This window comes from Halomonas sp. H10-59 (assembly GCF_040070555.1).
Classification (GTDB): Bacteria; Pseudomonadota; Gammaproteobacteria; order Pseudomonadales; family Halomonadaceae; genus Halomonas; species Halomonas litopenaei.
Genome location: NZ_CP098828.1, coordinates 3,892,415 through 4,123,100 on the forward strand (window position 1 = coordinate 3,892,415; position 230,686 = coordinate 4,123,100).

Consider the following 230,686-nt stretch of genomic DNA (forward strand, 5'->3'; position numbering starts at 1 on the left):
AGGGCGTGATCGACGCCCACACCCGCGACCTGCTGACCCGTGACGCCGGCTTCGACTGGACGGTCACCGAGTTCGTACGGGTGGTGGACGCGCGCCTGCCGCCTCGAGTGTTCTACAAGCACTGCCCGGAACTGGCGACCGAGGGCGTCATCACCCCCAACCACATCCCGGTGCACCTGCAACTGCTCGGCTCCGACCCCGACGCCCTGGCTGCCAATGCCCGCCAGGCGCTGCGCCTCGGCGCCATCAGCCTGGACTTGAACTTCGGCTGCCCAGCCAAGCTGGTCAACCGCCATGACGGCGGCGCCTCATTGTTGCGCGATCCGCGACGCCTGGAGCGTGCCGTGGACGCCGTCCACCGTGCCGTGGGCGACAGCATCCCGGTCACTGCCAAGATCCGCCTGGGCTTCTCCGACCGCCGCCGGGCGCTGGACTGCGCCCTGGCCGCCGAGGCCGCCGGCGCCACCCAACTGGTGGTGCATGCCCGCACCCGGGACGAGGGCTATCGCCCGCCGGCCCATTGGGAGTGGATCGGCCGCATCAACCAGCGCCTGCGCATCCCGGTCGTCGCCAACGGCGACATCTGGACCCTCGAGGACTACTGGAAGGCACGCACCCTGTCCGGCTGTCGCGACGTCATGCTTGGCCGCGGCGCCCTGGCCGACCCGAAACTCGCCCCGCGCATCCGCCACTGGCAGTGCACCGGAGAGCGCCTGCCGGCCACGACATGGGCCCAGCGAGCCGGTATCCTGACGTCCTATGCTGCAATGCAGCGTACCACACTCCCGGCAAAAGTGGTGGTATCGCTACTAAAGCAGTGGATGAACCACATGAAGGCGCGCGACCGCGAGGCCGCCTCCCGCTTTCAGGCCCTGCGCCGCATCACCGATCTCGATGAATTCCTTGCGGGGCTCGGCGCCCAGCGCATCGAATCAGACGCAGCGCCAGAAACCGCACCTGACGCCACACTGCGCCAGAATCTCGCCTCACCCAAGCACCGAAGCGAGGCAGTCGCCGCCGCCCAATAGGGATAGGCAGACCAACCTCCCCTCCCGGAGAGGAATCCGATCGGAGCAGCGCCTAGCTCTTGTCCTTGAGATCGGCCCAATCCACATCGGGATCACGCCGCCCGTGGGCGCCTGCATAGGCCGGAGATTCGGGCGGCTGCCACTGCGCCAGCCGCTCGGACTCGACCTCGAACACTTCCACCGCCAAGGGGTGGCAGGTGGACAGCGGATCCCTGGCGTCCGGCCCCCATAGATCCACCGACAGATCGCCACCGGGACAGCAGGACAGCGCGCACAACAGGTCGATCTCGGCAAACAGCTCAAGATAGTCCCCAGGCCGCGCCGGGCAGGCCTTCATGAAGTACTGGTCATCGTCGTTGAGCCCGGTGCACTGGAAGACATTGAGCACGTCATGCACGTCAAACTCGGTCAACCCCCAGGGCGCGACCGCCCTCACCAGGTTGGAATGGCAGTGAAAGTCGAAATCCTCGCCGGTCAACAGGCGATTGACGTAGGGATCGCAGCGGGTTCCCAGCAGGTCATGCACACGCCCGCCTTCGGCGTCCTCACCGTAGCCTGCCAGAGTGTCGTCGATGATGGTGGCCATGGGACGCAGAAAGGGCAGCGTCGACCACAGCCTGTCGTAGGTGCTGACATGGGCCCGCTGCAGCTGACGGGTGCGCGAGGCCCACATGCGCTCGCGCGGGTCATGGCGATGCCACATGTTGAAGTCACCGACCTGGGCGCCATCGACGATGGCGATGCGAAAGACCTGCCCCGCCTTGACCTCCCATGCCAGCCCATCACGAATCGGTACCCGGTGACTGGCCACCCGCCGCCGACTCCCCGCCCGTTCGGTCAGGCCGTCATAGAAGGCGCGATCCACGTCGAGCACTGACCCCCTGGTCGCCTGATACGCCGCCACCTTGCCGCCCATGCGCCACCCTCCCGATGCGTGAATGTCAGGCTTCAGCCTAGACCAGGCCAGGGGAGACAACGACCGACGCTCGACACAGCACCGTTCATAACGAATCGACGCCAGTCGGCCGGTCAGCCGGTCAGCCGGTCAGCCGGTCAGCCGGTCAGCCGGTCAGCCGGTCAGCCGGTCAGCACGAAACTGGACAGGAAACTTGGCAGGAAACAGCATAAAAAAAGGCGCCCATCCTTCGACAGGCGCCTAAACGATCGCAACCGGCAGTGATCGCCAGCCGGTCAGCACGAAACTGGACAGGAAACTTGGCAGGAAACAGAAAACCCGCCCTCCGAAGAGAGCGGGTCTGAATCTGGCGCGCCCGGGAGGATTCGAACCTCCGACCACCTGATTCGTAGTCAGGTACTCTATCCAGCTGAGCTACGGGCGCGTAGGCAATGAAACTCATTGCGATGTCGTATTCCAGGAAACTATCGGAATGCAACGTAGGAGAAGATGGCGCGCCCGGGAGGATTCGAACCTCCGACCACCTGATTCGTAGTCAGGTACTCTATCCAGCTGAGCTACGGGCGCGTATCAATCTCTTGATGCACCAGGCATCCAACATGCCTGATCATCGGTACCCATGAAGCCGCTTCACGACATGCATCGTAAAATGGCGGAGAGGGAGGGATTCGAACCCTCGATGAGGCTATAAACCCCATACTCCCTTAGCAGGGGAGCGCCTTCAGCCACTCGGCCACCTCTCCCTCATCGGCACGGTGCGTATCCTACCGAGACGTAAGGCCTTTGTCCAGCCCGAGGCGAAAAAAGTTCTCCGCTCGGCCACCACCTTCACTCATCATCGGCAGCGCCATCGTCAGCCTTCTCGCGCTGGATGCGCTGGTAGATCTCTTCACGGTGGACGGCAACGTCCTTGGGCGCATTCACGCCGATACGCACTTGATTTCCCTTCACCCCCAGAACGGTGACGGTGATATCGTCCCCGATCATCAGGGTTTCGCCGACGCGGCGTGTCAGGATGAGCATGACTGATCTCCTTCTCAGACTTGTTACGTGAGTCGCTACGCCGTCACGCTTCCGGACGACGTGCCCTCTTTCTTGGTGGCGAGCACTAGCGACTCATGACACCTGATTGTGCCGTTTAAGGGAAGCCCCCGGCCGAATTGGCGAGGGGACTCCTTAAAGCGTAGAAGGTGTGCGCCGCGCCGAGAAACTTATTCGCTCTCGATATCGGCCTTGTCGAGACCAAATGCCTTGTGCAGCGCACGTACTGCCAATTCCATCTGCTTCTCGTCGATCACCACGGAGATCTTGATCTCCGAGGTCGAGACCATGCGGATGTTGATGTTTTCCTCGGACAGCACGCGGAACATCTTCGAGGCGACCCCGGCGTGTGAGCGCATACCCACCCCTACCAGAGACACCTTGGCGATATTATCGTCGCCACGCAACTCGCCACCGCCCAGATCGGGGATGACCTGCTGCTCGAGGATGCGCATGGTCTGCTTGTAGTCACCCTTGGCTACGGTGAAGGTGAAGTCGGTGTAGTCACCGGCCGGCGCCACGTTCTGCACGATCATGTCGATCTCGATGTTGGCGTCGGCGATCGGGCCCAGGATGCGCGAGGCCACGCCCGGCACGTCCGGCGTGTTGAGCAGGGTCAGCTTGGCTTCGTTGGCGGTGAAGGCGATGCCTGAGATCAGCGGTTCTTCCATGGAATCCTCGTCTTGTTCGGAGTCTGCAACGATCAGGGTGCCGGGGCCGTCCTCGAAACTGGACAGCACGCGCAGCGGAACATTGTACTTGCCGGCAAATTCGACGGCGCGAATCTGCAACACCTTGGAGCCGAGGCTGGCAAGCTCCAGCATCTCCTCCACGGTGATCGAATCCAGGCGCTGGGCCTTGGAGCAGACCCGCGGGTCGGTGGTGTAGACGCCGTCCACATCGGTGTAGATCTGGCACTCGTCGGCCTTGAGCGCGGCCGCCAGCGCCACACCGGTGGTGTCCGAGCCGCCACGACCCAGGGTGGTGATATTGCCTTCCTCATCGACCCCCTGGAAGCCGGCGACCACCACCACCTGGCCAGCGTCCAGGTCTTCGCGCATCTCGTCGGTCTCGATGCGCTGGATACGCGCCTTGGTGTGGGCGCTGTCGGTCATGATGCCGACCTGAGAGCCGGTGTAGGACGTTGCCGGCACGTCCAGCTTGTGCAGCGCCATCGCCAGCAGCGAGATGGTCACCTGCTCGCCGGTGGACACCAGCATGTCCATCTCACGGGGGGTCGGCTCGTCGTTGATCTCGTTGGCCATCCCGATCAGGCGGTTGGTCTCGCCGCTCATGGCGGAGACCACCACCACGACCTGATGGCCCTGGTCGCGGAAGCCCTTGACCTTCTCGGCCACGGCCTTGATGCGCTCCACCGAGCCGACCGACGTCCCACCGAACTTCTGTACGTATAGTGCCATATGCCGTCTTCCTCGCTCGTTGGATTCAATGAATGAAACTGTTGTCTCTGCGAAGTTTTGTCAGGGCAGAAAAAAGGGCCGGGGACCCTCTCGAGCCCCCGACCCCAGAGGGATCACAATTTGGCGTCCACCCAGGCCGGGACGCTCTCCAGCGCCGCCGGCAGTGCATTGACGTCGCTACCGCCGGCCTGGGCCATGTCGGCACGACCGCCGCCCTTGCCGCCGACCTGTCCGGCGACGTGATTGACGAGCTCCCCGGCCTTGACCCTGGCGGTCAGATCATCGGTCACCCCGGCGATCAGGCTGACCTTGCCGGCGGCCTCGTCGGCCACCCCCAGCACGATGATGCCGGAGCCAAGCTTGTTCTTGAGCTGGTCAAGCACGCCACGCAATTCCTTGCCCGACACGCCATCCAGGTGCGTCGCCAGTACCTTGACGCCCTGAACCTCTGTGGCGCTTGCCAGCATGTCGCTGCCGGCGGCGCTGGCGAGCTTGGCCTTGAGCCGCTCGAGCTCCTTCTCCAGGCCGCGATTACGCTCGACCAGGCTGTCGACGCGCTCCTCGAGCTGCTCGGGCTTGGCCTTGAGGCGCTCGGCCACACGCGCAAGGCGCGCCTCCTGTTCGCCGAAGTAGGCCAGCGCGCCCTCACCGGTGATCGCCTCGATCCGACGCACGCCTGAGGCGATGCCGCTCTCGGCGACGATATGACAGCAGCCGATGTCGCCACTGCGGGCCACGTGGGTACCACCACACAGCTCGATGGAGAAGTCGTCGGCACCGATGGTCAGCACCCGCACGCTGTCGGCGTACTTGGCCTCGAACAGGGCAGCGGCGCCCTTCTCCTTGGCCTCATCGAGGGTCATGCTCTCGATCCGGGTCGGCGCATTGGCCAGCACCTGCTGGTTGACCAGGCGCTCCACTTCCTTGAGCTGTTCGGCGCTCATTGCCTCGAAGTGGCTGAAGTCGAAACGCAGGCGCTCAGGCGTCACCAGCGAGCCCTTCTGCTGGACATGATCGCCCAGCACCAGACGCAGGGCCTTGTGCAGCAGGTGGGTCGCCGAGTGGTTACGCACCGTCGCCGCACGCAGGCTCTCGTCCACCTGGGGCGTGACCTCGCTGCCGACCACCAGCTCACCTTCGAGCAACACCCCCTGATGCAGGTGATGCCCCGCCTGTTTCTGGGTGTCCTTGACCAGGAACCGTCCGCCCTCGACGTTCAGGTAGCCGGTATCACCGATCTGGCCCCCGGACTCGCCGTAGAAGGGGGTGCGGTCCAGCACCACCACGGCGGGATGCTCAGGCGTCAGGCGCTCGAGCGCATTGCCTTCGCTGTCATAGAGCGCGACCACCCTGGCGTTGTCCTCGAGGCGGTCGTAGCCGGTGAACTCGGTCTGGCCCTCGAGCTCGATGGTGGCGCTGTACTCGGCGCCGAACTGGCTGGCCGCCCGGGCCCGCTCACGCTGCGCCTCGAGCTCCCGCTCGAAGCCTTCGGCATCCAGGGTGACGCCACGCTCACGGCAGACATCGGCGGTGAGGTCATAGGGAAAGCCGTAGGTGTCGTAGAGCTTGAACACCGTCTCGCCCGGCAGGGTGTCACCGTCGAGCGCGGCCAGCGCCTGCTCCAGCAGGCCCATGCCATGATCCAGGGTGCGAGCGAACTGCTCTTCTTCCTTCAGCAACACGCGCTCGATCTGTGCGCGAGCCTGGCGCAGTTCCGGGTAGGCCTCGCCCATCTCGGCGTCCAGCGCCGCCACCAGGCGATGGAAGAAGGCTCCCTGGGCGCCCAGCTTGTGACCATGGCGGATCGCCCGGCGAATGATCCGCCTGAGCACGTAACCACGACCTTCGTTGGAAGGCAGCACGCCGTCCGCGATCAGGAAGGCACAGGAGCGGATGTGGTCGGCGATCACGCGCAGCGACGGCGCCTCCAGGTCGCTCGCACCGGTCGCCTCGGCGGCGGCCTTGAGCAGATTCTGGAACAGGTCGATCTCGTAGTTGGAGTGGACCCCCTGCATGACCGCGGCGATGCGCTCCAGCCCCATGCCGGTATCGATGGACGGTTTGGGCAGCGGCTTCATCTCGCCGCTGGCGTCGCGATCGAACTGCATGAACACCAGGTTCCAGATCTCGATGTAGCGATCACCGTCTTCCTCCGGACTGCCGGGAGGGCCGCCCCACACCTCGGCGCCATGATCGTAGAAGATCTCGGAGCTGGGTCCGCAGGGGCCGGTGTCGCCCATCTGCCAGAAGTTGTCTTCGTCCAGCTTGGAGAAGCGCTCGGGATCGATACCGATCTCGTCTTTCCAGATGCGTTCGGCCTCATCGTCACTGACGTGGACGGTGACCCACAGCTTCTCCTTGGGCAGTCCCAGCACCTCGGTCAGGAAGGTCCAGGCAAAGCCGATGGCGTCGCGCTTGAAGTAGTCGCCGAAGCTGAAGTTGCCCAGCATCTCGAAGAAGGTGTGATGACGCGCGGTGTAACCGACGTTGTCCAGATCGTTGTGCTTGCCACCGGCGCGCACGCAGCGCTGGGAGGAGGTAGCCCGCACATAGTCCCTGGGGTCACGCCCGAGAAAGACGTCCTTGAACGGCACCATGCCGGCGTTGGTGAACAACAGCGTCGGATCGTTGCCCGGCACCAGCGAACTGGACGGCACGCGGGTATGACCCTGTTCTTCGAAGAACCTCAGAAAGGCCTGTCTGATATCTGCGCTTTTCATGAAATATCCGTGGCGATGAGCGATAGAGCGCGTCGAACCGGCCCACTGCCGTGGCACGCCGGAGCATCCGAGCATGAAACCGCGACCCGGGGCTGTCGCAAAAGGGGACATTATAGCGTAGTTGTCAAGCGACTAAAGTGGGTCGTGCAAAACCGCATCCGAGAAGGCCCGTCTGGCGGCGGTTCAATCATCGCCGAGGGCCCGTATCGCCTCGCGCACCTGGTCGAAGTCGAAACCGCGCCCGGCCAGAAAGCGTTCACGCCGAGCACGTTCCCTGGGATCCGCTGGCAGCTCTGGGCCGAAGCGCCGCTCCAGCGCTTCGCTCGCCAGTCGATACCAGTCGACGGACTCCTCGTGCTCCAGTTCTGCCAGCGCCTCCCTGGCCAGCGCTCGATCGACGCCCCTCTGGCCCAGTTCCGCCAGCATCTTCACCGGCCCCTGCCCCCGCATCAACCGACCGCGCAGAAAGCTCTCGGCGAAGCGCCGGTCGCTCTGCAGGCCTTGATCGGCAAGCGCTTCCAGGGCCTGCTCAATGTCCTCGAGGACGTGCCCCTTGGCCAGCAATCGCCCTCGCAGCTCTTCACGGCCGTATTCGCGTCGAGCGAGCAGATCGATGGCGTGCTCGCGTGGGGACATCTGGCTGGCAGCCTTGTGCATGTCATCTCCTGTTGGCACGGGACGGCGAGCACCGACGGCGCGAGCCCCCTTTCACAAACGCCTCGGGCCCCTGTCGAGGGGCCCGAGGAAAGTCGTACGTTGCGACGTCACAGGCCGGCGTGCCGGCTTGCCGCGAGTCGACCTGCTACAGCAGATCGTCGCCAAGGTCGTCGCCAGCGGGCGCCGCGGCTTCCGCTTCCTTCTCGCTCTTCTTCGGCTCCGGCTGGGTCAGCAACTGGGCACGAATCTGGGACTCGATCTCTTCCATGATGGCCGGGTTGTCCTCGAGGAACTGGGCGGCGTTGGCCTTGCCCTGGCCGATCTTGTTGCCCTGGTAGCTGTACCAGGCGCCGGCCTTGTCCACCAGCTTGCACTGAACGCCAAGGTCCACCACCTCGCCGGCGTGGTAGATGCCCTTGCCGTAGAGGATCTGGAATTCGGCCTGACGGAAGGGCGGCGCCACCTTGTTCTTGACCACCTTGACCCGGGTCTCGTTGCCGGTGACCTCGTCGCCCTGCTTGACCGAGCCGGTACGACGGATATCCAGACGCACGCTCGAGTAGAACTTCAGGGCGTTACCGCCGGTGGTGGTCTCGGGGCTACCGAACATCACCCCGATCTTCATGCGGATCTGGTTGATGAACACCACCATGCAGTTGGCGTTCTTGATATTGCCGGTAATCTTGCGCAGCGCCTGGGACATCAGTCGGGCCTGCAGGCCGACGTGGGAGTCGCCCATCTCGCCTTCGATCTCGGCTCTGGGCGTCAGCGCCGCCACCGAGTCGATGATGATCACGTCGACGCCACCGGAACGCACCAGCATGTCGCAGATTTCCAGCGCCTGCTCACCGGTATCCGGCTGCGACACCAGCAGATCATCCAGATTGACGCCAAGCTTCTCGGCGTAGCTGGGATCGAGGGCATGCTCGGCGTCGATAAAGGCGCAGGTCTTGCCGTCCTTCTGGGCCTGGGCGATCACCGACAGTGTCAGGGTGGTCTTGCCCGAGGACTCCGGACCAAATATCTCCACCACTCGACCATAGGGCAGACCGCCGATGCCAAGTGCGATATCGAGACCCAACGAGCCGGTGGATACCGACGGCATCACCACCCTGGGAGCGTCTCCCAGACGCATCACCGTACCCTTGCCGAACTGGCGATCGATCTGGGAAAGGGCGGCGTCCAGCGCCTTGCTGCGGTTCTGATCCTGCGCCATTTCGGAGCTCCTGTAGACAATGGATCGGGGTCGAGCGCCTTGCCCGAGTCCCCATCGGGCCCTGCGCCGGACCCTGGCAATTACTGTATGACTGAACAGTAGTATGACGAAATTTGCGGACGACGACCAGCCCTTCGAGGTGACGAATCGAGCGCATAGGGCAAATCAATAGTGGATGAGGGGTTGATCGCTGCGCTGGCACAGCCGCGGGGCCGGAACGCTTGCGCCACACGCCCGGCGCACGGCGCTGGGCGCTACGCCCACGGCCACCTCAAGGGCACCGCCGGCTGGGCTCAGGTCAGGCTCTCGAGCCGCCTGATCAGGCCTTCGAGCGCATGGACCACGGCGGCCTGGCGAACCTCATCGCGACCGCCGGCAAAGCGCTGGCGATCGGCCTCGAGCCGCCCGTCGACGGCGAAGGCAAACCACACCGTACCGACAGGCTTTTCAGCGCTGCCGCCATCCGGACCGGCGACGCCACTGACCGAGACGCCAAGTCGGGCACCACTGTCGCGACAAGCACCCTCTACCATCGCCTCCACCACCGGCTGACTGACGGCGCCATGGGCGTCCAGGGTCTCGCCGGGCACCCCCAGCAGCCGCTGCTTGGCGGCGTTGGAGTAGGTCACGTAGCCGGTCTCGAAGTAGCGTGAACTGCCGGCGATATCGGTAATGGCAGCGGCCACGCCGCCACCGGTACAGGACTCGGCGGCGGTCACCGAGACCCCACGCTCGACACACAACTCACCCAGCCGAATCGCCAGGCGACGAACACGATCGTCTGCATTTGTCATCGCAGGCCCGTCTCTTGTGGTGAAAACAGGGTGTCACGATACGACATCACGACAACAATGACAGGCTCGTCGTTGCCTCGGAAACGTCTTGCCACGACAACCGCGACAACAAGCCGACAGGTACAGCGCCCACCAACGCATCGCGGCGACCGAGGTCGCCGCGACAGTGATACCCGTCATCCAGGCAGGTTCAGCGCTTGGCAATGATCCAGATGGCGTGAACGATACCGGGAATATAGCCCAGCAGGGTCAGCAGGATATTGAGCCAGAAGTGCAGACCAAAGCCCACCTGCAGGAAGACGCCCAGCGGGGGCAGCAGGATCGCGAGAATAATGCGTACAACGTCCATATGACAGCTCCTTTGAATAGTCCGTAAAGACAGTTCCTTGTAGGCGACTCCTTGAGAGAGTCCCGCAAGGGAAGAGAGTTCCTTGAAAATCGCTCCGCACTCACCAGAAAAGGCGTCGACCGATCACCCACAAGGGTAGACGGACACCCTCTGGCCCCACAAATGCTGCATCGTGGATACATCATGCTGACACGCCTGGCCCCCGGGAAGAAAGCCCGAGACGGATCTCGGCACAGCGGTACAGGCGCGCCCTGCGCCCATGCTATCCTTGACGCCTTTCGCCAGCGTCCCTCGCGATGCCGGCCCGCCGCCGACGACTCATCAACATCGCTTCGAGATCCCATGAACGACATGGCCAAGCCCAGCGCCCCCAGCCATACGCCGATGATGACCCAGTACCTGCGGATCAAGCGCGAGCACCCCGAGGTGCTGCTGTTCTACCGCATGGGGGACTTCTACGAGCTGTTCTACGAGGACGCCAAGCGCGCCGCCGCGGCCCTCGACATTACCCTGACCCAGCGCGGGCAGTCCGCCGGCAAGCCGATTCCCATGGCCGGCATTCCCTATCACAGCGCCGAGGGCTACCTGGCACGCCTGGTCAGCGCCGGCGAGTCGGTGGCGATCTGTGAACAGATCGGCGACCCGGCCACCTCCAAGGGACCGGTGGAACGCAAGGTGGTGCGTATCGTCACCCCCGGCACCCTCCATGACGAAGCCCTGCTCGACGCCCGCCGCGATAACCTGCTGGTGGCGATCGCGCCCCAGGGCGAGCGCATCGGCCTGGCCTGGCTCGAGGTCTCCAGCGGCCGCTTCAGCGTGCTCGAGGTGGAAAGCGAGGCAGAGATGCTGTCGGAGCTGACCCGGCTGGACCCGGCGGAGCTGCTGGTACCGGAAAGTACCGAGCTGCCGCCGGCGCTTGGCGAACGCCGGGGCCTGCGGCGTCAGAGCGACTGGCTGTTCGACCACGAGAGCGCCCATCGGGTGCTGTGTGACCAGTTCGGCGTGCAGGACCTCAAGGGGTTCGGCTGCGCCCACCTGCACGCGGCGATCATCGCCGCCGGGGTACTGGTGGACTACGCCAGAGACACCCAGCGCAGCGCCCTGCCCCATGTCACCGCCATCGGCGTCGAGAGTCGCGACGACACCGTGGTCATCGACGCTGCCAGCCGGCGCAACCTGGAGATCGACACCAACCTTGGCGGGGGCGGCGACAACACCCTGGCCAGCGTGCTCGACACCACCACCACCGCCATGGGCTCACGCCTGCTCAAGCGCTGGCTCAATCGACCGCTGCGTGATCGCGAGCAGGTCATGGGACGCCAGGCGGCTATCAGCCTGCTGCTCGACCATGACGGCCATGAGCCGCTGCGCGACGACCTCAAGGCGATCGGTGACGTCGAACGCATTCTGGCCCGGGTGGCCCTCAACAGTGCCCGCCCGCGGGACCTGGCACGGCTGCGCGACGCCCTCAACGCCCTGCCGGCACTCGAGGCGAGCCTTGCCGGCTATGCCAACGGCACCACGCTCGACAGCCTGCGTCAGCACATTCGCCCCTTCCCGGAGCTGGCCGAACTGCTGACCCGAGCCCTGGTCGACAATCCTCCCGTGGTGATCCGCGACGGCGGCGTCATCGCCGAAGGCTTCGACGACGAGCTCGACGAGCACCGGGGCCTGGCCGAACACGCCGGCGACTACCTGGTGAAGCTCGAGACCCGCGAACGCTCGCGCACCGGGCTTGCCGGGCTCAAGGTCGGCTACAACAGGGTTCACGGCTACTACATCGAGATCCCCCGTGCCCAGGCCAAGGAGGCCCCGGCCGACTATATTCGCCGCCAGACGCTGAAGAACGCCGAACGCTTCATCATCCCGGAGCTCAAGGAGTTCGAGGACAAGGCGCTGTCGGCCAAGTCCCGCGCCCTGGCCAGGGAAAAACTGCTGTACGACAGCCTGCTCGACAGCCTCAACGCCGAACTTGCCAGGCTCCAGGCGACGGCCAGGGCGCTGGCCGCACTCGACGTACTGTGCACCCTGGCGGAGCGAGCCCGGGCGCTGGACTTTGTCCGCCCGACGCTGTCAGAGACCCCAGGCTTCGATATCCGCGGTGGTCGCCATCCGGTGGTCGAACAGGTCAGCGACGGCCCCTTCGTGCCCAACGACCTGCGCATGGACGACGATCGCCGCATGCTGGTGATCACCGGTCCCAACATGGGCGGCAAGTCGACCTACATGCGCCAGGCGGCCCTGATCACCCTGCTCGCCCACAGCGGCAGCTTTGTGCCCGCCGACAGCGCCACCATCGGCCCGGTGGATCGCATCTTCACCCGCATCGGCTCCAGCGATGACCTGGCCGGCGGGCGCTCCACCTTCATGGTGGAGATGACCGAAACCGCCAATATCCTGCACAACGCCACCGACCACAGCCTGGTGCTGATGGACGAGATCGGCCGGGGCACCAGCACCTTCGACGGCCTGTCACTGGCCTGGGCCAGCGCCGAACACCTGACCCGTACCCGCGCCTTTACCCTGTTCGCCACCCACTACTTCGAGATGACGGCGCTGGCCACAGAGGCGCCGGCGGTGACCAACGTCCACCTGACCGCCGCCGAACACAATGATGGCATCGTCTTCATGCACCGGGTCGAGGACGGCCCCGCGAGCCAGAGCTATGGCCTGCAGGTGGCCCAGTTGGCCGGTGTGCCCCAGACCGTCATCGCCGAGGCACGGACCAAGCTTGCCGCCCTGGAGCAGCAGGAGATCGATCATGGCCGCAGGAGCGCTGATCCGGATGGCGGAAGCCGACACCACCAGTCCGCCCCCCAGCAGGCGGACCTGTTCGCCAGCGCCCCCCACCCTCTGGTGGAAGAACTCGGCGGCCTGGCGGTCGACGACCTCAGTCCACGCCAGGCACTGGAACTGCTGTACCGCTGGAAGGCGGCACTGTGAGGCCCTTGTGAGGCATACTCTTGCCCGATAGCGGCGCGAGGACTAGAATGTGGCACCCAAGGACCGTAGATTATAAAAAGCCATTTCTATATAACGTTAAGGCTTAAGACGCGCCGGCATGTTACGCCGGACGCGAAGGTTGCATGGCCTGCATGGGCGCCACGCCGCACGCACGTCACCAACGACCCGGGCGAAAGCCACCACTGTACAGAGAGGCCGGCAAGGCGCTGGCCCGAGGAAGGGAGACTGGCATGACATTCGTCGTCACCGAAAACTGCATCAAGTGCAAGTACACCGACTGTGTCGAGGTCTGCCCGGTGGACTGCTTCTACGAAGGCCCCAATTTCCTGGTGATTCACCCCGACGAATGCATCGACTGCGCCCTGTGCGAGCCGGAATGCCCGGCCGAAGCGATCTACTCGGAGGATGAACTGCCCGAGGGCCAGGAACAGTTCCTGGAGATCAATACCGAGCTGGCGGAGGTGTGGCCCAACATCACCGAGAAGAAGGATCCGCCGGAAGACGCCGAGCAGTGGGACGGCAAGCCGGGCAAGCTGGAAAAGCTCGAGCGCTGAGCTTAGCCGCCAGGCAGTACCTGAACAAACGCGACAGCCGCCTTATCCGGGCGGCTGTCGCGTTTGTGTAAAGCAAATCTTGAAGGAGGGTGTCCGGCCCACTCGCCCCCGGACAAGCAGCGACCGGCGCGGATTTCTGCCCGACATCGGCGCAGGAAGGACGTGGCGCAATGGCCTCTCGAAGCAGGTGCCCGACAGGCAGGCATAAAAAAAGGCGGCCCGTAGGCCGCCCGCTCCAAGCGTTTCCTTGGGCGGCTCCCTCCGCCCTACTCCCTGAGCGCCCTCCGTGCCCAGAAGCGACTTCCTGTCGCACCAGGCGCGCTCTTGACTCCTGAACGCATCCCGAAAACACCTACCTGAACCGAAGAGTGGCAAGTCCGGCCCATCCGGGTGTCAACCACCGAGGACATCCATGCCCCTTCACTGCCGACGTCGACTCCACCTCCTTGCGGAAACGATGCCGAAACAATGAAGTTTCCGTGGGACAGACGGGCGACTTGCCGCCGCGAAGCCTGACCTCTCGATTCGTGTGGCCATTCTGTCAGTTTCTGGGGTCATCACAAGCACCCTACTTTTCTCACCCATGACGCAGACCGAGAGGGCCTTGCGGAAAAAACATCGAAAAATCAAGGCGATAAAAAAGGCCCGCAACACGGTTGCGAGCCTTTTCGGCGCCAAAATAGTCAATGTCTTACAAGAACTGTAGTCAATCTCTTACAAGACGCGTCGACACTAGCACCATCGGTGCCTTGCCAAGGGCCTACGCCTGCCCCTTGATGGCGGAGCGGCCCGGATAGCTCGCACGCTCACCCAGCTCCTGCTCGATGACCAGCAGACGGTTGTACTTGGCCACACGATCACTGCGGCACAGAGAGCCGGTCTTGATCTGACCGGCACAGGTGCCCACGGCCAGGTCGGCGATGGTGGTGTCCTCGGTCTCACCGCTGCGGTGGGAGATGACCGCAGTGAAGCCGGCGTCCTGAGCCATGCGAATGGCATCGAGGGTCTCGGACAGGGAACCGATCTGATTGAACTTGATCAGGATGGAGTTGCCGATGGACTCGTCGATGCCGCGCTTGAGGATACGGGTGTTGGTCACGAACAGATCGTCACCCACCAGCTGCACGCGATCGCCGAGCTTGGCGGTCAGCGACTTCCAGCCGTCCCAGTCGGACTCGTCCAGACCATCCTCGATGGACACGATCGGGTACTCGTCGGCCAGGCCCACCAGGTAGTCACCGAACCCCTCGGCGTCGAAGCTCTTGTCCTCGCCGGCCAGCAGGTACTGCCCGTCCTTGTAGAACTCGCTGGCGGCGCAGTCCAGCGCCAGGGTGACGTCCTTGCCCAGCACGTAACCGGCGTCTTCGACGGCCTGCTTGATGACCGCCAGCGCCTCGGCGTTGGAGGCCAGGTTGGGGGCGAAGCCGCCCTCGTCACCGACGGCGGTGGCCAGACCACGCGCTGACAGCACCTTCTTCAGCGCATGGAAGATCTCGGCGCCGACGCGCAGCCCTTCGCGGAAGCTCGCCGCGCCGACCGGCTGGACCATGAACTCCTGGATGTCGACGTTGTTGTCGGCGTGCTCGCCCCCGTTGAGGATGTTCATCATCGGCACCGGCATCAGGTACTTGCCCGGCTGGCCGTAGAGCTCGGCGATGTGCGCGTAGAGCGGCACGCCCTTGGCGTTGGCGGCGGCCTTGGCCGCGGCCAGGGAGACCGCCAGGATGGCATTGGCGCCCAGGTTTTCCTTGTTGTCGGTGCCGTCGAGCTCGAGCATGGCATCATCCAGCCCGCGCTGATCGCGTGCGTCCATACCCAGCAGACGCTCACGGATCTTGCCGTTGGCCGCGTCCACCGCCTTCAGCACGCCCTTGCCGAGGTAGCGGCTCTTGTCACCATCACGCAGCTCCAGCGCCTCGCGAGAGCCGGTGGAGGCGCCGCTCGGTGCGCAGGCGACACCGATCGCGCCGCTTTCCAGGCGGACTTCCGCCTGCACGGTGGGGTTGCCGCGAGAGTCCAGCACCTCGAGGGCACGAATATCGACGATCTTGGTCATCTTGAGGATCCTTGTGGGTGAAAAACTCGTGTCAGCGTTGTCGATCCGCCCGGGTGACACCATAGGCCCCAGGGCCAGAACACACGATCCAACGGAGGTAGCGTCAGCGTATCTCGATCGACGGTAGTTTTTTTACTACGTCATCCAGCGCCTTGATCTGCGACAGGAAAGGCTCGAGCTTATCAAGCGGGAGTGCACAGGGGCCGTCGCATTTTGCTGAATCGGGATCGGGATGGGCTTCCAGGAACAACCCGGCGATGCCCACCGCCACCCCGGCCCTGGCCAGGTCCAGCACCTGGGCGCGGCGGCCATCGGCGCTGTCACTGCGCCCGCCCGGGCGCTGCAGCGAGTGGGTCACGTCGAACAGCAGCGGGAAGCCGGTGTCCTTCATCTCGCCGAAGCCGAGCATGTCCACCACCAAGTTGTTGTAGCCGAAGCTCGAGCCGCGCTCGCACAGCAGCAGCCGCTCGTTGCCGGCTTCCTGGAACTTGGTGATGATGTGGCGCATCTCGTGGGGGGCCAGGAACTGCGGTTTCTTGATGTTGACCACCGCACCGGTCTCGGCCATCGCCACCACCAGGTCGGTCTGGCGAGCCAGAAACGCCGGCAGCTGGATGACATCGGCCACCTCGGCCGCCGGTGCCGCCTGGTGCGGTTCGTGGACATCGGTGATCACCGGCACCCCGAAGCGCGACTTGACCTCATCGAGGATCGCGAGCCCCTTGTCCAGGCCGGGACCGCGGTAAGAATGCACCGAGCTGCGGTTGGCCTTGTCGAAGCTGGCCTTGAACACATAGGGGATGTCGAGCTTGCCGGTCACCTCGACGTAAGCCTCGGCGACCTCGAGGGCCAGCTCACGAGATTCGAGCACGTTCATCCCTGCAAACAGCACCAGAGGCAATGAATTGCCGGCCCTCAGGCCGGCAAATTCGATGGTACGCTGGGCGTCTGACATGGCGATCACTCCTGGTGCGCGGACTGGGCGCGGGTGCGCTTGGCCTTGTGACCCAGGGCCGCGTTGACGAAGCCGGTGAACAGCGGATGGCCATCACGCGGCGTCGAGGTGAACTCCGGGTGGAACTGACAGGCCACGTACCAAGGGTGGTCCGACAGCTCGACCATTTCCACCAGGGAGTTGTCGACGCTGCGTCCGGAGACCACCAGGCCTGCCTTTTCCAGGTCCTCGATGAACTGGTTGTTGACCTCGAAGCGATGACGATGACGCTCGACGATGATGTCGTCACCGTAGGCCTCGCGGGCCTTGGACCCCTTGGCCAGACGGCACTCCTGGCCACCCAGGCGCATGGTACCGCCCAGATCGGAGGCCTCGTCACGCACCTCGATCTTGCCCTCGGGGTTGAGCCATTCGGTGATCAGGCCCACCACCGGGTGCTGGGTGTCGTGGGTGAACTCGGTGGAGTCGGCATCGTTCCAGCCGGCCACATGGCGCGCGTACTCGATCACCGCCACCTGCATGCCCAGACAGATGCCCAGGTAGGGAATGTCGTTCTCGCGGGCGAAACGCGCGGTGGCAATCTTGCCTTCCACACCGCGCTCACCGAAGCCGCCGGGCACCAGGATGGCGTCCTTGCCGGCCAGCCGGTCGGTGCCGTGACGCTCGATGTCCTCGGAGTCGATGTAGTCGACGTTGACCTTCACGCGGGTCTGGATGCCGGCGTGGATCAGCGCCTCGTTCAGCGACTTGTAGGCGTCCAGCAGCTCCATGTACTTGCCGACCATGGCGATGTTCACCGACTTGAGCGGGTTGAGCTTGGCGTCGAGCACCTTGACCCACTCGCTGAGGTCGGCCTCGTCGGCCTCGAGGCGCAGCTTGTCGCAGACGATGTCATCGAGCCCATGCTCGTGCAGCATCAGCGGAATCCGATAGATGGTATCGGCGTCCTGCAGCGGCACCACCGCGCGTTCTTCCACGTTGGTGAACAGCGCGATCTTGCGACGCTCGGTCTCTTCCAGCTCGACCTCGCTGCGGCAGATCAGGATATCCGGCTGGATACCGATGGAGCGCAGCTCCTTGACCGAGTGCTGAGTCGGCTTGGTCTTGGTCTCGCCGGCGGTCTGGATGTAGGGCACCAGCGTCAGGTGCATGAAGATGGCGTTGCTGGCGCCCTTCTCGCTGCGAATCTGACGGATGGACTCGAGGAACGGCAGCGACTCGATGTCACCCACGGTGCCACCGATCTCTACCAGTGCCACGTCGAAGCCTTCGCCACCTTCGTAGACACGACGCTTGATCTCGTCGGTGATGTGCGGGATGACCTGTACCGTGCCGCCCAGGTAGTCGCCACGACGCTCCTTGCGCAGCACGTGCTCGTAGACCCGGCCAGTGGTGAAGTTGTTGGACTGGGTCATCTTGGTGCGGATGAAGCGCTCATAGTGGCCCAAGTCCAGGTCGGTCTCGGCGCCATCCTCGGTGACGAACACCTCGCCGTGCTGGAAGGGACTCATGGTGCCCGGATCCACGTTGATGTACGGGTCGAGCTTGAGCATGGTGACCTTGAGGCCGCGAGCCTCGAGAATCGCCGCCAGCGAGGCCGACGCAATGCCCTTGCCAAGAGAGGACACAACGCCGCCGGTCACGAAGATATATCGTGTCATGGAGAACCTGTCGAAACGTGATCGGTAGGCCCGGCAGGAAGCCGCGCCAGGATGGGACGACAGACTAGCAGATATCGACTAACGGCTCAATTTGCACAACAGGAAGTCATCCTGGAGAAACCGCCCCGCCCCTCCGCCATGGTTCTCACAACGGGGGACGGGGCTCGGCAGAGCCTCAGATGTCGAGGTAGTCGAGGATGCCCTCACCGGCCTGGCGACCTTCATAGACCGCAGTCACCACCAGATCGGAGCCGCGCACCATGTCGCCACCGGCAAAGATCTTCTCGTTGGTGGTCTGGAAGGCGAAGCTGCCATGCTCAGGCGCCTTGACCCGGCCACGCTCGTCGACCTCGATGCCCACCGACTCGAACCAGGGCGCCGGGCTCGGCTGGAAGCCGAAGGCGATGACCACGGCGTCGGCGGGGATGATCTCCTCGGAGCCCGGCACCACCTCGGGACGGCGACGGCCGTTCTCGTCGGCTTCGCCCAGGCGGGTACGCACCACCTTGACGCCTTCGACCCGCTCTTCACCGACCACCGCCACCGGCTGACGATTGAACAGGAAGTCCACGCCTTCCTCGCGGGCATTGGCCACCTCACGCCGGGAGCCCGGCATGTTCTCTTCGTCACGGCGGTAGGCGCAGGTCACCTCACGGGCGCCCTGGCGAATGGCGGTACGGTTGCAGTCCATGGCGGTATCGCCACCACCCAGCACCACCACACGCTGACCTTCCAGCGAGACGAAGTCCTCGGGATTCTTCTCGAAGCCCAGACGGTGGTTGACGTTGGCGATCAGGTAGTCGAGCGCCTTGTGCACCCCAGGCAGGTCCTCGCCGGGGAAGCCACCTTCCATATAGGTATAGGTGCCCATGCCGAGGAACACGGCGTCGTACTTCGCCAACAGGTCCTCGAAGGCGACGTCCTTGCCCACCTCGACGTTGAGGCGGAACTCCACACCCATCTCCTCGAACACCGCACGACGACGTTCCATCACCGTCTTCTCGAGCTTGAACTCGGGGATGCCGAAGGTCAGAAGGCCGCCGATCTCGGCGTACTTGTCGAAGACCACCGGCTTGACGCCGTTGCGCACCAGGATGTCGGCGCAGCCGAGGCCAGCGGGCCCCGCGCCGATGATCGCGACCTTCCTGTCGGTCCAGGTCACCTGGCTCATATCCGGGCGCCAGCCCATGGCGAAGGCGGTGTCGGTGATGTACTTCTCCACCGAACCGATGGTCACCGCGCCAAAGCCGTCATTGAGGGTGCAGTCACCCTCGCACAGGCGGTCCTGGGGGCACACCCGGCCACACACTTCGGGCAGCGAGTTGGTGCGATGCGACATCTCCGCCGCCTCGAGGATGTTGCCCTCGCTGACCAGCTGCAGCCAGTTGGGAATGTAGTTATGGACCGGGCACTTCCACTCGCAGTAGGGATTACCGCAGTGCAGGCAGCGATGCGCCTGGCTGGCCGCCTCCATGGGCTTGAACGGCTCGTAGATCTCGGCGAACTGGCGGGCGCGGGTGCGCGCCGCCTTCTTCTGCGGATCCTGACGACCGACGTCGATGAACTGAAAGTCGTTGTTCAAACGGTTTGCCATGATGTTCTCCTGCCTTGTTCGGGACGCCGTCGGGTTATTCGGGCTGACGCGTGGACTGGGCCAAGAGGCCATTCAGGCTCGCCGCCTTGGGCTTCACCAACCAGAAGTGGCGGATAAAGTCGCTGAAGTCCTCGAGGATCGCCTGACCGCGCAATGATCCGGTCTCGGCCACATACTCCTCGATGGTTTCCCTGAGGTGTCTCCGATAGGCCTCCATGGCCTCGGTGTTGACCCGATGGATCTCCACCAGTTCGTGGTTGTAACGGTCGACGAAGCAGCGATCCTCGTCGAGCACGTAGGCGAAGCCGCCGGTCATGCCCGCACCGAAGTTGACGCCGGTCTCGCCGAGCACGCAGACGATGCCGCCGGTCATGTACTCGCAGCAGTGATCGCCCGAGCCTTCGATGACCGCGTGGGCGCCGGAGTTGCGCACGCCGAAGCGCTCGCCGGCGGTACCCGCGGCAAACAGCTTGCCGCCGGTGGCGCCGTACAGGCAGGTGTTGCCGATGATCGCCGTCTTGTGGCTCTCGAACTGACTATTCTTGGGCGGGGTGATGACGATCTTGCCGCCATTCATGCCCTTGCCGACGTAGTCGTTGGCGTCACCTTCCAGGTACAGATTGAGTCCGCGTGCGTTCCACACCCCGAAGCTCTGACCGGCGACACCGGTGAAGCGCGCGGTCACCGGCGCGTCGTCAAGACCCGCCTCGCCGTAACGCTTGGCGATGGCGCCGGAAGTCAGCGCACCCACCGAACGATCACAGTTGGTGATGGTGAAGGACACGTCGGCCCCGCCCTTGGACTCGATGGCGTCCTTGAGCGCCTCCAGCACCTCGAGGTTCTTGGCGCCCGGGTCATGCGGCACGTTACGGCTGACCTGGCAGTACTGAGGGGCACCTGCCGGCACATGGTCGTTGGCCAGCAAAGGCGTCAGGTCAAGCTTGTGCTGCGAAGGCGTCAGCCCCTCGAACACCTCGAGCAGGTCAGTGCGCCCGATCAGGTCGGTGAGCTTGCGCACGCCAAGCAGCGCCATCAGTTCGCGTACTTCCTCGGCGATGAAGCGGAAGTAGTGCTTGACCATGTCGACGGTGCCACGGAAGTGCTCGTCGCGCAGGTACTGCATCTGGGTGGCAACACCGGTGGCACAGTTGTTGAGGTGGCAGATGCGCAGGTACTTGCAGCCCAGCGCCACCATCGGTGCGGTACCGAAGCCAAAGCTCTCGGCGCCAAGAATCGCCGCCTTGATCACGTCCAGGCCGGTCTTCAGGCCGCCGTCGGTCTGCAGCCGGATCTTGTCGCGCAGGCCGTTGATGCGCAGCGCCTGATGCACCTCCGGCAGGCCCAGCTCCCAGGGTGAACCGGCGTGCTTGATCGAGGTCAGCGGGCTCGCCGCGGTGCCGCCGTCGTAGCCGGACACCGTGATCAGGTCAGCGTAGGCCTTGGCCACGCCGGTGGCGATGGTGCCGATGCCGGGTTCGGAGACCAGCTTGACCGACACCTGGGCGTCGGGATTGACCTGCTTGAGGTCAAAGATCAGCTGGGCCAGGTCCTCGATGGAGTAGATGTCGTGGTGCGGCGGCGGCGAGATCAGGGTCACCCCCGGCACCGAATAACGCAGCCGGGCGATCAACTCGTTGACCTTGCCACCGGGAAGCTGGCCACCCTCGCCGGGCTTGGCGCCCTGGGCCACCTTGATCTGCAGCACCTCGGCGTTGACCAGATAGGCCGGGGTGACACCGAAGCGCCCGGAGGCGATCTGCTTGATCTTGGAGCTTCTGATGGTGCCGTAGCGCGACGGGTCCTCGCCACCCTCACCGGAGTTGGACCGCCCACCGGCCTCGTTCATGGCCTGGGCCAGGGCCTCGTGGGCTTCCGGCGACAGCGCACCCAGCGACATGCCGGCGCTGTCGAAGCGCGGCAGCAGGTCCTCGACCGGCTCGACCTCCTCGAGCGGCAGCGGCTCGGCGGCGGGCTTCAACTTCAGCAGGTCACGAATGGTGGCGGGCGCGCGATCATTGACCAGCTGCGCAAACTTCTTCCACTTGGCGTAGTCGCCCTCCTGCACCGCCTCCTGCAACGCCTTGACCACATCGGGGTTGTAGGCGTGGTACTCGTGACCATGGACGTACTTCATCAGGCCGCCCTGGGAGATGCCCTTGCGCGGCTTCCAGGCGTCCTTGGCCAGCGCCACCTGGGTCAGCTGGATCTCGTTGAAGCCGGTGCCCTCGATGCGCGAGGCCATGCCGGTGAAGCAAAGATCCATCACCTCGGAGGACAGACCCACCGCCTCGAACAGCTGCGAACCACGATAGGACGCCAGGGTCGAGATACCCATCTTGGAGAGGATCTTGAACAGCCCCTTCTGCAGGCCCTTGCGGTAGTTCTCGCGGGCGTCCGCCGGATTGCCGGACAGCTCGCCGGTGCGATGCATGTCGGCCATCACCTGATAGGCCAGCCACGGATAGACTGCGGTGGCGCCCACTCCGAACAGCACCGCCATCTGGTGGGCGTCACGGGCGTAGCCGGTCTCGACGATCAGGTTGACCCGCGGGCGCAGGGCCTTGCGACCAAGCTCGTTGTGGATTGCGCCCACCGCCAGCGCCGGATGGATCGGCACCTGCCCCTGGGGCAGGTCGGCGTCGGACAGCACCAGGATCACCTTGTTCTCGTGAACCGCCGCCTCGGCCTCTCGACACAGCTCGAGCAGCGCCGCCTTGAGCCCTGTCTGCTCCGGGTCATAGCCCAGCGACATGCGCTGGCTGGCAAAGGCCGGGTCGTCCTGGCCGACCAGAGCGGTAAACTTGCGCGGCGACAGGATCGGGGTCGTCAGCACGATACGGTGGGCGTGCTCCGGGGTCGCCTTGAACACGTTGCGCTCGGCACCGATGCAGGTCTCCAGCGACATCACGATGGCTTCGCGCAGCGGATCGATGGCCGGGTTGGTGACCTGGGCGAACTTCTGACGGAAGTAGTCCGACAGCATCCGGTGCTTGCCGGAGAGCACCGCCATGGGGGTGTCGTCACCCATGGAGCCCACCGCTTCCTGACCGCTTTCGCCCAGCGGACGCAGCACCTGGTCACGCTCCTCGAAGCTGACCTGGAACATCTTCTGCTGCACCTGAAGGGTGTCAGCGTCCATGTTCTTGAAGGCGGCGAGCTCGGTCAGCGCGGACTCCAGGAACTGAGCCTCCTGCTTGAGCCAGCGCTTGTAGGGATAGGCCGACTTCAGCCGCTCGTCGATGTCGCTGGTGTGCAGCACTTCGCCGGTCTCGGTGTCCACGGCGAGAACCTGACCGGGGCCAACACGCCCCTTGGCCACCACGTCCTCGGGCTTGTAGTCGTAGGTACCGATCTCGGAAGCCAGGGTGATGAAGCCGTTGCGGGTGATCACCCAGCGCGCCGGGCGCAGGCCGTTGCGGTCGAGCATGCACAGGGCCTGACGGCCATCGGTCATGACCACACCGGCGGGACCATCCCAGGGCTCCACGTGCATGGAGTTGTACTCATAGAAGGCACGCAGGTCGCCGTCCATGATCTCCACGTTCTGCCAGGCCGGCGGCACCATCATGCGCACCGCCCGATGCAGCTCCATGCCGCCGGTCAGCAGCACCTCGAGCATGTTGTCCATGCTCGAGGAGTCGGAACCGGTGGTATTGACGATCTGGTCGAGGCTGGCGATGTCGGGCAGCCGCTCGGAGACGAAGTTCTCCTTGCGCGAGTTGGCCCAGCCACGGTTGGCCTCGATGGTGTTGATCTCGCCGTTGTGGGCCAGCAGGCGGAACGGCTGAGCCAGCGGCCAGCGCGGCGCGGTGTTGGTGGAGAAACGCTGGTGGAACACGCAGATGGCGGTTTCCAGGCGCTCGTCACCCAGGTCCTGATAGAAGGCCGGCAGATCCACCGGCATCACCAGTCCCTTGTAGGAGACGACGTCGCTGGACAGCGAACTGACGTAGAAGTCCGGCTCGTCGATCAGCGCCTGCTCGGCCAGTCGGCGGGCCATGAACAGCGAGACGTCAAAGGCTTCCTCGGCGTCACCGGGCTCGACGAACAGTTGACGGATACGCGGCAGGCACTCCAGCGCCATCGGGCCGCACACGCTGGGGTCCACCGGCACCTCGCGCCAGCCGAGCACCTTGACACCACGCTCTGTCAGGCTCGCCTCGAGCACCTGGCGGGCGCGCTCCTCACGCTGGTCGTCGTCGGGCAGGAAGATCACGCCCACGGCATAGCTGTCGCCCAGTTCGATACCCAGGCTTTCCTTGGCGGCGTGGCGCATGAAGCCGTCGGGCATCTTCAACAGTAGGCCACAGCCGTCACCGGTCTTGCCGTCGGCAGCAATACCGCCACGGTGGGTCATGCAGGTCAGGGATTCGATGGCAGTACTGAGCAGTTCATGGCTAGCCTGCCCTTCCATGTGGGCGATCAGGCCAAACCCGCAGTTGTCACGGAACTCGCCGGGCTGGTGAAGACCTCTGTTCATGGGCGCGCCTCAGGTGAAAGGGTTGTAGTCACAGCATAATCGCGATATTATTATCGGTTTTTCTTTTGATTTTAAGCCCTTAAGAGCTTTCGCTAACTGCACGAAAAATGGGTACCCAGCATAGCCAGCCCCCCGCCCTCGCGCAATCTCCCCGCCGCGCACGCCCCATAAAAAAACACCGTAAATCTGATGCTTGCACCAAGGCTTCGAAAAAAAACCTTATCAGGTCAACGACTTGGAAGCCGTTTCCAGCAAGTCTTGCTGTACGCCTTTCACCACTAGACTTTAGTCGCAAAAACTGTCGACACCCCATGCCGATCAGGCATACGACATACAGATCCACGCAGGAGCGGCGCCTCTTCCCCCTTCCCGAAGCCGTCGACAGCACCTCGTAGCGCACTCCGTGAAGCCCTGTTCGGCCAATACCTGTCCCGTCTCTAGCCGTTCCTTTCCACGCCAAAGCCACGCCAAAGCCACGCCAAAGCCACGCCAAAGCCACCCGTGCCGAAGCCAACCTTGCCGCTCGGCGTGCCCCAGACACGACAACGCCCGCGCAAGGCGGGCGTCGCAGTCGATACACTGGAGACTGGCATCATCAGGCCCGTGGATAGGCCTCGATGCATTCGCCGAGCAGCGCCGGCGGGGTCTGATCGTAGACGCAGGCCTCACCGAGCGCGCGCATCAGCACCAGGCGCATGCGGTCATCGGTATTTTTCTTGTCGAGCTTCATGCGCGACACGAAATCCTCAACCGTCATCTCCCTCGGGGCCGCCACCGGCAGACCCGCCCGCTCGATCACTCGACGGGTGCGCGTCACATCGGCCTGCTCGATAAAGCCCTGACGCATCGACAGGTCCGCCGCCATCAGCATGCCCACACCCACCGCCTCGCCGTGCAGCCAGGTACCGTAGCCCATGTAGGCCTCGATGGCGTGCCCGAAGGTGTGCCCCAGATTCAAAAGCGCCCGCACGTCCTGCTCGGTCTCGTCGAGGGCGACGATCTCGGCCTTGATCGCACAGCTACGCTCGATGGCCTTGGCGAGCGCAACATCGTCGAGCTCACGCAGCGCAGCCATCTCATCTTCCAGCCAGCCGAGAAAGTCACTGTCATGGATCAGTCCGTACTTGATCACCTCGGCAAGACCCGCGGACAGTTCGCGCTCGGGCAGGGTCGAGAGCGTGGCGGTATCGATCAGCACTGCGCGGGGCTGCCAGAAGGCGCCAATCATGTTCTTGCCCAGCGGATGATTGACCCCGGTCTTGCCCCCTACCGAAGAATCCACCTGGGACAACAGAGTGGTGGGCACCTGGATAAAGGAGATGCCGCGCTGGTAGGACGCCGCGGCGAAGCCGACCATATCGCCGATCACCCCGCCACCCAGCGCCACCAGTGTGGCCTTGCGGTTGAAGCCGGCCTCCAGCAGGGCGTCCCAGATGCGCGAGACGCCTTCGACATTCTTGTGGGCTTCACCATCCGGCAGCACCAGGGTCTCGATCCTGAGGCGGTCGTCGGCCGCTGCCAGCGCCGAGGTCAGCCGCTCGAGATAGTGCGCGGCGACGGTGTCGTTGGTCACCACCATCACCTGGCGACCGCTGAGATAGGAGGCCAGACGCTCACCGTCATCGACCAGCCCCGGTCCGATATGGATGGGGTAGCTGCGATCGCCCAGGGCGACGGTCAGGGTCAAGGGATTCACGGACATGGGTGTGCTCATGATGAGGCCTTGCAGGTGAGAGGGTCGAGGAGGCGATGGACGCGACGAACGATATCGTTGACCACCGAGCGCGGCCCGCGGCGGTCGGTGCGGATCACCAGGTCCGCGGTGGCGCGATACAGCGGGTCACGCAGGGCGAACATGTCGCGCAGCAGTTGCTCGCGATCGCCGCGCTGCAGAAGCGGCCGGTTGCGATCCTTGGCGGTGCGCTTCAACTGCTGCTCCACGGTAGTGAACAGATAGATGACGGTACCGCCCTCGCGGATACGCTGGCGATTTTCCTCGCGCAGCACCGCGCCGCCGCCAGTAGCGATCACTACCTTGTCGTAGTCCACCAGCTCGCTGATCATGGCGCTTTCCCTGTCACGAAAGCCGCTCTCGCCCTCGACATCGAATATCCAGGGGATATCCGCGCCACAGCGTGACTGAATCTCGTGGTCACTGTCGTAGAACGGACGTGACAATTCGGCCGCCAGCAGGCGGCCGATGGTGCTCTTTCCCGCCCCCATGGGGCCTATCAGAATCAGGTTGGGTACTTCCTGCATCAGTGAGTCGCCAGGCCGTCGTCGAGTATCCGGGGAGTGATGAATACCAACAACTCTACCTTATCGTTGACGTCCTCGGTATAGCGAAACAGCTTTCCCAGCCAGGGGATATCGCCAAGCCAGGGCGTCTTGTACAGCGTATGCAGCTGCTGGGTGGTGAGAATCCCCCCCAGCACCACGGTCTCGCCGTCCTCGACCAGCACCTGGGTCTGGATCTCATTGGTATCGATGGCCGGCTCGCCGTCGAAGCTCTGCTCGGCCAGGGTGTCATTGTTGATGGTCAGATCCATGACGATGCGGTCATCGCTGGTAATTTGCGGGGTGACCTCAAGCGCCAGCACCGCCTCCTTGAACTCTACGTTGGTGGCACCGCTGGAGGTGGACTCCTGGTAGGGGATCTCCTTGCCCTGCTTGATCAGGGCGGTGTGCTGATTGGCGGTAATCACCCGCGGCTCGGAGATGGTCTGGCTCTTGCCCTCGCTCTCCAGCGCATGCAACTCCAGATCCAGCAGCACATCCCCGGCCAGATAGCCGAACTTGAAAGAGCTTCCCGGATCCAGGGCATCGCCCAGATCCACCCCCAGGCCACCGTAGGCATCCCCTCGATTGCCGAAGACCCCATCACCGATCTGTACCGATTCACCCAGCGCCCCGGACAGGGCACCGTCCCCGCTCCCCACAGGCAACTTGTCGTGGCGGCTGCGCGCGCCCCAGTTGACGCCAATCTCCTCGGCGGTGTTGTCTCGGGCCACCACGATGCGCGCCGAAATCTGCACCTGGCGTACCGGCACATCCAGGCGCGCCAGGGTCCAGCGAATCTCGTCAAGCTGACTGGCCACGTCCTGGACCAGCAGGGTATTGGTGCGCGGATCGGTGGCCACGCGCCCGCGATCGGACAACAGCCCGAAACCGTTCTCGCCACGCAGCAAGGCGGCGAGCTCCGCCGCCTTGGCATACCGCACTTCGATGTGTTCGGTCACCAGGGGCTCAAGCTCGTCCAGCCGCGAGGCCGCCTCGAGCTTGAGGCGATCACGCTCGGCCAGTTCCGAGGCCGGCGCCACCAGCAGGATGTCGCCCTGCCGACGACTATCGAGCCCCTGGCTCTCCAGCACCATGTCCAGCGCCTGGTCCCAGGGCACCGCTTCCAGGTTCAGGGTCACCCGCCCAGCGACGCTATCACTGGCGACGATATTGAGGCCGGTGAAGTCACTCAACACCGACAGCACCGAGCGCACCTCGACATCCTGAAAGTTCAGAGTGATCGGCGCGCCCTGATAGTCCTCGCCCTGCGCCCAGCCCGGCGACACCAGCAGCACACCGACCACCAGCCCCACCAGCCACCGCGCGATCGCCTGCCCAGGCGAAAACGCCGTCTCGCCTGTCCGACATGAACCGATATCAGATCGCCTGCTCACTCGCCTACCCTCATGACACGCTCCTTCCAGCGATAGTCCTTGCCTGCGACCGCCTCCAGCCTGACGGCCTCACCGCTGATCGCCGCAACCCTGGCGGGCGGATTGGCCAGCATCTCCCCTTGCGCCACCCGATAGAGATGACCATCGGGCGCCTCGAACAGCGCCCAATGCCGTTGCCCTCGACCCAGCACTCCCACCAGATCAAGTTCGTCCAGGGAAAAGGCAGCAAGACCGCTGCCTTGCCCAAACCGCTGACCGCCGAAGCCCTGGCCCTCGAAGCGAAAGGGACTTCTCGCGTTGGCGTAGCGATACTGCAGCACCGGCAGGCTCACTACTTCAGGCAACGCTACCGGCCGCCGATCTAGCTCCGGCGCCAGCGCCTCGGCCAGACGCCGATCCAGGGCGTCGAGGTCCGCCTGCTGGCAACCCGTCAGGGCCACACCCAACAAGGCGCCCATCAGCATGCCCACCAGCCGGCGCCGCCTCATGAACCCTCCACCAGCGCATCGGCGGCATCCGGCGTCGAATCCGCGACGCGCGCGCCGTCACCAATACTGTAGGTCTGCGCCAGCGCGTGCAGCTCAAGCCCTCCCTCGACCGGCGACAGGCTGAAATCGTGCAACGTCACCAGTCGGGGCAGGTTGGCCAGATCAGCCACGAAACCACCGATGGCGTGATAGTCGCCCCGCACCCGCAGATCAAAAGGCCGCTCGACATAAAGCTCCAGGGGGCGCGCCGGCCTCAGTTCGAGCTCCTCCAGCGATAGCCCGCGACGCTTGGCCACCTGGCCGATGCCTTCCAACAGCGATGGGATGGCGGCGCCATCCGGCAACATGCGACGCCGCTCGCTGACACGCTGATCGAGATCCACCAACAGCCGCTTGAGGCGATCAAGCTCCGCCAACTCGCGTGCGCGGCCTTCGAAGTCGGCGACCACCTCTCGCTCCTGACGCTGCAGCTCCACCAGACGCTGTGACAGGGGATGCAGATAGCCCACCACCATGGCCACCAGGGCGAGCACGAAAGCCAGGATCGCCACCAGGGTCCGCAGCGACATCGGCCAGCGCCCGGCCTCACTCAGCTCCAGCCGACGCCAGTCCAGCGCCTTGAGCCGGCGCCACTCATCGAGCCAGCGCTCACGCCAGCTGACATCACCACCCTGCTCTGAATTCATGGCAAGGGCTCCAGCGCCGGCAATGCCGCGAGGGTCATCTCCAGCGCAAAATGCTGATAGCCCTGCTCGGCCCCCACCCGCGACAACAGTGGTTCGGCAAAGACCTGCGCACGCTCGAGGGAGCGCAGCTGCTCGACCAGCCTGGCACTGTCCACGGCCTCGCCCTCGAGCATCAATCTGTCGCCAATGCGCTCGACACGCTGGTAGCGAACCCCCGGCGCCAGGGTGGCTGCCAGGGCATTGACCACCGCAAGCGTCTGGCGCCGCTCGTCCTGCAGCCGCTCGAGCAACGCCTGTTCCTGATCCAGCAATGAGAGCTGGCGTTCGAGATCGACCATCTCGGCGGATTTTTCTTCCAGACGCTCGACGGCGGCGGCGACATGTCGCTGGCGGGCCTCCATCTGCCTCAACCCCCACTGCAGCCACAACGTGGCCATCAACGCGAGCCCGACACCCGCCAACGCCGACAGCGCCACCGCCAGCCAGAAGCGTCGCGTGCGCCTGGCGCGAGCGGCCTCGCGCCAGTCAAGCAGATTGACCTGGACCTCGTTGATCGTCACATCTTTCATGGTCGTCCTCGCATGGCCAGGCCGCAGGCGGTCAGCAGGGCCGGCGCTTCGCCGCGCAGTGCCCCCGCGTCCAGCGATGGCTTGAGCGCCATCCCCTCCAGCGGGTCCACCTGGCTGACCGGCAGGCCGAGGGCCTGGCTCAGACGATCGGCAAGCCCCGCGACCAGGCTGCCACCTCCGGTCAACAGCAGTCGCTCGAGCGGGCGCACATGGTCCGACACCTGATATAGCTGCAACGATCGCTGGATGTGCTCCACCAGGGTCTCGACGAAGGGCCCCAGCACCGTGTGCGAATAGTCGTCCGGCAAACCGCCCCGCTTCTTGCCGAAGCCGGCCTCATCCATGCCGATACCGTAGTGACGCTGGATCGCTTCGGTGAGCTGCATGCCGCCGAACAGGCTGTCATGGCTGTAGACGATGCGCCCGGCCACCACCACGTGCAGCGTGTTGAGGTAGGCGCCCACGTCCACCAGGGCCAGAGCGCCGTCCCCCAGTCGGCGACGACGGCAAAGGCCAGCGATGGCCCGCTCGATGGCGAAGCTCTCGACATCCACCGCCGCAGGCATGAGCCCGCTGGCCTCCAGCGCCTGGGTCAACTGCTCGACGTCCTGGCGACGACAGGCCACCAGCAGCACCTCCTGCCACTGCGGATCGTCGGAGCAGCGTCCCAGGCGATAGAAGTCAAAGGCCACCTCACGGAACGGAAACGGTATGTGCTTGTCTGACTCCCATTCGATACGGGCCTCGATCTCTTCATCATCGAGCGCTGCCGGATAGCGCAGTACCCGGGTTATCGCCGCGCGGGATGGTACCGCCACGGCGGCCTCTCGACTCCCTGGAGAGGCCAGCTCGACCACCCGCGACAGCACCTCGATGACCTCGCCCATATCACGTATGCGGCGCTCCACCACGGCCCCTTGACGCAGCGGTCTGACCGCGTAGCCGGCCACGCGGTGGCCGGCGTCCTCCTCCACCAGCTCGATCAACTTGACCGAGGCGGAGGTGATATCGACACCGACCAGACCCTTGTCCTTCGAGGAAAACCACATGAGCCCATCACACTGCCACCATGGCACCGCGCCCGATGCACGACGCTGTGGCGCCAGCCTAGCCAAAACCGGGCCGGGCCTTACTGATCCATGACGGCACTTTGTGCAACAAGGCGGGCAATTCGTCACAATGGTGGTGACAGGCCCTCCCAGTTCCTATAATGGCCGACGCAAAGGACTGCCTTACCCCATCTCTTCGCCCCGCCGTTTTTCGTTCTCAGCATGGACACCGCGATTTCATGAAGTATCTCAGAACGCTCATTTTCTCCGCCGTGTGGCTGGTGATATCGCTTGGCGCCGCCGCGGCCCTGGGCGTCGTCGGTGCCGCCCTCTACTTCGCTCCTGGGCTTCCCGATGTCCGTCAACTGCAGGACTTCGAGCTGCAGACGCCACTGCGCATCTACACCCGCGACGGTCAGCTGATCGGCGAATTCGGCGAGGAACGCCGCATGCCGGTCGACTTCGAGGACATTCCCGAGCCAATGCTCCAGGCACTGATGGCAGCAGAGGATTCGGCGTTCTTCGAACACCCCGGCGTCGACCCCAAGGGCCTGGCCCGGGCCGCAGTGGAACTGGTGTCCAGCGGTGGCGATATCCAGTCGGGCGGTTCGACCATCACCATGCAGGTGGCGCGCAACTATCTGCTGACGCTGGACCGCACCTTTACCCGCAAGCTGCGTGAGATCCTGCTGTCGCTGCAGATGGAACAGATCCTGAGCAAACAGGAAATCATGGAGCTCTATGTCAACAAGATCTTCCTGGGGCACCGTGCCTACGGCATCGCCGCCGCCGCCGAGGTCTACTATGACAAGCCGCTCGACGAGCTGACGCTGGCCCAGCACGCGATGATCGCAGGCCTGCCCAAGGCGCCTTCGGCCTTCAACCCCCTGGCCAACGCCGAGCGCGCGCTGATTCGCCGCAACTGGATCCTGTTTCGCATGCGCGAGCTGGGCTACATCGACCGGAGCGCCTATGACGAAGCGGTTCAGGCGCCGATCACCGCCAGTCGCCACGTGGCCAAGGCCGAGGTTCAGGCCGACTATGTCGCCGAGATGGCCCGTCAGTTCGCCACCGATCGCTTCGGTGACGAGGCCTATACCGGCAGCTATCGCATCACCACCACCATCGACAGCGAGCTCCAGCCCATGGCTCGCCAGGCGCTGGCCAATGGCCTGATCGCCTACGACACCCGCCATGGCTGGCGCGGGCCTGAGGACACCGAGATTCCTCAGAGTCTGGCCGAAGCCCAGGAAAAGACCGAGCGCACCGGCCTGGAGGAAGAGCTGTCCGAGTCTCCCGAGGTCATGGAAACCGCCCGTCGCGCGGCCGAGCGCAGTCAGACCAGCGTCGAGGGCGTCGATGGCGACGTCAGCAACTGGCTGCAGGTGCTGGAGCGCACCCCGACCTACGGCCCGCTGGAACCCGCCATCGTGGTGAAGAGCGAAGGCCGCGAGATGCAGGTGCTGGCCCATGAGGGCGAGCTGATCACCCTGTCCTGGGACGGGCTGGACTGGGCCGCGCCCTACAAGAGTGCCCGCTATCGTGGCGCCTCACCGTCCTCGGCCTCAGAGATCGCCAGCCGGGGTGACCTGGTGCGCATCCTCCAGCGCGAGGACGGCAGCTGGCGCCTGTCCCAGCAGCCCGGTGCCGAGGGCTCACTGGTGGTGATGGACCCGCAGACCGGCGCGATCCTCGCACTCCAGGCCGGCTTCGACTTCGACGCCAGCAAGTTCAACCGCGCGATTCAGGCCCGTCGCCAGGCCGGCTCCATCTTCAAGCCGTTCATCTACCTGGCGGGCCTGAACAGTGGCGAGGTGACCCCCGCCACCGTCATCAACGACGCCCCGGTGGTGCTCAACGACGGCAGCAACGAACTGTGGCGCCCGTCCAACTCCAGCGGTGACTTCCTCGGCCCGACCCGACTGCGGGTCGGCCTTGCCCGCTCGCGCAACCTGGTCACCATTCGCCTTCTGCAGAACATCGGGCTGAGTCGCACCATCGACTTCCTGGTGGACTTCGGCTTCTCCCGTGATCGTCTACCCAACGGCCTGTCGCTGGCACTGGGCAGCGCCAGCCTGACCCCGCTGGAAATGACCAACGCCTACGCGGTGCTGGCCAACGGCGGCTTCCGGGTATCGCCCTGGTTCATCGAGAAGATCACCCAGGGCGAGCAGCAGACCCTGGTGGAAGAGGCAAGCCCCCGCGTGGCCTGCCGCGAATGCAGCGAAGGCCAGACCACCACACAGATCGACGGCAAGACCTACGAGGTGGCGCCCAGGGTCGCCAACGAGCGTGCCGTCTACCTGCTGCGCGACATGCTGCGCGACGTGGTCGAGCGCGGCACCGCCCGCCGCGCCCTGGCACTCGAGCGCACCGACATCGTCGGCAAGACCGGCACCACCAACGACCAGCGTGATGCCTGGTTTGCCGGCTTCAACGGCGACTACGCTGCCACCGTGTGGGTGGGCAAGGACGACAACACCCCCACCGCCGAGTACGGCGCCCAGGCCGCCTTGCCGATCTGGGTCGACTTCATGGGGCAGGCGCTGGCCGGCAAGCCGGAGAACATCCCCGAACAGCCGCCAGGCATCATCACCGCCAGGGTCGACGCCAACAGCGGTCGCCTGCTGCGCGACGGCCAGGGTGGCGGCGTCGAGGAACTGTTCGACGAAGACCACATGCCCACCGTACAGCCCCGCCGTGTCGAAAGCGCCGTCGAGCGCCACAGCGGCTCCCAGGGTACCGGCGCCTACGAAGCCATCTTCTAAGGCCATTACCCCTCCTTCCCGTCGGGAAGGAGGGGCCCCTTGTCACTTCGCGCTACCCACCACGCCTTGAACCTTCCTAGAGACCACCTTATGGTGATTTCCCGTTTTCATTTGCCCGCGACGGCACTATGCATTTTCGGGCTTTTTGTGCCGATAAAAGCCGCGCTGGCGGACGCCTTCTACGCCCCGATCCCCGTCCATGACGACTCGCCGGACTTTCTCGGCCATGTCGAGTTCGGCTACACCCATCTGTCGGGCAACTCCAACAGCGAGACCTTTCTCGGCAAGGCTCAGCTGACCTGGCTGCAGGGGGCCTGGCTGTCACGCCTGCGCGGCGAGGCCCGCCACGCCAGCGAGGACAGCGAGACCAGTGCGGAGCAGTATCTGGTGTCCTTTCGCCAACGCCGCGAACTGGTCGGCCCGCACTATCTGTTCGGCTTCGGCCGCTGGGAGAAGGATCGCTTCAGCGGCTACGACCACCAGTTCACCGCCATCACCGGCTACGGCCGCCAGCTGATCGACGACGATCGCGCCCACCTGGCGCTGGAGGCAGGCCCCGGCTATCGTGCCGACATCCTGCCCGGCGAGAACGACCAGCGTCTGGCGGTGGCATACGGCGCCCTGGAGGCCGGCTATGCGCTGAGCGATAGCGCCACCCTCGAACAGGAACTGTCGCTGGAGACCACCCGCAAGAACTCGACGGTGCGCTCCTATACCGCCCTGGATACCCGCATCAACGCCCATATGTCGCTGCGCCTGTCCCACGAGATCAAGCACAACTCGGATCCCCCCGAGGACGCCGAAGCCAAGACCGACCGCATCACCTCGGCGTCACTGCGTTACGAGTTCTAGGGCAGCCCTCGATCAAGAACAGACCGGCTCCTGCGCCACGAGTTCTCAAGCAGCTCTCATCCCTTGAGGACGCCTAGGCCAAGACCGACCGCATCACCTCGGCCTCGCTACGCTACGAGTTCTAGCGACCAGGACCGATCGGATTACGGCCACCAGACGCGACAAGGCCCTCCACTGGAGGGCCTTGTCGTTGCTGTCGAGACGTCTGGATCTAGCGGCGCCTGGATCTATCGGCGCCTGGCTCAGCCGCCGTAGACGTCGTCGATGGTCTTGAGCGGATAGTGCGACGGGTAGGGCTTTCTGGCCACGCCGGAGTCCACCGCCGCCTGGGCCACCGCCGAGGTCACCCGCTCCAGCAGACGCACGTCCACCGGGGTCGGAATGATGTACTCACGGCCGAAGCTCATGGCGTCCTGCTCGTAGGCTTCCAGCACCGCCTGGGGCACCGGCTCCCGCGCCAGGTCCTTGAGCGCGTGGACGGCGGCGACCTTCATCTCTTCGTTGATGCGGGTGGCGCGCACGTCCAGGGCACCGCGGAAGATAAAGGGAAAACCGAGCACGTTGTTGACCTGGTTCGGATAGTCCGAACGTCCGGTGGCCATGATCACGTCCGGGCGGGTCTCCCGCGCCAGGTCGGGATGGATCTCCGGATCCGGATTGGTGCAGGCGAAGACGATCGGGTCCTTGGCCATCTTGCGAATATGATCGGCGGTCATCAGGCCAGGGCCGGACAGACCGATGAACACATCGGCACCATCGATGGCGTCATCCAGGGTGCGCTTGTCGGTGTCCACCGCAAACATCGCCTTGTACTGGTTGAGGTCCTCACGACCTGTATGGATAACGCCCTTGCGGTCGAGCATCACCAGGTTCTCGGGGCGAGCACCACAGGCCACCAGCAGCTTCATGCAGGCGATCGCCGCGGCGCCGGCGCCCATGCACACGATACGCGCCTGATCGAGGGACTTACCGGCAATTTCCAGCGCATTGAGCATACCCGCCGCAGTGACGATGGCGGTGCCATGCTGATCATCGTGAAACACCGGGATCTTGCAGCGCTCGACCAGCGCCTGCTCGATCTCGAAACACTCCGGTGCCTTGATGTCCTCGAGGTTGATGCCGCCCCAGCTGTCGGCAATCCGCGCCACGGTATCGATGAATGCCTGGGGACTCTCGGCGTCGACCTCGATATCCACAGAGTTGATGCCGGCGAAGCACTTGAACAGCACACCCTTGCCTTCCATCACCGGCTTGCTCGCCAGCGGCCCCAGGTTACCGAGGCCAAGGATGGCGGTGCCGTCGGAGATCACCGCAACGGTGTTGCCCTTGCCGGTATAGCGATAGGCGTTTTCCGGGTCCCGCGCGATCTCTCGCACCGGCTCCGCCACGCCGGGACTGTAGGCCAGCGCCAGGTCCTTGGCCGTGGCGGTCGGCTTGGTCAGTTCGACCGACAGCTTTCCGGGAATGGGGAGAGCGTGATAGTCCAGCGCAGCCTGCTTCTTTGCGTCCGTCATGCTTGGTGTCCGGATGTCCTTGTGGAACGGTGGCAACACAATATAGAAAAATATTCCATTTCTCAACATGATTGAGAAAAGCGTCAGTTATACGCCCGTTTCAGGATTTTCGCTGACAATGTCGACAACTTTTGCTGCATTGCACCAACCCTTGTCATGAAGAAAGATGCAAGGAAGGTGAGCGCAGAGATGGGCCAAGGGTGACGCTGGAAGCTCACCGCTCGGGCAAGCGCGAGTTCGCCCCGTGACAACGATGAGGCCCGACCATCGCCTCCCTTTGCTGCTTGAAGCCTAGTCGCCCGCCGCGCGTTGCGCATTGATGCAACGCAATAACGGGATCGCTCACGCGGTCGCGGGCCCTGTCCTTTGCCCCCGTTCCTCTGCGCGCCCCAAGACGCAACGAACCCGCCATGAAGGCGGGTTCGAAGGGGACATTGCCCGAGCATCGTCGACCAGCGTTTCTCGCTGGCGCGTTCAGCTCCGTACGATCAACGCTTGAGCGCGGCACCGAAACGCTTGTTGAAGCGCTCGACGCGACCACCGGTGGTGGCCTGCTTCTGCTTGCCGGTGTAGAACGGGTGGCACTGAGAGCAGACGTCCAGGCTCAGGTCGTGGCCAGCGGTGGAACCGACCTCGAAGGTGGCGCCGCAGGAACAGGTCGCATTGACCGTCTTGTAATCCGGGTGGATACCTTGTTTCATCGTGAACCTCACTTTTCGGTATGCCGCCACCTGATCCATTGCCAGGCACCGCATACGGGTAATGGCACGGGCACTCGTTGGTGCGTCGTCAAGCCCCTGTGCCGGCCGGTGATCCGCTCCCATCAAGGAAGCGGCGGAGTATTCTAGCAGACTTCATTGTGGAGGCCAATTGGCTGACTCTCCTGCCCCGCGCGTGCTGCGGATCGCCATTCCATCCCCCCTTCGCCGCCTGTTCGACTACCTCCCCCAGGGGGCGCCCCCGCCAGGGGGCTGGTCGCCGGGGCTGCGCGTGCGCGTCGAGTTCGGCCGCCGTCAGGTGGTGGGCGTCATCGTCGACTGTCGTGACGACAGCGACCTGCCGCTGGCCAAGCTGAAGCCGATCCAGGCCTGTCTGGACAAGGCGCCGCTGCCAGGCGATTGGCTGTGGTTATGTCGATTCACCTCGCGCTACTACCAGCACGCCCTCGGCGACACCCTGGCCCATGCCATGCCGGTGTTGCTGCGTCAGGGACGCCCGCTGGAGGCGCGGGTACGCGAACGCTGGCAGGTCGCCTTGAACGGCGATCCTGCCCGCCTGGGCCGGGCTCCGCGCCAGGCCGAACTGCTGGAGATGCTGCGCCAGCATCCCCAGGGCCTCACCACCCATGTGATCCAGGCGCAATCCTTCACCCGCGACCAGCTCAAGGCGCTGGAAGCCAAGGGGCTGGTGAGCTGCCACGAGGAAACCCTCACCGGCCCCACCCCCGACGACAGCCAGGGCCTGCTGGCGAGCCCGGCGCTGGCCCTGAACGACGAGCAGGCCAAGGCGCTGAACCAGCTCCACCAGGGGCTCGATCGCTTTCACCCTTGCCTGCTGCACGGGGTGACCGGCAGCGGCAAGACCGAGGTCTACCTGCAGTTGATCGAGGCGGTGGTGGCCAAGAAGCGCCAGGCGCTGGTGCTGATTCCCGAAATCGGCCTGACTCCGCAGACCCTGGGGCGCTTTCGCCAGCGCTTCCGGGTCCCGGTGGTGGCACTGCACTCGGGGCTGACCGACCACGAGCGCCTGGACGCCTGGGAGGCGGCGGCCAGCGGGAGGGCGCCGATTGTCATCGGCACCCGCTCGGCCATCTTCACCCCGCTGGCTCGCCCAGGCCTGATCATCGTCGACGAAGAGCACGATGGTTCGTTCAAGCAGCAGGACGGGCTACGCTACCACGCCCGCGACCTGGCGGTGGTGCGCGCCAAGCGCCATGGCATTCCGCTGCTGCTGGGGAGCGCCACGCCGTCGCTGGAGAGCCTGCACCGCGCGCGCACCGGTGACTACGCTCACCTGCGGCTGACCCGGCGGGCCACTCGCCACGCTCCCGCTCGACTGGAGCTGGTCGACCTCAAGGGGCGCCCTCGACGCGGCGGTCTGATTCCGCCGGTCATCGACGCCATCAAGGCAACGCTGGATGCCGGCCACCAGGTGCTGGTGTTCATCAATCGCCGCGGTTTCGCCCCCACCCTGGCTTGTCACGCCTGCGGCTGGATGGCCGAGTGCGACCACTGTGACGCACGCATGACCTGGCACCGCCAGCCGCCGATGCTGGCCTGCCACCACTGCGACCGCCGCCGGGTCATTCCCGACGCCTGCCCGGACTGCGGCAGCGCCGACCTGCGTCCGCTGGGTAGCGGCACCGAGCGTACGGAGGAGAGCCTGGCCGAAACCTTTGCCGAGACCCCGGTCCACCGTATCGACCGCGACAGCACCCGAGCCAAGGACGCGCTCGAGAAGATGCTCACCGAGGTCCGGCGTGGCGAACCAGCGATCCTGGTCGGGACCCAGATGCTGGCCAAGGGCCACCATCTGCCCCACGTCACCCTGGTCGTGGTGGTCAACGCCGACGCCGGCCTCTACGCCAGCGACTTTCGCGCGCTGGAGCACTCGGCCCAGTTGCTCGAGCAGGTGGCCGGGCGCGCCGGCCGCGCCGCCCACCCTGGCCGAGTGCTGGTGCAGACCATGCACCCGGACGATCCCAGCCTTCGTCTATTGGCCGAGCGCGGCTACGACGCCCTGGCCGAGTCGCTGCTGGAAGAACGCCGCATCGCCGCCCTGCCGCCGCTACGCTTCATGGCCCTGGTCCGCCTGGAAGGCCCCCGGGAAGACGCCCTGACGGCACTCGCCCGGGAGATCGCCGGCGAATTGCGCGAGCAGGTACGTAGCCTGGCTCTGGATCTCGACTGCCTCGGCCCGGTACCTGCCCCCATGGAGCGCCGTCAGAACCGCTACCACCTGCAGATCGCGCTGATGGCGGAGCGACGCAGCCAACTGCACCCCGCGCTCGAATGGCTAGCCCACCGTCTGGAAGCCTGGCCCGAGGCGCGGCGTATCCGCTGGTCCATTGACGTCGATCCGCAGACCCTGAGCTGAGGTCCGATACGCTGAGCTTTGCCGCCCCGGCCTTTAAAGGCCAGGCGCAATCATCGATAATACGCGGTCTGCCCGCCGACAGGTGCTCCCGCCAGGATTCGCCACGCTCGGCCACCGTGCCACAGGACATAGACGCCTCATGAAAGACACCATCGTTGCGCTGCTGGATGCCGCTCTTGCCGAGCTCAAGCAGCAGGAAGTCGTTCCCCAGGAGCTTTCCCCGGCCTACAAGGTCGACCCGACCAAGGACAAGGCCCACGGCGACTACGCCACCAACCTCGCCCTGATGCTGGCCAAGCCGGCCAAGGCCGCACCGCGCCAGGTGGCGGAAAAACTGGTCGCGGCCCTGCCCGAAAGCGCCGCCGTGTCCAAGGTCGAGATCGCCGGCCCCGGCTTCATCAACTTCTTCGCCGCCACCGACGCCGCGGCCCAGGTGGTGCGCCAGGTGCTGGACGCCGGCGACGCCTTCGGCCGCAGCCTGGCCGGCGCTGGCGAAAAGGTGCAGGTGGAGTTCGTTTCGGCCAACCCCACCGGCCCCCTTCATGTCGGCCACGGCCGAGGCGCCGCGGTGGGCGACTGCCTGTGTCGCCTGCTCGAGGCCACCGGCTACGACGTCACCCGCGAGTTCTACTACAACGACGCCGGCGCCCAGATCACCAATCTGGCGCTGTCGGTGCAGGCCCGCGCCAAGGGGCTGGGCCCGGACAGCGACGGCTGGCCGGAGGACGGCTACCGCGGCGGCTACATCGAGGACGTGGCCAAGGCCTACCTGGCCGGCGAGACCATCCACGCCGACGACCGCCACGTCACCGCCAAGGGTGACCCGGAGGATCTCGACGCCATCCGCGAGTTCGCCGTGGCCTACCTGCGTCGCGAACAGGACCTGGACCTGCGCGCCTTCGGCGTCGGCTTCGATGTCTACTTCCTCGAGTCCTCGCTGTACCAGCAGGGCAAGGTCGAGGAGACCGCCCGTCGCCTGACCGATAACGGCCACACCTACGAGCAGGACGGCGCCCTGTGGCTGCGCACCACCGACTTCGGCGACGACAAGGATCGGGTGATGCGCAAGAGCGAGGGCGGCTACACCTACTTCCTGCCCGACGTGGCCTACCACCTGGACAAGTGGCAGCGCGGCTTCACCAGCGTGATCAACGAGCAGGGTGCCGACCACCACTCCACCGTGACCCGGGTACGCGCCGGCCTCCAGGCGCTGGATGTCGGTATCCCCCAGGGCTGGCCGGACTATGTGCTGCACCAGATGGTGCTGGTCACCCGTTCCGGGGTCGAGGTCAAGCTGTCCAAGCGGGCCGGCAGCTACGTCACCCTGCGCGACCTGATCGACGAGGTCGGCCGCGACGCCACCCGTTTCTTCCTCGCCGCCCGTCGCGCCGACTCCCAGCTGACCTTCGACATCGATCTGGCGCGCTCGCAGTCCAATGACAACCCGGTGTACTACGTCCAGTACGCCCACGCCCGGGTGTGCAGCGTGCTGCGCAAGGCCGAGAGCGAAGGCCTGGCCTTCGACCACGCCACCGCCATGGCCAACCTGGGCCTGCTCGAGGCAGACCAGGAAAAGGCCCTGCTCAATCGCCTGGCGCGCTATCCCGAGGTGGTCGAGCACGCCGCCAAGGCCCGCGAGCCGCAGCAGATCGCCCAATATTTGCAGGATCTGGCAGCCGACTTCCATAGCTGCTACAACGCCTGCAAAGTCATGGTCGACGACGACGACCTGCGCAATGCGCGCCTGGCGCTGGGCCTGGCCGCGCGTCAGGTGCTGCGTAATGGACTCGACCTGATGGGCGTCGGTGCACCGGAGGAGATGTAAGCCATGGCCACTCGCAAGGCGCCCCCGCGCAAGCGCGGAGCAACCACCAGCCAGAAGCGCAGGCAAGCACCCAAGCAGGCCCGCGGAGGTATCCCCGGCTGGCTGTGGGCCGCCGTCGGCGTGGTCGCAGGCTTCCTGCTGGCCCACCACCAGAACGGTACCGCTCCCTGGCAGGATCCCCGTTCACCGGTGGCGGCGGTACTGCCCAAGCCCTCCAGCGGCGAGCAGCAGGGCAGCAATGCGAGTGGCAGTGCACAAGGCGGACAGGCCAGCGAAAGCGAGCCGCCGATGCCGACGTTCGAGTTCTATACCCTGCTGCCGGAGTCCGAAGTCATCGCCTCCGACGAGGAGATGCCGGCGTCCACCGCCAAGCGCCCCGAGGCGGCCCAGCCGAGCGAGGACGAGATCTCCGCGGACGACCCCATCGCCGCGGTGATCGCCGCCAACTCCCGCGAACAGGAAGCGTCGTCCACGCCATCCGAGACACCGCGCAGCGCCGAACGTCGCTACATGCTGCAGGCGGCCTCCTTCCGCGAGGTCAACGATGCCCGACAGCTCGCCGGACGACTCAAGGACTTCGGCCTGCTGGCCAAGATCAGCGAGGTCGAAGCCACCGGCGGCGCCACCTGGCATCGCGTGCAGGTCGGCCCCTACAGCGATCGCAATGAACTGTCGCGGGCCCAGGATCTAATGAGCACTCAAGGCATCGAGCCGCTGCTGATCCAGCTGCAGAACTGACGTCGGCACACCTCCTCCTTCTGAAGCTACGCCCACCAGGCCCAGAACGTCATGTCTGGGCCTGGTGGGTGCTGGCCACCGCTCAAGCACCCATCGTGGCGGTATCTCTCTTCCTTCTGCTGCGCCGCCTTCTCGTCGAAGCGAGCCGCATTCCCGAGTCGCCCGCGCTTGAAATCCTTGCGACCCGCCCGCACCTACCAGCCTATCGCTTATGCAGAGGGCTCTGCCCCTCGACAGTCACCGGAGGCCTCGGCTTCCCCAAGGAGAATTCTCCATGACCACGATCGTTTCCGTTCGCCGCGGCGACCAGGTGGCATTGGCCGGCGATGGCCAGGTGTCACTGGGCAACACGGTGATGAAGGGCAACGCCAGCAAGGTGCGACGCCTCTATCACGGCCAGGTGCTGGCCGGTTTTGCCGGCGGCACCGCCGACGCCTTCACCCTGTTCGAACGCTTCGAGGCCCAGCTGGAGAAGTACCAGGGCAACCTGGTCAAGGCCGCGGTGGAGCTGGCCAAGGACTGGCGCACCGATCGCGCCCTGCGCCGCCTCGAGGCGCTGCTGGCGGTGGCCGACAAGAAGGCCTCGCTGATCATCACCGGCAACGGTGACGTGGTGGAACCCGAGCGTGGCATCATCGCCATCGGCTCCGGCGGCAACTACGCCCTGTCCGCCGCCCGCGCGCTGCTCGAGAACACGGAACTGTCGCCCCGCGAGATCACCGAGAAGTCGCTGGAGATCGCCGGTGACATCTGCGTGTTCACCAACCATCACGTGACCCTGGAAGAGCTTTGATCATGACCCAGATGACGCCCCGCGAAATCGTCCACGCGCTGGATCAGTACATCGTCGGTCAACAGGATGCCAAGCGCTCCGTGGCCATCGCCCTGCGTAACCGCTGGCGCCGCATGCAGCTCGACGGCGAGCTGCGCCAGGAGGTCACCCCCAAGAACATTCTGATGATCGGCCCCACCGGCGTCGGCAAGACCGAAATCGCCCGGCGCCTGGCCAAGCTGGCCAAGGCTCCCTTCATCAAGGTCGAGGCGACCAAGTTCACCGAGGTGGGCTACGTCGGCCGTGACGTCGAGTCGATCATCCGTGACCTGACCGAGGCAGCGATCAAGCTGGTACGCGAGCAGGCCAAGGAAGAGGTCGGCCACCGCGCCGAGGACGCTGCCGAGGATCGCATCCTCGACGCCCTGCTGCCGCCGCCCCGTGGCCAGGAAAACGAGCCGCGCGAAGACTCCTCGACGCGCCAGATGTTCAGGAAGAAGCTGCGTGAAGGCCAGCTCGACGACAAGGAGATCGAGATCCAGGTGTCGCCCCAGGCGCCCAACCTCGAGTTCCAGACACCGCCGGGCATGGAAGAGATGACCAGCCAGCTACAGAACCTGTTCTCCGGCATGGGCAAGGGCAAGACCGAGACCCGCAAGGTCACGGTCAAGGAGGCCTTCACCATCCTGCGCGACGAAGAGGCCGGCAAGCTGGTCAACGAGGACGACATCAAGTCCCGCGCGGTGGAAGCGGTGGAGCAGAACGGCATCGTCTTCCTCGACGAGATCGACAAGGTCGCCAAGGGCAGCGGTCAGTCCAGCGGCGGTGAGGTCTCCCGCGAGGGCGTCCAGCGCGACCTGCTGCCGCTGATCGAAGGCTCCACGGTGTCGACCAAGTACGGCATGGTGAAGACCGACCACATCCTGTTCATCGCCTCCGGCGCCTTCCACCTGTCGCGTCCCTCGGATCTGATCCCCGAGCTGCAGGGCCGTCTGCCGATCCGTGTCGAGCTGTCGGCGCTGACGCCGGACGACTTCAAGCGCATCCTGACCGAGCCGTCCGCCGCCCTGACCCGTCAGTACGAGGCGCTGCTGGCCACCGACGGCCTCGAGGTGCGCTTCACCGATGACGGCATCGAGCGTATCGCCGAGATCGCCTTCAACGTCAATGAAGGCACCGAGAACATCGGCGCCCGTCGCCTGCACACGGTAATGGAGCGGCTGCTCGAGGAGGCCTCGTTCAAGGGCTCGGATCTCGGCAACCCGCTGATCATCGACCGTGCCTACGTCGATTCTCAGCTCGGCGAACTGGCCATGGACGAGGATCTGAGCCGGTATATCCTGTAACCACCGGCCAAGCACCCTCGATGACCGGGCCGCCGCGCACTGCGCCGCGGCCCGGTCGTGCTTTCGATGCCGCCAATACTGACGTCCGGGCACGCCCACCGTGCTGAAACAGAGAGGATCGCCATGAGCGCCCCCACTCCGACCCTGGTGCACTACCACAGAAAGGCCCGCGAGCTCGAGATCGGCTACGCCGACGGCTCCCGCCACCGCCTGTCGGTGGAGTACCTGCGGGTGTTTTCTCCCTCCGCCGAGGTCCGTGGCCACGGCGGCGACACCGCCACCCTTCAGGTGGGCAAGAAGGACGTGGGCCTTGCCGACATCACCCAGGCGGGCCGCTACGCCCTCAAGCTGCACTTCGACGATGGCCACGACAGCGGCCTTTACAGCTGGGACTATCTGGACTGGCTGATCCGCGAGCGCGAGGCCAACTGGACCGACTATCTCAAGCGTCTGGACGAGGCCGGCGCCAGTCGCGAGCCGCTGGGTATCGAGATCCGTCAGCTGTAGCGATCGACACCGGTGTGGCGACAAGCCGGGTGACGGTCAAAGACAAGCCACCTCGGCAAGGCTACAATGGCCGCTGCCAAAGAGCCCCCATCGGCTCTTCTCGCCATCGTTCACGACTCGGGAGTCCCATGGATAAGCGCACCACCCACTTCGGTTTTCAGGACGTGCCGGTCGAGGAAAAGGCCTCACGTGTCGCCGATGTCTTCCACAGCGTGGCGGCTCGCTACGACGTGATGAACGACCTGATGTCCTTCGGTATCCATCGGCTGTGGAAGCGCCTGACCATCGAACGTTCCGGCGTCCGGCCTGGTCATAGCGTACTCGACATCGCCGGCGGTACCGGCGACCTGGCGCTGAAGTTCTCGCGCATGGTGGGACCGCGCGGCAAGGTGGTGCTGGCCGACATCAACGCCTCCATGCTTGGGGTGGGACGCGACAAGCTGATCGACCGTGGCGTCGGTGGCAACGTCGAGTACGTCCAGGCCAATGCCGAATGCCTGCCATTTCCCGACAATACCTTCGACTGCATCACCATCGCCTTCGGTCTGCGCAACGTCACCGACAAGGACGCCGCCCTGGCCTCCATGGCGCGCATCCTCAAGCCCGGCGGCCGCCTGCTGGTGCTGGAATTCTCCAAGCCCGACAATCCGCTGTTGACCCGCGCCTACGACGAGTACTCCTTCCGTCTGCTGCCGAAGATGGGCGAAATGGTGGCCGGCGACGCCGACAGCTATCGCTATCTGGCCGAGTCGATCCGCATGCACCCGGATCAGGAAACGCTCAAGGGCATGATGGAAACCGCCGGACTCGAGCGCGTCGAATACACCAATCTCACCGGCGGCATCGTCGCGCTGCATCGCGGCATCAAGCTTTGAGGACATGATGGCCTTGACCCCGACCCTGCTGCTGGCCGGCATCGAGAAGACCGTCAACGCCCTGCTCGCACGCGACCCTGCCTCGCCTTCTCGGCTGCGCTCGCTGGCCGGCCAGCGGGTGCTGATGTGCCTGGAGTCCCCGCGTGTCCAGCTGGCGCTGTGCTATCACCCCCAGGGGGTTGATCTGCTGCTGGTGGACGAGGTCGATGAAGGCGCCTGGGACGCCATCGTCGAACTGGACAGCGACACCCTGGGCCGGCTAGCCGGCGGCGCCGACATGGAACGGCTGATGTTCGAGGGCCGTCTCGCGGTGCGCGGCAAGATCCACCTGCTCGAGGCGACCCGCGACCTGCTGCTGGATCTCGACCTGGACTGGGAGGCTGAGCTTGCCCGCTATCTCGGCGACCTGCCGGCTCACCAGCTCGCCGAAGGCCTGCGCGGCCTGTCCCGCTGGGGCCTGCGCACCCACCGTGAGCTGTGTGCCGACGTCTCCGAGTACGTCTTCGAGGAAGCCCGCTGGCTGCCCGGCCGCCATCAGCTCGAGGCCATGCGCGAGGCGCTGACCGAACTGGAGCTGGCCACCGACCGTACCGAGGCACGTCTCAAGCGCCTGACCCGTCGCCTGGCCCGGGAGAACGACGTCTCATGATCCTCCGCCCGCTGCGCATCATCTGGGTCGTCACCCGCTACCGTCTCGACACCCTGCTGCCGCTGGAAAAGCTGCCCTGGTGGCTGCGGCTGATATTCACCTGGTCGCCGCTCAAGCTGATTCCCGTCGGCGAGCGCTCCCGCGGCGAACGCCTGCGTCTGGCGCTGGAGTCGCTGGGACCGATCTTCGTCAAGTTCGGCCAGATGCTGTCGACCCGTCGCGACCTGTTCCCCGACGATATAGCCAATGAACTCAAGCGGCTGCAGGATCAGGTACCGCCCTTCCCCGGCGAGCAGGCCGAAGCACTGATCGAGGAGTCCCTGGGCGAGCCGCTCGAGGTACTGTTCGCCGAATTTTCCCGTGAGCCGCTGGCCTCGGCCTCGATCGCCCAGGTCCACACCGCCAGGCTGCCCGACGGCCAGGACGTGGTAGTCAAGGTGATTCGCCCAGGCATCGAGCGGGTCATGCGCCAGGACATGGCGCTGATGTACCTGGTGGCGCGAGCGCTGAACAAGGTGCCGGAAGCGCGCCGGCTGCACCCGGTGGAAGTGGTCCGCGACTACGAGACCACCCTGTTCGACGAGCTCGACCTGACCAAGGAAGCGGCCAACACCTCCCAGCTCAAGCGCAACTTCGACAAGTCGCCACTGTTGTATGTGCCGTCGATCCACTGGCCGCTGACCCGCCACAAGGTGATGGTCCAGGAACGCATCCACGGCGTGCCGGTGGCCGACATCGAGGCGCTCAAGGCCCAGGGCACCGACCTGAAGCGCCTGGCCGAGCGCGGCGTGGAGATCTTCTTCACCCAGGTGTTCCGCGACAACTTCTTCCACGCCGACATGCACCCGGGCAACATCTTCGTCTCCCGCCAGGCGCCGTCCGACCCCCAGTACATCGCCATCGACTGCGGCATCGTCGGCAGCCTTACCCGGGAAGACCAGGACTACCTGGCGCGCAACCTGCTGGCCTTCTTCCACCAGGACTACTACGAGGTCGCGGCGCTGCACATCGAGTCCGGCTGGGTGGCCGAAGATACCCGCGCCAACGAGTTCGCGGCGGCGGTACGCACGGTATGCGAGCCGATCCTCGAGAAACCGCTCAAGGACATCTCGTTCGGCCAGGTGCTGCTGGGCCTGTTCCAGACCGCGCGGCGCTTCAACATGGAAGTCCAGCCCCAACTGGTGTTGCTGCAGAAGACCCTGCTCAATATCGAAGGCCTGGGCCGTCAGCTCTACCCGGACCTGGACCTGTGGGCCACCGCCAAGCCCTACCTGGAGCGCTGGATGAAGGAGCGCGCCGGCGCCCAGGGCCTGTGGGAGTCGTTCAAGCGGCAGGCGCCGGAGCTGACCCGGCAGCTACCGGAATTGCCGGTGCTGGCCCACCAGGCGCTGTCCCAGACCGAGAAGCGATCGCGCCAGATCACCCAGCAGGGCGAGGTCATGACCCACATTCTCGGCCAGCTGACCCGCCAGGCCAGGCGAATACGCCGGACCCGACTGGGGCTCGCCCTGGCCGCGGTGGCGCTGGCCTGGCAACCGCTGTCCGGCTGGTTGACCGATCAGCCCTGGCCGGTCCTGGTCGCTGCGGGCATCGGCACACTGCTGGTGATCTGGAACTGATCTTTTAATGGAATCTTCACCGATGAGCGATATTCTGAACCAGCTCGACGCCGCCCTCAGCGAACGTCGGCACGCCGACCCTGACACTTCCTACGTTGCCTCCTTGCATCACAAGGGGCTGAACAAGATACTCGAGAAGGTGGGCGAAGAGGCGGTGGAGACCGTGCTTGCCGCCAAGGATGTTGACGCGGATCCAGCCAGTCGCGAGGCGTTGATCGCCGAAACGGCAGACCTGTGGTTTCATAGTCTGGTGATGCTCTCGCACCTGGGACTCGACCATCGGCAGGTGCTGGATGAACTCGCCCGACGCTTCGGCGTATCGGGGCATGAGGAAAAGGCCTCGCGCCGCTCCTGAGCCTCGGCGGGAACCAACGATTCACGGCGCCTGGCGCCGCATATTGAGGAAGTTCTTATGTTAGGTGGTATCAGTATCTGGCAACTGCTGATCGTACTCGGCATCATCATCCTGATCTTCGGCACCAAGAAGCTCCGCAACGTTGGCAGCGACCTGGGTGGCGCGGTCAAGGGCTTCAAGAAGGCCGTCAGCGAGGATGAGGACAAGTCGGAGGAGGCCAAGCCCCAGGCCCAGGTCCGTCATGACGAGACCGATACGCCCAACAACACCTACGACGTCGAGGCGGAGCGCAAGCCCGAGTCCTCCGACGAGCGCAAGTAACGCCACATGTTCGATATCGGCTTTCTGGAACTGCTGATCATCGGGGTGGTGGGACTGCTGGTGCTGGGTCCCGAGCGGCTGCCCAAGGCCGCGCGTACCGCCGGCCTGTGGATCGGACGCATCAAGCGTTCGGTGGCCGGCATGCAGCGCGAGATCAGCGCCCAGCTCGAGGCCGAGGAACTGCGCCAGAAGCTCAAGGAGCAGGAACGCAAGCTGGACGACAGCGTCAACCAGGCCAAGCGCAGCGCCGAACAAGCCAAGCGCAGCGTGGAATCCATCGCCGACACCCCGAACAAGGGCAACGGCGGGCAGGCGGATTCCACCGGCGCCCAGTCTGCCTCGGCCGGCCAGCGGCTGGACGACGCCGTCGACAGCGCCGCACGCGCCTCGTCGTCCAGCGCTTCGGCTTCCACGCTCTCCCCCGCTCCCAGCGATGACACCGCCTCTTCCGAGCACAAGGACTCCGCCACCCGATGAGCGATACCGGTGACACTCCGCCGTCAAGTCAGGGCCACGCCCCACTGATCGAACACCTGGTGGAGCTGCGCTCGCGGCTGATGCGCGCCGTGATCGCCATCCTGGTGATCTTCCTGGCGCTCTACGCCTTTTCCAACGACATCTACCAGTTTGTCGCAGACCCCCTGATGGAGCTGCTGCCGGAAGGCTCCCAGATGATCGCCACCGAGGTGGCGTCGCCCTTCCTGGCGCCGTTCAAGTTGACCCTGGTAGTGGCGGTGTTCGTGTCCATTCCCTTCGTCCTGCACCAGGCCTGGGCCTTCGTGGCGCCAGGGCTGTACGACAAGGAAAAGGCCCTGGCGCTACCGCTTCTGGCCTCGAGCGTCCTGCTGTTCTATCTCGGCGCGGCCTTCGCCTACTACGTGGTCTTTCCCCTGCTGTTCGCCTTCTTCACCCAGACCGGGCCGGAGAACGTGCAGGTGATGACCGATATCAACCAGTATCTCAACTTCGTGCTGAAGCTGTTCTTCGCCTTCGGTATCGCCTTCGAGATCCCGATTGCCACCTTCCTGCTCATCCTCACCGGCGCCGCCAGCGTCAAGAGCCTGAGCGCCAAGCGCCCCTACGTCATCCTCGGCTGTTTCGTCATCGGCATGCTGATGACCCCGCCGGACGTGGTCAGCCAGAGCCTGCTGGCGGTACCCATGTACCTGCTCTACGAGGTTGGGCTGCTGTTCGGCCGGCTGGTCAAGAGGCGGAGCAGCGATGACGAGGAAGCGCCGGACGAGGCGTGATCGCCACACCGGCAGAGCCCCCGTCAGCAGAATGCACAAAGCCCGAGGCATTGGCCTCGGGCTTTGCTTTTTTACCGCTCTCGCACCGGTGGTGTTCAAGGCGCTTGGCGACAATGATCCGCCATCGTCTGGCGTCTCAGCGGGGCCTGGCCCCGCTGAGACGGCGCTCAGGTGTTGACGTCCATCATCTCGTCGATGCGATCCACCAGCTTGTTGATGCCCAGCGCCGCCTCGCTGATGCGGGTGGCCAGCATATAGGCGGGGGTGGTCACCAGGCGATGCTCGAAGTCCACCACGATATCGTCCACCGCACAGCTGCGATGCAGACCGCCCATGGCGCTGATGCAGCCACACACCTCGGGGTCGGTACCGATGGTGACGGCGATGCCCGGCCCCAGCACCTTGGGCACCAGCACCGGTGCGATGCACATCAGGCCGATCGGCTTGCGCGCATCGTGAAACTCGATCAACAGCTCGGCCAGGTCTACGTGGACCTCCATCTCGGACTTGGCCGTGGCGTAGTTCGAAAGATTCTTGGCCGCCCCGAAGCCACCGGGCAGGATCAGGGCATCGAAGTCCGATGCCGACAGTTCGTCCAGCGGCGAAATCTCGCCCCGGGCCAGGCGGGCGGACTCGACCAGCACATTGCGCGTCTCCTCGACGGCCTCCCCGCTGTGGTGGTCGATCACCTCCTGGTGAGCGATATCCGGGGCAAAACAGCGATAGGCGATGCCCAGCTGGTCCAGGCGCAGCAGGGTCAGGGTGGTCTCGTAGATCTCGGAACCATCCTGTACGCCGCAGCCCGACAAGACGATCGCTACCTGTTTACTCATGTCATTCTCCTTTATAGCGCGTCGCGAACGGGGCCGGACGCGGCCAAGACTGCCACTACTCTAGAGAGTCGCCACGGGTGCGACAAGACGCGACTTTCGGCGAACGGGAGAGGAGGAATATACTCAATCAATGTCATGCTTTTGTCATGAAGTGCCACCAGACTAGCGCGTGGCGCCGAATCCTTGCTTCCGTGGAGTGCCGTCTTGAGTGCCATTACCCCTCGTCTTTACCCCGCCAGCCGTCCTCGCCGCATGCGCAAGGACGACTTCTCCCGCCGCCTGATGCGCGAGAACCAGCTGAGTGCCGACGATCTGATCTGGCCAGTCTTCGTGCTCGAGGGCGAAGGCCGCCGTGAGGCTGTACCGTCCATGCCCGGGGTCGAGCGCCTGTCGCTGGACCTGTTGATCGAAGAGGCCCGCGAGGCCGTCGAGCTGGGCATTCCCGCCATTGCGCTGTTTCCGGTGGTCGACGCCGACAAGAAAAGCGAGCTGGCGGAAGAAGCCTACAGCGCCAGCGGCCTGGTCCAGCGTAGCGTGCGCGAACTCAAGGCCGCCCTGCCCGAGCTCGGCGTGATCACCGATGTTGCCCTGGACCCCTACACCAGTCACGGTCAGGACGGCATTCTCGATGAAGACGGCTATGTGGCCAATGACCGCACCGTCGAGACCCTGATCAAGCAGGCGCTGTCCCATGCCGAGGCCGGGGCCGACGTGGTCGCCCCTTCCGACATGATGGACGGGCGTATCGGTGCCATCCGTGAACTGCTCGAGCGTGAAGGCCTGCCCAACACCCGCATCATGGCCTACAGCGCCAAGTACGCCTCGCGCTACTACGGCCCCTTCCGCGATGCGGTGGGCTCGGCGGCCAACCTGGGCAAGGCCGACAAGTCGACCTACCAGATGGACCCGGCCAACAGCGACGAGGCCCTCCACGAGGTCGCCATGGACATCACCGAAGGTGCCGACATGGTGATGGTCAAGCCCGGCATGCCCTACCTGGACGTGGTCCGCCGGGTCAAGGACGAGCTGCGGGTGCCCACCTACGCCTACCAGGTGAGCGGTGAATACGCCATGCACATGGCCGCCTTCGACAACGGCTGGCTGGACGCTGACACTGTCATCCTCGAGTCGCTGATGTGCTTCAAGCGTGCCGGCGCCGACGGCGTGCTGACCTACTTTGCCAAACGCGCGGCCAGGCTATTGGCCCGCTGATCAGGGGAGGGAGCGGCGCCCTTCCCGAGCCCCGATGAGGAACCACCATGGAAGACGCGCAGAGCGACAACGCCACGATTGAACATGCGACCCTGGGCAAGTCCGACGTCTCGATGAGCGACGCGCCCCAGGCCGATACCCCGGTGCCGCGCCTTAACCAGACGCGCACCGGCATCAAGCCCAAGGCAATGCCGGACCCTGAGGCCGACCTCACCGACCCGAGCCTCTACTTCAATCGCGAGCTGTCGCATCTGCAGTTCAACATCCGGGTGCTGGAACAGGCGCTGGACCAGGCGCACCCGCTGCTCAACCGCCTGATGTTCCTGTTGATCTTTTCTTCCAACATGGACGAGTTCTTCGAGATCCGGGTGGCCGGACTGAAGAGCCAGCTGGCCCTGGGCGACGACACCACCGGTGCCGACGGCCGCAGCCCGCGTTCGGTGCTCGACGAGATCTCGAAGATCGCCCACGAGCACGTCGAGCGTCAGTACCGCATCCTCAACGAGCAGCTGATCCCTGCCATGGAAGCCCACAACATCCGCTTCCGTCGGCGTGGAGACTGGACCAAGCAGCAGCGCAAGTGGGTCCATGATTACTTCTCCACCGAGATCATCCCGGTGGTCAGTCCCATCGGGCTGGACCCCTCGCACCCCTTCCCGCGGCTGGTCAACAAGAGCCTCAACTTCATCGTCGAGCTCGAGGGCAAGGACGCCTTCGGCCGCGAGGGCGGCCTCGCCATCCTGCCGGCGCCACGTTCGCTGCCCCGGGTCATCGCGCTGCCGGAAGAGCTGTGCGAGGAAGGCTTCACCGAGTACCTGTTCCTGTCGTCGATGATCCACGCCCACGCCGACGAAGTGTTCCCGGGGATGAAGGTCAAGGGCTGCTACCAGTTCCGATTGACCCGCAACGCCGACATGACGGTGGATCCCGAAGAAGTCTCGGACCTGGCCTCGGCCCTGCGCGGCGAGCTGCTGGCTCGGCGCTACGGCAGCGGCGTGCGTCTGGAGGTGGCCGACAACTGCCCCGAGGAGCTCTCCGACTTCCTGATCAAGCAGTTCCAGCTCGAAGCCAGTGACCTCTATCGGGTCAATGGCCCGGTCAACCTGACCCGCATGATGTCGGTACTGGGTGACGCCGACCGGCCCGATCTGATGTACCGCTCCTTTACCCCCGGCGTGCCCAAGCAGGTCAAGCAACCCAACTCCATCATGCAGTCGATGCAGGAAGGCGACATCCTGCTGCATCACCCCTTCCAGTCGTTCACCCCGGTGGAGGACCTGCTGCGCGAGGCCGCCCGCGACCCCGACGTGCTGGCGATCAAGCAGACCCTGTATCGCACCGGTGCCGACTCACCCATCGTCAACGCCCTGGTCGAGGCCGCCGGCCAAGGCAAGGAAGTGACGGTGGTCATCGAACTGCGCGCCCGCTTCGACGAAGCCGACAACCTGGCGCTGGCCTCGCGCCTGCAGGAGGCCGGCGCCATCGTCATCTACGGGGTGATGGCCTACAAGACCCACGCCAAGATGATGCACATCGTGCGCCGCGAGAAGGGCGCGCTGCGCCACTACGCTCACCTCGGCACCGGCAACTATCACTCCAAGACGGCCAAGCTCTACACCGACTACAGCCTGCTCACCGCGGACCCTGTGCTGTGCGCCGACGTGCACAAGGTGTTCCAGCAACTGTCCGGCATGGGCCGCACCCGCCAGATCGAGAAGCTGCTGCACGCCCCCTTCACCCTGCACGAACGGGTCGTCGAAATGATCGAGCGGGAGGCAAGCTACGCGCGCAAGGGCAAGCGCGCCCATATCATCGTCAAGTGCAACTCACTAACCGAACCCAAGCTGATCCAGGCGCTCTACCGCGCCTCCCAGGCCGGCGTCGAGTGCGACCTGATCATCCGCGGCATGTGCTGCCTGCGCCCTGGCCTTCCCGGCATCTCCGAGAATATCCGGGTGCGCTCGGTGATCGGTCGCTTCCTCGAACACACCCGGGTGTTCCACTTCCACAACGACGGCAAGCCCGAGATATGGGGCTCCAGCGCGGACTTCATGGCGCGCAACATGTTCCATCGGGTCGAGACCTGCTTCCCGCTGCTCGACAAGAAGCTCGCCGCCCGGGTGCGCAAGGACCTCGAGACCTACCTGGTCGACAACTGCCAGAGCTGGCTGCTGCAGGCCGACGGCACCTACATCAAGCAGGATCCGGGCGAGGCCGCACCGATCTCCGCCCAGGAAACGCTGCTGTACGCCTACGCCGCTCGCGCTTGAATAACGCCCCGCATTGACGCGCCATCGGCGCGTCGATAACACCACCCAGGCCCCTCGCCAGCGACGCTGGCGAGGGGCTTTTCATGTTGTCGTCATGTGTCCTGACGGCTGCCGGTTGCCGCTCGACCTGCGCCTTGGCCGACCCACGCAGTGCCTGGACCAGTCGTCGCCCGACTCAGCCCCCCGAAACCACGAGCACCCCGGCTCCCTGAAAAGGGAGCCGGGGTGCTGGGGCGGCGCAAGACGTCAGACGTCGACAACGCCCCTGGAGGTTGCCCGAAAGGCCGACGCAAGCCGGCACCTTTCGGACACGTCCTAGACGCCGATCTGGCCGCCGTCTTCGCGCTGGATCACCACCGTGGCGGCGCGCGGTCGCACGCTGGCGTCAGGCGCCTGGGTCGCGTCGTCACTGGCCGGCCAGTTGCCCGGATGCTGGATATTGATAAACAGCGCGGTCTTGTCCGGCGTGGGGAAGATGCCAGTGACCTCGCAGCCGTTGGGGCCCACGCAGAAACGCTTGAGCTTGTCCTGGTTGGCCCCGGAGATCACCGCGGCGGCACCATCGGCACGCTCGAGCTCCGCCGGCACGACCGCCAGCACCTGGTCATTGGTGCTCTCGGTGACGCCCTCGTAGCCGTTGTCGGTCTGGATCCACAGGATGCCCTGGCCGTCGCCGCGCTCATCGAAGTAGAGCCCATCGGGACTGGCGAATTCGTTGTCGGCGGTCAGCCCGGACAGGTTGTTCTGGTCACTGGCCGCGGCACCGAACACGAATACCTCCCAGTCGAAGGCGGTGGCATCGCTGCCCTCGCGCCAGCGGATGATCTGACCGGCCTCGTTGTTCGCCCGCGGGTTGGCCGCATTGACCGGTGCCGTGGCGTAGCCGTTGCCCAGCGCGGTGATGTTGTCGCCGTCGCCGGTCAGGGTCGCCTCGGTGCCATCTTCGGTACGCTTCGAGTTGTTGGTCAGGGTCATGTAGACCTCGCCGGTGGACGGGTCCACCGCGCCCCACTCCGGGCGATCCATCGGCGTGGCACCCATCAGGTCGGCGGCGTCACAGGTGTGGATGATCACCCCGGCCAGGTCATCGGCGTCGAGTTCCAGCGCCTCGGCCAGGGTACGGCCATCCTGGGTGGAAGCGTCCGGCGTCAGCGGCAGCCACTCGCCGCTGCCATCGGCGTTGAAGCGAGCGACGTAAAGGGTGCCGCTGTCCATGTACTTGTCACCGATCGCCAGGCGATCGGCCTCGGCGCCGGGAGCGATGGCATCCGCCGGGTCCCAGGCCGCCTCGGAGACAAACTTGTAGATGTACTCGTTGCGCGAGTCGTGACCGGAGTAGAACACCACCGGCTCGCCTGCTACCAGCTTGCCCGGCCAGCAGCCCTCGTGGCGGAAGCGGCCCAGCGCCGTGCGCTTGATCGCCTGCCTGCCGGTATAGGGGTCGATCTCGACGATATAGCCGAACTGACGCGGCTCGTTGCGGTAGTCACCGCTGGCGTCGTCGGCGACGGGGTCGCCGATCAGACGGGTAAATTCGTCGTCGCGTTCGCTGTCATCGCCCGCGGCGGTCTCCCAGCCGTAGCGTCCGCGACCACTGGCGATGCCAAGACGGTCATCGTCCAGGGTACGGCCTTCGTTCTTGACGAAGTAGGCCGGCCAGTTCTCCTCGCAGGTGAGGTAAGTTCCCCAGGGCGTGTAGCCGTGGGCACAGTTGTTGTTGGTGCCGCGAGCCTGGGTGCCGCCCGGGGAATACCTGGTCTTGACGTAGTCGCTGCCCGCCACCGGCCCTGACAGGTGCATCGGGGTGGCGCTGGTGTAGCGACGGTTATGGGCGGAACCCTTGACGTGGCTCCAGCGACCATCGGCGTCCTTCTTCACCTCGACCACGGTCACCCCGTGGGCGTTGATCTCGGTGCGCACCTCGTCCGCCGGACGCTTGCCTTCGGTCATGTTGGTAGGGCCGCCCTGGGGCGCCCACAGCGCGTTCTCGTCGATGTATTCGTTGTTCATCACCAGCAGGAAGCGCTCGGAGGCCGTGCTCTCATCCAGCGCGAAAGGATGCATGCCGTCGTGATGCATGCCGACGCTGGCCGCCTGGGCCTGGGGCGTCATCGTCAGATCCTCGCTCCATTCGGGCGCGCTGTCGTCAAGCGGCGTACCCCAGGGCACCAGCACCTGGGCGGTATAGCCCGGCGGCACCACCACGGCGTCGCTGCGCGAACCGGCAATCGACTCGAAGGCCAGCGCCAGCGGCGTCTTGGCCATCCCTGACGACGGCTCGTTGGCGAAGGCCGAGAGACCAAAGCTTCCCAGCATGGTCATGGCCGCCATGCCCATGCCCCCCTTCATCACCGCTCGCCGGGAAAGACGACGGTCGAGCACCGAGGAGAAGGGTTCATTTCGGCTGGGGTTCAACAGACGATGATCTTCAATTTCCTTGCTCATTGCGCAGTCCTCTTCTTGCAGCCCTCTGTTCGCCGTCAAGGCGTGAGCTGTCGGTGCCAGTCACTGTTGCCGGCCTCGGGTATCGGAGGGGAAAGTCGATCACAGGGGCGACGGCGGTCCGCCGACAACACTAGGTAGTCCAGATGACACTCGTATGACGATAGACGAGGTTGACGCAGAGCACAGGAAGTAGCGCTATTGTAAAAAGAGTAACAGTTGGTGAAAGAAAATGGCTTCGCTCGTCGACACAGTGCACCAACAATCGCTATCGACAGGACCAGAACCATGTGGAATCTGGGACACCGACATCAGCGCATACTTCTTATGCCCCAACGCGCCCCTTCAGCCGACGAAGATCCCGAGCCTCGTTGGTACTGGGTCCACTGTGTCGATCAACAGAGCCTCGACCGGGGCAGCGCCGCCAATGTCCAATCGCTTTCGTGCCTCGACCAGGCACTTCCCTGTTGTCTCGTCATACCGCCACAATCGGTCACCCTGGTAACGCTGGACGGCGCCCTGGCCGAGGAGGTCGACAGCAGGGAGTCACTGGATGAACTGGTTGAGCGGGAGCTTTGCGTAATACCGCACACTCTCGCGCTCCATGTGCTCTATCGTGATGACAGCGCCCTGGATGTCATGGTGGTGCAGCGTACCCTGCTGGCCCAGTGCAGCCGACGCCTGGGACGCCATCACCTCTCGCCCCGCTGGTGGGCCAGCGCCTTCCAGGGTCTGCCGCCGCCCGAACCCGACACCCTGGGCGTGCTGCCCTGGGGCGACGACTGGATGCTTAAGTGGCGCCACCCCGAGACCCCTAAACGGGAGCGCTGGCTGTGCTGGCCCAAGAGTCAGGACATGGAGGACCTGAGCGACCATCTTCCGGAAGTGCTGCGCGAGTCGCCATGGAATTGTCCACTAGCCCCCCAGGCCGTCAACGGCCTCGACTGCCTGGACTTCTGTGCCCGCCACCTGCCCGAGGACCTGCCACTGGTGCCCTCGGACATCGGAGGTGAGGGTCAGCCAAGGGAGAAGAAGCCCGAGCCCGCGTAGAGGCAGCGTGATCGCTATCGCTAAACTTCGCTGCCGCTGGCCCAAAAAACGTGTAGAGGCGTTTGAAGCGACGAGAGGGAGTGCTGAAGTCATATCGTGAGCGATGACGAGCCGGATGCCGCCGGAGCGCAAAGGCTGGAGTTTACCTCCGACGAAATGAGAACCTTTAGCGCCGGCGGCGGAGTTGCAGTGCATCGCCATCTATCCCGTGTTTCTTCAATCTCCGAGCATGACTCCTATACTTTCCGTTTGCCTACCAACTCCGTTGACCGCCGTAATATCTTGGGGACAGCATGACATGACTACGTAACAGGTCATCATTGCCTTGAACACAATCCTGTCGTCTCTTTTGGCCACGGGTGGCACAAATGTCAGTGAGCCATCACCATCAAGTGGAACATTCATCCACACATTGAATGGTGATGGAACATGCGAAACCTCCTTGCCGATGGCAAGCAATGCCATTCGAAGATTATCAACACAGTTGTCATGGTATTCGCTTACGCCAAGCTGTCTATAGCGATTGATATCGCAGGCGGCAATCAATGTGTCATGCACCCCAGGCGAAGTATCTTCCACTAGTTCCAGCATCTCGTTTCTTCTATTGGAAACCATACTGTCACCGACAACCGGCACCAAGCGCCCAAGATGGGTTCGAGTATGTTCCATGGATAGAAATTCGTCTGGATCACTCGTATTGAAAGCCCACATATCGCAGACCTGCAATCCACTTACGTTAATCAGCGTAAGCATCTGCCCTTTTTCCAGTACAACGGCAGCGCCACACCTCGCGGGAATGAAATAGACCTTTCCTGGCTGCAGAACACCATTGCGCGAAAGCGGTTGGCTCACTGACAACTGTTTTTCTTCCAGCGCACCGAAAGAAGCCGCCAGATCAGGCTCCCTATCTCTACTTATATAACCACCCATCATCCACCTCGCTCACTGATTTTTCCGACTTATCATGAAGAATACATTGTTGGAAATCAGACACTCCCTCTCACCACATCGGCCCTCTTACGGCGAGCCGCGCAAATTTTTCATCCCGCGTGACTATTCTTATTTCAAGTTCTGCAATACAGACGTTTGCTGGACAGGGAATCACATCTGTTGCCGAGCATCTGGTACCCAGCAGGGGACGATCGAAGAAGCGGTCACGGAGGTGCGCTCACCCCGAGACCGGATCGGAAACAACGCGAGGAACGTCCAGACTGGCCGCCAGCCTGTCGACCAACGCCTCAACGCGTTGCTCCGCCTGAATCAGAGACTGCTGCAGCCGCTCGTCGGCAAACTCGTCATACTCCACGGCGATGCTGTGCAACTCCTCTATGCCGAGATAGGCGAAAACGGTACGCAAGTGTGGTTCGACGTGGTTGGTGTGCTCCATTCGCTCACCAGACTCGTAGCCATAGTCACCCCGGGCACCAAGCACCACCAAGCGCTTGCCCATGGCGCTCAGCATCGGCCAGTAGGGCAAGCCTGGGCGGGAGCGATCAAAACCGAAAGTCCGCCCGACTCGCACGATATTGTCGATATAAGCCTTGAATCCGGCCGGAACGCCGAAGTTGTACATCGGGACGCCAGCGATGATCAGATCCGCCTCGAGCAGTTCGTCGACCAGGGAATCACTCTCCGCGAGAACCTCGTGCATCCACCTATCCCGCGCTTCCGGCTTGGTGAAGGCGGCATGAATCCAATCACCGGTGACAGGACGAGGCGGCTGCTGGCCGACATCGCGATAGACGACCCTGTCGTCAGGACGTGCCCGTTGCCACTGTGTGACGAAGTGGGCGCTGAGGCGTCTCGAATGCGATCCGTGGGGTTGACTACCGGAAAGTCCGGAGCGTGCGCTGGCATCAAGGTGCAACAGTGTAGCCATGAAGATTCTCCTTTGGGATTAGTACCGCTCATGCTTGGTGGTGCACGAACGACAGAATCTTCCAATCGATTCGGGACGACAAACGATCTATTCTTTGCAGATACACAAAAATTTTTTGTCCATAGGGATGCGATGCAACGACGCCGACTACCACTCTCGCAGTTGCGTGCCTTTGAGGCGGCAGCACGTCACCGTAGTTTCAAGGGGGCGGCTGAAGAGCTGGCGGTAACGCCCGCCGCGATCAGCCACCAGGTACGTGAACTGGAAAGCTGGCTCGGCGTAGCGCTATTCGAGCGTCGCACCCGCCAGGTGATCCCTACCGACGCGGCAACGGAGCTTTCTCCCGTGCTACGCCAGGGCTTTGACGCCTTCGCCGAGGCATTGGAAAGTCTGCTCAAGCGAACGACACCCGCCAGCGTCACCCTCTCCTGCACTCCGGCCTTCGCCAGCCAGTGGCTGCTTCCTCGACTGACCGACTTTCATTCGACGAATCCCGATATCGCCTTGAATATCCATGCCAGCGAGAGCGTGCTTGATCTAACGCATGGAACCCGCCTGGCGATTCGTTACGGTATGGGCCCCTATCCGGACCATGAGGTGGTGACCCTGGCGACCGATCGCATTGCCCTGGTCGCCAGCCCGCAACTCCAGCTGGCTGGCGTCGACGACCTCAGGGGTGTTCGTCATATCGATTTCGACTGGTACTGTCCGAACCTTGGCCTGCCCGGCTGGGCTCAGTGGTGTCAGGCGTTGGGGTCTACCCCTGCCGTGCTAGGGCCTCGACTCGCCTTCTCCGAAGAAAGTCACGCGATCCAGGCCGCTATCTCCGGTCAGGGCGTGGCCCTGCTGGGCTTGACCCTGGTGCAGGATGAGATCGCTCGTGGTGTGCTGGAGGTGCCATTCGGCCCGTTTCTACCGGGACTGCACTACCACCTGATCAGGAGCCAAACAATGTCCGACAATGCCATCCTCGACAAGGTGGTGGTTTGGCTTCAACAGGCGTTTTCAGCGGCAACCGCTACCATAGGCGAACAACAGGCACCTTGATGCAACCCGTTTGCCTTCCCGCAAGAAATGACCGTCCTGGCCTTGAGCGTGGCGCTGGATGATCGAACTCAGACGTCATCGGACATCGAAGGCGTTCGCCCCATCGCCCCCTCTCCGATGACCCGAAGCAGCCGGTGGGACATGTGAGGATGACCCGACACTGCACGGGAGGGCATACTGGGGGCGATATCACTAAAACGGGAAAATGTTGTGAAACGGGCCATGCCAGGGATGCGGTCTGCTCTACTCACTACGGTGCTTGCCGCGGCGCTTGTTACTCTCAGCGGCTGCGCCGCCTTCGCCCCGGCGCCGCCGAGCCATCAGGACAATCTGTGCGAGATCTTTCGCCAGCAGCCTGACTGGTACGACGCCACCCAGGCCTCCTATGAAAAGTGGGGCACGCCCCCCTGGACCCAGATGGCCTTCATCAAGCGCGAGTCGTCGTTTCGCAGCCACGTCAGGCCGCCACGTACCAAACTACTGGGCTTCATTCCGTGGACGCGCCCGTCCTCGGCCTACGGCTATGCCCAGGCCCAGGATCCGGTATGGGGCGAATACGATGACGCCGCCGGCGGGCTGTTCGCCAGTCGCACCGACATGGACGACGCCACCGACTTCATCGGCTGGTACAACGCCCGCACGCGGCGCATGACGGGAGTGTCACTGTCCAACCCCGAGCACCTGTACCTGGCCTACCACGAAGGCCAGGGCGGCTATCAGCGCGGCAGCTATCGCGCCAAGCCGGCGGTGCAACGCGCGGCGCGGGAGGTGGCCAGCACCGCTTCCCGCTACCGCAGCCAACTGGCAGCCTGCGAGGCGGAATTCCGCTGCGACAGCTTCTATCAGGTATGGCCCTTCTGCCGCTGAGTCAGGTGGCCACCCACTATGCTTCCCGCTACCGCAGCCAACTGGCGGCCTGCGAGGCGGAATTCCGCTGCGACAGCTTCTATCAGGTATGGCCCTTCTGCCGCTGAGTCAGGTGGCCACCCACTATGCCTCCCGCTACCGCAGCCAACTGGCGGCCTGCGAGGCGGAATTCCGCTGCGACAGCTTCTATCAGGTATGGCCCTTCTGCCGCTGAGTCAGGTGGCCACCCACTATGCTTCCCGCTACCGCAGCCAACTGGCAGCCTGCGAGGCGGAATTCCGCTGCGACAGCTTCTATCAGGTATGGCCCTTCTGCCGCTGAGTCACGTCCCCACCCGCGGCGCGAGCCAGTTACGCCGGACATAAACGACCAGAGGCCCGAAAGGGCCTCTGGTCTGGTTCGTTCGCATCGTCGGGCTCAACCCTGCTGGGCAAGACGCTCGGCAGCCAGGCTCAACAGGTGTTCGGTGGTCTCCCAGCCGATGCAGGCGTCGGTGACCGAGACACCGTAGCGCAGCTTGCCGGGCTCCAGGGGTTGTTTGCCCTCGTTCAGGTGGCTTTCGAGCATCACCCCGATCAGCGAGGTGTCACCGGCCAGACGCTGGGCCAGCACCTCGAGCAGGACTTCGCTCTGACGGCGATGGTCCTTGCGTGCGTTGGCGTGACTGCAGTCCACCATCAGCCGCGGCGGCAGGCCGGTGCCGATCAGCGCCTTCCTGGCGGCGGCGACCGCATCGACCCCGTAGTTGGGCTCACCGTGGCCGCCCCGCAGCACCACATGGGTGTAGGGGTTGCCGGCAGTCTCGCGCATGACCGGCTGCCCCTGCTCGCCCACCGCGAAGTGCTGGTGGGGGTGGGCGGCCGAGCGCATGGCGTCCAGTGCCACCTGGACGTCGCCGCTGGTGGCGTTCTTGAAGCCGACCACCGCGCCGATGCCACTGGCCATCTCGCGATGCAGCTGGGATTCGGTGGTGCGTGCACCGATCGCGACCCAGGCCAGCAGGTCCTCAAGGTAGGGCGCGATCATCGGCTGCAGGATCTCGGTGGCCACCGGCAGGCCCAGCTCGACGATCTCGCGCATCAGCTGGCGTGACAGCTCGAGCCCACGCGCCATGTCGCCCTTGCCATCCAGGTCCGGGTCATAGGCCAGGCCCTTCCAGCCCACGGTGGTGCGGGGCTTCTCGACGTACACCCGCATCACCACCAGCACTCGATCACGGATGCTGTCGGCCAGGGAGGCCAGGCGCCGGGCGTATTCAAGCGCCGACCTGGGGTCATGGATCGAACAGGGCCCGACCACCGCCAGCAGGCGATCATCACGACCCTCGAGAATGTCACGGATCTGCTGACGCTGAGCGTCGACGCGATCGCTCAGGGTCGTCCCGAGTGGGCACTGGCGCTTGAGCGCCTGCGGGGTCGGCAGGGTCATCTGGGGGGCGGTCTCTTGCGTCGCGGCAGCGTTGAGGTCGGCGGTGGCAAGCGAAAGGCTGGCGGTCATGGTATCAGCTCCGTGTGGTCGTACATCGTTGGGTGCGTCGACCACCGAGGCGCTCACGGTCGGAGGTGGCCAGTTGGGCCGACCGCGCGTCGATAAATCGCCAGCTATCGCCATAGGCATAGCCATGGGAAATGGTGCTGGCGAAGAGTCGATATGCGGTCATGTCATTGCTCCGGTTGCCTGCCTTTCGCAGGTGAGTGCTACTGGGTGAAAACGTCTGGCCACACAAACAAGGAACCCCCGGACGGGCAGCCGTCCGGGGGTTCTGGGAGGCGGCCCTGGGGGGGGAGCGCCTCGCGAGTGCCAGATACTTGGATCAGGCCTCGCGCACCAGCGCCCCGGTATCAAACCAATACCAGGAAAAGCTGGGCCAATAAAAGGACACCGCGTCCGCATGCACACAATCCGAGCCCAAGACGGCACCGACGAGGGCGCTGTCGCTGCCATCGGGTCGGGGTCGGGTCGGGTTTGCGTGATCGGTCATCGGTGTCTCCTCGAATCTTGTTTCATCCTGCCCCGCGCCGGAGCAAATGGCAACCCCTGTGCACGGGCAGGAAAAGCGCCGTGCCGTCGACCATGGTCTGCTGACGCCCCTGGCTAGCCTGTCGCCAGCTGCACCCAGCCGATGGTCGCCGGCAGGCAGGTCATGCCGACCATCACCACCAGGCCGAGAAAGATCGTCAGGAATCCGCTTTCGTCATGAAAGCCGTCGTGAGAGCTGTCGCCATGCAGGTCGTCGTCGTGATGGGCCATGGGTCGCCTCCTTGTGATGTTGTTGTCAGGGTCATCCAGAGTCTAGGGGGATTCCTCGGGTCAGGCGAGTCCGCCGGCGATTCAGCGCAGGTGGCGGCCACCGTCCACGGCCAGGGTCGTCCCGGTCACATAGCGGTTGTCGAGCAGGTAGCGCAGGCTCTGGTAGATGACCCCGGGCCCCGGCACCATGTCCATCGCCGACTTGGCCCTGGCCTTGGCGGCATAGTCCTCGTCGTCGCCCTGATTGAGCATGATCAGCGCTGGCGCAATGGCGTTGACCTGGATCTCTGGGGCATAACGCGCGGCGAAGGACAGCGTCAGATTGTCGAGCCCGGCCTTGGTGGCGGCGTAGGCGGCGTGCTTGCGCGAGCCCTTCTGCACCACGTAGTCGGTCATGTGGACGATGTCCCGCTGGGGCTCGCTGCAGGCGTCGAGCAAGGCCTTGGCGTGGAGGTTAATCAGGTAAGGCGCCAGCATATGGATACGGAACAGCCGCTCGAAGGCGGCCCCGGCATCATCGCCATCGCTGTCCGGTGCCCAGTCGCTGGCGTTGTGGACGATGGCGCGAAGCGATCCGGTCTCGCTCTTGAGCCGCTCCAGGAAGTCGAGGATGCCGTCTTCGCTGGAGAAGTCCGCCTGGAGGGTGACGATGCCGCGCTCGCGCATGGCCTCGAGCTCCGGGCGCTCGCGGCGATAGCTGATGATCACCGGCTGGCCGTCCTGCACCAGGCGCTCGGCGCAGTGACGCCCCAGACGCTGGGCGCCACCGGTAATCAGGATCGGCGACGCGCTCATGACTGCTTTTCCCCGACCAGGCTACCGACCACCGGCACCAGAGGGTCGCGTGGCGCGTAGGCGAAGACGTCCGAGAACACCCGTGACGGGTCCAGCCCCAGCGAGGCGAGCACGTCGACACAGGCATAGACCATGCCGGGCGAGCCCGACAGATAGACGTCGTGGCCCGACACATCGCCAAGCTCGGCGGCGAGTGCGGCGTCGATACGGCCATGATGGGCGTGCACGCGCTCGTCGGCGAAGCCCTGCTCGAAGCCTTCCTCGCAGACCGCGTGGAAGCTGACCTTATCGGACTCGGCGACCCACTGCCGGGCCAGGCTCTCGGCGTACAGATCACGGCGTTCCTTGGCCGCCCACCACAGGCTGATGGGACGCTCGGGGTTGGCGTGGAGCGCCGCCTCGACGATCGCCTTCATCTGGGCGAAGCCGGTACCGGCGGCGATCAGCGTCAGCGGACGATCGCTTTCACCATCCAGCACGCAGTCGCCCCCCGGCAGGCGCACGGTCAGGTGCTGGGCCTCGACCAGCATGGCCCTGAGCTGGGCCGAGTTGGAGCGTTCGGGCCAGTGCTGAATATGCAGCTCGAGCCGCCCATCGTCACGATGGCGGCTGGCGATGGAAAAGGGCACCCAGCAGTCATCGTCCAGGCACATTTCCAGGTACTGGCCCGGGGCATGGGCCATGGCCTCGGCGCGTCCTTCCAGAATCACGCGAAACACGTCAGGGGTGAGGTCCTCGACCTCGATGACCTGGCAGGTCAGGGTCCTTGCCGTCATGTCGACCTCTTGTTGCTGTCGGGGAGAGGAATGTCGAATTCGTCCCAGCGCTCGCTGACCCGGGACTTGATGCTGTCATCCATGGCAATCGCCACGCCCCACTCCCTGTCCGTTTCACCCGGCCACTTGCTGGTGGCGTCCAGGCCCATCTTGGAGCCGAGCCCAGCCACCGGAGAGGCGAAATCGAGGTAGTCGATCGGGGTGTTCTCGACCATCACGGTGTCGCGGGCCGGGTCCATGCGGGTGGTGATGGCCCAGATCACGTCCTCCCACTGGCGAGCGTCGACGTCATCATCCAGCACGACCACGAACTTGGTGTACATGAACTGACGCAGGAAGCTCCATACCCCCATCATTACCCGCTTGGCGTGGCCCGGGTACTGCTTTTTCATGGTCACGACCGCCATGCGGTAGGAGCAGCCTTCCGGGGGCAGATAGAAGTCGACGATCTCAGGGAACTGGCGGCGCAGGATCGGCACGAACACCTCGTTCAAGGCGAGCCCGAGGATCGCAGGCTCGTCCGGTGGACGTCCGGTGTAGGTGGAGTGGTAGATGGCGTCCTTGCGCATGGTCATGCGCGTCACGGTGAACACCGGAAAGGTCTCCACCTCGTTGTAGTAGCCGGTATGGTCGCCGTAGGGACCTTCCGGCGCGGTATCATCGGGGTACAGGAAGCCCTCGAGGATGATCTCGGCAGACGCCGGCACCTGCAGGTCGGCGTGACCGCAGTTGACCAGTTCGGTGCGCGAGCCACGCAGCAGCCCGGCGAAGGCGTACTCGGACAGCGAATCAGGCACCGGGGTCACCGCCCCCAGAATGGTCGCCGGGTCGGCGCCCAGCGCCACCGCTACGGGGAAGGGCTCGCCGGGGTGCGCCTGCTGGAATTCCTGGAAGTCCAGCGCGCCGCCACGATGGGACAGCCAGCGCATGATCAGGCGGTTCTTGCCGAGCTTCTGCTGGCGATAGATACCGAGATTCTGACGACTCTTGTGCGGGCCCTTGGTGATCACCAGCGGCCAGGTCACCAGGGGGGCGGCATCACCGGGCCAGCAGTGCTGGATCGGCAGTCGATCCAGGTCCACCTCATCGCCCTCGAAGACTCGCTGCTGGACCGGTGCCGAGCGCACGGTCTTGGGACCCATGCTCATGATCTGCTTGAAGATCGGCAGCTTTTCCCAGGCATCGCGAAAGCCCTTGGGCGGCTCCGGCTCCTTGAGAAAGGCCAGCAGCTCACCGACCTCGCGCAGCGCCTCGACAGACTCCTGGCCCATGCCCATGGCGACGCGCCTGGGGGTGCCGAACAGGTTGCCGAGCAGCGGCATTTCGCTGCCCTTGACGTTCTCGAACAACAACGCCGGGCCGCCGGCGCGCAGGGTGCGATCGCAGATCTCGGTGATCTCGAGATAGGGGTCCACCTCGGCGGTCACCCGCTTGAGTTCGCCGGCGGCCTCGAGACCCGCGATAAAGTCACGCAAGTCACCATATTTCATGCGATTGCCTCGCTCCCCTGAACACAAAAGGGGCAGCATAGCATGCTGCCCCTCGTCTTGACCTCGGTCACCTGGACCTTGCGTCTGGCGACCGCCCAGGCGCGGCGTTGGCCAACGCTAGCGGCGCTTCATCGCCTCGAAGAATTCGAGGTTGGTCTTGGTGTCCTTGAGTCGGTCGATCAGGAACTCGGTGGCCGCGGTATCGTCCATCGGGTTGAGCAGCTTGCGCAGGATCCACATGCGCTGCATCTCCTCGTCGGAGGCGATCAGGTCCTCACGACGGGTGCCGCTGCGGCGAATGTTGAGCGCAGGATAGACGCGACGCTCGGCCAGACGGCGATCCAGATGGGCTTCCATGTTACCGGTGCCCTTGAACTCCTCGAAGATCACTTCGTCCATCTTGGAGCCGGTGTCCACCAGGGCGGTGGCGATGATGGTCAGGCTGCCGCCTTCCTCGATGTTACGCGCGGCACCGAAGAAGCGCTTGGGCTTTTCCAGGGCGTGGGCGTCGACACCACCGGTCAGCACCTTGCCGGAGGACGGCACCACGGTGTTGTAGGCGCGCGCCAGACGGGTGATGGAATCGAGCAGGATGACCACGTCCTTCTTGTGCTCGACCAGACGCTTGGCCTTCTCGATCACCATCTCGGCCACCTGAACGTGACGCGCCGGCGGCTCGTCGAAGGTCGAGGCGACCACTTCACCGCGCACGGTGCGCGACATCTCGGTGACCTCCTCGGGGCGCTCGTCGATCAGCAGCACGATCAGCTGGCACTCGGGATTGTTGCGCGTGATCGAGGTGGCGATGTTCTGCAGCATCAGCGTCTTGCCCGCCTTGGGCGGCGACACGATCAGGCCACGCTGACCCTTGCCGATGGGCGCGGTCAGGTCGATGATGCGCGCGGTCAGATCCTCGGTGGAACCGTTGCCGATCTCCATGCGCAGACGGTCCTGCGGAAACAGCGGCGTGAGGTTCTCGAACAGGATCTTGTGCTTGGCGTTCTCCGGCCGGTCCAGGTTGATCTGGCTGACCTTCAACAGCGCGAAGTAGCGCTCGCCTTCTTTCGGCGGGCGAATCTTGCCGGAGATGGTGTCGCCCTTGCGCAGGTTGAAGCGCCGGATCTGGGACGGCGACACATAGATATCGTCGGGGCCGGCCAGGTAGGAGCTGTCGGCGCTGCGCAGGAATCCGAAACCGTCCTGAAGGATCTCCAGCACGCCATCGCCGAAGATGTCTTCGCCGCTCTTGGCGTGCTTCTTCAGGATGGCAAAGATGATGTCCTGCTTGCGGGACCGGGCCAGGTTGTCGATACCCATCTCGCGGGCGATATCGAGAAGCTCCGGCACGGGCTTTTGCTTGAGTTCGGTCAGATTCATCAGAGTTCAGAAATTACTCGTGGAAGCCGGGCGGCAAGGCGCCGAGGGGCGAAAAGACACGCCGATTGAGTGCGTTCAGAGCCCGAGGCTGCTCGTGCGAGGCCAGGTAAAGATAATAGGGCCATTGACTGGATTCTCCGGAGGGGAGATCCACGCCAGCGTCTGGACGAGGGAGCAGGTTCATTCGCCGTTGCCAGCGTCTCGCGGGCTTGGGCCGGGGCCTTGGCCGGGAGCGGAGCTGACGTCGTGCGGGCTGTCTGACGACTTGGGATGGTCACGTCGCGGCGGCGGCGCGACCGGGAAAACACATTCGAAACAGGCGAATGACCCGATACTAGACAAGCCGGAAGGGGAACGCAAGCCCCGTGGCGGACCCGGATCATTGACATCCCCCGGGGCGAAACGCAACCTTGATCCATCTCCAGTGAAGGACCCGCCATGAATCAACCCTCGGATACGCTCAGCACCCTGCGCGAGTCGCCCCACGACGCCACCAAGGACCCCGCCCGCCTTGCCGCCATCGATCTGGGCTCCAACAGCTTTCACCTGCTGGTGGCCAACTATCAGGATGACCGGCTGCAGGTGGTGGCGCGGCTGGGCGAAAAGGTCCAGCTGGCGGCGGGCCTGGACGACGACGGCTACCTCAACGAGGACGCCATGACGCGGGCGCTGGACTGCCTGGCTCGCTTTGCGCCCTTTCTCGAGGGCATCCCCGCCTCGCGTATGCGGGTGGTGGGCACCAACGCCCTGCGCGATGCCCACAATAGCCAGGAGTTGATCGACCGCGCCGAGGCCATGCTCGGCACGCGCATCGAGATCATCGCCGGGCGCGAGGAGGCACGCCTGATCTACCTCGGCGCGGCCCACGCCCTGGCCGAGAACGGGCGCCGGCTGATCGTCGATATCGGCGGCGGTTCCACCGAGTTCATCATCGGCGAACAGTTCGAACCCAAGGCGCTGGAAAGCCTGTCCATGGGCTGCGTGACCTTTACCCGACGCTTCTTCGGCGACGGCGATATCAGCGAGAAGCGCATGCGCAACGCCGAACTCGCGGCGTTGTCGGAACTGGCTAATATCCGCAGACCCTACCAGCGTCTGGGCTGGGATGACCCGGTGGGCTCCAGCGGCACCATCAAGGCGGCGGCGGCGGTGATGCACGCGGCAGGCGACGCGCCGGAAGGAGTGATCACTCGCGACGGTCTGGCCAAGTTGAGAAAGCGCTTGATCAAGACCAAGCAGCTCGACAAGGTCTCCATGGACGGGCTCAAGGCCGATCGTGCCCGGGTCTTTCCCGCCGGTGTCGCGATTCTGTGCGCGATCTTCGAGGCCTTCGACCTCAGCGAAATGCGCTACGCCGACGGCGCCCTGCGTGAAGGGGTGCTCTACGACATGGCTGGCCGCAACAGTCCCGAGGACTCGCGTCTAAAGAGCCTGGAGACCCTGGCCCGCTACAACGCCGTCGACGTTCGCCAGGCCGACAATGTGGCCGCCTCGGCCAAGGCGCTGTTCGCCCAGGTCGCCGACGACTGGGGGCTCGATGAGGAACGTGGCCGCTATCTGGAGTGGGCCGCCTGGGTGCACGAGATCGGCCAGTCGATCTCGCACAGTCAGTTCCATCGCCACGGCGCCTATCTGCTCGAGCACTCGGATCTGGCCGGCTTCTCGCGCCCGGAACAGCGCCTGCTGGCCTTCCTGGTCCGCGCCCACCGACGCAAGTTCCCGAGCAAGGAATGGCAGCTGTTGCCGAAGGCCGAACAGCGTGACAGCCAGCGCCTGGCACGCCTGCTTCGACTGGCGGTGATCCTCAACCATTCGCGCCCGGAGCAGCCGCCGGCGACGCCGCGGCTCGAGGTGGACGGCGAGGTCCTGCATCTGCACTACCAGGGCAGCGACGAGCCAGGCCTCTTGTGCACCGACCTGGAACGCGAGGCCGACTACCTGGCCAATACCGACTTCGCGCTCAAGCTGCACGCGGGCACGGCCCACGCCGAGGCCTGAGCCCTCTCACACGGTCCCTGGCCAGAGCCCTTGGTCAAAAGCCACTGCCAGAGCCCTTGGCCAAGCCATCAGCCGGCCCCAGGCGTTGCCCGTAAGGGCGACGCCGTCCAGCCCTCGGCCAGGGCGATCCAGCACCCCCTGCCGGCGTCCAGCGCAGCCACACAGACCTCGCCCTGCCACACCACCAGCACCTGGGCACGCCGCCAGGGCGGCACACCAGCTTCCTGCAGCAGCCGCTTCAGGTCGCGACTTCCTCGCCCGGCAAGCCTCAGCCTTTCGCCGCCCTGGCGCTGGCGCAGCCACAGTGGCAGCGGCGTTTCCTCCTCTGTCGTCGGCAGCTTCATCGACACCCCCGCGACCACCAGGGCGCTCCCTGGCGACCAGGGGCCTTCGGCAACCTCCAGCGGATCTCCGGCACCCTCCCCCATCAGCCACAACGCACCGCGCCAGAGCCGCGCCTCTGCCCCGGGCCAGCTCACCTTGACCTCGGCGTCACGCCGGGCATGACATTGCTCGAGCAGATCGTCCAACCGTGGTCCCGGTGCCGGCGCAAGTCCCAGCCGACGCATGCACAGCCCGATCAACCAGCGCTGACGGCGCCGTGACAGCGACAGCAGGCCCTCGAGTTCCAGCCTGGCGGGGTCGCCACCCAGCCGCGCCAGATCCTCAAGCGCGTATTCGTCCAGCAGTGCCGCCGCCTCGCCGGCATGCCGTGCACTCGCCGCCAGGGCGTCCGCGGCGTCGGGCCAGCGCTGCTCCAGCGCCGGCACCACCTCATGACGCAGATAGTTGCGATCGAACTCGCGACTGGCGTTGCTGGGGTCCTCGACCCAATCGAGCCCGCGACGCCGGGCTTCGGCTTCCAGTTCGCTTCGCCGGACCTCCAGCAAGGGGCGCTCGATCGAAAGGCCACGCTCCTCACGCCGCGCCGGCATGGCGGCAAGGCCCGCAACGCCTGCGCGCCTGAGTGCGGCCAGCAGCAGCGTCTCGGCCTGGTCATCACGGTGCTGGGCCAGCCACAGCACATCACCGGCGTCCAGGCATTCGACGAAGGCGTCGTAGCGCGCCTGGCGCGCCGCCGCCTCCAGGCCCTTGCCGGAGGTACGGTCCACCCTTGCCCGGACGACCTCGAGGGTTATCCCCAGCTGCGCGCATAGCCTGCGACAGTGGCGCTCGAAGTCATCCGCCGCCGCCTGCAGGCCATGGTGCACGTGGATCGCCCGCAATCGGCGCGACCGCTGCCCGCAGACCCTTGCCGCCAGCACCAGCAGCACGCAGGAGTCGAGCCCGCCGGACAGCGCGATCCACAACGACCGCTGTCGCGGCACCCGGTCGAGGGCCCGCTCGATTCGCGCTTCAAGGGTGGGAGACGTCGGCATGTCGGCGATTCCTGCAAGTCGGACGTGACGGCTGGTGCCTGGTACGCAGGCGGCCCCCATCGCAGGACGATGGGGGCCGCAGGAACAACGCTGGACGCAGGGAGCTTGCCCGCACGTCACTTACGCCGGGGCGCCATAGCTCATCAGACGCTCGTAGCGACGCTCGAGCAGCGCCTCGGTGTCCATGGCGTCGAGGCGCTCGAGGCTTTCGCCGATGGCGTCGCGGACCCGGGTGGCGGTTTCATGGGGGAAACGATGGGCGCCGCCCAGGGGTTCCTTGATCAGGGTGTCGACGAAGCCCAACTCCTTGAGTCGGCTGGCGGTGATTCCCATGGCCTGAGCGGCGTCGCTGGCCCGCTCGGCGCTCTTCCACAGGATCGAGGCACAGCCTTCCGGCGAGATCACCGAGTAGGTCGAGTATTCGAGCATCATCAGCTCGTCGCAAACGCCGATGGCCAGGGCACCACCGGAACCGCCTTCGCCCACCACGGTGGAAATGATCGGCGTCTCAAGCCGCGACATCACCGCCAGATTGTAGGCGATGGCCTCGCTCTGGCCGCGCTCCTCGGCGTCGATGCCAGGGTAGGCGCCAGGGGTGTCGATAAAGGTCAGCACCGGCATCTTGAAGCGCTCGGCCATCTCCATCAGACGGCAGGCCTTGCGATAGCCTTCCGGACGCGGCATGCCGAAGTTGCGGCGCACCTTCTCCTTGACGTCGCGGCCCTTCTGGTGGCCGATGATCATCACCGGACGATCATTGAGTCGCGCCACACCGCCGACGATGGCAGCGTCATCGGCGAACTCGCGATCACCGTGCAGTTCGTCGAAGTCAGTGAATACGTGCTCGAGGTAGTCCAGGGTGTAGGGACGCTGGGGATGGCGCGACAGCTGGGATACCTGCCACGGCGACAGGTCCTTGAAGATCGACTCGGTGAGCTTGCGGCTCTTTTCCTCGAGTCGGGAAATTTCGTCCGCCAGGCTGACCTGGCTGTCGTTGCCGACCAGACGCAGTTCTTCGATCTTGGCCTGCAGTTCGGCGATGGGCTGTTCGAAATCGAGATAGTTGGGATTCATGGGCCAGCCTTGTGGTCATGGTCAGGCGGGCGCGACGCAGTCGTCGCAAGCCCACCCATGGCAAAGAAAAAGTGGTGTGCATTATCGCACCCTGACCGGGCCACGCAAGGCGCAGCGGGTCAAGATCGTCGTAGAGGCGCCCTCGCAACCCCGCGCCGCTAGCGATACTTGAGGCGGACGCCGTCCTGGCCCTCGACCTCACGCAGCGCGATCAGCAGGTCGTCGGATGGCAGCACCTTCCACTGCTCGTCGAGTTCGAGCCAGCCGGTGGCCTCCAGATTGCGGTAGCGCAGGCGCACCGGCAGGCCTTCCTGGTGACGATGAGGCTCGAGGCTCGTGCGCAGGCTGTCGATCAGTCGACCGTTGGCCTCGCGACCATCCACCGAGACTTCTACCGCCTGACCGAAGCGCGAGCGCGCCTGGACCATGGGGGTGACCTCCTTGCCGCGCAGGCGCAGGCCGCCGGAGTAGTCGTCGCTGGACACCTCGCCTTCGATGATCAGCACCTCGGCGTTGTCGAGCTGTTCGCGCACGCTGTCGTAGAGCTCACCGAACAGCGACGCCTCGATGCGCCCGGTACGGTCGTCCAGGGTCACGAACGCCATGGTGTCGCCACGCTTTGACTTCATGGTGCGCTGGGCCACCACCAGGCCGGCGACCCGCTGGGGCTCGCGGGACGGCTTCAAGTCGGCGATGCGGGTCGAGACGAAGCGCGAAAGCTCTTCCTCGTATTCATCGATGGGATGGCCGGTCAGGTAGAGGCCCAGGGTGTCCTTCTCGCCGGCCAGGCGCTCGCGATCGCTCCACTCACGCACCCGCAGATAGTCGGCGTAGGGATCGCTGGCGCTGTCGTCCTCGTCCGGGGCGAAGGCCTCGCCAAACAGATCCATCATCCCGGCGCTCTGGTTCTTGTGGCTCTGGGCCGCGGCCTTCAGGGCGTCATCCAGCGAGGCGGCCAGCACGGCGCGGTTGGGCCCCAGGTTGTCCAGCGCCCCGGAGCGGATCAAGGCTTCCAGGGTGCGCTTGTTCATGCGCTTGGGGTCGATCCGCCGACAGAAGTCGAACAGGTCGCTGAAGGGGCCGTCTGCGCTGCGCGCCTCGACGATGGCGCCGATGGGACCTTCGCCCACGCCGCGGATCGCGCCCAGGCCGTAGACCACCCGCCCCTCTTCGTCGACGGTGAACTTGTAGCCACCGACATTGACGTCCGGCGGGGTCACCGTCAGCTTGAGGTGACGACACTCCTCGATCAGCGGCACCACCTTGTCGAGGTTGTCCATCTCGGTGGACATTACCGCCGCCATGAAGGGACCCGGATAGTGGGCCTTGAGCCAGGCGGTCTGGTAGGACACCAGGGCGTAGGCGGCGGAATGCGACTTGTTGAAGCCGTAGCCGGCGAACTTCTCCACCAGGTCGAAGATGTTGCCCGCCAGGTCGGCATCGATGCCGTTGGCCGCGCAGCCCTCCATGAAGCCGGCGCGCTGCTTGGCCATCTCTTCCGGCTTCTTCTTGCCCATGGCACGCCGCAACAGGTCGGCCTGGCCCAGCGAGTAGCCGGCCATCACCTGGGCGATCTGCATCACCTGCTCCTGGTACAGGATGATGCCGTAGGTGGGCTGCAGCACCGGCTTGAGCAGTTCGTGCTGGTAGTCCGGGTGCGGATAGGATATCTCCGCCCGACCGTGCTTGCGGTTGATGAAGTCGTCGACCATGCCGGACTGAAGCGGACCGGGACGGAACAGCGCCACCAGGGCGATCATGTCCTCCAGCGAGTCCGGCAGCAGGCGCTTGATCAGCTCCTTCATGCCGCGGGATTCGAGCTGGAACACGGCGGTGGTCTCGGCCTTCTTGAGCATCTCGAAGGTCTTGCCGTCATCCAGCGGAATGGTGTCGATATCGAGCGGTCCCTGGCCCTCCTTCGAGCGCACCTTGTCGACCATCTCCAACGCCCAGTCGATGATGGTCAGGGTGCGCAGGCCAAGAAAGTCGAACTTGACCAGGCCGGCGTCCTCGATGTCGTTCTTGTCGAACTGCACCACCAGACCGGAGCCGTCTTCATCGCACAACAGCGGCGAGAAGTCGGTCAGCTTGGTCGGAGCGATCACCACGCCACCGGCGTGCTTGCCGGTGCCTCGGGTCACGCCCTCGAGCTTGAGCGCCATGTCCCAGATTTCCTGGGCCTCCTCGTCGGCCTCGAGGAACTCCTTGAGCTGAGGCTCCTCCTCGATGGCCTTGGCCAGGGTCATGCCGACCTCGAAGGGGATCAGCTTGGACAGCTTGTCACCCAGCGAATAGGGCTTGCCCTGGGCCCGGGCCACGTCGCGCACCACCGCCTTGGCGGCCATGGTGCCGAAGGTGACGATCTGGGACACCGCGTTGCGGCCATAGCGCTCGGCCACGTAGTCGATGACCCGGTCGCGCTTCTCCATGCAGAAGTCGACGTCGAAGTCGGGCATGGAGACACGTTCCGGGTTGAGGAAGCGCTCGAACAGCAGGTCGTACTGGATCGGGTCGAGGTCGGTGATCTTCTGGGCGTAGGCCACCAGCGAGCCGGCACCGGACCCCCGCCCCGGCCCCACCGGCACGTCGTTGTCCTTGGCCCACTGGATGAAGTCCATCACGATCAGGAAGTAGCCAGGGAACCCCATCTGCAGAATGATGTTCAGCTCGAAGTCCAGGCGCTCGCGGTAGCGTTGCTCGAGGGCCGCCCATTCGTCGCTGTCGCGGGGGTGCTGCGCCACCGGATAGAGCGCCTCGAGGCGCTCGGTCAGGCCGTCGTGGGAGATCTTGCGGAAGAACTCGTCCTGGGTCATGCCCTCGGGGATGCCGTACTCCGGCAGGAAGATCTCGCCCAGACGCACGTCGACGTTGCAGCGCGCGGCGATCATTACGCTGTTTTCCAGCGCCTCGGGGATATCGGCGAACAGCTCGGCCATCTCCTGGGGCGACTTCAGGTACTGCTCTTCGGTGTAACGGCGCTCACGTCGGGGATCGTCGAGCGCCTTGCCCTCACCGATGGAGACCCGGGTCTCGTGGGCCCAGAAGTCCTCGCGCTTCAAAAAGCGCACGTCATTGGTGGCCACCACCGGCACCCCGGTGTCCAGCGCCAGCGCCACCGAGGCGTGTACGCAGTCTTCTTCCAGCGGGCGGCCGGTACGGGTCAGCTCCAGATAGAAACGTCCCTGGAAGGCCTGGCACCAGTCGTCCAGCAGGCGCCTGGCATCGGCGTGAAGATCGCTGAGCAGGTGGCGACCGACATCGCCATCGCGACCACCAGACAGCGCAATCAGCCCCTCGTTCTGCTCGAGCACCCAGGCCTTCTCCAGGTAGGCCCGCCCCTGGCGCTGGCCCTCGACCCAGCCACGCGAGATCAGCTCGGTCAGATTGCGGTAGCCGACGTCGTTCATCGCCAGCAGGGTCACCCGATAGGGGTGATCCAGGTCGTGGCCGTTGACCAGCCACAGATCTGCGCCGATGACCGGCTTCATGCCGGCGCCCTGGACACCGTTGTAGAACTTCACCAGGCCGAACAGGTTGGCCTCGTCGGTCAGCGCCAGCGCCGGCGCCCCGTGCTCGATGCCCGCCTTGACGTACGGCTTGAGGCGCACCAGGCCATCGACGAGGGAGAACTCGCTGTGGACGCGAAGATGAACGAAGGGAGCGGACATGAGAAAGCCTTACCTCGACCCGCCGTGGCGGGTGTGTGAAAACGGGTCAGAACAGCGCCAGTTGACGCTTTACCGGTGCAAACGACCGGCGATGCTCGGCCAGCGGCCCGAGGCGTTCGAGCGCGGCCAGATGCTCAGGCGTCGGGTAGCCCTTGTGGCGGGCGAAGCCGTAGTCGGGATAGCGCTCGTCGAGGGCCAGCATGGCCGCGTCACGGGCCACCTTGGCCAGGATGGAGGCGGCGGCGATGGCCGGATGGCGGGCATCGCCCTTGACCACGGCCTGGCCCGGAACATGATGCCCGGGCAGCCGATTGCCGTCCACCAGCAGGTACTCAGGAGCCGGCGCCAGACCATCGATGGCCCGGCGCATCGCCAGATGGGTGGCGTGATAGATATTGAGCCGGTCGATCTCTTCGGGGCTCGCCTCGGCCACATGGTAGGCCAGAGCATGCTCGCGTATCTGGCCGTCGAGCGCCTCGCGACGCTTGGCACTCAGCGCCTTGGAGTCATTGAGTCCGCTGATCGACACCGAGGGATCGAGGATCACCGCCGCTGCCACCACCGAGCCCACCAGCGGCCCTCGACCAACCTCATCGACACCGGCCAGCAAGCTGCCATCATAGTTCACCACCAGCGGCGGCAAGGCGGGCTTGTTGCTGCGCCTGGACTTCGCTTCAGCGGCCACCGCCAGCCTCCTGACGGACATCATCCGTTTCATCAGCCGTGGCCTCGGCCACCTCCTCGGCCAGCCGAGGCGATACGCTTTCCGGCAACGGCTGTCCCGCTACCAGCGCTTCGATGGCCTCCGCCGCACGCCGGCTGGCGTCACGCTGCAACCCCTCGTGCATGGCGGCAAAGCGAGCCTCGAGCGCAGTCCGCGCCGCTTCATCGTCGAGCAACTCGCCCAGGCGGGTGGCAATGGCCTCGCTGCTGGCCTCGTCCTGGATCAACTCCGGCACCAGCGATTCGCGGGCGATCAGATTGGGCAGCGAGATCCACTCGGTCTTGACCATCAGCCGAGCGATGCGATGGGTCATCGGCGCCATGCGGTAGCCCACCAGCATGGGGCGATGACACAGCATCGCCTCCAGCGCCGCGGTGCCGGAAGCCAGCAGCACCAGGTCGCTTGCCACCATGGCCTCACGAGCCTGGCCATCGAGCAGGCTGACGCAGGCCGCAAGCGCCGGCCGCACGGCCAGCAGCGCCTCGAGCTCCTGCCTGCGCTCGGGCGTGGCCGCCGGGATCACCACCGCAAGCCCCGGCCTTGCCTTGACCAGGCGCTCGGCAGCCTCCAGGAAGGTCTCCCCCATGAAGCGGATCTCGTTGCGCCGGGAGCCGGGCAGCAACGCCAGCACCCGGGCGTCGGCGGCAATCCCCAGCGCCTCGCGCGTGGCCCGGCGGTCGTTGACCAGCGGCAGCTCATCGGCCAACGGATGGCCGACGAAGGCCACCGGCACCCGGTGCTTGACGTAGAAGGCCGCCTCGAACGGCAGAAAGGTCAGCATGGCGTCCACCGAGCGGGCGATGCCCTTGACCCGCCCCTGACGCCAGGCCCATACAGACGGGCTGACGTAGTGGGCGGTGGTGACACCTGATTCGCGCAGCTGGCGCTCGAGGCCAAGATTGAAGTCCGGGGCGTCGATTCCGACCATGATGTCGGGTTCCCAGTCCAGTGCATCCCGACGCAGGGTGCGGCGCACGCGGATCAGCTCTGGCAGGTGCTTGATCACCTCCACCAGCCCCATCACCGACAGGGTCTCCAGCGGATACAACGACTCGAGCCCCTCGGCGATCATGCGCGGGCCACCCAGTCCTCGGAATGCCACCTCGGGATGACGCGCCTTGAGCGCGCGCATCAGGCTTGCGCCGAGAATATCGCCGGACAGTTCACCGGCCACCAGGTAGACGCGGCGGATTGAGCCTGCCTCGCTGGCGACATCGCGTGCAGCGTGTGTCATGACGGATCCCTGACTGGCTGAACAAGTCTGACGATGGAAGGGTGCCCAAGCCGACGACGGCCATCAAGATGACCGACGACACTGGGGCAGACGCCCGCCGCTGCGGGCGCCGACCGCCGGGCCGATGACTGCCTAGCGGATGATGCCCCGCGAGGACGCCTCGATGGAGGCCACGAAGGCTTCGGTCTCGGCCAGCGAGAAGCGCTGGCGGATCTCGCCGATGGCCTGTTCCACGGTGAGCCCCTGACGGTACACCAGCTTGTAGGATTCGCTGAGGGCGCGGATGGCTTCCGTCGCAAAGCCGCGGCGCTTGAGCCCGACCACGTTGAGTCCGTGGGCCTGGGCCGGATTGCCGTTGATCATCACGAAGTCCGGGGTGTCCTTGGTGATGATCGAGCCACCGCCTGCCATGGCGTGGGAGCCGAAACGACAGAACTGATGGATGGCGGATAGCCCGCCAATGATCGCGAAGTCGCCCAGGTGCACGTGGCCCGCCAAGGTGACCTGATTGGCCAGGATGCAGTCGTCGCCGATCACGCAGTCATGGCCGACGTGGACGTAGGCCATGAACAGGTTGCGCGAGCCGATGGTGGTCTCGCTGCGATCCTGAACGGTGCCCCGGTGCAGGGTGACGCCCTCGCGCACGACGTTGTCGTCACCCATCACCAGGCGGGTCGGCTCACCCTGGTACTTCTTGTCCTGGCAGGCCTCCCCCACCGAGGCAAACTGGAAGATGCGGGTACGCTCGCCCAGCACGGTGGGGCCCTGCACCACGACGTGGGGGCCGATGACCGACCCGGCGCCAATCTCGACGTCTGGGCCGATCACACTGAAGGGCCCCACCTCGACATCGTCGGCCAGGCGGGCGCCGGGGTCTACGATGGCGGTCGGATGTATCAAGCGATCTTCCTCTCGGCACAGATGATGTCGGCCTCACAGGCCAGCTCGCCTTCCACGGTGGCACGGCACTTGAACTTCCAGATACCCCGCTTGGCCCGCTCGACCTCGGCGCGCAGCTCAAGCTTGTCGCCCGGCATCACCGGGCGCTTGAAGCGCACGTTGTCGCTGCCGACCAGGTAGTATACATAGCCATCGGCGGGTAGCTTGTTGACGGTCTTGAAGCCCAGGATACCGCAGGCCTGGGCCAGCGCTTCCACCACCAGCACGCCGGGCATGATCGGGTGGTGGGGGAAGTGACCATTGAAGAACGGCTCGTTGATGCTGACGTTCTTGTAGGCAACGATGGTTTCGCCAAGGGTCAGTTCCGTGACCCGATCCACCAGCAGAAAAGGATAGCGGTGGGGCAGATATTCGCGAATCTCGTTGATGTCCATAACCATCGTAGCGACCTCTGAAATGACAAGAGCCCTTCTCCCTGGAAGGACATGACCGGCGGGGGCCAAGGGCACCATACCGGCAATAGGCGGTGGATTATACCGACCTGTACCCGCCCCTCAAGCCTCGCCGGAGCCTCGCTTCTCCAGACGATTGACCCGCTTGGCGATACTGTCGAGCTGCTTGAAACGCACCGCATTGCGGCGCCACTGACTGTTTTCCATGGCCCCGGTGCCCGAGGAATAGACCCCGGGTTCGAGGATGGAGTTGGTCACCAGGCTCATGCCGGTGACCTGGACGCCGTCGCAGATGGTCAGGTGGCCGGACAGCCCCACTCCGCCACCCAGCATGCAGTGGCGGCCCACCCGGGTGGAACCGGCGATGCCGACACAGCCGGCCAGGGCGCTGTGGTCACCGATGTGCACGTTGTGGGCGATCTGCACCTGGCTGTCGATCTTGACGTCGTTGCCGATCACGGTGTCACCCAGCGCCCCACGGTCGATGCTCGAGCAACTGCCGACCTCGACATCATCGCCGAGCACCGCGCCACCGAGCTGGGCGATCTTGCGCCAACCGCCACCGTCGTGGGCAAAACCGAAGCCATCGCCACCGATCACGCAACCGCTGTGCAAGATGACACGCTTGCCGACGACCACGCCGTGATAGAGGGTGACGTTGGCGTGCAGGAAACCGTCCTCGCCAATCTCGCAGTCCGCCCCGACCACCGAACCGGGCCCGACCACCACACGATCCCCCAGGCGAGCACCTGACTCGATCACCGCATTGGGGCCGATCGAGACGTCGGCACCCAGACTGGCGTCCTCGGCCACCACCGCACTGGGATGGATGCCCGGCTGGTGCGCGTCGGCCTGGGGGTCAAGCATGCGCGAAAGCTCGGCGTAGCCGAGGTAGGGATTGTCCAGCACCAGCGCTGGCACCGGGCAGGCGTCGAGATGGTCGGCGTGCAGCAGTACCGCCGCCGCCCGGGTGGACGGCAGGTCCTTCAGATAGGCGCGATTGGCAAGAAAGCTCACCTGATCGGGGCCGGCGTCCTTGAGCGTCGCCAGGCCAACGATACGTTGGCTGCCGTCACCGTGCAGGCGAGCGCCCAGGCGAGTGGCGATATCGGAGAGGTTTGGCTGTGTACGTGTCGATTTCATGTATGACCGTAATGCGGTGACGACGGAATTCGGGACAGGCGCTGTCGGCGATTCCCTCAGTACGTGTTGAGCAGCCGGGTGACCTCGGCCGTCAGGTCCGGCAGATCACGACCGCTGTGCAGGACACCGTCCGGTGTCACCAGCACCTCGACCTCGTGACGCTCGATGACCTGAGCGACCGCCTGGTCGACCCTGCCTTCCAGGCGACTTATCAAACGCTGTTCGGCTTCCTGGCGAGCCTCGAGGATATCACGTCTGAGGCGATCGAAACGCTGCCCTTTTCGCTGAAATTCCTGAACCCGTGAGGGGCTCGGCTGCCCTTCGGCAGCCGCCAGGTCGTCGGCCAGGGCCTCGAGCTCAAGGCGTAGCGTTTCGGCCTCGCGCTGCCAGGGTGCGACCTGTTGCTGCAGGCTCTGCATGGCACTGCGGGCGGCCTCGGTGTCGAGCACGGCGCGACGCCAGTCGAGCACCGCCACCTGGGACGCCGATGCCGACACCGGGCTGCTCAGTGCAGCGGCCAGCGCCAACCACACCAGCCAGCGGCGACGGCCGCCTGTCCTCATCAGAAGGTCTGACCCAGCGAGAACTGGAACACCTGGGTGTCGTCCTCGTCCTCGTCATTGAGCGGCTCGGCCACGCTGAAGGTCAGGGGACCCACCGGCGTCAGCCAGGAGACGCCCACGCCCACACTGTAGCGTATATCGCTGAATTCCACCCCGGAGTTGCACTTCTTGCGATCCTCGTCCTCGGACAGCACGTCGTAGCACTCGGTGAGGAAGGTGTTACCGGCATCGACGAACAGCGACGGCTGCACCGAGCGCTTGTCCTCGACGAACGGCATCGGGAAGATCAGCTCCATGCTGCCCTCGAGCAGCACGTTACCGCCGAGGGTCTCGTCATCACCGTCCTCACGTTCGGTGGTGAGCTGGCCCAGGGTGTTGTCGGTGAAACCACGCACCGAGCCCAGGCCACCGGCGAGGAAGTTCTCGTAGAACGGATAGGGGTCGCTCGAATTGATGGCATCGGCGTAGCCCAGCTGGCCACTGAACTTCAACGACCAGGTCTGCTCTTCGTTGAACGGGAAGAAGTGCTTGGCCTGGGCCCTGGCCTTGTAGTACTCGGCGTCACTGCCGGGCACCCCGAGTTCCAGCGACAGCCGCTGGTAATTACCCGCCGTCGGCATGATGCCGCGGTTGAGGTCGTTGCGGGTCCAGCTGCCGGTGGCCGACAGGGTACTGGCGTCGTCACCCTCGTCGAGCACGTAACGCTTGATCTCCGACGGGGTATCGTCGTAGGTGTCGATCTCGAGCTTCTCGATGTTGGCGCCGAAGTTCATCCGCGTCAGCTCGTTGATCGGGTAGCCGAAGTTGATCCCGGCACCGAGGGCATCGGTGGAGTAGGTGGAGATGTCGGAATCTTCGTAGTCCGTGGCCCGGTAGTAGAAGTTGTAGCCGCGGGAGATACCGTCCAGGGTCCAGTAGGGATCGGTGAAGCCGAAGTTGACGCTGGTGTAGGTATCACTCTTCTGGGCGCCGATATTGACCCGGTTGCCGCTACCCAGGAAGTTGTTCTGGGACAGCGAGGCACCGTAGATGACGCCGGCACTCTGGGAGAAGCCGAGACTCGCCGACAGCGAGCCTGAGGGCTGTTCCTCGACGGTGTAGGTGACGTCGAGCTGGTCGCTCTCGCCGGGGACCGGCTCGGTCTGCACCTGCACCTGCTTGAAGAAGCCAAGGCGCTCGAGGCGCTGGCGCGACTGGGAGATGGCCTCGGTGGAGGCAGGCGCGCTCTCCATCTGGATCATCTCACGGCGCAGCACTTCATCCTTGGTGGTGGTGTTGCCGACGAACTGGATACGCCGTACGTAAGCGCGACGCCCCGGCGCCACCTGGAAGCTCAGGTCCACCGTCTCACCGTCGCTGCGCACCTCGGGGATACCGTTGACCTCGGCGAAGGCAAAGCCCTCGGCACCCAGGCGCGAGCGCATGGCCTCAGAGGACGCCACCACGTCGCTGCGCGAGAAGATATCACCGGATTCGAACTGCAGCAGCTCGCGGGCCTCAGCCTCGGCCACCTTGAGATCGCCGACGAAGCTGATGTCGCCGACCCGGTAGCGATTGCCTTCATCGACGTTGATGGTGATGAAGATGCGCGACTTGTCCGGGCTGATCGATACCTGGCTCGAGGTGATCTCGAAGTTCACGTAGCCACGATCGAGGTAGTAGGAGCGCAGCCGCTCCAGGTCACCGGCCAGCGCCTCGCGGGAGTACTCGTCGGCGGAGAACCAGCCGAAGAACAGACCGGGATCGTCCTCGAGCTCGAACTCGTCGAGCAGGATCTCGTCGGAATAGGCTTCATTGCCGACGATGTTGATCTGGCGGATCTTGGCGACGGCGCCTTCATTGATGTTGATATCGACCCGCACCCGACCCTGGCCCACCGGCGTAAGCTCAGTGTCGATGCGCGCGCTGTAGCGGCCCTGGGACTGGTAGAGGCCTTCTAGCTCACGCTTCATCTCGTCGATGGTCGAGAGCTGCAGCACCTGGCCTTCGCTGATGCCGGCCTGCTTGAGGCCCGCACGCAGGTCCTCGTCGGGAATCTGGGAGTTGCCTTCGATATTCAGCGCCGAGATCGTCGGGCGCTCCTCCACCTGGATGATCAGGACGTCGCCTTCACGGGCCAGCTGGATATCTTCGAACAGTCCGGTGGCAAACAGCTGGCGAGCCGCTTCGGCCAGTTCACTGTCGTCCACTCGATCGCGAGCGTTGACGGGAAAAGCATTGAAGACGGAAGCCGCAGAGACCCGTTGAAGGCCTTCCACGCGAATGTCCGACACGGTGAAAGGGGCCGCGTGCGCCACCTGGGCACAGGCGGTCAAGAGTGTCGCCAATCCGATGGTCTTGATTTTCATGCAGTCGTTTCGCTCGCGTTGAGTCAGCGTACCTGTCCAGACAGGCACCTTATACATTTCTCCGCCTCACTGACAAGTTGGCGGCGGCGTCTCGCTTGGTGACGTCCCCGGCAAAGCGCGATTCACCTGGGCGCTCGTTGTTGCGCACGCACCACGTCGATGGCGGGGGCAACTTCTACCACAAGCGCATCACATCGAAGTACAGGGCCATGATCATCAGGGTGCCCACCAGCGCCAGCCCGACCTTGAGGCCAACGGCCTGGGTGCGCTCGGACACCGGGCGCCCACGTACCGCTTCGACCAGGTAGTACAGCAGATGGCCGCCATCGAGCACCGGAATCGGCAGCAGGTTGAGCACCCCAAGGCTGATCGACAGATAGGCCATGAAGTTGATGAAGCTCTCGAGCCCGGAACGCGCCGTGTCACCGGCGATCCGGGCGATGGTGATGGGCCCGGACAGATTGGTCGGCGAAATCAGGCCGACCACCATCTTGCGCACGGCGTCGAACGTCAGAAGCGTCATCTCGGCGGTACGTGAGGCCGCCTGCCCCACTGCGTCCAGGGGGCCGTAGCGGATTTCCCGCTGGTACTGCTGGGGCCAGTCTACCGGGGCAACGCCGGCACCGATATAGCCGATCTCGCTTCCATCATCCAGCCGGTTGATCCGCGGCGTCAGACTCAGCGCCTTCGACTCGCCGTTGCGCCCGACCTCCAGCGACAGTGTCTGGCCGGGTCGCGCTCTGACCCGCTCGACCAGATCAGGCCAGTCACTCACCGCACGATCGTCGATACTCAGCACACGATCACCGGCTTGCAACCCTGCCTCGGCCGCGGGCTCCCCTTCCATCACCTGGCCGATGACGGCAGGCATGTCGGGACGCCAGGGGGCGATACCGAGGGTTGCCAAAGGCGCGGGCGGGTCCTGCCCAACCAGCCAGTTCTCGACCGGCGCGCGATAGCTGCGGGAGGCACTCGAGCCCTCCTCGCGGGCCTCGATCTCCAGGCTGCCACTGGCACCGATGGCCGCCACCAGCTTGAGATTGACCTCGTCCCAGGAACGCACCGTCTCGCCACCGATGGCGGTCAGCTCCATCCCCGACTCGAGGCCCGCTTCGGCCGCCGGCGTCTGCGGGGTGACGTCACCCACCACCGGCACCACCGTGGTAGTCCCGGCGACGAACAGCGCCCAGTAGGCCACCAGTGCCAGCAGGAAGTTGGCCAGCGGGCCCGCCGCAACGATGGCCATGCGGGCCCACACCGACTTGCGATTGAACGCCTGATCGAGCTGGTCCTCGGGCACCTCGCCTTCGCGCTCGTCGAGCATCTTGACGTAGCCGCCCAGCGGAATCGCGGCGATGGCAAATTCGGTGCCATGGCGATCGAAACGCGACCACAGCGGGCTACCGAAACCTACCGAGAAGCGCAGCACCTTGACCCCGCAACGCCGCGCCACCCAGAAGTGGCCAAACTCATGGAAGGTGACCAGAAGGCCGAGTACGACGATCACGGCCAGAATATTTTGAATCAGGCCCACGCAAGCCTCCTTGGCTGTATCACGACGGCCGCCGTCGCCGCCGCTTCCCAGGCTCCGGCAGCGCCAAAGGCAAAAGGTTCAACCGGGTGCGCGATCATCACAACGCCTCCAGCCAGGCACGGGCACGCGCGCGGGCGTCATGGTCGGCGGCGAGTACCGCCTCCAGATCATCGGCGCCACCACCGGGGGCACCTGCGCGCACCGCCTCGACCAGCCGGGGGATCTCGGTGAACCCAAGCCGCCCGTCGAGAAAGGCCTCGACCGCCACCTCATTGGCAGCATTAAGCACCGCCGGCTGCAGCCCACCCTCGTCCATCGCCTCACGGGCCAACCGCAGGCACGGAAAGGCGGCCTCGTCGGCGGGTTCGAAGTCGAGCCTGGCCACCTGAAACAGGTCCAACGCCTCGACCCCTGCCTCGATCCGCTCGGGCCAGGCCAGGCCGTAGGCGATGGGGGTGCGCATATCGGGATTGCCGAGCTGCGCCAGCACCGAGCCATCGCTGTAGGCGGCCATGGAATGGATCACGCTCTGGGGATGCACCACCACCTGGATCTGCTCGGGGCGGGCGTCGAACAACCAGCAGGCCTCGATCAGTTCCAGCCCCTTGTTCATCAGGGTGGCGCTGTCCACCGAGATCTTGCGCCCCATGGACCAGTTGGGATGGGCGCAGGCCTCATCCGGGGTCACCCGGGCCAGACGCTCGGCATCGAATCCACGAAAGGGGCCGCCCGAGGCGGTCAGCAGCAGCTGAGTCACGCCGTGGCGCCCGAGTCCCCCACGATGCTGGCCAGGCAGACACTGGAAGATCGCATTGTGCTCGGAGTCGATGGGCAGCAGCGCCGCACCACTTTGCTCCACCGCTTTCATGAACAGGGCCCCGGACATCACCAGGGCCTCCTTGTTGGCCAGCAGCACGCGCTTGCCGGCCCGCACCGCCGCCAGCGTCGGCAACAGGCCCGCCGCGCCGACGATGGCCGCCATCACCACCTCGGCCTCAGGGGCGCTTGCCACCTCGGCCAGGGCCGCTTCGCCGTGACGCACCTCGGTGGCAAGCCCGGCCTCTTTCAGCTGCGTGGCCAGCCAGTCGGCGTCGGTCGGCGTGCCGAGCACCGCCACGTCGGGGCGATGGGTCAGGCACTGACGATAGAGGGCCTCGCGGGAGCGATGGGCGGTGAGAGCGTGGACCCGATAGCGGTCGGGGTGGCGGGCGATGACGTCCAGGGTACTGGTTCCGATGGAGCCGGTAGCACCGAGCACCGAGACGCCCTTGATGGTGGTCGAAGAGGTTTGGGACGAGGCAGAAACTGCAGATGCCGTCATGCTTGCACCAGCCAGGTAAAGAACAGGGCGAACACCGGGACCGCCGCGGTAAGACTGTCGATGCGATCGAGCACCCCGCCGTGCCCCGGCAGCAGCGCGCTGGAGTCCTTGAGGCCGCGATGGCGCTTGAGCATACTCTCGAGCAGATCGCCGAGCACCGACACCAGGGTCACGCCGAGGGTCAACGCCACCAGCGCCAGACCGGCCGACAGCGACAGCTGCTGCCACAGCGCGAACACCAGCGCCAGCGCAGCGGTGACCGCCATGCCCCCATAGACGCCTTCCCAGGACTTGCCGGGGCTGACGTTGGGTGCCAGCTTGCGCCGCCCCAGGGCACGCCCGACAAAGTAGGCGCCGATGTCGGCACCCCACACCAGCAGCAGCACGAACAGAAGCCAGGCGCTGCCGCTCTCGCGCAGCAGATTGAAGCCGACCCAGGTCGGCAGCAGCACCCAGGCTCCCATGGCCAGGCGCATCGCCCGCGAGGACCACTGATGGCTGCGCCCAGGATGACCGAGCACCCACCACAGATTGAGCGCCCAGCCCAGCGCGCCAATGACCAGCGGCCACAGCGCCAGGTGCTGGCCGAAATGCCACAGCAGCGCCATGCCAAGGGCCAGCACCAGCGGAGGCAGCAGGCGCGAGGCCCCGCGCTCGAGCCCCGCCAGATTGGCCCACTCCCAGCCCGCCAGCACCACGATGGCGGCGGTAAACAGAGCGAAGGGGCCGCCCTCCAGACCGAACAGCCCGGCCAGCGCCAGCGGCGCCAGCCAGGCTGCGGTGATGATCCGCTGTCTAAGCACCCTGGGCCTCGAGCTGTTCGTCGGTCATGCCGAAGCGGCGCTTGCGCCGGCAGAAATCCTCCAGGGCGTCATCGAAGGCCTCGCCATCGAAGTCCGGCCACAGGACGGGCGTGAAGTACAGCTCGGCGTAGGCCAGCTGCCACAACAGGAAGTTCGAGATGCGCCGCTCACCGCTGGTGCGAATGCACAGATCCACCGGCGCGGCGTCACTCAGACTGACCTGATCGGCCAGCGCCTGCTCGTCGATGGCGCCGGGGTCGAGCTCGCCGGCGGCCACTCGCTCGGCCAACCGCCGCGCAGCCCGGGCGATGTCCCACTGACCACCGTAGTTGGCGGCGATCACCAGGCGCAGCCCCTGGTTGTCGCAGGTCAGTCGCTCGGCCTCTTCGATGCGCTTCTGGATGGCCGAGGAAAACCCCGAGGTATCGCCGATCACCGACAGCCGGATGTCATGCTCGTGCAGCTTCTTGACCTCACGCTTGAGCGCCATCAGGAACAGTTCCATCAAGGCGTTGACCTCGGCCGCCGGGCGCTTCCAGTTCTCGCTGGAGAAGGCGAACAGCGTCAGCGTCTCGATGCGGCGCTCCGCCGCCCGACGAATGACGGCCCTGACCGCTTCCACGCCGGCGTGGTGTCCACGCACTCCTGACAGGCCGCGCGCCTTGGCCCAGCGATTGTTGCCGTCCATGATCACCGCCACATGGCGAGGCAGGCTCGCGGTCGGCGGTAACGGGCGGAGTTCGGGAGACGGCGTTGACTTCATGGTGTCTCGCATGACGGTTGAATCAGGCCCCGAGGCATCCCTGACCCGGGGAGTCCAGACAGTATGACCGATGGCGGGGTCGCCAGGGATCGCTGAACGACGTAGTACCCAGCGGCCGACCGGCCACGCCAGGCGTGACCGCTCGGTATCGCGCCCCCTCCCGGCCGCACAGGCAGGCCGGTACGGGTATCGCCAGGGCGCCTCAGACCTGCATCAGGTCCTCTTCCTTGGCGGTCAGGGTCTTGTCGATCTCGGCGACAAAGCGATCGGTGATCTTCTGGATCTCGTCCTCGCCCTGACGCTCCTCGTCCTCGGAGATATCCTTGTCCTTGAGCAGCGCCTTGAGGTCGTTGTTGGCGTCACGACGCACGTTGCGAATCGCCACCCGGGCGTTCTCGGCCTCCTGACGCGCCTGCTTGATGTAGCCCTTGCGGGTCTCCTCGGTCAGCATCGGCATCGGCACGCGGATCACGTTGCCGGCAGACGCCGGGTTGAGGCCCAGGTCGGAGGTCATGATGGCCTTCTCGACCTTCGGCACCATGCTCTGCTCCCAGGGCACCACGGCCAGGGTGCGGGCGTCCTCGACGTTGACCGAGGCCACCTGGTTGAGCGGCATCATGGAACCGTAGTATTCGACCTGCACCGCGTCCAGAATACTGGGATGAGCACGACCGGTACGAATCTTGTTCAGGTTGTGATGCAGCGACTCGACGGTCTTCTGCATTCTTGCTTCTGCGTCTTTCTTGATCTCGTTGATCACGATGTCACCCTCTGTGAATCAGCGTGCCTTCCTTGCCGCCCACCACCAGGTTGAGCAGGGCGCCAGGCTTGTTCATGTTGAAGACCCGGACCGGCATGTCATGGTCCCGCACCAGGCAAATCGCGGTCAAATCCATCACCCCGAGCTTCTGATCGAGGGCGTCATCATAGGACAGTTCGTCGTACTTCACGGCATCGTCGAACTTGACCGGATCCTTGTTGTAGACGCCATCCACCTTGGTGGCCTTGACCACCACATCGGCGTCGATCTCGATACCGCGCAGACAGGCGGCGGAATCGGTGGTGAAGAAGGGATTGCCGGTACCGGCGGAGAACAGTACCACGTCACCGGAGGTCAGGTAGCGAATCGCCGTGCGCCGATCGTAGTGCTCCACCACGCCGCTCATGGGAATGGCCGACATCACTCGCGAACGGATATTCGAGCGCTCCAGCGCATCACGCATGGCCAGGGCGTTCATCACCGTGGCCAGCATCCCCATGTGGTCACCGGTCACGCGCTCCATGCCGGCCTCGTGCAGGGCGGCACCGCGGAACAGGTTGCCGCCACCGACCACGATACCGACCTGGACACCGATACCGACCAGTTGCCCGATCTCCAGCGCCATGCGGTCCAGTACCTTGGGGTCGATGCCAAAGTCGGCATCCCCGGTCAACGCCTCACCCGAGAGCTTCAGCAGGATGCGCTTGTACTTCGACACCGCGGCACGGGGCTTCTCGGACTTGGACAGGGGGGAAGAATCGACGCTGCTCATGGCATTTCTCCGCTTTGGGCTTGACTGGGTCGGGTGGCGGTCGGTCAGGCCGCGAGACACCCACCGCTGACGCATACACGAAGGCGTGCGCTTTCGCGCACGCCATCATTACACTGTGCAGGCACAGTTTGGAACCTTGGACCTTAGCTACGCTTGGCCTGTTCCATGACTTCCTTGGCGAAGTCGACCTCTTCCTTCTCGATGCCCTCGCCCACTTCAAAGCGAGTGAAGCCGACCACTTCACCACCGGCGGCCTTGACGAACTCGGCCACGCTCTGGTTCGGGTCCTTGACGAAGGGCTGCTCGGTCAGGCTGTTCTCGGCCAGGTACTTCTTCAGACGGCCCTGGACCATCTTCTCGGCGATCTGCTCAGGCTTGCCAGCCATGTCCGGCTGAGCCAGGATGATGGCCTTTTCCTCGTCGAGGGCAGACTGGGGCATGTCCTCAGGACGGGCCACGGTCGGGTTGATCGCGGCAACGTGCATGGACACGTCCTTGGCGGCTTCCTGGGTGCCGCCCTTGAGCTCGGTCAGCACGCCGATACGGCCACCGTGCACATAGGCACCCACCAGGTTGCCTTCAGCGGCGTCGACGACGACGGCACGGCGCACGCCGATGTTCTCGCCGATCTTCTGCACCAGCTGCTCGCGGGCGGTTTCCAGCTCGCCTTCGGTCACCGCGGCCACGTCGTCGCTCTTGGCGGCGAAGAAGGCGTCGGCGATCTTGTCGGCGAAGGCCTTGAAGTTGTCGTCACGGGCAACGAAGTCGGTCTCGGAGTTGATCTCGACCATCACACCGTAGGCACCGTCTTCGGCCACACGAGTGACGACGACACCTTCAGCGGCGGTACGACCGGCCTTCTTGGCGGCCTTGAGGCCGGAGTTCTTGCGCAGATCCTCGATGGCCTGCTCGATGTCACCGCCGGCTTCGGTGAGTGCCTTCTTGCACTCCATCATGCCGAGCCCGGTACGCTCGCGCAGTTCCTTGACCTGGGAGGCGCTGATAGCTGCCATGGTATTCACCTCTAAATGGTTCGACCTGGGTGTCGGAGAGACCCTCGGTATTACCGCGGGCCTGAAGTAGAGAAAAGGGGGCCACGGCCCCCTTTGCGCCTGTCCGGCGTGGATCGCTTGCGCGATCGGCTGGCCCAGGCGGGCCGAAGCTTACTCGGCAACGGCAGCGGCGGCGTCGCCTTCGCTGTCGGTCACTTCGACGAACTCATCGGGGCGACCTTCCTTCGCACGGCCACAGGCATCGGCGATGGCCTTGACGTAGATCTGGATGGCGCGGATGGAGTCATCGTTGCCCGGGATCACGTAGTCGACGCCGTCCGGATCGGAGTTGGTGTCGACCACACCGATGACCGGGATGCCCAGCTTGTTCGCCTCGTTGATGGCGATGCGCTCGTGGTCGACGTCGATCACGAACAGTGCGTCCGGCAGGCCGCCCATGTCCTTGATACCGCCGATGGAACGCTCGAGCTTGTCCTGCTCGCGGGTGGCCATCAGGACTTCTTTCTTGGTCAGCTTCTCGAAGGTGCCATCTTCGTGCATGGTTTCGAGTTCGCGCAGACGCTTGATGGACTGACGAATGGTCTTGTAGTTCGTCAGCATGCCGCCGAGCCAGCGGTGGTTGACGAACGGCTGACTCACACGGTTCGCTTCTTCCTTGATGATCTTGCTCGCGCTACGCTTGGTACCGACGAACAGGATCTTGTTGTTGGAAGCGGCCATCTTCTCGACCACATCGATCGCCTCGTTGAGCGCCGGAAGGGTATGCTCGAGGTTGATGATGTGAATCTTGTTACGAGCGCCGAAGATGAACTTGCCCATCTTCGGGTTCCAGTAACGGGTCTGGTGACCGAAGTGTGCGCCTGCCTTGAGCAGGTCACGCATATTGACGTGTGCCATGGATGACTCCTGAAAAATCGGGTTAGGCCTCCACGCACCCCATGGATCCGACCAGAGGTTTCCCTCAGGCACCCGGGACCATGTGTCGGTGCGTGTGTGTTTTCAAGGCGCGAGGCTCCGTCATGGAGACCTCTTCTACTGTTTGTCGCTCGCCAGCGGGCTATCCCGTTGCAGGCGATCGCAAGACCAGGGTCTCGACGAAAACACCAGCAAGGAACGGCGATTGCAGGAAAGCGCGCAGCTTTATACCATGGATGACCTTCGAATTGAAGTCGCCCAACGTCTCGCGCACCTCGACGCGTCCCTCCCCGGAGTCGCCGCGGTCATCGTCGCCGCGAGCCAGCGACTCGGCTCAGCCGCCTGCGCCGGGGCGACACCACCCAGACCGAGATTCCATGAACGTACCCATCAAGACGCCCGAAGAAATCGAGAAGATGCGCGAAGCCGGCCGCCAGGCCGCCAGTGTGCTGGAGATGATCGCCCCCCACGTGGAAGCCGGTGTCAGCACAGGCCACCTGGACAAGCTGTGCCACGACTACATCGTCAACGAGCTCGGCTCCACCCCGGCGCCGCTCAACTATCACGGCTTTCCCAAATCGATCTGCACCTCGATCAACCACGTGGTCTGCCACGGCATCCCCGACGACAGCAAGAAGCTGAAGAAGGGTGACATCATGAACATGGACATCACCGTAAGGACCGCCGACGGCTACCACGGTGACTCCAGCGTGATGTTCATCATCGGCGAGACCATCCAGGGCGAGCGGCTGTGCCGGGTCACCCAGGAGTGCCTCTACCGCAGCATGGCGCTGGTGCGCCCTGGTGCCCGCCTGTCGGAGCTGGCCCAGGCCATCGAGAGCCACGCCAAGGCCAACGGCTATTCGGTGGTGCGTGACTTCTGCGGCCACGGCATCGGCGCCGGCTTCCACGAGGACCCCCAGGTGCTGCACTATGACGGCTACGCCCCCGAGGCGGATATCGAACTGGCCGCCGGCATGTGCTTCACCATCGAACCGATGATCAACGTCGGCGACCATCGCACCAAGGTACTGCGCGATGGCTGGACCGCCGTGACCAAGGACAAGGGGCTGACCGCCCAGTGGGAGCACACCCTGCTGGTGACCGAGACGGGGGTCGAGGTGCTGACCGCCCGTTCCGACGAAGACCTGTCCTTCCTCGAGCGCTGAGAGCCCATGCTGCTGCACCACTATCGCTTCGCACCGGAATTCGAGCTGTTCGACTTCGACGACTTCGCTCGCCAGCTCGAGGGCCAGCGCTCCCCCATCGCGCCCTTCAAGGGCGCGCTCAAGGAGATCCAGTCGCGGCTGGACGAGCGCTTCCTCGGCGGCGCCGACATCCGCGACCTGGTGCGAGGACGGGCCTGGTGCCTGGACCAGCTGCTGGCGCTGGCCTGGGCGCGCCAGCCAGGCCTGGACGATGGTGTAGCGCTACTGGCGGTGGGTGGCTACGGCCGCGGTGAGCTGCATCCTCATTCGGACATCGACCTGATGTTCCTGCTCGAGGACGACGATGACACGCCCTACCGCGAGCCGCTGACCGCCTTCATCACCTTCCTGTGGGACATCGGTCTCGAGATCGGCCACAGCGTGCGCTCGCTCAACGACTGCGAGCGCGAGGCGACGGCCGACGTTACCGTCATCACCAATCTGCTCGAGTCACGCACCCTGGCCGGCCGCGAGGCCCTGCGCCAGGCCATGCGCGAGCGCCTGTCCGGCGAGCGCATGTGGCCGGCAGACCGCTTCTTCGAGGCCAAGTGGCAGGAGCAGATCACCCGCCACTACCGCTTCAACAACTCCGAGTATCACCTCGAGCCGAACATCAAGAGCTCCCCCGGGGGGCTTCGCGATATCCAGATGATCGGCTGGGTGGCCAAGCGCCACTTCGATACCGAGTCCTACGAGGACGTGGTCGCCAAGGGCTTCATGAACGATGCCGAGCACCGCATCCTGAGCCAGGGGCAGGCCTTCCTGTGGCAGGTCCGCTACGCCCTGCACATGCTCACCGGGCGCGCCGAGGATCGGCTGCTGTTCGACCACCAGAACACCATCGCCGAGCTGTTCGGCTACCGCGACAGTCCCGAGCGCCTGGCGGTGGAACAGTTCATGAAGCGCTACTACCGCCATGTCACCGCCCTGGCCGGGCTCAACGACATGCTGCTGCAGCACTTCGACGAACAGATCCTGAGGCCCGACACCCCGATCAGCGTGACCCCGCTGAACGAGCGTTTCGAGATCGCCGGCGGCTACATCCAGGTGCGCTCGCGGACCCTGTTCCGCGACCAGCCGGCGGCGCTGCTCGAGCTGTTCTACCTGATGGCCGAGCACCCCGAGATCGAAGGCGTACGCGCCGACACCATCCGCCTGATCCGCGACCATCGCCACCTGATGGACGACCGCTACCGCAACGACCCGCGTCACCAGGCGCTGTTCATGGCGCTGTTGCGCTCCGGTGGCAATGTCGCCCGCCAGCTGCGCCGGATGAATCGCTACGGGGTGCTGGGCAAGTATCTGCCGGCCTTCGGCCAGGCGGTCGGCCTGATGCAGCACGATCTGTTCCATATCTACACCGTGGACGCCCACACCCTGCGCCTGCTGAAGTGCCTGCACGGCTTCCGCAAGCCCGAGGCGAAGAAGGAGTTCCCGGTGGCGGCGACCCTGATCCACCAGGCGCCGAAGATGGAGATCCTGTGGATCGCCGGGCTGTTCCACGACATCGGCAAGGGCCGCGGCGGCGATCATTCGCTGATCGGCGCCCGCGAGGTCGAGGACTTCGCCGAACGCCACGGGCTCAGTCAGCGTGATACCCGACTGGTCAGCTGGCTGGTGGAAAACCACCTGCTGATGTCGATGATCGCCCAGAAGCGCGACATCACCGACCCTGAGGTGATTCGCGACTTCGCCGCCAGCGTCGGCGACGAGACCCGCCTGGACTACCTGTACATCCTCACCGTGGCCGACATCACCGCGACCAATCCCACCCTGTGGAATGGCTGGCGCGCCTCGCTGATGCGCCAGCTCCACGCCGAGACCCGGCGGGCACTGCGGCGTGGCCTCGAGAACCCGCTGGAGCGCGCCGACTGGGTCCGCGAGACCCGTGAGGAGGCGCACTCGCTGCTGGCCACGATCGGCGCCGACATGGCGCGGGTCGACGCCCTGTGGGAGTCGCTCGGCGAGGACTTCTTCCTGCAGTACGCCTCCAGCGAGGTAGTGTGGCAGACCCAGGGCATGCTGGCCCACGCCGGCAGCGAGCTGCCGCTTATCCTGATCAACGCGCCCACCGACGACATGGCCGAGGGCGGGACCAAGGTATTTATCCATACCCGTTCGGTGGATGACCTGTTCGCCGCCACCGCCGCCGCCATGGAGCAGCTCGGGCTGTCGATCCACGACGCCCGCATCGCCACCTCGCTCAACGACTGGACGCTGAACACCTTTATCGTGCTCGATGACCACGACAAGCCGATCCGCGATGCCAGCCGCCTCGAGGAGATTCGCCGTCACCTGGTCGAAGAGCTCGACGACCCGGACGACTACCCGACCATCGTTACCCGCCACACCCCGCGCCAGCTCAAGCACTTCAAGGTGGCCACCCAGGTGGCCATCGAACAGGACCCGGGTGGCGAGCGCACCCTGCTGGAGCTGACCGCACCGGACCGGCCCGGCCTGCTGGCTCGGGTCGGCAGTATCTTCATGGAGCAGGGCATCACCCTGTCGGCGGCGAAGATCGCGACCCTCGGCGAGCGCGTCGAGGACGTCTTCTACGTCACCGACCGCGAAGGCCGACCGATCACCGACCCCGAGCGCCAGCAGCAGTTGCGCGAACGGCTGATCGACGTCCTCAGTGTCTAGCGGCCCCGCCGAGCTGACCTGAATCACACAGCAGGCAAGGCGCGTCGATTTGAGGCTGGTACGCCCCTTCCCTATAATCGATGCCCGGTCGCGCCCCGCGCCGACGGCACCCACTCCCGTGATGACAACGACGCCCCAAGGGCGCGCCTGGACCCCATGAACCCTGATCTCGACGCCTTGCAACCCTACCCCTTCGAGCGCCTGGCGGCGCTGAAGGCGGACCTGACGCCACCAGCCGACCTCGCCCATCGTCCGCTGACCATCGGCGAGCCACAGCATGCGCCCTACCAGGCGGCACTCGACGCCCTGACCCGACATCAGCATGACTTCGCCCGCTATCCGGCCATCGCCGGACTGCCCGAGCTGCGTCAGGCCATCGCCGACTGGGCCAGTAGCCGCTTCGGCCTGGACGGGCTCGACGCCGAGCGCCAGGTGCTGCCGGTCAACGGTACCCGCGAGGCCATCTTCGCCTTCGTCCAGGCCTGTCTCGATCGCTCACGCCCGGCGCGGGTGGCGGTGCCCAACCCCTTCTACCAGATCTATGAAGGCGCCGCCCTGCTGGCCGGCGGCACCCCGCTGTACCTCGACTGCCGTGCCGACAACGACTTCCGCCCGGATTTCTCGGCCGTCGACGCCGACACCTGGCGCCAGGTGCAGCTGGTGTTCTTGTGTTCGCCGGGCAACCCCACCGGCGCGGTGACCCCGATCGAAGAGTTCCAGCAGTTGATCGCCCTGGCCGACGAGTACGACTTCATCATCGCCTCCGACGAGTGCTACTCGGAGCTGTACCTGGATGAGCAGGCGCCACCACCGGGACTATTGCAGGCCGCCGCTGGCATGGGGCGCCACGACTATCACCGCTGCCTGGTGTTCCACTCGCTGTCCAAGCGTTCGAACCTGCCGGGGCTACGCTCGGGCTTCGTCGCAGGCGACGCCGAGCTGATCAGCCGCTTTCGTCGCTACCGCACCTACCACGGCTGCGCCATGGCGCTGCCGATCCAGCAGGCCTCGATCGCCGCCTGGTCCGACGAAGCCCACGTGCGCGACAACCGAGACGCCTACCGCGCCAAGTTCGCCGCGGTCACCGAGATCCTCGCACCGGTGATGGACTTTCCCGCCCCCGAGGCTAGCTTTTATCTGTGGCCAGCGGTCCCCGACGGTAACGACGCCGCCTTCACCAGGCGACTCTACGCCGAGGCCCACGTCAGCGTCCTGCCGGGCAGCTACATGGGCAGAACCGGCAGCGACGGCACCAACCCGGGCGCCGGTCGGCTGAGACTGGCACTGGTGGACGAACTGGCCCCCACTCGGGAAGCGGCCGAGCGCATCCGCGACCTGCTCGCACGCGGCTGATCCCGACCGACGCCACGACCAACGAACATTGAGGACGGGCCCCATGCTGACGCTCTACGTGATCAAGAACTGCGATACCTGCCGCAAGGCCCAGAAGGCGCTGGACGGCAGCGGCCACCCCTACCAGGTCCATGACCTGCGCGCCGATGGCGTATCGGCGGCACTGCTCGAGCACTTCCTCGAGTCGGTGCCGGTGCTGACCCTGCTCAACAAGCGCAGCACCACCTGGCGCCAGCTACCTGACGACGACAAGAACGACGTCGACGCCAACAAGGCCCGCGAATTGATGCTCGCCAACCCGACCCTGATCAAGCGCCCGCTGCTCGACACCGGCGACGACATCCTGGTCGGCTATCGCGACGGCGACTACGACGACCTCTGATTTTTCCGCGCCCCTCTTTGCGAATTCCAGTACCTACGAAAAGGACATACGGCATGCACAGCTTTGCACTCGGCATCGGCACCCAGAACACCCAGGGCGACTGGCTCGAGGTCTACTACCCGGCGCCGCTGCTCGCCCCCGACGCCAGCCTGGTAGAGGCCGCCGCCCGGGTACTCGACGCGCCCCAGGGCACCGCCGCCGTCAGCTTCCTGCCGGAACACTGCCAGGCCCTGGCCGACGCCCTGCGCGACGCCGGCCACCCGGAGCAGGCCGAACTGGCCGCCAGCCTCAGCGCCAGCCAGCGTCCGCTGGTGGCGACCTTCATCAGTGAGGACCTGCCGCCCCAGAGCGCCCCGGAGGTCTACCTCAAGCTGCACCTGCTGTCCCATCGCCTGGTCAAGCCGCACCAGCTCGACCTCACCGGCATGTTCGGTCTGCTGCGCAACATTGCCTGGAGCAGCGAAGGCGCCATCGACATCATCGAGCTGCCGGCACGCCGCCTCAAGGCCCGCCTGGAAGGTCGCACCCTGTCGGTGGACTGTGTCGACAAGTTCCCCAAGATGACCGACTACGTGGTGCCCAATGGCGTGCGCATCGCCGACACCGCACGGGTGCGTCTGGGCGCCTACCTGGGCGAGGGCACCACGGTGATGCACGAGGGCTTCGTCAACTTCAACGCCGGCACCGAAGGCCCGGGCATGATCGAGGGCCGTATCTCGGCCGGCGTGGTGGTCGGCAAGGGCTCCGACCTGGGCGGTGGCTGTTCCACCATGGGTACCCTGTCAGGTGGCGGCAACATCATCATCTCGGTGGGTGAAGGCTGCCTGATCGGCGCCAACGCCGGTATCGGTATCCCGCTGGGCGACCGCTGCACCGTCGAGGCCGGGCTCTACATCACCGCCGGCGCCAAGGTCACCCTGCTCGATGACCAGGGCCAGGAAGTACGCACCCTGGCGGCCCGCGAACTGGCCGGCCAGGACGATCTGCTGCTGCGTCGCAACTCGACCAACGGCCGTATCGAGTGCCTGACCAACAAGAGCGCCATCGCCCTCAACGAAGCGCTGCACGCCCACAATTGATCCCGAGCGCGGCGGCCCTGGCCGCCGCCTTTCTTCGAGACCGCTATGCCGACTACCGACTTGCCTGCACCGACCGACGCCCCCGCGACCACCGAGACACTCTCGCCCACCCTGGAGCTTGCCCTCGAGCTGTTGCGGCGTCCTTCGGTAACCCCGGACGACATGGGCTGCCAGGCGCTGATGATCGAACGCCTCGAGCGCCTGGGCTTCAACATCGAGTCGCTGCCCTTCGGCGAAGTGGAAAACTTCTGGGCGGTGCACGGTCACCACGGCCCGGTGCTGGCCTTCGCCGGCCACACCGACGTGGTACCCACCGGACCCGAGCACCAGTGGCAGACCCCGCCCTTTGCCCCGATCATCGATGACGACGGCATGCTGCGCGGTCGCGGCGCCGCCGACATGAAAGGCAGTCTGGCCGCCATGGTCACGGCGGTGGAGCGCTTTGTCAGCGCCCACCCCGATCACCCCGGACGCATCGCCTTTCTGATCACCGCCGACGAGGAAGGCCCGGCGGTGGATGGCACTCGTGCGGTGGTCGAGCACCTGCGCGAGCGCAACGAACGCCTCGACTACTGCATCGTCGGCGAGCCCTCTTCCACCGAGCGCCTGGGCGACGTGATCAAGAACGGCCGGCGCGGCTCGCTGGGCGGCGTGCTCAAGGTCCGCGGCATCCAGGGCCACGTGGCCTATCCTCACCTGGCGCGTAACCCGATTCACCAGATCGCGCCGGCGCTGGACGCCCTCGCCAACGAACACTGGGATGCCGGCAACGACTGCTTTCCTGCCACCAGCTTCCAGATCTCGAACCTGCGCGCCGGCACCGGTGCCACCAATGTGATCCCAGGCGAGGTCGAGGCCACCTTCAACTTCCGTTTCTCCACCGAGACCACTGATGCCGAGTTGCGCGAGCGCACCGAGGCCATCCTGCGTGGCTTCGACCTGGACTTCGAGATCGACTGGACGCTCAACGGCCAGCCCTTCCTGACCCGCGAAGGGGCGCTGGTCGACGCCGCCGTGGCCGGCGTCCGCGACGTCACCGGCACCACCCCGGTGCTGTCCACCTCCGGCGGTACTTCCGACGGTCGCTTCATCGCCACGCTAGGCGCCCAGGTGGTGGAACTTGGCCCGCTCAACGCCACCATCCACAAGGTCGACGAGCGCGTGCGCGCCGCAGACCTGGATGACCTGAGCCGGGTCTACGAAGCCATCCTGACGCGGCTGTTCGCCGACGCAAGGAGCTGAAGTGATGACCGAGCGCTACCCGGATATCGAGATCTATCTTGGCGAGGCCAGCGCCGAGCGCATCGGCGAGTGGCTCGGCGCCACCCTGAATGCCCCGCCGCTGACCCCCTGCGGCAAGCTCAAGTGGCGCACCGAAGGTCACCTCGATGGTGCCGACATTCCCGTGCTGCTGGTCGGCAAGGCCGCCGATGGCTTCGCCAGCCTGTGGCTCGACAGCGGCCAGTCCCCCTGGCCCACCGACGCCGACTTCGCCAGGGCCGCCGCCCTGGCGCTGGACTGCGAGGTGCGCTGCTCGCTGGGCGGCTGGCAGCCCGGCGACGACCCCGACCGCTTCCTGCAGGTGTTACCCGACGGCAGCGAATCGGCCATCGACTGGCCCGACTCGGGACACTGACGAGGCGCTCCCAGCTGGGCCCTGAAAAGGGTCCTGCAACGGGCGCAGAGCCGGGCGCAGAAACGGATACTGAGCCGGGCGCAGAGACAGACCCGCGGCGCCACAAACGACGACGCCCCGCACTAGGCGGGGCGTCGTGGCAATGGCGAGAGCATCGCGCTCAGGTGATGACGGTGACGTCGTCGGCCTGCAGGCCGCGCTCGTTCTCGATCACGTAGTAGCGTACTCTCTGGCCTTCGGCCAGGGTGCGATGGCCCCGGCCGCGGATGGCACGGAAGTGAACAAAGACGTCCTCGCCCCCGTCACGGGTGATGAAGCCGTAGCCCTTGTTGACATTGAACCACTTGACCTCGCCGATCTCGCGATCGTCATCCTCGACCTCGGCCAGGTTGACCAGCCTTGGCGTCAGGGCATTGAGGGCCAGGGTGGCTACCAGCAACACGCCAAAGACCGCTCCGGCAGCGGCAAGGTAGCCATGCAGCAGTGCCTCCTCGGCGATGGCGCCGTGCAACTCCTCGACGGACAGCCCGGTCACCAGGCTGACGGCAAGAGCAATCAGCAGCGGTGCAGGCGCGGCCAACAGCAGACTGATCACACAACAACGAACGAATACCCTTTTTTTCATGGACGTGAAAAACTCTCTTCTTATGGTGAAAACAGGTGGAATGACCATGGGATCTGCGGCCATGCACGATACACAGACGAGATCCTTCCGCCACGACTTCTCGAAAAAAGCCCAAGGCAGGCAGTTGACACGATGAACAGTGACACACCGCAACATGAGTCTATCACGGGTATTGACAAGTCGTCCGCCGATCTAGCAAAGCGTGTCGAAGAACTGGAGAGCCGTCTGGCCTACCAGGAACACTGGCTGGACAGCCTGGACGCCACCATCGCCGGCCAGGAGCGCCGAATGATGGAGCTGGAACGCATCAATCGCCTGATGCAGGAAAGGCTACGCGAACTGGCGGCCAGCAACGACCGCGGACTGGGCGATGCCCCGGGCCCCGAGGACGAGTTGCCGCCACACTATTGAGGCCCGGCCCGGCGGACAGGACAGTACTGCTCCGCCGTTGCTCCCCCGGCGGATGCCATCAACAAGAACACCGCCAGGCATTTGCCTGGCGGTGTTTTTTGTATCAGATCGATATCGATAGTGCCGGCTGAGGCAGTGATATCGCGCCTGACGATAGCGTCAGTCGAGGCTGTCCAGGCAACGCTCCACGTCCAGCGCCGCCATGCAGCCGCTACCGGCTGAGGCAGTGATATCGCGCCTGACGATAGCGTCAGTCGAGGCTGTCCAGGTAGCGCTCCACGTCCAGCGCCGCCATGCAGCCGCTGCCAGCGGAGGTGATCGCCTGACGATAGACGTGATCCATGACGTCGCCGGCGGCGAACACACCGGGCACGCTGGTGGCGGTGGCGTTGCCCTCGAGGCCTGACTTGACCTTGATATAGCCGCCTGCCATCTCGAGCTGACCCTCGAAGATGCCGGTGTTGGGGCTATGACCGATGGCGATGAACACGCCGGGTGCGGTGATCTCGCGGGTCGAACCGTCCTCGACCGCCTTGAGCCGCGCACCGGTGACCCCGGTGTTGTCCCCCAGCACCTCGTCCAGAGTGTGGTTCCAGATCAGTTCGACGTTGCCGTTCTCGGCCTTCTCGAACAGCTTGTCCTGCAGAATCTTCTCCGCCCTGAGGCTGTCGCGGCGGTGCACCAGGGTGACCTTGGAGGCGATATTGGACAGGTAAAGCGCCTCTTCCACGGCGGTGTTGCCGCCGCCCACCACGATCACTTCCTGGTTGCGATAGAAGAAGCCGTCGCAGGTGGCGCAGGCCGACACGCCCTGGCCCATGAACTGCTGCTCCGAGGGCAGCCCCAGGTAGCGCGCACTGGCCCCGGTAGCAATGATCAGGGCGTCGCAGGTGTAGGTGCCGTTGTCGCCCTTCAAGGTGAAGGGACGTTCGCGCAGTTCCACCTCGTGGATATGGTCGAACAGCACCTCGGTATCGAATCGCTCGGCGTGACGGCGCATGCGCTCCATCAGCTCCGGCCCCTGGACACCGGCGTCGTCGCCTGGCCAGTTGTCCACGTCGGTGGTGGTGGTCAACTGACCGCCTGTCTGCATGCCGGTGATCAACAGCGGCTTGAGATTGGCCCGCGCAGCGTAGACCGCCGCACTGTAGCCGGCAGGCCCCGAGCCCAGGATGATCAGACGTTCGTGGCGCACTTCGCTCATGGCTACCTCACAAGACTAACTTGACTAAGCCGGGGGCTCCCCTGGGGGGCCGCGACGCTAAAGGAAAATGGATTCGATGATGACGGCGACGCAGCGTCGTCATGAGCCAATCCACCCGGAACTCGGGTCGGCAGGGTGCGGTCTGCCGCGCAAGGGTCTGTCGCGACTGGCCAGCACACCAGCATACCGAGAATATACGCAACGGGGCGGCCAGGCCGCCCCGTCGTGACACTGCTCGGGCTGTCCCGAGTCGGCTCACCTGGCGGTGAGCGCTGGCAGCGTCTTACAGCTCGCTGGAGTGAGTACCCAGGTACTTGGCGACACCTTCAGCGGTATCCTTCATGCCTTCCTGGCCTTCGTCCCAGCCAGCCGGGCAGACTTCGCCGTGCTTCTGGTGGTGCTGCAGGGCCTTGACCATACGCACCATCTCATCGACGTTGCGGCCCAGCGGCAGGTTGTTGACCACCTGATGCTGCACCACGCCATCCTCGTCGATCAGGAAGGAGGCGCGCAGGGCGACACCGGCTTCCGGATGCTCGATGCCGTACGCCTGGGTAATCTCGTGCTTGACGTCGGCCACGATCGGGAAGCCGACCTCACCGATACCACCGGCGTCCGGGCTGGTCTTGCGCCAGGCGTAGTGGGTGAACTGGGAATCGATGGAGACACCGATCACCTCGACACCCAGATCCTTGAACTGCGCCAGACGGTTGTCATGGGCGATGATCTCGGACGGGCACACGAAGGTGAAGTCCAGCGGCCAGAAGAACAGCACGCGCAGCTTGCCGTTGCTGTCGGACAGCTTGAAGTTCTCGACGATTTCGCCGTTGCCGGTGACGGCGGCGGCTTCGAAATCGGGAGCTTGACGTCCTACCAGTACGCTCATGAAAGTCTCCTTGGAGTAGTGAAACGTGAGGGTTCAAGAATCAGGGGCAAATACCGGATGTCACCCTAGGCCAGCGAACCACACCGGGCCAATCGACCTGGGCCATCGACCCGATAGTCGCCGGCTATTGTCACCCGACGGCGATGACGTCGCAATGACGCCGTCATCGACATCCGCCAGGCTCGAATGAGATCGTTACGCGGCCCACAGCGGCGCATGACACTTCCATCACATGAGCCCTGTCACATGACCTCGTCATCGTCGCCGGCGACCACCGAGACGATATCCTCGGTCACCGCATCCACCTCGATACGGTAGTGGATCGGCGCACAGCACTGAGGGCAGTCTTCCCAGGTCTCGTGGCTGCCCTGGGAGGTGTCCACCACCAGCTCGATATGGGCATCGCAGTAGGGGCAATCAAGCCGCCAGCTCGGCAGCGTCTGTTCGTGCACGATGCACCTCCCCTCTGGTCGCGATCGACGTGAACCTTCACCATGGGGGTGACCCGACAGCCTTTCAAGGCGTGATCCGGCATCCGTTTACACGTCAACGGTTGAAGAACACAACTATGATGACCAAGTACCACTACTAGTACCACCAAGGGATCGATATTGGCCCCGCGCCGATCCCAGCGAACCTGGACCGTTCGATTCAATGCCTCAGGAGGACAGCATGAGTAGCGATTCCCTACCGGATACCCGTCGCACGCTAGATGTAGGCGGGACTCAGTACGACTTCTACAGCCTGGCCCAGGCTGCCGAGGACCTTGGCGATATTCAGCGTCTACCGATGACGCTCAAGGTACTGCTGGAAAACCAGCTACGCTTTGCCGACGATGAGAGCGTGTCCAGAGACGACCTTCAGGCGCTGGTGGACTGGCAGAAGGAAGGCCGCTCGGACCGCGAGATCGGCTACCGTCCCGCCCGCGTGCTGATGCAGGACTTCACCGGCGTGCCGGGGGTGGTCGACCTGGCCTCGATGCGTGCCGCGGTGGAGAAACTCGGTGAGCAACCGTCGAAGATCAACCCGCTGTCGCCGGTCGATCTGGTCATCGACCACTCGGTGATGGTCGACAAGTACGGCGACCCGTCCGCCTTCAAGGACAACGTGGCGCTGGAGATGGAGCGCAACCGCGAGCGCTACGAGTTCCTGCGCTGGGGCCAGCAGGCCTTCGACAACTTCCGCGTGGTGCCGCCGGGCACCGGCATCTGCCACCAGGTCAACCTGGAGTACCTGGGCAAGACGGTGTGGACCCGGGAAGAGGACGGCAAGACCCTGGCCTACCCGGATACCCTGGTCGGCACCGACTCCCACACCACCATGATCAACGGCCTCGGCGTACTCGGCTGGGGTGTCGGCGGCATCGAGGCCGAGGCCGCCATGCTCGGCCAGCCGGTGTCGATGCTGATCCCCGAGGTCATCGGCTTCAAGCTGACCGGCAAGCTCAGAGAAGGCATCACCGCCACCGACCTGGTACTCACCGTCACCGAGATGCTGCGCAAGAAAGGCGTGGTCGGGAAGTTCGTCGAGTTCTACGGCGACGGCCTCAAGGACCTGCCCCTGGCCGACCGCGCCACCATCGCCAACATGGCCCCGGAGTACGGCGCCACCTGCGGCTTCTTCCCGGTGGACGACGAGACCTTGAACTACATGCGGCTGTCCGGCCGCGACGACGACCAGATCGCCCTGGTCGAGGCCTACTCCAAGGAGCAGGGCCTGTGGCGCGAACCCGGCCACGAGCCGATCTTCAGCGACACCCTGGGACTCGACATGGGTGACGTCGAGGCCAGCCTCGCCGGTCCCAAGCGGCCCCAGGACCGTGTCGCCCTGAGCCAGCTCGCCACCACCTTCGAAAAACTGATGGAGGACGAGGGCAAGTCGGCCAAGGACAGCCGCGACGACAAGATGGGCTCCGAGGGCGGCCAGACCGCGGTCGGCGTCGAGCGCAGCTATCGTCACGCCGACAGCCAGGACGTCAACTACAAGGGCGAGGACTTCAGCCTGGACCCCGGCGCGGTGGTCATCGCTGCCATCACCTCGTGCACCAACACCTCGAACCCCAGCGTGATGATGGCTGCAGGCCTCTTGGCCCGCAAGGCCAAGGAGAAGGGCCTGGCGACCAAGCCCTGGGTCAAGACCTCGCTGGCTCCCGGCTCCAAGGTGGTCACCGAATACCTGGCCGCCGCCGGCCTGCAGGACGACCTCAACGCCCTGGGCTTCAATCTGGTGGGCTATGGCTGCACCACCTGCATCGGCAACTCGGGCCCGCTGCCCGAGCCGATCGAGGATGCGGTCAAGACCGGCGACCTGACGGTGGCCTCGGTACTGTCCGGCAACCGCAACTTCGAAGGCCGGGTGCACCCGCTGGTGAAGACCAACTGGTTGGCCTCACCGCCCCTGGTGGTGGCCTTCGCCCTGGCCGGCAATGTGCGCTGCGACCTGGACAATGACCCCATCGGTGAAGGTAGCGACGGCGAGCCGGTCTACCTCAAGGACATCTGGCCCACCCAGGCCGAGGTCGCCGAGGCGGTGGAGAAGGTCAACACCGAGATGTTCCGCAAAGAATACGCCGCGGTGTTCGACGGCGACGAGGTGTGGAAGGCCATCAAGGTGCCGGAAAGCGAGGTCTACGAGTGGGACGACAACTCGACCTACATCCAGCACCCGCCCTTCTTCGAGGGCATGGGCAAGGAGCCGTCCAAGGTCGAGGACGTCAAGGACGCCCATGTACTGGCCATGCTCGGCGACAGCGTGACCACCGACCACATCTCGCCGGCCGGCGCGATCAAGCCCGACAGCCCGGCGGGCCGCTACCTGCAGGAGAACGGCGTCAAGCCGGTGGACTTCAACTCCTACGGCTCGCGGCGCGGCAACCACGAGGTGATGATGCGCGGCACCTTCGCCAACGTGCGCATCCAGAACGAGATGCTCGATGGCGTGGTCGGTGGCGAGACTCGCCACGTGCCCAGCGGCGAACAGATGGCGATCTACGACGCCGCCATGAAGTACCAGGAGGAAGGCACCCCCCTGGTGGTGGTGGCCGGCAAGGAGTACGGCACCGGCTCCTCCCGCGACTGGGCAGCCAAGGGCACCCTGCTGCTCGGCGTGCGCGCCGTGCTGGCAGAGTCCTACGAGCGCATCCACCGCTCCAACCTGATCGGCATGGGCGTGGTACCGCTGCAGTTCCCCGAAGGAGAGGATCGCAAGTCACTCGGCATGACCGGCGACGAGACGGTCTCCATCGAGGGCCTCGACAGCCTCGAGCCGGGCGGCAAGGTCAAGGTGACCATCAAGGGCGACAAGGGTGAGAAGACCCTCGACGCCCTGTGTCGCATCGACACCGCCAACGAGCTCGAGTACTACCGCCACGGCGGCATCCTGCACTATGTGCTGCGCAAGATGATCGGCGCCGCCTGATCACCCGGCGGGCCCAGGCCCGCCACACAGACGGCCGGCGCATCGCACTGGCCGTCACACCGAGACCTCGCCCACCGGCGAGGTCTTTTTTTGTGCGAATCTTGTTTTCTACTCCATCTACAGACCCTTCAGCGCAGCGCTTGAGCGACCGCATCTATTGCTACCCGCCTGTGTTGCTACCCGACTGCGCCTCACGCCAGTAATTAAAAACCCCGCCTTGTGGCGGGGTTCAGTGATCGCTTGAGCGTGCGGACGCCTAGAAGGCGCGGCGACGATAGTCGCGATAGTTGGGCATCCAGCAGCTCTTTTCGATGTCGCGGCGCAGCTTGGTACCGTCGCTCTTGAGCGCCACGCCCTCGTGCTGGGCCTGGGCCGCCACGTCGAAGGCGATCGACTTGGAGATATCGCGGATGCGCGACAGCGCCGGCAGCATGGCACCCTCGCCCTCCTTGACGATCGGTGCCTCCCGGGCCAGAGCCCGTGAGGCCGCCATCAGCATCGCATCGGTGACGCGGCGTGCACCGCTTGCCACCACCCCGAGGCCGATCCCCGGGAAGATGTAGGCGTTGTTGCACTGGGCGATGGGAATGCGACGACCATTGATCTCGACCGGGGCGAAGGGACTGCCGGTGGCCACCAGGGCGTCACCGTTGGTCCACTCGAGCACGTCGGAGGGGATCGCCTCGGCCCGCGAAGTGGGGTTGGACAGCGGCATGATCAGCGGCATCTTGCAGTTGGCGTGCATCGCCTTGACCACCGCCTCGGTGAAGATACCCTTCTGGCCACAGACGCCGAGCAGCACCGTCGGCTGAACCTGCTTGACCACCTCGAGCAGGTCCTGACCTTCCCAGCCCTCGACCATACCGGCCGGGTGGGCAAGGCGGCGCTGGAAGTCACGCAGCCAGGTCTGGTCGTCCGTCACCAGGCCCTCGCGATCGACCATGTAGACCCGCTCGCGGGCCTGGGACTCGGTCAGGCCTTCGGCCATCATCGCCACCACCACCATCTCGGCGATGCCGCAGCCGGCGGAGCCGGCGCCGACGAACACCACCCGCTGACGGGCCATGCCCTCGCCACGTGCCTGGCAGGCCGCCATCAGGGTGCCGACGCAGACCGCAGCGGTGCCCTGGACGTCATCATTGAAGCAGCATAGCTCGTCGCGATAGCGCTCCAGCAGCGGCATGGCGTTGGCCTGGGCAAAGTCCTCGAACTGCAGCAGTACCTTGGGCCAGCGCCGCTTCACCGCCTGCATGAAGGCATCGATGAACTCGTCGTATTCTTCCTGGCTGATACGCGGGTGGCGCCAGCCCATGTAGCGCGGGTCGTCCAGCAACTGCTGGTTGTTGGTACCGACGTCGAGCATTATCGGCAGAGTATTGGCCGGGCTGATGCCGCCACAGGCGGTGTACAGCGACAGCTTGCCGATGGGGATGCCCATGCCGCCGATGCCCTGGTCACCGAGGCCGAGGATGCGCTCGCCGTCGGTGACCACGATCACCTTGACGTTGTCCTTGGTGGCGCTGCGCAAGATGTCGTCCATGTACTCGCGGTCGGGGTAGGAGATGAACAGCCCCCGGTGGTTGCGATAGATATTGGAGAACTCCTCACAGGCCTTGCCGACCGTGGGGGTGTAGATGATCGGCAGCATCTCCTCGAGATGCTCGGAGACGAGGCGGAAGAACAGCGTCTCGTTGTCGTCCTGGATCGCCCGCAGGTAGATATGGCGGTCCAGGTCATTCTGGCACTGCTGGTACTGGTGGTAGGCACGCTCGACCTGTTCGTCGATGGTCTCGACGTTCTGCGGCAAGAGGCCGATCAGGTTGAACTGCAGGCGCTCCTTCTGGGTGAAGGCGCTGCCCTTGTTGAGCAGCGGCATCTCCAGCAGAGAGGGTCCAGCGTAGGGAATATAGAGGGGACGCTTGGGTTCTGTGCTCATCTCTCGTCTCGTTTGGTGACTCGGTCAAGGGACTCTGGCGAGTCCGGGCACTCTTCTCGGTACCCTTGGGGAAACACTGACGACATCGCCCGTGCGCGATGCACCGGGCTCAGGCGGCGCCTGCCTGACAAGGCGTTATACCATTCTTCCTTTGTGCCCACTCTAGCACGCCGTCGAGAAAGCCCCGCAAAAGCGGGCCCTCAACGCAGGGCCCATGCGCACTTTAGCTCAGACAAGAGCGACTCGACGATGAGACGCGTAGGAAACGGCTCAAACGAAGCGACCAAGCCCCGCGGCGACACGCAGTCGATCCATCAGCGGAGCAGCCTCGGCACGAGCACGCTCGGCCCCTTGAAGCAGCACCGTCTCGATATGGCCCGGATCTTCCATCAGCGCCTGGTAACGCTCACGCGGGGCGCGCAGCTGTTCGTTGAGGTGTTCGAAGACCCGGTTCTTGGCGTCCCCCCAGCCGATGCCCGCGGCGTAGTCATCACGCATGGCCTGGGTTTCCTCGGCGCTGGCGAAGGCCGAATAGATCTGGAACAGGGTGCAGGTGTCGGGATCCTTGGGCTCGCCGGGCTCCAGCGAGTTGGTCTTGATCTTGCGCACCAGCTTGAGCAGCTTCTTTTCCGGCACGAACAGCGGGATGGTGTTGTTGTAGCTCTTGGACATCTTGCGACCGTCGAGGCCACCCAATACCTGGACCCGCTCGTCCACCACCGCCTCGGGCAGGGTGAAGAAGTCACCCTTGTAGAGATGATTGAAGCGCCCGGCCATGTCTCGGGCCATCTCGATATGCTGGATCTGGTCGCGTCCCACCGGCACCTTGTTGGCCTGGAACATCAGGATGTCGGCTGCCATCAGCACCGGATAGCCGAACAGGCCCATGGTGACGCCCTTGTCCGGATCCTGGTTGCCGGCTTCGTCGTTCTCCGCCACCGCCGCCTTGTAGGCGTGGGCGCGGTTCATCAGGCCCTTGGCACAGACGCAGGACAGCATCCAGGTCAGCTCGGGAATCTCGGGGATATCGGACTGGCGATAGAAGATGGCGTTGTCGGTGTCCAGCCCCAGCGCCATCCAGGTCGCGGCGATCTCGAGGCGCGACTGCTGGACCCGCTGCGGGTCCTGACACTTGATCAGCGCGTGCAGATCGGCGAGGAAGTAGTAGGACTGCACGTTGGGATCGAGGCTGGCCTCGATCGCCGGCTTGATGGCCCCGACGTAGTTGCCCAGATGGGGGGTACCGGTGGTGGTGATACCGGTCAGCACCCGGGTCTTGTCGGAAGCGGTGGTCGTTGCGGACATGGACGGCACTCTAGTATCGGCAAATGCCCGCTATGGTAACGCCAAGGCCTGTGGATGGCGACCGGGGCGACAGCGCCGCCCCGGCCGACCCTTGGCCAATCACATCAGCCGAGCACACTCTCCACGCTGATCACCGGCAGCGAGAAGGCCTCCCCTACGGCTGCGTAGGTGAGCTGGCCGTCATGGACATTGAGACCGGCGGCGAAGTGACGATCCTCACCGAGCGCCCGACGCCAGCCCTTGTCGGCCAGCGCCACCACAAACGGCTGGGTGGCGTTGGTCAGGGCCTGGGTCGAGGTGCGCGCCACCGCACCCGGCATGTTGGCGACACAATAGTGCACGACGCCGTCCACCACGTAGGTCGGCTCGGCATGGGTGGTGGGCCTGGAGGTCTCGAAGCAACCGCCCTGATCGATGGCCACGTCCACCAGCACCGCCCCCGGCTTCATTTCCGACAGCATGGCGCGGTTGATCAGCTTGGGCGCCGCCGCCCCCGGGACCAGCACCGCCCCGATGATCAGGTCCGATTCGCGCACCGCTTCTTCCAGTGCGTCGGCGCAGGAAAACACCGTCTTCATGCGCCCCTGGTAGCGATCATCCAGGGTCTCGAGGCGCGGGATCGACTTGTCCAGCACGCTGACATCGGCGCCCAGCCCCAACGCCATGCGGGCGGCGTTCTCGCCGACCACGCCACCGCCGATCACGGTAACCTTGGCAGGCGGCACCCCAGGCACCCCGGGCAGCAATACACCCGCACCGCCCTGGGCCTTTTCGAGACTGTGGGCACCGGCCTGCACGGCCATGCGTCCGGCCACGGTGCTCATCGGCGCCAACAGGGGTAGTCCGCCCTGAGGCGCGGTGATGGTCTCGTAGGCGATGCAGGTCGCGCCGCTGTCCAGAAGCCCCTTGGTCAGGGTTTCTTCGGCGGCCAGATGCAGGTAGGTGAACAGGGTGTGCTGGGGGCGCAGCCGGGCCACCTCTTCGGGCTGGGGCTCCTTGACCTTGAGGATCAACTCGGCGCCATCGAACAGCGCGTCCACGTCGGCCTCGATGGTGGCACCGGCAGCCTGATAGGCCTCGTCGGTAAAACCGGCGCCCTCACCCGCACCGGCCTGCACGACCACCGCGTGGCCTCGCTCGGTCAGCTCCCGCGCACCACTGGGGGTCAGGGCGACGCGGTACTCATGGTTCTTGATTTCCTTGGGGACGGCGATCTGCATGGCGACTCTCCCATCGATTCGTACAACAGATTTTTTATCGTCACCCACAGTGAAGCACAGGAATTTTTTGCCAATAAACCCCCGGCGAAAAAACGGAAAGATCAGAAAACTTCACCCTCAAAGACCTTTGAACTTTCTTCCCAGGCCCCTAAAAACAGCAAGACACACCAGGGCGTGAAGTTCTCTCCCGGCGGCACCCGATGGCAAAGAGCCTCACACGTCCTGAGCGTCGTAGCGGTATCCGGCGCCGCTGATCGTGGTGACGTCCCCCCACCTTGGCCCCGCAGCGGGTGAGCCAGCGCTCCCGGCCGCCTGGTGCTGCGTCTCGCCGCCCAGAGGCCATCCGCCTATCCTCGAACCAGAGCGCCGGGCTAAAAAGAGTTCTGGATCCGCCTATAGCCTTCCACCAGGCTATTGTTGGTGCGGGCCACGTCTTCGGAAAATGCTGAATCCTGGACCGTTACGCGGGACAGGGTGTCCAGATCGGTCCCTGGGCCAATCCGCTCGGTGGATGGCACATAGAAGTCGTCGGGAAGATCACAACCATCCACCACGGCGTTATGGCGCACCACCGCGCCCTTGCCGATGGTGCAGTTGAACAGCACGCTGTTGAAACCGATAAAGGCGCTCTCTCCTACCACACAAGGGCCATGCACGATGGCGCGATGCGCAATCGACGTGCGTGCACCAATGATCACCGCTGCCCCGGACTTGGAGTGGATGACGACGCCGTCCTGGATATTGGAGTGGGCGCCGATGATCATCGGCTCCATCTTGCCATCGGCATCGACCTCATCGGCACGAATGACCGCGTAGGGGCCGATGAAGACGTTCTCCTCGACGATCACCCGCCCACAGAGAATGGCCGTGGGATCGACAAAGGCGCTGGGGTGGACAACCGGCAAATCACCGTAGGGATTCTTGCGAATCATTCATGCTTCCTTGGTTGTGATTCCTGCGAATCAGATAGTAATCGTCGCCCGGCGTAGTCGGCATGGGCGAATCTTGATGCGACATACGCCACCGCCTTCGCTGAGCCGGTTGGATCATCCGTGGACAAGCCCACCGAGCAGGCACTCGTCCGGACTCAGCATCGCCCTTGGGGCGGCCATCACGGTCACAAGCGGTGGATGCTTACCGGCGCCGCTACTTCCGCGTCCTGGCGAAGTGATGTTCTCTCTGTTCCTGGCGCTGCTTGGCTTCGAGGCACAAGCGCGCCGTGGGCCGGTGCAACAGCCGGGGAAGTCCGATGGGAACGCCGGTCTCCTCGCAGTAGCCGTACTCACCCGTCTCGACGCGCTTCAAGGCGCTGGCAATATTGGCCAGCAAGCGGGTTTCCCTGTCGGCCTGGCGAAGCTGCAGCTGAAGCTCTTCCTCCTGGGCTGCCTGGTCCAGATCGTCGCTCGACCTTTCTCGAGCCGACATGCGCAGGCGAACCTCCTGCAGTCGCTCCTCGACCAGCGCCCGTTCCTGCAGCAATCGGCATCGAAAGAACGCCAGTTGCTCACCGTTCATGTAGTCGTCGTCCGGCATCTCGAGAAGATGCGCTGCGTCATCCATCGTTGGCATCTCACCGCTCCTCCCGCCGCGCCGATTGCACAAGGCGTCTGAGACCATCACACTCGCACAAAATGTTATGTTATAACATATTTGTTAAGTGGCACAACACACCCGCAAATCTTGACTCCCAGGGCCACCTCGCTGAGGCGGTCGTTGACCACGTCGCCGTCCACGGCCACCAGGCTGACCCTCCCGCCTCTACCTCGTGGTCCAAAGTGCTGCAGTTCTTCCATGAACCCAGGGAGTCTTTAGACGCATTCAGGAACAAAGTGCGACCTATCACACCCAGGGTCAGGACAAAAAAGCTGCCAGTATTGAGATTCGCCAACTCGACACCCATGGTGCCAGAAAATTGCCGGAAGGGGCGGAGGCCAGCTGTGTACGCTCAGGTCTGTGTGGTCAGGTCCCTGTCGTCAGGACGTTATCGTCAGCTTTCCGCGACCAGGGCGCCGCCGTAGGCGCTGACGAATTCGGGAGGAAGACGGCGGGGACGGCCGCTTGAGAGAGCGATGCAGGCGTAGCGGGTACGTGCACGCAGCAGGGTGACACCATCCTGCGGGCGTATCAGTTGAAAGCGGCGGGTCAGGGTCAGGCGCGAGTCGCAGGCGACGATCCAGGTGGCCATGGCCAGGCGTTCGCCCTCGAAACCCGGCGCCAGATAGTCGAGTTCGTGACGGTGCACCGCCATGGCGCGATCCAGCGCCCGGTAGTGTTCCAGGGTCAGACCCAGCTGGCCGGAGTGCTCCCAGCTGGCCTGTTCCACCCAGCGCAGGTACTGGGCGTTGTTGACGTGGCCATAGTGGTCGATGGCCTCGGGCGCCACCAGGATGTCAATCACGAAGGGCCGGGGCAGATCCCAGTCGAAGGCACCGTGTTCAGCGGTCATGATCGTCCTCCTTGCGGCCACCGCAGTTCCAGCAGGTATCGAAGGCCCCTTCGAGCTCCTCGCCGCAGGCCCGGCAGCGCCAGGCGCTGTCCGGCGCTGGCTCCTCGAGCACCTGTTTCACCAGCGCTTCGGCTCGCTCACGGTTGTGCTCGGCGACCCACACCTGGGGCTCGCACTCCAGCGGCGGCAGCTCCCCGGCGCCACCGCCGAGGGTCATGTTGCGCAGTTCGCAGGGGATCCCGGCGGCGTCGAGCAGGTTGCGCACGTGGCCCACCAGCAGGGCGTTGCCGTGGGAAAAGATCAGGGTCCAGGGAACCTCGGTCATGGTGTCTTCCTTGGCGCGGGCTTGCCCAGGCACGATGTGACACTTCCATCGCCCGAGGCAAGCCCCTGGGCCTTTTTCGGCCCAGCTAGTTCGGCCCAGCGTGTTCAGCCACGGCGAGTCACGTCGCGCCTATCTAGCTCATGCCTTGTTCAATCGCGCCTTGCTCAGTCGCGAAAGACGCGCACACCGAGCGCCTTGAGGTAGGCGGTTTCGGGGATCGCCGGGTGCACCGGGTGATCCGGTCCCTGGTGGCCCTGGAACAGGATCTGTCCCTGACGATCCTGGTGACGTACCGCACCGCGCACCACGTCGACCAGGCGATCCTGTGCCAGGTGCATGGAGCAGGAGGCGGACAGCAGCAGGCCATCGCGGCCCAGCAGGCGCATGGCGTCGCGATTGAGTCGGGCGTAGGCACGCTCGCCGTTGGCGATATCCTTGCGCCTCTTGATGAAGGCCGGCGGATCGAGCACGATCACGTCGAACTTCTCGCCGTCGGCCTTGAGCGCCGCCAGCGCCTCGAAGGCGTCGCCGTGACCCACAGCGACCCGCTCGTGCTGGCCGTTGAGCGCGGCGTTCTCGGCGACGCGATCCAGCGCTGACTCGCTGGCATCCACGCACAGCACTTCGCTGGCGCCATGGGCCGCCGCCTGCACGCCCCAGCCACCGACGTAGCTGAACAGGTCCAGCACCCGCTTGCCGGCCACCCGCTGATTGAGCCAGGCGCGGTTGATGCGGTGGTCGTAGAACCAGCCGGTCTTCTGGCCGTCGAGCACGGGGGCGACGAACTGCACGCCGTTCTCTTCCAGCAGCACCTGCTCCGGCAGCTCGCCCTTGACCACTTCTACCACCTCGCTGAGGCCTTCCTGACGACGACCACTGGTGTCGTTGCGCAGCACCACACAGGCAGGGGACAGCACCTTGTCGAGTGCGTCGAGCAGCTCGTCCTTCACCGCTTCCATGCCGGCGGTGTTGAGCTGGACCACCAGCACCTCGGCGTAGCGGTCGATGACCAGCCCCGGCAGCAGATCGGCCTCACCATGGACCAGGCGATAGAACGGCTTGTCGAACAGGCTCTGGCGCAGCGCCAGGGCCTGATTCAGGCGATGCACCAGCAGCGAGCGATCCAGCCGCATGCTCGGGTCACGCGAGACGATGCGGGCGCAGATCAGCGAGTTGGGATTGACGTAGGCCAGACCCATGGGCTTGCCATTGGCGGCCTCGACGATGACCTGCTCACCGACTTCGAGCCCCTTGAGCGGCGTCTCGGCGATGTCGATCTCGTTGGAATACAGCCACAGGTGGCCGGACTTGAGGCGACGATCGGCGTTCTTTTTCAGGCGCAGCGGACGAGTCACGGTGATCACTCTCTCTAGAAGTTTTTCAAAATCGCCATCAGCTCAAATCTCGGGAAGCGCTGAATAAATGTCGCGAGCGATGACAGGTCGGTTGTCGCCGGAGCGCAGAGGCCGGAGTTTACATGCGGTTAAATGAGGACCTTGAGCACCGCCGGCGACCGAGATGTCGAGCGCAGCAATTTATACAGTGTTTCCTCTAACGCTGACAGCGGGGACAAAACACACTGGCACGCTGCCCCAGGGTCACGTGCTTCAGCTCACCGCCACATCGGCGGCAGGGTGCGCCGGCACGCCCATAGACGTTGAGGCGCTGGGCGAAGTAGCCGGGTTCGCCGGTGCCGCTGACGAAGTCGCGCAGGGTGGTGCCGCCCTGGGTGATGGCCGCGGCCAGCACCTCCTTGGCGGCGGCGGCCAGGCGATCGTAGCGCTCGCGTCCGATGCGACCGGCCGCGCGGCGCGGATCGATACCGGCCAGAAACAGCGCTTCGCTGGCGTAGATATTACCCACCCCGACGACCACGGCATTGTCCATCAAGAACGGCTTCACCGCCGCCTGGCGCCCCCGCGACAGGGCGTACAGCCGGGCGCCGTCGAAGGCCTGCGACAACGGCTCGGGGCCTAGCCGCGACAAGCGGGTATCGTGGGCCTCGTCGTCCCGGAGCCAGTCGACGAAGCCGAAACGACGCGGGTCGTGATAGCGCAGGATGACGCCGTCCTCGAGCACCAGGTCCACATGGTCGTGCTTCCTGGGCAGCTCACCGAGGCGGGCAATACGCAGGCTACCGGACATGCCCAGGTGCCACAGCAGGGTGCCCTTTTCGCGCACTCCGCCGCCGTCGTCCGACCGGGACGCGGCCGTGCAGGTACCCTCGGTGCTGGCGACCGTCTCGCCGTTCTCGACGCTTTCACCGCCCTCGCCCGACAGCACCGGCAGCAGCAGGTACTTGGCGCGACGGCGAATCTCGCCGAGGCGGGCGCCGATCAGACGATCGGCGAGATCCTCAGGCACCGGCACCCGCAGGCGCGACTGGCGCACCAGCACCTCACGGATCTCGCGCCCTTGTACATGGGGGGCGATGCCGCGCCGGGTGGTCTCGACTTCGGGAAGCTCGGGCATGGCACACCTGGGGCCTGAGGTTAGAGCGGCGAGCAGCGAGCGACATCACGCCATCGCCCGGGGCCGCTGACAGGGACATACGCAAGAACCCGACCTCGGGGCCGGGTTCTCGGTGACAGGCGACAACTCGCCTGCGGTGGAAGCGAGATCAAGCCTTACTTGATCTTGGCTTCCTTGTACATCACGTGCTTGCGAACCACCGGATCGAACTTCTTCATTTCCATCTTGTCCGGAGTGTTACGCTTGTTCTTGTCGGTGGTGTAGAAGTGGCCGGTACCGGCGCTGGACACCAGACGAATCTTGTCACGCATGAGACTTCTCCCAGTTTGCCGCCTGGTACGCGTCGTGCACACCAGGCCAGTCATTCAAGTCGGCGGAGGCCGTTCGCTCAGGCGAACCAGTGGGCTCCCGAGGACGTCATCCTTAGATGGCGTCGCCGCGCTTACGGATATCGCTGAGCACCTCTTCGATGCCCTTCTTGTCGATGATGCGCATGCCCTTGGAGGAAACACGCAGGGTCACGAAACGCTTTTCGGACTCGACCCAGAAGCGATGGCTGTGAAGGTTCGGCAAGAAACGACGACGGGTCTTGCGCTGGGAGTGTGAAACGTTGTTACCAGTCACCGGGCGCTTGCCGGTAACCTGACATACTTTGGACATGAGAGCCTCCAACCGCGTGGCGAGTTGTTCAAAACCTGTCGGGCAAACCGGGAAGGGCGAGAACCGAAGGGATGTGTCGCAGACTGGCCGCGCGGTGCCGGCGAAAGTCCGCATTCATCATGCCCTCAGCAACCTCGAGCCCTGTCATGAGCCCCGTGCTTTTGACCCAAGGGAATTCAAAGGGTGCACTTTATACCAGACCCTGCCTCCATGGGCAAGGGATACACCAACGTTCGCCAGGTCGCTCGCTCACGGCCCGTGTCGAGGTGCTCGAAACGGCTCCGCTGCGTCGACGGCGATGACGTGACGTGTTCGGGTAGAGAGTCGCCCGGCCAGGACGCGATAGGATCGAGACGATCCTCGCCCCGCCTGGGCCAGCTCTCTTTGCGCGCGGCGCATTATACCCAACCTCGCTCGGCAAATGACACCACTTCTGCGTCTCCAACCACAAAATGATCCAGTACACGGATATCGAACAGGCCCAGCGCCTCTTTCAGGCGATCGGTGATACGCCGGTCGGCATCACTGGGCTCGGCCACCCCGGAGGGATGGTTGTGGCACAGGATCAAGGCGCCCGCCCCCAGCGCCAGGGCACGTTTGGCCACCTCACGTGGGTACACCGAGGCGCTGTCCAGGGTGCCGCGAAACAGCACCTCGAAGCGGATCACCCGATGCTGGGCGTCGAGAAACAGTGCGGCGAAGGCCTCGTGGTCCAGATGACGAAGCTGAGCGGAAAGAAAGGTCCTGACCCGCGCGGGAGAATTCAGCGCCTGACCCCGCTCCAGATAGCTCGCCAGATGACGGCGCGACATCTCCTGGGCGGCCTGCAGCTGAACGAAGGTGGCAAGCCCCAGGCCACGCTGGGCACAGACCTCCTGCTGATGCGCCTCGAGCAGGGCACGCAGTCCGCCGAAGGCACCCAGTACGTCCCGTGCCAGGTCCACCGCGGAGCGTCCTGCCACCCCGACCCGCAGCACAATCGCCAGCAGCTCGGCGTCGGATAGCGCGGTGGGCCCCAGCGTCAGCAGCTTCTCGCGAGGGCGCTCGCCCTCTGGCCAGTCTCGTATCGACATCCCTGTCTCCTGCTCCGTTTCTCGTCACGCCCTGTCGTCACACCCTTTTGTCACATCCTCTTCTCACACCCAGCCGCCACATCCTCTTCTCACACTCTCTTCTCACACCCTCTTGTCACATCCTCCCCTCACGCCCTGTCGGCGAGCGCCGACATACCCGTTGAGTCTAGTGCGGTCTGCCTGATCTGGAGCCAGGGTGCGCGGCTACGCATGATCCGGTACCGGTGGTAAGGTAGAGGGCTGACTCTGGCTGCGGACTTTTTTCATGTTGCACGCTCCCTCCTCTTCCGGTTGCGGCCTGACCGGCTCAGGCCCCGGCGGCCTGCGCCCCGGGCAGCGGGTTGTGCTGGGCATCAGCGCCGGTATTGCCGCCTACAAGAGCGCCTCTCTGGCCCGACTGCTGGTGCAGGCGGGCTGCGAGGTGCAGGTAGTGATGACAGAGGGAGCCCAGGCCTTCATCACGCCGCTGACGCTGCAGGCGCTGACCGGACGCGCGGTACGCACCTCGCTGCTGGACCCCGACGCCGAGCTCGGCATGGGTCATATCGAACTCGCCCGCTGGGCCGACCTTATTCTGATCGCCCCCGCCACCGCCGACCTGATGGCGCGCCTGGCCCAGGGCATGGCCGACGATCTGTTGACCACCGCTTGCCTGGCCAGCGACGCCCGGCGGATGCTGGCCCCGGCGATGAACCAGGCCATGTGGCGCCATCCGGCGACCCAGCGCAACGCCGCCCGGCTGGTCGAGGATGGCTGGGCCCTGCTGGGGCCCGACCAGGGCGACCAGGCCTGTGGCGACGTCGGCCCGGGACGCATGATGGAACCGGAGGCCATTCTCGGCGCCCTGCTGGATGCCGGCTCTCCCTCCACGCCCCGGACAGCGACAGGCGTCGTGGGAGAGAAAGGCGAAGCAGTGCCCCCGGACGCAGACCTTCATGTGGTGATCACCGCCGGCCCCACCCGGGAGCCGCTGGATCCGGTGCGCTACCTGTCCAATCACAGCTCCGGCAAGATGGGTTTCGCCCTGGCGGAAGCGGCCCGGGACAGTGGCGCCCGTGTCACCCTGATCGCCGGCCCCGTCAGTCTGCCGACGCCCTCGGGCGTTGCCCGCCACGACATAGAAACCGCGGAAGAACTGCTCGCCGCAGCCGAAGGGCTGATGGATGGCTGCGACATCTTCATCGGCTGCGCGGCGGTGGCGGACTATCGCGCCGAGGCTCCGGCCGAACACAAGATAAAGAAGCGCGATGACGACGACGGTCTTACCCTGAAGCTGGTCAAGAACCCCGACATCATCGCCACCCTGGCTGCCCGCGATCCGCGTCCGCTGATGGTCGGCTTCGCCGCCGAGACCCGCGACGTGGTGCGCTACGCCGAGGGCAAGCTCGCGCGCAAGGGGCTCGACATGATCGTCGCCAACGACGTCTCCCGGGAGGGACTCGGCTTCGGCTCGGACCGCAATGCCGCAACCCTGGTGTGGCGCGACGGCGAGTCTCTCGCCCGCCGCGAAGAGACCGACCAGGACAAGGCCAGCCTGGCCCAAGCCATCATCGCCCAGGCCCGAGCCTGCCTCGAGGCGCGACGTCAGACGGTGCGGCCGAACCCGAACTGAGCCACGACACCACTTATTTATCAGGAAGCCTGTCTGGCTGCCCAAGACCAAGGACCTTTCATGCACGACACTGCCTCGCGCCCTCGCCTCGCCGTCAAGATCCTCGATGAACGGATCAAGGAGCGCATGCCCCGCTACGCCACCGACGGCTCGGCCGGGATGGACCTTCACGCCCTGCTCGACGCGCCGCTGACGCTGGCCCCCGGGGATTGCGAACTGGTCCGCACCGGGCTCTCGATCCATATCGCCGATCCGGGCCTGGCCGGCATGATCCTGCCCCGCTCGGGGCTTGGCCACAAACACGGCATCGTGCTCGGCAACCTGGTCGGCCTGATCGACTCCGACTACCAAGGCGAACTGATGGTGTCGGTGTGGAACCGATCGACCACCGCCTTCACCCTCGAGCCCTTCGAACGTCTGGCCCAGTACGTGCTGGTGCCGGTGGTCCAGGCCGAGCTGGAAGTGGTCGAGGACTTTTCCGAGAGCCTTCGCGGCGGCGGCGGTTTCGGCAGCTCCGGACGCCACTGACGCCCCAGGTTCGACTACCCGTTCATTCAAGCGCCACGTCAAAAGGACAGGACCCTCACATGACTCAAGTCCCCTCCACGATCTTTCGTGCCTACGATATTCGAGGCGTCGTCGACGAGACCCTGACCGAAGCCGGGGTCGAGGCGATCGGCCAGGCCATCGGCAGCGAAGCCCAGGCCCGCGGCGAATCCCGTGTAGTGGTGGCCCGCGACGGGCGACTCTCCGGCCCGCGCCTGATCAAGGCCCTGACCCGCGGCCTCACCGCCAGCGGCTGTGACGTGGTCGACATCGGCATGGTGCCGACGCCGGTGCTGTACTTTGCCACCCACACCCTGGAAGGTACCCGCTCCGGGGTCATGCTGACCGGCAGCCACAACCCGCCGGACTACAACGGCCTGAAGATGGTGCTGGGGGGCGAGACGCTCTCTGGCGAGGCGATCACCGCGCTCTACACTCGCCTTCAGAACGGCGATCTGCGCGAAGGCCAGGGCCAGGTGTCCGAGCACGATGTGCGTGACGCCTACCTGAAGCGCATCCTCGAAGACGTCTCGCTGTCGGGCTCGATCAAGGCGGTGGTGGACTGCGGCAACGGTGTGGCCGGTGAACTGGGCCCGCGCCTGGTCGAACAGCTCGGTGCCGACACCGTGCCGCTGTTCGAGGACATCGACGGCAACTTCCCCAACCACCACCCGGACCCCGGCAAGCCGGAGAACCTCAAGGACCTGATCCACGCGGTGGCCGAGCACAGCGCCGACATCGGTCTGGCCTTCGACGGTGACGGCGACCGCCTCGGCGTGATCACCCCCAAGGGGCGCCTGATCTACCCCGACCACCTGCTGATGGCGTTCGCCGAGGACATGCTCAGTCGCAATCCGGACGCCCGGGTGATCTTCGACGTCAAGTGCACCGGCAAGCTGATCGAGGTGATCGAGAAGGCCGGCGGCACGCCGGAAATGTGGCGCACCGGCCACTCCCTGATCAAGGCACGGATGAAGGAAACCGGCGCCCTGCTGGCCGGCGAGATGAGCGGCCATATCTTCTTCAAGGAACGCTGGTACGGCTTCGACGACGGCCTTTATGGTGCCGCCCGCCTGCTCGAGATCCTGTCGCGCTTCGACGGCGACGCCGACACCTTCTTCGATCGCTATCCGCAGAACCTGAGCACCCCGGAGATCAACATCGAGGTCACCGACGAGACCAAGTTCGACCTGGTCGCGCGCCTGGCCCGGGAAGGTGACTTCGGTGACGAGGGCGTCAAGACCACCCTGGACGGCATCCGCGTGGACTACCCGGATGGCTGGGGTCTGTGCCGCGCGTCCAATACCACGCCGATGCTGGTGCTGCGCTTCGAGGGTAACGACGCCGCCGCGCTGGAGCGCATTCGCACGCGCTTTGCCGAGGCGCTGGCTGACGTGGACGCCTCGCTCACCCTACCCAACTGACGTGCAGGAGACATGACGCCCATGAGCGAACAGGCACGCGATCCGCGCCTGGTGGTGGAGGTCCTCTCCGAGGCCCTCCCCTATATCCAGAAATTTTCCGGCAAGACCGTGGTGGTCAAGTATGGCGGCAACGCCATGACCGAGGATGCCCTGATCGACTCCTTCGCCCGGGACATGGTGCTGATGAAGGAAGTCGGCATCAATCCGGTGGTGGTCCACGGCGGCGGCCCCCAGATCGGTGATCTGCTGGCCAAGCTCAACATCGAGTCGCGCTTTGTCGGTGGCATGCGTGTCACCGACGCCGAGACCATGGACGTGGTCGAGATGGTGCTCGGCGGACTGGTCAACAAGGACATCGTCAACCAGATCAATCAGTGCGGCGGCAAGGCCATCGGCCTGACCGGCAAGGATGGCGCCCAGATCCGCGCGCGCCAGCTCAAGGTCGAGCACCAGAGCCCGGAAATGACGGCGCCCGAGATCATCGACATCGGCCATGTGGGCGAAGTGGAACACGTCTCCACCGACCTGATCGAGATGCTCGCCGCCCGGGATTTCATTCCCGTGATCGCCCCCATCGGGGTCGACGGCGAGGGTCGCAGCTACAATATCAATGCGGATCTGGTGGCCGGCAAGGTGGCCGAGGCGCTCGGCGCCGAGAAGCTGATGCTGCTGACCAACGTGGCCGGGTTGATGAACCGCGACGGAGAGGTGATGACGGGACTTTCCACCGCTCAGGTCGACGAATTGATCGCCGACGGCACCATCCACGGTGGTATGCTGCCGAAGATCCGCTGCGCCCTCGACGCGGTCAAGGACGGGGTCGTCAGCGCCCATATCGTCGATGGCCGGGTGCCCCACGCCACCCTGCTGGAGATCTTTACCAACGCGGGTGTCGGCACCCTGATCACCAACGAATCGCCCAACTGAAGTACCCGTACCAGGGCGATACGAAAGCGACACGATAACGACGCAAGGAAGTGCGAACCGGGCACAAGCTCCGGACGCAAGGGAACTCGCCCGCCGGCGCCCCGGCGGGCCATCAACGACAAAAGAATTCGATATCATGACGCAGGAAAAGACCCCAAGTCGGCGGGACCAGATACTGCAGGCGCTGGCCCTGATGCTGGAAGAAGACAGCGGCAAGCGCATCACCATCGCCGCCCTGGCGCGCCAGGTCGGCGTCTCGGAGGCAGCGCTCTACCGCCACTTCCCGAGCAAGGCCAGGATGTACGAGGGCCTGATCAGCTTTATCGAGGAGACCCTGTTCGAGCGCATTACGCGCATCCTCGACGAGCAGCAGGAGGCGCTGCCGCGCTGCCATCAGATCATGACCCTGGTGCTGGCCTTCACCGAAAAGAACCCGGGCCTGTCGCGGCTGTTGGGCGGCGACGTGCTGACCGGCGAGACGGCGCGACTGAGGCAGCGTATCCACCAGTTGTTCGAGCGGCTGGATACCCAGTTCAAGCAGGTACTACGCGAGGCGGAGCTGCGCGAGGGTCGCCGGCTGGCGATGCCGGCCAGCGCCGGCGCCAACCTGCTGACCGCCCAGATCGAGGGACGCATCGCCCAGTACGTGCGCAGCGACTACCGCCACCGCCCCACCGAGCACTGGGAAGACCAGTGGCCGGCACTGTCGTCACACCTGCTGAGAGACAGCGCCATCCCCGCCTGAGCAAACGACGCCCGCGCGGCGGGTCACGTGGCAAGCTGCAAGACAAGGTGTCGATGGGGGAGTCAGCTCCCCCATCCCTTCGCTGCCCCTTCGGCGCCGCTCGCTGGCACGATCGACAGCGGCCTTTCGCTCGCTACCAGCTGCCGGTGTTCTCCATCGAGGCCCAGGGCTCGGCGGGTTCCAGGGCGTCGCCCTTCTGCAGCAGTTCCACCGAAATGCCGTCCGGGCTCCTGACGAAGGCCATATGGCCGTCGCGGGGGGGCCGGTTGATGGTCACGCCGTTGTCCATGAGCTTCTGACACAGGGCGTAGATGTCATCGACGCGATAGGCCAGGTGGCCAAAGTTGCGTCCGCCCTGGTACTCCTCTGGGTCCCAGTTCCAGGTCAGCTCGAGCTCCGGCGCGTTGAGCTGGCTTGAGCGCTCCTCGTCCTCTGGCGCCGCCAGGAACACCAGGGTAAAGCGTCCCTTGTCGTTGTCCTTGCGACGCACCTCCTTGAGACCCAGCAGGTCGCAATAGAAATGCAGAGAGGCGTCGAGGTCGCTGACACGCACCATGGTGTGTAGAAATTGCATTCGGGTCTCCTCGGGGTTCAGGGGGCCGCGTCTGCTGCGCGGACTCAGGGGTAACGGGCCACTACCATGGCGCGCGCGTCATCGGCTGTAAAGCCGAGCACCGCGTAGTCATCGAGACGGCCGGTCTCCATCCCGGGCGAGCCATGGGGCATGCCCGGCACCGCCAGACCATCGATGTCCGGCGACGCCTCCAGCAGCCAGGCCACCTGCTCGGCGGGCACATGGCCCTCGATCAGGTAACGCCTGCCGGCATCATTGGTCAGGGTAGCGGTATGACAGGACGCCAACGCCTGGGGAACCCCCAGGCGCTGCTTGATCGACGCCATGTCGGGGCTGTCGTGAAGACGCACCTCGAAGCCGGCCTCACGCATGTGCTCGGCCCAGGCGCTGCAGCAGCCGCAGTGAGGATCCTTGTGCATGTCCAGGCCGGCGGCCAGTGCAAGCGGGCTGAAGACACCCATGAGAGCGGCACCCAGGGCGCGAGAAAGACGTGTCATCGCGTATGATCTCCTGACGGAAAAAGAGAAGGACAGGCCTCAGGATCGCAGAATCGCGCCATCAAGGGTATGCCGAGTCGGTACCCTTTTGTCGTAGCGCAGGTCGGTCCCAGGGAATCGAGACACCTTACCAACAAGAGCAAGCCGCATGAGCGAGTACTGCGACCTGGCCCCGGGGCATCCGCTGCACGGGCCCTACCATGACAGCGAATACGGGTTCCCGATCCGAGGCGAGTCCGACCTGTTCGAGCGCCTGGCACTCGAGATCAATCAGGCCGGTCTGTCGTGGCTTACGGTGCTGAAGAAGCGCGAGGGCTTCAAGCGCGCCTTCGACGGCTTCGACGTCGATCGGGTCGCCGCCTACGACGACGACGATCGGGCACGTCTGCTGGCCGACGCCGACATCATTCGTCACCGCCTGAAGATCGAGGCGGTGATCCACAACGCCCGGGTGATCCAGGCCATGCGGGAGTCCCACGGCGGCTTTCAGGCCTGGCTCGATGCCCACCACCCACGTGAGCACGCTGACTGGGTGAAGCTGTTCAAGCGTCACTTTCGCTTTACCGGCCCGGAGATCGTCAAGGAGTTCCTGATGAGCGCGGGCTACCTGGCCGGCGCCCACCGCGACGACTGCCCGGTGCAGGCCCGAATACTGGCGGCGGCGCCACCATGGACTCGCTGACCCAGGCCGCCCTCGGCGCGGCCCTGGGAGGCGCGGTTCTGGGCCGTCACCTGGGCCGCAAGTCACTGCTCGCCGGCGCGGTGGTCGGCAGCCTGCCGGACCTGGACGTGCTGATCGACTACGGCGACGCCGTGGCCAACGTCACCTACCACCGTGGCTTCAGTCATTCGCTCTTCGTATTGACGGGGCTCTCGCTGGTGCTGACCGGGCTAGCTCAGCGACTGGCCGAGCGACTGGCCGAGCGTCGGGCCAGACGCCCTGCACAGGGACTGGGCTTGAGCTTAAGCCCGGCACAGGGCCTGGGCTTGCAGCACCTTGGCTTGTTGCGCTGGTGGCTGTTCTTCTGGCTGTGCCTGGTGACCCATCCGCTGCTGGACTCGCTGACCACCTACGGCACCCAGCTGTGGTGGCCACTCGAGGTCACCGCGCCCAGCGCTACCCCGCTGGTGTTCATCATCGACCCGGCCTACACCCTGGCCTTGCTGGTCGCTCTGGTGATCGCACTGTGGCGTGGCCATCGGCCAGCGACCTTGCAACGCGCCGCCAGCTGGGGCCTGGTGATCTCGACGCTGTACCTGCTGCTGGCGCTGGGCGCGCGCGGCTGGGTCGATGCCAGGGCCGACGAGGCGCTCGACCGAGTGGACATGGCCGAGGCACCGCGCCTGATCCAGCCGGCGCCCTTCTCGATCCTGCTGTGGCGGGTCACCGCCGTGGACGGCGATCGCCACGCCGAGACGCTGATCGGCCTGCTCGACGGAGATACCCGCCCGGTCGTCGAACTGTTTCGACGCGGTACCGAACTCGAGGCTGCCGCCCTGGAGCTCGACAGCGGTCGCCGCCTGGCCTGGTTCGCTGGCCCCTTTGTGCGCTACGAGGTGGAGCGCAAGGGAGACGCCGAACGTCTGCTGGCCACCGACCTGCGCCTGGGCTTTCCCGGCTTCCATCCGTTTCGCTTCGCCCTGGCACAGCGCCAGGATGGCAACTGGCGCGCCCTGGAACCGACCCTGCAACTACCGATGAGCGCAAGCCAGCGCCCCATGGGGCAATTGTTCGAGCGCATGCTGTCACCACAGCCCGCGCTGTGTGTCGCTGACTTCGTCGATTCCCGCTGGCAGCTGGGCGCAGGCGACGACTGCGACGCTCGCTGACACCCGGCCGGGTGTCGGCCTCTTCCCTGAGCAACGATCACCACAGCCAGCCGCCGTGGCCAGGGCCACGGCGGCTTGCGAATCAGTGTCTTCAGACGTCGGGCGCGGCTTACAGCCTAGCGATCAGCGCCTCGATCTCGGCGTGGGCAGTGGTGAGGGCCGCTTCCTTGTGCTCATCTCCCATGCTGAGCCCTTCGGCAAACACCGTGTCGACCTCATTGATGCCGATCAGGCCCAGCATATGGCGCAGGTGCGGTGTCTGGGTATCCAGAGCACTACCGGCGTACTGACCGCCGCGAGCGCCCAGCACGATGGCACGCTTGCCCTCGAGCAGCCCCACCGGGCCATTCTCGGTGTAGCGGAAGCTCTTGCCCGCGCGCAGGATACGGTCGAACCAGGCCTTGAGCTGGGAGGGAATGCCCAGGTTGTACAGCGGCACGGCGAGCACCAGCACGTCGTGGGCCTCGAGCTCGGCGAGACGCTCATCGGAGCGCGTCGCCAGCTCGCGCTGTGCCTCGCTGCGCTCTGCGTCCGCCACCTGCCAGCTGGACAGCTCCTCGAGGCCCAGGTGTGGCAGGTCGTCGGCGACCACGTCGCGATGGGTGATCTCGATATCGTCACGCTGGCGCGCCAGGCGCTCGAAGTGGCGTGCCAGCTGGGTGGACTGGCCCTGGTCGGCGAGGATGGATGAGGTGACAAGCAGTACGCGGGTCATGGCGAGTTCCTGTGGAAGATGATGTCTATGCACAGTTTGCCGCCAATAAAATCGACGAAAAGCGAATAAATCTCGGAATATCTTTCGATAAAAACGAATAAAGCGCCGCTCGGCGCTTTATTCGCGTGTGCTGGCTACACAAGACAAGGACGCTTTCGTCGGCTTGCCAAGCGCGTCCACGTCGCCACCCTTCAGGGCGCGATGCCCTGCCCACACCCCTGCAGCTGACGTCCGTTGACGTTCAAGGTGACCTGGGCCGGCCAGGGCGTGCCCGCCATATCATCGAAGCAGGCACCGGCCTCGATGCGCAGCTCGAAGGGCGCATCGGCGCGGCCGCTTTCCAGGATCACTCGACCGGCACCGTTGTCCAGGGTGGTGACGCGATAGGGCAGGCTCACTTCACGCTCGCCGTAGTCCAGACTCATGTCGATGCGCGGCACGTCATTGGCCAGTTCGAGGTGCCAGCCTGGCTCGTTGCCCCGGGCCAGGAACATCACCCCGGGCTTGTCGCTGCGCCGTAGGGAGTCGCGGCGGGTACGGGCCTCGCACTCGAGCCGACCGCGGGAGCTCTTGATCACCGCCCGATCACCGAGAATGTGGGCGCTGAGCTCCCCCCGCTGGTAGCGCTCGCCCTGGTCCACCACCGCCTGGGGCAACTGCTCGGCACCGTGGGTGGTCCACAACCTGAGCGAATCCTCCTGGGTCGCCGAGACCATGTCCTGACTCGGCGAACAGCGCCAGCCAACGAAGGTAGCGCCATCACCGACAAAGTAGGCAGAGGGCAGCAGCGGCGCCTTCTGCTCCACCGGCGCATCGGTAAAGGAACCGCGCCGCTCCGCGCGATCGGTCTGCTCGCTGGCAGGACCGGGAGCGCTGGTAGTGGCGCACCCCACCAGTCCACTCAGCATCACGACAAGGAGGGGTGAGACGACAGCGGGACGACACATGACAGGCTCCTTCGATCACGACATCAGTACGATTCCGAGGCCCCGCCAGGTGCCGTCTGGCGTGTCCCTGTCGGGGCCTACTGGCGAAGCTTACCAGCCACATCGTCAAAAGGCGCGGCTCTGCCACCATGGGATCGCCCCCTCGCACAATCGACGAACTTTCAACCGCGCTTCCCGGCGTCATGGGCCCTCTAGTGCTGTGCGGTCGTCAGGCGTGGCGTCGACGCAGCTCCTTGGCCGCCTGGACCATATTGGCCAGCGCCGGCGTCACCTCATCCCACTGACGGGTCTTGAGGCCGCAGTCCGGGTTGACCCACAGCCGCTCCAGCGAGATGCGCTCGGCGGCCTTTTCCATCAGCGCCACCATCCAGTCCACCTCGGGCAGGTTCGGTGAATGGATGTCGTAGACCCCCGGTCCGATCTCGTTGGGATAGTCGAAGTCACGGAAGGCGTCGAGCAACTCCATGTCGGAGCGCGAGGTCTCGATGGTGATGACGTCGGCGTCCAGCTCGGCGATGGAGGCGATGATGTCGTTGAACTCGGAGTAGCACATGTGGGTGTGGATCTGGGTCGCGTCCGCTACACCGCTGGCCGACAGGCGGAACGCCTCCACCGCCCAGTCCAGATACTCCTGCCACTCGGCCTTGCGCAGCGGCAGCCCTTCCCGCAGCGCCGGCTCGTCGATCTGGATGGCGCGAATGCCTGCCGCCTCCAGGTCACACACCTCGTCACGCAGTGCCAGGGCGATCTGGCGGCAGGTGGTCGCGCGAGGCTGGTCATCGCGCACGAAGGCCCACTGCAGCATGGTCACCGGGCCGGTCAGCATGCCCTTCATCGGCGCCCCGGTCAGCGACTGGGCGTAGCGGCTCCACTCCACCGTCATCGGTGCTGGACGGCTCACGTCGCCGAACAGGATCGGTGGCTTGACGCAGCGTGACCCATAGCTCTGGACCCAGCCGAAGCGGGTGAAGGCGTAACCGTCGAGCTGCTCACCGAAGTACTCGACCATGTCGTTACGCTCGGCCTCGCCGTGGACCAGCATGTCCAGGCCCAGCTCTTCCTGCAGCCGCACCGCCTGGGCGATCTCCTCGCGCATCCTGGTGTGGTAGTCGTCAGCGGACAGGCGTCCTGCCTTGTGGTCACGACGGGCAGCGCGAATCTCGGCGGTCTGGGGGAAGGAGCCGATGGTGGTGGTCGGAAACAGCGGCAGTCCGAGGGCGCGACGCTGCTGCTCGGCGCGCTGCAGATAGGGGCTCGGGCGCTGGCTGTCGGCCTCGCCAAGCGCCGCCAGGCGTGCACCGACCTCGGGACGATGAATCCGTGGCGACTCACGCCGCGAGGCAATCGCCTGCACGCAAGCCGCCAGCAGCGCCTCGTCTTCGGGTCGCACCCGGCCAGCGAGCAGTCTTGCCAGGGTCACGGTCTCGTCGAGCTTCTGGCGAGCGAAGGCCAGCCAGCTTCTGAACTCGGCGTCGAGCTCGGTCTCGCGCTCCAGGTCCACCGGCACATGCAGCAGCGAGCAGCTGGGGGCGATCCACAGACGCTCGCCCAGACGGCTGGCGGCGTTGGTCCACTGATCGCGCAGGGCAGCCAGGTCGGCGCGCCAGATGTTGCGTCCGTCGATGACGCCCAGCGACAGCACCTTGTGAGGCAGCAGACGGTCGACCACCGTCTCGACCTCCTGTGGGGCACGCACGGCGTCCAGGTGCAGCCCCGCCACCGGCAGATTGACCGCCAGGGTCAGGTTGTCGCCGAGGCCGCCGAAGTAGTTGGCCACCAGCAGCTTGACCCCCGCCCCCTGCAGATGATGGTAGGCACGTTCGAAGGCTACCTTCCAGTCGCTGGGCAGGTCCTGGGCCAGGGCCGGCTCGTCGAGCTGCACCCACTCCACACCCAGCTTGGCGAGTCGGGCAAACACCTCGGCGTAGACCGCCAGCACACCATCGAGCAGCGCCAGACGATCGAAGGACGACTCGCCCCGCTCCTTGCCGAGCCACAGCCAGGTCAGCGGCCCGACCAGCGCCACCTTGACCGCGTGCCCCTGCTGCTGCGCCTCGACGACCTCGTCGAACAGCCGCGTGCTGGCCAGGCGGAAGTCCTGCCCCTGGTGCAGTTCCGGTACCAGGTAGTGGTAGTTGGTATCGAAGTACTTGGTCATCTCGCAGGCGGCGGCGGGCTCCCCGCTGGGTGCGCGGCCCCGGGCCATGCGAAAGGCGGTGTCCAGATCGACTTCACCGCGCTCGAGCTCGGCCTTGGCAGCAAAACGCGCCGGCACCGCACCCAGCAGCAGCGACACGTTGAGCACCTGGTCATAGAAGGCGAAGTCGCCCACCGTCACCAGGTCCAGTCCCGCCTCGCGCTGGTCCTGCCAGTGACGCTTGCGCAACTCGCGACCGGTGGCCTCCAGGCTGGCTCGATCGGCGTCGCCCTTCCAGTAGGCTTCGGTGGCGCGCTTGAGCTCGCGGTCGGCACCGATGCGGGGATACCCCAGAATATGAGAAAAAGTCATAGTGATTCACCTTGATCATGAATGATACGACGAAGTGTCGCTGGCATCCGAAGGGTGAATCAAACTAAACTTCTTAATCTTTACTATGAAAGAAGCTCACGATAATGCTCGAACTCCGTCATCTGCGCACTCTGATAGCGCTGCGCGACGCCGGCTCCCTGGTGGAGGCCGCCGAACGGGTCCACCTGACCCAGTCGGCGCTGTCCCACCAGCTCAAGGATCTGGAGGAGCGTCTGGGCGGGCCACTGTTCTTGCGCAAGACCCGGCCGGTGGAGTTCACCCGGGCCGGGCTGCGCCTTTTGAACCTGGCCGAACAGATCCTGCCCCAGGTGCGCATGGCCGAGCGTGACCTGGCGCGCCTGGCCGGCAACGAGCAGGGCCGCCTGCACATGGCGATCGAGTGTCATAGCTGCTTTCAGTGGCTGATGCCCACCGTGGATCACTTCCGCGACCATTGGCCGGAGGTCGAGATCGACATCCCCGGCGGCCACCACTTCGATCCGCTGCCGGCGCTGGCCCGCGAGCAGCTCGATCTGGTGATCACCGCCGACCCCCAACCCCTGCCCGGCGTTCACTACGAGCCGCTGTTTCGCTACGAAGGCCTGCTCGCCGTGGCGCGTCAGCATGCCCTGGCCGGGCGCTCCCACGTCTCGCCCCAGGATCTGGCCGACCTGACCCTGATCACCTACCCGGTGGAACGTTCGCGTCTGGATGTGTTCACCCAGTTCCTCGACCCGGCCGGCGTCACCCCCAGGGAGGTGCGCACCGCCGAACTGACGATCATGATGATGCAACTGGTGGCCAGCGGTCGCGGAGTCTGCGCGCTGCCCAACTGGGCACTGACCGAGTACCTGGAGCGGGACTACGTCAAGGCCGTCGCGCTGGGCGAGGATGGTGTCTGGAGCACGCTCTTCGCGGCGATCCGCGAGGACACCCGGGAAGCCCCCTGGATGGTCGACTTTCTGCGCACCGCGCGGGAGACGTCCTTTGCGGTGCTGGAAGGGATCAAGCCGGCCTGAAAGACGGGAGCACACTCTCTATTCCAGCAGCGATCCGCGAGGACATCCGGGAAGCCCCGTGGATGGTCGACTTCCTGCGCACCGCGCGGGAGACGTCCTTTGCGGTACTGGAAGGGATCAAGCCTGCCTGAGCGGGAGACATCCTTTGCGGTGCTGGAAGGGATCAAGCCGGCCTGAGCAGGAAGCATCGTCGAGGCGCTGAACGAATCAGGCCCGCCCGAAACAGGGGCCGTTCACCGGCATTCAGGTTGGCCCGCGGGCAGATTCTCATACCCGGCGGGGGATGATCAGCGAGAATCGCGCGCCCTTCAGGCCGGGACTCTCGTCCACGCTGACGGTGCCGCCGTGCCAGGCCATCACCTTCTGCACGATGGACAGCCCCAGCCCGTAGCCGCCGGAGCGGCGGGTTCGGCTGTCGTCCAGGCGGGCGAAGGGCTTGAAGATATCCTGGCGCGCCTCCGGCGGGACCCCTTCCCCATCGTCCTCCACGTCGACCCTCACCTGGTTGGGTTCGTCGAGCAGGCTGACCTTGACCCGGGTGCGGGCGTGGCGGCAGGCGTTGGCCACCAGGTTCTGGGTGGCCCGCTGCAGATAGCGGGAATCGGCGTGGACCTCGATCTCCGGCCCCGCAGACAGACGCACGTCAAGATTGCCGTGCAACGGCATCAGGGAGTCGATCACCCGCTCGCAGATGTCACGCAGCTCCACCGGTTCCGGCGAAGCTTCGACACCGTGGATGGTCTCGCTGTCGAGGCGCGCATAGGTGAGGATTTCGTCGATCAGATCGTCGAGTTCGTCGATGTCGCTGTCGACCCCCTGCAACTGGCGCCTGACCAGGGCGTCCTCGGACATGTCCTCGACCATCTGCACCGCAAAGCGAATCCTCGCCACCGGCGTCCTGAGTTCGTGGGACACTGCCCGGATCATGTCCTGCTGGGCCCGCAACAGCGACTGCACCTGGGAGGCCATGCCGTTGAAGGCCATGCCGACACGCCCGAGAAAGTCGCCGCTCTCGACCTTGACCCGGGTATCGAGGCGACCGCTGGCAAGCCGGGTGGCTGCCATCTCGAGTCGCGCCATGCGCGCCTCGATACCTCGCACGATCAGGTAGATGACGATCGCCAGTGCGCCCATCAGCAGCACCAGCATCGACGCCAACAGCGCCGGCGGAAGCGCCTCGTAGCTGGCCATCGGCCCTACCGTCAGCCAGAAGGGGGCTTCGCCAGGCGGCGTCACCTGCATGAACAGCACCACCGACCAGTGCTCGGGCAGTAGCTGCATCATCACCTCGCCACCGGCCAGGCGGTTGCGCTGACGTGGCTCGAGGATATCCGGAGGGGACTGGCTGATCGATACCGGCAGGTCGCCGCGGGTCATGCTGTCGATGCTCGCCTGGCGCGCCCCCGCCGGCAGGCTGGCGAGCCATTCCCCGCTGAGCTGGGTCAGGCCCCGCAACTGGCGCTCCGACATGCCGGACAGCGACACCTGCAGGACCGCGCCACCGGCGGGCATCAGCCGCCAGAAGCGCCACTCATGGGGACTGTCACGCCCGACCAGCACGCCGCCGCGCTGCAGTCGAAGACGGGTGAAGTAGCTCGGCGACAGCGACGACAGGGGCACGATCGACATCGACATGTCCAGCGCCTCGGACTTCTCGGCCATCCACTCACGCCGCTCGCCCCGCGGCATGCTGTCGATCATCGTCGCCAACAGGTGCATGGGCGCCTCGGCCAGCTGTTCGCGATAGTGCTCGATGCGCACCTTGTCGATCAGCGTCATGCCCACCATCGCCACGCCGAGCGCCAGCACCAGGGTCGCCGCCAGCATGACGTAGACCCGCAGGAAGGTACTGTCGGCCAGGGCGCGACGCATGGGTTCAGCTGTCCTTCACGAACAGATAGCCCTTGCTCCTGACCGTCTTGATGCGGTGCGGATGATGGGGGTCATCGCCTATCTTGGGCCGAATCCGCGACACCCGCACGTCGATGGAGCGGTCCTGGCCGTCGTAGCGGATGCCACGCAACTGGGAAAAGATTTCTTCGCGGGTCAGCACCCGACCGGCATGGCTGGCCAGCAGCCACAAAAGGTCGAACTCGGCGCTGGTCAGATCGATACGCTCGCCCTTTAGCCAGGCCTCGCGGGTGGCGTTGTCGATTTCCAGGTCCTGGAACGTCAAGCGGCTTTCGCCACTGACCTCGGCTCCGTCGAGACGACGCAGCAGGGCACGCATGCGTGCCAGCAGTACCCTCGGCTGCACCGGCTTCGGCACATAATCGTCGGCGCCCATCTCGAGCCCCAGGACCTGATCCATGTCGTCGGTCCGCGCGGTCAGCATCAGGATCGGACCACCGTAGTCGCTGCGAACACGACGACAGATCGACAGGCCATCCTCGCCCGGCAGCATCAGATCCAGAATCACCAGATCCGGCTGCAGCGACAGAATACGATCGACGCCGCGACCGCCGTCATCCTCCAGGCTCACTCGGAAGCCGTTGGCTTCGAGGTAGTCCCGCGTCAGACCAGCGAGACGCTCATCATCTTCGATGATAAGTACGTGATCCTGTTCTCGTTGCTCTGAACGTTCTTCCATAGGGGGTCTCATTCCTTTTGGCGAATGCCGGGCATTATCCAACCTGGCCGAATGACTGGTGCTGAGCAATGTCACACGCGATAACACAAGGATACCCGAATTTTGCGCTGTCGCCTGCCCTCGCCCTGATGCGCATCAAGGCCGCCACCACGGCGCCCACGCCGGTTGTGCCCAGTTGCCCCCTTGATGACCACACCTCATCCACAGACTTATCCACTTGATGACGGGCAAGAAGCACACTATCTTGTGTCCGAATATCCAGAGAGACACCACATCATGTGTCTCTAGCAATATCACAGAAGCCTGTCAACTGCCTCTTTCTCGCAGTTAGTCACGCCTGTTTTCACGACTTTTTTTACCTCATAGGGAGCCTCGGCGCCATGGATACCCTCGCTAGCCCGGACCGACCGTCCGTCTCCGTCACCGCCCCCGACACGCTGCGCGTGATCAAGCGCACCGGGGACGTGGTGCCCTTCGACGCCGGCAAGATCGCCGTGGCCATCAGCAAGGCATTCATCGCCGTCGAGGGGGACAATGCCGCCACCTCTAGCCGGGTCCGTGACTTCGTCAAGGAATCCGCCGAGGCCATCGAGCAGACCTTTGCCCGTCGCCTGGCCGACGGCGGCACCGTGCACATCGAGGATATTCAGGACCAGGTCGAGCTGGCGCTGATGCGCAGCGGCGAGCAGAAGGTCGCCCGTGCCTACGTGCTGTACCGCGAAGAACACGCCCGCGCCCGCGAGGAAAGCGGCATCGAGAAGCCGCACCCGACCCTCAACGTCACCGCCGCCGACGGCAGCCGTCGTCCGCTGGACCTGGGGCGTATCGAGACCCTGGTGTTCGACGCCTGCGAAGGCCTCGAGAACGTCGACCCCAACAAGATCGTCCAGGACTCGCTGAAGAACCTGTACGACGGTGTGACCATCGATGGCGTGTCCCAGGCGCTGATGATGACCGCTCGCACGCTGGTCGAGAAGGACCCGAACTACACCTACGTCACCGCTCGTCTGCTGCAGGACAACCTGCGCCGCGAGGCGCTGTCATTCCTCGACGTGGCCGAGGACGCCACCTACGGCGACATGGCCGAGCTCTACAAGCCGGCCTTCGTGCGCTACGTCGAGCGTGGCATCGAGTTCGAGCAGCTCGACCCCGAGCTTGCCAACTTCGACCTGGAACGTCTGGGCGAGGCGCTCGACCACAGCCGCGACAACCAGTTCACCTACCTGGGCCTGCAGACCCTGTACGACCGCTACTTCATCCACCGCGATGACGTGCGCTACGAGCTGCCCCAGGTGATGTTCATGCGTGTGGCCATGGGCCTTGCGCTGAACGAGGACGACCGCGAGACCCGGGCCATCGAGTTCTACGAGCTGCTCTCCAGCTTCGACTACATGGCCTCCACCCCGACCCTGTTCAACGCGGGCACCGTGCGCAGCCAGCTCTCCAGCTGCTACCTGACCACCGTGCCGGATGACCTCGAGAGCATCTACGGCGCGATCCGCGACAACGCCATGCTGTCCAAGTGGGCCGGCGGTCTCGGCAACGACTGGACCCCGGTGCGTGCGCTGGGCTCCTACATCAAGGGCACCAACGGCAAGTCCCAGGGTGTGGTCCCCTTCCTCAAGGTGGTCAACGACACCGCCGTCGCGGTCAACCAGGGCGGCAAGCGCAAGGGTGCCGTCTGCGCCTACCTCGAGACCTGGCACCTGGATGTCGAGGAATTCCTCGAGCTGCGCAAGAACACCGGCGATGACCGTCGTCGTACCCATGACATGAACACCGCCAACTGGGTGCCGGACCTGTTCATGAAGCGGGTGTTCAATGACGAGGAGTGGACCCTGTTCTCGCCGTCCACCTGCCCGGACCTGCATGACCTGTACGGCGTGGCCTTCGAGAAGCGCTATGCCGAGTACGAGGAGATGACCCGCAACGGTCAGCTCAAGCTGTTCAAGCGGGTCAAGGCCAAGGACCTGTGGCGCAAGATGCTGTCGATGCTGTTCGAGACCGGCCATCCCTGGATCACCTTCAAGGATGCCTGCAACATTCGCAGCCCCCAGAGCCACGCCGGCGTGGTCCACAGCTCCAACCTGTGCACCGAGATCACCCTCAACACCTCGCCCGACGAGATCGCGGTGTGCAACCTGGGCTCGATCAACCTGGCGCAGCACGTGGTCGACGGCGAGCTCGACAACGACAAGCTCAAGAAGACCGTGCGCACCGCGGTGCGGATGCTCGACAACGTCATCGACATCAACTATTACGCGGTGCCCCAGGCGCGCAACTCCAACTTCAAGCACCGCCCGGTGGGCCTTGGCCTGATGGGCTTCCAGGACGCGCTGTACGCCCAGGGCATCGCCTACGCCAGCGGCGAGGCGGTGGCCTTTGCCGACCGCTCCATGGAGCTGATCAGCTACCACGCCATCGAGGCCTCCAGCGACCTGGCCGCCGAGCGCGGACGCTACGAGAGCTTCGAGGGCTCGCTGTGGAGCCAGGGCGTGCTGCCGATCGACTCCGTCGACAAGCTCAAGGCCGAGCGTGGCGAGCAGTACATCGAGGTCGACACCAGCCAGACCCAGGACTGGGATCGCATCCGTGACAAGGTGCGCAGCCAGGGCATGCGCAACTCCAACGTGATGGCCATCGCCCCCACCGCGACCATCTCGAACATCTGCGGCGTGACCCAGTCGATCGAGCCGACCTACCAGAACCTGTTCGTGAAATCGAACCTGTCCGGCGAGTTCACCGTGGTCAACTCCTGGATGGTCAACGACCTCAAGGAACGCGGCCTGTGGGACGAGGTCATGATCAACGACCTCAAGTACTACGACGGCAGCGTCCAGCCCATCGACCGCATCCCGGACGACCTCAAGGCCAAGTACGCCACCGCCTTCGAGGTCGAGCCCAAGTGGCTGGTCGAAGCCGCCGCACGGCGCCAGAAGTGGATCGACCAGGCCCAGTCGCTGAACCTCTACATTCAGGGCGTGTCCGGCAAGAAGCTCGACGTGACCTACCGCATGGCATGGTTCCGTGGCCTCAAGACCACCTACTACCTGCGCGCCCTCGGCGCCACCTCGGTGGAGAAGTCCACCGTGGACCGCGGCAAGCTCAACGCCGTCTCCAACGGCACCGCACCCCAGGCGGCCGCACCGGCGCCGGCACCCGCAGCCGAAGAGCCCCGCGGCATCGACGACTTCCTCAAGGGCAAGGGTGGCCAGCGTCCGCCGTCCGCCGGGGAAATCGACGAGCTGGGCTGTGAGGCCTGCCAGTAACACCGGCGACAACGCCATGACGGACGTGCGGGCCAGGCCCGCACACCTCGCCCCGGCACCGCCGGGGCCACCAGACAACCCCACGCCGACGCCAGGCGCGTCGGCCGATCAGATGATCGGGAGACCGCAACAATGCTGAACTGGGACGAGTTCCACGAGGACGACACCGCCACCGCAGAAGTGCCTGAGCCGAAGAAGGCCCCCGAGCCGACCCCGGCTCCGGCTGCCGAGGCAACGGATGAGGTGCGCGAAAGCGCCGGCAACTACCAGGCTGCCGACCAGGACCGCATGGCCCGGGCACGCAAGTCGCTGGAAGAACTCGACGTGGCCGCCGGCCTCGAGGAACTCGAGATGGGCGCCGCCCGGATCGAGGTCGACGACAAGAAGATGATCAACGCCCGTGCGGACCTGAACCAGCTGGTGCCGTTCAAGTACGAGTGGGCCTGGCAGAAGTACCTGGACGGCAGTGCCAACCACTGGATGCCCCAGGAAGTGAACATGAACGCGGACATCGCGCTGTGGAAGAGCAACGACGGCCTGACCGCCGACGAGCGCCGCATCGTCGAACGTTCACTGGGCTACTTCTCCACCGCCGACTCGCTGGTCGCCAACAACCTGGTGCTGGCGCTGTATCGCCTGATCACCAACCCGGAGTGCCGCCAGTACCTGCTGCGCCAGGCCTTCGAGGAAGCGATCCACACCCACGCCTACCAGTACTGCGTGGAGTCGCTGGGCATGGATGAGGGCGAAGTCTTCAACATGTACCGCGAGGTCCCGTCGGTCGCCGCCAAGTCCGCCTGGAGCCTCAAGCACACCCAGTCGCTGGCCCGTCCTGACTTCCAGACCGGCACCGTCGAGACCGACCAGGAGCTGCTGCGTAACCTGATCGCCTTCTACTGTGTCACCGAAGGCATCTTCTTCTACTGCGGTTTCAGCCAGATCCTGTCCATGGGCCGGCGCAACAAGATGACCGGCGTGGCCGAGCAGTTCCAGTACATCCTGCGCGACGAGTCGATGCACCTGAACTTCGGTGTCGACATGATCAACCAGATCAAGATCGAGAACCCGAACCTGTGGACCCCGGAGTTCCAGGACGAGGTCACCCAGATGATCCTCGAGGGCACCGAGCTCGAGATCAGCTACGCCCGCGACACCATGCCCCGCGGCGTGCTGGGCATGAACGCGGCGATCATGGAGGAGTACCTGCACTTCATCTGCAACCGTCGCCTGGCCCAGATCGGCCTGAAGGAGCAGTTCCCGGGTGCCCAGAACCCCTTCCCGTGGATGAGCGAAATCATCGATCTGCGCAAGGAGAAGAACTTCTTCGAGACCCGCGTCACCGAGTATCAGGTCGGCGGCGCGCTGAGCTGGGATTGATCGAGACGACGCCCGGGCCTGACGGCTCGGGCGTCTTTCCTTCACTCCACCGACAACCCCACCAGGGAATGGCGACACCACCAATGTTCTGACGTGATTTCAGGAGGGCAACAGCATGGCTGTTTCCAATGGAAGACCCCAGCAGCATGACACCCGCGCCTGGCAGTCCGCCCTGGACCGGGCTCTGGCCGCCCACGGCGGCGAACGCGCCCTGGCCCGCTACGACCACCTGGCCCACGCCTTTCCTTCCCCCGAGTACGATCCCCGCGACGAGCACCACCCGCACCTCAACCTGGACGCCTTGAAGCGCTGGGCGCTATATCGCGGCTGGCGGGCGCAGCCCGATACCGACCGCATGAGCACGGCCAGTACCCCACCGATCTGCTTTACCCGCTTGTCGCGCCATCGCGTCAGGAGTCATTGACGACGGCCTCACTGGCATAAAAATGCGCAAGGCCCGTCACCGGGCCTTGCGTGTATCGAGCGCTCTGCCGGCGTCGTCGGCGTCTTCAGGCAAGCCCTAGCGGCTGACCAGCAACCTCGCCTTGGGCTCCACCCTGATCACATCCTGCAGCGCACTGCGCATGGCCTCGCCGGAGCAGGCCGCCGCGCGGCAGAACTGCAGCGCGATTTCATCATCGTGGGCCCTGCCGACCAGGGCGTCGCGGCAGCCGTCGTCACACAGCCGCTCGGCGAGATCCTCGGGGTTCACCCCTCGGGGCAGTCGAAAACGTAGTTCGAAATCGTGTTCTTTCATGACTGGCGTCCTCCTTGAAGACCGACGTTATTGTCGAACGCCGAGGCCAGTTTGAAAGACGCGCTTGAGGCTCCCTATTGTCCCAAGGATACAGTCGCCCGGCTGGGTATCAGTCCGACGCCCGGGACGACCTTCTACGCCCAATCCAGCCGCTGCCGATCAGCATCCCAAGGGTGATTAGCACCGCCGCCCCGGCAAGCCACAGGGTAGGCGCGGCGAAGCCGGTCACCACCAGCACCAGGGTCGACAGCAGCGGCGTGAAGTAGGCCAGCAGACCCAGCAGCCGCAGGTCCCCCTGCTTGACCCCGATATCCCAGGTAAAAAAGGCGCTGCCCACCGGTCCCAGGCCGAGAGCGATGACACCGAACCAGTCGCTGCCCTGGGGCCAGCGGCCGGGTTCGAAGGCCAGATGACACGCTGCCGCCAGTATCGCGGTGACCAGACAGAAGCCCCCCACCGCGGCGGTGGGTACCGTGCGGGTGGCCCGGGACAGCACCGAATAGCCACTCCAGACGAAGGCACAGGCGAAGGCGGCGGCGTAGCCCAGGAGGCTACCGCCGGCGTCGACGTCTCCGCCGATCAACAGCACCGCCCCGCCGAAACCGAGCAGGCTGCCGACCACGTGAAACCCGCGCAGGCGCTCGCCGGGTAGCAGAGCGACAAACAGCACGATCAACAGCGGCCAAAGATAGCTGATCAGGCCGGCGTTGGCCGGCGGCGCGTTCTGCTGGGCGATAAAGTAGAGGGCGTGGTAGCCGAACAGCCCGCCGACGCCCAGCGCCCAGACAAGTGGCGGCTGGCGCATCGGCGCCAGCACCGCCTCGCCGCGAAGGCACTGATAGACCACAAAGCACACAAAGGCTACGCCGAACGCCAGGGCGGTGAGCAGAAACGGTGGCACGGGCCCCGACAACTGGGTAAAGAGGGCCAGCATGGCCCAATTGAGCACCGTGGTGGCACCGATCCAGGTGGCGCGCCTACGCGAGATGTCGACCGCATCGGAGGATGCCCCCGCCTGGGCAGAGGAAGAAGATGAAGAAGAGGAAGAGCGCATAAAGACCTCCAGAGCACCGAGGTCTCGAGTGTGGGCCAGCCGCCCACACTAGGTCTTGTACGATTCTGACCTGTTGTGCGTGGCGGTTGCGGCTTGACGCCGCCAGGCGCCGGGAGAAACGTCATGGGCCTCGCGGAAGACGCGGGAAAAGTGGGCGGCGTCGTGGAACCCGCAGACCAGCGCGACCTCGCTGAGGGCCATGGCCGAGCCGGAACGAGTCCGGGCGACCAGCAACTGTCGCGCCAGGGCCAGCCGCTCACGACGCAGCCAGACCGCCGGCGGCACTCCGAGCAGCTCACGAAACTGACGGGCGAAGACCGCCTCGGACAGGTGGCACAGCGCCGCCATCTCCTTGACGCGCCAGGGGTGGGCCAGCTCGCCGCGTAGCCTTGGCAGCAGCTCGAGCAGACGCAGACGCGGCGCCGGGAGCGGCCTGCCGCGCCCTTCATCCAGCGCGTGCTGCAGGCGGGAAAGCCACCGGGCCAGCGCCTCGACGCCGGCGCCCGGGGCGGGCGCGGCCTCGACCAGGCTCGCCGGCGCGCGATAGCCCCTCGCTCGCTCGTTTTCGAAGATCCCCTCCACCCCCAGGGCCTGGCACCAGGCCACCGGCAGGTCGAGCACCAGAATGTCGTTGGCCCCCGGCGCGAGATAGTGGTGGGTCTCGCCGCTGGGGACCGGGGCCAATACGCCCGGCCCTACGCGCAGACCACGTCCGCCAACCTCCAGTTCCACCATGCCGCCGCGGCCCAGCAACAGCTGCTGAAAGTCGTGGCGGTCACTCAACACTCGGTCTGGATAGTGTCGATGTTCGATCAGGGGGGCGTGGGCGCTCATCGGTCTAGCCACGCACTCGCTGCGCAGGCAATGGTCGCTTCCCTTGATGCAGGTCAAATGTGATTTGATGACAAAAGATATATGCTCTCATTTACAACCTCATCAGGCTCTGGTAGTGATGAGGACTATCGGAGGTCCTCTCCATGGAACATGCAGGAGGTCCGTCATGGCGACATCCAAGAGTGTCATCAAGCGAGTCTACGTTCCCACCCACGTAAAGACGCTGCCCAATGGCGAGCGCGTCAAGATCCCCGGCCACTATAAACAAAAGGCGCCCGGCGACTGAACAGAGCGCCAGCCTCTGTCCTGCACCAGTCAGATCGAGGACGGCTCCCTGCACACCCGCCACCAGCCAAGCCCCACGGGTACCCCGTAAAGCAGCGCATGGACCAGCAACTCTTCGCCCAGGGCGTAGCCGTGCGACAGCCCGACGCTCAGGTTCCAGGCGCATATCGCCAGCCAGGCGAGGCTGAATATCCACATGGCGGTGTGCTGTCGCGGCTTGGGACAGCGCCACAGCAACACCAGGACCACGACCACCCCGACGACGACAATCAACATGGTTCTCATGGGTGCCCCCTGCGTAACCTGCAATGTTGTTTTTCAGCATAGCCATGGCCGGGCGCGGCGGGACCGACGCCCGCCCTCGCTCACTTCGTGCCACCCCCTTGGGGCAAAGCCTCGGGCGCTGCGTACACCACCAGTTCGGCGGCCTGGTCTGAAGGCGCTGCACCTTGCGGCAGGACAAGCGCCACCACGTTCGCCTCGCTCCTGCCCTGGTGAGTGAGTTGGCTTGTACCCCGCGCCCCCTCGACCATTCGCTGGCGCCACAATGCCCGACCATCATCCAGAGCGAAGGCGTAGAGCGCGACTGACCTTGTCTGGTCCGCGACAACCACCGCTGCGTCGCCGGAACTACCCGCGAGCATCATCGGCGTGGACAGGTTCGCCGTTCCGACAGGCAAAGAAAGCTCGAACGGCAAGCGCAACTCCTGGGGCAGTTCGACGTCGAGGTCACCGACGGTGCGACGCCAGACGATCGCCGATCTATCGCTACCATCACTACCATCACTGCCGTGCAGAGCGTAAAGCGCGGACAACTCGACCTTGACCAGCTCCCCCCAGGGAGGCGTACGGCAGGATAGCCAGGGATGACGAGGGTCGGCACCACGGGAGCCGACGCTGGCGTAGAGCGCTTGCCCATCCGGGCCGAGCCTCAGCGCCACACGGGGTGACGCCAAGGGTAGCGTCGGTCGGATCAGCCGCTCCAGCGACGCCGGCAAGGTGACTGGCCCAGCGCTGTCCCTGGCCCGCAGACGAATACGGCAAAGCAGTTGATCCATCGGCGAAAGTCCCCACATGTCGCGTTCGCGCAGTGCCTTCGGGTCAGAGGGCGGGGTTCGCCAGGTCTCTGCCGACAGTGGCGGTGGTGGCCTCAGGTCGAGCGACGCCAGGGTCTCCCCGCTGGGCATGTCCAACATCAACAGCCGGCCCTCGCTCGTCGCCACCACCGCGGCCTGGGGTCTATCGTCCAGGCTGACCATGACAACGTCCTTTGCTGCCGTCGACGCTGTAATCGCCGCATCGACAGGCATCGCCCCCTCGCCGGGCGTGGGGGCAAGATCCAGCGCTCGCGTCCATAGCGGTTCGCCGGTGGTCACCTCCAGCGCCGTCACCCGGCCTCCCGAACCCTGCTCACTCTCATCTCGGACGTTGTCCGGGCGGCGCTCGGCCCCAGAGGCAGCAGGGTCAGCAGGGTCAGCAGGGGCAGCCACCATCAGCAGGCCCTGGGCCTCATCGACGGCGACGATGCGAAGGTTGTCGGCGCCTGGCGTCTCGGGCCGCCAGCGCCAGATGCGATCGCCGGTGGCGATGTCCAGCGCCACCACCTCGGGGCCGAACCCCGTCAGCAGTACCAGTCGCGAGATGACCTGGATGCCGGCGGCTCCCTTCAGCACCTCGGCGGATGTGTCGGCACTTACGTCAGCCGCGTCAGCCGCGTCAGCCACGTCAGCCACGTCAGCCACTTCGGCCAGGTCGACCTGGCCGTCGGTGCCGAAACTCTCGCAGTGTCTGCCGGTGTCGGCATCCAGCGCCAGCAAGCGCCGATCTCGGGTGACAACGAACAGCCGCTGCGGACAGACCAGATCGCTTTCCGCGACCCCCTCTTCCCCGGCACCTTCATGGGTCGCCGACATTTCCAGGGGATCCGGCTCGCCCTCCCCGGGGGTAGGCGCAAAGACGCCCTCGACCATATCCTGCGTTCGCTCAGCGGCATCGTGATAGGCAAGCGTGCGACAGGGCCCCAGCGGCTCGATATTGTCCTCGTTGCCCTTTCCGTCGCTGTTCGGGTGTGACCAAAGACGCTCGCCGGTAGCGACCATGCGAGCTTCGATGCCGCCCGAGGTACAGACAATCAGTCGGTCGTCGATGATGACCAGAGGGAAGGCGGTGGCCAAGTGGTTCTCTGTCTCTGTCTCTGCCTCCGCCCTCTCCTGCTCCAGCTCGAGACGCCATAGCGCATCAAGGCCAGTGGCGGACTCACCCTGGGGGTTTGCCGGGGCCTTGGGCACCGAGGAGCCAGGACTCTCGGGACGCGAAGACAAGGACGGTTCGACAGCAGGGAGAAAGGCCAGTAACAGCAGCAAGGACAAGCAAGAGAACGTCATCAATGCCAGCGCCTGCCTGCAGAAGGCGTAGGCACCGCGGGCGAACCAGGGCAACAGCAGCACCAGCCCCAGCAATGCCGGCAGGCCCAGACGCGGCAGCAGGCGCCAGGCGTCCAGCCCCACTTCCCACAGCGCCCAGCCAAGGGTTGCTCCAAGCAGTAAAGCGTAAAGCCCCGGGGCGAGGCTCCATCGTGCCATCAGGCCGCATCCCGTCAGCGCCAGCCCCCCCGCTGCCAGCACGTAGTACGCCGAGCCCCCCAGCGCCAGCAGGTAGCCCCCGGCGGCCAGTGCAACCAACGCTGTCGCCAGCACCAACAGGCCAAGCAGTCGTGCTGGCCACCTTGCGGCACGCCTGTCATCCATCGCCTTACCTCCGGCATCCTTGACTTCGAGTCGGGCCAGCTCGACGCTCTTGCCCATCCTGCCGCTCACGCCGCGCTTGCCCTTTTGGCCGCTCTCGACACTATTGCCGCTCTTGCCGCTCTTGCTACTGGGGCGCAGCTCCATGCTACAAGGGTTAGACTACCCTTCGGTACGGGGCGGCCCTGACCGCCTGGAACAGGATAGAAGCTGCCAGATGCCACTGCGACTCCCGCAGCGTCGCTCAGTGCCGAATCGCGCTGTCGACCTTCCCGCCTCCCGCAATAGTGACACCATAGACTCTTCATCCATGCACCAGGGGACACCTCCATGAATCTCTACGGCGATACACGCTCGGGAAACTGCTACAAGATCAAGCTGCTGGCATCGCTGCTGGACATTCGCATGGTGTGGATAGGCATCGACATCCTGGCCGGGGACACCCGCGAAGAAGACTTCCTGGGCCGCAACCCCAACGGCAAGATCCCCCTGCTCGAGCTGGATGATGGACGCTTTCTGGCGGAATCCAACGCTATCCTCCACTACCTGGCCAGCGGCAGTGAGTGGCTGCCCGAGGATCGTTACCGCCATGCCAAAGTGCTGCAGTGGCAATACTTCGAACAGTACAGTCATGAGCCCTACATCGCCGTGGCGCGCTTCATCTCGCTCTACCTCGGATTGCCGGAGGACCGGCGGGCCGAATTCGATGCCAAGCAGCAAGGCGGCTACAAGGCGCTCGGCGTCATGGAGCGTCAGCTGGAGGCTACGCCCTTTTTGGTGGGCGAGCACCCCACCATCGCCGACATCTCGCTCTACGCCTACACCCATGTGGCCCACGAAGGCGGCTTCGATCTCGGCGCCTTTCCCGGCATTCGTGCCTGGATCCAGCGCATCCAGGCGCTGCCAGGCTATGTCGCCCTCGGTGAGGACAGCCTCTCGTCCGAATGAACAAAAACCCCCGCTGCGGTCCACGGCGCTAAAGGTGCCGTGACGCCGGGGGCTGTCCAGCACCGCGAACCAGCCCCGGCACCAGCACACCGCAGCAAAGCTCCGCCTCAGAGCCCTGCATCAACGCCCTGTAACAGAGCCCTCCTGCAACAGAGCCCCGCCCCAGCGCCCACGCTGCTATTGGCATAACATGCATGCCGGTGACATCAGGTATGCTATGGGGCCCACCCACGAGCCGCCCTGGAGACCCGACCTTGGCCACCGCGCTGCTTCTCAACGTCTTGATCTTTCTCACTGCGGCGGTGCTGGTGGTCCCGATCATCAAACGCCTTGGCCTGGGGGAAGTGCTCGGCTACCTGATCGCCGGCGTGCTGATCGGTCCCTCGGCCCTCGGCCTGGTACCGGACGCCGAAGGGGTACTGCAGTTTTCGCAGGTCGGTATCGTCTTTCTGCTGTTCGTCATCGGCCTGGAGCTGAAACCGGCACGGCTCAAGCTGATGCGCAAGGCGGTGTTCGGCTTTGGCAGCTTGCAGGTGGCCATCACTACCCTGGTGCTGGGCCTGACCGCCCTGGCACTGGGCCTTCCGCCGGTGGCGGCGGCGGTGGTGGGCTTCAGTCTGGGGCTTTGCTCTACGCCACTGGTACTACACCTGCTGGGCGAGCGCCAGGAACTCAACAGCCGCCACGGACGCCATGCCTTTGCGCTGCTACTGTTCCAGGACATGGCGGCCATTCCGGTACTGGCGGTGATTCCGATCCTTGCCGCCGACTCGCTGGTCAGCGGCGGCATGACTGCGGTGCTCAAGGAAGTCGCCATCGCCGTCGTCGCCTTCACCGGTCTGATCTTTGGCGGGCGCAAGCTGCTGCCGCCGCTGTTCCGCCTGGCCGCAGCCACCGACAGCCGCGAAGTGTTCGCCGGCATGTCGTTGCTGGTACTGATCGGTGCCGCCCTGCTGATGGAGCTCGCCGGGCTGTCCATGGCACTTGGCGCCTTTATCGCCGGTATCCTGCTGGCCGATTCCGAGTATCGCCACAGCATCGAGGCCGACATCGAACCGTTTCGCGGTCTGCTGCTGGGGCTATTCTTCATGGCGGTGGGCATGACCGCCAAGGTCGGCCTGCTGGCACAGTCCCCTGGGCTGGTGCTGGGGCTGACCGCGCTGCTGCTGCTGGCCAAGGGCGCCAGCTTGATGATCGCCGCTCGGGTCTACCGCTGCGGCTGGCGCGAGACCATCACCCTCGGCGTGCTGTTGTCACAGGGCGGAGAATTCGCCTTCGTGCTGTTGACCGCCGCGGGTTCCGCCGCCTTGCTGGCGCAGGACCTCGTGCACGTTCTGGTGCTGGTAGTGTCGCTGTCCATGGCGGCCACACCGATCCTGTTTCTGGGCCACGAACGGCTGGTTCGGCCATTGTTCAAGAAGCCTCGGCCCAAGCGTGACTTCGATGCCATGGACGATGATTCCCCACGCATCATTCTGGTCGGCTTCGGTCGCTTCGGTCAGATCATGGGGCGTGCGCTTCAAGGGCTCGAGATCCCCTACACCGTCCTCGACATCAATGCCGACCACGTCGACTTCGTGCGTCGCTACGGCAACAAGGTGTACTACGGCGACGCTACCCGACTGGACCTGCTGGATGCCGCCGGCGCGCGTCATGCCCAGGTGCTGGTGGTCGCGGTCGGCGATCCGGATATCTCGATGCGCATCATCCATCGCGCCAGCAAGCGCTTCCCCCACCTCAAGATCTATGCACGTGCCCGAGATCGTCACCATGCCCAACTGCTGATGCGTGCCAAGGTCGGCTTTATCCTTCGTGAGCTGCTGCCGGCGAGCCTGGAAATGACCCGTGAGGTGCTGATCGGGCTCGGTGTGCCCCGCGACCAGGCCCAGCACACCATCGACACCTTCCGCCCCCACGACGAGGAGACCCTGCGGCGTCAGCTCGAGGTCTTCGGCAACGAGAAGAAGCAGATGCAGACGGTGCGACAGGCAGCCAAGGAGCTCGAGACCCTGTTCGAGGCCGACGAGGACATCCTGACCCGGGTCGAGGAAATCCCCCGGCGCCAAGCCTCGGATGGCGACGACACCAAGCGCTCGGCCAACGAGTCCTGACCTCCGGCCCTAGTGCCAGAACCTCCGGCCCTCATGCCAGAAGTCGCTTGCCCTGCCATTCACCGGCCACGTCGACGGCCAGTCTGCCCAGGCAAGGGCAGAGAACGGACAAGGGCAGCGACAGGTCAGACACAGGGACGACGTCAGCGCCGGGCCGTTTCCCACCAGCGGGGCAGCCTCGCCTGCACCTCAGGCCTGGCGAAGCGATCGTCCAGCAATACCAGGGTGCCGGTATCCTGGGGCCCGCGAATGACCCGCCCGGCCGCCTGGACCACCTTGATCAGCCCGGGGATACGATAGGCGTAGTCGTCACCGCGACCGAAGCGTTGCTCGAGGCGTGTCTTCAGCGCCTCCTGGCGGGCATCGCTGGGGGGTAGCCCCAAGGTGGCGACAAAGGCACCGATCAAACGCTCGCCGGGCAGGTCGACGCCTTCGGCGAAGGCGCCTCCGAGTACCGCGAAGGCGATTCCCTCACCCCCTGGCACAAAGTCCTCCAGAAAGGCCTCCCGCTCCGCCTCGCTCATGGCGCGTCGCTGAGTGCGCTGAGGAATGTCGGGATGGGCCTCGGCCAGGGCTTCTCGCACCTGCTCCAGGTAGGCGAAGCTCGAGAAGAACGCCAGATAGTGGCCGGGACGTCGACGGTACTGCTCGCTCATGACGTCGAGTATTCCCGGCAGGGATCGCTTCCGATCGCGGTAGCGGGTAGACAGCTGCGCGCACACCCGCACCTCGAGCTGCTCGGCGACAAAAGGCGACGCGACCTCGGACCATACCGTGTCCTCGGCTAGCCCCAGCAGGTCGATCTGATAGCGTGGTGGCGCCAGGGTCGCGGAAAACAGCACGCTTGCGTGAGCCGCGGCGAAACGGGGCCGCAGGAAGTCGGCGGGCACCTGGTTGACGATGGCCAGTCGTGCCCGCCCGCGCCCGTGACGGGTGAGCTCGCACAGCGAATGATCACCGAAACGCTCCGCCAGCCGAACGAAGGCCAACGCCTCGAACAGGCAGTCGGTCAGCGCCGGCTGGGTGTCCTCCGGATGCTCGCCCAGGTGGTCGCCGATGGCACCACAGAGTCCCTGAAGGGAGCCGATCAACTCCGCCGGCAAGGCGTCGAGGGCAAACCAGCATGGCGCTTCGCGACTGCCCGGGTCCTCTCCGCCGTGCTGACGCACCAGTGCCTGCCACTGCTTGATCACCCTGGCCAGAGGCTGGCGCAGCGCCCCCGGCGCCTCCTTTTGCAAACGAGCAAGACGGCGCTGGTCGAGGCTCGCCGAGTACATGCCACGGGCACGCTCGATCAGGTTGTGGGCTTCGTCCACCAGCACACCCAGGCGCCACTGTCGCGCCTGGGCCAAGCCGTGCAACAGCGCGCTCGAGTCGAAATAGTGATTGACGTCGCCGACCACCAGATCGCACCAGCGAGCCATCTCCTGGCCCAGGTAGTAGGGGCAGACGCGATGCTCAAGCGCCACCTGCCTGAGCCCGTCACGATCTAGCCAGCCCTGCTCCACTGCCGCCTGCCTCGCCTCCGGCAGTCGGTCGTAGAAGCCCTCAGCCAGAGGACAGCTATCTCCGTGGCAGGCCAGTTGCGGATGCTCGCAGGCCTTGTCCCGAGCGATCAGCTCCAGCGTGCGCAGCTTGCGCTGTGGGCCAGGGTCGAGCTGCGCCAGTGCCGCCAGCGCCAGCTGTCGGCCGGTGGTCTTCATGGTCAGAAAGGCGGCGCGGTCCAGCGCCTGGCGGGGCATCGCCTTGAGCAGCGGGAACAGACTCCCCAGCGTCTTGCCGATGCCTGTAGGCGCCTCGATCAGCAGATCCCGGCCAGTGGCGACGGCCTTGTAGGTGGTCTCGGCCATCTCGCGCTGCCCAGGCCTGAACGCAGGGTAGGGAAACGTTAGACGGTCCAGCGCTTCATCTCGCCGCCGGCGATGTGAGGCTTCGGCCAGCGCCCAGGCTCGATAGGCGCGACAGGCCGACTCAAGCTCCTGCCACAGCGTGGCGGCCTCGGCCTCGACGCTCAGGCAAGTCTCGCGACCGCTGACCAGATCCAGATAGACCAGCGCCAGGGTAATCCGCTCGCGCCCCTGCTGGCGGCACCAAAGTGCGCCGTAGGCCCGCACCTGGGCCCAGTGTAACGCGCGCTGATTGTCGGCCATGCGTTCCAGGCGTCCCCGGTGGGTCTTGATCTCTTCGAGTCGCCCACCGTTCTCGGCCACACCGTCGATGCGCCCCTGGACCTTGAGTCCCTCGAGGGTGGCGACCACCATCACCTCACTGCGGTAGCCTTCGCCACGTCGGGCCACGACGCGGGCATGGCCCTCTATCCCTTCCCGCGAGCTGGGGGCCGGGGTGAAGCGGTGATCCAGATCACCGCGTCTACCGGTGAACTCGCACAGTTCGCGCACGCCGACGCGGAGAGAGACCGACTCGGCCGTGTCCGAGGTAGCTGTCTCGGCATCGTCAGACGATGAAAACCCCTCAGCCATCGGACCACCTCACGTGGCACACCGACACCGGAATGCCGTGGCACTGGAAGTGCTCAAGCCAACGTCGCTGGTTGTCCTGCAGCCGGTCACCTGGCGCCTTGACCTCGATCAGACGATAGCGGGGCTGGCCCTGCCCAGCATCGGGAAAGAACTGGATCAGGTCCGGCCAGCCAGATCGGTTGGCCTTGAGATCCTCGAGAAGGCGCTCGAACAGCACCGCCAGGTGTTCAGGCGCAATACAGTGAAGTGCCAGTTCCAGCAAGGCTTCGTCGAGCACTTCCCAGTAGACGAAGGGGTTGGCCAGCCCCTGCTTGTCGCGCCAGCGGGCCCTGATACGCTCGCGGTAGTCGCCGCTCGCCAGCGCCTCCAGGCAGGCATCGAAGCGATCACGCCGCCGCGATACGAAGTCTGGCCGATACAGATCCGCCGGCCCGCGATGGAAGGGATGAAAGAAGGCTCCCGGCAAGGGGGCGAAGATGACGTCCCAGCAGAGCAGCCCGAAGAGCCCGGCGAAGAGGTGATTCTCGACGTAGAAGGCTGGGGCTTCATCCCGGGCCAGGTGATCACGCAGCGCCAGCTCCACCGAGCCACTGGCCGCCAGCGATTGTGGCGGCAAGCTCAGGCTCCAGCTCTTCGGCGGCGCCTGTGCTGCCGGCTTGAGCACCGGCAGACCCAGGCGGCGCTGCAATCGCGGCACCAGCCGGGCAAGCGCCTGGCGCTCGGCGTCGTCCAGCGGTGCCTCGAGCGCCTGGGTCGCCAGCGTCAACGCCTGGTAATGCTCGCCCTCTCGCTCCAGCAGGCGCAGTCGACGCACCCGCGCTTCGCCCGGGCCAGCAAAGGAGAAGATCTCCAGCGCCAGCGCCGCCTGCCCCTCTCGCTGGGCCTGCTGGCCCAGACGCAGCAGCAGGCGAGACCGCCGCGCCGCGAGCCAGGGGTTGTCGTCGGGCAACCTTGGTACTGCCGACCAGATATCAGCCACGGCTTCGCCGTCGTCGAATCGCTCTCGCAGCCGATGCAGGCAGAGATAGGCATCCACCTCCTGACGCTGCTGAAACCCCCGCGACGCGGGATCGAAACTCACCCGTTCATAGCGCATATGGCCAAGCTCGGCCATCACGAAATCGGACCAGCTCTGGCGCAGATTGCCGAAGAACATCAGGCGCAGTCGATCACACTCCGACATCACCGAGACCCGCACCAGGGTCTCGTCGGACTCAGGCCACCAGACGCTCCAGCGCCGCGGCGTGAACTGGCCGTCCAGCGCCTCGCACAGACGCGACTTGGAGACCGAGGTGGGCAGACCGCAAGCGGACACAGTTTCGGCGAAGACCCGTCGAGCCTCGGGCAGGCGCAACTGTGCAAGCAGGTCATCGAGACTCAGCACGGGATCAAGCTCCACCAGCTGCGCCGCCGCCAGTCGACTCAGCGCCTGCTCGAGATCATCGACCTCGGTGTAGACCAGGCGACTTGTGCGAAACAGCTCGCCCTTGCGCGAGACCATGCGGACCAGCAACGCCTGGGCTGCCTCCGGCAGCTCGCCGAAGGCCATGATAAAGCGCTGTTCTGGCTCTGCCAGCAGGTCGGCGTGGCGTGCCATCACCCAGTCGAGCACAAACTGAAAGTGACGCAGGTAGTAGAGAGGATCGTCGCGCAGGTCGGCAGGTAGCGTGGGCGACTTGGGATTCATGCAGACATTTTACCAGTGGTTCGCTGCGCTCCCAAGGAAGTTACCGACGCGCGCCCGGGTATTCGTCAGGCGGCAAACGGCTTTGCTGCTAAGCATTGATGAGCATTATGTGGATAAAGCCATTTCAGCAAAAGCCGAATCTTGCATGCCAGTCTATGCTGGTGACACTGTCGAACAAGGCCATGACCAACGAGCCTGCTGCCGGCCTGTCGCCTGATCGGACTCGGTGAAACACGTCGAGCTCTGTGGAGCTGGTCGATGTCGATGACGGCATCGACAAAGCTCGTCGATACAGCCCGACGATGAAGCCATCGAAAAAGCTCGTCGACGAAGCGAGGCCAGTGAAGCGACCTATCGGTCAAGCCATGAACACGCTGCAAGTTCCTGCCGGCCAGCGCCGGCGATCTCGTCTCTAGAGGAAGTGATCCATGCCCCAGCAGAAGACCGCCATCATCACCGGCTCCACCAGCGGTATCGGTCTCGGTATCGCCGAAGGCTTCGCCAAGGCGGGCATCAACCTGGTCATCAACGGTATCGAGGCCGCCGCGGACGTGGAGGCCACCCGCGCCAGTCTCGAAAAGCACGGCGTCAAGGTCGTCTATGACAACGCCAACATGATGGACCCCGGCGAGATCAGCGCCATGCACAAGCGGGCCGAGGCAGAATTCGGCAGCGTGGACATCATCGTCAACAACGCCGGTATTCAGCATGTGGCACCGGTGGACGAGTTCCCCGAGGACAAGTGGAACGCGATCATCGCCATCAACATGAATTCCGCTTTTCACCTGACCAAGGCCGCCTTGCCTGGCATGAAGGCACGTGGCTGGGGGCGAGTGATCAACATCGCGTCCGCCCATGCTCTGGTGGCATCGCCTTTCAAGTCGGCCTATGTGGCCGCAAAGCACGGCGTTCTGGGACTGACCAAGACCGTGGCGCTGGAAGTCGCCGAACACGGCATCACCGTCAATGCCATCTGCCCGGGATACGTGCTGACGCCTCTGGTCGAGAAGCAGATTCCCGACACCGCCAAGGCACGCGGTATCTCCGAGGACTCGGTCATTCGCGACGTCTTGCTCGCCAACCAGCCGACCCGCCAATTTGTCACCACCGAACAACTGGCGGCCACGGCGCTGTTCCTGTGTTCGGACGGCGCCGCCTCCATGACGGGAATCGCCCTGCCGGTCGATGGCGGCTGGACAGCACACTGAAGCACCGTTCGACAGGGTGAAGCATGCGGCGAACCTGCCGCCGACGCCGCTGCTGCCGCACTTTTCCCGGCAAGGGAAGACGGCCTCACGGACGACCGCACCAAGATGACAGGAGAGCTTGATGGCCAAGCCACCCAAGAAAATAAGTCTGGCACTTCAGGGTGGAGGCGCTCACGGCGCCTTTACCTGGGGGGTCCTCGATGCCCTGCTCGACGACCCATGCATCGAGATCGAGGCCATTTCCGGCACCTCCGCTGGCGCCATGAACGCTGTCGTTCTGGCCGATGGTCTGGTCCAGGGCGGGCGAGAGGCTGGGCGCGAAAAACTGGAAACGTTCTGGCGTGCCGTGTCCCAGTCGGCGCGCTTCAGCATTCTGCAGCGCACCCCCTGGGATCGTCTTAGCGGAAACTGGAGCCTCGACTACTCGCCGGGCCACGTGTACTTCGACCTGATGACGCGATTCTTCTCGCCGAGCCAGTTCAACCCCATGAAGTACAACCCCCTGCGGGACATCATCGTCGAGCAGGTCGACTTCGACAATGTGTGTGGCTGCGACCAGATGAAGGTCTTCGTGGCCGCGACCAACGCCGAGACCGGGCGCGTCAAGATCTTCGATCGCGCCGAACTCACCCCCGACATGGTGATGGCGTCGGCCTGCCTGCCCTTCCTGTTCGAAGCGGTCGAAGTCGACGGCGTGCCCTACTGGGACGGCGGCTATTCCGGTAACCCTCCGCTGTTTCCCTTCTATCACACCACCGAGTCCCGGGACATTCTGATCGTCCAGGTCAATCCGGTGGAGCGTGAGGGGTCGCCGACCAGCGCCCAGGAGATCCTCAATCGCACCAACGAGATCACCTTCAACGCCAGTCTGCTCAAGGAGTTGAGGGCGCTTGCCTTCGTCAAGCGACTGATCCACGAAGGCCACCTCGACCCCAAGAACTATCGCGACATGCTGGTCCATATCATCGATAGCCAGGACCTGCTGAAACCCCTCGGGGCCTCATCGAAGCTCAACGCCGAGTGGGACTTCCTGTGCCATCTGCGAGATCTCGGCCGCAAACGCGCCCAGGACTGGATCGAGCAACACTACGACGACATCGGCAAGCAGGACAGCGTCGACCTGAGAGCCATGTTCGAGGGCACCCACTGATCGGCAACGGGTCCCGATAGGCGTTATGGCATAGCGGTGCCGGTAAGGTTGCAGGCCCGGCACCGACCAAGCTGAGCAAACGGATCAGTCAGACAAGAAGTGATGACTCAGCAAGATAAAACAGTCGTATGTTTCAAACGATATAGAGATTGGTAGCGGCAAAAAAATGGCTTGTCTTCCTGCTGCTGCCGATTACGGAAAGGCCGACACGGAACGCGATTATCCCGACCACTATCGTCGCCATGAGGATGCTGGAAAATGAGTTCCACCGCCGTTTCACCCAACATGGAGAAGGGACTCGCCTTCTTCCGTAAGCACAATCCCGCCGCCGCACAAGCGTTGGAGGAAAAGCTCGGTGACTTCGCCCCCGACCTGATGCGCCTGGTCGCCGAATTCCCCTTTGGCGAAATGTACGGTCGTGATGGCCTGGACCCCAAGCTGCGCCAGAGCGCCACGCTCTCGGCACTGGCCTGTGGAGGCCACGAGAATCAGCTACGCATCCATATCGGCATCGCACGCTCACTAGGCTTCACCCGTGACGAGCTGGTCGAACTGTTCATGCAGCTGGCGCCCTATGCCGGCTTCCCGGTCACCATCAATGCGGTGCTGGCCGTCAAAGACATCTACCCCGATACCTGAAGATCACCACGGTGATACACGCCCCACCAAACCCAACGCTGCGCAAGAAGGAATTACGCCATGTTTGAACATCAGAAAAATCCGCCGATGGAACCCGTTGACGAGGTCGATACCACACTGGCCTACATCGACCTTGCGGACGTCAAGCTGCCGGCAGGCGCTGCACCGCTCGAGCAACGTCACCTGCGCTTCCGCCGCGTCGACGTGGCACCAGGTGGCATCGTGCCTTACCACTCCCACGAAAACCGCCCGGCTATCCTGTTCGTGTTCCAGGGCGAGATCGTCGAGTACAACTCCAAGCATGAGCAGCCGCGCGTTCACAAGGCGCCGTCGATCATCGCCGAGTTCAACGAGATCTGGCACTGGTGGAAGAATGAGACAGACGGTGACGTCATCATCTACGCCGCGGACCTGGCCGAGACCGAGAAGTGCGCCGAAGGCGAGTGCTGATCGACAGACCGAAAGCATGCTCGGCGATGTCCTTCGCCCCGCCGCAAGGCGGTAATACATCGGTAAAGCAATAATCAACCGATATCAGCAGAAGCCGCGGCCACTCATCGCCGAGTGCCGCGGCTTTTTTATGCCAGAGCGAAGCCGCAGGTTATGCAAACGCGCCGCGTGATTTCCGAAGCGTTAGCGCTGCCTCGCGACCCTGACCTGCCCCAGGAACCGCAATCTACGCTTGTCGCCAGGTTGGCGTTGCGAGCGCACAGGAAGACGTGCTCCTCATTGCTCCTCGAGTTCTCCCGCCAGCCACTGGAGTTGCTCGGCCACCGGTACCTCACGACAGTGGCGTCGATTCTGGCCCGCCCACAGCGGAGAAAAGTCACCGCTGCAACGGGACTCGTGGGCCGCGCGCAGCTCGCACAGGGCGCTGGCAGCCAGCGGAAAGTCGGGTACCTCATCCGACAGCGGCCCCAGCTCGCGCATGGCACGATTGACGATCCCGCGGGCGGGCCGACCGGAGAAGACATTGGTGATGTCGGTGGAGGCTTCATCATCCTGCAGCGCCCTGCGGTGGACGGCCCTCACCGATGCCTCGGGGCAGCACAGCAGTGCGGTACCGATCTGGACCGCCTGGGCGCCCAGATCCAGTGCCTGCCGGACCCCCAGGGGGTCGCCGATCCCTCCGGTCGCCACCACCGGCAACGAGATAGCCTCGACCACCCGGGGCAGCAATGACGCCAGCGGCAACTGAAGACTCAGGTCGTCACTCAAGAAATGTCCCCGGTGCCCCCCTGCTTCAAGGCCCTGGGCGATCACCACGTCGGCGCCATGGGCTTCCAGCCACCGGGCCTCATCCACCGTGGTGGCGGTAGACAGCACCAGCGCACCGCAGGCCTTCACCCGCTCGACCAGTTGTGCCTCAGGTAGACCGAAATGAAAGCTCACCACGGCGGGACGGTGGCGCTCGACGATGGCACAGGCATCGCTGTCGAACGGCCGTCTAGTAGGCGTGTCACTTGGAGGTGGCGGCGCGATTCCCAACTCTTCATGGTAAGGGGCCAGCAACGCTCGCCACTTCTCCAGTCGACTCGGTTGAGGCTCGGGCGACGCATGGCTGAAGAAGTTGACGTTGACCGGGCCTTGTCCTTCCACCGCTGCAAGGGCCTGATCCAGCGCCTCGAGGGCCAGCATGCCGGCAGGCAGGCCTCCCAGACCTCCGGCTGCGGTGACCGCAAGCGCCAGTGTCTCGTCCTGGGCGCCGGCCATGGGAGCCTGGAGGATGGGCCACTTCAGCCGCAATCGAGAGAGCGCGGTCATGGTTGAATCTCCTTGTGTGGAGCGGCGTCGGCTCTCGGTGACGAGGAGCCGCGCGCCTGCAATTCCAGGATATCGCCACGGATGGCAATGTCGAAGCGTCCGAGAAAGCTCATGCCCAGCAGCGCCGTCTCACCTTCCATGCCCGGGCTGATGGAGCCATCGACCCGAGTCGCCGACAGGCCGCCCAGGGTAACGCTGTCGAGGCGTGTCAGGGTGCCTTGTGCACGACCATTGGCGGTATGAAACCAGGCGCTGCCGAGGTCCGGCAACGACAGTCTTGCCGCCAGATCTCCCGGCAGAGCGACACGGGTAGCGCCGGTGTCGACAAGGAAGGTCACCGGCGTGCCATTGATACTGCCGGGCGCAACGAAGTGTCCGCCAGGCCCGCGCTTGAGCCTCAACGGCTCGCCCTCGGCCACCTGATTCAGGTTGGCATTGGGGTTCAGGCGCTGCTCCAGCCAGGACGTCGCCCACCAGCCACCGAGCCCCATGAACAGCACCCAGAACAACAGCATCATGGCGAGCCCGGGGCCACGTGTCCCCTGTCGCTGGGTCATCGGTTTCTCCTCACGGGCGGTTTCGTCCTCCTCGCGCCGGGACGACGAAGGCAGCATGGCGAAGGCGCCAGGTGAACGCTGTACTGGTGTCTGTACGCGGCATCGTCCGCGCCAACCACCACCAGGGAAGGTTCATGATGACAGTTTATGCGTCCGCTCTCCATGACCGGCGCCAGCCTGGCGCCGCCGTCGCCCTTGGCCTCCTCGTCGCCTCGATCTGGCTTATCGCCTCGCCGGCACTGGCCAGCGCCGACAACGATGACGAGGCGGTCTCCACCGGCCTGGACAATGTCACCAAACAGGTCTTCGAGATGCCAAGCTACACCACCGTCGGCGGTGACACCATCGCCCCGGTCAGAGTCGGCTGGGAGGCCTATGGCGAGCTTAACGAGGCAGGCGATAACGCCATCCTGATCACCCACTTCTTCTCCGGCACCAGTCACGCCGCCGGCCGCTATGACGGTGAAGAGACCCCGGGCTACTGGGATGCCATCATCGGCCCCGGCAAGCCGCTCGACACCGACCGCTATTACGTCGTGTCGTCGGACACCCTGGTCAACCTCAACGCCGGCGACCCCAGAGTCACCACCACCGGCCCTGCCAGTCACAACCCCGACACCGGCGAGCCCTGGGGCACCGACTTCCCGTTGGTGACCATTCGCGACTTCGTCAATGTGCAGAAGGCCTTGCTGGATGATCTCGGTATCCAGCGCTTGCACGCGGTGATGGGTGCCTCCATGGGGGCGCTGCAGGCTTACGAGTGGGCCAGCGCCTATCCCGAGCGGGTCGAACGCCTGATTCCGGTGATCGGTGCGGGCGTGGCCGATCCCTGGCTGATCGCCAGCCTGGACGCCTGGGCCGCCCCCATCACGCTGGACCCCAACTGGCGCGGCGGTGACTACTACGCACAGACGCCACCGCTCGACGGTCTACGCGAGTCGTTGAAGCTGATCACCCTGCAGGCCAACCACTGGCGTTGGGCGGACGCCACCTTCGACCGCGACTGGGCCGACGCCAACACCTCACCGATGAGCTCACTGGAAGCCCAGTACGAGGTCGAGGCGACCCTGGACAGCGTCGCCGAACAGCGGGCTGCCACCGCCGACGCCAACCATCTGCTGTACCTGGTCAAGGCCAACCAGGCCTTCATGACTGGCCATGGCGACAGCCTGGAGGCGGGCCTGGCCGCCATCGAGGCCCCGACCCTGATGCTCTACAGCGAAGACGACCTGGTGTTCTCGCCCCAGAAGGTTCGCGAGACCGCCGCACTGATCGAGGCCGACGGCACCCCGGTGACCCTCGAGGCCCTGGAGGGTGACCGCGGCCACATCGACGGCGTGGTGAACATCCAGCAGGCCGAAAAACAGTTGCGTGACTTCCTCGAGGCACCGATTCCCTGAACGCTCGCCGACGCCGACCAGGCACCGGGGCCTGATTGGCGGCCCTGGCGCCTTTCCAGCACCGGCGCGATGGCCTCGGTCGTGTATCTCCGCCAAGGCTGGACCTGTCGGGCTCGGCGTGCTGGGATAACGCCTGGACCGCCCCACGCCAACTGGCACCATCACAACGGGTGCTGTTGCAACGACAATGAACACAAGGAGTTCGACAGTGAGCGACGACGCCACCCTCAAGGTCAGCGAGCTGGACGCCGGCCTGATCTATCGACTGTTCTCCGGAGCCATCGCTCCGCGTCCCATCGCCTGGGTGTCGACCCTGAGCGAGAGCGGTCACGCCAATCTGGCGCCCTTCTCGTTTTTCAATGTGGCCAGCGTCGATCCCCCCGTGCTGGCGTTTTCTCCATTGCTCAACGGCGAAGGCGCCACCAAGGACACCATCGCCAACCTCAAGCAGGTCGGCGAGTGCATCGTGCATATCGGTGGTGAGGCGCTGGCCGAGGCGCTCAACGCCACCAGCGCAAGCCTGCCGCCCGAGGGAGACGAGTTCGACCATGCCGGGTTGACCAAGGCCAGCCTGGGAGACCTGCGGGTACCGCGTATTCAGGAGGCACCGGTTGCCTTCGGCTGTCGCCTTCACGATATCCTGCACTTCGGCGACCGTCCGCTGTCAGGCAACCTAGTACTGGCCGAGGTGACCGTCATCCACGCCGATCCCCGGGTGTGGAACGGTCGACACGTCAGCTGCGACGCCCTGGCCCCGATCGGGCGCATGGCCGGCAGCGACTACGCACGCTGCACCGACCTGTTCTCACTGGAACGTCCGAAGTAACGAACCCTGGGGCGCCCCGGCAACGCCTGACGGCGCCTGCAACGGCCCAATGCAGCTCTCGATGAAGCTCGGGTCGCCCGGGTCGTTGCTCAAGCCGCAAGCAGCGAACGCGTCACCAGGTAGCCGCCCATGGCCAGCAGGCCAAGCAGAAACACCTGGCGAAAGCGCGCCTCGGATAGCCGGCGTCTGAGCCAGGCGCCCCACCACATGCCAAGACTCGCCGGCAGCAGCGCCAGGCTCGACGCCAGCAGCAGGTCGGTGGAGAGCAAGTCCCTCTCGCCGAGTGCCAGCGCCAGGCTCAGGGTCGACAGGCTGAACAACAGCCCCATGGCCTGAACCAGGGCGTCCCGTGACAGACCGATGGCCTGCAGAAAGGGCACCCCGGGGAAGACGCTGGAGCCTGTCAGCCCGGTCAGGACGCCATTCATCGCGCCGACGGCGCCGGCCTGGACCGGGCTTCCCGAGAAGCGCAGCCGTCGCCCGCTCAGATTCATCAGTGCGTAGAGCATCAGCAACAGCCCCAGCAGCAACGACAGCCAGTGAGCCTCGACGCTGGCCAGCACCCATACCCCCGGCCAGACCGCCAGCACCGCCGCCAACAGAAACAACCAGAGCCGACGGCATAGCGCCAGCAGATGCCCTCCCACCAAGGCCTGCCAGACGTTGGTGACCACCGTGGGCACCAGCATCAGCGCCATGGCCAGAGGCAGCCCCAGGGTCGCGGTCAACAGCGCCAGCAGTACCGTGGGCATGCCCATGCCGAGCACTCCCTTGACCAGTCCTGCCAGGACGAAGATGGCCGACAAAAGGATCAGAGTATCGGGTGCGAACAGCGCGTCCGGCAGCATTCAAACGTCCTCGGAGCGGGTCTCTCGGCCAAGGTCCTCGATAGCGTTCCCTCGGCCCAGGTGGTTCAGTGCGTATCGTCCAGCCTGGCTTCCCACTCCCCTGCCACCCGCTGGCCGCGGCGCTGATTGACGCCAGCGCAGATCACGATGGCGATGATGAAGAAGGCAGCGCACAACAGGATCGAAGCCTTGAGCCCCACCGCCGCCTGCAGCAGTCCCAGGCCGACGATACCGATGACCCCCGCCAGCTTGTTGGCCAACCCCCAGAACCCGAAGAACTCGGCCGCCTTCTGGCGGGGCGAGAACAGGCCTACCAGGACCCGGCTGGCCGACTGGCTGGAGCCGAGGCTGAGGCCCGCCAGGCAGCCGACCACCAGAAACAGTTGCTCGGCCTGCCAGTCGAGTCCCCAGGTAGCGTTTAGCCAGGCGGTGACCTCGGGGGTGGCCCAGATGGCCAGGATCGCCAGCACCCACAGCACCAGAGTCATCAGATAGGTCACCAGGGTACCGATGCGGTCCTGGATAAAGCCAAATCCGAGTGCCCCTGCCGCGGCGGTGATCTGGACGATGATGAACATCAGGTTGCGGGTGCTTTCCTGCCAGCCGATGACCTGGGCGCCATAGATGAAGGCGAAGGCGATGATGATGTAGACGCCAGCCATGGAGAACAGCACCGAGGTCAGAAACAGACCCAGGTCACGGAACCGACGCAGCTCGTGCAAGGTGGTCGATACCCGCTGCCAGGCGATGCGGGCGAAGGGCTGGCGATGGGGCTGTGGTTCGGCGCGCTCCTTGAGCCAGACGAAGGTTGGTATCGCCGCCAACAGGAAGAATCCCGCGGCGAAGGGCCCGACCCAACGGATCCGCTCGAAGTTATCCGCGGTGGCCTCGCCCAGTATGGCCAGGGTGAAGCCCGCTGCCACCAGTCCGCCGACGTAGCCCAGCGCCCAGCCGAAACCGGAGATGGCGCCGAGCTTCTCTGGCGGCCCAAGCCCCGGAAGAAAGGCCGCGATAAAGGACTCACCCATGGAGTAGGCGTAGTTGGACAGGATGATCAACACAAAGCCCAGCGCCACGTAGCCCGGCTCGACAAAGTAGAGCATGGCGGTGGTGGCGATGGTGGCCAGATAGCTGGCAAACAGGAAGCGCTTCTTTTCGGCGCGGTAGTCCATCACCGCACCACACAGCGGACCGGTCACCACCACCAGCAGAAAGCTCAGCGCCAGCGCCAGGCTCCACAGCAGGTTGGCCAGGCGAAAGTCGTCGCCTCGGTCGCCGACGATCACCGTGGTGAAGAGTTCACCGAACACCACGGTGATGATCAGCAGGGTGTAGGCCTGATTGGCGAAGTCGAACATCGCCCAGCCGAAGATCTCGCGCCGGCTCGCCCTGTCGCCGCCCCTTGGAGTCGTCATGCTCACGCTCATGCTGCCGTCCCGTTGGCAAAGGAGTCCAAGATAGCAGCCCGACTCGCCCCAGCGCCACGTCACGCCGAGCCCGGCAGACCCTCGGGACGACCACTGACACCAATAACGAAGTGATACAGTGTGGGCTTCAGACTTTCGACCCAGCGAGCCTCATGACTCCCATCGACTACCTGGCATCCAGCGCGGCCCAGGCCTGGCACCAACGACTGGCTGGCCTGATTCAGGGTGCCGATCGCAGCGACCTTCCGCGACAGCTGGAGCAGGCACTCGCCGAGCTGGTGCCCATGGACACCCTGATCCTGCATGCCTACCAGGGCCGAGGCCGTCCGCGAGTGGTCCATGACAACTATCCCCCCGAACGCCGCCAGCGCGACATCGACCCTTATCTGAGTCGCGTCTACCTGCTCGACCCGATGTTCCAGGCCATCGAGTCTGGTCAGGATAACGGTACCCATCGACTGCGCGATCTGGCGCCGGACCGTTTCGAGAGCAGCGAGTACTACCACCACTACTATCGCGGCCTGGGACTCAAGGATGAGATCGGACTCTTCGCACGGGTCAGCGACGACACCGTGATGGTGCTGTCTCTCGGCTTCCGTACCCAGTCGCCACCGCTGACTCGGCGCACCGTACAGGCGCTACGCCACCTGACGCCCATCGTCGAAGCCCTGCTTCAGCGGTTCTGGAGCTGGCAACGCAGTGCCTTCGAACCGCAACACCAGGAGGTCGAGCCCGTCGACGCCGCCTTCTCGAGTTTTGGCCAGGGTGTGCTCACCCGCCGCGAGCAGGATATCGTGCGCCTGCTGCTCGCGGGCCACTCGGCCAAGTCGGCGGCGCGAGAGCTCGGCATCAGCGACGGCACCGTCAAGGTCCACCGCAAGCACGTCTATCAGCGCCTGCAGGTCACGAGTCAGGCCGAGCTGTTTCGCGCCTTTCTCGATCACGTAGCGCTGATCTCCCGCCAGCAGCGTGACTGACGCACCCGCTCAGAAGCGGTAGGAGAGATACAACCGCCCCTCCCAGATATCCAGGTCATCATGGCCGATGCTGAGATAGCCGGCGCTGGCCTCGAGCAGGGTGGCCTCGCCGACAAACCAGCGGGCGCCAGTGCGCAGGGTACCCGTCAGGTCAGAAGGGTCCTCCCACTCCAGATCCTCGTTGAGGTAGCGCCCGTCGTTGGGCTGCTTGAAGGCCCAGTCCACCCCCAGTTCGGCGTAGGGCATGATCAGACCCGCGTGGTCAGTGTGGTAGATACGGCTAAGCTCACCACTGACCGACGCTACGCCGGTGCTGTAGGAGTCGCCGGGCACTTCCACCTCCACCGGTATCCCCAGGATCTTGCCGTCCAGGTCATAGTCGTCGCTGCGCTCACGGGAGTAGAACAGCGAGACGGTGGGACGCAACAGGGCCTCCCCCCAGCGGTACTGACCGTGGGCATTGAGCGCGCCGCCGAAGCTACGGGTGTCGAAGCTGCCTTCCAGGGTCGCCAGTTCGGTGTCATTGTCACCCCAGCGCCAGATCAGTGATGCGTCCAACGCCCAGCGCTCGGACAGTCGATAGGCGACATAGGGCGAGATGCTGAAGCCATCGCTGTCGCTGTCCCAGGCGCCGCCAAAGTTGTCAGAGCGGCTCGAGTCGACGCTGAAACTGACCCCCGCCACCGTCTGCTCCGACACCCAGCGGTCGACACCCACCGCCACTACCTGGGCCTCGCCATCCAGATCCTGGCCATCACGGTCATCGGAGATATCGGTATAACGAGCATCCACCCAGGTGTTCCAGGGAGAGACCGGCTCTCCCTGACGCCCTGCGGTGATCGGCACCTGTTCCATCAAGGTGGCCTCCAGCGCGTTCCGGGTTCTTGCCTGGGCGTGCTGGCGCAGCAGGTTCTCGGGGCAGGTCACCACCGGCAGGGTACCGTCGGCCAGCGGTGCGCCCCCGAGCCTGGGGTCGTGACGAGGGTCGATGCAGCGATTAGCCGGCAGCGGCACCCGCCCGGCATACCACTCGGCCGCATCGACACGGCCAACGATCTGGCCCTGGGGCATCGATGGCACAGAAGGTGTCAGACCCGACGGCGGACGCTGTTCAGGCGGTACGACGCCGATGGGAGGTGTCACCCCGGAAGGTGGCCTGACATCCGGAGGCACGAGACCGATGGGGGGCGCTACCTCGCCCGGCCGCGCAACGTTCGGAGGAAGGCTCCATTGCCCCAGGGTGGGCCGTCCCGGCGTCACCCCCACCGGCGGACGCTCGGGGGCGGGCACCGTACCTACCGGCGGCGTTACCCCGGTCGGCGGCCGGAAGCCCGGAGGCACCGTGCCTATCGGCGGCGTCACCCCGGTGGGTGGCCTGAAGTCCGGAGGCACCGTGCCTATCGGCGGCGTCACCCCGGTGGGTGGCCTGAAGTCCGGAGGCACCGTGCCTATCGGTGGCGTTACCCCGGTGGGTGGTCTGAAGTCCGGTGGCACCGTACCTACCGGCGGCGTTACCCCGGTGGGTGGCCGGAAGCCTGGCGGCACCGTCCCTATCGGCGGCGTCACCCCGGTGGGTGGCCTGAAGTCCGGAGGCACCGTGCCTACCGGCGGCGTTACCCCGGTGGGTGGTCTGAAGTCCGGTGGCACCGTGCCTATCGGTGGCGTTACCCCGGTGGGTGGTCGGAAGCCTGGCGGCACCGTCCCTATCGGCGGCGTCACCCCGGTGGGTGGTCGGAAGCCTGGTGGCACCGTGCCTACCGGCGGCGTTACCCCGGTGGGTGGTCTGAAGTCCGGTGGCACCGTACCTATCGGCGGCGTCACCCCGGTCGGTGGCCGGAAGTTCGGAGGCACCGTACCGATCGGCGGCGTCACCCCGGTGGGTGGCCGGAAGCCTGGCGGCACCGTCCCTATCGGCGGCGTCACCCCGGTGGGAGGCCGGAAGCCTGGAGGCACCGTACCTATCGGCGGCGTCACCCCGCCAGGGCGGGAAAAATCAGGAAAGATCTTGCCGATGGGAGGGGTAATGCCCGGACGCTCCGGCATCGGGATCTGCCCGGCCGGCGGCAATGTGAAGCCACCCTTCTGGTTCTGGGTATCCAGCAGACAATCCTTGTTGCCCCCCAGATCCAGAAGCTTGTGCACACCACCGTTGCCGTTGGATACCACTGGCGACAGGGTCAGGTGCAGGCCGCCGGCATTGCGCGTCCACTCATCGACGCTCTGCTTTCCCTGCGCCGCCTCCAACCCGAAGTCACCCGGCGAGGTCCCCGACAACCACACCGAGCGCGAACCATCGTTGGTGACACCGACAAAAGCCAGCCCTCCCGAGGCACCACAGTTGGCGGCGATAGCGGGTAACGGGGCCGACATCAGAAAGGCGACAAGGGTGCCCAGGGCACGACGAGTAAAGGGTGGTGCTGGCAACATGGCAAAGTATCCGGACTGACCATTCAGCATCCGCCGCGCCAGAATCTGGGCCACCTCTTCCGGCACCTGCGGATCATTACGGCACAGCCTACACCAACGTCGGAGGATCGCTACGTCTGCCTCAAGTCTCGGTAGTGCCGTTTCGCGCCCCCCTCTCTCAATCATGAGGTAGATCAAGGTCATGGCAACCTGAGTCGATCATAGGCTACCCCATCGGTGATACCGGCACTGCCGCCGCCTGGCGGCCCGAGGAGACCTACCCTCATAAGGATATGTCATCGACAGGGGCAGTCTGGCGAGACTGGAGACCTTCCCAAGGAGGTTTCCAATGACAACACCCGACACTCGCCTCTCGTCCCGCCCCTCGACTCCCGTCGCCGACACGGCTCCGGTTCCGGCCCCGGCCCCAGTCCCAACAACATTGGATGCCGAGACCCTGTGGCGCCAGGATCGGGACCACTTCGTCCATCCCTTCACCGACTTCAGCGTCTTCCACGACAAGGGCTGCGAGCTGATCACCGATGCCGAGGGCATCCACGTTCAGGACATTCACGGCAACCGCTTTATCGACGGCATCGCCGGGCTGTGGTGCGTCAACGTTGGCCACGGTCGCGCCGAGATCGGCCAGGCCATGGCCGAACAGGCCACCCGCATGGCCTACTTCTCGACCTTCAACAATCTGTCCAACGCACCGGCTACGCGGCTGGCCGCCAAGCTCGCCGAACTGGCCCCGGCCCACCTCAACCATGTCTTCTACAGCTGCGGAGGCTCCACCGCCAACGACGCCACCATCCGCCTGGTGCACTACTACTTCAACCGCCTGGGCAAGCCGAACAAGAAGCGTATCCTGTCGCGCCACAACGCCTACCACGGCACCACCTACCTGGCCGCGAGCCTGACCGGCATCGAGAGCAACAACTGGGAATTCGACACCCTCGATGGTCTGGTCACCCATCTAAGCGAGGCCAACCTCTATCGTCGCCCCGAAGGCATGGATGAAGCACAGTACTGTGATCATCTGGTCGCGGAACTCGAGGCCACCATCGCCGAGATCGGCGCCGACAATATCGCCGCCTTCATCGCCGAGCCGATCATGGGAGCCGGCGGCGTACTGGTGGCCCCCCGGGGCTATCACGCCCGCATGCAGGAGGTGCTGCGCGCCCACGACATCCTGTATATCGCCGACGAGGTGGTCACCGGCTTCGGTCGCCTCGGCCACATCTTCGCCTCGGAAGCGGTATTCGACACCCAGCCCGACGTCATCAACCTGGCCAAGGGCCTGTCCTCGGGCTATGCCCCGCTCGGCGCGACCCTGATCTCCGACCGCCTCTACGAGGTGCTGGGCACGCCCCAGGGCAAGGGCGGAGTACTCAGCACCGGCTTCACCTACTCCGGACATCCGGTCAGCTGCGCCGCGGCGCTCAAGAATATCGAGATCCTCGAGAGAGAAGAGCTTTGCGCCAACGTCCGCGAGGTCGGCCCCTATCTGGAGCAGGCACTGGCGACGCTGTCACGACATCCCACCGTCGGCGACGTGCGCGGCAGCCACTTCATGATGTGCATCGAGAACGTGGCAGACAAGGACACCAAGGCGCTGTTTCCGGTGGACGCGCGTGTCGGCGATCGGGTGGCCTTCGAGGCCCAGCAGCGCGGACTGATCATTCGTCCGGTGGGGCATCTCAACGTGATCTCGCCGCCCCTGATCTGGACCCGCGACACCGTCGACGAGGCCGTCGCCATCCTCGACGAGGCGCTTGCCGCCACCGCCGAGTCCCTGCGTCGCGACGGCTATCTCTAGCCACGAACCCTCCTGCAACACGAGTCCGCACGCTTTTTTGCCGCGCGGCCAGCGCAGGGCTCGCCCCTGCGCGATAGCTTCCGTCCAATAACAACCGTCGCCACAGGCGATACAAGGAGCTTGCATGGAAACCTACGGCGTCTGGAGCCTGGTTCCCACCCTGGTGGTGCTGGTCACCGCCATCATCACTCGTCGCACCATCGAATCACTGCTTGCCGGCTGCCTGGTCGGGCTCTTGATGATCGCCCCCAGCGAGGTCGTCACCCGCGGGTCGGACATCCTGCTCACGGTCCTCGGTAATGACACCGTCACCTGGATCATCCTGGTCTGCGGCCTGTTCGGCAGCTTGATCGCCCTGCTGGTCAAGACCGGCGGCGTGCTGAGCTTCGGTGACGCCATGACCCAACGACTGCACAGTCGTCGCCAGAGCCTGCTGACCACCTGGGTGCTGGGGCTGGTGATCTTCGTCGACGACTACCTCAACGCCCTGACCATCAGCGCCTCGATGAAGAAGATCACCGATCGCTTCGGCGTCTCCCGCGAAAAGCTGGCCTATCTGGTGGATTCCACCGCCGCCCCGGTGTGTATCCTGGTGCCCTTCTCGACCTGGGCGGTGTTCTTCGCCGGCCTGCTCGAGGACAACAACGTCGCCGACAACGGCATGTCGCTGTACATCTCGGCGATCCCGTACATGGCCTACGCCTGGGTGGCGGCGGCCCTGGTGCCCTTGGTCGCGCTGGGCTGGCTGCCTGACATCGGCCCGATGAAGACCGCCGAGGCCCGTGCCAAGGCCGGCCAGCCGGTGCCCGATGGCGGCGAGGAGCACGCGCTGCAGATCGACACCAACTACGATGGCCAGAGCCCGCATCTGCTCAACTTCCTGCTGCCCATCGCCAGCCTGATCGTCGCCACCTGGTACTTCGATATCGACATCCTGCGCGGGGTCATCGTTGCCCTGGCCGTCACCCTGGTGCTGATCGCCGTCCAGCGTCTGCTGAGCTTCAATGACACCTTCGATACCGCCCTGGAAGGCTTCAAGGCGATGATCATGCCGCTGGGCACCCTGGTCGCCGGCTTCTCGCTCAAGGAGGTCAACGACGTCCTGGGCCTCACCGAGGTGGTGATTCAGGCGGTACAGCCGCTGATGACCGCCGGCCTGCTGCCCGCCGTGGTATTCGTCACCATGGCCTTCCTGGCCTTTGCCACCGGCTCCTTCTGGGGGCTGTTCGCGGTGGCCATGCCGATCGTGCTGCCGTTGGCGATCAGCATGGACGCCAATATGCCGCTGGTGGTCGGCGCCTTGATCTCGGCCAGCGCCTTCGGTAGCCACGCCTGCTTCTACGGGGACTCCACGGTGCTGTCGGCCCAGGGTAGCGGTTGCAGCCCCATGGCCCACGCCCTGACCCAGATCCCCTACGTGTTGATCGCCGCGGCCCTGGCCACCGGCGTGTTCCTGCTGATCGGATTCTTGTGAGAGCCTCCATGAACCAGACACACCATTCGTCTTCACCGACCCCGGCCCCTGCCGCGTCGCGTTCCGCCGGCAGCGACGCGCACAGTCCCGCCCGACTTGGCTGGTCCATGCCGGCGGAATTCGCCCCTCACGACGCCTGCTGGATGCTGTGGCCCCAGCGCCCGGATACCTGGCGCCTGGGAGCCAAGCCCGCCCAACAGGCCTTCGTCGCGGTGGCCAGCGCCATCGCCGAGAGCGAGACCGTCTACGTGGGCGTCAACGACGATCAGTACGAAAACGCCCGTTATCAGCTTCCGGAATCGATTCGCGTGGTCGAACTATCCAGCAACGACGCCTGGATGCGGGACGTGGGCCCGACCTTTCTGACCCACCCCGAACATGGCCTGGCGGTGGTGGACTGGGAATTCAACGCCTGGGGCGGACTCAAGGGCGGGCTTTACTTTCCCTGGGACAAGGACCGCCGGATTCGCCCCAAGATCGCCGAAATGCTGGGCATCCCCCGCTTCGATGCCGGTATCGTGCTGGAAGGCGGCGCCATTCACGTCGACGGCGAGGGCACCCTGATCACCACCGAGGAGTGCCTGCTCAACCCCAACCGCAACCCGGGTCTGGATCGTGCCGCCATGGAGGCGCGCCTGAGTGAGCAGCTGGGCATCAGCAAGGTCATCTGGCTTCCCCGGGGCTGCTACCTCGATGAAACCGACGGCCACGTCGACAATCTCTGCTGCTTTGTGGGCCCCGCCGAAGTTGCCTTGACCTGGTGCGACGACGCTGCAGACCCGGAGTACCAGATCTGCCGCGACGCCCTGGCGGTGCTGGAAGCCAGTACCGATGCCTGCGGTCGACCGTTCACCGTGCACCGCCTGCCCCAGCCCGGCCCACTGTTTATCGGCGAAGACGAGGCCAGCGGCATCGACCGCCTGTCCAGCTCGCACCCACGCCAGCCCGGGGACCGCATGGCGGCCTCCTACGTCAACTTTTACATCGGCAATCGAGTGGTGGTCATGCCCCTGCTGGATGAACGCCGCGACAACGAGGCTCGCGACATTCTGGCGAGGCTTTTTCCCGAGCGTCGGGTGATCGGCGTGCCCGCCCGAGAGATCCTGCTCGGCGGCGGCAACGTCCACTGCATTACCCAACAACAGCCGAGGGATCCAAGACGTACCTGACAGGCGGGAGTCGTCGCCGGTGACGACACGGCACCAGAAAGTGTCTGCTGGAAGCGACACCGCATCGGAGAATCAAGGGGTTGTGCTCGGCTCTCTTGGCCAATAGGCTCGATATGGCACATAACAGCATAGGAGAAACATCATGAGGAAGGGTTCCATCAAGACACTCTCCAGCCTGCTGCTGGCCACTTTCATGACCTTGGGCCTCGCCGCCTGCGGCACCGGCACCGGTGAACGCGCCGCCAGTGGCGCTGGCGTGGGTGCCGCCGTAGGTGCCGGCGCCGCCGCCGCCACCGGTGGTGACGTCGCCGAAGGCGCCGTGATCGGCGGTGGCGTAGGCGCGGCCACCGGCGCCGCCACCGATGAGGACGACGTCGACCTGGACAACTAAGGTCCTGGGCCTGGGGCGAGGCGAGGGTGCCTCGTTCCAAACCTGCTCGACGCACAGGAACACCGCCGGCTTGCCGGCGGTGTTCTTGTATCTGGCCGGTCGGGTATCTCGCCCGGGTCTGGCCGGTCGAGTATCTCGCCTGGGTCTGGCCAGTCGGGTATCTCGCCTGGGTCTGGCCGGTCGGGTATCTCGCCTGGGTCTGGCCGGCCGGGTATCTGAGCTGTCGTGTGTCTGGCCTGGTTCGACCAAGCGGGGTTCGGCTAAACGGGGGGCTGCCAAGCGGGCGCGGCTCCCACAATTGGCGCCAATTGGCGACAATTGCTGCATATTTGCTTCACTTGCTCCTTTCTGTGCCGTTGTTACTGTTAGGGTCATCCCCCAGCATGAGGACGACGACATGAAACTTCTGAAGATGACCGGGCTGAGCGCTACTGCCCTGACCATGGCCCTGGCACTGTCGGCCTGCGGTACCGGTACCGGAGAACGGGCGCTGAGTGGCGCGGGGGTCGGTGCAGCGGTAGGTGCCGGCGCGGCGGCGATCACCGGCGGCGACGTGGGCAAGGGCGCGGTCATCGGCGGCGGCGTGGGTGCGGCGACCGGTGCTGCCACCGATTCCCGGGACATCAACCTCAGTCGCTAAGTCCAGGCCCGAGGCGTCCAGGCAGCTTTCGACCCCGCCCCGATCCGAGCCAGGATGCCGCCCTCAGCGGCAGACCCGACCGCCCACGCCGAGATGAAAGTGATCGGCGTGGGCGGCATTGTAGTCAGGCCCCAGCACGGTGCCGAAGACCTTGCAGGCGCGCTGCCCCACTTCCTTCAGGAAACGTCCTTCGGCTCCCTTGCCCCAGTGGCCCGACAAGCTGACGCGACGACCGTCCTCGAGTTCGAAGGCGGCCACATCCAGGGCCTCGGCGCTGGCATGCTGGCTGCGACGTCCCTCGGCTCGACCATAGATGTTGCGGCAGGCGAAGCTGCCGAAGTGTTCGATCTGGGCCACGTCCACGCCAAGATGGGCGCGCGCAGCGGCGTTGAGCTCATGACGCTCGAACACCGCCCAGGCCACCGCCAGCGGGCAGCGTGTCATCACGCTCGGCTGCATGCGCGACTGGCCACCGGCGTAGCGCACCAGATTGGAAAGCTCGCACTGGCCCCGGGTGACGTCATCCAGTGGGGTATATCGCTGGGGCGGGTCCGCCGCCAGCACCGCACGGCAGGCCTCGGGGTCATCCGCCAGCCGCGCCAGCTTCCAGCCGAGGAAAGGACCAGGCGGCGTCTCGATCGATATCGGTGTCCAGGGCAACCAGCGATCCGGAATTGCGATCATCCCCTTGTCCAGGGCAACGCCCAACACCAGCAGCATGATCAACAGCCACTGCCCCATATAGTTCCTTCCTGTGCCCGACCCTTTCTGTGCCCAACCCTTCCTGCGCCCGACCCTTGGCCACGGTTCATCCCACGACCGGGGCGTCGAGTACGATCAGGGGTCCACCAACAAGGATAGCGCCAGAGCGACGATACCGACCGTCACGGCGGTTACCACCGCCAGGATGACGATACGGTCCAGCCAGCGATCGAAGGTGACCCAGTTGAATGTCAGCCGCCTGCGACGAGACGGAGGCCCGCGGCGGGTCGCGCCGCGGGCAGGGGGTGAAGACATGGCCGAGATCCTTCCGACGATACCCTGAGCTTACGTCCTGGCACTCTTCCTGACTACCAATGCATCGTAGATACTGCATTTTGCGCCAAGTTTCGTTTGACGGTGCTCGCCCGGGGTCACAGATCGCCGGTGCCGGTCGACGTCACCTCAGTGGTTGATGCGCCGGTTGACCACGTTGGGGGCGCGCCGCAGACGCTCCTCCTCGGCCAGATTGCCGGCCTCGAACGGATCCGCGCCCACCGGGGTCTCGCCATGCTGACGGTACAGCTGTGACAGCATGTTGCGGCGATCCGCCTGCAGTTCCTTGACCAGCACGAACATCATCCCGAACAGGATGAACGAGAACGGCAGGGCCGCCAGCACGGCGGCAGACTGCAGTCCCTTGAGCCCACCTGCAACGATCAGCGTCAGACAGATGGCGGCAATCAACAGCCCCCAGCAGATCCGCTTGTACAGCGGCGGCGCGATGGAGCCATGGTCGGTCATCTGGGCGACGATAAAGGAGGCGGAGTCTGCCGAGGTGACCAGAAAGATGAAGATCAGGATCATGGCGAGCACCGACAGCACCGTGGAAAACGGCATCAGGTCGAACATCTCGAACAGTGCCACGGTGATATTGTCCTGGGTGGCGGCGGCCAGGCCGGCATCACCGCCCAGCTCCATATGCAGGGCCGCCCCGCCGAACACCCCGATCCACAGACACGCCAGCAGCGGCGGCACCACCAGCACACCGAGTACGTATTCGCGGATGGTCCGCCCCCGCGAGACCCGAGCCACGAAGGTGCCGACAAAGGGCGACCAGGCGATCACCCACGCCCAGTAGAAGATGGTCCAGCTGGAAGCCCAGGGGTCATCGTTGTAGGGCGACATCTTGAGGCTCATGCCGATGAAGTTCTGCAGGTAGTCGCCGATGCCCAGGGTGATGGTCTCGAGGATCTTGACCGTGGGGCCGGTGAACAGCACGTACAGCATCATCGCGATGCACAGCGCCATATTGAGGTTGGACAATCGCTTGATGCCCTTGTCGAGCCCCGACCAGGTCGAGGCCATGTACGCCACGAACATCACCCCGAGGATGCCCGCCTGCCAAAGGCCGCTTTCCGGCAGTCCGAAGACCGCATTGAGGCCACCATTGACCTGCAGTACCCCGAGCCCCAGCGAGGTCGCCACCCCCATCACCGTGGCGACCACGGCGAAGATGTCGAGCCAGTCGGTGTAGGGGCGCAGCGCCGGGCGCTTGGCGGTCATCGACGACAGCACCGAGGAGACCAGCCCGGCCTGGTCCTTGCGAAACTGGAAGTAGGCGATGATCAGCCCGACCAGCGAGAATGCCGCCCACTGGTGCACCCCCCAGTTGAAGTAGCTCATCTGGATGGCGTAGCGCGCCGCTTCCACGCTTTCGGCGGGGACCGCGCCATAGGGAGGCTCGGCGAAGTGGGTCATGGGCTCGGCCATGCCGTAGAACACCAGACCGACGCCGAAGCCGGCCGCCAGTAACATGCTGATCCAGGAAAAGGTGCCGTAGGTGGGGGTGCTATCCTGGGGCCCCAGGCGCACCTTGCCGTACTTGCTCATCGCCAGCGCCACCAGAAAGATGACGAAGGCGAACACCGCCATCAGGTAGAACCAGCCAAAGTAGTGGGTCACCTGGCTCAGCGCGGTGTTGGCGGCGTCACCGAAGGCGTCGGGGAAACTGGCGCCCACGGCGACCAGGGCGATGATGATAAGGGCAGATAGACGAAAGACGCGATCCTTGCCAGACAGCGGCAGGCGCTCCTGCAGCGCTCGACCGTTCATGGACACTCCTTGCCAGACGGCGGTCATGATGTGAGGGGCGTAGCACCCTAACAAAAGTCGGACTCTCCATCACGGTAGGCGAATATTCGATTCGGCACAAAAAATTGCCGGCACCCTAGGGTACCGGCAATAGTGCTGGAAATAGTGCCGGCAATAGTGTCGGAAATAGTGCCTCCAATAGCGCCGTCAGTTAACGACATAGCAGAAGGCCCGCCATGGGGCGGGCCTTCTGGTTTCCTGCGGTCAGGTCTGGCTCCGCCTGTCCCTTACCAGCCGGGGCTATCACAGACGGGTGATCGAGGCCCGGCCGCCACCACGTGGTTACTGCGGTTTCGGTGTGGCCATCGCCTCGCTGGAGCCACCCTCCTCACTGTCATCCATTTTCAGCGCTTCCTCGGGGGGCTCCATGCCTTCGGTCTTGGCCTGGTCACGCGCCTCGAAGGCGTCTGCACCGACCGGCATCTCGCGGTAGTGCTGATAGAGACCGTCGAGCATCAGCTTGCGATCCTTGCGCAGCTCTCTCACCAGTACGATCACCATCATGTAGAGGATGAAGGTGAACGGCAGCGCCGACAGTACCGATGCCGACTGCAGTCCCTTGAGGCCGCCAGCGGCGATCAGCGTCAGGCAGATGGCGGCGATCAGCACACCCCACAGCACCCGCTTGTAGAGAGGAGGATTGATCGAGCCGTTGTCGGTCATCTGGGCAACGATATAGGACGCCGAGTCTGCCGAGGTCACCAGGAAGATGAAGATCAGCATCATCGCCATCACCGACAAGAGTCCCGAGAAGGGCATCAGATCGAACATCTCGAACAGCGCCACGGTGATGTTGTCCTGGGTCGCCTGGGCCAGGCCGAGGCCCTCGTTGGCCAGTTCCATATGGATGGCGGTGCCACCGAACACGCCCAGCCACAGGCAGGCCAGCAGTGGCGGCACGAACAGCACGCCGAACACGTACTCCTTGATGGTGCGCCCCTTGGAGATGCGCGCCACGAAGGTGCCGACAAAGGGCGACCAGGCGATGACCCAGGCCCAGTAGAAGATGGTCCAGTTCTGGGCCCAGGGATTATCGTTGTAGGGCGACATGCGCAGGCTCATCACGAAGAAGTTCTGCAGGTAGTCGCCCAGTCCCAGGGTAATGGTCTCCAGCAGCTTGATGGTGGGGCCGGTGGCCAGCACGTAGACCATCATGGCGATACACATGATCATGTTGAGGTTGGACAGTCGCTTGATCCCCTTGTCCAGGCCCGACCAGGTGGACGCCATGTAGGCCAGGAACATGCAGAACAGGATGATGAACTGCCACAGGCCGTTCTCCGGGATGCCGAACACCGCGTGCAGGCCGCCGTTGGTCTGCAGCACGCCCAGCCCCAGCGAGGTCGCCACCCCCATCACCGTAGCCACCACGGCAAAGACGTCCAGGGCGCCGTTGAACTTGCGCAGCCCCGGTCGCTTGGCGGTCAGCGGACGCAGCACCACCGACACCAGGCCCGCCTGCTCCTTGCGAAACTGGTAGTAGGCGATGATCAAGCCCACCAGAGCGAAGGCCGCCCACTGATGAATCCCCCAGTTGAAGAAGCTGTACTGAATCGCGTACCGGGCCGACTCCGCGCTTTCCGGCGTCATGTCTGCGTAGGGTGGTGCAATATAGTGGGTCATGGGCTCGGCCATGCCGTAGAACACCAGGCCAACCCCGAAGCCGGCGGCCAGCAGCATGCTGACCCAGGAAAAGAAGCCGTATTCTGGCTTGCCGTCCTGCGGCCCCAGGCGCACCTTGCCGTACTTGCTCATGGCAAGGCCGAGCAGGAATACCACGATGCCGGTGACCGACAGCAGATAGAACCAGCCAAAATAGTGGGATACGCCTCCCAGGGCGCGACTGGCGACTTCGCCGAAACCTTCAGGGAACATGGCCCCCAGGGCCACCAGAATCAGGATGATGATCGCGGAGACGTAAAAGACCCGCTGTCCTTCATTGCGTTGCATATCGCCTTCCTTTTGTTCGACTGCTTGTTGGAAGGCCTGTGCAGCGCCGCTCCGGCGAAGACCACGCTCGGACGCTCCTTATCGAACGCTTCTGCCCGGGCATTCGCCGAGCAGCCTTTGCAGACCCGTACTTTGATAACAGTTAGGTTGTTATCTATCATCCCCGGGCAGCCCACCGATCCGGCTTGGCACTAAGCTGACACTGGACTGCCACTGGAGAGTCGAAGCACCGATGAGGCACCTCGGTGACATCATAGTGAAGTTCGCCACCAAGACAGCGGAATCCACCGCCCGCCAGCCGGCGCAGCAAAACATCCGCCAAATTCGTCGCCTCAGGTACGAATTTTCCCGGCCAAAAGCCCGGCTACAGGCCCGGCCAGAAACCTGACCAAGAACCCGGCCAGAAACTCGGCCAGAAACTCGGCCCAAGAAAAGGAGAGCCCCATGGCCCGTCTCGACACTACGCCCCTTTCGGTCCTGGACCTGGCGCCGATCCGGGATGGCGGCACCGTCGCCGACAGCTTCCATGACAGCGTTGCCCTGGCCCGCCTGAGCGAATCGCTTGGCTTCACCCGCTACTGGCTGGCCGAGCATCATGGGCTGGAGGGGATCGCCAGCGCGGCGACCTCGGTACTGATCGGACACCTGGCGGAGAAGACCTCACGCATCCGCGTGGGCAGCGGCGGCATCATGCTGCCGAACCATCCACCGCTGGTGATCGCCGAACAGTTCGGCACCCTGGAGACGCTCTATCCGGGCCGCATTGATCTGGGACTGGGCCGGGCACCGGGCTCGGACGCGGCCACCATGGCGGCGATGCGCCGCGATCCACACGCTGGCGTCGAGGACTTCCCCCAGCGTCTGGCCGAACTGGAAGGCTTTCTTGGCGATGCCCGACCGGAGCAGCGGGTCCGGGCGGTGCCCGGCCAGGGCACCCGAGTACCGATCTGGCTGTTGGGCTCGAGCCTGTACAGCGCCCAGCTAGCCGCCCACAAGGGGCTGCCCTTTGCCTTCGCCGCCCAGTTCGCCCCGGCCCAGCTCGACGAAGCGCTGGCCATCTATCGCCGCGACTTCCGCCCCTCCGAGGTGCTCGCGGCGCCCTACGCCATGGTCGGTCTGCCGGTGCTGGCCGCCGCCACGGACGAGCGCGCCGACTACCTCGCCAGCACCGCCCGACAGAAGTTTCTGGGCCTGATTCGCGGCCAGCGCGGACGCGCCCGGCCACCGGTGGCGACGCTGGACTGGACCCCCATGGAGCGCGCCCAGGTGGAAGGGTTTCTTGGCGCCGCGGTGATCGGCAGCCCGGCGACGGTGCGCGACGGTCTGGAGCGCCTGCTCGAACGCACCCAGGCCGATGAGCTGATGATCAACACCGACACCTATGCCCTGGAGGATCGCCTCGAGAGCTACCGCCTGGTCGCTGAGGTATGGCAAGGCTGAGCCCCGCCAGGCAACGTGGCGCGACGGGGCCTCAACGCGGAGGCTGAGCCTTGGGCGTACGCCATTAGGGCTCGCGCTCGAGCCAGTCGGGTGCGGCCTGCTCGAAGGCATGAGCCCAGCGCAGCAGGTCGCGATCACGGCGATGGGGAGCGATGAGCTGGACGCCCATGGCCTGGCCGTGCGGGTTGAAGCCTGCGGGCAGATTGATCACCGGGCACCCCGACAGGGAGCCGGCGATCACCACCTCCATCCAGCGATGGTAGGTGTCCATCGTTCGCCCGGCGATCTGCCCGGGCCAGGGTGTGTCGACGTCGAAGGCAAATACCTGGGCGCTGGGCAGGGCCAGCGCATCGAAGCGCTCGAACAGTCCGAGCAGACAGGCGTACCAGGCACTGCGCTCGACGTTGGCGCGGTGCACATCCAGCGCCGTTCGGCCCATGCCCTGCTCGACCTCCCAGCAGGCCTCGGGCTTGAGCTGGCAACGACGGCTATCGTCGGCCCAGACCTCTGACAGACTGCCCGCCACCGCCCACTGGCGCAGCACCAGCCAGCTTTGCCACAGCCGCTCGGGTGACATCTCCGGCACCACCGGCTCGACCCGGGCACCGAGGCGCTCGAACACCGACAGCGCCCCCTGGCAGACGTCCAGCACACCCTCTTCCATCGCCAGGTAGCCCTGCCAGTCGCCGAGCCAGCCGATACGCAGGCCCGACGCCGCGTCAGCGTCATCGAACGGATCGGCGAGACGCTCGGGATCATCGGCGAGTGACAGGGGAGCGCGGGGGTGGGCCCCGGCCTGGGTCGCCAGCAGCCTGGCAAGGTCGCCGACGCTGCGCGCCATGGGCCCTTCGGTGGCCAGCTGATGGCCGAAGATATCAGGGCCTGGACCATGGGGAACGCGACCGAAGGAAGGCCTCATCCCGAACAGGTTGTGGTAGGCGGCGGGGTTTCGCAAAGACCCCATCATGTCGCTGCCATCGGCCACCGGCAGCATGCGCATGGCCAGGGCGGCAGCGGCCCCGCCGCTGGAGCCACCGGCGCACAGGGCGGGATCGAAGGCGTTGCGGGTCGCGCCGAAGACGCGGTTGTAGGTCTGGGAACCGAGGCCAAACTCCGGCGTGTTGGTCTTGCCGACAAAGATGGCACCGGCCTCACGCATCCGCCTGACCATGATGCCGTCCTGCTGTGGCACCTGACCCTTGAACAAGGGCGAGCCCATCGAGGTCGGCAGGTCACGCGTGGCCGAAAGGTCCTTGATCGCCTGGGGAATGCCGTGGAGCCAGCCGCGAGAGCGCCCCGCCGCCAGTTCGCGGTCGCACTCCCCGGCCTCTTCCATCAGCACCTCGTGGTCACGGCGAGAGACGATGGCGTTGACCACCGGGTTGGCCGCGTCGATCTGTGCCAGGTAGGCGTCCATCACCTCGCGGCAACTAAGCTCTCGTGCATGGATCGCCCGGGACAGCGCAAGCGCTCCCAGCGCCAGGATCTCGCGCTGGGCAGGGCTGGTGGCGCCCTCGCCCACGGACGGAGCAGAGGATGAAGCGCCGGGCGGTGAGGTGGGCGAATCAGACGGTAAAGGTGACGATGGCGGTGGAATAGGCATGGCGTCCTCGCTGCACGGCATTGAGACGAGCGGGCTGGCCCGACATGTTCCAACGCTAGCGGGCGGAGCCTCAGCTGTCATCCATGCAGACGATCGAGGGCGACCAGCCAGCCCAGGTAGACCTCACCATAGCGCTTGACTCGGCCTGCGTCGGGCTCGGCCCGGGAGCCTTCATCCAGCTGGACCAGCGTCTGACACAGCTCGTCCAGCTCGCCCTCCCTGGCACACCAGGCCGCCTGGATGGCGCCGCCAAGCGCGGCGGCGTCGGTCACCCGGGGGCACACCACCTCGGTGGCGGTGATGTCCGCCACCATCTGGCGCCAGGCGGCGCTGTGGGCGCCGCCGCCGATCAGCCGAATCTGGCGTGCCTGGTCGGCCAGCGGCCCCATCAGGTCAAGGCCGTAGCGCAGACAGAAGGTAGCGCCCTCCACCACCGCGCGACACAGATGGGCGGGGCTGGTGTTGCGGCTGGTCAGGCCGAGAAAGGAGGCGCTGGCCTCGGGCAGGCTCGGTACCCGTTCGCCGTTGAAGAACGGCAAGACCGTCACGCCATCGGCGCCCACAGGCGCCTGGGCCAGGGCCTGGTTGAACCCCGCCAGGTCGAGACCGAACAGCTCACGCACGCGATTGGTGGCCGAGGTGGTGTTCATGGTGCAGACCAGCGGCAGCCAGCCCGCGTGGCTGGCGCAGAAGTTGGCGACCATGGCGGAACCGGCCAGCACCGGGTGATCGGAGTGGGCGCAGACGGTACCCGAGGTGCCAAGGCTCACGGTCACCTTGCCCGGCACGATGTTGCCGGTGCCGATGGCGCCGAGCATATTGTCTCCGCCGCCGCTGGCGACCGCGACGCCTGGGGAAAGCCCCAGCTCCCGGGCCAGCACCGGCCGGACCTGCCCTGCCGTGTCGCGGGAATCGATCAGTCTTGGCAGCGCCCGGGCCGGGTCTAGCTCCGGGGCGATCCACTGCCACACCTCAGGACTCCAGTGCCGTGAGCGACTATCGAAATAACCGGTACCCGAGGCGTCTCCCGCCTCGCTGACACGCTCGCCGGTCAACCACAGATTGAGGTAGTCGTGGGGTAACAGCACGCCATCCACGCGATCATAGATGTCGCGATGGTGCTCGCGCAGCCAGGCCACCTTGGAGGCGGTGTAGCCGGTCTGAGGCACCAGGCCGAGCCGCGTCAGGCAGCCCTCTTCCCCGCCCAGAGCGCCTATCAGGGCCTGGTTGTGGGCATGGGTCTCGGTATCGCACCACAGCTTGGCCGGATACAGCACCTGGTCCCTGGCATCCAGCGCCACCATGCCATGCTGCTGGCCGGAGACACCGATGCCGCGGATATCACCGGCGCTGACACCGGCCGACGCGATCGCCGCGTGGAAGGCGCCGATAAAGGCCTCGATCCACTGTGCCGGGTCCTGCTCGCGCCGTCCTCTGGCGCCCTCGATCATGCGGTGGGGTCGACTGGCCTCGCCGATGGTGGCGCCACGCGCCAGATCCACCACCACCACCTTGGTGCTCTGGGTGCCACAATCCACACCGAGATACATGAAAAGATTCCTCGTTGGCGCATCGACACGGTGCGTCGAAGCCGACGCGCTCACCGGTGGGTCAGGACGCCAGCGCCTCCAGGGTCGCCCTGGCGCCCTTGTCCTGCAACAGCTTCAGCGCCTCGACGTAGGCCACCACGAAGCGCGGCGAGTCGGCGAGATCCCCGAATAGCTCACGGTTCTCGATAAAGGCGGTGGGGTGCTCGCGCTGGGAACCGGCGAGCTCGGTCAGCCGATCCTTCCAGCGATCGACGATCACGATGGGCTGGCCCTGCTCGTCCACGCCTTCGGCGTAGCGCGCCCAGCTTGCCACCACCGCGGCAGAACGCTTGAGTTCGCCGCCGTGTTCGAGCTGGTGACGAATGACCGGCAACAGCCACTTCGGGATTCGGTCCGAGCTTTCAGCACAAAGCCGCGATAGCGTGTCCCGCACCTCGGGATTGGCGAAGCGCTCGATCAGGGTGTGCCGGTACTGATCGAGATCGACGCCAGGGACCGGAGGCAGTGTCGGGCTGCCCTCCTCGGCCATGTAGCCAAGCAGGAAGTCGATGAACAGCGGGTCCTGACAGACCTCATGGGCGTAACGATAGCCGGCCAGATAGCCGACATAGCAAAGCGCCTGGTGGCCTGCGTTGAGCAACCTGAGCTTCATCAGCTCGTAGGGCTCGACGTCCTCGACCAGCTGCACGCCGACCTCATCAAACGCCGGTCGGTCACTGGCAAAATGATCCTCCAGCACCCATTGGGTGAAGGGTTCGCAGATCACCGGCCAGGCGTCTTCCAGTCCGAAGCGCTCGGAAAGCTCCTCGATGTCGCCCGGCGTGGTCATCGGCGTGATGCGATCGACCATTGAACTGGGGAAAGGCACTTCCGCCTCGACGTACTGCCCGAGCGCGCGATCACGAGCGTAGGCAAAGGCCGTAAACATGCGCCTCGCCACCTCGCCGTTGCCCGGGATGTTGTCGCAGGACATCACCGTGAAGGGCGGGATGCCGCGCTCGCGCCGGCGCTCGATCGCCGCCACGATCAGGCCAAAACTGGTACGCGGACGCTCGGGGTTGCACAGGTCATACACCACCTCGGCGGCATCGAGATCGAACTCGCCGGTGACCGGGTGGACGTTGTAGCCGCCCTCGGTCACCGTCAACGAGACGATCCGGATGGTCGGGTCCGACAGTGTCTCTATCACCGCCTCGGGGTCGTCCGGCGCGAACCGGTAATCGATGATCGAACCGATGACGCGTGGTTCCAGCGCGCCATCGGGATGCTTGACCACCAGGGTATAGAGGTGGTCCTGGCTGGCCAGCGCCTCCTGCATGCGCTTGTCGCCTGGCATCACGCCGATGCCGACGATACCCCAGTCATGGGCCTGCCCGGCTTCCATCAGACGATCCAGGTACATGGCCTGATGGGCCCGATGAAAACCGCCGACGCCGAAATGGGCGATGCCCGGTGTCAGCGCCCGACGATCGTAGCTGGGCACCGAGAGATGCGGAGCGAGGCCAGCCAGTTCCGCGTTGCAAAGTCGTGTCATGAAGGCTCTCCGCCAGATGAACAATGAGAAAGCAGAGCCGCTTTCCAAAAATGGGATTGGCTAGTGCCAGTGGAGATCGGCGGTGATCGAGCGGGTCTTGATCAGGCGCGCGTTGAGCATGTCCTTGTCCCGGGTCTTGGCGATGGCCCCGGCCTGGTCCTGGCCCATGCCGAGCCAGCGCTCGATCAATCGCTGCTCGAGCACCGTATCGGCGACCTCGAGAAACAGGCTGAAGTCGAAGTAGTCCGCCAGCGCCGGCCAGGGCCCGTGATCCAGCAGCAGGTAGTTGCCCTCGACGATCAGCACCCGATGACCGGGCGTGATCACCCGGGCGCCCGCACGCGCCAGGTCCAGCGGTCGGTCGAATACCGGTACGGCCACGTCCCGGTCGGCTCGCTTCAGCCGCGCCAGGTCATGGCGCAGGCCATCCACATCGAAGGTTTCCGGTGCGCCCTTGATGGGCAGCAGCCCCTGCGATTCGAGTACGCCGTTGTCGAAGTGATAGCCATCCATGGGCACCACCTCAGCGACGCCGGGTTGCCGCTCGTTGAGCTGACGCGCCAGCCAGGCGGAGCGAAAGGACTTGCCGGCCCCCGGCGGGCCGGCCAGAGCAACGATATAGCGCGCCCTGCCCTCGCTGCGCGTCAGCAGTTCGTCAGCGATCGCTTCCATGGTGGGGGTCATCTGTCACCTCGCTCGTGCCCGTGGCTCAACTCATCCAATTGCCGCCATCGACGTTCAGGGTCTGGGCGATGACATAGTCGCTGTCGGCGCTGGCCAGAAACACCGCAGCGCCGGCGTAATCGTCCGGTCGCCCCATGCGGCCACAGGGCACCGCCTCGCCGACCAGTCGTTTCTTCTCGCCCAGGGGGCGTCCCTCGTAGCGGGCGAACAGGGCATCGACCTCGTCCCACATGGGGGTATCGACCACCCCCGGGGCGATAGCGTTGACACGGATACCGTGGCGAATCAGGTCCAGCGCGCAGGACTGGGTCAGACTGATCACCGCTGCCTTGGTGGCGCAGTAGGTGCTGACCAGAGGCTCGCCACGCCGCCCGGCCTGGGAGGCCATATTGATGACGACACCGCCACGTTTCGCCTCGACCATGGCCCTGGCCACCGCCTGCAGGGTGAAGAACAGCCCCTTGACGTTGACCGCGAACTGGCGCTCGAAGTCGGCCTCATCCACCTCGAGCACCGGCGCCATGCCAAATACCGCCGCATTATTGACCAGCACGTCGATACCGCCAAAACGTTTCTCTACCTTTCGAACCATAGCAGTGATGGCGGTGTTGTCGCGGACATCCAGCGCAGTACCCATCGCACGCTCACGGTCGAAACCTTCCAGCGCCTGCTCGATGGCCTCGCTGTCGACATCCGCGATCACCACGCGCGCGCCCTCCTCGGCGTAACGCCGGGCGATGGCGAGCCCGATCCCGCGTGCACCACCGGTGATCACGGCGGTCTTGTCCTGGAGCTTGCCCGCCACCGGGCCAACAGAGCCGTCTTTCATACGCTGGCCTGCTGACGCTGCTGCCAGTTGGACACCAGGGCGGGCAATTGCGCCATATGGGTCATCACCTGCCACACACCGAGTTGGCTCAGCCGTTCTGCGTGATCGGCGGGCAGATGGCTTGCCCCGACGAAGCCGATGACCGTCATGCCGGCGGCCAGCGCGGCGCTGGCACCGGCGATGGAGTCCTCGACCACCAGGCAGGCACCAGGGCTGACCCCCAGGGTCTCGGCGGCCAGCAGGTAGACGCCGGGATCGGGCTTGGGCTTGTCGACCTGCTCGGCACAGAAGATCGGCGCCGTGCCCAGTACCTGATCCAGACCGGTACGCGACAACGAAGCGACGACCCGCTGACGACGACTGTTGGAGACCACCGCCTTGGCACCGGGAATCGCCGACAGCGCCTGCGCCACGCCATCGATGGCGGTGAGTTCGCGAGCGAGGCGGGCTTCGATCTCGTCGTCGAGCAGGGCCAGCGCGTCCTTGGGCAGCGCGTGGGCGCTCTGGCCGTCGAGAAGTTCGAGAATCGCCGCGGTGGTGCGGCCCAGGGCTTCATTCAGGGCCGCCTCGACGTCGAGGTCGGGTAGCCACTCGGCCAGCCGCTCGGCCAGGGTCGCCTCGGCGATCACCTCACTGTCCACCAGCACGCCATCGCAGTCGAAGATCAGGGTCGTCATGGTCGCTCCTCAGGCTTCCGCGGTACTGGCGGCACGATTGTCCTGGCGGGTCAGCGATGCCAGCGGGTGACGCTCCAGGCTTGCCAGCGCCAGACCCTGCTCACCGAACAGATGTGCCCGGCCCGGCTCGAAGCCGAAGCGGATCTCGTCTCCCACCCGGTGGGTCACGTCGCCATCCACCATCAGCGTCAGCAAGTCGCCGTCCATCTCCACGTACAGCGAGGTCTGTCCGCCCAGCCGCTCGATCACGCTGACGCTGGCCTTCAGCGGTCCCTGGTCGTCGAGCATCAGATGCTCGGGACGGATGCCGAGCTCCAGCGCCTGGCCCTGGGCCACCTCATCGCCTTCCACCGGCACCTTGACGGTATCGCCGCCCGGCACACGCACCTCGACCCCCTGGGCGTCGCCGGCAACGGCCTCGACCTTCAGGAAGTTCATCTTGGGCGAGCCGATGAACCCCGCCACGAAACGATTGCGCGGATGGTGATACAGCTCCATCGGCGAGCCGACCTGTTCCACCACGCCGCCCTGGAGCACCACGATCTTGTCGGCCATGGTCATGGCCTCGATCTGGTCGTGGGTCACATAGATCATGGTCGCCTTGAGCTCTTCGTGCAGACGCGCCAGTTCGATGCGCATCTGTACCCGAAGCGCCGCGTCCAGGTTGGACAATGGCTCGTCGAACAGGAAGATGCTGGGGTTGCGCACGATGGCGCGGCCGATCGCCACACGCTGGCGCTGACCGCCGGAAAGCGCCTTGGGCTTGCGCTCGAGCAGGGGCTCCAGCTGCAGGATCTTCGCCGCGTCCAGCACTTTCTGGCGGCGTTCCTGCTGGGACACCCCCGCCAGCTTGAGGCTGAAGCCCATGTTGTCCTCCACCGTCATGTGGGGGTACAGCGCATAGCTCTGGAACACCATGGCCAGCCCCCGCTCCGCCGGCCCCAGGTCGTTGACCCGCTGGCCGTCGATGACGATATCGCCGTCACTGGTGCTTTCGAGTCCCGCGATCATCCGCAAAAGAGTTGACTTGCCGCAGCCGGACGGGCCGACGAAGACCACGAATTCCTGGTCCTTGACCTCCAGATCGACGCCCTTGATGACGTGGGTGTCGCCGAAGCTCTTGACCACCTGGTTGAGTGTCAGTGTTGCCATCTTGTTGTCCTCGAAGTTCTGTCAGGGGCGCCTCGGCGCCGCCTGGAATATCTGTCTGGTGGTGCGTCGTTCACCGCGCCGAAGGTCAGACCACGGACCATTTGTTTCTGGGCTTGTGAAGAGCGCCAGCCGAAGTTTCTCGTCGATCAGTTCGCTCACTTCACCGCGCCAAAGGTCAGGCCACGGACCATTTGTTTCTGAGTCAACCACCCAAAAATCAGGATCGGCGCGATGGCCATGGTCGAGGCCGCCGACAGCTTGGCCCAGAACAGTCCCTCGGGGCTGGAGAAGGAAGCGATGTAAGCGGTCAACGGCGCCGCCTGAGAGGTGGTCAGGTTCAGGCTCCAGAAGGCCTCGTTCCAGCTCAGGATCACCGACAGCAATCCGGTGGAAGCGATCCCCGGCAGGGTCAGCGGCAGCAGCAGGTACCACACCTCCTGGAAGGTGCTGGCACCGTCCATGCGGCCCGCTTCCAGAATCTCCCTGGGCAGGTCCTTGAAGAAGGTGTAAAGCATCCACACCACGATCGGCAGGTTCATCAAGGTGTAGACGATGGTCAGGCCGATGCGGGTATCGAGCAGGCCGAAGTCGCGAAACAGCAGATAGATCGGTACCAGCACGCCCACCGAGGGCAGCATCTTGGTGGACAGCATCCACAGCAGGGTGCCCTTGGTGCGCTTGGTCGGCAAAAAGGCCATGGCATAGGCCGAGGGCACCGCGATCAACAGCGCCAGCAGGGTCGAACCAAAGGAAACGACAACACTGTTCCAGGCGAACTTGAGATAGTCGGCTCGCTCCTGTACCTCGACATAGCTTTCCAGCGTCGGGGTGAAGATCAGACTGGGATCGGCGATGGCCTCGGCTTCGGTCTTGAAGCCGGTGACGATCATCCAGAAGATCGGAAAGAATATGATCAGGGCCACGCCCCAGCCCAGCAGGGTGATGCCGAACTTGCGCCTGCGCTGGGCGCGCAGGGCCGAGGCACCTCGCCCGGCGTCGGCGACCGGCGCCTTGACGCTGTCGCCGGTGGTAGTGGTGGTGGTCATGTGGTGCACCTCGTCAGCTTGTTGTTGGTCGATGGGTCGTCAGCGGCCGCAAGGCGCTACTGCTCGAGGTTCTTGGCCACCATGCGCACCAGGAAGATGGCGACGATGTTGGCCAGGATGATGGCGATGACGCCGCCGGCGGAGGCGGTGCCCACGTCGAAGTCGAGCAGCGCGCGGATGTAGATCAGGTAGGCCAGGTTGGTGGTGGCCAGCCCCGGTCCGCCCGAGGTGGTGACAAAAATTTCGGCGAAGATCGTCAGCAGGAAGATCATCTCGATCATCACCACCACGCTGATGGCACGCTTCAGGTGCGGCAGGGTGATGTAGAAGAAGATCGCCACCGGGCCCGCACCATCCATGCGCGCCGCCTCGACCTGATCGTCATCCAGCGACTGCATCGCGGTCAGCAGGATCAGCAGCGCAAAGGGCAGCCACTGCCAGGACACGATGATGATGATCGAGGTCAGCGGCAGGCTCGAGAACCAGTCCACCGCCGGCAGCCCCAGGCTCTCGGCGAGCCAGGCGAATACGCCGTTGGCCGGGTGCATCATCATGTTCTTCCACACCAGGGCGCTGACCGTGGGCATCACGAAGAACGGCGAGATCGCCAGCACTCGGGCGACGCCGCGCCCCATGAAGTCCTGCTGGAACAGCACCGCCAGCAGGGTGCCACCGACCACGGTGATGGCCAGTACCCAGCCCACCAGCAGCAGGGTGGTGCCCATCGCCGACCACAGCGCCGGGTCGGTTAGCAGGTATTCGTAGTTCTCGAAACCGGCAAAGCCGGTCATGCTCGGCATCAACAGGTTGTAGCGCTGAAACGAGAACCAGACGGTCATCGCCAGCGGCACGATCATCCACAGCAGCAGCAGAGTAACGGCCGGCGCCTGCAGCGAGAGGGTGCGAAGCCCTCCGACGGTGCGCCCGGAAGTACGGTTCTTGTTCATGGGGGATCACGCTTGGTCAGGCCTGCGGGGTAAGTCCGCAGGCGATCGGAGCCAGGGGCCGACCGTGGGAGGCCGGCCCGCGAACGAGCTTCAGTCGGTGTAGCCGGCGCGCTTCATGGTGCGCTCGGTGGCCCGCTGGGCGGCGGACAACGCCTGCTCGACGCTGGTCTCGCCGGTCAGGGCCGAGGCCACCATCTGGCCGACCTGGGTGCCGATGGCCTGGAACTCGGGGATGCCGACGAACTGGACGCCCACGTAGGGGTTCGGCTCGAGGCTCGAGTCGAGCGGGTCGGCCTTGCTGATGGCGTCGACCACGAAGCTGGCGAAGGGCGCGGCCTCGATGTACTCGGCGTTGTCGTAGGTGGACTGGCGAGTGCCGGGGGGCACGCTGGTCCAGCCTTCACGCTCGCCGACCAGGGCCACGTACTCCGGCGAGGTGGCCCAGGTCACGAACTGACGAGCCGCATCCTTGGCATCCGAAGAAGCGGGGATGGCCAGCGCCCAGGCCCACAGCCAGTGAGAGCCCTTGGGGGTCTCGGCCACCGGCGCCGGGGCGAAGCCCAGTTGGTCGGCGACCTGGGACTCGTCGGCATCGAACAGCTTGCCCGCCGCCGAGGTGGCGTCCACCCACATGGCACAGTTGCCGCGCGAGAACAGCGCCAGGTTTTCATTGAAGCCGTTGGAGCTGGCACCGGCCGGACCGTAGTTGTCGAGCAGGTCGACGTAGAAGGCGACCGCCTCCTGCCAGGCCGGGCTGTCGATCTGGGCGTTCCAGTCCATGTCGAACCAGCGGCCACCGAAGGTGTTGGTCAAGGTGGAGACGAAGGCCATGTTCTCGCCCCAGCCCGGCTTGCCACGCAGACAGATGCCGGCCACTTCGCCGTCGTCGTCATGCAGGGCTTCTGCCCAGTCGCGCACCTGGCTCCAGGTGGGCTGCTCGGGCATCTCGATACCGGCCTCGGCGAACAGATCCTTGCGGTAGTAGAGCATCGAGCTTTCGGCGTAGAACGGCAGCGCGTAGAGGCTGCCTTCGTGGCTCAGGCCATCGCGCACGGGTCCCAGCAGGTCATCGACCTGATAGCTCTCGGGCAGATCATCCAGCGGCTCGAGCCAGCCCCGCTCGGCCCAGATTGGGGCCTCGTAACTGCCGATGGTCATGACGTCGAACTGGCCACCCTGGGTGGCGATATCCGTGGTCATGCGCTGACGCAGCACGTTCTCTTCCAGTACCACCCAGTCGAGGGTGATGTCCGGATGCGCCTTCTCGAACGCTTCGGTCAGGCTCTGCATGATCACCATGTCGTTGTTGTTGACGGTGGCGACGGTGATGGTCTCGGCCTGGGCGGCTGACGCGCCCAGCGACAGCACCAGCGCGCTTGCCGGCACCAGCGGCCTGGACAGCGCCGCGCAAAGAGGACGGAGGGTGTAAGACGGCTTCATGGCGCACTCCTGATCGTTACCCGCTTGGCGGGGATATTGTTGTACCGCCGACGCGAATCCTCGGACTCGTCGTGGTGGTCGGGCCTTGCGTGCATCCGAGCAAGCCAACGCTGCGGATACCTCTCCCAGAAAATGATCAATCAAATCACTTGATGATCAAATGATCGGACACAGCCACACAAAACGCAAAGCCGATAGCTTTAGACTTTAGCGGTACACGGACGCCTTTCAGCCCCTGCCCCGGCAACCACTCATCGACGTAAATCAGCCAAACGTCTGGCCTTCACCGAGCTCGCACAAAACAGCAAATATTAGATATTCAGCCTCTTCATTACCTTGTTGTTTAAAGGCTTTTCATCCTCCCATGGTAGTTTCCCGCCCCTGGCTTCAGCCTGGCCCCTTACCTCGAAAAGCCGTTGTAACAGTCAGTACTTTCTTTAAAATCAAACAATTACTTTAACCCTCTCCTTATTTTCCATATATAGAAATCTTATTCCCTATATGGAATAAAATTGACGCTCTCAGACCCGCCTCCTAGGCTTCGATCGATCGCTGATCCGGCAGTTCGATGCGTCCTTTGCGGCACTTCTGCAGATCCACCGCGCGACCTGTCATTTAGTTCCCTGCCTTCTCGTCCGGTGCCCCGGGGCCCTTGCGTGAAGCGCCGGCCAGGGCCTCGCCGAGCATGCCTGCAGGCCCCACGCCACCACGCATGCCAAGCCAATCGATCCTGGATCGAGGGAGCCACAACAATGACAGACCACGCTGCTCTGCCTCCGGCCATCGCCAACAAGTCCAATCGCAAGCGCTACTTCCAGTTCAGTCTGATGCTGCTGGCGGCCGGGTCCATCTACCCCCTGCTCTACCTGCGCCAGAATTTCGAAACACCGATCCTCGAGGTCTTCGACATCACCTCGAGTGAACTCGGTAACTTCTATTCCATGCTGGGTGTCGTGTTCTTCCTGTGCTACCTGCCCAGCGGCTGGCTCGCCGACAAGTTCTCGCCCCGCCTGCTGGTGACGGTCTCCATGGCCGGCACCGGGCTGCTCGGATTACTGTTCGCGACCATCCCTTCCGGCGTCATGCTGACGATGGTCTTTCTCGGCTGGGGACTGACCTCGGGGCTGACCTTCTGGTCGGCGATGCTGAAGGGGGTGAAGATGCTGGCCAAGAAAGACGAGCAGGGCCGCTTCTTCGGTATCCTCGATGGCGGGCGCGGACTGATCGAGGCGATCCTGGCGACCATTGCGATCAGCCTGTTCGCCTACTACCTCAACGACCAGCAGGACAACACCACCGAGGCGCTCAAGGTGGTGGTCTACATGTATTCGTTCACCTGTCTGGTGATCGCCGCCTTGACCTTCATTTTCTTCACTCGCCATGACGGCTCCGAGATACGCGCCAAGAAGATCAAGACCAGCGGCAATGTACTCGCCGACCTCAAGCATCTGGCGTCGATTCCGGCGCTGTGGCTGGTTGCCCTTATCATCCTGTGCGGCTACCAGCTGTTCTGGGCGACCTATTCCTTCTCGGCCTATGTCCAGGAGGGATATGGCGTCACCGCCGTCGCCGCCGGCGCCATCACCGTGGCCAAGCTGTGGATGCGCCCTATCGGCGGCATCACCGCCGGCTTTCTCGGTGACCGCTTCGGCAAGACCAATGTGCTGGCACTGCTGTTTCTAGGCGCCACCGCCTTTCTGGCCACCTTGATCCTGATGCCGACCTCGGTGGGCACGGTGGCCTTGCTGGCGGTGGTGCTGATGATCGGTGTGCTCACCTATGCGTTGCGCGGACTGTACTGGGCGATACTCGATGACTGCGATATTTCCATAGAGGTGGCGGGACTGGCCATCGGCGTAATCTCGCTGCTCGCCTACACCCCGGACATCTTCCTGCCACAGATCTACGGCTTCCTGTCGGCACGCTTCGAGGCGGTCACCGCCTACCAGCTGTACTTCGGCTACATCGCCTGCATGGGCATCGTCGGGATGCTGGCATCGCTCAAGCTCAAGGCGATCACCGCGCGCAAGGAGCAGCAGTTGCAGCACCAGCAGGCGTGAAGGCATGAAGGCCAGATCCACACGAAGTGACGAAGAAGCGCGTCAGACAACACCCTCGCGCCCCGGCGAGCCGCCGGGGCGCGAGGGTGCCAGGAAGGGTGTCAGGAAGGGGGCCAGGCAAAGGCGCTCGACGATACAGCGGCCGCGCTGCCTAGATTTGCGAGGAAAGGCGCTCGACGATATAGCGCGCCGCCTGATCGTCGGTGATCAGACTGGTCAACCAGCCGCCGCGCAGCGCGGCCAGGATGGCCGGCCCCTTGTCGCGGCCACCGGCCACCGCCACCATCGCCTGACGCTTCAGCGTGGTCAGCGGCAGGCTGGTCACTCGCTGACTGGTGGAGCAGTCGATCAACCGGCCATCGGCATCCATCGGCCAGCCCACCAGCTCTCCCACGGCGTCCAGCGCCAGCAGCTCGTCGAGTTCCGACTCGCTGATGAAATGATCCTGAAACAGCGTCGCCTGGCGATCGATCCGCCCTACCCCGACGAAGGCCGCGCTGGCCTGTTCGGCCACCTCGCCGATGGCGCGGAACAGCGGCTGTGCCGCCAGCGCCCGCTTCTCCTCGACCGAACTGGCGACCACCGGCGTCGGCAGCAGGTAGCGCTCGCCGCCGGTCTTGTCCGCCGCCACCATGACCCCGTCGTAGCGGTTGGACGAGCCGTCCCTGGCCACGTTACCGACCAGCGAGACGAAGCGATGACGTGGACGGTCGATCCGGCTCAAGGCCTCCACCGTCGCACGAATCGAGCGGCCGGAGCCCAGCGACAGGGTCTGCGGCTCGCTGCGCTCGATGATGCGTGACAGACGCTCGGCGCCGGCCACCGCCAGGTAGGGGGTACTGTCCTCGGCGGTGGCGGACGCAGGCACCACGTCGCAGTAGTCCAGTTCGAAGCGTTCACGGATGGCCTGGGACAGTGCGGTGCAGTGGGCCACGGGGTGGTCGATATGGACCTTGACCAGGCCTTCCTGCCTGGCCAGCGCCAGCAGTCGCTGCACGCCCGGCCGGGAGACCCCAAGCTGTGCGGCGATCTCATCCTGCGTCTGTCCACCCACATAGGAAAGCCAGGCGGCTCGTGCGGCCTGGTCCAGCTTGACCTCGAACTTGTCCACGCATCGTCTCTCTGGCTGATCGTACAGCCTGCATCATCGCAAGCCAGGGACACCGGCACAACGCAGGCTTACTCGGCCAGCGCCTTTTCCAGCAAGCCGCCGGGCAGCGTGACGCTTACCCTCAGTCCACCGAGCGCCGCGCGATCCAGGGTCATCGTACCGCCGTACAGCGACACCAGTTCCTCGACGATGGAAAGCCCCAGCCCACTGCCGGGGCGGCGCTCATCCAGACGCACGCCGCGCTTGAGTACCGCCTCACGCTCTTGCGCGCTCATGCCCGGACCGTTATCTTCCAGACGCAGGCGCACGCTGTCGCCTTCGAGCCAGAGATCGAGCTCGACCCGGGTACGCGCCCAGTCGATGGCATTCTCCAGCAGGTTGCCGGTCAGCTCCTGCAGATCGTTGGGATCGATGCGCAGCGCCAGCCCATCCGCCACGCGGGTCTCGAGATGGATACCACGACGCCTGGCCAGCCGAGACAGGCCGTCCAGCACCGGCGCCAGCACTCTGGCCAGACGTACCCTGGCGGCCAGGGCGGCGCTGCCGACGGCGCTGGCACGAGCCAGGTGGTGGCGCACGGCAGCATCGATACGTCCTAGCTCCTGGCGCATCCTGGCTCGCTCGGTCTCGGGAAGGCGTTCCGCCTGGGTCATCAACACGCTGACCGGCGTCTTGAGCGCGTGGGCCAGATTGCCGGCGGTGGCGCGACCGCGCTCGATCAGCCGTCGGTCATGGTCGAGCACCTCGTTCATGGTCACCGCCAGTTCCGCGAGCTCGGTCGGCAGCCGGGTATCGAGGCGCTCCCGCTGGCCGCCCTTGACCGCCGCCAGGTCCGCGTGAAGCGACCTCAAGGGCGCCAGCCCCCAGCGGATCTGCAGCGCCAGGCCGGTCAGCAACAGCACGCCGAGCCCAAGCAGCGACAGCCATAGCAGCCATTCGAAGCGTGCCACTTCGGCATCGAGCTCCTGACGGCTGACCGCCAGGCTGACGTGAACGGGGTGGGGATGCCCCGACAGCCTGAGGGAACGCTCGACCAGCCTCAGCCGCTGCCCACGAGGCCCTTCGATGGTGCGCCAGACGGTGTCCGGGGAGGCGGTGATCGGCAGGCGCTGATCCCACAGCGAACGCGAGCCCCGGGACAGGCGCTCGCCGTCGCTGATCTGCCAGTACCAACCGGAGAACACCTGATCGAAGCGCGCATCGCCGAGACTGTCGTTGACCACCAGGGCACCGCTCTGGGAGTCTCGATCCAGGGCCGCCAGCAGCACCCGGTGCATCGACGACAGGCGTTCGTCGAACGAGGCCGAGGCGGATTCGCGAAAGCTGTAGGACAGCCCACCGCCGACCAGCGGCAGGATCACCAGCACCAGCACCAGCGACGCCAGCAGCAGCCGCCGGGTCAGCGAACCGCGCGGCGGCGTCACGGCGCATCCTCTCCCGCCGGGGTCACCAGGCGATAGCCCTCGCCGCGCCGTGTCTCGATCCGCTCGCTGCCGAGCTTGCGCCGCAGGCGACTTATCTGGACGTCGATCACGTTGGAATCGGGTTCATGGTCACGGTCGTAGACGTGCTCGGCCAGCTCGGCGCGACTGACCACCCGCTCGCGGGCGTGCATCAGGTAGGACAACAACCGTGACTCCTGAGCCGTCAGCGCCACCGGCCTGCCGGCCAGCGTCACGGCCCCCGTGTGGGTGTCGAAGCTGAGCGCCCCGGCGCTGAGCACCGGGTGGGCGTGGCCGTGGCTGCGGCGCACCAGGGCCCGCAGCCGAAACATGACTTCGGCGGTCTCGAAGGGTTTGGTGACGTAGTCGTCGGCCCCGGCAGAAAAGCCCGCAGCCTTGTCGGACCAGCGCTCTCGCGCGGTCAGCACCAGCACCGGCAGGTCGATGTCGTCGTCGCGCCACTGGGCCAGCCAGCGGGTGCCATCGCCATCCGGCAGTCCCAGGTCGAGCACGACTGCGTCGTAGCGCTCGGTGCGCAGCAGAAAATCCGCCTCGCCTCCGGTCGCCGCGACCTCCACCAGCAGCCCGCCTTCCTCGAGGGAGGCGGCGAGCGCTTCGCTCAGCGCCTGGTCATCCTCGACCAGCAGAATCTTCATGCCACGCCTCCTCCGGCGTCATCCCTGTATTGCGGTGATCCCCGCGGGCTAGTCGGTATCGCGCGGCGCGGGGCGCTGCATGGCATCGATGCCGACCCCTTCGATGCTCAACAGCTCACCACTGCCTGCGTCGAACTCGAACTCCACGACCTGTCCCTGGGCGCCGACCAGTTCGATCTCGTAGAGGATTCTGCCGTCGTCACGTTCGAGCTCCACTTCGAGCACCTGCCCGTCGTAGCGCTCATCGAGCCAGTCCAGCAGCGTCGGCAACGCCACCAGCCGGCCCTCACGCACCTCCTGGTGCAAGTCACGCCAGTCGTCATCCGCGCGGGCGAAACCGATACCCAGCGACTCGCTCGCCAGCGCCGCGAGGCTGACGTCGTCGCTCGGGCGCGGGGCCTGGGCCAGGCTCGCGGCCATCACGGACGTGCATAGCAAGAAAAGTGTCTTGGAGGTCATGAGGCGAAGTCTGACCCACTGCAGATGAATGAAAGATGAACGATCCCGTCAGGCTGGCGACAGGTCCCCCCTGTCAGGATGGTCCCACTCGCCGAGATCACCAAGCACACGGTGAGCTTACCTCAACAGCGAATGGAGTCCCCAGCATGAACAAGACTGTCACCCTGAGCCTGGCCGCCCTGACCTTGAGCGGTACCCTCGCCACCAACGCCATGGCCGACGATGAAGCCGTCAACCGGGAGGAGATCGACCGCCTGCTGGCCAGCACCGGGGAGTACGGCTTCACCCACTACGATGAGCTGGGTATCGACGACGGCGATCGTTTCGAGGCGGAAGGCTGGCGCGACGACGGCTGGCGCCTGGACGTCGACATGGACCTGCGTGACGGCAGCCTGCTGGGCGAACAGCGGCGCCAGAGCGAGATCCCGACCTGGAGCCTCAGCGGCGACGATGTCGGCAAGGCGCTGGACGCCGCCCAGTCGGCCGGCCTGGAACTGTTCAGCTCGCTGGATGTCGACCGTACAGGTGATATCGAGATCGAAGGCTACGACGCCCAGCACCAGGAGCTCGAGGTCCGCCTCGATCGCCATACCCTTGACGTGACCGGAGTCCAGCATGACGACTGATCATTCCTTCAGCACCGACGACTACCAGCACAACGCCGCCTGGAGGGCGGCGTCCCGTTGGCAGCAACGCGCTCGCCAGGCACGCCCCACCCGCCGGATGGGTGGCTTCAAGCTGGCTCTCGCCACCCTGGTCGGCGCCGTCACCCTGGTGCTGGCCACCATGATGGCCCTGGTGCTGAGCCTGGTGGGACTGGCGCTGATGCCGCTGGTGCGTCACCGCATGAAGAAGCGCATGGAGGCCTACCGCGCCGATCATGCCGACGACATCACGCCGGGGGCGACCACCCGAGCCCCCGGTCAGGACGATGCCCGCGTGTGGGAAGGCCAGTATGAGGTCAAGTGAAGCACCCGGGAGGCGATGCAGCGGCGAGTGTGCGTCACTCGCGCGGATCGCCTCCCGGCAGCTGTTCGGGACCGGGCTCGGGCACCTGATCAGACCCGCCTGCCCGGTCTTCACGGGCAACCTGTCCGCTTGACGGGGCGTCGCTGCTCCCATCGAGTGCCCCCCTCAGGGCCACCACCTCGGCCTTGAGTTCTCGCACCTCGCGGTGCAACTCTCGCAGCATGTCTCGATTGACCCGATGCAGCCGTTCGGACTCGTCCTCCTGATCATCGATGAACAGTGAACCGACGTAGGCCGCGAAGCTACCGAACAGACCCACACCGGCCACCATCAACAGCGCCGCCACCACCCGTCCCAGCGACGTCACCGGATAGTAATCGCCGTACCCCACCGTGGTGACGGTGACGAAGGCCCACCACAGCGCCTCCTCGGCGGTATCGATGGCGCTTTCCGGATTGGGGCCTTCCACCACCAGGATCACCACCGAGCCGAAGATCAACAGCAGTACCGTGGCCGAGGCCACCGAGGCGAAGATGCCCTTGGCCTTGTTGCGAAACAGCAGGTTCCAGATCAGGTGTACCGACTTGATCGCGCGCAGCATGCGGATGATCTGCACTACGCGCACCAGACGGCCAGCCATCAAGAAGCTCACCGGGATACTCGCCAGCAGATCGATCCAGCCCCAGCGCATAAAGCGCCACTTGCTTTCCGCACGGTGAAAACGGATGCAGAAGTCGGCAAAGAAGAAGCCGCAGACCACCAGGTCCAGCTTGAAAATCAGGTCATCGACCTCCGGCGGCAGGTCATTCAGCTCCTGCACCGCCATGGCACCAAGCACGTAAAAGGAGAGGATCAGAATCAGGATCTGAAATGGGGTCAAGCTCTCTTGTTTCATGGGGTTCGACATCGACCGGGAAGCAGAATCACGACCTTACGCGATGCACCGGAAGCTGCCTAGCGGCAGGACACGCCCCGAGCCCTCACCAGGTCAACGTCGACCCCATTGCACCTTTCCCTGTCGATGCCCCGATGTCGGTATTGCCCCTGACCGAGAGCCGCTTTTCCCTCGCAGGTCCCTCGCCGGCAGATACCTCTATGACGCTACTCCAGGGGTTCGTAGGGCAGCCCCACGTAGTTTTCGGCGATGGTGGTCAGGCCCGCTGTCGAGCCGGTCAGATAATCGAGCTCCGCCAATTGCATGCGCGCCTCGAAGTCTTCCTCGTCGCTGAAACGATGCAGCATCGACGTCATCCACCAGGAGAAGCGCTCGGCCTTCCAGATACGCTTGAGGCACACCTCGGAGTAGCGCGGGATCAGATCGCTGCGCCCTTCGTTAAACACCTTCACCAGCAGGCGATACAGGGTGTTGACGTCACTCGCCGCCAGGTTCAGCCCCTTGGCACCGGTGGGCGGCACGATATGGGCGGCGTCCCCCACCAGAAACAGGCGACCGTACTGCATCGGCTCGACCACGAAGCTGCGCAGTGGTGCGATGCTCTTTTCGATCGAAGGTCCCGTCACCAGAGTCTCGGCCACGTCTTCCGGCAGGCGCCGTTTCAGTTCGTCCCAAAAACGCTCATCGGACCAGTCCTCGACCTTCTCATCGAGGCCCACCTGCACGTAGTAGCGGCTGCGATTCTCCGACCGCATGCTGCACAGGGCGAAGCCCCGCTCGTGGCGTGCGTAGATCAGCTCATCGGTCACCGGTGGCGTATCGGACAACAGCCCCAACCAGCCAAACGGATAGACCCGCTCGAAGGTCTTCAGACGCTCCTGCGGGATCGATTGGCGTGACACGCCGTGGTATCCATCGCACCCCGCCACATAGGCACAGCGCAGACGGTACCCCTTGCCTTCATGCTGAAAGGTGAGGGAGGGCGACTCGCTCTCCAGATCATGGGGGGTGACGTCGCTGGCCTCGTAGTAGCTGATACCGCCTTCTCGCTCGCGTGCTTCCATCAGGTCCCGGGTGACTTCGGTCTGGCCGTACACCATCACCTGCTTGCCATCGGTGTGCCCCGCAAGGTCGACGCGTACCCGGCGGTTGTCGAAGGCAAGCTCAAAGCCGTCGTGGGGCAGGCCCTCGGCATCCATGCGTTCGCTGACGCCGGCTTCACGCAGCAGGTCGACCATGCCCTGCTCGAGCACCCCGGCACGAATACGTCCCAGCACATAGTCGCCGCTCTTGCGTTCGACGATCACATTGTCGATCCCGGCCCGGCTGAGCAGTTGCCCCAGCAGCAGTCCGGAGGGCCCGGCCCCGATGATGGCGACCTGGGTCGTGAGTTCACTATCGATACGCTCGGGGGAAGATGTTGTCGTCATGGTGGCTACCTCGTCAGCGGAACGTTATGGTTATGCCTTGTATTTTTCGCTGAAACACCACCCCAGATAAGGCATATTCCTCGCCACAAACTGGACTTTTCGCGGAATCCACCCTGACATTTGTCGTAGTCACGCTCAATCACCTCCCCGGCAACCGCCAGGAGCGCGGACCATGAACCCCGAGACCCCGTCCACCACGATATCGTCAGCGGTTCCCACCTTTACCCTTTACGGGGAAACCGGTAGCTGGCCGACCCCCGACCTGCTGCACTGCGAGTCCATCGCCGAACGCAGTCGGCTTCACGATTGGCGCATCCATCCCCACCGCCACGTCGACCTGACTCACCTGCTGCTGCTGCACGCGGGCGAGGTCGAACTGCAACTGGAAGACAGCCGACAACGGCGGGCCGCCCCGCTGCTGATCCTGGTACCTGCGCTCACCATTCACGGGTTTGCCTTCGCTCCGAACATCCAGGGCCACATCCTGACCCTGGCGGCACCGCTGGTCAGCCACCTCGAGCAGGTACTGCCGGACGCCAGCAGGGTCTGGCGCAGCGCGGGAGTCACTGCACTAGCCGACGCCAGACACCGACTGCAGGCATTGGTGGAACATATCGACGGGGAATACCGACGGCCGGCGCGGGACCGCGACGTGCTGCTCGACGCCTTGATCCAGGCGCTGACGGTGGAAGCGGCTCGCCTGGCGACGCATCCGGCCACCCGGGCCAGGTCTGCCGTGAGCACCGATCCCGGCCACGGCCACCTGGCCCGCTACCAGGCACTGATCGAGCGGCGCTTTCGCCAGCAGCCGAGCATCGAGGAAATGGCGCGCGAGCTGGACATCAGCGCGGCCCACCTCAACGCCCTGTGCCGGCGCCTGGCGGACCAAAGCGCCCTGTCGGTGCTGCACCAGCGTCTGCTGCTCGAAGCCAAGCGCGAGTTGACCTATACCAACCTGACCATCGCCCAGATCGCCGATGGCCTGGGATTTTCCGAGCCCGCCTACTTCACCCGCTTCTTCAAGCGGCTCAGCGGAGTGGCTCCCCGCGACTTCCGCCGCCGCCAGTTCCATCATCAAGGCGACGGATCACCAAGCTCGCCCTAGACCAGATCCCGGGGGAAGACCTCATCCCAGCTTCGCGAAAAGATTCGAGTATCGCCCTGCCAGGCGTCCAGGGTGGCACGCACCCGAAAGCTGTCGGCGTCGCTGGTCAGCCGAGTGCGGGTCAGGGTGTGGATCTCCCAGTCCCCCCGGCGGAAGGTACGTTGCCACTCGGTCCAGCCGGTAACACTGTCGTAGTTGCCGTAGGAGTAGCTGTAGCGCTCGGTCACCGAGCCGGAGATGTCCAGCGCGATATCGTCCAGCCGGTAGCTGCCCTCGTCGTGGAACACCTCCAATGTGGTCTGATCATTGGCCAGATCTCGGATCACCTTCCAGCTTTCCTGGGAAGGCTGCAGCAGCGTCTTGGCCAGCGGTGGCGCCCCTTCCGGCTCCTCGAAGGGGCGCAGAGCCGCTTCTTCCGCCGGCCTGGGGACCCTGGTCGGCAGCACCAGGCGACAGGCACCAGGCCACAGTGTCAGGCGTACCGGCCTTGGCGCAGGCCATACCAGCGGCCAGTAGCTGGTCGAGATCGCCAGCCGGATGGCGTGCCCCGCCGGAAACTGCTGGGCAATATGCTTGAGACATACCGTCACGCGGTAGCGGCGCCCCGGCACCAGAGGCTCCGGGTGTTCGTCGCTGTCACGATGGGTCAGGTTGAGCACCCCATAGGACACCCGTGTCGCCTTGTCGTCCTCGGCGATATCGACAAGACGCAGCGCCACCATCGCCACCGGCTGGTCGGCGGACAGTTCCAGCTGCACCGATGGGGCACCACAGATTTCCAGATCCTGCTCGAGCCGGGGCGTCTGGAAAATCAGGGCGCCACCGTCCTCGTCACGCTGGTCGTGAGGCAAATCCGGCGGTGCGTTGTAGGAACACCACTTGCCGGCATACAGGCCCACCGACAGCGGCGAGCGGATATCCAGGCTCTCGTCGTCATCGCCGTCCTTCGCGTCGATGCCGTCCTCGCCACGCAGGTCATGCCCGCTGGTCAGCCGCCAGCTCCGGGACATGATGTGGGGAGAGGGCCAGCTCGGCTCGGCGACCCAGCGACCGGGACGAGCGCTGTAGCGCGCCGATGGCGGCATCGATTGCTGCATCCAGACCCTCAGCATCGGCTCGTCCATGATCCCGGTATCCTGGTCCTTCAGCCAGTGGTCCCACCACCGTAGTCCCTCCTGCAGGAAGCCGATGGCCGGTCCCGGCACCCCGAGGTGGGGGTACTTGTGAGCCCAGGGGCCCACCAGCCCCTTGCGTGGCGAGGTCAAACCGGCCAGCAGCCGGAAGACAGCGTTGCAGTAACCATCCGCCCAGCCGCTGATGGCGTACACCGGCACCTGAATACGGCTGTAGTCCTCGCACACCGAACCATGTTTCCAGTAGTCGTCACGTCGCTGGTGCTGAAGCCAGCGCGAAAGCCAGAGGCCGCTGCCGTCCAGGCGATCGAGCCACATCCTGAACCAGTCGCCACCCACCAGCGCCGGGTCGGGCGGGATGGCATTGCCATCGAACATGGTCGACGCCCAGGAAAGATTGTCGGCCAGCAGGCAGCCGCCCATATGGTGGATATCATCGGCGTAGCGGTCATCGGTAAAACAGATGGTGATGACCGCCTTGAGCTGCGGTGGGCGCATGGCGGCGATCTGCAGGCCGTTGAAGCCCCCCCAGGAAATACCGACCATGCCGACACTTCCCGTACACCAGGGCTGGCGTTCCAGCCACTCGAGTACCGCCACCCCATCGTCCAGTTCCTGCTGCAGGTACTCGTCGGTGAGTACGCCATCGGATTCGCCGGTGCCTCGGATATCGACGCGAACCCCGGCATAGCCGTGCCCGGCCCAGTAAGGATGCACCTGGGCGTCTCGCTCCGCGGTCAGGTCACGCTTGCGATAAGGCAGGTACTCGAGGATCGCCGGCACCGGATCATCGTCGGCATCGACCGGCCGCCAGATACGGGCAGCCAGCCGTGTGCCATCGGCCAGTGGAATCCAGGTTTCCTGCTCCATCACCTTGCGCGGAAAATCGCTGACCACCCGCATCGTCGCTCCTTGCACTGGCTTCAAGCTCACTCTGTCGAGACCGCCCTGTCCATACTGCTCTGCCGAGATCGCCCTACCCCTGCAACCTGGCCACTCCAGCGCTCTCGGTGACGCTCGGTACAGCGGCGGCGCGCCGACTCAACTATCGATATCGCCGAATGCGAAGGTCAGTCGGGCCGCCAGTTGCTGATAGCGACGAAGCAGCGTCTGATAGTCGTCGCCCCCCATCCAAATATAGGCCAATGCAAAGCTGTAGCTATCCTGTTCTGGCAGGCTCGACAGACGCTGCCCCTCCTCCACCTGCAGACTGATCACCGTGCCGGGGTAGTCCTGTTCGAGTTGTGCGAGGGTCTGCGCCGAGGGAACCCGTTCGACGGTGGCGTCATGGAAGAACACGCGGTAGAAGAACTTGGCCGCGACCGCGTAGGCGCCCTCCCGGTGGGGCAGTCTCGGACGCTGCCCCAGCGCCAGGTCCACCGTCACCTGCTGATGGCTGAGCCCGTCGACCTTCTCGAACAGGTCGCAATGTGACTGGGAAATGCGTGTGTTGATCTCGAGCAGCCAGATGCGATCCTGGAGTTCGTCCCAGAAAAACTCGACGTTGAACGCGGATTGATCGAAGCCGGTGCGGGTCATGACCAGGCGGGTGGCGTCGATCATCTGCTGCTGAACCCTTTGTGGCAGGGCCGAGGGGTACAGATAGTGGAAGAAGCTCAACACCCCTGGGTAGCGAATCGAGTCGACCACACCATAGACCACGACCTCGCCATCGTGGACGTAGCCTTCCAGCGTGCATTGCCAGCCGCCGATGATTTCCTCGGCCATGCAGTAATGGCCATCGATCGCCGCGATCTCCGAAGGCAGGTTGGCCTGATCCAGCACGCTGTTGAACGGCTCGGCGATGGAACCGATCTCCGCCTTCAGACGGTCAATGGCAAGCGCAAAGTCTTCCGGCGTCTCGATGCGAAAACCGAGCCGTGAGCCCGACGACTTGATCGGCTTGACGAAGAAGGGAAAGGACAGCCCCGCCGCACCGATCTGACCCAACGCCGCCTCGTCGAAGGGGTCGAAGGCGGTGAACCCGGGGATGTACTGCGGCACCACCTCGCGCTGAACGCAACGGCTCCAGTACTTGTGCTCACACTTCAGCAAGCTTTCCAGCGACGTCGATCGGGTACCGAATCGCTTGCACAGGATCGGCAGCATCGTGGATACCGGAAAATCCATATAGCCGATGATCGCGTCTATCGGCCTGCCGAATCGGTCCAGGGTCTGGCCGGCTTCCTCGAGCATCGCGGGAATATCGAATTCTTCGGTGTCATAGACCGCCTCCGGCGCAATAATTCGGTGAAAGCGCCATTCTTCGGCACCCTTCAAGCGCAGCAGACGCTCATGATTGTCATCGTTCAGCCCCACCACAAAAATATTGCGCGCACTCACGTCAAGCCCTCGCGTCATTACGATGGTGTCACGCTGCAAGCTTAGTGAAACGCGCCTCCCACAAAGGCTCATATTGGACTAGAGCGTCATATCAGAAACCTCATCCAACCGACATTAAATGCATCAAAAAAGCCCGCCGTATGGCGGGCTTGGGGTGGGCTGAGCGTAATACTGGCCGCCGCTTCGATGCCGACTACAGCAAAAAGAGGGTGCTCAAGGTCGGGAACAACAGCAACAGAGCCAGGCGCACAAAGTCAGACACGATAAAGGGAGAGACGCCTCGGAAGATCTCCCCCAGTCCCACATGGGGCGCCATGGCCTTGATCACGAAGACGTTCATCCCCACCGGCGGCGTGATCAGCCCCAACTCGACCGTCAGCACCGTGACGATGCCAAACCACACCGGGTCGATACCCAGGCTCTGAATGATCGGGAACACCACCGGCACCGTGATCACCAGCATGGCGATCGAGTCCATGAACATGCCGAGCAGGAAGTACATGGCCAGGATGCACAGCACGACAACGAAGGGCGTCAGCTCCATGGCAAACAGACTGTCGCTGATGGAGAACGAGATGCGTGAGAGCGAAATGAAGTAGCCCAGCGCCTCGGCACCGACCAGCATGAAGAACACCACCGCCGACAGCGCCAGGGTCTCTTGGACCGCAGACCACAGCTCCCGTGCACGCAGCCCCTTGACCAGGGCGTAGATCAGGGTGGCAAAGGCACCGACACTGGCCCCCTCGGTGGGAGTGAAGATGCCCAGGTAGATGCCCAGGATCATGACCAGGAAGACCGCGAAGAAGGGCACCAGCCCGCCGAGCGAGGCAAGCTTCTCGCCCCAGCTCGTCGCTTGCCCTGCCACCGCCAGTTCCGGCTTGACCCGCATGACCACGCTGACGGTCAGGGCGTACAGCACCAGCCCCAGCAGCCCGGGCACCAGACCCGCCATGAACATGTCACCCACCGACTGCTCGGTCAGGATGGCATAGATCAGCAGGGCGATACTGGGCGGAATCATGATGCCTAGGGTGCCGCCCGCGGCCAGCGCCCCGGTGGCCAGGCCACGATGGTAGCCGTATCGCTCCATCTCCGGCAGGGCCACCCGGGTCATGGTGCTGGCGGTGGCCAGAGAAGATCCGGAAATCGCCGAAAAGACGCCACAGGAGCCGACGGCGGCGATCGCCAGGCCGCCCTTCCAGCCACCGCAGATCACCCGAGCCGACTGGAAAAGCTTGCCGGCCATGCCAGAATGCGCCGCCAGCACGCCCATCAGGATGAACATCGGAATCGCGCTGAAGCTGTAGTTGGACATCACCTCCACCGGCACCGACTTCAACATCGATACCGCCGCGCCGAGATCGATGATCGTGGCAAAACCACCGACACCGACCAGCAGCATCGCCAGAGCTACCGGCACCCGCAGGATCATCAACACCAGCAACAGCAGCAGCCCGAACCCGCCGATCGTTTCAGTCGCCATGGGACACCTCCGCACTCTGGCCGAACAGCGCCCCCAGGAGCGCGTGCAGCAGGCTGCGCAACGCCAGCAGAGCACTGAGCACTGCAGCGACAAGATAGATCGGCCCGAGCGAGATCCTCAGGTCCTGGGTGACCTCGCCGTACTCGACAGCGGCGTGGGCCGCACCCACCAAGCCCGTCGCCAGCACCCCGCCAAGCACCGCAAAGCCCAGCAGATAGACGCCATGCAGGCGCGCTGCGATGGACGCAGGAAGACGGTGGGAAAAGGCCTCGACCACCACCTGGCTCTTCTCCACGCTGGCCGACATGGCCGCCAGCAAGGCAAACAGCATCAGGTAGCTGACCAGTTCGACGCTACCGAAGACTTGAAAGGAGATGGCGCCATCGGTCAGACGCTGCAGGTAGCGTGTCACCACGTCGGCGATGGTCACCGCCAGCATCAGTATCAGACAGCCGCCCGCCACCCAGCGACAGACCAGGGCCAGCCAACGGCTGGCCCCTTCCAGAAAGGGTTGCATGGCGTCACTCCGTCCCGGCGCAGCTTTCACGTGCCGCCAGCGCCGCCTGATAGACGTCATGCGCCTGGCTCAAGCCGCGCTCCTCGAGTCCGCTCAGGTAATCCTCGATGCCCTGCTGGAGCGGCGGCGCCCAGTCGGCGTTGTCGAGGGGCGCATCGACCACCCGAATGGTGTGGCCGGCATCCACCGCTTCCTGCCGCCCCACCTCGTCGATGGCGTGGAACACCTCCCCCGCATTGAGGGCCCACTGCATGCCGGAGTTGGCATCGATGACCGCCTGCTGCTCCGGCGTCAGCCGATCGTAGGCACGCTGGCTCATGGTCGCCACAAAGATCAGCGAATAGAACGGCACCTGGGTGTGGTATTCGACCAGCTCGTTGATACGAAACCCCTTCATGCCTTCCCAGGGAAAGCTCAAGCCATCGAGCACGCCCCGCTGCATGGAGGTATAGATATCCGGGGCAGGCATGCCTACCGGGCTTGCCCCCATGTTTTCGAGGATATCGCCTGCCACCGCGGTCGGGCGACGGATTCGCAGCCCTTCCAGATCGGCCGGTACCTGGACGTCGGTATCCACGGTATGGATGTAACCGGGACCGGTGGTGAACATGAACAACACGCGAGTATCGTCGTACTCTCCCCCCAGGCCGCCATCGTCGTGCAGGGTCTGCAGGATGCATGAACCCTGTATCGCGGAATCGGCCACCCCGGGGAGTTCGACGATCTGCGACAGCGGGAAGCGCCCGGCGGTGTAGCCCTGAGCGGTGGCGCCGATATCGGCGATGCCGTTTACGGTCGCCTCATAGATGTCGTCAGCCTTGGCCAGGGTACCGGAAGGGAAGACCTGAACACGCAGATCACCGCCGGAGTCTTCCTCCACCGCCTTGGCCCACTGCTCGAAGATCTGGGTATTGATACCAGAGGCACCAGGCCAGAAGTGGGCCATGCGCAGCGTGGTCGCCGCTTGAACCGAGGCACAGGAAAGGGCCGTCAGGGATGCGGCCATCAGGCACGCGAGGGGGGTCTTCATGGGGATCCTCCGGACTTTATCGTTATCATCGACGCGCGCTCATTATTGGTCTCTCGCTCGACACCGTTTCCGGCAACTCGACCAGCGGCGCTCGTTCGCATAGTGAACTTCTGTTCGTTTTTCAGCTCAAAAGATAAACTACCTGGCCACACAACGAAAAGCGACTTTGGTCTAGCGGAAGGCCAGGCACCGACGGGAACCAGGCTCTCTTCCCAAGAGTGGTGCCAAGGAGGCGACTTCTCTAGAATTGTGCTTAAACGATAAAGATGCTCTTTCGAGCCACCACTCCCTTCTCGCCTCGCCGTTCAAGGATGAACCTGATGACCTCTCGCCCGGCCGCCGCCCTGCTGCTGCTCCCGCTGACAACGCCTGTCACCGCACAGACTGCCGCAACCGACGACCGCGCCGTCGAGCTGCAGCAACCCGTGTTGACGGTGTCGGCGCCGCGCCTGGAGCGCGAGCTACTCACCACCCCGATGGCTGTCTCGATGGTCGATGAAGACGACATCCATCAAGGTCAGCAGCGGGTCCGTCTCGATGAATCCCTGGTTCGAGTGCCTGGGGTGTTCATCCAGAATCGCGACAACTTCGCCCAGGGTGCTCGTGTCTCCATCAGGGGCTTTGGTGCCCGCGCTCCCTTCGGTGTGCGCGGCATCACCATATTGGTGGACGGTATTCCCTACACCCTCCCCGATGGCCAGGCCCAGCTCGATGCCATCGACCTGGACAACGCAGAACAGATCGAGGTCATCAGGGGACCGGCGGCGGTTCAGTACGGCAATGCCGCCGGTGGTGTCATTTCGGTCACGACGGCGGACGGGCGTGACGAAGGTGACGACTCGACGACGATACGTGCCGGTATCGGTAGCGACGGCTACAACAAGCAATCCCTTTCCACCGGCGGCGAGCACGACGGCTGGGCCTACCACCTGGGTGCCTCGCGACTGGAACTGGCCGGCTATCGGGATCACAGCCGCACCGAGAAGCGCTTGCTGAACGCCAGCCTGTCACGGGATATGGGCGATCAACGCCGTCTCACCGCCATCATCAACCTGCTCGACAACCCCCGTTCCGAAGATCCTGGTGGCCTGACCCAGGACCAGGTCGATGAAGATCGCCGACAGGCGGGCCGCTTCACCGAGGACTACGACACCGGCCAGGAGGTGGACCAGCAGGTCGTGGGATTGCAGTACGAGGATCTAGGCTTCGGCCCCGGGGAGCTCTACCTCAAGGGATTTACCACCTGGCGAGACTTCGAACAGCAATTGCCCTATCCGGGCGACAGCTTGATCGACTACCGACGTCACCACTTCGGTGGCAGCGCCGAATATCACCAACGCTTCAACCTCGCCGGCATGACGCTGGACAGCATGGTGGGTATCGACGGCGCTCGCCAGGAAGACGACCGCCATCGCCGCGATGTAGCCTTCGATGGCAGCGTGACGGGAGAAGTGGCCGACGAGACCCAGACGGCGACCAGCCTGGGTATCTTCGCCCAGGGCGACCTTGCCCTGAATGAGCACTGGACACTGTCGGCCGGCGGACGCTTCGATCGCATCGACATGGAAATCGACGACGACTACGACAACGATGGCGACCAGAGCGGTGAACGCACCTTCCACGAAACCAATGGAAGCGTGGGAATCAGCTACCGCTTCCATCCCTTGCATCAGGTCTACGCCAACACCTCCACCGCCTTCGAGACACCGACCTTCTCGGAGTTTGCCAATCCCGCAGGTGGTGGCTTCAACCCCGACGTCGAGCCCCAGGAGAGCTGGAGCCGTGAGCTCGGGGTGCGCGGCACCCTGCCCACCGGACTGGATTACGACGTCACCCTGTTCTCGATCGACGTTGACGATGAACTGGTCCCCTACGAGATCGATGGCAGCGATCGTACCTTCTACGAAAACCTTGGCGACACCAGCCGCGACGGGCTCGAAGTCGCGCTAGGATGGCAGCCCTCGGCGCGTCTGGAGCTCAATACCGCCCTGACCCTGGCACGCTACGAGTTCGACCAGGTTTCCGGTAGTGACCTGGACGGCAACCGTCTGCCCGGGCTTCCGGAGACAACCTGGGTCAACCAGCTCACCTGGTACGGGACAGGCAGCCAGGACACCCGTTACTTTGCCACCCTGGAAACCCAGTATGTGGGCGACATGGTCGCGGACAATGCCAACCGGGTAGACGTCGACAGCTACTGGCTGGTCAACCTTCGTGCGGGTGACGGCTGGCGACTGGGCGGCAACCAGATACTGTCGACCTACCTCGGCATCCGCAATCTGTTTGACGAAGACCACTATGCCAATATCCGCATCAATGCCAGCAACGACCGCTATTTCGAACCGGCGCCGGACCGTTCCTTCTATGCAGGCGTAGGACTATCATTTTGATGTAAGCACAACTTTTTCGCCGAACTGTTGTGATTCGGGAGTCAGCGCCGAGCGAGAGTCGCTCTACCCCAGCATCTCTTGAGCCAGATCAAGCACATCGACTTAAACCCTTGAGACGATGAAACGATCCTTGGCAAAAGGAGGCGCAGCACTCGCTGGCCAACCTCCCATGATCATTCGACGCTCATCCGAGACACCCGCGCGCCTCTGGTCCGGCGGCACGACGCGGGAGCTGTTTATCGCTCCCGTTGACAGTGACTATGCCGACCGGAACTTTCAGGTCCGCCTGAGCACCGCCACGGTAGAGTCCGAAGAGTGCCTGTTCACCCCTCTGGCAGGCTACGAACGACACCTCATGGTATTGGAAGGCGAGGCCCACCTTGAGCATCAAGGGCACCGCTCCAGGGACCTCAGGCGCTTCGAAGTCGACACCTTTGACGGCGCCTGGCAAACCCTGAGCCAGGGGCTCTATCGCGACTTCAACCTGATGGTGAGATACGGCAGTCGCGGCTACCTCACACACCAGTTGCTGAGCGAACAGGAAACCCTGCACCTGTCACCGGAACCCGCACTACTTCGAGCCTGGTACCTGATCAGTGGTCGTGTGGAACTCGTCTCCGGCGAGGTACTCGCGGCCGGTGATCTTCTGGTCATCGAACCCGGCGACCGCCTGGGCCTGCGTTCGCTGCAAGCGAGCCAACTGGTCGTCTCCACCATCGCGTTCTAGGCACAGAGCCGCGACAACCGTCTTGCTGAAACTTGCCTGAAACCAAAGAAGCCCGCCTCCTCTCGGAAGCGGGCTTCTTCGTGATACATGCCTGATCTGTTCCCGACAGGGTAGTCGCATGGGGGTGAGTCACCCCAGGGTTTGCAGCGAAGCTGCAAGGGGGGACGAACGACGCGAGTTTGCGAGCGGCCGGACCGCGCCGGGGGGGGTATCGGCGCGGCCCCACATATAAAGAGAGGGACTGAACTTGTAGAGAGCCCATGCATGCGCTCTTTACAAAAAGAAGGCCCGACTCCTCTCGGAATTGGGCTTCTTCTGAATAAATGCCTGACGTCAGGGTGGACCCTCCGCTCGCTCGTCCAGGGCGCCGCTCTGCCCCCGAAGACTGCCGGATGACGCCACCAAGGTAACAATGTTTCTCGCATGGGGGTGAGTCACCCCAGGGTTTGCAGCGAAGCTGCAAGGGGGGACGAACGACGCGAGCTTGCGAGCGGCCGGACCGCGCCGAGGGGGTTATCGGCGCGGCCCCACATATAAAGAGAGGGGTCTGCCCCATGCATGCGAAAAAGCCCGATTATCTCTCGATAACCGGGCTTCTTCTTAATAAATGCCTGACGATGACCTACTCTCGCATGGGGAGACCCCACACTACCATCGGCGCTGAGCGGTTTCACTTCTGAGTTCGGCAAGGGATCAGGTGGTTCCCACTCGCTATGGTCGTCAGGCGGAAAAAAGACAATATATATCATGCTGACGATACGCTTCATCGTATCCGTCAATTGATTCGAGACATCATCGACCAAAACCCTTTGGGTGTTATATGGTCAAGCCTCACGGACCATTAGTACCGGTTAGCTCAACGCCTTGCAGCGCTTCCACACCCGGCCTATCAACCAGCTGGTCTTGCTGGGTCCTTTAGGAGGCTCAAGGCCTCAGGGAGATCTCATCTTGAAGGGGGCTTCCCGCTTAGATGCTTTCAGCGGTTATCCCGTCCGTACATAGCTACCCGGCAATGCCACTGGCGTGACAACCGGAACACCAGAGGTACGTCCACTCCGGTCCTCTCGTACTAGGAGCAGCGCTTCTCAAATCTCCAACGCCCACGGCAGATAGGGACCGAACTGTCTCACGACGTTCTAAACCCAGCTCGCGTACCACTTTAAATGGCGAACAGCCATACCCTTGGGACCGACTTCAGCCCCAGGATGTGATGAGCCGACATCGAGGTGCCAAACACCGCCGTCGATGTGAACTCTTGGGCGGTATCAGCCTGTTATCCCCGGAGTACCTTTTATCCGTTGAGCGATGGCCCTTCCATACAGAACCACCGGATCACTAGAACCTACTTTCGTATCTGCTCGACGTGTCTGTCTCGCAGTTAAGCACCCTTATGCTCTTGCACTCACTGCACGATTTCCAACCGTGCTGAGGGTACCTTCGTGCTCCTCCGTTACTCTTTGGGAGGAGACCGCCCCAGTCAAACTACCCACCACACACGGTCCTCGAACCGGATTACGGTCCTGAGTTAGAACGCCAATGATGCCAGGCTGGTATTTCAAGGTTGGCTCCACCCCATCTGGCGACAGGGTTTCAAAGCCTCCCAGCTATCCTACACAAGCAACATCAGCGTCCAGTGTGAAGCTGTAGTAAAGGTTCACGGGGTCTTTCCGTCTAGCCGCGGGTACACAGCATCTTCACTGCGATTTCAATTTCACTGAGTCTCGGGTGGAGACAGCGTGGCCATCATTACGCCATTCGTGCAGGTCGGAACTTACCCGACAAGGAATTTCGCTACCTTAGGACCGTTATAGTTACGGCCGCCGTTTACCGGGGCTTCGATCAGGAGCTTCGCGTGAGCTAACACCATCACTTAACCTTCCGGCACCGGGCAGGCGTCACACCCTATACGTCCGCTTGCGCGTTTGCAGAGTGCTGTGTTTTTAATAAACAGTTGCAGCCACCTGGTATCTTCGACCGCGTCAGGCTCCGGTCGCGAGGACCTTCACCCTAATGCGGCGTGCCTTCTCCCGAAGTTACGGCACCATTTTGCCTAGTTCCTTCACCCGAGTTCTCTCAAGCGCCTTGGTATTCTCTACCTGACCACCTGTGTCGGTTTGGGGTACGGTCTCACAGTATCTGAAGCTTAGAGGCTTTTCCTGGAAGCGTGGCATCGATGACTTCCTGACCGTAGTCAGTTCGTCTCGCCTCTCGGCCTTGAGGATCCGGATTTACCTGAATCCTCAGCCTACCGGCTTTCACCAGGACAACCAACGCCTGGCTCACCTAGCCTTCTTCGTCCCCCCATCGCAATACTGTGAGGTACGGGAATATTGACCCGTTTCCCATCGACTACGCCTTTCGGCCTCGCCTTAGGGGCCGACTCACTCTGCTCCGATTAGCGTCGAACAGAAACCCTTGGTCTTCCGGCGGGGGAGTTTTTCACTCCCCTTGTCGTTACTCATGTCAGCATTCGCACTCGTGATACCTCCAGCATGCTTCTCAACACACCTTCATCGGCTTACACGACGCTCCTCTACCGCTCGTCATTCGACGAACCCGTAGCTTCGGTACCTGGTTTGAGCCCCGTTACATCTTCCGCGCAGGCCGACTCGACTAGTGAGCTATTACGCTTTCTTTAAAGGATGGCTGCTTCTAAGCCAACCTCCTAGCTGTCTAAGCCTTCCCACATCGTTTCCCACTTAACCAGGATTTCGGGACCTTAGCTGACGGTCTGGGTTGTTTCCCTTTTCACAACGGACGTTAGCACCCGCTGTGTGTCTCCCACGCTTGCACTCACCGGTATTCGGAGTTTGCCTCGGGTTGGTAAGTCGGGATGACCCCCTAGCCGAAACAGTGCTCTACCCCCGGCGGTGATACGTGAGGCGCTACCTAAATAGCTTTCGAGGAGAACCAGCTATCTCCGGGCTTGATTAGCCTTTCACTCCGATCCACAAGTCATCCAAATCTTTTTCAACAGATCCTGGTTCGGTCCTCCAGTTGATGTTACTCAACCTTCAACCTGCTCATGGATAGATCGCCCGGTTTCGGGTCTATTTCCAGCGACTGGTCGCCCAGTTAAGACTCGATTTCTCTACGCCTCCCCTATACGGTTAAGCTCGCCACTGAAAATAAGTCGCTGACCCATTATACAAAAGGTACGCGGTCACCAAACAAGTTGGCTCCCACTGCTTGTACGCATACGGTTTCAGGATCTATTTCACTCCCCTCTCCGGGGTTCTTTTCGCCTTTCCCTCACGGTACTGGTTCACTATCGGTCAGTCAGGAGTATTTAGCCTTGGAGGATGGTCCCCCCGTCTTCAGTCAAGGTTTCACGTGCCTCGACCTACTCGATTTCACAACACTCAGGTTTCGGTTACGGGGCTATCACCCACTATGGCCAGACTTCCCAGTCTGTTCACCTACCAGTTGTGTTGCTTAAGGGCTGGTCCCCGTTCGCTCGCCGCTACTAGGGGAATCTCGGTTGATTTCTTTTCCTCGGGGTACTTAGATGTTTCAGTTCCCCCGGTTCGCCTCTCATGTCTATATATTCAACATGAGATACCCAAGTTACCTTGGGTGGGTTTCCCCATTCAGAGATGTCCGGGTCGCAGGTCGTTTGCCACCTCGCCGAACCTTATCGCAGGCTTCCACGTCTTTCATCGCCTCTGACTGCCTAGGCATCCACCGTATGCGCTTCATCGCTTGACCATATAACCCCAAAGGGTCTGTCAATCGATGATGTCACGACAATTGCCGGATACGCTTGAAACGTATCTTACTTTGTCAGCATGATATACATTGTTAAAGAGCGTTAGAGCAAAAGCTCTAAGCGAGAGACTTGATATCGCCTGATAGCGAACAAGCATCTTGCTTAGAACTTGACGACTGTTTTACTCGAGATCGAGAAATGGTGGAGCCAAGCGGGATCGAACCGCTGACCTCCTGCGTGCAAGGCAGGCGCTCTCCCAGCTGAGCTATGGCCCCATATCCTGTCGGGTATGCTTGACCAGAACCAGCTATCAAACGATGGGCCTGGGCAAATCCGATGCTACCCGGCGAGCTCACCGATCTTCACCACACCAAAGGCGTGCACTCGCTGAACTTATGAAGATGGTGGGTCTGGGCAGACTTGAACTGCCGACCTCACCCTTATCAGGGGTGCGCTCTAACCAACTGAGCTACAGACCCATTGCCGAGCAATATTGGGCATAAATCCCAAACAGTCGTTACTCTTGCTTGATCAGGTAATTCATTGTGAGCACTTACCGACAGTCAGATGACGTGTCGTTTAAGGAGGTGATCCAGCCGCAGGTTCCCCTACGGCTACCTTGTTACGACTTCACCCCAGTCATGAACCACACCGTGGTGATCGCCCTCCGAAGTTAGGCTAACCACTTCTGGTGCAGTCCACTCCCATGGTGTGACGGGCGGTGTGTACAAGGCCCGGGAACGTATTCACCGTGACATTCTGATTCACGATTACTAGCGATTCCGACTTCACGGAGTCGAGTTGCAGACTCCGATCCGGACTGAGACCGGCTTTATGGGATTAGCTCCACCTCGCGGATTCGCAACCCATTGTACCGGCCATTGTAGCACGTGTGTAGCCCTACCCGTAAGGGCCATGATGACTTGACGTCGTCCCCACCTTCCTCCGGTTTGTCACCGGCAGTCTCCCTAGAGTTCCCGACCGAATCGCTGGCAAATAGGGACAAGGGTTGCGCTCGTTACGGGACTTAACCCAACATTTCACAACACGAGCTGACGACAGCCATGCAGCACCTGTCTGAGAGCTCCCGAAGGCACCAATCCATCTCTGGAAAGTTCTCTCGATGTCAAGGGTAGGTAAGGTTCTTCGCGTTGCATCGAATTAAACCACATGCTCCACCGCTTGTGCGGGCCCCCGTCAATTCATTTGAGTTTTAACCTTGCGGCCGTACTCCCCAGGCGGTCGACTTATCGCGTTAACTGCGCCACAAAGCTCTCAAGGAGCCCAACGGCTAGTCGACATCGTTTACGGCGTGGACTACCAGGGTATCTAATCCTGTTTGCTACCCACGCTTTCGCACCTCAGCGTCAGTGTCAGTCCAGAAGGCCGCCTTCGCCACTGGTATTCCTCCCGATCTCTACGCATTTCACCGCTACACCGGGAATTCTACCTTCCTCTCCTGCACTCTAGCCTGACAGTTCCGGATGCCGTTCCCAGGTTGAGCCCGGGGCTTTCACAACCGGCTTATCAAGCCGCCTACGCGCGCTTTACGCCCAGTAATTCCGATTAACGCTCGCACCCTCCGTATTACCGCGGCTGCTGGCACGGAGTTAGCCGGTGCTTCTTCTGTGAGTGATGTCCTCCCTCGAGGGTATTAACCTCAAGGCTTTCTTCCTCACTGAAAGTGCTTTACAACCCGAAGGCCTTCTTCACACACGCGGCATGGCTGGATCAGGCTTTCGCCCATTGTCCAATATTCCCCACTGCTGCCTCCCGTAGGAGTTCGGGCCGTGTCTCAGTCCCGATGTGGCTGATCATCCTCTCAGACCAGCTACGGATCGCAGCCTTGGTGAGCCGTTACCTCACCAACTAGCTAATCCGACATAGGCTCATCCGATAGCGCAAGGTCCGAAGATCCCCTGCTTTCCCCCGTAGGGCGTATGCGGTATTAGCCTGGGTTTCCCCAGGTTATCCCCCACTACCGGGCAGATTCCTATGCATTACTCACCCGTCCGCCGCTCGACGCCTCCTAGCAAGCTAGGATCGTTTCCGCTCGACTTGCATGTGTTAGGCCTGCCGCCAGCGTTCAATCTGAGCCATGATCAAACTCTTCAGTTTAAAGTCTGATAGTCCGTTAAGCGGACCAAACTTGGCTCAAGGTTCAAACGTCTCGTTTGACGAGTCGCTTGCCTTGATATTTCAGTGACAGTGTCACTGACTCATCGGCAAGCGCCCACATGAATTACCTGATCAAATTATTAAAGAGCATGCTCTGGACTCTATAGAGAGCTTAAAGAGCGTCTCGCTTTGCTGCGCCGCAGCCCGAATCGTTAACCCGAGCCCTTGTCACAGCGCCCTGCGAGGAAGGCGTATTCTACAGAATCGAAGCGCTTCGTCAAGGCTTTCTTTTTTCGCCGTGCAAGCGATGCCTGCAGGACCCAAGAGAAAGCGAAGCGAGCCTGGCGCGCATCCTGCGATGCCGTCCTGGCGACTCCGATCGAGTGGCGAGCATTTTACCGATTTCTCGTTGCCCGTCAAGTGGAGAATTTTTCGAAGACTTGAAAAAGCCTTTTTAAAACAATCACTTTTACCACCCTTCACCGCCTGTGACGTTTGCTCGTCGCCGGCAGCGGATGCGTACTTTACGCATCACCTCCGGCCTTGGCAAGCGCTTTTCGTAAAAAAATGCCAGATCATCGAGCAGTGTCGATCCAACAGCGGCACCATCTTGTCCACACCGCTCTATGGCCCCCCCTGTGGATGAATGCCGAGACTGCCCCAGAAGGCGCTTTCGGCACTCATACAAGAACAGGAACGCCCGCGCTAGGCGGGCGTTCCTGTCGGTCGTCAGTATAACGAAGCGTTGGGCTTGCTGCTCACATCGGCCTCTATTGTTACCGCAAGATGATCCTGGGCTAGGTCTTGAGCTTGCGCATCAGCGCCATCGTCGGACCGGACGCCACATAGGTACCGAACAGCAGCAACAGCATGACCGACGGCTCGATCGAGATCACGACAAATCCCAGCACGATGGCCAGCAGGGCCACAAAGGGCACCGGCCCCTTGAGATCGACATCCTTGAAGCTGTAGTAGCGAATGTTGCTGACCATCAAAATGCCAGCCGCCCCCACCACCAGCAGCATCAACAGCTTGAAGCCAAGAGCGGTGGCGTCGAAGCTGTGGAAGGTCCATACACTGGCCGCCACCAGCGCCGCCGCCGAGGGGCTGGGCAAGCCGATGAACCACTTCTTGTCGACGCTGCCGATCTGCACGTTGAACCGCGCCAGGCGAAGCGCCGCACAGGCCACGTACAGGAACGCCACCACCCATCCGGTCTTGCCGATGTCCTGCAGGATCCAGGTAAAGGCGACAAGTCCCGGCGCCATGCCAAAGGAGATCATGTCAGCAAGGCTGTCATATTCGGCGCCAAACTCGCTTTGTGTATTGGTCAGCCTGGCCACACGGCCGTCGAGGCCATCGAGCACCATGGCGATGAAGATGGCCACCGAGGCGGCGGTGAAATCGCCATTGAGGGCGGCGACAACGGCGAAGAAGCCCGAAAACAGCGCCGAGGTGGTGAACAGGTTCGGCAACAGGTAGATCCCCCGCCGTCGCACCTTCTTGCCGTCCTCGACCGCTTCTTCCACGACTTCGGATTCCCGCATGAAGGCGCTGGCCAGATCTTCATCCTGGGGCTCTCGTGGTTCCTGCTCACGCTTGCCTGCGTCTTCGCTCATCTCTGTCATCCATTGGCTTCGAGTATGGGATCATTCTACACGACCGGCCGGCCGTTACCGCCAACCTCGCGGCAGCCGCCCTCTCCCCCAGCCTCGGGCACCTGCGGGCCAAACGCAAGGCACAGCGCAGGATTCATGCGGCAGCACCATGACCACTCAGTCGTTCACCCATGACGCAACGGGGGAGGAGCACTGAGTGTGCTCCTCCCCCGTTTCTGTCCCCATCGGCGGGCAAGCCCGACGATGGGTTACCAGGAACCCATCAGTTCTTGGATTTGTCGACCAGCTGGTTGGCGGCGATCCAGGGCATCATGCCACGGAGCTTCTCACCGACCTGCTCGATCTCGTGCTCGGCGTTCAGGCGACGACGTGCGGTCATCGAGGGGTAGTTGCTGTTGCCCTCGTTGATGAACATCTTGGCGTACTCGCCGGTCTGGATACGCTTGAGGGCGTTGCGCATGGCGGCACGCGACTCGTCGTTGATGACCTCAGGGCCAGTCACGTACTCGCCATACTCCGCATTGTTGGAGATGGAGTAGTTCATGTTGGCGATGCCGCCTTCGTACATCAGGTCAACGATCAGCTTGAGCTCGTGGAGACACTCGAAGTAGGCCATTTCAGGGGCGTAGCCCGCTTCTGTCAGGGTCTCGAAGCCGGCCTTGACCAGTTCGACAGCGCCACCACACAGGACAGCCTGCTCACCGAACAGGTCGGTTTCGGTCTCGTCCTTGAAGGTGGTCTCGATGATGCCGCTGCGGCCACCACCGATGGCGGCGGCGTAGGACAGGCAGAGTTCCTTGGCCTGGCCGGTGGCATCCTGGTGGATGGCGATCAGGTCAGGAATACCGCCGCCACGGGCGAATTCGGAGCGCACAGTGTGGCCCGGCGCCTTGGGGGCGATCATCACCACGTCCAGATCCTTGCGTGGCTCGATCTGGTTGTAGTGGATGTTGAAGCCGTGGGCGAAGGCCAGGGTAGCGCCTTCCTTGAGGTTCGGCTCGATTTCCTGCTCGTAGATAGCCTTCTGGTTCTCGTCCGGCGCCAGCACCATGACGACGTCGGCGGACTGGCAAGCCTCGGCCACAGAGGCCACCTTCAGGCCGGCGGCCTCCGCCTTGGCGGCGGAAGAAGAACCCGGGCGAAGCGCGACGGTGACGCTGACGCCGGATTCCTTCAGGTTGTTGGCGTGGGCGTGGCCCTGGGAGCCGTAACCGACGATGGTGACCTGCTTGTTCTGGATCAGCTGAAGATCGCAGTCCTTATCGTAATAAACGCGCATCTGGTGCTCCTGAAAACGAGTGCCTGCTCGGCGATAGAAGAGATCTTGTCTGTGTCGTGTTGCGTTCAGCGTTGATGGCCACCCGCGCCGTCTTGTGCGGCGCTGGGCAGACGAGGGGCTCGCCCTCCGTCGATGCATCCCACCTTACGCCAGCGCCCGTGTTGCGTAAAACGCTATATTTGCAATACTACGTGCCAAAATATGCAATTACAGGTCAGGACTCCCCATGGACTTCCGCCCCCTGAAGCACTTTCTGATGCTGGCCGATTCACTGCACTTCGGCCGTGCCAGCGAGGCCTGCCACGTGAGCCCATCGACCCTGAGCCGCTCCATTCGCCAACTGGAACAACAGCTCGGCGTGGTGCTGTTCAACCGTGACAATCGCCACGTAGTGCTGACCCCCCAGGGAAAGCGCTTCCAGCGCTATGCCAAGGAAGCCCTGGAAGAGTGGGAACAGGTCCGCCTGTCGTTGCAGAGCGAGGCCAAGCGCCTCAGTGGTGAAATCAGCATCTACTGCTCGGTGACCGCGAGCTACAGCTTTCTCTACAGCCTGCTGGCCGACTTCCGCCAGCGCTATCCCGCCATCGAGCTCAAGCTGCACACCGGCGACCCAGCCCGAGCCATCCAGCGAGTGCTGGCCGGCGACGAAGACATGGCCATTACCTCACGCCCGCGCCGCCTGCCCGATGGTCTCGCCTTCAAGTCGCTGACCCGTTCGGCACTGGTGTTCATCGCCCCACAAGAGCAACGACCGTGGGTGCCACAGCAGCCGATGAGCCCGAGCCAGACACAGTGGCAAGGGGTGCCAATGATCCTGTCGGAGGCTGGGCTATCGCGGGAACTGGCCGACACCTGGTTCAAGGCGCTGGGCGTGACCCCGACCATCTACGCCCAGGTAGCCGGCCACGAAGCCATCGTCAGTATGGTCGGACTCGGCTTCGGCATCGGTGTGGTGCCACGCATCGTGCTGGAGGCGAGCCCGCTGGCCGAACGCGTGAGAATACTCCCGGTCAAGCCGGAACTGCCGCACTACGACGTGGGCCTCTGTGTGCTGGAGCGGCGTCTGAAGAGCCCGTTGATCGACGCCCTGTGGCAGGAAGTCGTGGAGCGTTGAGGCCGGGCACGAAAACGCCGCCCCGAGAGGCGGCGTAACAGGTTCACCGGCTGCCCACCAGGGCCAGCGGTTTGCTAGAGGCTCAGCACCTTGTCACCACGGGCGATACCCGAGACGCCGGTGCGCGCTACTTCGAGAATGCCCACGGGGCCCATCGCCTGCAGGAAGGCGTCGAGCTTCTCGGCATCGCCAGTGATCTGCACGGTGTACAGACTCGGGGTGACGTCGACGATCTGGGCACGGAAGATGTCTACCGTGCGCTTGACCTCATCGCGGGCAGCGCCCAGCGCCTTGACCTTCACCAGCATCAACTCACGCTCGATATGGTTGCCTTCGGTGAGATCCACCAGCTTGACCACGTCGATCAGCTTGTTGAGGTGCTTGGTGATCTGCTCGATCACCCGGTCGTCCCCGACGGTGGTCACGGTCAGACGCGACAGGGTCGGGTCATCGGTGGGCGCCACGTTGAGGGTTTCGATGTTGAAGTTGCGCTGGGAGAACAGCCCCACGACCCGCGACAGCGCACCCGGTTCGTTTTCCATCAGAATCGAGATGATATGTCGCATCAGGTCCGCTCCGTCTTGGAAAGCAGCATGTCACGCATGGAGCCCAGAGGCACCTGCATCGGATAGACGTGCTCGTGCGGGTCCACCGCGACGTCGAGGAACACCAGCTCATGGGTGTCGGCGAAGGTACGCGCCAGCGCCTCTTCCAGATCCTCTTTCTTCTCGACCCTGAGCGCGGTGAAACCGTAGGCCTCGATCAGCATCTGGAAGTCCGGCAGCGACTCCATGTAGGAGTGAGCATGGCGGGACTTGTAGTTGAGGTCCTGCCACTGGCGCACCATGCCCAGCGAACCGTTATTTAGATTGATGATCTTGACCCCACCACCGAACTGCTTACAGGTGGAGAGTTCCTGCATCATCATCTGGAAGCTGCCTTCGCCGGTCACGCAGACCACCTCCTCATCGGGGAAGTTCTGCTTGACGCCCATGGCCGCGGGAAAACCGAAGCCCATGGTGCCGAGTCCACCGGAGGTGATCAGCCGATTAGGCTTGTCGAACTTGTAGTACTGGGCAGCGAACATCTGGTGCTGACCCACGTCGGTGGTGACGTACGCCTCGCCACGAGTCACCCGGCAGATGGCCTCGATCACCTCCTGCGGCTTGAGCACCTCGCCGGGCCTGGACGGCTCGTAGAGCTTGCCCTTGCGCTCGTCGCGCCACTCGTCGATGGTCTTCCACCAGTCCTTGAGCGCGTCGGGATTGGCGATCTCATGGCCCTGCACCAGGCTGATCATTTCGTTGATCACGCTGGCCGCAGGTCCAACGATGGGTACGTCTGCGCGCACCGTCTTGGACACCGAGCTGGGGTCGATATCCACGTGGATGATCTTGGCCGTGGGGCAGAACTTCGAGGTATTGTTGGTCACACGATCGTCGAAACGCGCGCCGATGGCGATCACCAGGTCGGCGTGATGCATCGCCATGTTGGACTCATAGGAGCCGTGCATGCCGAGCCAGCCCAGGCACTGATCGTCGCTCTGGGGATAAGCCCCGATGCCCATCAGGGTGGTGGTGATCGGAAAGCCGAGCTGCTTGACCAGATCGGTCAGACCCTCGCAAGCACGCCCCTGGATCACGCCACCACCGGTGTAGAACACCGGACGACGGGCCTTGAGCATCAGCTCGACGGCCTTCTTGATCTGTCCGGTATGGCCGCGACTGACCGGGTTGTACGAGCGGATCTTGACCTTCTTCGGATAGACGTACTCGTAGCGCTCGGTGGGCGCCGTCATGTCCTTGGGTATATCCACCAGCACCGGACCGGGACGCCCGGTGGCGGCGAGATAGAAGGCCTTCTTGAGCACCTCGGGAATCTCGCTCGGGTGCTTGATCGAGAAGCTGTGCTTCACGATTGGCCGGGTGACACCGACGATATCGGTCTCCTGGAAGGCATCGTCACCGATCAGATGGCTCATCACCTGACCACAGAGCACGACCATCGGGATCGAGTCCATATAGGCAGTGGCGATGCCGGTCACCGCATTGGTGGCCCCCGGCCCCGAGGTGACCAGTACCACCCCGGGCTTGCCGGACGCCCGTGCATAGCCGTCGGCGGCGTGGGTCGCGGCCTGCTCGTGGCGAACCAGGATGTGCTTGACCTTGTCCTGACGGAACAAGGCATCGTAGATGTGTAGTGCGGCGCCGCCCGGATAGCCGTAGATGTATTCCACGCCCTCATCCTGGAGGAAGCGGGCGATCATGTCCGCGCCTGAAAGCAATTCCACAGATGTATCTCCCCTGGAGGTCTCGAGTGCGATTCGCACCTGTCGTGGGTACGAAGTCGAGTGCAGCGGTATGCTGCTGCCGGCGCACCGGCACCTGATGCCAAACCCTGGCGTCCGTCGGCCCGGTTGGGGCCTGCACTCTCATCACGGCGGGTCACCGCGTCGGGGCGTTGGCCAGGCGGGGCGGTTAACCCGAACCTGGTAGTCCTTCGGCGGGTAGAGGCCCATTGGCCTACCCTTCACGCGGCGTTGGGGGTCACCCATCGTGCCGCGCCCGCAGTCAGGAACCCTCAAGATTCCAATAGCGCTCTGTGACTGTCAACCGCCGTTCCCATCGCGCTCGGTCAGAGCATTCTGAAAGGCCTCTTTTCGCGGGTGCAGCAAGACCAATGTCTAACGCCGTTTTCTCGAAATCTGGCCATGACGCTGCTGTAATGACGCCAGGTGACACGATTCACTTACTTTACCAGACACCGATGGAGAGGGTGCGGCGGAAAGTCGCCACGACAGCCGGAGCATGACGACAGGAGAGTTTCTCTCTGCCCCGCCCCGGGTCTGATCGGCACCGCTGACGATCAGCGAACGACTCGCCGACGCTTTCAAATCGGGTCGCTGACACTTGCCATCTGGATCGCTGACGCCTCAAGAGAGAATCGATTCATCCAAGGATTTCTCTAGGCGCAGTCCGAAAAGTCGACGAGCGAAGGTTAGACAAGGCAAAAATCGGTGAGACAGCGCAGTTTACGGGGTGTAAATGAGCATGTTGATCCGATTTTTAACGCCGTATTACCGAGCGCAGGCACTTTTCAGACAAGCCCTAGACAACCACAACAACGCCCCCCTTTCACAGGAGGTAGCACTACATGTCTCGCATCGTGCAATGGTCCATCACCGTGGCGCTGGCAGGATTCCTGTTCGGCTTCGACACCGCGGTCATCTCCGGGGCCGACAAGCCCATCCAGGCGCTGTGGGGTCTCAGCGACCTGCAGCATGGCCTGCTGATCATGTCCATGGCCCTTTGGGGCACCGTGATCGGTGCCATCTTCGGCAACTGGCCCACCGATGCGCTGGGAAGGCGCGCCACCCTGCTGATGATCGGTGTGCTGTACCTGGTCTCCGCGGTGGGCTCGGCGGTGGTGTCCGACCCCTGGCTGTTCGCCTTCTTCCGCCTGATCGGCGGCATCGGCGTCGGCATCTCGTCGGTGGCGGCCCCTACCTATATCTCCGAGATCGCCCCGCCGCGCCATCGTGGCTTTCTGGTCGCCATGTACCAGTTCAATATCGTCTTCGGCATCCTCATGGCATTCGTCTCCAACTATGTGATCGGCAGCCTGATGAGCGACGACGCCTGGCGCTGGATGCTGGGTATTGAGGCCATCCCTGCACTGATCTACACCCTGATGATTACCCGTGTCCCGCGCAGTCCGCGCTGGCTCATCCTCAAGAAGAACGCTATCGAGGAAGCCGGCCAGGTACTTCGCCAGATCAACCCTGACGCCGATGTCGACGCCGAGATCAACGCCATTCGCGCCGCCGAAACCGACGAAGCGTCCGCCAAGGCCCCCTTCTTCTCGCGTCGCTATCGTCTGCCGATTCTGCTGGCCTTCCTGATCGCCTTCTTCAACCAGCTCTCGGGCATCAACTTCATCATCTACTATGCCCCCCGGGTGCTCGAAGCCGCCGAACTCGGTAGCCAGGCAGCGCTTCTGTCCACCGCCGGCATTGGTCTGGTCAACCTGGTCTTCACCATGATCGGGATGTCGCTGATCGACCGCTTCGGCCGCCGTACCCTGCTGTTCATCGGCTCGGCCGGCTATCTAGTGTCGCTGGTGCTGATCTCTCGCGCCTTCTTCGCCGACGCCCTGGGCGGACTCGAAGTCCCGCTGCTGCTGGGACTGTTCATCGCTGCCCATGCCATCAGTCAGGGTGCGGTCATCTGGGTGTTCATCTCCGAGGTCTTCCCCAACCACGTGCGTGCCCGCGGCCAATCCTTCGGTGCCTCGATCCACTGGGTCTTCGCTGCGCTGATCACCCTGGTAATGCCCTGGGTGCTGGGTACCTTCAGCGGCGGGCCGGTGTTCGCCTTCTTCGCGATAATGATGCTGCTGCAACTGGTGTTCGTGATATTCCTGATGCCAGAGACCAAGAACGTCAGTCTCGAGGAACTGCAAAAGCACCTGGTGGGCGACAACGTACGCCTGCGACGCGTGCACCTGTCCGGCGCCCGGGCGACGCGCTAGGCGCTGTCCGAAAAGTCGACGAGCGAAGGTTAGACAAGGCAAAAATCGGTGAGAAAGCGCAGTTTACGGGGTGTAAATGAGCATTTTGATCCGATTTTTAACGCCGTATTACCGAGCGCAGGCACTTTTCAGACAAGCCCTAGGGCTTGGCAAGAATAAGCCCGCGCTCGTTGCCCTTTCGGGCAGAACCCAAGCCTTGAGGAACGCCACGAAAAAGCCCGCCGGGTGGGGAACCGGGCGGGCAAGGGGGTCACAGGACGCAACCTGACCTTCAGTATAGCGACCGATTAACCATTTGCTTGAGAATGGGCATTCGAATTACCCATCATGCACGAATGCCAGCCGAAGGCATCAGGCCCCTCCTTGATGAAGGGGCCTTCTTGCGTGATCGACCCGTGGTCAGCGGTCGAAACGTAACTGACCATCGTCGGCGACCACGCGGATCACGTCGCCAGCGCTGAACTTGCCGGCCAGCAGGTCCTGTGCCAGCGGGTTCTCGATCCGGCTCTGCAGGGCGCGCTTGAGCGGACGAGCGCCATAGACGGGGTCGAAGCCGACCACCGCCAACAGTGCCAACGCCTCGTCGGAGACCGTGAGCCCGAGATCGTGTTCTGCCAGCCGCGTGCGCAGACGTTCAAGCTGGATGCCGGCGATCGCCTGGATCTGATCCTGGCCGAGGGCGTGGAACACCACCACTTCATCGATGCGGTTGATCAACTCAGGCCGGAAGTGGCTTCCGACCACCTCCATCACCGTCTGGCGCATGCTGTCGTAGTCGGCGTCGTCACCACCGAACTGCTGGATGATGTCGGACGCCAGGTTGGAGGTCATCACGATGACGGTGTTGCGGAAATCCACCGTGCGCCCCTGGCCGTCGGTCAGGCGACCATCCTCCAGCACCTGCAACAGGATGTTGAAGACGTCCGGGTGGGCCTTCTCCACCTCGTCGAGCAGCAGCACCGAATAGGGTTTGCGGCGCACCGCTTCGGTCAGGTAGCCGCCTTCTTCATAGCCGACATAGCCGGGAGGCGCGCCGATCAACCGCGCCACCGAGTGCTTCTCCATGAACTCGGACATGTCGATGCGCACCATGGCTTCCTCGGTGTCGAACAGGAAGTTGGCCAGCGACTTGCACAGTTCGGTCTTGCCCACCCCGGTCGGGCCGAGAAACAGGAAGGAGCCGTTGGGCCGGTTGGGGTCGGCCAAGCCCGCGCGGGAGCGCCGCACCGCGTTGGCCACGGCGGTGACCGCCTCGTCCTGACCGATGACCCGCTGGTGCAGGGCCTCCTCCATACGCAGGAGCTTGTCGCGCTCGCCCTCGAGCATCTTGGCCACCGGAATGCCGGTCCAGCGTGACACCACCTCGGCGATTTCCTCCTCGGTGACGTTGGAGCGCAAAAGCTTGTGGTGACGGGTGTCCGCCTCGGCATCGCCGCTCTCGGCAATCTTCTTCTCGAGCTCCGGAATCACCCCGTACTGCAGTTCCGACATCCGCCCCAGGTCGCCCTGGCGGCGAGCCTGCTCCAGGTCGACCCGCGCCCGGTCTAGCTCGTCCTTGAACTGGGCCGCGCCCTGGATGCTGGCCTTCTCGGCCTTCCAGATTTCGTCCAGGTCGGCGTACTCGCGCTCGAGCTCGCCGATCTGTTCCTCAAGGGTATCGAGGCGCTTGCGCGAGGCCTCGTCAGTTTCCTTCTTGAGGTGCTCGCGCTCCATCTTCAACTGGATCAGGCGACGATCCAGACGGTCCATTTCCTCCGGCTTGGAGTCGAGCTCCATGCGAATGCGCGACGACGCCTCGTCGATCAGGTCGATGGCCTTGTCCGGCAGCTGACGATCGGTGATGTAGCGCGTCGACAGCTTGGCCGCCGCGATGATCGCGCCGTCGGTAATGTCGACGCCGTGGTGCACCTCGTAGCGCTCCTTGAGGCCACGCAGGATCGCCACCGTGTCTTCCTCGCTGGGCTCGTCCACCTGCACCTTCTGGAAGCGCCGCTCCAGCGCCGCATCCTTCTCGATGTACTTGCGGTACTCGTCCAGGGTAGTGGCACCGACACAGTGCAGCTCACCCCGGGCCAGCGCCGGCTTGAGCATGTTGCCGGCGTCCATGGCGCCCTCGGCCTTGCCCGCACCGACCATGGTGTGCAATTCGTCGATGAACAGGATGACCCGCCCTTCTTCCTGGGACAGCTCGTTGAGCACCGCCTTCAGGCGCTCCTCGAATTCACCGCGGAACTTGGCCCCGGCCAGCAGCGAGCCCATGTCCAGCGACAGCACGCGCTTGTCCTTGAGCCCCTCGGGCACCTCGCCGTTGATGATGCGGCTGGCCAGCCCCTCGACGATGGCGGTCTTGCCGACGCCAGGCTCGCCGATCAGCACCGGGTTGTTCTTGGTGCGCCGCTGCAGCACCTGGATGGTGCGACGGATCTCGTCGTCACGCCCGATCACCGGATCCAGCTTGCCGTCGGCGGCCCGCTGGGTCAGATCCAGGGTGTACTTCTCCAGCGCCTCGCGGCTGTCCTCGGCGTTGGCGTCATCCACCTTCTGGCCACCGCGCACGCTATCGATGGCGCCCTCCAGCGACTTGCGCGCAAGACCAGCCTGGGTCAGCGCCTTGGCCACGGCATGCTTCATGGCGATTGCCGCCAGCAGTACCAGTTCACTGGCGATGTATTGATCGCCACGCTTCTGGGCCTCGGCATCGGTGAGGTTGAACAGCTTGATCAGATCCCGGGACGGCTGCACTTCGCCGTCGAACTGGGCGACCTGGGGCAGATCGTCGATCTGGCCCGCCAGGGCGTCACGCAGCCGACCGGCGTCGCCCCCCGCCTTCTGTACCAGCGCCTTGACGCCGGTGTCGCGGTTGTCGAGCAGCGCCAGCAGCAGGTGCGCAGGTTCCATCTGATTGTGCCCGCGCCCCACGGCGAGGGACTGGGCGTCGGCGATAGCCTGCTGCAGCTTGGCGGTAAACTTGTCAAAACGCATCGATATCTCCTTTCGGGATGGCGATGCGTTTGGACGCACCGCTTGACCCTGTCAATGTGACTTGACAGAGATATGGCGGTGCTTTAGGGACGTTTCAAGTCTAGTGAAGCAGTTTCACGTCTAGAGGGAGTCTCGGGAAAAGTGCGACGTCGGTCCGCTCTATCGCAGCCAGATCACGCTGGCCATGCGCCCGGTGACGCCGTCGTCACGACGATGGGAATAGAAGCGTGATTCACAGGCGGTGCAGAAGTGTCCGCCGCTGACGTGGGAGACGCCAAGACGTTCAAGCCGCAGACGCGCCAGCTTGTAAAGGTCCGCCATATAGTGCCCCAGGCGATAGGGGCTCGGTTCAAAGGCGCTGGCCGCCTCGGGGTGCACGCCGCAGAAGGCCTCACGCACCTCGGGTCCGACCTCGAACTGAGCGTTGGAGATCGCCGGCCCCAACCAGGCCATCAGTTCCCCAGGCGCAGTGCCCAGGGAGGCCACGGTAGCCTCCAGCACGCCACCGGCCAGGCTGCGCCAGCCTGCATGGGCCAGCGCCACGCGCTCACCGCCACGATCACAGAAGAACACCGGCAGACAGTCCGCCGTCAGTATCACGCAGGCGTAGTCACGGGTGGTCGCCACCGAGGCATCGGCCTTGGGTATGGTGTCACTGAAACCATGCTGGACGCTGGCGCCGTGGACCTGATCGAGCCACAGCAGCGGACGCTCATCGCCCAGTTCCTTGCTCAACTGGCGCCGACAAAGCTCCACATGTTCCGGCTTGTCGCCGACGTGACTCGCCGGGTTGAAGGCGGCGTAGGGTCCCTGACTGGGGCCGGTCTCGCGGGTGGTGACGAAGGCACCGACATTGGCCGGAGCAGGCCAGTCGGGCACGATCACGCTGGGGCGCAGGTCGAGGGCATCGATCATTGCATGGTCTCCGCATCGTCACGCAGGAAGTCCAGCAGCATCAGCAGGTCATCCGGCAGCGGCGCCTGGAAGCTGACCTCCTCACCGCGACTCGGGTGGACGAAGGCCAGTCGACGCGCGTGCAGCGCCTGGCGCGGAAACTCGCGCAGGATCTCCTTGAGCGTCTGCTCCGCTCCGGGCGGCAGCTTGAGTCGCCCACCGTAAACCGGGTCGCCGATCAATGGAAAGCGCCGGTGCGCCATGTGCACGCGAATCTGGTGAGTGCGGCCGGTCTCCAGCTTGCAGCGAACGTGGGTATGGGCACGAAAGCGTTCCACCACCCGATAGTGGGTCACCGCCGGCTTGCCCGAGGCGGTAACCGCCTGGCGCTTGCGGTCCTTGGGATGCCGGCCGATCGGCGCATCCACGGTGCCGCCAGAGGTCATCTTGCCCACCACGATGGCGTCATACTCCCGCGACACGCTACGCGCCTGCAGCTGCGCTACCAGGTCAGCGTGGGCGGCCAGGGACTTGGCCACCACCATCAGACCACTGGTGTCCTTGTCGAGGCGATGCACGATACCGGCACGAGGCAAGGTGGCGGCGTCGGGAAAGTGGTGCAGCAAGGCATTGAGCAGGGTCCCGTCGGGGTTGCCCGCAGCGGGGTGAACCACCAGCCCCGGCGGCTTGTTGACCACCAGTACCTGGTCGTCCTCGAACACCACCTCAAGCGGAATATCCTGCGCCTCGAAGCGAGTGTCATCCTCGATGAGGGCCTTGAGCACCAGCCTTTCACCGCCGTGGACCTTGTCCTTGGGCTTGGCCGCAGCCCCATCCAGGGTCAGGGAACCGTCCTTGATCCAACCCTTCAACCGCTCCCGGGAATAGTCGGCAAACAATTCCGCTGCGGCCTGGTCCAGGCGATAGCCTGCCATGTCGAGGGGAATGCGACTGTGGACGTCGAGGGTCTGTGACATGGTTCGGAACACTTCTCTGTGGGGATCGAAGATTGATGGCAACTCGCGCACAAAACACGTGGCCCGCAGCAGGAAGACTGCGTTTCCAGGCAAGGTGCTTTATAGTGGGCGGATCGCGGCCGATTCTACCACGGCCGACCCGGGTTGTTTGACACGAGGACCAAGATGCGCGTTTTCACTACTTCCGCCGCTCGCCTGGGCGCCCTGGTGTTGATGGGCGCGGTACTCGGCGGCTGCGCCAGCAACGACGTCGAGGAAGAGCGCTACGACGGCGCCACCGAACGCCAGCTCTACCAGGAAGGTCGCCAGGCCCTGGAGAACGGCAGCTTCACCACGGCCATGAACCGCCTGGAAGCCATCGACACCCGCTTCCCCTTCGGCGACTACGCCGAACAGGCCCAGCTCGAACTCATCTATACCTACTACGAGATGGATGACTGGGAAGCCGCCCGGGCCGCCGCCAGCCGCTTCATTCGCCTGCACCCCAACCATGCGCAGGTCGACTACGCCTACTACATGCGCGGGCTGGCCGCCTGGCAGGCCGGTCGTTTCAGCCTGGAGTCGCTCAAGGTCATCGATATCTCGGAGCGGGACCTCGGCGCTACCCGAGACGCCTACACCGACTTTACCGACCTGATCAGCCGCTATCCGGACAGTCCGTACGCCCCGGACGCGCAACAGCGCATCATCTACCTGCGCAACCTGCTGGCCCAGCAAGAGCTGCATGTGGCCGACTTCTACCTGCGCAAGAAGGCCTACATGGCCGCCGTGCAGCGGGGTCGCTGGGTGTTGGAGAACTACCCCCAGGCCGAGGCTACCCGCGACGCCCTGGCGGTGATGGTCGAAGGCTACCTCGGCATGGGCCTGCGTGATCGCGCCAGCGAGACGCTGCAGGTGCTGATCGAGAACGACCCGGACAACGAGCGCCTCAACGGTCGTCGCTTCGAACCCAAGTACGTCGACGACGCCCCTCTGAGCGCCTGAACGACCGCAAGGCAGGCGGTGCCGAGAGGTTGCCGGCAGGCCAAAGAAAGGAGAAGGGGCCGCCCATGGGCGGCCCCTTCTTGTTGCAGCGCTTGCTGTCATCCGCTCTGCGCTTCGCTTCGTTTCCTTTCTCTTCGTCCAGCTCCCATCTTGGCGCTCCAGGGCTGCGATCCACCGTCCTTCCGCCGTCGCTGGCCTGTGGCTGCCCTTGGCGTCCACCGCAGGCCAGGCTCCGGCTATTTTCTGCCTCTACTCAACCTGTCGATGCCTGGGACGGTGTGCCCTCGGGCTCCCGACGCTTGAACTGCTTGGAGCGCTGCAGGCCCCAGTAGGCGAAGACGAAGTAGACAACCGTGCACCAGATGGTGATGTCGTAGAACAGCTCACGATTGACGTAGTACTGATACAGGTCGGGGCTTTCAAACATCACCCGCCAGGCCAGCACCGCTGGCACACCCAGTCCGACGATCCCCCACATCACCTTGATGCACTTGGATAGCAGTGTCTTGTCCTCCACGCCTTCGCGGTACTTTTCCGCCGCCTTGCGCCGGTGATGTTCGACCACCCGCTCGTTGAACTCCTGCTGGGCCTTTTCCTTCTCTGGATAGGCCTCACAGGCACCGGCCCTTCGCGCCAGCACCACGTAGACCAGGATCGACACAAACCAGGTCGGCAGGAACAGGTAGTAGAACGGCATCACGTCGAGGACATTGAGCCCAAAACCGAAGATCAGCGAGATACCCCAGCTGGCGATCGCCGGACGGTTGTCGGCAAGGCCCTTGAAGTTGGCCCAGTAGCGGGTCATGCCGAGCCGCGGGAACAGCTGGTACTCGGCAAAGGCGATGCCGCCCACCGGCACCAGGATCAGGCCGGCGTAAGTCAGCAGCGGCAACATGCTGCGGTAGACGAAGGGGAAACAGCTCGCGCCCATCACCCCGAGCCCCACCAGCATGGTCACCTTCCAGCGCTTGACCTCGGGCATCAGCGCCTGGGCGGCCAGACCGGCGCGGTACAGGTTGGAATTCGCCGTGGTCCAGCCGGCCACGATCACGATCACGAAGCCGGACATTCCCAACGCGTAGAACGCCACATCGCCGGGGTCGACCACCAGGATACTGAGCTTCATGGTGGCGGCGGTGGCCGCCCCCATCAGGCCCGCCGAGATCCAGGCAACGTAGTGGCCGAACATCATGCCGGTACTGGTGGCCAGGGCGTAGCGCTTCTTGCGGGCATAGCGCAGAAGCGCCATGTCGATCAGTCCGAAGTGGGCGAAGGTATTGGCGGCCCAGGCGAAGCCGATGACCTCCCACAGCCCGATCCCCGGTTCGCCATCGGCGTTGATGCCGGTGAATACGCTGGCACTGGCGATGGCGACGAAATCCGAAAAACTCGTCAAGGTGGTAAAACCGGTCACCGACTCCGACAGCGCCGGTATCAATACCATGCCGCCGGCGGTGAACATCACCATCAGCCAGGGTGCACAGATGCTGGCGAACTCGCTCAGGGCGTTGAAGCCGAAGGCCGCGACCAGCACCACGATGGCCCCTACGGCAAAGGCGATGATGACGAAGGCCATGTCGGTGGGATAGGGCGCCACCTGAGGTGGCACATCGAAAAGCACCCGCACCGCGGTGGCAGAGACCGTGATCATGGCCGCCGAGATGGCAGCAAAGATCACCACATTGGCGCCGTTGTAGAGCTTCGCCATGACGTTGCCGGCGATGCGTTCCAGGTAGGCGAAAAGACTGAGCCGGGTGCCGACGGCGATCGGTGCGGTGATCAGGGTAAAACTCAGTATCGCCAGGGTGTTGCCGATGACCAGACCGATCAGAATGTCCCAGATGCCGGCACCGAGGCCGACGAAGGTGGCACCGATCACGAACTCGGTCGCGGCCACGTGTTCTGCGGCATACAGTCCGAGAAAGTGCTTGGCACCGTGCTGCTTGTGGGGCGGAACCGGCAGCTGTTCATCGTCGACGCTGTCTAGAGATTGCTGCGGGTCAAATCCGGATGTCGCCATGGGCGCCTCCTTGTGTGTCACTCATCTCGCTTGCGGGTGAACGTCGCACCTGCGGGCTCACCCGTTCCGCCGGCTTCCTTCGAGGAGCCGATCGCCACTACTGCTGAGCAAAGCGTGCCTGCTCGGTCACCTTCTCGGTGACCCACTGAGCATCTTCGATGGCTTCCTCGGCGGAGATGTCTCCGGCCAACGCCTTGGCGAAGCGGTTACCCACCGCCGTACCGATACCCTGAAAAGCGGGGATCGCCACGTACTGAACGCCTCGATAGGGCACCGCCTGTACCGTCGGGTCATCCGGATTGGCGCTTCTCAACGATTCCAGCACCAGCTCACTGTAGGGCGCGGCCTCGCGGTAACTCGGATTGTCGTAAAGCGAGGCACGGGTCCCCGGCGGCACCTGGGACCAGCCCTCTCGCTCGGCTACCAGTTCCTGATAGCCCCGGGAGGTGGCCCAGGCGACAAAGCGCTTGGCCGCCTCGCTCTGCTCGGAACTGGTGGGAATCGCCAGCGCCCAGGCCCACAGCCAATTGCTGCGCTTGTCCAGTCCGTTATCAGGCGCCAGAGCGAATCCCACGCGATCGGCGACCTCGGAGGCCTCGGGATCGGTCACTGCAGATGCGGCCACGGTGGCATCCACCCAGATGCCGCACTTGCCCTGTTGAAACAGCGCGAGATTCTCGTTGTAGCCGTTGTCTTCCGGATTCGGCGGGCCGTACTCTCCCAACAAGGTCAGATAAAGATCCAGCGCATCGCGCCAGCCACCTCCCTCGAGCTGTGGCTGCCACTCTTCATCGAACCAGCGACCTCCGAAGGCGTTGGCCATGGCGGTCAACAGGGCCATGTTCTCGCCCCACCCCGGCTTGCCCCGCAGGCAGATGCCGTAGTGTTCATCGGAGTCCGAGAGCTTTTCTGCCGCCTGTGCCAGAAAGTCCCAGCTCGGCGCCCTGGGCATCCTCAGGCCCGCATCCTCGAACAGGTCCGTGCGGTACATGGTGAAGGCGGACTCCGCATAGAAGGGAGCCGCGTAGAGAACATCCTGATAAGACAGCGCCTGGCGCACGGTGGGCAGCAGATCCTCGGGCTGGTAGTCGCCAGGCATGTCGGCGATGGGTACAAGCCAGCCACGTTCCGCCCAGATGGGGGCTTCGTAGGTGCCGATGGTAACGATGTCGAAGCGCCCCCCGGAGGTGGCGATATCGGTGGTGACCTGCTGGCGCAGCGTACTCTCGTCCAACGTCACCCAGTTGAGCTGAATATCGGAATTCCCCGCGACAAAGTCCTCGCTCAGCTCTCGCATCCGCAGCATGTCCCGGTTATCCACCGTGGCAATGGTCAACTCGGCAGCCACGCCATGCTGGGAAAACACCGCCCCACCCCCCATTACCAGCGCACAAGCGGTTTTAACTCGAAAGGACGTCATCATTCGCGCTCCCTCTGCCGGCGTTATAGGTTCCTGTTCTAAAAAATCTTAGCACCATGGCGTCGTCCCAACATTGAAATGTCGCGCTTTATTTACCGGGACATTGGTCTAAACACA

189 protein-coding genes, 5 tRNA genes, 3 rRNA genes and 1 pseudogene (1 of these 198 only partly in view) are annotated in these 230,686 nt (G+C 64.5%); 70 read left to right on the plus strand and 128 right to left on the minus strand.

The window, feature by feature from the left end; genetic code table 11:
• Positions 1 to 1,028, plus strand: the 3' portion of a protein-coding gene (locus NFG57_RS16855; protein WP_045991123.1) for a tRNA-dihydrouridine synthase family protein. The gene continues 4 nt to the left of window position 1, outside the view; 1,028 of the gene's 1,032 nt are visible here — the last part of the coding sequence; its start codon lies off the left edge, out of view; it ends in the stop codon at positions 1,026 to 1,028.
• 52 nt (positions 1,029 to 1,080) lie between these two features.
• Here the strand turns inward: NFG57_RS16855 and NFG57_RS16860 are convergent, their stop codons facing one another.
• The 11 genes from NFG57_RS16860 to NFG57_RS16910 all read right to left on the minus strand — a co-directional run bounded on the left by NFG57_RS16860 (position 1,081) and on the right by NFG57_RS16910 (position 10,142).
• Entirely contained in the window at positions 1,081 to 1,944 is an 864-nt protein-coding gene (locus tag NFG57_RS16860; protein ID WP_348814823.1) for a DUF1989 domain-containing protein, read from the minus strand.
• A gap of 347 nt (positions 1,945 to 2,291) precedes the next feature.
• Positions 2,292 to 2,368, minus strand: a tRNA-Arg gene (locus NFG57_RS16865).
• 66 nt (positions 2,369 to 2,434) lie between these two features.
• Positions 2,435 to 2,511, minus strand: a tRNA-Arg gene (locus NFG57_RS16870).
• Between the two features lie 83 nt (positions 2,512 to 2,594).
• Positions 2,595 to 2,687: transfer RNA gene (locus tag NFG57_RS16875), tRNA-Ser, on the minus strand.
• 85 nt (positions 2,688 to 2,772) lie between these two features.
• Positions 2,773 to 2,967, minus strand: a complete 195-nt coding sequence (csrA, locus tag NFG57_RS16880) for a carbon storage regulator CsrA (protein ID WP_045991125.1) — start codon at positions 2,965 to 2,967, stop codon at positions 2,773 to 2,775.
• Between the two features lie 188 nt (positions 2,968 to 3,155).
• Positions 3,156 to 4,406 (minus strand): aspartate kinase, encoded by a 1,251-nt coding sequence (locus NFG57_RS16885; RefSeq protein WP_045991126.1) that lies wholly within the window; start codon positions 4,404 to 4,406, stop codon positions 3,156 to 3,158.
• Positions 4,407 to 4,519: 113 nt separating this feature from the next.
• Positions 4,520 to 7,126: an alanine--tRNA ligase gene (gene alaS, locus NFG57_RS16890; protein WP_348814824.1), complete on the minus strand. Its 2,607-nt coding sequence runs from the start codon at positions 7,124 to 7,126 to the stop codon at positions 4,520 to 4,522.
• A 183-nt stretch (positions 7,127 to 7,309) separates the two neighbouring features.
• A complete protein-coding gene (locus tag NFG57_RS16895) occupies positions 7,310 to 7,783 on the minus strand; it encodes a regulatory protein RecX (protein WP_348814825.1) in 474 nt (157 codons plus the stop codon).
• A 145-nt stretch (positions 7,784 to 7,928) separates the two neighbouring features.
• Positions 7,929 to 8,999: a recombinase RecA gene (recA, locus tag NFG57_RS16900; RefSeq protein ID WP_045991129.1), complete on the minus strand. Its 1,071-nt coding sequence runs from the start codon at positions 8,997 to 8,999 to the stop codon at positions 7,929 to 7,931.
• Between the two features lie 293 nt (positions 9,000 to 9,292).
• The gene (locus NFG57_RS16905) at positions 9,293 to 9,793 is read right to left on the minus strand and encodes a CinA family protein (protein ID WP_045991130.1); all 501 of its coding nucleotides are present in this window, start codon (positions 9,791 to 9,793) and stop codon (positions 9,293 to 9,295) included.
• A gap of 190 nt (positions 9,794 to 9,983) precedes the next feature.
• Positions 9,984 to 10,142 (minus strand): YqaE/Pmp3 family membrane protein, encoded by a 159-nt coding sequence (locus NFG57_RS16910; RefSeq protein WP_045991131.1) that lies wholly within the window; start codon positions 10,140 to 10,142, stop codon positions 9,984 to 9,986.
• Positions 10,143 to 10,493: 351 nt separating this feature from the next.
• On the opposite strand from NFG57_RS16910, the gene mutS reads away from it, so the two are divergent.
• Positions 10,494 to 13,085, plus strand: a complete 2,592-nt coding sequence (mutS, locus tag NFG57_RS16915) for a DNA mismatch repair protein MutS (protein ID WP_348816200.1) — start codon at positions 10,494 to 10,496, stop codon at positions 13,083 to 13,085.
• A gap of 251 nt (positions 13,086 to 13,336) precedes the next feature.
• Positions 13,337 to 13,660: a ferredoxin FdxA gene (gene fdxA / locus NFG57_RS16920; RefSeq protein ID WP_045991132.1), complete on the plus strand. Its 324-nt coding sequence runs from the start codon at positions 13,337 to 13,339 to the stop codon at positions 13,658 to 13,660.
• Between the two features lie 760 nt (positions 13,661 to 14,420).
• Here the strand turns inward: fdxA and eno are convergent.
• The 12 genes from eno to pilM all read right to left on the minus strand — a co-directional run bounded on the left by eno (position 14,421) and on the right by pilM (position 30,872).
• The gene (gene eno / locus NFG57_RS16925; RefSeq protein WP_222516048.1) at positions 14,421 to 15,716 is read right to left on the minus strand and encodes a phosphopyruvate hydratase; all 1,296 of its coding nucleotides are present in this window, start codon (positions 15,714 to 15,716) and stop codon (positions 14,421 to 14,423) included.
• Positions 15,717 to 15,819: 103 nt separating this feature from the next.
• Complete coding sequence (kdsA, locus tag NFG57_RS16930) at positions 15,820 to 16,671, minus strand: 3-deoxy-8-phosphooctulonate synthase (protein WP_108449773.1); 852 nt, start codon at positions 16,669 to 16,671, stop codon at positions 15,820 to 15,822.
• Positions 16,672 to 16,676: 5 nt separating this feature from the next.
• Positions 16,677 to 18,332 carry a CTP synthase gene (locus tag NFG57_RS16935; RefSeq protein ID WP_348814826.1) on the minus strand — a complete coding sequence of 552 codons (1,656 nt, stop codon included), beginning with the start codon at positions 18,330 to 18,332 and terminating at the stop codon, positions 16,677 to 16,679.
• Between the two features lie 175 nt (positions 18,333 to 18,507).
• The gene (locus NFG57_RS16940) at positions 18,508 to 19,926 is read right to left on the minus strand and encodes an FAD-dependent oxidoreductase (RefSeq protein ID WP_045991136.1); all 1,419 of its coding nucleotides are present in this window, start codon (positions 19,924 to 19,926) and stop codon (positions 18,508 to 18,510) included.
• 34 nt (positions 19,927 to 19,960) lie between these two features.
• Positions 19,961 to 24,406: a glutamate synthase large subunit gene (gltB, locus tag NFG57_RS16945; RefSeq protein WP_348814827.1), complete on the minus strand. Its 4,446-nt coding sequence runs from the start codon at positions 24,404 to 24,406 to the stop codon at positions 19,961 to 19,963.
• A gap of 595 nt (positions 24,407 to 25,001) precedes the next feature.
• On the minus strand, positions 25,002 to 26,108 hold the full coding sequence (gene aroB, locus NFG57_RS16950; RefSeq protein ID WP_348814828.1) for a 3-dehydroquinate synthase: 1,107 nt from the start codon (positions 26,106 to 26,108) through the stop codon (positions 25,002 to 25,004).
• Between the two features lie 8 nt (positions 26,109 to 26,116).
• A complete protein-coding gene (gene aroK, locus NFG57_RS16955) occupies positions 26,117 to 26,665 on the minus strand; it encodes a shikimate kinase AroK (protein ID WP_045991139.1) in 549 nt (182 codons plus the stop codon).
• Complete coding sequence (pilQ, locus tag NFG57_RS16960; protein WP_348814829.1) at positions 26,665 to 28,080, minus strand: type IV pilus secretin PilQ; 1,416 nt, start codon at positions 28,078 to 28,080, stop codon at positions 26,665 to 26,667. The genes aroK and pilQ overlap by 1 nt, the downstream gene beginning before the upstream one ends.
• Positions 28,077 to 28,568: a pilus assembly protein PilP gene (locus NFG57_RS16965; RefSeq protein WP_348814830.1), complete on the minus strand. Its 492-nt coding sequence runs from the start codon at positions 28,566 to 28,568 to the stop codon at positions 28,077 to 28,079. The genes pilQ and NFG57_RS16965 overlap by 4 nt, the downstream gene beginning before the upstream one ends.
• Positions 28,565 to 29,254: a type 4a pilus biogenesis protein PilO gene (gene pilO / locus NFG57_RS16970; protein WP_348814831.1), complete on the minus strand. Its 690-nt coding sequence runs from the start codon at positions 29,252 to 29,254 to the stop codon at positions 28,565 to 28,567. Before pilO ends, NFG57_RS16965 begins: the two co-directional genes overlap by 4 nt.
• Positions 29,251 to 29,823, minus strand: a complete 573-nt coding sequence (locus tag NFG57_RS16975) for a PilN domain-containing protein (protein ID WP_222570016.1) — start codon at positions 29,821 to 29,823, stop codon at positions 29,251 to 29,253. The genes pilO and NFG57_RS16975 overlap by 4 nt, the downstream gene beginning before the upstream one ends.
• A complete protein-coding gene (pilM, locus tag NFG57_RS16980) occupies positions 29,820 to 30,872 on the minus strand; it encodes a type IV pilus assembly protein PilM (RefSeq protein ID WP_348814832.1) in 1,053 nt (350 codons plus the stop codon). Before pilM ends, NFG57_RS16975 begins: the two co-directional genes overlap by 4 nt.
• 239 nt (positions 30,873 to 31,111) lie before the next feature.
• Here pilM and NFG57_RS16985 point away from each other — a divergent pair, with 239 nt between their 5' ends.
• Both NFG57_RS16985 and NFG57_RS16990 read left to right on the plus strand, forming a co-directional pair.
• Positions 31,112 to 33,640: a penicillin-binding protein 1A gene (locus NFG57_RS16985; RefSeq protein ID WP_124803448.1), complete on the plus strand. Its 2,529-nt coding sequence runs from the start codon at positions 31,112 to 31,114 to the stop codon at positions 33,638 to 33,640.
• A gap of 147 nt (positions 33,641 to 33,787) precedes the next feature.
• Positions 33,788 to 34,492, plus strand: a complete 705-nt coding sequence (locus NFG57_RS16990; RefSeq protein WP_231498599.1) for a DUF481 domain-containing protein — start codon at positions 33,788 to 33,790, stop codon at positions 34,490 to 34,492.
• 242 nt (positions 34,493 to 34,734) lie between these two features.
• Here NFG57_RS16990 and NFG57_RS16995 read toward each other — a convergent pair whose 3' ends face one another.
• Complete coding sequence (locus NFG57_RS16995; RefSeq protein WP_045991146.1) at positions 34,735 to 36,006, minus strand: malic enzyme-like NAD(P)-binding protein; 1,272 nt, start codon at positions 36,004 to 36,006, stop codon at positions 34,735 to 34,737.
• Between the two features lie 488 nt (positions 36,007 to 36,494).
• Positions 36,495 to 36,707, minus strand: coding sequence for a 50S ribosomal protein L31 (gene rpmE, locus NFG57_RS17000; protein WP_045991147.1), 213 nt, complete (start codon positions 36,705 to 36,707; stop codon positions 36,495 to 36,497).
• Between the two features lie 169 nt (positions 36,708 to 36,876).
• Here rpmE and NFG57_RS17005 point away from each other — a divergent pair, with 169 nt between their 5' ends.
• The 13 genes from NFG57_RS17005 (at position 36,877) to tatC (ending at position 49,359) form a co-directional block, all read left to right on the plus strand.
• Positions 36,877 to 39,102 carry a primosomal protein N' gene (locus tag NFG57_RS17005; protein ID WP_348814833.1) on the plus strand — a complete coding sequence of 742 codons (2,226 nt, stop codon included), beginning with the start codon at positions 36,877 to 36,879 and terminating at the stop codon, positions 39,100 to 39,102.
• 139 nt (positions 39,103 to 39,241) lie between these two features.
• Entirely contained in the window at positions 39,242 to 40,927 is a 1,686-nt protein-coding gene (argS, locus tag NFG57_RS17010) for an arginine--tRNA ligase (RefSeq protein WP_348814834.1), read from the plus strand.
• A gap of 3 nt (positions 40,928 to 40,930) precedes the next feature.
• Positions 40,931 to 41,665 (plus strand): SPOR domain-containing protein, encoded by a 735-nt coding sequence (locus tag NFG57_RS17015; RefSeq protein WP_348814835.1) that lies wholly within the window; start codon positions 40,931 to 40,933, stop codon positions 41,663 to 41,665.
• 274 nt (positions 41,666 to 41,939) lie between these two features.
• The gene (gene hslV, locus NFG57_RS17020) at positions 41,940 to 42,458 is read left to right on the plus strand and encodes an ATP-dependent protease subunit HslV (RefSeq protein ID WP_045991151.1); all 519 of its coding nucleotides are present in this window, start codon (positions 41,940 to 41,942) and stop codon (positions 42,456 to 42,458) included.
• A 2-nt stretch (positions 42,459 to 42,460) separates the two neighbouring features.
• Positions 42,461 to 43,783 carry an ATP-dependent protease ATPase subunit HslU gene (hslU, locus tag NFG57_RS17025; RefSeq protein WP_222516054.1) on the plus strand — a complete coding sequence of 441 codons (1,323 nt, stop codon included), beginning with the start codon at positions 42,461 to 42,463 and terminating at the stop codon, positions 43,781 to 43,783.
• Between the two features lie 123 nt (positions 43,784 to 43,906).
• Positions 43,907 to 44,290, plus strand: coding sequence for a gamma-butyrobetaine hydroxylase-like domain-containing protein (locus NFG57_RS17030; RefSeq protein WP_045991153.1), 384 nt, complete (start codon positions 43,907 to 43,909; stop codon positions 44,288 to 44,290).
• Positions 44,291 to 44,418: 128 nt separating this feature from the next.
• Positions 44,419 to 45,165: a bifunctional demethylmenaquinone methyltransferase/2-methoxy-6-polyprenyl-1,4-benzoquinol methylase UbiE gene (gene ubiE / locus NFG57_RS17035; protein ID WP_222516055.1), complete on the plus strand. Its 747-nt coding sequence runs from the start codon at positions 44,419 to 44,421 to the stop codon at positions 45,163 to 45,165.
• A 7-nt stretch (positions 45,166 to 45,172) separates the two neighbouring features.
• Complete coding sequence (locus NFG57_RS17040) at positions 45,173 to 45,814, plus strand: SCP2 sterol-binding domain-containing protein (protein ID WP_045991278.1); 642 nt, start codon at positions 45,173 to 45,175, stop codon at positions 45,812 to 45,814.
• Positions 45,811 to 47,433, plus strand: coding sequence for a ubiquinone biosynthesis regulatory protein kinase UbiB (ubiB, locus tag NFG57_RS17045; RefSeq protein ID WP_045991155.1), 1,623 nt, complete (start codon positions 45,811 to 45,813; stop codon positions 47,431 to 47,433). The genes NFG57_RS17040 and ubiB overlap by 4 nt, the downstream gene beginning before the upstream one ends.
• A gap of 22 nt (positions 47,434 to 47,455) precedes the next feature.
• A complete protein-coding gene (locus NFG57_RS17050) occupies positions 47,456 to 47,788 on the plus strand; it encodes a phosphoribosyl-ATP diphosphatase (protein ID WP_045991156.1) in 333 nt (110 codons plus the stop codon).
• 57 nt (positions 47,789 to 47,845) lie between these two features.
• Complete coding sequence (tatA, locus tag NFG57_RS17055; protein WP_253028467.1) at positions 47,846 to 48,109, plus strand: Sec-independent protein translocase subunit TatA; 264 nt, start codon at positions 47,846 to 47,848, stop codon at positions 48,107 to 48,109.
• 6 nt (positions 48,110 to 48,115) lie between these two features.
• Entirely contained in the window at positions 48,116 to 48,586 is a 471-nt protein-coding gene (gene tatB / locus NFG57_RS17060) for a Sec-independent protein translocase protein TatB (protein WP_045991158.1), read from the plus strand.
• On the plus strand, positions 48,583 to 49,359 hold the full coding sequence (gene tatC, locus NFG57_RS17065; RefSeq protein ID WP_348814836.1) for a twin-arginine translocase subunit TatC: 777 nt from the start codon (positions 48,583 to 48,585) through the stop codon (positions 49,357 to 49,359). The genes tatB and tatC overlap by 4 nt, the downstream gene beginning before the upstream one ends.
• Positions 49,360 to 49,526: 167 nt before the next feature.
• On the opposite strand, the gene elbB is transcribed toward tatC, so the two are convergent.
• The gene (elbB, locus tag NFG57_RS17070) at positions 49,527 to 50,192 is read right to left on the minus strand and encodes an isoprenoid biosynthesis glyoxalase ElbB (protein WP_348814837.1); all 666 of its coding nucleotides are present in this window, start codon (positions 50,190 to 50,192) and stop codon (positions 49,527 to 49,529) included.
• A gap of 204 nt (positions 50,193 to 50,396) precedes the next feature.
• Here elbB and hemB point away from each other — a divergent pair, with 204 nt between their 5' ends.
• Both hemB and ppk1 read left to right on the plus strand, forming a co-directional pair.
• On the plus strand, positions 50,397 to 51,404 hold the full coding sequence (hemB, locus tag NFG57_RS17075) for a porphobilinogen synthase (protein ID WP_108132299.1): 1,008 nt from the start codon (positions 50,397 to 50,399) through the stop codon (positions 51,402 to 51,404).
• 47 nt (positions 51,405 to 51,451) lie between these two features.
• A complete protein-coding gene (gene ppk1, locus NFG57_RS17080) occupies positions 51,452 to 53,674 on the plus strand; it encodes a polyphosphate kinase 1 (protein WP_348814838.1) in 2,223 nt (740 codons plus the stop codon).
• A 315-nt stretch (positions 53,675 to 53,989) separates the two neighbouring features.
• Here ppk1 and NFG57_RS17085 read toward each other — a convergent pair whose 3' ends face one another.
• Entirely contained in the window at positions 53,990 to 56,119 is a 2,130-nt protein-coding gene (locus tag NFG57_RS17085) for a PhoX family phosphatase (RefSeq protein ID WP_348814839.1), read from the minus strand.
• 324 nt (positions 56,120 to 56,443) lie between these two features.
• Between NFG57_RS17085 and NFG57_RS17090 the strand changes: the two genes are divergently transcribed.
• Complete coding sequence (locus NFG57_RS17090) at positions 56,444 to 57,166, plus strand: hypothetical protein (RefSeq protein WP_348814840.1); 723 nt, start codon at positions 56,444 to 56,446, stop codon at positions 57,164 to 57,166.
• A gap of 216 nt (positions 57,167 to 57,382) precedes the next feature.
• Here NFG57_RS17090 and NFG57_RS17095 read toward each other — a convergent pair whose 3' ends face one another.
• Positions 57,383 to 58,099 carry an urea carboxylase-associated family protein gene (locus tag NFG57_RS17095; RefSeq protein ID WP_348814841.1) on the minus strand — a complete coding sequence of 239 codons (717 nt, stop codon included), beginning with the start codon at positions 58,097 to 58,099 and terminating at the stop codon, positions 57,383 to 57,385.
• A 235-nt stretch (positions 58,100 to 58,334) separates the two neighbouring features.
• Complete coding sequence (locus NFG57_RS17100; protein ID WP_222570007.1) at positions 58,335 to 59,045, minus strand: NAD(P)H-dependent oxidoreductase; 711 nt, start codon at positions 59,043 to 59,045, stop codon at positions 58,335 to 58,337.
• Between the two features lie 132 nt (positions 59,046 to 59,177).
• Between NFG57_RS17100 and NFG57_RS17105 the strand changes: the two genes are divergently transcribed.
• The 3 genes from NFG57_RS17105 to NFG57_RS17115 all read left to right on the plus strand — a co-directional run bounded on the left by NFG57_RS17105 (position 59,178) and on the right by NFG57_RS17115 (position 61,173).
• The gene (locus NFG57_RS17105) at positions 59,178 to 60,092 is read left to right on the plus strand and encodes a LysR substrate-binding domain-containing protein (protein WP_181248594.1); all 915 of its coding nucleotides are present in this window, start codon (positions 59,178 to 59,180) and stop codon (positions 60,090 to 60,092) included.
• A gap of 231 nt (positions 60,093 to 60,323) precedes the next feature.
• Positions 60,324 to 60,959 carry a lysozyme-like domain containing protein gene (locus NFG57_RS17110; protein WP_108132294.1) on the plus strand — a complete coding sequence of 212 codons (636 nt, stop codon included), beginning with the start codon at positions 60,324 to 60,326 and terminating at the stop codon, positions 60,957 to 60,959.
• 88 nt (positions 60,960 to 61,047) lie between these two features.
• The gene (locus tag NFG57_RS17115; RefSeq protein WP_308812414.1) at positions 61,048 to 61,173 is read left to right on the plus strand and encodes a hypothetical protein; all 126 of its coding nucleotides are present in this window, start codon (positions 61,048 to 61,050) and stop codon (positions 61,171 to 61,173) included.
• 203 nt (positions 61,174 to 61,376) lie between these two features.
• On the opposite strand, the gene NFG57_RS17120 is transcribed toward NFG57_RS17115, so the two are convergent.
• The 7 genes from NFG57_RS17120 to rho form a co-directional block, all read right to left on the minus strand.
• Complete coding sequence (locus NFG57_RS17120; RefSeq protein ID WP_108132293.1) at positions 61,377 to 62,456, minus strand: 3-deoxy-7-phosphoheptulonate synthase; 1,080 nt, start codon at positions 62,454 to 62,456, stop codon at positions 61,377 to 61,379.
• A gap of 316 nt (positions 62,457 to 62,772) precedes the next feature.
• Positions 62,773 to 62,940 (minus strand): hypothetical protein, encoded by a 168-nt coding sequence (locus NFG57_RS17125; RefSeq protein WP_156088602.1) that lies wholly within the window; start codon positions 62,938 to 62,940, stop codon positions 62,773 to 62,775.
• Positions 62,941 to 63,053: 113 nt separating this feature from the next.
• Positions 63,054 to 63,209 carry a hypothetical protein gene (locus NFG57_RS17130; protein WP_181248593.1) on the minus strand — a complete coding sequence of 52 codons (156 nt, stop codon included), beginning with the start codon at positions 63,207 to 63,209 and terminating at the stop codon, positions 63,054 to 63,056.
• A gap of 81 nt (positions 63,210 to 63,290) precedes the next feature.
• A complete protein-coding gene (folM, locus tag NFG57_RS17135) occupies positions 63,291 to 64,004 on the minus strand; it encodes a dihydromonapterin reductase (RefSeq protein WP_108132292.1) in 714 nt (237 codons plus the stop codon).
• The gene (locus tag NFG57_RS17140; protein WP_348814842.1) at positions 64,001 to 64,780 is read right to left on the minus strand and encodes an NAD(P)H-flavin reductase; all 780 of its coding nucleotides are present in this window, start codon (positions 64,778 to 64,780) and stop codon (positions 64,001 to 64,003) included. The genes folM and NFG57_RS17140 overlap by 4 nt, the downstream gene beginning before the upstream one ends.
• Complete coding sequence (gene ubiD / locus NFG57_RS17145) at positions 64,777 to 66,270, minus strand: 4-hydroxy-3-polyprenylbenzoate decarboxylase (protein WP_348814843.1); 1,494 nt, start codon at positions 66,268 to 66,270, stop codon at positions 64,777 to 64,779. Before ubiD ends, NFG57_RS17140 begins: the two co-directional genes overlap by 4 nt.
• A gap of 117 nt (positions 66,271 to 66,387) precedes the next feature.
• Positions 66,388 to 67,647 (minus strand): transcription termination factor Rho, encoded by a 1,260-nt coding sequence (gene rho / locus NFG57_RS17150; protein WP_045991171.1) that lies wholly within the window; start codon positions 67,645 to 67,647, stop codon positions 66,388 to 66,390.
• Between the two features lie 438 nt (positions 67,648 to 68,085).
• Between rho and ppx the strand changes: the two genes are divergently transcribed.
• Positions 68,086 to 69,645 carry an exopolyphosphatase gene (gene ppx, locus NFG57_RS17155; protein ID WP_108449746.1) on the plus strand — a complete coding sequence of 520 codons (1,560 nt, stop codon included), beginning with the start codon at positions 68,086 to 68,088 and terminating at the stop codon, positions 69,643 to 69,645.
• Positions 69,646 to 69,713: 68 nt separating this feature from the next.
• Here the strand turns inward: ppx and tilS are convergent, their stop codons facing one another.
• The 18 genes from tilS to rpsB all read right to left on the minus strand — a co-directional run bounded on the left by tilS (position 69,714) and on the right by rpsB (position 90,993).
• Positions 69,714 to 71,024: a tRNA lysidine(34) synthetase TilS gene (tilS, locus tag NFG57_RS17160; RefSeq protein ID WP_348814844.1), complete on the minus strand. Its 1,311-nt coding sequence runs from the start codon at positions 71,022 to 71,024 to the stop codon at positions 69,714 to 69,716.
• 120 nt (positions 71,025 to 71,144) lie between these two features.
• Positions 71,145 to 72,098, minus strand: coding sequence for an acetyl-CoA carboxylase carboxyltransferase subunit alpha (locus tag NFG57_RS17165; protein WP_253553657.1), 954 nt, complete (start codon positions 72,096 to 72,098; stop codon positions 71,145 to 71,147).
• Positions 72,099 to 72,256: 158 nt separating this feature from the next.
• A complete protein-coding gene (dnaE, locus tag NFG57_RS17170; protein ID WP_124803472.1) occupies positions 72,257 to 75,766 on the minus strand; it encodes a DNA polymerase III subunit alpha in 3,510 nt (1,169 codons plus the stop codon).
• A 46-nt stretch (positions 75,767 to 75,812) separates the two neighbouring features.
• Positions 75,813 to 76,451 (minus strand): ribonuclease HII, encoded by a 639-nt coding sequence (gene rnhB, locus NFG57_RS17175; protein ID WP_348814845.1) that lies wholly within the window; start codon positions 76,449 to 76,451, stop codon positions 75,813 to 75,815.
• Positions 76,441 to 77,724: a lipid-A-disaccharide synthase gene (gene lpxB / locus NFG57_RS17180; RefSeq protein WP_348814846.1), complete on the minus strand. Its 1,284-nt coding sequence runs from the start codon at positions 77,722 to 77,724 to the stop codon at positions 76,441 to 76,443. Before lpxB ends, rnhB begins: the two co-directional genes overlap by 11 nt.
• A gap of 132 nt (positions 77,725 to 77,856) precedes the next feature.
• The gene (lpxA, locus tag NFG57_RS17185) at positions 77,857 to 78,624 is read right to left on the minus strand and encodes an acyl-ACP--UDP-N-acetylglucosamine O-acyltransferase (protein WP_045991176.1); all 768 of its coding nucleotides are present in this window, start codon (positions 78,622 to 78,624) and stop codon (positions 77,857 to 77,859) included.
• Positions 78,621 to 79,064: a 3-hydroxyacyl-ACP dehydratase FabZ gene (gene fabZ, locus NFG57_RS17190; RefSeq protein ID WP_045991177.1), complete on the minus strand. Its 444-nt coding sequence runs from the start codon at positions 79,062 to 79,064 to the stop codon at positions 78,621 to 78,623. The genes lpxA and fabZ overlap by 4 nt, the downstream gene beginning before the upstream one ends.
• 114 nt (positions 79,065 to 79,178) lie before the next feature.
• On the minus strand, positions 79,179 to 80,219 hold the full coding sequence (lpxD, locus tag NFG57_RS17195; protein ID WP_348814847.1) for a UDP-3-O-(3-hydroxymyristoyl)glucosamine N-acyltransferase: 1,041 nt from the start codon (positions 80,217 to 80,219) through the stop codon (positions 79,179 to 79,181).
• Positions 80,220 to 80,275: 56 nt separating this feature from the next.
• On the minus strand, positions 80,276 to 80,782 hold the full coding sequence (locus NFG57_RS17200; protein WP_222516070.1) for an OmpH family outer membrane protein: 507 nt from the start codon (positions 80,780 to 80,782) through the stop codon (positions 80,276 to 80,278).
• A complete protein-coding gene (gene bamA / locus NFG57_RS17205) occupies positions 80,782 to 83,130 on the minus strand; it encodes an outer membrane protein assembly factor BamA (protein ID WP_348814848.1) in 2,349 nt (782 codons plus the stop codon). Before bamA ends, NFG57_RS17200 begins: the two co-directional genes overlap by 1 nt.
• Before the next feature lie 175 nt (positions 83,131 to 83,305).
• Positions 83,306 to 84,664, minus strand: a complete 1,359-nt coding sequence (rseP, locus tag NFG57_RS17210; RefSeq protein WP_348814849.1) for an RIP metalloprotease RseP — start codon at positions 84,662 to 84,664, stop codon at positions 83,306 to 83,308.
• Positions 84,665 to 84,761: 97 nt separating this feature from the next.
• Positions 84,762 to 85,985, minus strand: a complete 1,224-nt coding sequence (ispC, locus tag NFG57_RS17215; RefSeq protein WP_108449741.1) for a 1-deoxy-D-xylulose-5-phosphate reductoisomerase — start codon at positions 85,983 to 85,985, stop codon at positions 84,762 to 84,764.
• Entirely contained in the window at positions 85,982 to 86,788 is an 807-nt protein-coding gene (locus NFG57_RS17220) for a phosphatidate cytidylyltransferase (protein ID WP_045991182.1), read from the minus strand. The genes ispC and NFG57_RS17220 overlap by 4 nt, the downstream gene beginning before the upstream one ends.
• Positions 86,781 to 87,551, minus strand: a complete 771-nt coding sequence (gene uppS, locus NFG57_RS17225; RefSeq protein WP_045991283.1) for a polyprenyl diphosphate synthase — start codon at positions 87,549 to 87,551, stop codon at positions 86,781 to 86,783. The genes NFG57_RS17220 and uppS overlap by 8 nt, the downstream gene beginning before the upstream one ends.
• Positions 87,552 to 87,753: 202 nt before the next feature.
• On the minus strand, positions 87,754 to 88,311 hold the full coding sequence (gene frr, locus NFG57_RS17230) for a ribosome recycling factor (protein ID WP_045991183.1): 558 nt from the start codon (positions 88,309 to 88,311) through the stop codon (positions 87,754 to 87,756).
• Between the two features lie 4 nt (positions 88,312 to 88,315).
• On the minus strand, positions 88,316 to 89,083 hold the full coding sequence (gene pyrH, locus NFG57_RS17235; protein WP_045991184.1) for a UMP kinase: 768 nt from the start codon (positions 89,081 to 89,083) through the stop codon (positions 88,316 to 88,318).
• A gap of 143 nt (positions 89,084 to 89,226) precedes the next feature.
• Positions 89,227 to 90,096 (minus strand): translation elongation factor Ts, encoded by an 870-nt coding sequence (gene tsf, locus NFG57_RS17240; protein WP_045991185.1) that lies wholly within the window; start codon positions 90,094 to 90,096, stop codon positions 89,227 to 89,229.
• A 150-nt stretch (positions 90,097 to 90,246) separates the two neighbouring features.
• Positions 90,247 to 90,993: a 30S ribosomal protein S2 gene (gene rpsB, locus NFG57_RS17245; protein ID WP_348814850.1), complete on the minus strand. Its 747-nt coding sequence runs from the start codon at positions 90,991 to 90,993 to the stop codon at positions 90,247 to 90,249.
• Positions 90,994 to 91,388: 395 nt separating this feature from the next.
• On the opposite strand from rpsB, the gene map reads away from it, so the two are divergent.
• The 7 genes from map to NFG57_RS17280 all read left to right on the plus strand — a co-directional run bounded on the left by map (position 91,389) and on the right by NFG57_RS17280 (position 99,312).
• On the plus strand, positions 91,389 to 92,180 hold the full coding sequence (gene map / locus NFG57_RS17250; RefSeq protein ID WP_348814851.1) for a type I methionyl aminopeptidase: 792 nt from the start codon (positions 91,389 to 91,391) through the stop codon (positions 92,178 to 92,180).
• A 6-nt stretch (positions 92,181 to 92,186) separates the two neighbouring features.
• Positions 92,187 to 94,862, plus strand: a complete 2,676-nt coding sequence (locus NFG57_RS17255) for a [protein-PII] uridylyltransferase (protein ID WP_348814852.1) — start codon at positions 92,187 to 92,189, stop codon at positions 94,860 to 94,862.
• A gap of 156 nt (positions 94,863 to 95,018) precedes the next feature.
• Positions 95,019 to 96,215 carry a succinyldiaminopimelate transaminase gene (gene dapC / locus NFG57_RS17260; protein ID WP_348814853.1) on the plus strand — a complete coding sequence of 399 codons (1,197 nt, stop codon included), beginning with the start codon at positions 95,019 to 95,021 and terminating at the stop codon, positions 96,213 to 96,215.
• 43 nt (positions 96,216 to 96,258) lie between these two features.
• Entirely contained in the window at positions 96,259 to 96,597 is a 339-nt protein-coding gene (locus tag NFG57_RS17265; protein ID WP_108132280.1) for an arsenate reductase, read from the plus strand.
• A gap of 53 nt (positions 96,598 to 96,650) precedes the next feature.
• Positions 96,651 to 97,676 (plus strand): 2,3,4,5-tetrahydropyridine-2,6-dicarboxylate N-succinyltransferase, encoded by a 1,026-nt coding sequence (gene dapD, locus NFG57_RS17270; protein ID WP_108132279.1) that lies wholly within the window; start codon positions 96,651 to 96,653, stop codon positions 97,674 to 97,676.
• A gap of 45 nt (positions 97,677 to 97,721) precedes the next feature.
• Positions 97,722 to 98,918, plus strand: a complete 1,197-nt coding sequence (dapE, locus tag NFG57_RS17275) for a succinyl-diaminopimelate desuccinylase (protein ID WP_045991192.1) — start codon at positions 97,722 to 97,724, stop codon at positions 98,916 to 98,918.
• A 4-nt stretch (positions 98,919 to 98,922) separates the two neighbouring features.
• A complete protein-coding gene (locus NFG57_RS17280) occupies positions 98,923 to 99,312 on the plus strand; it encodes a hypothetical protein (protein WP_045991193.1) in 390 nt (129 codons plus the stop codon).
• Between the two features lie 160 nt (positions 99,313 to 99,472).
• On the opposite strand, the gene NFG57_RS17285 is transcribed toward NFG57_RS17280, so the two are convergent.
• A complete protein-coding gene (locus tag NFG57_RS17285) occupies positions 99,473 to 99,937 on the minus strand; it encodes a cold shock domain-containing protein (RefSeq protein ID WP_045991194.1) in 465 nt (154 codons plus the stop codon).
• Between the two features lie 132 nt (positions 99,938 to 100,069).
• On the opposite strand from NFG57_RS17285, the gene NFG57_RS17290 reads away from it, so the two are divergent.
• Positions 100,070 to 100,348, plus strand: coding sequence for a SlyX family protein (locus NFG57_RS17290; RefSeq protein ID WP_181248591.1), 279 nt, complete (start codon positions 100,070 to 100,072; stop codon positions 100,346 to 100,348).
• A 250-nt stretch (positions 100,349 to 100,598) separates the two neighbouring features.
• Here NFG57_RS17290 and trxB read toward each other — a convergent pair whose 3' ends face one another.
• The 3 genes from trxB to NFG57_RS17305 all read right to left on the minus strand — a co-directional run bounded on the left by trxB (position 100,599) and on the right by NFG57_RS17305 (position 102,890).
• On the minus strand, positions 100,599 to 101,552 hold the full coding sequence (gene trxB / locus NFG57_RS17295; protein WP_045991195.1) for a thioredoxin-disulfide reductase: 954 nt from the start codon (positions 101,550 to 101,552) through the stop codon (positions 100,599 to 100,601).
• A 283-nt stretch (positions 101,553 to 101,835) separates the two neighbouring features.
• Positions 101,836 to 102,438: a peroxiredoxin gene (locus NFG57_RS17300; RefSeq protein ID WP_045991196.1), complete on the minus strand. Its 603-nt coding sequence runs from the start codon at positions 102,436 to 102,438 to the stop codon at positions 101,836 to 101,838.
• A gap of 242 nt (positions 102,439 to 102,680) precedes the next feature.
• On the minus strand, positions 102,681 to 102,890 hold the full coding sequence (locus tag NFG57_RS17305) for a CPXCG motif-containing cysteine-rich protein (RefSeq protein WP_108449737.1): 210 nt from the start codon (positions 102,888 to 102,890) through the stop codon (positions 102,681 to 102,683).
• Between the two features lie 220 nt (positions 102,891 to 103,110).
• On the opposite strand from NFG57_RS17305, the gene acnA reads away from it, so the two are divergent.
• Entirely contained in the window at positions 103,111 to 105,855 is a 2,745-nt protein-coding gene (gene acnA / locus NFG57_RS17310; RefSeq protein ID WP_045991198.1) for an aconitate hydratase AcnA, read from the plus strand.
• 256 nt (positions 105,856 to 106,111) lie between these two features.
• Here acnA and NFG57_RS17315 read toward each other — a convergent pair whose 3' ends face one another.
• From NFG57_RS17315 to radC, 12 genes are all read right to left on the minus strand, one after another.
• Positions 106,112 to 107,791, minus strand: a complete 1,680-nt coding sequence (locus NFG57_RS17315; protein WP_108132277.1) for an NAD-dependent malic enzyme — start codon at positions 107,789 to 107,791, stop codon at positions 106,112 to 106,114.
• Between the two features lie 270 nt (positions 107,792 to 108,061).
• Entirely contained in the window at positions 108,062 to 109,096 is a 1,035-nt protein-coding gene (gene trpS / locus NFG57_RS17320) for a tryptophan--tRNA ligase (protein ID WP_045991200.1), read from the minus strand.
• A 104-nt stretch (positions 109,097 to 109,200) separates the two neighbouring features.
• Positions 109,201 to 110,316, minus strand: coding sequence for an alanine dehydrogenase (gene ald, locus NFG57_RS17325; protein WP_348814854.1), 1,116 nt, complete (start codon positions 110,314 to 110,316; stop codon positions 109,201 to 109,203).
• A gap of 371 nt (positions 110,317 to 110,687) precedes the next feature.
• Positions 110,688 to 111,248 (minus strand): carbonate dehydratase, encoded by a 561-nt coding sequence (locus NFG57_RS17330; protein ID WP_045991206.1) that lies wholly within the window; start codon positions 111,246 to 111,248, stop codon positions 110,688 to 110,690.
• A gap of 214 nt (positions 111,249 to 111,462) precedes the next feature.
• Positions 111,463 to 111,885, minus strand: a complete 423-nt coding sequence (locus tag NFG57_RS17335) for a TraR/DksA C4-type zinc finger protein (RefSeq protein ID WP_124803502.1) — start codon at positions 111,883 to 111,885, stop codon at positions 111,463 to 111,465.
• A 418-nt stretch (positions 111,886 to 112,303) separates the two neighbouring features.
• Entirely contained in the window at positions 112,304 to 112,762 is a 459-nt protein-coding gene (locus NFG57_RS17340) for a thioesterase family protein (protein ID WP_045991208.1), read from the minus strand.
• Positions 112,752 to 113,087, minus strand: a complete 336-nt coding sequence (locus tag NFG57_RS17345; protein ID WP_348814855.1) for a DUF2007 domain-containing protein — start codon at positions 113,085 to 113,087, stop codon at positions 112,752 to 112,754. The genes NFG57_RS17340 and NFG57_RS17345 overlap by 11 nt, the downstream gene beginning before the upstream one ends.
• A gap of 164 nt (positions 113,088 to 113,251) precedes the next feature.
• Complete coding sequence (locus NFG57_RS17350) at positions 113,252 to 114,442, minus strand: class I SAM-dependent rRNA methyltransferase (protein WP_222569995.1); 1,191 nt, start codon at positions 114,440 to 114,442, stop codon at positions 113,252 to 113,254.
• 196 nt (positions 114,443 to 114,638) lie between these two features.
• On the minus strand, positions 114,639 to 115,559 hold the full coding sequence (gene mutM / locus NFG57_RS17355) for a bifunctional DNA-formamidopyrimidine glycosylase/DNA-(apurinic or apyrimidinic site) lyase (protein ID WP_222516082.1): 921 nt from the start codon (positions 115,557 to 115,559) through the stop codon (positions 114,639 to 114,641).
• 155 nt (positions 115,560 to 115,714) lie between these two features.
• Positions 115,715 to 115,870, minus strand: coding sequence for a 50S ribosomal protein L33 (gene rpmG / locus NFG57_RS17360; RefSeq protein WP_016856547.1), 156 nt, complete (start codon positions 115,868 to 115,870; stop codon positions 115,715 to 115,717).
• Between the two features lie 112 nt (positions 115,871 to 115,982).
• Positions 115,983 to 116,219 (minus strand): 50S ribosomal protein L28, encoded by a 237-nt coding sequence (rpmB, locus tag NFG57_RS17365; protein ID WP_045991211.1) that lies wholly within the window; start codon positions 116,217 to 116,219, stop codon positions 115,983 to 115,985.
• Positions 116,220 to 116,617: 398 nt separating this feature from the next.
• Positions 116,618 to 117,292, minus strand: coding sequence for a DNA repair protein RadC (gene radC, locus NFG57_RS17370; RefSeq protein WP_124803508.1), 675 nt, complete (start codon positions 117,290 to 117,292; stop codon positions 116,618 to 116,620).
• Positions 117,293 to 117,557: 265 nt separating this feature from the next.
• Between radC and coaBC the strand changes: the two genes are divergently transcribed.
• The 5 genes from coaBC to slmA all read left to right on the plus strand — a co-directional run bounded on the left by coaBC (position 117,558) and on the right by slmA (position 122,546).
• Positions 117,558 to 118,904 carry a bifunctional phosphopantothenoylcysteine decarboxylase/phosphopantothenate--cysteine ligase CoaBC gene (gene coaBC / locus NFG57_RS17375; protein WP_348814856.1) on the plus strand — a complete coding sequence of 449 codons (1,347 nt, stop codon included), beginning with the start codon at positions 117,558 to 117,560 and terminating at the stop codon, positions 118,902 to 118,904.
• Between the two features lie 60 nt (positions 118,905 to 118,964).
• On the plus strand, positions 118,965 to 119,432 hold the full coding sequence (gene dut / locus NFG57_RS17380; RefSeq protein ID WP_045991213.1) for a dUTP diphosphatase: 468 nt from the start codon (positions 118,965 to 118,967) through the stop codon (positions 119,430 to 119,432).
• 59 nt (positions 119,433 to 119,491) lie between these two features.
• A complete protein-coding gene (locus tag NFG57_RS17385) occupies positions 119,492 to 120,874 on the plus strand; it encodes a phosphomannomutase/phosphoglucomutase (RefSeq protein ID WP_222569991.1) in 1,383 nt (460 codons plus the stop codon).
• Between the two features lie 21 nt (positions 120,875 to 120,895).
• Positions 120,896 to 121,801, plus strand: coding sequence for an acetylglutamate kinase (argB, locus tag NFG57_RS17390; RefSeq protein WP_045991215.1), 906 nt, complete (start codon positions 120,896 to 120,898; stop codon positions 121,799 to 121,801).
• Between the two features lie 136 nt (positions 121,802 to 121,937).
• A complete protein-coding gene (slmA, locus tag NFG57_RS17395; protein ID WP_045991216.1) occupies positions 121,938 to 122,546 on the plus strand; it encodes a nucleoid occlusion factor SlmA in 609 nt (202 codons plus the stop codon).
• Positions 122,547 to 122,679: 133 nt separating this feature from the next.
• Here slmA and NFG57_RS17400 read toward each other — a convergent pair whose 3' ends face one another.
• Positions 122,680 to 123,120, minus strand: a complete 441-nt coding sequence (locus NFG57_RS17400; protein ID WP_045991217.1) for a VOC family protein — start codon at positions 123,118 to 123,120, stop codon at positions 122,680 to 122,682.
• Between the two features lie 44 nt (positions 123,121 to 123,164).
• Positions 123,165 to 123,617 (minus strand): DUF411 domain-containing protein, encoded by a 453-nt coding sequence (locus NFG57_RS17405; RefSeq protein WP_348814857.1) that lies wholly within the window; start codon positions 123,615 to 123,617, stop codon positions 123,165 to 123,167.
• Positions 123,618 to 123,765: 148 nt separating this feature from the next.
• Between NFG57_RS17405 and NFG57_RS17410 the strand changes: the two genes are divergently transcribed.
• Both NFG57_RS17410 and NFG57_RS17415 read left to right on the plus strand, forming a co-directional pair.
• A complete protein-coding gene (locus tag NFG57_RS17410; RefSeq protein ID WP_124803520.1) occupies positions 123,766 to 124,299 on the plus strand; it encodes a DNA-3-methyladenine glycosylase I in 534 nt (177 codons plus the stop codon).
• On the plus strand, positions 124,287 to 125,447 hold the full coding sequence (locus NFG57_RS17415) for a metal-dependent hydrolase (protein WP_348814858.1): 1,161 nt from the start codon (positions 124,287 to 124,289) through the stop codon (positions 125,445 to 125,447). The genes NFG57_RS17410 and NFG57_RS17415 overlap by 13 nt, the downstream gene beginning before the upstream one ends.
• 109 nt (positions 125,448 to 125,556) lie before the next feature.
• On the opposite strand, the gene NFG57_RS17420 is transcribed toward NFG57_RS17415, so the two are convergent.
• From NFG57_RS17420 to metE, 3 genes are all read right to left on the minus strand, one after another.
• Positions 125,557 to 126,162: an NAD(P)H-dependent oxidoreductase gene (locus NFG57_RS17420; RefSeq protein WP_348814859.1), complete on the minus strand. Its 606-nt coding sequence runs from the start codon at positions 126,160 to 126,162 to the stop codon at positions 125,557 to 125,559.
• Between the two features lie 191 nt (positions 126,163 to 126,353).
• The gene (locus NFG57_RS17425; RefSeq protein WP_348814860.1) at positions 126,354 to 127,109 is read right to left on the minus strand and encodes a C-type lysozyme, inhibitor; all 756 of its coding nucleotides are present in this window, start codon (positions 127,107 to 127,109) and stop codon (positions 126,354 to 126,356) included.
• Positions 127,110 to 127,317: 208 nt separating this feature from the next.
• Entirely contained in the window at positions 127,318 to 129,618 is a 2,301-nt protein-coding gene (gene metE, locus NFG57_RS17430; protein WP_348814861.1) for a 5-methyltetrahydropteroyltriglutamate--homocysteine S-methyltransferase, read from the minus strand.
• 104 nt (positions 129,619 to 129,722) lie between these two features.
• Between metE and NFG57_RS17435 the strand changes: the two genes are divergently transcribed.
• On the plus strand, positions 129,723 to 130,637 hold the full coding sequence (locus tag NFG57_RS17435) for a LysR family transcriptional regulator (protein ID WP_045991224.1): 915 nt from the start codon (positions 129,723 to 129,725) through the stop codon (positions 130,635 to 130,637).
• A gap of 17 nt (positions 130,638 to 130,654) precedes the next feature.
• Positions 130,655 to 130,768: pseudogene (locus NFG57_RS17440) on the plus strand (LysR family transcriptional regulator); the annotation flags it as partial.
• 136 nt (positions 130,769 to 130,904) lie between these two features.
• On the opposite strand, the gene NFG57_RS17445 reads toward NFG57_RS17440, so the two are convergent.
• Both NFG57_RS17445 and NFG57_RS17450 read right to left on the minus strand, forming a co-directional pair.
• Positions 130,905 to 132,509: an ATP-binding protein gene (locus NFG57_RS17445; protein WP_222516089.1), complete on the minus strand. Its 1,605-nt coding sequence runs from the start codon at positions 132,507 to 132,509 to the stop codon at positions 130,905 to 130,907.
• A 4-nt stretch (positions 132,510 to 132,513) separates the two neighbouring features.
• Positions 132,514 to 133,227, minus strand: a complete 714-nt coding sequence (locus tag NFG57_RS17450) for a winged helix-turn-helix domain-containing protein (protein ID WP_083970186.1) — start codon at positions 133,225 to 133,227, stop codon at positions 132,514 to 132,516.
• Between the two features lie 380 nt (positions 133,228 to 133,607).
• Between NFG57_RS17450 and NFG57_RS17455 the strand changes: the two genes are divergently transcribed.
• The 3 genes from NFG57_RS17455 to NFG57_RS17465 all read left to right on the plus strand — a co-directional run bounded on the left by NFG57_RS17455 (position 133,608) and on the right by NFG57_RS17465 (position 138,297).
• The gene (locus NFG57_RS17455) at positions 133,608 to 136,496 is read left to right on the plus strand and encodes a ribonucleoside-diphosphate reductase subunit alpha (RefSeq protein ID WP_253029475.1); all 2,889 of its coding nucleotides are present in this window, start codon (positions 133,608 to 133,610) and stop codon (positions 136,494 to 136,496) included.
• Positions 136,497 to 136,628: 132 nt separating this feature from the next.
• A complete protein-coding gene (locus NFG57_RS17460; protein WP_124803534.1) occupies positions 136,629 to 137,873 on the plus strand; it encodes a ribonucleotide-diphosphate reductase subunit beta in 1,245 nt (414 codons plus the stop codon).
• 115 nt (positions 137,874 to 137,988) lie between these two features.
• On the plus strand, positions 137,989 to 138,297 hold the full coding sequence (locus tag NFG57_RS17465) for a hypothetical protein (RefSeq protein ID WP_045991229.1): 309 nt from the start codon (positions 137,989 to 137,991) through the stop codon (positions 138,295 to 138,297).
• Between the two features lie 96 nt (positions 138,298 to 138,393).
• Here the strand turns inward: NFG57_RS17465 and NFG57_RS17470 are convergent, their stop codons facing one another.
• From NFG57_RS17470 to NFG57_RS17490, 5 genes are all read right to left on the minus strand, one after another.
• Positions 138,394 to 138,630 carry a hypothetical protein gene (locus tag NFG57_RS17470; protein ID WP_045991287.1) on the minus strand — a complete coding sequence of 79 codons (237 nt, stop codon included), beginning with the start codon at positions 138,628 to 138,630 and terminating at the stop codon, positions 138,394 to 138,396.
• 109 nt (positions 138,631 to 138,739) lie between these two features.
• Positions 138,740 to 139,684 (minus strand): EamA family transporter, encoded by a 945-nt coding sequence (locus tag NFG57_RS17475; RefSeq protein ID WP_348814862.1) that lies wholly within the window; start codon positions 139,682 to 139,684, stop codon positions 138,740 to 138,742.
• A gap of 48 nt (positions 139,685 to 139,732) precedes the next feature.
• Positions 139,733 to 140,518: an AraC family transcriptional regulator gene (locus NFG57_RS17480; protein ID WP_348814863.1), complete on the minus strand. Its 786-nt coding sequence runs from the start codon at positions 140,516 to 140,518 to the stop codon at positions 139,733 to 139,735.
• 315 nt (positions 140,519 to 140,833) lie between these two features.
• Positions 140,834 to 141,088 carry a hypothetical protein gene (locus NFG57_RS17485; RefSeq protein ID WP_045991231.1) on the minus strand — a complete coding sequence of 85 codons (255 nt, stop codon included), beginning with the start codon at positions 141,086 to 141,088 and terminating at the stop codon, positions 140,834 to 140,836.
• An 80-nt stretch (positions 141,089 to 141,168) separates the two neighbouring features.
• Positions 141,169 to 143,550, minus strand: a complete 2,382-nt coding sequence (locus tag NFG57_RS17490) for a PQQ-binding-like beta-propeller repeat protein (protein WP_348814864.1) — start codon at positions 143,548 to 143,550, stop codon at positions 141,169 to 141,171.
• Positions 143,551 to 143,877: 327 nt separating this feature from the next.
• Between NFG57_RS17490 and NFG57_RS17495 the strand changes: the two genes are divergently transcribed.
• A complete protein-coding gene (locus NFG57_RS17495) occupies positions 143,878 to 144,495 on the plus strand; it encodes a glutathione S-transferase family protein (protein WP_108132258.1) in 618 nt (205 codons plus the stop codon).
• A 254-nt stretch (positions 144,496 to 144,749) separates the two neighbouring features.
• Positions 144,750 to 146,606, plus strand: a complete 1,857-nt coding sequence (locus NFG57_RS17500) for a monovalent cation:proton antiporter-2 (CPA2) family protein (protein WP_348814865.1) — start codon at positions 144,750 to 144,752, stop codon at positions 146,604 to 146,606.
• A 143-nt stretch (positions 146,607 to 146,749) separates the two neighbouring features.
• Here NFG57_RS17500 and NFG57_RS17505 read toward each other — a convergent pair whose 3' ends face one another.
• Together NFG57_RS17505 and NFG57_RS17510 are read right to left on the minus strand one after the other, a co-directional pair.
• Positions 146,750 to 149,086: an ATP-dependent DNA helicase gene (locus NFG57_RS17505; RefSeq protein ID WP_348814866.1), complete on the minus strand. Its 2,337-nt coding sequence runs from the start codon at positions 149,084 to 149,086 to the stop codon at positions 146,750 to 146,752.
• Positions 149,079 to 150,773: a VRR-NUC domain-containing protein gene (locus tag NFG57_RS17510; protein WP_348814867.1), complete on the minus strand. Its 1,695-nt coding sequence runs from the start codon at positions 150,771 to 150,773 to the stop codon at positions 149,079 to 149,081. Before NFG57_RS17510 ends, NFG57_RS17505 begins: the two co-directional genes overlap by 8 nt.
• A gap of 428 nt (positions 150,774 to 151,201) precedes the next feature.
• Between NFG57_RS17510 and NFG57_RS17515 the strand changes: the two genes are divergently transcribed.
• The 4 genes from NFG57_RS17515 (at position 151,202) to NFG57_RS17530 (ending at position 154,220) form a co-directional block, all read left to right on the plus strand.
• Complete coding sequence (locus NFG57_RS17515) at positions 151,202 to 151,981, plus strand: 3-hydroxybutyrate dehydrogenase (RefSeq protein ID WP_045991236.1); 780 nt, start codon at positions 151,202 to 151,204, stop codon at positions 151,979 to 151,981.
• A 121-nt stretch (positions 151,982 to 152,102) separates the two neighbouring features.
• Complete coding sequence (locus NFG57_RS17520; protein ID WP_045991237.1) at positions 152,103 to 153,131, plus strand: patatin-like phospholipase family protein; 1,029 nt, start codon at positions 152,103 to 152,105, stop codon at positions 153,129 to 153,131.
• A 258-nt stretch (positions 153,132 to 153,389) separates the two neighbouring features.
• Complete coding sequence (locus tag NFG57_RS17525; protein WP_052704215.1) at positions 153,390 to 153,770, plus strand: carboxymuconolactone decarboxylase family protein; 381 nt, start codon at positions 153,390 to 153,392, stop codon at positions 153,768 to 153,770.
• Positions 153,771 to 153,830: 60 nt separating this feature from the next.
• A complete protein-coding gene (locus tag NFG57_RS17530) occupies positions 153,831 to 154,220 on the plus strand; it encodes a cupin domain-containing protein (RefSeq protein ID WP_052704216.1) in 390 nt (129 codons plus the stop codon).
• Positions 154,221 to 154,496: 276 nt separating this feature from the next.
• Here NFG57_RS17530 and NFG57_RS17535 read toward each other — a convergent pair whose 3' ends face one another.
• Positions 154,497 to 155,534 (minus strand): nitronate monooxygenase, encoded by a 1,038-nt coding sequence (locus tag NFG57_RS17535; RefSeq protein WP_348814868.1) that lies wholly within the window; start codon positions 155,532 to 155,534, stop codon positions 154,497 to 154,499.
• The gene (locus tag NFG57_RS17540) at positions 155,531 to 156,091 is read right to left on the minus strand and encodes a retropepsin-like aspartic protease (RefSeq protein ID WP_108132253.1); all 561 of its coding nucleotides are present in this window, start codon (positions 156,089 to 156,091) and stop codon (positions 155,531 to 155,533) included. The genes NFG57_RS17535 and NFG57_RS17540 overlap by 4 nt, the downstream gene beginning before the upstream one ends.
• A gap of 134 nt (positions 156,092 to 156,225) precedes the next feature.
• On the opposite strand from NFG57_RS17540, the gene NFG57_RS17545 reads away from it, so the two are divergent.
• Positions 156,226 to 157,491 carry a homoserine O-acetyltransferase gene (locus tag NFG57_RS17545; RefSeq protein ID WP_348814869.1) on the plus strand — a complete coding sequence of 422 codons (1,266 nt, stop codon included), beginning with the start codon at positions 156,226 to 156,228 and terminating at the stop codon, positions 157,489 to 157,491.
• Between the two features lie 208 nt (positions 157,492 to 157,699).
• A complete protein-coding gene (locus tag NFG57_RS17550) occupies positions 157,700 to 158,317 on the plus strand; it encodes a flavin reductase family protein (protein ID WP_231498596.1) in 618 nt (205 codons plus the stop codon).
• A gap of 89 nt (positions 158,318 to 158,406) precedes the next feature.
• Here NFG57_RS17550 and NFG57_RS17555 read toward each other — a convergent pair whose 3' ends face one another.
• Together NFG57_RS17555 and NFG57_RS17560 are read right to left on the minus strand one after the other, a co-directional pair.
• Positions 158,407 to 159,165: a sulfite exporter TauE/SafE family protein gene (locus tag NFG57_RS17555; RefSeq protein ID WP_045991241.1), complete on the minus strand. Its 759-nt coding sequence runs from the start codon at positions 159,163 to 159,165 to the stop codon at positions 158,407 to 158,409.
• A gap of 65 nt (positions 159,166 to 159,230) precedes the next feature.
• Complete coding sequence (locus NFG57_RS17560; protein ID WP_231498595.1) at positions 159,231 to 160,580, minus strand: MFS transporter; 1,350 nt, start codon at positions 160,578 to 160,580, stop codon at positions 159,231 to 159,233.
• A gap of 164 nt (positions 160,581 to 160,744) precedes the next feature.
• Between NFG57_RS17560 and NFG57_RS17565 the strand changes: the two genes are divergently transcribed.
• Positions 160,745 to 161,569 (plus strand): helix-turn-helix transcriptional regulator, encoded by an 825-nt coding sequence (locus NFG57_RS17565; RefSeq protein WP_108132251.1) that lies wholly within the window; start codon positions 160,745 to 160,747, stop codon positions 161,567 to 161,569.
• Between the two features lie 9 nt (positions 161,570 to 161,578).
• Here the strand turns inward: NFG57_RS17565 and NFG57_RS17570 are convergent, their stop codons facing one another.
• Positions 161,579 to 164,050, minus strand: coding sequence for an autotransporter domain-containing protein (locus tag NFG57_RS17570; RefSeq protein ID WP_348814870.1), 2,472 nt, complete (start codon positions 164,048 to 164,050; stop codon positions 161,579 to 161,581).
• A 274-nt stretch (positions 164,051 to 164,324) separates the two neighbouring features.
• Here NFG57_RS17570 and NFG57_RS17575 point away from each other — a divergent pair, with 274 nt between their 5' ends.
• The 5 genes from NFG57_RS17575 to NFG57_RS17595 all read left to right on the plus strand — a co-directional run bounded on the left by NFG57_RS17575 (position 164,325) and on the right by NFG57_RS17595 (position 169,468).
• The gene (locus tag NFG57_RS17575; protein ID WP_108132249.1) at positions 164,325 to 165,794 is read left to right on the plus strand and encodes an aminotransferase; all 1,470 of its coding nucleotides are present in this window, start codon (positions 164,325 to 164,327) and stop codon (positions 165,792 to 165,794) included.
• 124 nt (positions 165,795 to 165,918) lie between these two features.
• Positions 165,919 to 167,268, plus strand: a complete 1,350-nt coding sequence (locus NFG57_RS17580) for a Na+/H+ antiporter NhaC family protein (protein WP_306169242.1) — start codon at positions 165,919 to 165,921, stop codon at positions 167,266 to 167,268.
• Between the two features lie 8 nt (positions 167,269 to 167,276).
• A complete protein-coding gene (gene aguA, locus NFG57_RS17585; protein WP_348814871.1) occupies positions 167,277 to 168,437 on the plus strand; it encodes an agmatine deiminase in 1,161 nt (386 codons plus the stop codon).
• A gap of 142 nt (positions 168,438 to 168,579) precedes the next feature.
• Positions 168,580 to 168,828: a hypothetical protein gene (locus NFG57_RS17590; RefSeq protein ID WP_045991247.1), complete on the plus strand. Its 249-nt coding sequence runs from the start codon at positions 168,580 to 168,582 to the stop codon at positions 168,826 to 168,828.
• Positions 168,829 to 169,225: 397 nt separating this feature from the next.
• Positions 169,226 to 169,468 carry a hypothetical protein gene (locus NFG57_RS17595; RefSeq protein ID WP_108132246.1) on the plus strand — a complete coding sequence of 81 codons (243 nt, stop codon included), beginning with the start codon at positions 169,226 to 169,228 and terminating at the stop codon, positions 169,466 to 169,468.
• A gap of 63 nt (positions 169,469 to 169,531) precedes the next feature.
• Here the strand turns inward: NFG57_RS17595 and NFG57_RS17600 are convergent, their stop codons facing one another.
• From NFG57_RS17600 to NFG57_RS17615, 4 genes are all read right to left on the minus strand, one after another.
• Positions 169,532 to 170,209 carry an extensin family protein gene (locus NFG57_RS17600; protein ID WP_045991249.1) on the minus strand — a complete coding sequence of 226 codons (678 nt, stop codon included), beginning with the start codon at positions 170,207 to 170,209 and terminating at the stop codon, positions 169,532 to 169,534.
• A 96-nt stretch (positions 170,210 to 170,305) separates the two neighbouring features.
• On the minus strand, positions 170,306 to 170,485 hold the full coding sequence (locus NFG57_RS17605; protein WP_045991250.1) for a hypothetical protein: 180 nt from the start codon (positions 170,483 to 170,485) through the stop codon (positions 170,306 to 170,308).
• A gap of 147 nt (positions 170,486 to 170,632) precedes the next feature.
• Positions 170,633 to 172,282, minus strand: coding sequence for a BCCT family transporter (locus tag NFG57_RS17610; RefSeq protein ID WP_045991251.1), 1,650 nt, complete (start codon positions 172,280 to 172,282; stop codon positions 170,633 to 170,635).
• A gap of 321 nt (positions 172,283 to 172,603) precedes the next feature.
• The gene (locus tag NFG57_RS17615) at positions 172,604 to 174,271 is read right to left on the minus strand and encodes a BCCT family transporter (RefSeq protein WP_222569970.1); all 1,668 of its coding nucleotides are present in this window, start codon (positions 174,269 to 174,271) and stop codon (positions 172,604 to 172,606) included.
• Positions 174,272 to 174,715: 444 nt separating this feature from the next.
• Here NFG57_RS17615 and NFG57_RS17620 point away from each other — a divergent pair, with 444 nt between their 5' ends.
• Positions 174,716 to 175,711, plus strand: a complete 996-nt coding sequence (locus NFG57_RS17620; RefSeq protein WP_348814872.1) for an LLM class flavin-dependent oxidoreductase — start codon at positions 174,716 to 174,718, stop codon at positions 175,709 to 175,711.
• A gap of 64 nt (positions 175,712 to 175,775) precedes the next feature.
• Here NFG57_RS17620 and NFG57_RS17625 read toward each other — a convergent pair whose 3' ends face one another.
• The 10 genes from NFG57_RS17625 to NFG57_RS17670 form a co-directional block, all read right to left on the minus strand.
• The gene (locus NFG57_RS17625) at positions 175,776 to 177,314 is read right to left on the minus strand and encodes an amidase (RefSeq protein WP_348814873.1); all 1,539 of its coding nucleotides are present in this window, start codon (positions 177,312 to 177,314) and stop codon (positions 175,776 to 175,778) included.
• Positions 177,315 to 177,391: 77 nt separating this feature from the next.
• Positions 177,392 to 178,864, minus strand: coding sequence for a xylulokinase (gene xylB / locus NFG57_RS17630; protein ID WP_348814874.1), 1,473 nt, complete (start codon positions 178,862 to 178,864; stop codon positions 177,392 to 177,394).
• A gap of 61 nt (positions 178,865 to 178,925) precedes the next feature.
• Positions 178,926 to 180,398, minus strand: coding sequence for a mannitol dehydrogenase family protein (locus NFG57_RS17635; protein ID WP_348814875.1), 1,473 nt, complete (start codon positions 180,396 to 180,398; stop codon positions 178,926 to 178,928).
• A 60-nt stretch (positions 180,399 to 180,458) separates the two neighbouring features.
• On the minus strand, positions 180,459 to 181,082 hold the full coding sequence (locus NFG57_RS17640) for a nucleoside triphosphate hydrolase (protein ID WP_108132238.1): 624 nt from the start codon (positions 181,080 to 181,082) through the stop codon (positions 180,459 to 180,461).
• A 25-nt stretch (positions 181,083 to 181,107) separates the two neighbouring features.
• Positions 181,108 to 181,911 (minus strand): L-iditol 2-dehydrogenase, encoded by an 804-nt coding sequence (locus NFG57_RS17645; protein ID WP_348814876.1) that lies wholly within the window; start codon positions 181,909 to 181,911, stop codon positions 181,108 to 181,110.
• The gene (locus NFG57_RS17650; protein ID WP_213231605.1) at positions 181,908 to 182,588 is read right to left on the minus strand and encodes an HAD-IA family hydrolase; all 681 of its coding nucleotides are present in this window, start codon (positions 182,586 to 182,588) and stop codon (positions 181,908 to 181,910) included. The genes NFG57_RS17645 and NFG57_RS17650 overlap by 4 nt, the downstream gene beginning before the upstream one ends.
• A gap of 9 nt (positions 182,589 to 182,597) precedes the next feature.
• The gene (gene ugpC / locus NFG57_RS17655) at positions 182,598 to 183,740 is read right to left on the minus strand and encodes a sn-glycerol-3-phosphate ABC transporter ATP-binding protein UgpC (protein ID WP_045991259.1); all 1,143 of its coding nucleotides are present in this window, start codon (positions 183,738 to 183,740) and stop codon (positions 182,598 to 182,600) included.
• A gap of 155 nt (positions 183,741 to 183,895) precedes the next feature.
• Positions 183,896 to 184,786, minus strand: coding sequence for a carbohydrate ABC transporter permease (locus NFG57_RS17660; protein ID WP_045991260.1), 891 nt, complete (start codon positions 184,784 to 184,786; stop codon positions 183,896 to 183,898).
• Between the two features lie 56 nt (positions 184,787 to 184,842).
• Positions 184,843 to 185,733: a sugar ABC transporter permease gene (locus tag NFG57_RS17665; RefSeq protein ID WP_045991261.1), complete on the minus strand. Its 891-nt coding sequence runs from the start codon at positions 185,731 to 185,733 to the stop codon at positions 184,843 to 184,845.
• Between the two features lie 90 nt (positions 185,734 to 185,823).
• Complete coding sequence (locus tag NFG57_RS17670; RefSeq protein ID WP_108450158.1) at positions 185,824 to 187,173, minus strand: sugar ABC transporter substrate-binding protein; 1,350 nt, start codon at positions 187,171 to 187,173, stop codon at positions 185,824 to 185,826.
• 752 nt (positions 187,174 to 187,925) lie between these two features.
• On the opposite strand from NFG57_RS17670, the gene NFG57_RS17675 reads away from it, so the two are divergent.
• Positions 187,926 to 189,233 carry an MFS transporter gene (locus NFG57_RS17675; protein ID WP_348814877.1) on the plus strand — a complete coding sequence of 436 codons (1,308 nt, stop codon included), beginning with the start codon at positions 187,926 to 187,928 and terminating at the stop codon, positions 189,231 to 189,233.
• A 151-nt stretch (positions 189,234 to 189,384) separates the two neighbouring features.
• On the opposite strand, the gene NFG57_RS17680 is transcribed toward NFG57_RS17675, so the two are convergent.
• From NFG57_RS17680 to NFG57_RS17695, 4 genes are all read right to left on the minus strand, one after another.
• Positions 189,385 to 190,344, minus strand: coding sequence for a sugar-binding transcriptional regulator (locus tag NFG57_RS17680; protein WP_045994626.1), 960 nt, complete (start codon positions 190,342 to 190,344; stop codon positions 189,385 to 189,387).
• A gap of 68 nt (positions 190,345 to 190,412) precedes the next feature.
• Positions 190,413 to 191,768 (minus strand): HAMP domain-containing sensor histidine kinase, encoded by a 1,356-nt coding sequence (locus NFG57_RS17685; RefSeq protein ID WP_348814878.1) that lies wholly within the window; start codon positions 191,766 to 191,768, stop codon positions 190,413 to 190,415.
• A complete protein-coding gene (locus NFG57_RS17690; protein ID WP_045994628.1) occupies positions 191,765 to 192,442 on the minus strand; it encodes a response regulator transcription factor in 678 nt (225 codons plus the stop codon). Before NFG57_RS17690 ends, NFG57_RS17685 begins: the two co-directional genes overlap by 4 nt.
• A 48-nt stretch (positions 192,443 to 192,490) precedes the next feature.
• Positions 192,491 to 192,880, minus strand: coding sequence for a PepSY domain-containing protein (locus NFG57_RS17695; protein WP_348814879.1), 390 nt, complete (start codon positions 192,878 to 192,880; stop codon positions 192,491 to 192,493).
• Positions 192,881 to 193,047: 167 nt separating this feature from the next.
• On the opposite strand from NFG57_RS17695, the gene NFG57_RS17700 reads away from it, so the two are divergent.
• Positions 193,048 to 193,527, plus strand: a complete 480-nt coding sequence (locus NFG57_RS17700; protein ID WP_348814880.1) for a PepSY domain-containing protein — start codon at positions 193,048 to 193,050, stop codon at positions 193,525 to 193,527.
• On the plus strand, positions 193,517 to 193,870 hold the full coding sequence (locus NFG57_RS17705) for a hypothetical protein (protein ID WP_045994631.1): 354 nt from the start codon (positions 193,517 to 193,519) through the stop codon (positions 193,868 to 193,870). The genes NFG57_RS17700 and NFG57_RS17705 overlap by 11 nt, the downstream gene beginning before the upstream one ends.
• Positions 193,871 to 193,904: 34 nt before the next feature.
• On the opposite strand, the gene NFG57_RS17710 is transcribed toward NFG57_RS17705, so the two are convergent.
• Together NFG57_RS17710 and pobA are read right to left on the minus strand one after the other, a co-directional pair.
• Positions 193,905 to 194,750, minus strand: coding sequence for an ion transporter (locus NFG57_RS17710; protein ID WP_348814881.1), 846 nt, complete (start codon positions 194,748 to 194,750; stop codon positions 193,905 to 193,907).
• A gap of 221 nt (positions 194,751 to 194,971) precedes the next feature.
• Entirely contained in the window at positions 194,972 to 196,195 is a 1,224-nt protein-coding gene (gene pobA / locus NFG57_RS17715; RefSeq protein WP_108132227.1) for a 4-hydroxybenzoate 3-monooxygenase, read from the minus strand.
• Between the two features lie 172 nt (positions 196,196 to 196,367).
• Between pobA and NFG57_RS17720 the strand changes: the two genes are divergently transcribed.
• Positions 196,368 to 197,300, plus strand: a complete 933-nt coding sequence (locus NFG57_RS17720) for a helix-turn-helix domain-containing protein (protein ID WP_348814882.1) — start codon at positions 196,368 to 196,370, stop codon at positions 197,298 to 197,300.
• On the opposite strand, the gene NFG57_RS17725 is transcribed toward NFG57_RS17720, so the two are convergent.
• From NFG57_RS17725 to NFG57_RS17745, 5 genes are all read right to left on the minus strand, one after another.
• Positions 197,297 to 199,336, minus strand: coding sequence for a CocE/NonD family hydrolase (locus tag NFG57_RS17725; RefSeq protein WP_287164422.1), 2,040 nt, complete (start codon positions 199,334 to 199,336; stop codon positions 197,297 to 197,299). The two genes, NFG57_RS17720 and NFG57_RS17725, sit on opposite strands and share 4 nt — an antisense overlap.
• A 138-nt stretch (positions 199,337 to 199,474) precedes the next feature.
• Positions 199,475 to 200,776, minus strand: a complete 1,302-nt coding sequence (locus tag NFG57_RS17730) for an ATP-grasp domain-containing protein (RefSeq protein WP_348814883.1) — start codon at positions 200,774 to 200,776, stop codon at positions 199,475 to 199,477.
• Between the two features lie 193 nt (positions 200,777 to 200,969).
• Positions 200,970 to 202,259, minus strand: coding sequence for a TRAP transporter large permease (locus NFG57_RS17735; RefSeq protein WP_348814884.1), 1,290 nt, complete (start codon positions 202,257 to 202,259; stop codon positions 200,970 to 200,972).
• Positions 202,249 to 202,776 carry a TRAP transporter small permease subunit gene (locus NFG57_RS17740; RefSeq protein ID WP_045995308.1) on the minus strand — a complete coding sequence of 176 codons (528 nt, stop codon included), beginning with the start codon at positions 202,774 to 202,776 and terminating at the stop codon, positions 202,249 to 202,251. The genes NFG57_RS17735 and NFG57_RS17740 overlap by 11 nt, the downstream gene beginning before the upstream one ends.
• A 4-nt stretch (positions 202,777 to 202,780) precedes the next feature.
• Entirely contained in the window at positions 202,781 to 203,806 is a 1,026-nt protein-coding gene (locus NFG57_RS17745; RefSeq protein ID WP_222516119.1) for a TRAP transporter substrate-binding protein, read from the minus strand.
• 320 nt (positions 203,807 to 204,126) lie between these two features.
• Here NFG57_RS17745 and NFG57_RS17750 point away from each other — a divergent pair, with 320 nt between their 5' ends.
• Together NFG57_RS17750 and NFG57_RS17755 are read left to right on the plus strand one after the other, a co-directional pair.
• Entirely contained in the window at positions 204,127 to 206,196 is a 2,070-nt protein-coding gene (locus tag NFG57_RS17750) for a TonB-dependent receptor (protein WP_348814885.1), read from the plus strand.
• Positions 206,197 to 206,365: 169 nt separating this feature from the next.
• Entirely contained in the window at positions 206,366 to 206,923 is a 558-nt protein-coding gene (locus NFG57_RS17755) for a HutD family protein (protein ID WP_213231630.1), read from the plus strand.
• A gap of 609 nt (positions 206,924 to 207,532) precedes the next feature.
• Here the strand turns inward: NFG57_RS17755 and rrf are convergent.
• The 7 genes from rrf to ilvC form a co-directional block, all read right to left on the minus strand.
• A 5S ribosomal RNA gene (gene rrf / locus NFG57_RS17760) occupies positions 207,533 to 207,648 on the minus strand.
• Positions 207,649 to 207,743: 95 nt separating this feature from the next.
• A 23S ribosomal RNA gene (locus NFG57_RS17765) occupies positions 207,744 to 210,631 on the minus strand.
• Positions 210,632 to 210,831: 200 nt separating this feature from the next.
• Positions 210,832 to 210,907, minus strand: a tRNA-Ala gene (locus NFG57_RS17770).
• 127 nt (positions 210,908 to 211,034) lie between these two features.
• Positions 211,035 to 211,111: transfer RNA gene (locus NFG57_RS17775), tRNA-Ile, on the minus strand.
• A 101-nt stretch (positions 211,112 to 211,212) separates the two neighbouring features.
• Positions 211,213 to 212,750, minus strand: a 16S ribosomal RNA gene (locus tag NFG57_RS17780).
• Together the 16S, 23S and 5S rRNA genes with 2 tRNA genes alongside form the textbook arrangement of a ribosomal RNA operon.
• A gap of 797 nt (positions 212,751 to 213,547) precedes the next feature.
• Positions 213,548 to 214,369, minus strand: coding sequence for a CDP-diacylglycerol--serine O-phosphatidyltransferase (gene pssA / locus NFG57_RS17785; RefSeq protein WP_045994259.1), 822 nt, complete (start codon positions 214,367 to 214,369; stop codon positions 213,548 to 213,550).
• Positions 214,370 to 214,631: 262 nt separating this feature from the next.
• On the minus strand, positions 214,632 to 215,648 hold the full coding sequence (gene ilvC, locus NFG57_RS17790; RefSeq protein WP_045994258.1) for a ketol-acid reductoisomerase: 1,017 nt from the start codon (positions 215,646 to 215,648) through the stop codon (positions 214,632 to 214,634).
• 226 nt (positions 215,649 to 215,874) lie between these two features.
• On the opposite strand from ilvC, the gene ilvY reads away from it, so the two are divergent.
• Positions 215,875 to 216,762 carry an HTH-type transcriptional activator IlvY gene (ilvY, locus tag NFG57_RS17795; RefSeq protein WP_045994257.1) on the plus strand — a complete coding sequence of 296 codons (888 nt, stop codon included), beginning with the start codon at positions 215,875 to 215,877 and terminating at the stop codon, positions 216,760 to 216,762.
• A gap of 74 nt (positions 216,763 to 216,836) precedes the next feature.
• Here the strand turns inward: ilvY and ilvN are convergent, their stop codons facing one another.
• Positions 216,837 to 217,328 (minus strand): acetolactate synthase small subunit, encoded by a 492-nt coding sequence (gene ilvN, locus NFG57_RS17800; protein ID WP_045994256.1) that lies wholly within the window; start codon positions 217,326 to 217,328, stop codon positions 216,837 to 216,839.
• Complete coding sequence (locus tag NFG57_RS17805) at positions 217,328 to 219,052, minus strand: acetolactate synthase 3 large subunit (protein ID WP_348814886.1); 1,725 nt, start codon at positions 219,050 to 219,052, stop codon at positions 217,328 to 217,330. Before NFG57_RS17805 ends, ilvN begins: the two co-directional genes overlap by 1 nt.
• Positions 219,053 to 219,915: 863 nt before the next feature.
• Here NFG57_RS17805 and NFG57_RS17810 point away from each other — a divergent pair.
• Entirely contained in the window at positions 219,916 to 221,292 is a 1,377-nt protein-coding gene (locus NFG57_RS17810) for a sugar porter family MFS transporter (RefSeq protein ID WP_348814887.1), read from the plus strand.
• 399 nt (positions 221,293 to 221,691) lie between these two features.
• On the opposite strand, the gene clpB is transcribed toward NFG57_RS17810, so the two are convergent.
• From clpB to rluD, 3 genes are all read right to left on the minus strand, one after another.
• Complete coding sequence (clpB, locus tag NFG57_RS17815) at positions 221,692 to 224,274, minus strand: ATP-dependent chaperone ClpB (protein WP_108133541.1); 2,583 nt, start codon at positions 224,272 to 224,274, stop codon at positions 221,692 to 221,694.
• 159 nt (positions 224,275 to 224,433) lie between these two features.
• Positions 224,434 to 225,189: a peptidoglycan editing factor PgeF gene (gene pgeF / locus NFG57_RS17820; protein ID WP_045994252.1), complete on the minus strand. Its 756-nt coding sequence runs from the start codon at positions 225,187 to 225,189 to the stop codon at positions 224,434 to 224,436.
• Positions 225,186 to 226,145, minus strand: coding sequence for a 23S rRNA pseudouridine(1911/1915/1917) synthase RluD (gene rluD / locus NFG57_RS17825; protein ID WP_108133540.1), 960 nt, complete (start codon positions 226,143 to 226,145; stop codon positions 225,186 to 225,188). Before rluD ends, pgeF begins: the two co-directional genes overlap by 4 nt.
• Positions 226,146 to 226,310: 165 nt before the next feature.
• On the opposite strand from rluD, the gene NFG57_RS17830 reads away from it, so the two are divergent.
• On the plus strand, positions 226,311 to 227,129 hold the full coding sequence (locus NFG57_RS17830) for an outer membrane protein assembly factor BamD (RefSeq protein ID WP_348814888.1): 819 nt from the start codon (positions 226,311 to 226,313) through the stop codon (positions 227,127 to 227,129).
• Between the two features lie 253 nt (positions 227,130 to 227,382).
• Here NFG57_RS17830 and NFG57_RS17835 read toward each other — a convergent pair whose 3' ends face one another.
• Positions 227,383 to 229,149, minus strand: coding sequence for a hypothetical protein (locus NFG57_RS17835; RefSeq protein WP_348814889.1), 1,767 nt, complete (start codon positions 229,147 to 229,149; stop codon positions 227,383 to 227,385).
• A 97-nt stretch (positions 229,150 to 229,246) separates the two neighbouring features.
• The gene (locus NFG57_RS17840) at positions 229,247 to 230,572 is read right to left on the minus strand and encodes a sugar ABC transporter substrate-binding protein (protein WP_348814890.1); all 1,326 of its coding nucleotides are present in this window, start codon (positions 230,570 to 230,572) and stop codon (positions 229,247 to 229,249) included.
• Positions 230,573 to 230,686 lie beyond the last annotated feature (114 nt).

Bases quoted from the DNA above. Each gene is read 5' to 3' on its own strand.
- aroB (WP_348814828.1), bottom strand. From the start codon at position 26,108: ATGTCCGTGAATCCCTTGACCCTGACCGTCGCCCTGGGCGATCGCAGC.
- NFG57_RS17720 (WP_348814882.1), top strand. From the start codon at position 196,368: ATGAACCCCGAGACCCCGTCCACCACGATATCGTCAGCGGTTCCCACC.
- NFG57_RS17465 (WP_045991229.1), top strand. From the start codon at position 137,989: ATGGCTGTTTCCAATGGAAGACCCCAGCAGCATGACACCCGCGCCTGG.
- NFG57_RS17340 (WP_045991208.1), bottom strand. From the start codon at position 112,762: ATGACCGCTGAACACGGTGCCTTCGACTGGGATCTGCCCCGGCCCTTC.
- kdsA (WP_108449773.1), bottom strand. From the start codon at position 16,671: ATGTCAGACGCCCAGCGTACCATCGAATTTGCCGGCCTGAGGGCCGGC.
- NFG57_RS17100 (WP_222570007.1), bottom strand. From the start codon at position 59,045: ATGGCTACACTGTTGCACCTTGATGCCAGCGCACGCTCCGGACTTTCC.
- NFG57_RS17460 (WP_124803534.1), top strand. From the start codon at position 136,629: ATGCTGAACTGGGACGAGTTCCACGAGGACGACACCGCCACCGCAGAA.
- NFG57_RS17705 (WP_045994631.1), top strand. From the start codon at position 193,517: ATGACGACTGATCATTCCTTCAGCACCGACGACTACCAGCACAACGCC.
- NFG57_RS17255 (WP_348814852.1), top strand. From the start codon at position 92,187: ATGCTGCTGCACCACTATCGCTTCGCACCGGAATTCGAGCTGTTCGAC.
- tilS (WP_348814844.1), bottom strand. From the start codon at position 71,024: ATGCCGACGTCTCCCACCCTTGAAGCGCGAATCGAGCGGGCCCTCGAC.
- fabZ (WP_045991177.1), bottom strand. From the start codon at position 79,064: ATGGTTATGGACATCAACGAGATTCGCGAATATCTGCCCCACCGCTAT.
- dapE (WP_045991192.1), top strand. From the start codon at position 97,722: ATGCCGACTACCGACTTGCCTGCACCGACCGACGCCCCCGCGACCACC.
- aroK (WP_045991139.1), bottom strand. From the start codon at position 26,665: ATGCAGGAAGTACCCAACCTGATTCTGATAGGCCCCATGGGGGCGGGA.
- NFG57_RS16910 (WP_045991131.1), bottom strand. From the start codon at position 10,142: ATGGACGTTGTACGCATTATTCTCGCGATCCTGCTGCCCCCGCTGGGC.
- NFG57_RS17455 (WP_253029475.1), top strand. From the start codon at position 133,608: ATGGATACCCTCGCTAGCCCGGACCGACCGTCCGTCTCCGTCACCGCC.
- NFG57_RS17420 (WP_348814859.1), bottom strand. From the start codon at position 126,162: ATGACCCGCGTACTGCTTGTCACCTCATCCATCCTCGCCGACCAGGGC.
- ilvC (WP_045994258.1), bottom strand. From the start codon at position 215,648: ATGCGCGTTTATTACGATAAGGACTGCGATCTTCAGCTGATCCAGAAC.
- pyrH (WP_045991184.1), bottom strand. From the start codon at position 89,083: ATGAGCAGCGTCGATTCTTCCCCCCTGTCCAAGTCCGAGAAGCCCCGT.
- pssA (WP_045994259.1), bottom strand. From the start codon at position 214,369: ATGAGCGAAGACGCAGGCAAGCGTGAGCAGGAACCACGAGAGCCCCAG.
- NFG57_RS17165 (WP_253553657.1), bottom strand. From the start codon at position 72,098: ATGAATCCCAACTATCTCGATTTCGAACAGCCCATCGCCGAACTGCAG.
- slmA (WP_045991216.1), top strand. From the start codon at position 121,938: ATGACGCAGGAAAAGACCCCAAGTCGGCGGGACCAGATACTGCAGGCG.
- NFG57_RS17595 (WP_108132246.1), top strand. From the start codon at position 169,226: ATGAAACTTCTGAAGATGACCGGGCTGAGCGCTACTGCCCTGACCATG.
- NFG57_RS17410 (WP_124803520.1), top strand. From the start codon at position 123,766: ATGAGCGAGTACTGCGACCTGGCCCCGGGGCATCCGCTGCACGGGCCC.
- NFG57_RS16885 (WP_045991126.1), bottom strand. From the start codon at position 4,406: ATGGCACTATACGTACAGAAGTTCGGTGGGACGTCGGTCGGCTCGGTG.
- ubiB (WP_045991155.1), top strand. From the start codon at position 45,811: ATGATCCTCCGCCCGCTGCGCATCATCTGGGTCGTCACCCGCTACCGT.
- NFG57_RS17345 (WP_348814855.1), bottom strand. From the start codon at position 113,087: ATGACCGAGGTTCCCTGGACCCTGATCTTTTCCCACGGCAACGCCCTG.
- ubiE (WP_222516055.1), top strand. From the start codon at position 44,419: ATGGATAAGCGCACCACCCACTTCGGTTTTCAGGACGTGCCGGTCGAG.
- ald (WP_348814854.1), bottom strand. From the start codon at position 110,316: ATGCAGATCGCCGTCCCCAAGGAAATCAAGAACCATGAGTACCGCGTC.
- NFG57_RS17140 (WP_348814842.1), bottom strand. From the start codon at position 64,780: ATGACGGCAAGGACCCTGACCTGCCAGGTCATCGAGGTCGAGGACCTC.
- NFG57_RS17415 (WP_348814858.1), top strand. From the start codon at position 124,287: ATGGACTCGCTGACCCAGGCCGCCCTCGGCGCGGCCCTGGGAGGCGCG.
- rho (WP_045991171.1), bottom strand. From the start codon at position 67,647: ATGAATCTGACCGAACTCAAGCAAAAGCCCGTGCCGGAGCTTCTCGAT.
- NFG57_RS16860 (WP_348814823.1), bottom strand. From the start codon at position 1,944: ATGGGCGGCAAGGTGGCGGCGTATCAGGCGACCAGGGGGTCAGTGCTC.
- ugpC (WP_045991259.1), bottom strand. From the start codon at position 183,740: ATGGCAACACTGACACTCAACCAGGTGGTCAAGAGCTTCGGCGACACC.
- NFG57_RS17590 (WP_045991247.1), top strand. From the start codon at position 168,580: ATGAGGAAGGGTTCCATCAAGACACTCTCCAGCCTGCTGCTGGCCACT.
- NFG57_RS17620 (WP_348814872.1), top strand. From the start codon at position 174,716: ATGGCCCGTCTCGACACTACGCCCCTTTCGGTCCTGGACCTGGCGCCG.
- trxB (WP_045991195.1), bottom strand. From the start codon at position 101,552: ATGAGCGAAGTGCGCCACGAACGTCTGATCATCCTGGGCTCGGGGCCT.
- rluD (WP_108133540.1), bottom strand. From the start codon at position 226,145: ATGTCACAGACCCTCGACGTCCACAGTCGCATTCCCCTCGACATGGCA.
- map (WP_348814851.1), top strand. From the start codon at position 91,389: ATGAACGTACCCATCAAGACGCCCGAAGAAATCGAGAAGATGCGCGAA.
- pobA (WP_108132227.1), bottom strand. From the start codon at position 196,195: ATGACGACAACATCTTCCCCCGAGCGTATCGATAGTGAACTCACGACC.
- eno (WP_222516048.1), bottom strand. From the start codon at position 15,716: ATGACCAAGATCGTCGATATTCGTGCCCTCGAGGTGCTGGACTCTCGC.
- rpmB (WP_045991211.1), bottom strand. From the start codon at position 116,219: ATGTCCAAAGTATGTCAGGTTACCGGCAAGCGCCCGGTGACTGGTAAC.
- NFG57_RS17690 (WP_045994628.1), bottom strand. From the start codon at position 192,442: ATGAAGATTCTGCTGGTCGAGGATGACCAGGCGCTGAGCGAAGCGCTC.
- NFG57_RS17560 (WP_231498595.1), bottom strand. From the start codon at position 160,580: ATGACGACTCCAAGGGGCGGCGACAGGGCGAGCCGGCGCGAGATCTTC.
- NFG57_RS17200 (WP_222516070.1), bottom strand. From the start codon at position 80,782: ATGAGGACAGGCGGCCGTCGCCGCTGGCTGGTGTGGTTGGCGCTGGCC.
- NFG57_RS17640 (WP_108132238.1), bottom strand. From the start codon at position 181,082: ATGACCCCCACCATGGAAGCGATCGCTGACGAACTGCTGACGCGCAGC.
- hslU (WP_222516054.1), top strand. From the start codon at position 42,461: ATGACCCAGATGACGCCCCGCGAAATCGTCCACGCGCTGGATCAGTAC.
- NFG57_RS17840 (WP_348814890.1), bottom strand. From the start codon at position 230,572: ATGATGACGTCCTTTCGAGTTAAAACCGCTTGTGCGCTGGTAATGGGG.
- NFG57_RS17625 (WP_348814873.1), bottom strand. From the start codon at position 177,314: ATGCCTATTCCACCGCCATCGTCACCTTTACCGTCTGATTCGCCCACC.
- tsf (WP_045991185.1), bottom strand. From the start codon at position 90,096: ATGGCAGCTATCAGCGCCTCCCAGGTCAAGGAACTGCGCGAGCGTACC.
- NFG57_RS17565 (WP_108132251.1), top strand. From the start codon at position 160,745: ATGACTCCCATCGACTACCTGGCATCCAGCGCGGCCCAGGCCTGGCAC.
- NFG57_RS16965 (WP_348814830.1), bottom strand. From the start codon at position 28,568: ATGAGGCGGCGCCGGCTGGTGGGCATGCTGATGGGCGCCTTGTTGGGT.
- pgeF (WP_045994252.1), bottom strand. From the start codon at position 225,189: ATGATCGATGCCCTCGACCTGCGCCCCAGCGTGATCGTGCCCGACTGG.
- pilM (WP_348814832.1), bottom strand. From the start codon at position 30,872: ATGTGGTTTTCCTCGAAGGACAAGGGTCTGGTCGGTGTCGATATCACC.
- NFG57_RS17740 (WP_045995308.1), bottom strand. From the start codon at position 202,776: ATGCAACCCTTTCTGGAAGGGGCCAGCCGTTGGCTGGCCCTGGTCTGT.
- NFG57_RS17445 (WP_222516089.1), bottom strand. From the start codon at position 132,509: ATGCGTCGCGCCCTGGCCGACAGTACCTTCCTGCGGGTCTACGTCATG.
- NFG57_RS17315 (WP_108132277.1), bottom strand. From the start codon at position 107,791: ATGAGCACAGAACCCAAGCGTCCCCTCTATATTCCCTACGCTGGACCC.
- argB (WP_045991215.1), top strand. From the start codon at position 120,896: ATGAGCGAACAGGCACGCGATCCGCGCCTGGTGGTGGAGGTCCTCTCC.
- NFG57_RS17120 (WP_108132293.1), bottom strand. From the start codon at position 62,456: ATGACCGCCAGCCTTTCGCTTGCCACCGCCGACCTCAACGCTGCCGCG.
- trpS (WP_045991200.1), bottom strand. From the start codon at position 109,096: ATGTCCGCAACGACCACCGCTTCCGACAAGACCCGGGTGCTGACCGGT.
- NFG57_RS17470 (WP_045991287.1), bottom strand. From the start codon at position 138,630: ATGAAAGAACACGATTTCGAACTACGTTTTCGACTGCCCCGAGGGGTG.
- tatA (WP_253028467.1), top strand. From the start codon at position 47,846: ATGTTAGGTGGTATCAGTATCTGGCAACTGCTGATCGTACTCGGCATC.
- mutM (WP_222516082.1), bottom strand. From the start codon at position 115,559: ATGCCCGAGCTTCCCGAAGTCGAGACCACCCGGCGCGGCATCGCCCCC.
- NFG57_RS17580 (WP_306169242.1), top strand. From the start codon at position 165,919: ATGGAAACCTACGGCGTCTGGAGCCTGGTTCCCACCCTGGTGGTGCTG.
- NFG57_RS17405 (WP_348814857.1), bottom strand. From the start codon at position 123,617: ATGACACGTCTTTCTCGCGCCCTGGGTGCCGCTCTCATGGGTGTCTTC.
- NFG57_RS17040 (WP_045991278.1), top strand. From the start codon at position 45,173: ATGGCCTTGACCCCGACCCTGCTGCTGGCCGGCATCGAGAAGACCGTC.
- NFG57_RS17125 (WP_156088602.1), bottom strand. From the start codon at position 62,940: ATGACCGATCACGCAAACCCGACCCGACCCCGACCCGATGGCAGCGAC.
- NFG57_RS17660 (WP_045991260.1), bottom strand. From the start codon at position 184,786: ATGACCACCACCACTACCACCGGCGACAGCGTCAAGGCGCCGGTCGCC.
- aguA (WP_348814871.1), top strand. From the start codon at position 167,277: ATGAACCAGACACACCATTCGTCTTCACCGACCCCGGCCCCTGCCGCG.
- NFG57_RS17265 (WP_108132280.1), top strand. From the start codon at position 96,259: ATGCTGACGCTCTACGTGATCAAGAACTGCGATACCTGCCGCAAGGCC.
- NFG57_RS17605 (WP_045991250.1), bottom strand. From the start codon at position 170,485: ATGTCTTCACCCCCTGCCCGCGGCGCGACCCGCCGCGGGCCTCCGTCT.
- NFG57_RS17085 (WP_348814839.1), bottom strand. From the start codon at position 56,119: ATGAGCAAGGAAATTGAAGATCATCGTCTGTTGAACCCCAGCCGAAAT.
- NFG57_RS16905 (WP_045991130.1), bottom strand. From the start codon at position 9,793: ATGACAAATGCAGACGATCGTGTTCGTCGCCTGGCGATTCGGCTGGGT.
- NFG57_RS17425 (WP_348814860.1), bottom strand. From the start codon at position 127,109: ATGTGTCGTCCCGCTGTCGTCTCACCCCTCCTTGTCGTGATGCTGAGT.
- NFG57_RS16995 (WP_045991146.1), bottom strand. From the start codon at position 36,006: ATGACGGACGCAAAGAAGCAGGCTGCGCTGGACTATCACGCTCTCCCC.
- rpmE (WP_045991147.1), bottom strand. From the start codon at position 36,707: ATGAAACAAGGTATCCACCCGGATTACAAGACGGTCAATGCGACCTGT.
- dnaE (WP_124803472.1), bottom strand. From the start codon at position 75,766: ATGTCCGCTCCCTTCGTTCATCTTCGCGTCCACAGCGAGTTCTCCCTC.
- NFG57_RS17330 (WP_045991206.1), bottom strand. From the start codon at position 111,248: ATGATTCGCAAGAATCCCTACGGTGATTTGCCGGTTGTCCACCCCAGC.
- NFG57_RS17615 (WP_222569970.1), bottom strand. From the start codon at position 174,271: ATGCAACGCAATGAAGGACAGCGGGTCTTTTACGTCTCCGCGATCATC.
- NFG57_RS17525 (WP_052704215.1), top strand. From the start codon at position 153,390: ATGAGTTCCACCGCCGTTTCACCCAACATGGAGAAGGGACTCGCCTTC.
- NFG57_RS17450 (WP_083970186.1), bottom strand. From the start codon at position 133,227: ATGGAAGAACGTTCAGAGCAACGAGAACAGGATCACGTACTTATCATC.
- folM (WP_108132292.1), bottom strand. From the start codon at position 64,004: ATGAGCGCGTCGCCGATCCTGATTACCGGTGGCGCCCAGCGTCTGGGG.
- alaS (WP_348814824.1), bottom strand. From the start codon at position 7,126: ATGAAAAGCGCAGATATCAGACAGGCCTTTCTGAGGTTCTTCGAAGAA.
- bamA (WP_348814848.1), bottom strand. From the start codon at position 83,130: ATGAAAATCAAGACCATCGGATTGGCGACACTCTTGACCGCCTGTGCC.
- ilvN (WP_045994256.1), bottom strand. From the start codon at position 217,328: ATGCGACATATCATCTCGATTCTGATGGAAAACGAACCGGGTGCGCTG.
- NFG57_RS17755 (WP_213231630.1), top strand. From the start codon at position 206,366: ATGATCATTCGACGCTCATCCGAGACACCCGCGCGCCTCTGGTCCGGC.
- elbB (WP_348814837.1), bottom strand. From the start codon at position 50,192: ATGAGTAAACAGGTAGCGATCGTCTTGTCGGGCTGCGGCGTACAGGAT.
- NFG57_RS17490 (WP_348814864.1), bottom strand. From the start codon at position 143,550: ATGGATGACAGGCGTGCCGCAAGGTGGCCAGCACGACTGCTTGGCCTG.
- metE (WP_348814861.1), bottom strand. From the start codon at position 129,618: ATGACTTTTTCTCATATTCTGGGGTATCCCCGCATCGGTGCCGACCGC.
- NFG57_RS16985 (WP_124803448.1), top strand. From the start codon at position 31,112: ATGAAGTATCTCAGAACGCTCATTTTCTCCGCCGTGTGGCTGGTGATA.
- NFG57_RS17435 (WP_045991224.1), top strand. From the start codon at position 129,723: ATGCTCGAACTCCGTCATCTGCGCACTCTGATAGCGCTGCGCGACGCC.
- ppx (WP_108449746.1), top strand. From the start codon at position 68,086: ATGAATCAACCCTCGGATACGCTCAGCACCCTGCGCGAGTCGCCCCAC.
- dapD (WP_108132279.1), top strand. From the start codon at position 96,651: ATGCACAGCTTTGCACTCGGCATCGGCACCCAGAACACCCAGGGCGAC.
- NFG57_RS17300 (WP_045991196.1), bottom strand. From the start codon at position 102,438: ATGAGCGTACTGGTAGGACGTCAAGCTCCCGATTTCGAAGCCGCCGCC.
- NFG57_RS17130 (WP_181248593.1), bottom strand. From the start codon at position 63,209: ATGGCCCATCACGACGACGACCTGCATGGCGACAGCTCTCACGACGGC.
- NFG57_RS17575 (WP_108132249.1), top strand. From the start codon at position 164,325: ATGACAACACCCGACACTCGCCTCTCGTCCCGCCCCTCGACTCCCGTC.
- clpB (WP_108133541.1), bottom strand. From the start codon at position 224,274: ATGCGTTTTGACAAGTTTACCGCCAAGCTGCAGCAGGCTATCGCCGAC.
- NFG57_RS17540 (WP_108132253.1), bottom strand. From the start codon at position 156,091: ATGACCCAGCGACAGGGGACACGTGGCCCCGGGCTCGCCATGATGCTG.
- coaBC (WP_348814856.1), top strand. From the start codon at position 117,558: ATGTTGCACGCTCCCTCCTCTTCCGGTTGCGGCCTGACCGGCTCAGGC.
- lpxB (WP_348814846.1), bottom strand. From the start codon at position 77,724: ATGACACACGCTGCACGCGATGTCGCCAGCGAGGCAGGCTCAATCCGC.
- radC (WP_124803508.1), bottom strand. From the start codon at position 117,292: ATGTCGATACGAGACTGGCCAGAGGGCGAGCGCCCTCGCGAGAAGCTG.
- NFG57_RS17830 (WP_348814888.1), top strand. From the start codon at position 226,311: ATGCGCGTTTTCACTACTTCCGCCGCTCGCCTGGGCGCCCTGGTGTTG.
- pilO (WP_348814831.1), bottom strand. From the start codon at position 29,254: ATGAATTCAGAGCAGGGTGGTGATGTCAGCTGGCGTGAGCGCTGGCTC.
- NFG57_RS17530 (WP_052704216.1), top strand. From the start codon at position 153,831: ATGTTTGAACATCAGAAAAATCCGCCGATGGAACCCGTTGACGAGGTC.
- NFG57_RS17520 (WP_045991237.1), top strand. From the start codon at position 152,103: ATGGCCAAGCCACCCAAGAAAATAAGTCTGGCACTTCAGGGTGGAGGC.
- NFG57_RS17515 (WP_045991236.1), top strand. From the start codon at position 151,202: ATGCCCCAGCAGAAGACCGCCATCATCACCGGCTCCACCAGCGGTATC.
- NFG57_RS17285 (WP_045991194.1), bottom strand. From the start codon at position 99,937: ATGAAAAAAAGGGTATTCGTTCGTTGTTGTGTGATCAGTCTGCTGTTG.
- mutS (WP_348816200.1), top strand. From the start codon at position 10,494: ATGGCCAAGCCCAGCGCCCCCAGCCATACGCCGATGATGACCCAGTAC.
- NFG57_RS17545 (WP_348814869.1), top strand. From the start codon at position 156,226: ATGATGACAGTTTATGCGTCCGCTCTCCATGACCGGCGCCAGCCTGGC.
- acnA (WP_045991198.1), top strand. From the start codon at position 103,111: ATGAGTAGCGATTCCCTACCGGATACCCGTCGCACGCTAGATGTAGGC.
- rpsB (WP_348814850.1), bottom strand. From the start codon at position 90,993: ATGGCACACGTCAATATGCGTGACCTGCTCAAGGCAGGCGCACACTTC.
- NFG57_RS17495 (WP_108132258.1), top strand. From the start codon at position 143,878: ATGAATCTCTACGGCGATACACGCTCGGGAAACTGCTACAAGATCAAG.
- NFG57_RS17280 (WP_045991193.1), top strand. From the start codon at position 98,923: ATGACCGAGCGCTACCCGGATATCGAGATCTATCTTGGCGAGGCCAGC.
- NFG57_RS17535 (WP_348814868.1), bottom strand. From the start codon at position 155,534: ATGACCGCGCTCTCTCGATTGCGGCTGAAGTGGCCCATCCTCCAGGCT.
- hslV (WP_045991151.1), top strand. From the start codon at position 41,940: ATGACCACGATCGTTTCCGTTCGCCGCGGCGACCAGGTGGCATTGGCC.
- uppS (WP_045991283.1), bottom strand. From the start codon at position 87,551: ATGAAGTCAACGCCGTCTCCCGAACTCCGCCCGTTACCGCCGACCGCG.
- NFG57_RS17090 (WP_348814840.1), top strand. From the start codon at position 56,444: ATGCCCCAACGCGCCCCTTCAGCCGACGAAGATCCCGAGCCTCGTTGG.
- NFG57_RS16975 (WP_222570016.1), bottom strand. From the start codon at position 29,823: ATGAAAGATGTGACGATCAACGAGGTCCAGGTCAATCTGCTTGACTGG.
- dut (WP_045991213.1), top strand. From the start codon at position 118,965: ATGCACGACACTGCCTCGCGCCCTCGCCTCGCCGTCAAGATCCTCGAT.
- NFG57_RS17665 (WP_045991261.1), bottom strand. From the start codon at position 185,733: ATGAACAAGAACCGTACTTCCGGGCGCACCGTCGGAGGGCTTCGCACC.
- NFG57_RS17645 (WP_348814876.1), bottom strand. From the start codon at position 181,911: ATGAAAGACGGCTCTGTTGGCCCGGTGGCGGGCAAGCTCCAGGACAAG.
- NFG57_RS17485 (WP_045991231.1), bottom strand. From the start codon at position 141,088: ATGAGAACCATGTTGATTGTCGTCGTCGGGGTGGTCGTGGTCCTGGTG.
- NFG57_RS17505 (WP_348814866.1), bottom strand. From the start codon at position 149,086: ATGGCTGAGGGGTTTTCATCGTCTGACGATGCCGAGACAGCTACCTCG.
- NFG57_RS17600 (WP_045991249.1), bottom strand. From the start codon at position 170,209: ATGGGGCAGTGGCTGTTGATCATGCTGCTGGTGTTGGGCGTTGCCCTG.
- NFG57_RS17670 (WP_108450158.1), bottom strand. From the start codon at position 187,173: ATGAAGCCGTCTTACACCCTCCGTCCTCTTTGCGCGGCGCTGTCCAGG.
- ppk1 (WP_348814838.1), top strand. From the start codon at position 51,452: ATGGAAGACGCGCAGAGCGACAACGCCACGATTGAACATGCGACCCTG.
- dapC (WP_348814853.1), top strand. From the start codon at position 95,019: ATGAACCCTGATCTCGACGCCTTGCAACCCTACCCCTTCGAGCGCCTG.
- xylB (WP_348814874.1), bottom strand. From the start codon at position 178,864: ATGTATCTCGGTGTGGATTGTGGCACCCAGAGCACCAAGGTGGTGGTG.
- argS (WP_348814834.1), top strand. From the start codon at position 39,242: ATGAAAGACACCATCGTTGCGCTGCTGGATGCCGCTCTTGCCGAGCTC.
- NFG57_RS17750 (WP_348814885.1), top strand. From the start codon at position 204,127: ATGACCTCTCGCCCGGCCGCCGCCCTGCTGCTGCTCCCGCTGACAACG.
- tatC (WP_348814836.1), top strand. From the start codon at position 48,583: ATGAGCGATACCGGTGACACTCCGCCGTCAAGTCAGGGCCACGCCCCA.
- NFG57_RS17610 (WP_045991251.1), bottom strand. From the start codon at position 172,282: ATGAACGGTCGAGCGCTGCAGGAGCGCCTGCCGCTGTCTGGCAAGGAT.
- NFG57_RS17635 (WP_348814875.1), bottom strand. From the start codon at position 180,398: ATGACACGACTTTGCAACGCGGAACTGGCTGGCCTCGCTCCGCATCTC.
- NFG57_RS17555 (WP_045991241.1), bottom strand. From the start codon at position 159,165: ATGCTGCCGGACGCGCTGTTCGCACCCGATACTCTGATCCTTTTGTCG.
- NFG57_RS17050 (WP_045991156.1), top strand. From the start codon at position 47,456: ATGAGCGATATTCTGAACCAGCTCGACGCCGCCCTCAGCGAACGTCGG.
- NFG57_RS17725 (WP_287164422.1), bottom strand. From the start codon at position 199,336: ATGCGGGTGGTCAGCGATTTTCCGCGCAAGGTGATGGAGCAGGAAACC.
- NFG57_RS17475 (WP_348814862.1), bottom strand. From the start codon at position 139,684: ATGCGCTCTTCCTCTTCTTCATCTTCTTCCTCTGCCCAGGCGGGGGCA.
- lpxD (WP_348814847.1), bottom strand. From the start codon at position 80,219: ATGAAATCGACACGTACACAGCCAAACCTCTCCGATATCGCCACTCGC.
- NFG57_RS17510 (WP_348814867.1), bottom strand. From the start codon at position 150,773: ATGAATCCCAAGTCGCCCACGCTACCTGCCGACCTGCGCGACGATCCT.
- NFG57_RS17650 (WP_213231605.1), bottom strand. From the start codon at position 182,588: ATGACGACCCTGATCTTCGACTGCGATGGCGTGCTGGTGGACAGTGAG.
- tatB (WP_045991158.1), top strand. From the start codon at position 48,116: ATGTTCGATATCGGCTTTCTGGAACTGCTGATCATCGGGGTGGTGGGA.
- NFG57_RS17095 (WP_348814841.1), bottom strand. From the start codon at position 58,099: ATGATGGGTGGTTATATAAGTAGAGATAGGGAGCCTGATCTGGCGGCT.
- gltB (WP_348814827.1), bottom strand. From the start codon at position 24,406: ATGAACAGAGGTCTTCACCAGCCCGGCGAGTTCCGTGACAACTGCGGG.
- NFG57_RS17735 (WP_348814884.1), bottom strand. From the start codon at position 202,259: ATGGCGACTGAAACGATCGGCGGGTTCGGGCTGCTGCTGTTGCTGGTG.
- NFG57_RS17480 (WP_348814863.1), bottom strand. From the start codon at position 140,518: ATGAGCGCCCACGCCCCCCTGATCGAACATCGACACTATCCAGACCGA.
- NFG57_RS17030 (WP_045991153.1), top strand. From the start codon at position 43,907: ATGAGCGCCCCCACTCCGACCCTGGTGCACTACCACAGAAAGGCCCGC.
- NFG57_RS17105 (WP_181248594.1), top strand. From the start codon at position 59,178: ATGCAACGACGCCGACTACCACTCTCGCAGTTGCGTGCCTTTGAGGCG.
- NFG57_RS17385 (WP_222569991.1), top strand. From the start codon at position 119,492: ATGACTCAAGTCCCCTCCACGATCTTTCGTGCCTACGATATTCGAGGC.
- NFG57_RS17675 (WP_348814877.1), top strand. From the start codon at position 187,926: ATGACAGACCACGCTGCTCTGCCTCCGGCCATCGCCAACAAGTCCAAT.
- ubiD (WP_348814843.1), bottom strand. From the start codon at position 66,270: ATGAAATATGGTGACTTGCGTGACTTTATCGCGGGTCTCGAGGCCGCC.
- recA (WP_045991129.1), bottom strand. From the start codon at position 8,999: ATGGCGCAGGATCAGAACCGCAGCAAGGCGCTGGACGCCGCCCTTTCC.
- NFG57_RS17835 (WP_348814889.1), bottom strand. From the start codon at position 229,149: ATGGCGACATCCGGATTTGACCCGCAGCAATCTCTAGACAGCGTCGAC.
- rpmG (WP_016856547.1), bottom strand. From the start codon at position 115,870: ATGCGTGACAAGATTCGTCTGGTGTCCAGCGCCGGTACCGGCCACTTC.
- NFG57_RS17110 (WP_108132294.1), top strand. From the start codon at position 60,324: ATGCGGTCTGCTCTACTCACTACGGTGCTTGCCGCGGCGCTTGTTACT.
- ilvY (WP_045994257.1), top strand. From the start codon at position 215,875: ATGGACTTCCGCCCCCTGAAGCACTTTCTGATGCTGGCCGATTCACTG.
- NFG57_RS17810 (WP_348814887.1), top strand. From the start codon at position 219,916: ATGTCTCGCATCGTGCAATGGTCCATCACCGTGGCGCTGGCAGGATTC.
- NFG57_RS17115 (WP_308812414.1), top strand. From the start codon at position 61,048: ATGGCCCTTCTGCCGCTGAGTCAGGTGGCCACCCACTATGCCTCCCGC.
- NFG57_RS16895 (WP_348814825.1), bottom strand. From the start codon at position 7,783: ATGCACAAGGCTGCCAGCCAGATGTCCCCACGCGAGCACGCCATCGAT.
- ispC (WP_108449741.1), bottom strand. From the start codon at position 85,985: ATGACGGCATCTGCAGTTTCTGCCTCGTCCCAAACCTCTTCGACCACC.
- NFG57_RS17745 (WP_222516119.1), bottom strand. From the start codon at position 203,806: ATGAAGACCCCCCTCGCGTGCCTGATGGCCGCATCCCTGACGGCCCTT.
- NFG57_RS17700 (WP_348814880.1), top strand. From the start codon at position 193,048: ATGAACAAGACTGTCACCCTGAGCCTGGCCGCCCTGACCTTGAGCGGT.
- NFG57_RS17335 (WP_124803502.1), bottom strand. From the start codon at position 111,885: ATGCCAACGATGGATGACGCAGCGCATCTTCTCGAGATGCCGGACGAC.
- fdxA (WP_045991132.1), top strand. From the start codon at position 13,337: ATGACATTCGTCGTCACCGAAAACTGCATCAAGTGCAAGTACACCGAC.
- csrA (WP_045991125.1), bottom strand. From the start codon at position 2,967: ATGCTCATCCTGACACGCCGCGTCGGCGAAACCCTGATGATCGGGGAC.
- NFG57_RS16940 (WP_045991136.1), bottom strand. From the start codon at position 19,926: ATGGCAAACCGTTTGAACAACGACTTTCAGTTCATCGACGTCGGTCGT.
- NFG57_RS17015 (WP_348814835.1), top strand. From the start codon at position 40,931: ATGGCCACTCGCAAGGCGCCCCCGCGCAAGCGCGGAGCAACCACCAGC.
- NFG57_RS17290 (WP_181248591.1), top strand. From the start codon at position 100,070: ATGAACAGTGACACACCGCAACATGAGTCTATCACGGGTATTGACAAG.
- NFG57_RS16935 (WP_348814826.1), bottom strand. From the start codon at position 18,332: ATGACACGATATATCTTCGTGACCGGCGGCGTTGTGTCCTCTCTTGGC.
- NFG57_RS17400 (WP_045991217.1), bottom strand. From the start codon at position 123,120: ATGCAATTTCTACACACCATGGTGCGTGTCAGCGACCTCGACGCCTCT.